204 protein-coding genes, 1 tRNA gene, 1 other RNA gene, 2 pseudogenes and 1 riboswitch (1 of these 209 only partly in view) are annotated in these 226,063 nt (G+C 71.9%); of the genes and pseudogenes, 102 read left to right on the forward strand and 106 right to left on the reverse strand.

Annotation, left to right across the window (positions count from 1 at the left end):
• Nucleotides 1–176: 176 nt before the first annotated feature.
• On the forward strand, nt 177–671 hold the full coding sequence (locus tag AC4BDD_RS21280) for a DUF3145 domain-containing protein (RefSeq protein ID WP_490687046.1): 495 nt from the start codon (nt 177–179) through the stop codon (nt 669–671).
• Nucleotides 672–779: 108 nt separating this feature from the next.
• Here AC4BDD_RS21280 and fabF read toward each other — a convergent pair whose 3' ends face one another.
• The 5 genes from fabF to AC4BDD_RS21305 form a co-directional block, all read right to left on the reverse strand.
• Nucleotides 780–2,042 (reverse strand): beta-ketoacyl-ACP synthase II, encoded by a 1,263-nt coding sequence (gene fabF, locus AC4BDD_RS21285; RefSeq protein ID WP_490687047.1) that lies wholly within the window; start codon nt 2,040–2,042, stop codon nt 780–782.
• Nucleotides 2,043–2,110: 68 nt separating this feature from the next.
• Entirely contained in the window at nt 2,111–2,359 is a 249-nt protein-coding gene (locus AC4BDD_RS21290; protein WP_490687048.1) for an acyl carrier protein, read from the reverse strand.
• A 77-nt stretch (nt 2,360–2,436) separates the two neighbouring features.
• The gene (locus AC4BDD_RS21295; RefSeq protein WP_490687049.1) at nt 2,437–3,447 is read right to left on the reverse strand and encodes a ketoacyl-ACP synthase III; all 1,011 of its coding nucleotides are present in this window, start codon (nt 3,445–3,447) and stop codon (nt 2,437–2,439) included.
• Between the two features lie 13 nt (nt 3,448–3,460).
• A complete protein-coding gene (locus AC4BDD_RS21300) occupies nt 3,461–4,414 on the reverse strand; it encodes an ACP S-malonyltransferase (protein ID WP_490687050.1) in 954 nt (317 codons plus the stop codon).
• Between the two features lie 89 nt (nt 4,415–4,503).
• Entirely contained in the window at nt 4,504–5,688 is a 1,185-nt protein-coding gene (locus tag AC4BDD_RS21305; RefSeq protein WP_490687051.1) for a PucR family transcriptional regulator, read from the reverse strand.
• Between the two features lie 75 nt (nt 5,689–5,763).
• Here AC4BDD_RS21305 and AC4BDD_RS21310 point away from each other — a divergent pair, with 75 nt between their 5' ends.
• Complete coding sequence (locus AC4BDD_RS21310; RefSeq protein WP_490691874.1) at nt 5,764–6,441, forward strand: pirin family protein; 678 nt, start codon at nt 5,764–5,766, stop codon at nt 6,439–6,441.
• Between the two features lie 102 nt (nt 6,442–6,543).
• Here the strand turns inward: AC4BDD_RS21310 and AC4BDD_RS21315 are convergent, their stop codons facing one another.
• Nucleotides 6,544–7,362, reverse strand: a complete 819-nt coding sequence (locus tag AC4BDD_RS21315) for a serine hydrolase domain-containing protein (protein WP_490687052.1) — start codon at nt 7,360–7,362, stop codon at nt 6,544–6,546.
• 124 nt (nt 7,363–7,486) lie between these two features.
• On the opposite strand from AC4BDD_RS21315, the gene AC4BDD_RS21320 reads away from it, so the two are divergent.
• Together AC4BDD_RS21320 and AC4BDD_RS21325 are read left to right on the forward strand one after the other, a co-directional pair.
• Complete coding sequence (locus AC4BDD_RS21320) at nt 7,487–7,954, forward strand: MerR family transcriptional regulator (protein ID WP_490687053.1); 468 nt, start codon at nt 7,487–7,489, stop codon at nt 7,952–7,954.
• Nucleotides 7,951–8,973 carry an aldo/keto reductase gene (locus AC4BDD_RS21325; RefSeq protein WP_490687054.1) on the forward strand — a complete coding sequence of 341 codons (1,023 nt, stop codon included), beginning with the start codon at nt 7,951–7,953 and terminating at the stop codon, nt 8,971–8,973. The genes AC4BDD_RS21320 and AC4BDD_RS21325 overlap by 4 nt, the downstream gene beginning before the upstream one ends.
• A gap of 63 nt (nt 8,974–9,036) precedes the next feature.
• Here AC4BDD_RS21325 and AC4BDD_RS21330 read toward each other — a convergent pair whose 3' ends face one another.
• Both AC4BDD_RS21330 and AC4BDD_RS21335 read right to left on the reverse strand, forming a co-directional pair.
• Nucleotides 9,037–9,918 carry a DUF4429 domain-containing protein gene (locus tag AC4BDD_RS21330; protein ID WP_490687055.1) on the reverse strand — a complete coding sequence of 294 codons (882 nt, stop codon included), beginning with the start codon at nt 9,916–9,918 and terminating at the stop codon, nt 9,037–9,039.
• 75 nt (nt 9,919–9,993) lie between these two features.
• On the reverse strand, nt 9,994–11,199 hold the full coding sequence (locus AC4BDD_RS21335) for an alpha/beta hydrolase (protein WP_490687056.1): 1,206 nt from the start codon (nt 11,197–11,199) through the stop codon (nt 9,994–9,996).
• 298 nt (nt 11,200–11,497) lie between these two features.
• Between AC4BDD_RS21335 and AC4BDD_RS21340 the strand changes: the two genes are divergently transcribed.
• Entirely contained in the window at nt 11,498–11,920 is a 423-nt protein-coding gene (locus AC4BDD_RS21340; protein WP_490687057.1) for a peptidase inhibitor family I36 protein, read from the forward strand.
• A gap of 139 nt (nt 11,921–12,059) precedes the next feature.
• Here AC4BDD_RS21340 and aceE (AC4BDD_RS21345) read toward each other — a convergent pair whose 3' ends face one another.
• Nucleotides 12,060–14,792 carry a pyruvate dehydrogenase (acetyl-transferring), homodimeric type gene (aceE, locus tag AC4BDD_RS21345; RefSeq protein WP_490687058.1) on the reverse strand — a complete coding sequence of 911 codons (2,733 nt, stop codon included), beginning with the start codon at nt 14,790–14,792 and terminating at the stop codon, nt 12,060–12,062.
• A gap of 488 nt (nt 14,793–15,280) precedes the next feature.
• Between aceE (AC4BDD_RS21345) and AC4BDD_RS21350 the strand changes: the two genes are divergently transcribed.
• The 6 genes from AC4BDD_RS21350 to AC4BDD_RS21375 all read left to right on the forward strand — a co-directional run bounded on the left by AC4BDD_RS21350 (nt 15,281) and on the right by AC4BDD_RS21375 (nt 19,782).
• Nucleotides 15,281–15,709, forward strand: a complete 429-nt coding sequence (locus AC4BDD_RS21350; protein WP_490687059.1) for a DUF3052 domain-containing protein — start codon at nt 15,281–15,283, stop codon at nt 15,707–15,709.
• A 108-nt stretch (nt 15,710–15,817) separates the two neighbouring features.
• A complete protein-coding gene (locus AC4BDD_RS21355) occupies nt 15,818–16,276 on the forward strand; it encodes a peroxiredoxin (RefSeq protein ID WP_490687060.1) in 459 nt (152 codons plus the stop codon).
• A 109-nt stretch (nt 16,277–16,385) separates the two neighbouring features.
• Nucleotides 16,386–16,961, forward strand: coding sequence for a TerD family protein (locus AC4BDD_RS21360; protein WP_490687061.1), 576 nt, complete (start codon nt 16,386–16,388; stop codon nt 16,959–16,961).
• A gap of 151 nt (nt 16,962–17,112) precedes the next feature.
• Nucleotides 17,113–17,688: a TerD family protein gene (locus AC4BDD_RS21365; RefSeq protein ID WP_490687062.1), complete on the forward strand. Its 576-nt coding sequence runs from the start codon at nt 17,113–17,115 to the stop codon at nt 17,686–17,688.
• 51 nt (nt 17,689–17,739) lie between these two features.
• The gene (locus tag AC4BDD_RS21370; protein WP_490687063.1) at nt 17,740–18,876 is read left to right on the forward strand and encodes a DUF475 domain-containing protein; all 1,137 of its coding nucleotides are present in this window, start codon (nt 17,740–17,742) and stop codon (nt 18,874–18,876) included.
• A gap of 168 nt (nt 18,877–19,044) precedes the next feature.
• A complete protein-coding gene (locus AC4BDD_RS21375) occupies nt 19,045–19,782 on the forward strand; it encodes a TerD family protein (RefSeq protein ID WP_490687064.1) in 738 nt (245 codons plus the stop codon).
• Nucleotides 19,783–19,892: 110 nt separating this feature from the next.
• Here AC4BDD_RS21375 and AC4BDD_RS21380 read toward each other — a convergent pair whose 3' ends face one another.
• Complete coding sequence (locus AC4BDD_RS21380) at nt 19,893–21,059, reverse strand: TerD family protein (protein ID WP_490687065.1); 1,167 nt, start codon at nt 21,057–21,059, stop codon at nt 19,893–19,895.
• A gap of 286 nt (nt 21,060–21,345) precedes the next feature.
• Between AC4BDD_RS21380 and AC4BDD_RS21385 the strand changes: the two genes are divergently transcribed.
• From AC4BDD_RS21385 to AC4BDD_RS21410, 6 genes are all read left to right on the forward strand, one after another.
• Nucleotides 21,346–22,533, forward strand: a complete 1,188-nt coding sequence (locus AC4BDD_RS21385; protein WP_490687066.1) for an HpcH/HpaI aldolase/citrate lyase family protein — start codon at nt 21,346–21,348, stop codon at nt 22,531–22,533.
• Complete coding sequence (locus tag AC4BDD_RS21390) at nt 22,530–25,334, forward strand: phosphoribosyltransferase (protein WP_490687067.1); 2,805 nt, start codon at nt 22,530–22,532, stop codon at nt 25,332–25,334. The genes AC4BDD_RS21385 and AC4BDD_RS21390 overlap by 4 nt, the downstream gene beginning before the upstream one ends.
• Nucleotides 25,331–26,194: an HAD family hydrolase gene (locus AC4BDD_RS21395; RefSeq protein ID WP_490687068.1), complete on the forward strand. Its 864-nt coding sequence runs from the start codon at nt 25,331–25,333 to the stop codon at nt 26,192–26,194. Before AC4BDD_RS21390 ends, AC4BDD_RS21395 begins: the two co-directional genes overlap by 4 nt.
• A 220-nt stretch (nt 26,195–26,414) precedes the next feature.
• Nucleotides 26,415–27,557, forward strand: coding sequence for a sensor histidine kinase (locus AC4BDD_RS21400; protein WP_490687069.1), 1,143 nt, complete (start codon nt 26,415–26,417; stop codon nt 27,555–27,557).
• Nucleotides 27,548–28,195 carry a response regulator transcription factor gene (locus AC4BDD_RS21405; protein WP_490687070.1) on the forward strand — a complete coding sequence of 216 codons (648 nt, stop codon included), beginning with the start codon at nt 27,548–27,550 and terminating at the stop codon, nt 28,193–28,195. Before AC4BDD_RS21400 ends, AC4BDD_RS21405 begins: the two co-directional genes overlap by 10 nt.
• A 7-nt stretch (nt 28,196–28,202) precedes the next feature.
• Entirely contained in the window at nt 28,203–28,892 is a 690-nt protein-coding gene (locus AC4BDD_RS21410; RefSeq protein WP_490687071.1) for an O-methyltransferase, read from the forward strand.
• On the opposite strand, the gene AC4BDD_RS21415 is transcribed toward AC4BDD_RS21410, so the two are convergent.
• The 3 genes from AC4BDD_RS21415 to AC4BDD_RS21425 all read right to left on the reverse strand — a co-directional run bounded on the left by AC4BDD_RS21415 (nt 28,840) and on the right by AC4BDD_RS21425 (nt 31,634).
• The gene (locus AC4BDD_RS21415; RefSeq protein ID WP_490687072.1) at nt 28,840–29,709 is read right to left on the reverse strand and encodes a DUF4383 domain-containing protein; all 870 of its coding nucleotides are present in this window, start codon (nt 29,707–29,709) and stop codon (nt 28,840–28,842) included. The two genes, AC4BDD_RS21410 and AC4BDD_RS21415, sit on opposite strands and share 53 nt — an antisense overlap.
• 232 nt (nt 29,710–29,941) lie before the next feature.
• Nucleotides 29,942–30,160 (reverse strand): FmdB family zinc ribbon protein, encoded by a 219-nt coding sequence (locus tag AC4BDD_RS21420; protein WP_490687073.1) that lies wholly within the window; start codon nt 30,158–30,160, stop codon nt 29,942–29,944.
• A 133-nt stretch (nt 30,161–30,293) separates the two neighbouring features.
• The gene (locus tag AC4BDD_RS21425; RefSeq protein ID WP_490687074.1) at nt 30,294–31,634 is read right to left on the reverse strand and encodes a hypothetical protein; all 1,341 of its coding nucleotides are present in this window, start codon (nt 31,632–31,634) and stop codon (nt 30,294–30,296) included.
• 327 nt (nt 31,635–31,961) lie between these two features.
• Here AC4BDD_RS21425 and AC4BDD_RS21430 point away from each other — a divergent pair.
• Nucleotides 31,962–32,036, forward strand: a tRNA-Val gene (locus AC4BDD_RS21430).
• Nucleotides 32,037–32,393: 357 nt separating this feature from the next.
• Here AC4BDD_RS21430 and AC4BDD_RS21435 read toward each other — a convergent pair.
• Nucleotides 32,394–33,182 (reverse strand): GntR family transcriptional regulator, encoded by a 789-nt coding sequence (locus tag AC4BDD_RS21435; protein WP_490687075.1) that lies wholly within the window; start codon nt 33,180–33,182, stop codon nt 32,394–32,396.
• A gap of 109 nt (nt 33,183–33,291) precedes the next feature.
• Between AC4BDD_RS21435 and AC4BDD_RS21440 the strand changes: the two genes are divergently transcribed.
• The 5 genes from AC4BDD_RS21440 to AC4BDD_RS21460 all read left to right on the forward strand — a co-directional run bounded on the left by AC4BDD_RS21440 (nt 33,292) and on the right by AC4BDD_RS21460 (nt 35,576).
• On the forward strand, nt 33,292–33,699 hold the full coding sequence (locus AC4BDD_RS21440) for an NUDIX hydrolase (protein WP_490691875.1): 408 nt from the start codon (nt 33,292–33,294) through the stop codon (nt 33,697–33,699).
• A 58-nt stretch (nt 33,700–33,757) separates the two neighbouring features.
• Complete coding sequence (locus AC4BDD_RS21445; RefSeq protein WP_490687076.1) at nt 33,758–34,156, forward strand: ATP-binding protein; 399 nt, start codon at nt 33,758–33,760, stop codon at nt 34,154–34,156.
• Nucleotides 34,150–34,569: a hypothetical protein gene (locus tag AC4BDD_RS21450; protein ID WP_490687077.1), complete on the forward strand. Its 420-nt coding sequence runs from the start codon at nt 34,150–34,152 to the stop codon at nt 34,567–34,569. Before AC4BDD_RS21445 ends, AC4BDD_RS21450 begins: the two co-directional genes overlap by 7 nt.
• 414 nt (nt 34,570–34,983) lie before the next feature.
• Nucleotides 34,984–35,349: a hypothetical protein gene (locus AC4BDD_RS21455; protein WP_490687078.1), complete on the forward strand. Its 366-nt coding sequence runs from the start codon at nt 34,984–34,986 to the stop codon at nt 35,347–35,349.
• Nucleotides 35,350–35,381: 32 nt separating this feature from the next.
• A complete protein-coding gene (locus AC4BDD_RS21460; protein WP_490687079.1) occupies nt 35,382–35,576 on the forward strand; it encodes a hypothetical protein in 195 nt (64 codons plus the stop codon).
• Between the two features lie 230 nt (nt 35,577–35,806).
• On the opposite strand, the gene AC4BDD_RS21465 is transcribed toward AC4BDD_RS21460, so the two are convergent.
• A complete protein-coding gene (locus AC4BDD_RS21465; RefSeq protein ID WP_490687080.1) occupies nt 35,807–36,547 on the reverse strand; it encodes a hypothetical protein in 741 nt (246 codons plus the stop codon).
• 294 nt (nt 36,548–36,841) lie between these two features.
• Here AC4BDD_RS21465 and AC4BDD_RS21470 point away from each other — a divergent pair, with 294 nt between their 5' ends.
• The gene (locus AC4BDD_RS21470; protein WP_490687081.1) at nt 36,842–37,039 is read left to right on the forward strand and encodes a hypothetical protein; all 198 of its coding nucleotides are present in this window, start codon (nt 36,842–36,844) and stop codon (nt 37,037–37,039) included.
• Between the two features lie 433 nt (nt 37,040–37,472).
• On the opposite strand, the gene AC4BDD_RS21475 is transcribed toward AC4BDD_RS21470, so the two are convergent.
• From AC4BDD_RS21475 to AC4BDD_RS21490, 4 genes are all read right to left on the reverse strand, one after another.
• Nucleotides 37,473–37,796, reverse strand: coding sequence for a hypothetical protein (locus AC4BDD_RS21475; protein WP_490687082.1), 324 nt, complete (start codon nt 37,794–37,796; stop codon nt 37,473–37,475).
• On the reverse strand, nt 37,793–39,013 hold the full coding sequence (locus tag AC4BDD_RS21480) for a Shedu anti-phage system protein SduA domain-containing protein (RefSeq protein WP_490687083.1): 1,221 nt from the start codon (nt 39,011–39,013) through the stop codon (nt 37,793–37,795). Before AC4BDD_RS21480 ends, AC4BDD_RS21475 begins: the two co-directional genes overlap by 4 nt.
• A gap of 202 nt (nt 39,014–39,215) precedes the next feature.
• Nucleotides 39,216–41,861, reverse strand: coding sequence for a glycosyl hydrolase family 28-related protein (locus tag AC4BDD_RS21485; RefSeq protein WP_490687084.1), 2,646 nt, complete (start codon nt 41,859–41,861; stop codon nt 39,216–39,218).
• Between the two features lie 120 nt (nt 41,862–41,981).
• Entirely contained in the window at nt 41,982–42,383 is a 402-nt protein-coding gene (locus AC4BDD_RS21490; protein ID WP_490687085.1) for a DUF4234 domain-containing protein, read from the reverse strand.
• Between the two features lie 259 nt (nt 42,384–42,642).
• Between AC4BDD_RS21490 and AC4BDD_RS21495 the strand changes: the two genes are divergently transcribed.
• Entirely contained in the window at nt 42,643–42,939 is a 297-nt protein-coding gene (locus AC4BDD_RS21495) for an antibiotic biosynthesis monooxygenase (RefSeq protein ID WP_490687086.1), read from the forward strand.
• A gap of 89 nt (nt 42,940–43,028) precedes the next feature.
• On the opposite strand, the gene AC4BDD_RS21500 is transcribed toward AC4BDD_RS21495, so the two are convergent.
• On the reverse strand, nt 43,029–43,325 hold the full coding sequence (locus AC4BDD_RS21500; RefSeq protein WP_490687087.1) for a hypothetical protein: 297 nt from the start codon (nt 43,323–43,325) through the stop codon (nt 43,029–43,031).
• Nucleotides 43,326–43,376: 51 nt separating this feature from the next.
• Complete coding sequence (locus tag AC4BDD_RS21505; RefSeq protein ID WP_490687088.1) at nt 43,377–43,973, reverse strand: DUF6313 family protein; 597 nt, start codon at nt 43,971–43,973, stop codon at nt 43,377–43,379.
• Nucleotides 43,974–44,314: 341 nt separating this feature from the next.
• Here AC4BDD_RS21505 and AC4BDD_RS21510 point away from each other — a divergent pair, with 341 nt between their 5' ends.
• From AC4BDD_RS21510 to AC4BDD_RS21530, 5 genes are all read left to right on the forward strand, one after another.
• Nucleotides 44,315–44,968, forward strand: a complete 654-nt coding sequence (locus AC4BDD_RS21510) for a dihydrofolate reductase family protein (RefSeq protein WP_490687089.1) — start codon at nt 44,315–44,317, stop codon at nt 44,966–44,968.
• Nucleotides 44,969–45,118: 150 nt separating this feature from the next.
• Nucleotides 45,119–46,183, forward strand: a complete 1,065-nt coding sequence (locus tag AC4BDD_RS21515; RefSeq protein WP_490687090.1) for a phosphatidylinositol-specific phospholipase C domain-containing protein — start codon at nt 45,119–45,121, stop codon at nt 46,181–46,183.
• Between the two features lie 396 nt (nt 46,184–46,579).
• Entirely contained in the window at nt 46,580–47,638 is a 1,059-nt protein-coding gene (locus AC4BDD_RS21520) for a lactonase family protein (protein WP_490687091.1), read from the forward strand.
• A gap of 188 nt (nt 47,639–47,826) precedes the next feature.
• Nucleotides 47,827–48,021: a hypothetical protein gene (locus AC4BDD_RS21525; protein WP_490687092.1), complete on the forward strand. Its 195-nt coding sequence runs from the start codon at nt 47,827–47,829 to the stop codon at nt 48,019–48,021.
• A 136-nt stretch (nt 48,022–48,157) separates the two neighbouring features.
• Nucleotides 48,158–48,976 (forward strand): alpha/beta fold hydrolase, encoded by an 819-nt coding sequence (locus AC4BDD_RS21530; protein ID WP_490687093.1) that lies wholly within the window; start codon nt 48,158–48,160, stop codon nt 48,974–48,976.
• 48 nt (nt 48,977–49,024) lie between these two features.
• On the opposite strand, the gene AC4BDD_RS21535 is transcribed toward AC4BDD_RS21530, so the two are convergent.
• The 5 genes from AC4BDD_RS21535 to AC4BDD_RS21555 all read right to left on the reverse strand — a co-directional run bounded on the left by AC4BDD_RS21535 (nt 49,025) and on the right by AC4BDD_RS21555 (nt 54,374).
• Nucleotides 49,025–49,687, reverse strand: a complete 663-nt coding sequence (locus AC4BDD_RS21535) for a lytic transglycosylase domain-containing protein (RefSeq protein WP_490687094.1) — start codon at nt 49,685–49,687, stop codon at nt 49,025–49,027.
• A 92-nt stretch (nt 49,688–49,779) separates the two neighbouring features.
• The gene (locus AC4BDD_RS21540) at nt 49,780–50,439 is read right to left on the reverse strand and encodes a DedA family protein (RefSeq protein ID WP_490687095.1); all 660 of its coding nucleotides are present in this window, start codon (nt 50,437–50,439) and stop codon (nt 49,780–49,782) included.
• A gap of 227 nt (nt 50,440–50,666) precedes the next feature.
• Entirely contained in the window at nt 50,667–51,146 is a 480-nt protein-coding gene (locus AC4BDD_RS21545; RefSeq protein ID WP_490687096.1) for a DoxX family protein, read from the reverse strand.
• 100 nt (nt 51,147–51,246) lie between these two features.
• A complete protein-coding gene (locus tag AC4BDD_RS21550) occupies nt 51,247–53,289 on the reverse strand; it encodes an FAD/NAD(P)-binding protein (protein ID WP_490687097.1) in 2,043 nt (680 codons plus the stop codon).
• A 416-nt stretch (nt 53,290–53,705) separates the two neighbouring features.
• Nucleotides 53,706–54,374 carry an HNH endonuclease family protein gene (locus AC4BDD_RS21555; RefSeq protein WP_490687098.1) on the reverse strand — a complete coding sequence of 223 codons (669 nt, stop codon included), beginning with the start codon at nt 54,372–54,374 and terminating at the stop codon, nt 53,706–53,708.
• Nucleotides 54,375–54,678: 304 nt separating this feature from the next.
• On the opposite strand from AC4BDD_RS21555, the gene AC4BDD_RS21560 reads away from it, so the two are divergent.
• Both AC4BDD_RS21560 and AC4BDD_RS21565 read left to right on the forward strand, forming a co-directional pair.
• Nucleotides 54,679–55,476, forward strand: a complete 798-nt coding sequence (locus tag AC4BDD_RS21560) for an ABC transporter permease (protein WP_490691876.1) — start codon at nt 54,679–54,681, stop codon at nt 55,474–55,476.
• A gap of 231 nt (nt 55,477–55,707) precedes the next feature.
• Nucleotides 55,708–56,289 (forward strand): TMEM165/GDT1 family protein, encoded by a 582-nt coding sequence (locus AC4BDD_RS21565; RefSeq protein WP_490687099.1) that lies wholly within the window; start codon nt 55,708–55,710, stop codon nt 56,287–56,289.
• A 69-nt stretch (nt 56,290–56,358) separates the two neighbouring features.
• Here the strand turns inward: AC4BDD_RS21565 and AC4BDD_RS21570 are convergent, their stop codons facing one another.
• Nucleotides 56,359–57,033 (reverse strand): HAD-IA family hydrolase, encoded by a 675-nt coding sequence (locus tag AC4BDD_RS21570; RefSeq protein ID WP_490687100.1) that lies wholly within the window; start codon nt 57,031–57,033, stop codon nt 56,359–56,361.
• Between the two features lie 331 nt (nt 57,034–57,364).
• Here AC4BDD_RS21570 and AC4BDD_RS21575 point away from each other — a divergent pair, with 331 nt between their 5' ends.
• Nucleotides 57,365–59,434 (forward strand): MFS transporter, encoded by a 2,070-nt coding sequence (locus AC4BDD_RS21575; RefSeq protein WP_490687101.1) that lies wholly within the window; start codon nt 57,365–57,367, stop codon nt 59,432–59,434.
• Here AC4BDD_RS21575 and AC4BDD_RS21580 read toward each other — a convergent pair.
• Nucleotides 59,413–59,919: a GNAT family N-acetyltransferase gene (locus AC4BDD_RS21580; protein WP_490687102.1), complete on the reverse strand. Its 507-nt coding sequence runs from the start codon at nt 59,917–59,919 to the stop codon at nt 59,413–59,415. The genes AC4BDD_RS21575 and AC4BDD_RS21580 overlap by 22 nt on opposite strands.
• A 214-nt stretch (nt 59,920–60,133) precedes the next feature.
• Between AC4BDD_RS21580 and AC4BDD_RS21585 the strand changes: the two genes are divergently transcribed.
• The gene (locus AC4BDD_RS21585; RefSeq protein WP_490691877.1) at nt 60,134–62,206 is read left to right on the forward strand and encodes a bifunctional glycosyltransferase 87/phosphatase PAP2 family protein; all 2,073 of its coding nucleotides are present in this window, start codon (nt 60,134–60,136) and stop codon (nt 62,204–62,206) included.
• A 124-nt stretch (nt 62,207–62,330) separates the two neighbouring features.
• On the opposite strand, the gene AC4BDD_RS21590 is transcribed toward AC4BDD_RS21585, so the two are convergent.
• The gene (locus tag AC4BDD_RS21590; protein ID WP_490687103.1) at nt 62,331–63,563 is read right to left on the reverse strand and encodes a cytochrome P450; all 1,233 of its coding nucleotides are present in this window, start codon (nt 63,561–63,563) and stop codon (nt 62,331–62,333) included.
• 212 nt (nt 63,564–63,775) lie between these two features.
• Between AC4BDD_RS21590 and AC4BDD_RS21595 the strand changes: the two genes are divergently transcribed.
• Nucleotides 63,776–64,945, forward strand: a complete 1,170-nt coding sequence (locus AC4BDD_RS21595; protein ID WP_490687104.1) for a steroid 3-ketoacyl-CoA thiolase — start codon at nt 63,776–63,778, stop codon at nt 64,943–64,945.
• Between the two features lie 86 nt (nt 64,946–65,031).
• Here AC4BDD_RS21595 and AC4BDD_RS21600 read toward each other — a convergent pair whose 3' ends face one another.
• From AC4BDD_RS21600 to AC4BDD_RS21625, 6 genes are all read right to left on the reverse strand, one after another.
• Nucleotides 65,032–65,457: an aggregation-promoting factor C-terminal-like domain-containing protein gene (locus AC4BDD_RS21600; RefSeq protein WP_490687105.1), complete on the reverse strand. Its 426-nt coding sequence runs from the start codon at nt 65,455–65,457 to the stop codon at nt 65,032–65,034.
• A 351-nt stretch (nt 65,458–65,808) separates the two neighbouring features.
• On the reverse strand, nt 65,809–66,660 hold the full coding sequence (locus AC4BDD_RS21605) for an ECF transporter S component (protein WP_490687106.1): 852 nt from the start codon (nt 66,658–66,660) through the stop codon (nt 65,809–65,811).
• Nucleotides 66,660–68,270 (reverse strand): ABC transporter ATP-binding protein, encoded by a 1,611-nt coding sequence (locus tag AC4BDD_RS21610; protein ID WP_490687107.1) that lies wholly within the window; start codon nt 68,268–68,270, stop codon nt 66,660–66,662. The genes AC4BDD_RS21605 and AC4BDD_RS21610 overlap by 1 nt, the downstream gene beginning before the upstream one ends.
• Nucleotides 68,267–69,466: an energy-coupling factor transporter transmembrane component T gene (locus AC4BDD_RS21615; protein WP_490691878.1), complete on the reverse strand. Its 1,200-nt coding sequence runs from the start codon at nt 69,464–69,466 to the stop codon at nt 68,267–68,269. Before AC4BDD_RS21615 ends, AC4BDD_RS21610 begins: the two co-directional genes overlap by 4 nt.
• A gap of 140 nt (nt 69,467–69,606) precedes the next feature.
• A complete protein-coding gene (locus AC4BDD_RS21620) occupies nt 69,607–70,359 on the reverse strand; it encodes an SCO2322 family protein (RefSeq protein ID WP_490687108.1) in 753 nt (250 codons plus the stop codon).
• Nucleotides 70,359–71,666 carry an SCO2321 family membrane protein gene (locus AC4BDD_RS21625; protein ID WP_490687109.1) on the reverse strand — a complete coding sequence of 436 codons (1,308 nt, stop codon included), beginning with the start codon at nt 71,664–71,666 and terminating at the stop codon, nt 70,359–70,361. Before AC4BDD_RS21625 ends, AC4BDD_RS21620 begins: the two co-directional genes overlap by 1 nt.
• 147 nt (nt 71,667–71,813) lie before the next feature.
• Nucleotides 71,814–71,968, reverse strand: a riboswitch (cobalamin riboswitch).
• Between the two features lie 191 nt (nt 71,969–72,159).
• On the opposite strand from AC4BDD_RS21625, the gene AC4BDD_RS21630 reads away from it, so the two are divergent.
• Entirely contained in the window at nt 72,160–73,617 is a 1,458-nt protein-coding gene (locus AC4BDD_RS21630) for an aldehyde dehydrogenase (RefSeq protein WP_490687110.1), read from the forward strand.
• A gap of 4 nt (nt 73,618–73,621) precedes the next feature.
• On the forward strand, nt 73,622–73,855 hold the full coding sequence (locus tag AC4BDD_RS21635) for a ferredoxin (protein ID WP_490687111.1): 234 nt from the start codon (nt 73,622–73,624) through the stop codon (nt 73,853–73,855).
• Between the two features lie 41 nt (nt 73,856–73,896).
• On the opposite strand, the gene AC4BDD_RS21640 is transcribed toward AC4BDD_RS21635, so the two are convergent.
• Complete coding sequence (locus tag AC4BDD_RS21640) at nt 73,897–74,574, reverse strand: TetR family transcriptional regulator (protein WP_490687112.1); 678 nt, start codon at nt 74,572–74,574, stop codon at nt 73,897–73,899.
• 325 nt (nt 74,575–74,899) lie between these two features.
• On the opposite strand from AC4BDD_RS21640, the gene AC4BDD_RS21645 reads away from it, so the two are divergent.
• From AC4BDD_RS21645 to AC4BDD_RS21655, 3 genes are all read left to right on the forward strand, one after another.
• Entirely contained in the window at nt 74,900–76,228 is a 1,329-nt protein-coding gene (locus AC4BDD_RS21645; RefSeq protein WP_490687113.1) for a glycosyltransferase family 4 protein, read from the forward strand.
• 119 nt (nt 76,229–76,347) lie between these two features.
• Nucleotides 76,348–77,148 carry a class I SAM-dependent methyltransferase gene (locus AC4BDD_RS21650; protein ID WP_490687114.1) on the forward strand — a complete coding sequence of 267 codons (801 nt, stop codon included), beginning with the start codon at nt 76,348–76,350 and terminating at the stop codon, nt 77,146–77,148.
• The gene (locus AC4BDD_RS21655) at nt 77,145–78,239 is read left to right on the forward strand and encodes a prenyltransferase/squalene oxidase repeat-containing protein (protein WP_490687115.1); all 1,095 of its coding nucleotides are present in this window, start codon (nt 77,145–77,147) and stop codon (nt 78,237–78,239) included. The genes AC4BDD_RS21650 and AC4BDD_RS21655 overlap by 4 nt, the downstream gene beginning before the upstream one ends.
• 31 nt (nt 78,240–78,270) lie before the next feature.
• On the opposite strand, the gene AC4BDD_RS21660 is transcribed toward AC4BDD_RS21655, so the two are convergent.
• The 4 genes from AC4BDD_RS21660 to AC4BDD_RS21675 form a co-directional block, all read right to left on the reverse strand.
• Nucleotides 78,271–79,281 (reverse strand): LLM class F420-dependent oxidoreductase, encoded by a 1,011-nt coding sequence (locus AC4BDD_RS21660; RefSeq protein ID WP_490687116.1) that lies wholly within the window; start codon nt 79,279–79,281, stop codon nt 78,271–78,273.
• 157 nt (nt 79,282–79,438) lie between these two features.
• Entirely contained in the window at nt 79,439–80,272 is an 834-nt protein-coding gene (locus AC4BDD_RS21665) for a hypothetical protein (protein WP_490687117.1), read from the reverse strand.
• A gap of 168 nt (nt 80,273–80,440) precedes the next feature.
• Complete coding sequence (locus AC4BDD_RS21670; protein WP_490687118.1) at nt 80,441–81,370, reverse strand: N-acetylmuramoyl-L-alanine amidase; 930 nt, start codon at nt 81,368–81,370, stop codon at nt 80,441–80,443.
• A 102-nt stretch (nt 81,371–81,472) separates the two neighbouring features.
• A complete protein-coding gene (locus tag AC4BDD_RS21675) occupies nt 81,473–82,114 on the reverse strand; it encodes a class I SAM-dependent methyltransferase (RefSeq protein ID WP_490687119.1) in 642 nt (213 codons plus the stop codon).
• Nucleotides 82,115–82,514: 400 nt separating this feature from the next.
• Here AC4BDD_RS21675 and AC4BDD_RS21680 point away from each other — a divergent pair, with 400 nt between their 5' ends.
• The 3 genes from AC4BDD_RS21680 (at nt 82,515) to AC4BDD_RS21690 (ending at nt 85,572) form a co-directional block, all read left to right on the forward strand.
• On the forward strand, nt 82,515–83,405 hold the full coding sequence (locus AC4BDD_RS21680; protein ID WP_490687120.1) for a MaoC/PaaZ C-terminal domain-containing protein: 891 nt from the start codon (nt 82,515–82,517) through the stop codon (nt 83,403–83,405).
• A 69-nt stretch (nt 83,406–83,474) separates the two neighbouring features.
• Entirely contained in the window at nt 83,475–84,560 is a 1,086-nt protein-coding gene (locus AC4BDD_RS21685; RefSeq protein WP_490687121.1) for a Zn-dependent alcohol dehydrogenase, read from the forward strand.
• A 58-nt stretch (nt 84,561–84,618) separates the two neighbouring features.
• The gene (locus AC4BDD_RS21690; protein ID WP_490687122.1) at nt 84,619–85,572 is read left to right on the forward strand and encodes a 3-oxoacyl-ACP reductase; all 954 of its coding nucleotides are present in this window, start codon (nt 84,619–84,621) and stop codon (nt 85,570–85,572) included.
• A 52-nt stretch (nt 85,573–85,624) separates the two neighbouring features.
• Here the strand turns inward: AC4BDD_RS21690 and AC4BDD_RS21695 are convergent, their stop codons facing one another.
• Both AC4BDD_RS21695 and AC4BDD_RS21700 read right to left on the reverse strand, forming a co-directional pair.
• Nucleotides 85,625–85,798 carry a hypothetical protein gene (locus tag AC4BDD_RS21695; protein ID WP_490687123.1) on the reverse strand — a complete coding sequence of 58 codons (174 nt, stop codon included), beginning with the start codon at nt 85,796–85,798 and terminating at the stop codon, nt 85,625–85,627.
• Nucleotides 85,799–86,081: 283 nt separating this feature from the next.
• Nucleotides 86,082–87,863, reverse strand: coding sequence for a hypothetical protein (locus AC4BDD_RS21700; RefSeq protein WP_490687124.1), 1,782 nt, complete (start codon nt 87,861–87,863; stop codon nt 86,082–86,084).
• 248 nt (nt 87,864–88,111) lie between these two features.
• On the opposite strand from AC4BDD_RS21700, the gene AC4BDD_RS21705 reads away from it, so the two are divergent.
• The 3 genes from AC4BDD_RS21705 to AC4BDD_RS21715 are packed head-to-tail and all read left to right on the forward strand — an operon-like array spanning nt 88,112 to nt 91,100.
• Nucleotides 88,112–89,020 carry a Nif3-like dinuclear metal center hexameric protein gene (locus tag AC4BDD_RS21705; protein WP_490687125.1) on the forward strand — a complete coding sequence of 303 codons (909 nt, stop codon included), beginning with the start codon at nt 88,112–88,114 and terminating at the stop codon, nt 89,018–89,020.
• The gene (locus AC4BDD_RS21710) at nt 89,017–89,760 is read left to right on the forward strand and encodes a zinc ribbon domain-containing protein (RefSeq protein ID WP_490691879.1); all 744 of its coding nucleotides are present in this window, start codon (nt 89,017–89,019) and stop codon (nt 89,758–89,760) included. The genes AC4BDD_RS21705 and AC4BDD_RS21710 overlap by 4 nt, the downstream gene beginning before the upstream one ends.
• Nucleotides 89,760–91,100 (forward strand): bifunctional RNase H/acid phosphatase, encoded by a 1,341-nt coding sequence (locus tag AC4BDD_RS21715; RefSeq protein WP_490687126.1) that lies wholly within the window; start codon nt 89,760–89,762, stop codon nt 91,098–91,100. The genes AC4BDD_RS21710 and AC4BDD_RS21715 overlap by 1 nt, the downstream gene beginning before the upstream one ends.
• Nucleotides 91,101–91,242: 142 nt before the next feature.
• Here the strand turns inward: AC4BDD_RS21715 and yaaA are convergent, their stop codons facing one another.
• Entirely contained in the window at nt 91,243–92,040 is a 798-nt protein-coding gene (gene yaaA / locus AC4BDD_RS21720; RefSeq protein WP_490687127.1) for a peroxide stress protein YaaA, read from the reverse strand.
• 360 nt (nt 92,041–92,400) lie between these two features.
• Between yaaA and AC4BDD_RS21725 the strand changes: the two genes are divergently transcribed.
• Nucleotides 92,401–93,915, forward strand: a complete 1,515-nt coding sequence (locus AC4BDD_RS21725) for an RNB domain-containing ribonuclease (protein ID WP_490687128.1) — start codon at nt 92,401–92,403, stop codon at nt 93,913–93,915.
• A 94-nt stretch (nt 93,916–94,009) separates the two neighbouring features.
• Nucleotides 94,010–94,412, forward strand: an RNA gene (gene rnpB, locus AC4BDD_RS21730) — RNase P RNA component class A.
• 410 nt (nt 94,413–94,822) lie between these two features.
• Here the strand turns inward: rnpB and AC4BDD_RS21735 are convergent.
• Entirely contained in the window at nt 94,823–95,392 is a 570-nt protein-coding gene (locus AC4BDD_RS21735) for a DUF4232 domain-containing protein (RefSeq protein WP_490687129.1), read from the reverse strand.
• Between the two features lie 448 nt (nt 95,393–95,840).
• Between AC4BDD_RS21735 and AC4BDD_RS21740 the strand changes: the two genes are divergently transcribed.
• The 8 genes from AC4BDD_RS21740 (at nt 95,841) to AC4BDD_RS21775 (ending at nt 100,602) form a co-directional block, all read left to right on the forward strand.
• On the forward strand, nt 95,841–96,407 hold the full coding sequence (locus AC4BDD_RS21740; protein ID WP_490687130.1) for a hypothetical protein: 567 nt from the start codon (nt 95,841–95,843) through the stop codon (nt 96,405–96,407).
• Between the two features lie 431 nt (nt 96,408–96,838).
• Nucleotides 96,839–97,246, forward strand: a complete 408-nt coding sequence (locus AC4BDD_RS21745) for a DUF6093 family protein (RefSeq protein WP_490687131.1) — start codon at nt 96,839–96,841, stop codon at nt 97,244–97,246.
• On the forward strand, nt 97,243–97,641 hold the full coding sequence (locus tag AC4BDD_RS21750) for a hypothetical protein (protein ID WP_490687132.1): 399 nt from the start codon (nt 97,243–97,245) through the stop codon (nt 97,639–97,641). Before AC4BDD_RS21745 ends, AC4BDD_RS21750 begins: the two co-directional genes overlap by 4 nt.
• Nucleotides 97,642–97,692: 51 nt before the next feature.
• Entirely contained in the window at nt 97,693–97,920 is a 228-nt protein-coding gene (locus tag AC4BDD_RS21755) for a hypothetical protein (RefSeq protein ID WP_490687133.1), read from the forward strand.
• A gap of 186 nt (nt 97,921–98,106) precedes the next feature.
• Nucleotides 98,107–98,349, forward strand: a complete 243-nt coding sequence (locus tag AC4BDD_RS21760) for an antibiotic biosynthesis monooxygenase family protein (RefSeq protein ID WP_490687134.1) — start codon at nt 98,107–98,109, stop codon at nt 98,347–98,349.
• Nucleotides 98,350–98,643: 294 nt separating this feature from the next.
• Nucleotides 98,644–99,129: a hypothetical protein gene (locus AC4BDD_RS21765; protein ID WP_490687135.1), complete on the forward strand. Its 486-nt coding sequence runs from the start codon at nt 98,644–98,646 to the stop codon at nt 99,127–99,129.
• A gap of 570 nt (nt 99,130–99,699) precedes the next feature.
• On the forward strand, nt 99,700–99,951 hold the full coding sequence (locus AC4BDD_RS21770) for a hypothetical protein (protein ID WP_490687136.1): 252 nt from the start codon (nt 99,700–99,702) through the stop codon (nt 99,949–99,951).
• Nucleotides 99,952–100,029: 78 nt separating this feature from the next.
• On the forward strand, nt 100,030–100,602 hold the full coding sequence (locus AC4BDD_RS21775; protein ID WP_490687137.1) for an AAA family ATPase: 573 nt from the start codon (nt 100,030–100,032) through the stop codon (nt 100,600–100,602).
• Between the two features lie 165 nt (nt 100,603–100,767).
• On the opposite strand, the gene AC4BDD_RS21780 is transcribed toward AC4BDD_RS21775, so the two are convergent.
• The 3 genes from AC4BDD_RS21780 to AC4BDD_RS21790 all read right to left on the reverse strand — a co-directional run bounded on the left by AC4BDD_RS21780 (nt 100,768) and on the right by AC4BDD_RS21790 (nt 103,640).
• Nucleotides 100,768–101,421 (reverse strand): DUF3558 domain-containing protein, encoded by a 654-nt coding sequence (locus AC4BDD_RS21780; protein ID WP_490687138.1) that lies wholly within the window; start codon nt 101,419–101,421, stop codon nt 100,768–100,770.
• A 328-nt stretch (nt 101,422–101,749) separates the two neighbouring features.
• Nucleotides 101,750–102,643 carry a PhzF family phenazine biosynthesis protein gene (locus AC4BDD_RS21785; protein ID WP_490687139.1) on the reverse strand — a complete coding sequence of 298 codons (894 nt, stop codon included), beginning with the start codon at nt 102,641–102,643 and terminating at the stop codon, nt 101,750–101,752.
• A gap of 247 nt (nt 102,644–102,890) precedes the next feature.
• Entirely contained in the window at nt 102,891–103,640 is a 750-nt protein-coding gene (locus AC4BDD_RS21790; protein ID WP_490691880.1) for an SDR family oxidoreductase, read from the reverse strand.
• 300 nt (nt 103,641–103,940) lie between these two features.
• On the opposite strand from AC4BDD_RS21790, the gene AC4BDD_RS21795 reads away from it, so the two are divergent.
• Nucleotides 103,941–105,584 carry an alkaline phosphatase D family protein gene (locus AC4BDD_RS21795; protein WP_490687140.1) on the forward strand — a complete coding sequence of 548 codons (1,644 nt, stop codon included), beginning with the start codon at nt 103,941–103,943 and terminating at the stop codon, nt 105,582–105,584.
• Nucleotides 105,585–105,671: 87 nt separating this feature from the next.
• A complete protein-coding gene (locus AC4BDD_RS21800) occupies nt 105,672–106,736 on the forward strand; it encodes a small ribosomal subunit Rsm22 family protein (protein WP_490687141.1) in 1,065 nt (354 codons plus the stop codon).
• 39 nt (nt 106,737–106,775) lie between these two features.
• Here the strand turns inward: AC4BDD_RS21800 and ddaH are convergent, their stop codons facing one another.
• Nucleotides 106,776–107,594 (reverse strand): dimethylargininase, encoded by an 819-nt coding sequence (gene ddaH / locus AC4BDD_RS21805; protein ID WP_490691881.1) that lies wholly within the window; start codon nt 107,592–107,594, stop codon nt 106,776–106,778.
• Nucleotides 107,595–107,711: 117 nt separating this feature from the next.
• The gene (locus AC4BDD_RS21810) at nt 107,712–107,909 is read right to left on the reverse strand and encodes a DUF6243 family protein (protein WP_490687142.1); all 198 of its coding nucleotides are present in this window, start codon (nt 107,907–107,909) and stop codon (nt 107,712–107,714) included.
• Nucleotides 107,910–108,027: 118 nt separating this feature from the next.
• On the opposite strand from AC4BDD_RS21810, the gene AC4BDD_RS21815 reads away from it, so the two are divergent.
• Nucleotides 108,028–108,630, forward strand: coding sequence for a TetR/AcrR family transcriptional regulator (locus tag AC4BDD_RS21815; protein WP_490687143.1), 603 nt, complete (start codon nt 108,028–108,030; stop codon nt 108,628–108,630).
• Between the two features lie 89 nt (nt 108,631–108,719).
• On the opposite strand, the gene AC4BDD_RS21820 is transcribed toward AC4BDD_RS21815, so the two are convergent.
• The gene (locus AC4BDD_RS21820) at nt 108,720–109,568 is read right to left on the reverse strand and encodes a glycerophosphodiester phosphodiesterase (protein ID WP_490687144.1); all 849 of its coding nucleotides are present in this window, start codon (nt 109,566–109,568) and stop codon (nt 108,720–108,722) included.
• A gap of 169 nt (nt 109,569–109,737) precedes the next feature.
• Between AC4BDD_RS21820 and AC4BDD_RS21825 the strand changes: the two genes are divergently transcribed.
• Nucleotides 109,738–110,472, forward strand: coding sequence for a bifunctional DNA primase/polymerase (locus AC4BDD_RS21825; RefSeq protein WP_490687145.1), 735 nt, complete (start codon nt 109,738–109,740; stop codon nt 110,470–110,472).
• Nucleotides 110,473–110,589: 117 nt separating this feature from the next.
• On the opposite strand, the gene AC4BDD_RS21830 is transcribed toward AC4BDD_RS21825, so the two are convergent.
• From AC4BDD_RS21830 to AC4BDD_RS21860, 7 genes are all read right to left on the reverse strand, one after another.
• Nucleotides 110,590–111,552, reverse strand: a complete 963-nt coding sequence (locus tag AC4BDD_RS21830; RefSeq protein ID WP_490691882.1) for an SCO2278 family lipoprotein — start codon at nt 111,550–111,552, stop codon at nt 110,590–110,592.
• Complete coding sequence (efeU, locus tag AC4BDD_RS21835) at nt 111,452–112,423, reverse strand: iron uptake transporter permease EfeU (RefSeq protein WP_490687146.1); 972 nt, start codon at nt 112,421–112,423, stop codon at nt 111,452–111,454. Before efeU ends, AC4BDD_RS21830 begins: the two co-directional genes overlap by 101 nt.
• Before the next feature lie 17 nt (nt 112,424–112,440).
• Nucleotides 112,441–113,742: an iron uptake transporter deferrochelatase/peroxidase subunit gene (gene efeB, locus AC4BDD_RS21840; RefSeq protein ID WP_490687147.1), complete on the reverse strand. Its 1,302-nt coding sequence runs from the start codon at nt 113,740–113,742 to the stop codon at nt 112,441–112,443.
• 14 nt (nt 113,743–113,756) lie between these two features.
• A complete protein-coding gene (gene efeO, locus AC4BDD_RS21845; RefSeq protein WP_490687148.1) occupies nt 113,757–114,893 on the reverse strand; it encodes an iron uptake system protein EfeO in 1,137 nt (378 codons plus the stop codon).
• A 170-nt stretch (nt 114,894–115,063) separates the two neighbouring features.
• Nucleotides 115,064–115,948 carry a heme ABC transporter ATP-binding protein gene (locus tag AC4BDD_RS21850; protein ID WP_490687149.1) on the reverse strand — a complete coding sequence of 295 codons (885 nt, stop codon included), beginning with the start codon at nt 115,946–115,948 and terminating at the stop codon, nt 115,064–115,066.
• Nucleotides 115,945–116,973: a FecCD family ABC transporter permease gene (locus AC4BDD_RS21855; RefSeq protein ID WP_490687150.1), complete on the reverse strand. Its 1,029-nt coding sequence runs from the start codon at nt 116,971–116,973 to the stop codon at nt 115,945–115,947. Before AC4BDD_RS21855 ends, AC4BDD_RS21850 begins: the two co-directional genes overlap by 4 nt.
• Nucleotides 116,970–117,998 (reverse strand): heme/hemin ABC transporter substrate-binding protein, encoded by a 1,029-nt coding sequence (locus AC4BDD_RS21860; RefSeq protein ID WP_490691883.1) that lies wholly within the window; start codon nt 117,996–117,998, stop codon nt 116,970–116,972. The genes AC4BDD_RS21855 and AC4BDD_RS21860 overlap by 4 nt, the downstream gene beginning before the upstream one ends.
• 137 nt (nt 117,999–118,135) lie before the next feature.
• Between AC4BDD_RS21860 and AC4BDD_RS21865 the strand changes: the two genes are divergently transcribed.
• Both AC4BDD_RS21865 and AC4BDD_RS21870 read left to right on the forward strand, forming a co-directional pair.
• The gene (locus tag AC4BDD_RS21865) at nt 118,136–119,638 is read left to right on the forward strand and encodes an HtaA domain-containing protein (RefSeq protein ID WP_490687151.1); all 1,503 of its coding nucleotides are present in this window, start codon (nt 118,136–118,138) and stop codon (nt 119,636–119,638) included.
• A 107-nt stretch (nt 119,639–119,745) separates the two neighbouring features.
• Nucleotides 119,746–121,362: an HtaA domain-containing protein gene (locus AC4BDD_RS21870; RefSeq protein WP_490687152.1), complete on the forward strand. Its 1,617-nt coding sequence runs from the start codon at nt 119,746–119,748 to the stop codon at nt 121,360–121,362.
• A 90-nt stretch (nt 121,363–121,452) separates the two neighbouring features.
• Here the strand turns inward: AC4BDD_RS21870 and AC4BDD_RS21875 are convergent, their stop codons facing one another.
• Nucleotides 121,453–122,169 carry a biliverdin-producing heme oxygenase gene (locus AC4BDD_RS21875; protein WP_490687153.1) on the reverse strand — a complete coding sequence of 239 codons (717 nt, stop codon included), beginning with the start codon at nt 122,167–122,169 and terminating at the stop codon, nt 121,453–121,455.
• A gap of 58 nt (nt 122,170–122,227) precedes the next feature.
• Complete coding sequence (gene map, locus AC4BDD_RS21880; RefSeq protein ID WP_490687154.1) at nt 122,228–123,085, reverse strand: type I methionyl aminopeptidase; 858 nt, start codon at nt 123,083–123,085, stop codon at nt 122,228–122,230.
• Nucleotides 123,086–123,229: 144 nt separating this feature from the next.
• On the opposite strand from map, the gene AC4BDD_RS21885 reads away from it, so the two are divergent.
• On the forward strand, nt 123,230–123,484 hold the full coding sequence (locus tag AC4BDD_RS21885; protein WP_490687155.1) for a hypothetical protein: 255 nt from the start codon (nt 123,230–123,232) through the stop codon (nt 123,482–123,484).
• 142 nt (nt 123,485–123,626) lie between these two features.
• On the opposite strand, the gene AC4BDD_RS21890 is transcribed toward AC4BDD_RS21885, so the two are convergent.
• On the reverse strand, nt 123,627–124,229 hold the full coding sequence (locus tag AC4BDD_RS21890) for a hypothetical protein (protein WP_490687156.1): 603 nt from the start codon (nt 124,227–124,229) through the stop codon (nt 123,627–123,629).
• 53 nt (nt 124,230–124,282) lie between these two features.
• Complete coding sequence (locus AC4BDD_RS21895) at nt 124,283–124,489, reverse strand: DUF5708 family protein (RefSeq protein WP_490687157.1); 207 nt, start codon at nt 124,487–124,489, stop codon at nt 124,283–124,285.
• Between the two features lie 324 nt (nt 124,490–124,813).
• Here AC4BDD_RS21895 and AC4BDD_RS21900 point away from each other — a divergent pair, with 324 nt between their 5' ends.
• The 8 genes from AC4BDD_RS21900 to AC4BDD_RS21935 all read left to right on the forward strand — a co-directional run bounded on the left by AC4BDD_RS21900 (nt 124,814) and on the right by AC4BDD_RS21935 (nt 134,438).
• Nucleotides 124,814–125,923, forward strand: coding sequence for a sialidase family protein (locus AC4BDD_RS21900; protein WP_490687158.1), 1,110 nt, complete (start codon nt 124,814–124,816; stop codon nt 125,921–125,923).
• Nucleotides 125,920–127,260, forward strand: coding sequence for an ABC transporter substrate-binding protein (locus AC4BDD_RS21905; protein WP_490687159.1), 1,341 nt, complete (start codon nt 125,920–125,922; stop codon nt 127,258–127,260). Before AC4BDD_RS21900 ends, AC4BDD_RS21905 begins: the two co-directional genes overlap by 4 nt.
• Nucleotides 127,257–128,189 carry a carbohydrate ABC transporter permease gene (locus AC4BDD_RS21910; protein WP_490687160.1) on the forward strand — a complete coding sequence of 311 codons (933 nt, stop codon included), beginning with the start codon at nt 127,257–127,259 and terminating at the stop codon, nt 128,187–128,189. The genes AC4BDD_RS21905 and AC4BDD_RS21910 overlap by 4 nt, the downstream gene beginning before the upstream one ends.
• Nucleotides 128,190–128,401: 212 nt before the next feature.
• A complete protein-coding gene (locus AC4BDD_RS21915) occupies nt 128,402–129,232 on the forward strand; it encodes a carbohydrate ABC transporter permease (protein ID WP_490691884.1) in 831 nt (276 codons plus the stop codon).
• A 24-nt stretch (nt 129,233–129,256) separates the two neighbouring features.
• Entirely contained in the window at nt 129,257–129,970 is a 714-nt protein-coding gene (gene npdG, locus AC4BDD_RS21920) for an NADPH-dependent F420 reductase (protein WP_490687161.1), read from the forward strand.
• A gap of 95 nt (nt 129,971–130,065) precedes the next feature.
• Nucleotides 130,066–130,257, forward strand: a complete 192-nt coding sequence (locus tag AC4BDD_RS21925; protein ID WP_490687162.1) for a hypothetical protein — start codon at nt 130,066–130,068, stop codon at nt 130,255–130,257.
• Between the two features lie 18 nt (nt 130,258–130,275).
• On the forward strand, nt 130,276–130,713 hold the full coding sequence (locus tag AC4BDD_RS21930; protein ID WP_490687163.1) for a DUF6578 domain-containing protein: 438 nt from the start codon (nt 130,276–130,278) through the stop codon (nt 130,711–130,713).
• 92 nt (nt 130,714–130,805) lie between these two features.
• On the forward strand, nt 130,806–134,438 hold the full coding sequence (locus AC4BDD_RS21935) for an AfsR/SARP family transcriptional regulator (protein ID WP_490687164.1): 3,633 nt from the start codon (nt 130,806–130,808) through the stop codon (nt 134,436–134,438).
• A gap of 206 nt (nt 134,439–134,644) precedes the next feature.
• Here the strand turns inward: AC4BDD_RS21935 and AC4BDD_RS21940 are convergent, their stop codons facing one another.
• The 3 genes from AC4BDD_RS21940 to panB form a co-directional block, all read right to left on the reverse strand.
• On the reverse strand, nt 134,645–135,478 hold the full coding sequence (locus AC4BDD_RS21940; protein ID WP_490687165.1) for an ABC transporter permease: 834 nt from the start codon (nt 135,476–135,478) through the stop codon (nt 134,645–134,647).
• Entirely contained in the window at nt 135,475–136,491 is a 1,017-nt protein-coding gene (locus AC4BDD_RS21945) for an ATP-binding cassette domain-containing protein (RefSeq protein ID WP_490687166.1), read from the reverse strand. Before AC4BDD_RS21945 ends, AC4BDD_RS21940 begins: the two co-directional genes overlap by 4 nt.
• A 152-nt stretch (nt 136,492–136,643) precedes the next feature.
• Nucleotides 136,644–137,519 carry a 3-methyl-2-oxobutanoate hydroxymethyltransferase gene (gene panB, locus AC4BDD_RS21950; RefSeq protein WP_490687167.1) on the reverse strand — a complete coding sequence of 292 codons (876 nt, stop codon included), beginning with the start codon at nt 137,517–137,519 and terminating at the stop codon, nt 136,644–136,646.
• Nucleotides 137,520–137,703: 184 nt separating this feature from the next.
• Between panB and AC4BDD_RS21955 the strand changes: the two genes are divergently transcribed.
• From AC4BDD_RS21955 to AC4BDD_RS21965, 3 genes are all read left to right on the forward strand, one after another.
• Entirely contained in the window at nt 137,704–139,335 is a 1,632-nt protein-coding gene (locus AC4BDD_RS21955) for an MFS transporter (RefSeq protein ID WP_490687168.1), read from the forward strand.
• Nucleotides 139,336–139,711: 376 nt separating this feature from the next.
• Nucleotides 139,712–140,626, forward strand: coding sequence for an endonuclease/exonuclease/phosphatase family protein (locus tag AC4BDD_RS21960; RefSeq protein WP_490691885.1), 915 nt, complete (start codon nt 139,712–139,714; stop codon nt 140,624–140,626).
• 124 nt (nt 140,627–140,750) lie between these two features.
• Nucleotides 140,751–141,962, forward strand: coding sequence for an MFS transporter (locus AC4BDD_RS21965; RefSeq protein ID WP_490687169.1), 1,212 nt, complete (start codon nt 140,751–140,753; stop codon nt 141,960–141,962).
• A 43-nt stretch (nt 141,963–142,005) separates the two neighbouring features.
• Here AC4BDD_RS21965 and AC4BDD_RS21970 read toward each other — a convergent pair whose 3' ends face one another.
• Genes AC4BDD_RS21970 through AC4BDD_RS21980 form a run of 3 tightly spaced genes read right to left on the reverse strand, consistent with a single transcriptional unit; the run spans nt 142,006 to nt 143,973 of the window.
• Nucleotides 142,006–142,833 (reverse strand): hypothetical protein, encoded by an 828-nt coding sequence (locus AC4BDD_RS21970; protein WP_490687170.1) that lies wholly within the window; start codon nt 142,831–142,833, stop codon nt 142,006–142,008.
• Nucleotides 142,834–142,853: 20 nt separating this feature from the next.
• Nucleotides 142,854–143,105 carry a DUF397 domain-containing protein gene (locus AC4BDD_RS21975; RefSeq protein WP_490687171.1) on the reverse strand — a complete coding sequence of 84 codons (252 nt, stop codon included), beginning with the start codon at nt 143,103–143,105 and terminating at the stop codon, nt 142,854–142,856.
• Entirely contained in the window at nt 143,095–143,973 is an 879-nt protein-coding gene (locus AC4BDD_RS21980) for a helix-turn-helix domain-containing protein (protein ID WP_490687172.1), read from the reverse strand. The genes AC4BDD_RS21975 and AC4BDD_RS21980 overlap by 11 nt, the downstream gene beginning before the upstream one ends.
• Before the next feature lie 229 nt (nt 143,974–144,202).
• Here AC4BDD_RS21980 and AC4BDD_RS21985 point away from each other — a divergent pair, with 229 nt between their 5' ends.
• The 4 genes from AC4BDD_RS21985 to AC4BDD_RS22000 all read left to right on the forward strand — a co-directional run bounded on the left by AC4BDD_RS21985 (nt 144,203) and on the right by AC4BDD_RS22000 (nt 146,500).
• Nucleotides 144,203–144,511 carry a hypothetical protein gene (locus AC4BDD_RS21985; protein ID WP_490687173.1) on the forward strand — a complete coding sequence of 103 codons (309 nt, stop codon included), beginning with the start codon at nt 144,203–144,205 and terminating at the stop codon, nt 144,509–144,511.
• Entirely contained in the window at nt 144,483–144,722 is a 240-nt protein-coding gene (locus AC4BDD_RS21990) for a DUF7848 domain-containing protein (protein WP_490687174.1), read from the forward strand. Before AC4BDD_RS21985 ends, AC4BDD_RS21990 begins: the two co-directional genes overlap by 29 nt.
• 99 nt (nt 144,723–144,821) lie before the next feature.
• Nucleotides 144,822–146,099, forward strand: a complete 1,278-nt coding sequence (locus AC4BDD_RS21995; RefSeq protein ID WP_490687175.1) for an HAD family hydrolase — start codon at nt 144,822–144,824, stop codon at nt 146,097–146,099.
• Nucleotides 146,100–146,242: 143 nt separating this feature from the next.
• On the forward strand, nt 146,243–146,500 hold the full coding sequence (locus AC4BDD_RS22000; RefSeq protein WP_490687176.1) for a hypothetical protein: 258 nt from the start codon (nt 146,243–146,245) through the stop codon (nt 146,498–146,500).
• A 16-nt stretch (nt 146,501–146,516) separates the two neighbouring features.
• Here the strand turns inward: AC4BDD_RS22000 and AC4BDD_RS22005 are convergent, their stop codons facing one another.
• The 7 genes from AC4BDD_RS22005 to AC4BDD_RS22035 all read right to left on the reverse strand — a co-directional run bounded on the left by AC4BDD_RS22005 (nt 146,517) and on the right by AC4BDD_RS22035 (nt 152,568).
• Nucleotides 146,517–147,155, reverse strand: coding sequence for a class I SAM-dependent DNA methyltransferase (locus AC4BDD_RS22005; protein ID WP_490687177.1), 639 nt, complete (start codon nt 147,153–147,155; stop codon nt 146,517–146,519).
• A gap of 125 nt (nt 147,156–147,280) precedes the next feature.
• Nucleotides 147,281–147,991 (reverse strand): DsbA family oxidoreductase, encoded by a 711-nt coding sequence (locus AC4BDD_RS22010; protein WP_490687178.1) that lies wholly within the window; start codon nt 147,989–147,991, stop codon nt 147,281–147,283.
• Between the two features lie 86 nt (nt 147,992–148,077).
• Nucleotides 148,078–148,374 (reverse strand): hypothetical protein, encoded by a 297-nt coding sequence (locus AC4BDD_RS22015; RefSeq protein ID WP_490687179.1) that lies wholly within the window; start codon nt 148,372–148,374, stop codon nt 148,078–148,080.
• A 91-nt stretch (nt 148,375–148,465) separates the two neighbouring features.
• On the reverse strand, nt 148,466–150,217 hold the full coding sequence (locus AC4BDD_RS22020) for an NAD+ synthase (RefSeq protein WP_490687180.1): 1,752 nt from the start codon (nt 150,215–150,217) through the stop codon (nt 148,466–148,468).
• A gap of 139 nt (nt 150,218–150,356) precedes the next feature.
• A complete protein-coding gene (locus AC4BDD_RS22025) occupies nt 150,357–150,923 on the reverse strand; it encodes a DUF4396 domain-containing protein (protein WP_490691886.1) in 567 nt (188 codons plus the stop codon).
• Between the two features lie 169 nt (nt 150,924–151,092).
• Nucleotides 151,093–151,728, reverse strand: a complete 636-nt coding sequence (locus AC4BDD_RS22030; protein WP_490687181.1) for a DUF305 domain-containing protein — start codon at nt 151,726–151,728, stop codon at nt 151,093–151,095.
• Between the two features lie 234 nt (nt 151,729–151,962).
• Nucleotides 151,963–152,568, reverse strand: coding sequence for a DUF6153 family protein (locus AC4BDD_RS22035; RefSeq protein WP_490687182.1), 606 nt, complete (start codon nt 152,566–152,568; stop codon nt 151,963–151,965).
• Nucleotides 152,569–152,935: 367 nt separating this feature from the next.
• Between AC4BDD_RS22035 and glnA (AC4BDD_RS22040) the strand changes: the two genes are divergently transcribed.
• From glnA (AC4BDD_RS22040) to AC4BDD_RS22050, 3 genes are all read left to right on the forward strand, one after another.
• Complete coding sequence (gene glnA / locus AC4BDD_RS22040; RefSeq protein ID WP_490687183.1) at nt 152,936–154,297, forward strand: type I glutamate--ammonia ligase; 1,362 nt, start codon at nt 152,936–152,938, stop codon at nt 154,295–154,297.
• A 182-nt stretch (nt 154,298–154,479) separates the two neighbouring features.
• Nucleotides 154,480–154,701, forward strand: a complete 222-nt coding sequence (locus tag AC4BDD_RS22045; RefSeq protein ID WP_490687184.1) for a hypothetical protein — start codon at nt 154,480–154,482, stop codon at nt 154,699–154,701.
• 628 nt (nt 154,702–155,329) lie between these two features.
• Nucleotides 155,330–158,530 (forward strand): bifunctional [glutamine synthetase] adenylyltransferase/[glutamine synthetase]-adenylyl-L-tyrosine phosphorylase, encoded by a 3,201-nt coding sequence (locus tag AC4BDD_RS22050; protein WP_490687185.1) that lies wholly within the window; start codon nt 155,330–155,332, stop codon nt 158,528–158,530.
• A 102-nt stretch (nt 158,531–158,632) separates the two neighbouring features.
• On the opposite strand, the gene AC4BDD_RS22055 is transcribed toward AC4BDD_RS22050, so the two are convergent.
• From AC4BDD_RS22055 to AC4BDD_RS22065, 3 genes are read right to left on the reverse strand one after another with little or no spacing between them, the layout of a single operon-like run.
• On the reverse strand, nt 158,633–159,505 hold the full coding sequence (locus AC4BDD_RS22055) for a phosphatase PAP2 family protein (RefSeq protein WP_490687186.1): 873 nt from the start codon (nt 159,503–159,505) through the stop codon (nt 158,633–158,635).
• 36 nt (nt 159,506–159,541) lie between these two features.
• Nucleotides 159,542–160,612, reverse strand: a complete 1,071-nt coding sequence (locus AC4BDD_RS22060; protein ID WP_490687187.1) for a LacI family DNA-binding transcriptional regulator — start codon at nt 160,610–160,612, stop codon at nt 159,542–159,544.
• 25 nt (nt 160,613–160,637) lie between these two features.
• The gene (locus AC4BDD_RS22065) at nt 160,638–162,347 is read right to left on the reverse strand and encodes a glycoside hydrolase family 13 protein (RefSeq protein ID WP_490687188.1); all 1,710 of its coding nucleotides are present in this window, start codon (nt 162,345–162,347) and stop codon (nt 160,638–160,640) included.
• Between the two features lie 473 nt (nt 162,348–162,820).
• Here AC4BDD_RS22065 and AC4BDD_RS22070 point away from each other — a divergent pair, with 473 nt between their 5' ends.
• The 7 genes and pseudogenes from AC4BDD_RS22070 (at nt 162,821) to pulA (ending at nt 173,448) form a co-directional block, all read left to right on the forward strand.
• A complete protein-coding gene (locus AC4BDD_RS22070; protein WP_490687189.1) occupies nt 162,821–164,098 on the forward strand; it encodes an extracellular solute-binding protein in 1,278 nt (425 codons plus the stop codon).
• 9 nt (nt 164,099–164,107) lie between these two features.
• A complete protein-coding gene (locus AC4BDD_RS22075; RefSeq protein WP_490687190.1) occupies nt 164,108–165,139 on the forward strand; it encodes a carbohydrate ABC transporter permease in 1,032 nt (343 codons plus the stop codon).
• 2 nt (nt 165,140–165,141) lie between these two features.
• Complete coding sequence (locus tag AC4BDD_RS22080) at nt 165,142–165,990, forward strand: sugar ABC transporter permease (RefSeq protein ID WP_490691887.1); 849 nt, start codon at nt 165,142–165,144, stop codon at nt 165,988–165,990.
• A 107-nt stretch (nt 165,991–166,097) separates the two neighbouring features.
• Entirely contained in the window at nt 166,098–167,765 is a 1,668-nt protein-coding gene (locus AC4BDD_RS22085; protein ID WP_490687191.1) for a glycoside hydrolase family 13 protein, read from the forward strand.
• An 11-nt stretch (nt 167,766–167,776) separates the two neighbouring features.
• A complete protein-coding gene (locus AC4BDD_RS22090; protein ID WP_490687192.1) occupies nt 167,777–168,817 on the forward strand; it encodes a LacI family DNA-binding transcriptional regulator in 1,041 nt (346 codons plus the stop codon).
• Between the two features lie 360 nt (nt 168,818–169,177).
• Nucleotides 169,178–170,575: pseudogene (locus AC4BDD_RS22095) on the forward strand (alpha-amylase); the annotation flags it as partial.
• A gap of 203 nt (nt 170,576–170,778) precedes the next feature.
• Nucleotides 170,779–173,448, forward strand: coding sequence for a pullulanase-type alpha-1,6-glucosidase (gene pulA, locus AC4BDD_RS22100; RefSeq protein WP_490691888.1), 2,670 nt, complete (start codon nt 170,779–170,781; stop codon nt 173,446–173,448).
• A gap of 81 nt (nt 173,449–173,529) precedes the next feature.
• On the opposite strand, the gene AC4BDD_RS22105 is transcribed toward pulA, so the two are convergent.
• The 5 genes from AC4BDD_RS22105 to AC4BDD_RS22125 all read right to left on the reverse strand — a co-directional run bounded on the left by AC4BDD_RS22105 (nt 173,530) and on the right by AC4BDD_RS22125 (nt 181,935).
• A complete protein-coding gene (locus tag AC4BDD_RS22105) occupies nt 173,530–174,231 on the reverse strand; it encodes a TetR/AcrR family transcriptional regulator (protein WP_490687193.1) in 702 nt (233 codons plus the stop codon).
• Between the two features lie 60 nt (nt 174,232–174,291).
• Nucleotides 174,292–175,374 carry a PDR/VanB family oxidoreductase gene (locus AC4BDD_RS22110; RefSeq protein WP_490687194.1) on the reverse strand — a complete coding sequence of 361 codons (1,083 nt, stop codon included), beginning with the start codon at nt 175,372–175,374 and terminating at the stop codon, nt 174,292–174,294.
• A 1-nt stretch (nt 175,375) separates the two neighbouring features.
• Entirely contained in the window at nt 175,376–176,293 is a 918-nt protein-coding gene (locus AC4BDD_RS22115; protein ID WP_490687195.1) for a metal-dependent hydrolase, read from the reverse strand.
• A gap of 93 nt (nt 176,294–176,386) precedes the next feature.
• A complete protein-coding gene (locus tag AC4BDD_RS22120) occupies nt 176,387–178,465 on the reverse strand; it encodes a hypothetical protein (RefSeq protein ID WP_490687196.1) in 2,079 nt (692 codons plus the stop codon).
• 323 nt (nt 178,466–178,788) lie between these two features.
• On the reverse strand, nt 178,789–181,935 hold the full coding sequence (locus AC4BDD_RS22125) for an alpha-N-acetylglucosaminidase (protein ID WP_490687197.1): 3,147 nt from the start codon (nt 181,933–181,935) through the stop codon (nt 178,789–178,791).
• A gap of 184 nt (nt 181,936–182,119) precedes the next feature.
• Between AC4BDD_RS22125 and AC4BDD_RS22130 the strand changes: the two genes are divergently transcribed.
• Complete coding sequence (locus AC4BDD_RS22130) at nt 182,120–183,022, forward strand: serine hydrolase (protein WP_490687198.1); 903 nt, start codon at nt 182,120–182,122, stop codon at nt 183,020–183,022.
• Here AC4BDD_RS22130 and AC4BDD_RS22135 read toward each other — a convergent pair.
• Nucleotides 182,989–183,960 (reverse strand): LysR family transcriptional regulator, encoded by a 972-nt coding sequence (locus AC4BDD_RS22135; protein WP_490687199.1) that lies wholly within the window; start codon nt 183,958–183,960, stop codon nt 182,989–182,991. The two genes, AC4BDD_RS22130 and AC4BDD_RS22135, sit on opposite strands and share 34 nt — an antisense overlap.
• An 83-nt stretch (nt 183,961–184,043) precedes the next feature.
• On the opposite strand from AC4BDD_RS22135, the gene AC4BDD_RS22140 reads away from it, so the two are divergent.
• Complete coding sequence (locus tag AC4BDD_RS22140; RefSeq protein ID WP_490687200.1) at nt 184,044–185,081, forward strand: MBL fold metallo-hydrolase; 1,038 nt, start codon at nt 184,044–184,046, stop codon at nt 185,079–185,081.
• An 81-nt stretch (nt 185,082–185,162) separates the two neighbouring features.
• On the opposite strand, the gene AC4BDD_RS22145 is transcribed toward AC4BDD_RS22140, so the two are convergent.
• The 4 genes from AC4BDD_RS22145 to AC4BDD_RS22160 form a co-directional block, all read right to left on the reverse strand.
• Nucleotides 185,163–186,569 carry an SGNH/GDSL hydrolase family protein gene (locus tag AC4BDD_RS22145; RefSeq protein ID WP_490687201.1) on the reverse strand — a complete coding sequence of 469 codons (1,407 nt, stop codon included), beginning with the start codon at nt 186,567–186,569 and terminating at the stop codon, nt 185,163–185,165.
• Nucleotides 186,570–186,926: 357 nt separating this feature from the next.
• The gene (locus AC4BDD_RS22150) at nt 186,927–187,475 is read right to left on the reverse strand and encodes a winged helix-turn-helix domain-containing protein (RefSeq protein ID WP_490687202.1); all 549 of its coding nucleotides are present in this window, start codon (nt 187,473–187,475) and stop codon (nt 186,927–186,929) included.
• 540 nt (nt 187,476–188,015) lie between these two features.
• Nucleotides 188,016–188,882, reverse strand: coding sequence for a S1 family peptidase (locus AC4BDD_RS22155; RefSeq protein WP_490687203.1), 867 nt, complete (start codon nt 188,880–188,882; stop codon nt 188,016–188,018).
• A gap of 315 nt (nt 188,883–189,197) precedes the next feature.
• On the reverse strand, nt 189,198–192,341 hold the full coding sequence (locus AC4BDD_RS22160; RefSeq protein WP_490687204.1) for an AAA family ATPase: 3,144 nt from the start codon (nt 192,339–192,341) through the stop codon (nt 189,198–189,200).
• Nucleotides 192,342–192,511: 170 nt separating this feature from the next.
• Between AC4BDD_RS22160 and AC4BDD_RS22165 the strand changes: the two genes are divergently transcribed.
• Nucleotides 192,512–192,961, forward strand: a complete 450-nt coding sequence (locus AC4BDD_RS22165) for an SPW repeat protein (RefSeq protein ID WP_490687205.1) — start codon at nt 192,512–192,514, stop codon at nt 192,959–192,961.
• A gap of 118 nt (nt 192,962–193,079) precedes the next feature.
• Here AC4BDD_RS22165 and AC4BDD_RS22170 read toward each other — a convergent pair whose 3' ends face one another.
• Entirely contained in the window at nt 193,080–193,448 is a 369-nt protein-coding gene (locus AC4BDD_RS22170; RefSeq protein WP_490687206.1) for an arsenate reductase family protein, read from the reverse strand.
• Nucleotides 193,449–193,570: 122 nt separating this feature from the next.
• Between AC4BDD_RS22170 and AC4BDD_RS22175 the strand changes: the two genes are divergently transcribed.
• From AC4BDD_RS22175 to AC4BDD_RS22195, 5 genes are all read left to right on the forward strand, one after another.
• The gene (locus AC4BDD_RS22175; protein WP_490687207.1) at nt 193,571–193,849 is read left to right on the forward strand and encodes a hypothetical protein; all 279 of its coding nucleotides are present in this window, start codon (nt 193,571–193,573) and stop codon (nt 193,847–193,849) included.
• A gap of 221 nt (nt 193,850–194,070) precedes the next feature.
• Nucleotides 194,071–194,940, forward strand: coding sequence for a HalD/BesD family halogenase (locus tag AC4BDD_RS22180; protein ID WP_490687208.1), 870 nt, complete (start codon nt 194,071–194,073; stop codon nt 194,938–194,940).
• A 64-nt stretch (nt 194,941–195,004) separates the two neighbouring features.
• Nucleotides 195,005–195,934, forward strand: a complete 930-nt coding sequence (locus AC4BDD_RS22185; RefSeq protein ID WP_490687209.1) for a class I SAM-dependent methyltransferase — start codon at nt 195,005–195,007, stop codon at nt 195,932–195,934.
• A gap of 95 nt (nt 195,935–196,029) precedes the next feature.
• A complete protein-coding gene (locus tag AC4BDD_RS22190) occupies nt 196,030–197,778 on the forward strand; it encodes a choline/carnitine O-acyltransferase (RefSeq protein WP_490691889.1) in 1,749 nt (582 codons plus the stop codon).
• Between the two features lie 495 nt (nt 197,779–198,273).
• On the forward strand, nt 198,274–199,515 hold the full coding sequence (locus tag AC4BDD_RS22195; RefSeq protein ID WP_490687210.1) for an NsdA family TPR-like regulatory protein: 1,242 nt from the start codon (nt 198,274–198,276) through the stop codon (nt 199,513–199,515).
• Nucleotides 199,516–199,629: 114 nt separating this feature from the next.
• Here the strand turns inward: AC4BDD_RS22195 and AC4BDD_RS22200 are convergent, their stop codons facing one another.
• The 3 genes from AC4BDD_RS22200 to AC4BDD_RS22210 form a co-directional block, all read right to left on the reverse strand.
• Complete coding sequence (locus AC4BDD_RS22200; RefSeq protein ID WP_490687211.1) at nt 199,630–199,830, reverse strand: EF-hand domain-containing protein; 201 nt, start codon at nt 199,828–199,830, stop codon at nt 199,630–199,632.
• Between the two features lie 345 nt (nt 199,831–200,175).
• Entirely contained in the window at nt 200,176–201,312 is a 1,137-nt protein-coding gene (locus AC4BDD_RS22205) for a hypothetical protein (protein ID WP_490687212.1), read from the reverse strand.
• A gap of 1 nt (nt 201,313) precedes the next feature.
• A complete protein-coding gene (locus tag AC4BDD_RS22210; protein ID WP_490687213.1) occupies nt 201,314–201,817 on the reverse strand; it encodes a DUF4365 domain-containing protein in 504 nt (167 codons plus the stop codon).
• Nucleotides 201,818–202,150: 333 nt separating this feature from the next.
• Here AC4BDD_RS22210 and AC4BDD_RS22215 point away from each other — a divergent pair.
• Together AC4BDD_RS22215 and AC4BDD_RS22220 are read left to right on the forward strand one after the other, a co-directional pair.
• A pseudogene (locus tag AC4BDD_RS22215) lies at nt 202,151–203,724 on the forward strand (relaxase/mobilization nuclease domain-containing protein).
• Nucleotides 203,725–204,063: 339 nt separating this feature from the next.
• Entirely contained in the window at nt 204,064–204,519 is a 456-nt protein-coding gene (locus AC4BDD_RS22220; RefSeq protein ID WP_490687214.1) for a hypothetical protein, read from the forward strand.
• Between the two features lie 66 nt (nt 204,520–204,585).
• On the opposite strand, the gene AC4BDD_RS22225 is transcribed toward AC4BDD_RS22220, so the two are convergent.
• The 3 genes from AC4BDD_RS22225 to glnA (AC4BDD_RS22235) form a co-directional block, all read right to left on the reverse strand.
• The gene (locus tag AC4BDD_RS22225) at nt 204,586–205,248 is read right to left on the reverse strand and encodes a hypothetical protein (protein WP_490687215.1); all 663 of its coding nucleotides are present in this window, start codon (nt 205,246–205,248) and stop codon (nt 204,586–204,588) included.
• A 546-nt stretch (nt 205,249–205,794) separates the two neighbouring features.
• Nucleotides 205,795–205,938 (reverse strand): hypothetical protein, encoded by a 144-nt coding sequence (locus AC4BDD_RS22230; RefSeq protein WP_490687216.1) that lies wholly within the window; start codon nt 205,936–205,938, stop codon nt 205,795–205,797.
• 451 nt (nt 205,939–206,389) lie between these two features.
• A complete protein-coding gene (gene glnA / locus AC4BDD_RS22235; RefSeq protein ID WP_490687217.1) occupies nt 206,390–207,799 on the reverse strand; it encodes a type I glutamate--ammonia ligase in 1,410 nt (469 codons plus the stop codon).
• 268 nt (nt 207,800–208,067) lie between these two features.
• Between glnA (AC4BDD_RS22235) and AC4BDD_RS22240 the strand changes: the two genes are divergently transcribed.
• On the forward strand, nt 208,068–208,535 hold the full coding sequence (locus AC4BDD_RS22240; RefSeq protein ID WP_490687218.1) for an RDD family protein: 468 nt from the start codon (nt 208,068–208,070) through the stop codon (nt 208,533–208,535).
• Nucleotides 208,536–208,947: 412 nt separating this feature from the next.
• On the opposite strand, the gene AC4BDD_RS22245 is transcribed toward AC4BDD_RS22240, so the two are convergent.
• From AC4BDD_RS22245 to lipB, 4 genes are all read right to left on the reverse strand, one after another.
• Complete coding sequence (locus AC4BDD_RS22245) at nt 208,948–209,628, reverse strand: DUF4191 domain-containing protein (protein ID WP_490687219.1); 681 nt, start codon at nt 209,626–209,628, stop codon at nt 208,948–208,950.
• Nucleotides 209,629–209,638: 10 nt separating this feature from the next.
• Nucleotides 209,639–209,839, reverse strand: coding sequence for an SCO2195 family GlnR-regulated protein (locus tag AC4BDD_RS22250; protein WP_490687220.1), 201 nt, complete (start codon nt 209,837–209,839; stop codon nt 209,639–209,641).
• Between the two features lie 221 nt (nt 209,840–210,060).
• Nucleotides 210,061–211,053: a lipoyl synthase gene (lipA, locus tag AC4BDD_RS22255; protein ID WP_490687221.1), complete on the reverse strand. Its 993-nt coding sequence runs from the start codon at nt 211,051–211,053 to the stop codon at nt 210,061–210,063.
• A gap of 162 nt (nt 211,054–211,215) precedes the next feature.
• Nucleotides 211,216–212,025 carry a lipoyl(octanoyl) transferase LipB gene (gene lipB / locus AC4BDD_RS22260; protein ID WP_490687222.1) on the reverse strand — a complete coding sequence of 270 codons (810 nt, stop codon included), beginning with the start codon at nt 212,023–212,025 and terminating at the stop codon, nt 211,216–211,218.
• 319 nt (nt 212,026–212,344) lie between these two features.
• Between lipB and AC4BDD_RS22265 the strand changes: the two genes are divergently transcribed.
• A complete protein-coding gene (locus AC4BDD_RS22265; protein WP_490687223.1) occupies nt 212,345–213,796 on the forward strand; it encodes an NsdA family TPR-like regulatory protein in 1,452 nt (483 codons plus the stop codon).
• A gap of 138 nt (nt 213,797–213,934) precedes the next feature.
• Here AC4BDD_RS22265 and AC4BDD_RS22270 read toward each other — a convergent pair whose 3' ends face one another.
• Together AC4BDD_RS22270 and AC4BDD_RS22275 are read right to left on the reverse strand one after the other, a co-directional pair.
• Entirely contained in the window at nt 213,935–215,242 is a 1,308-nt protein-coding gene (locus AC4BDD_RS22270; RefSeq protein ID WP_490687224.1) for an NAD(P)/FAD-dependent oxidoreductase, read from the reverse strand.
• Between the two features lie 188 nt (nt 215,243–215,430).
• Nucleotides 215,431–216,339 carry a TIGR01777 family oxidoreductase gene (locus AC4BDD_RS22275; protein ID WP_490687225.1) on the reverse strand — a complete coding sequence of 303 codons (909 nt, stop codon included), beginning with the start codon at nt 216,337–216,339 and terminating at the stop codon, nt 215,431–215,433.
• Nucleotides 216,340–216,354: 15 nt separating this feature from the next.
• Between AC4BDD_RS22275 and AC4BDD_RS22280 the strand changes: the two genes are divergently transcribed.
• Entirely contained in the window at nt 216,355–216,834 is a 480-nt protein-coding gene (locus AC4BDD_RS22280; RefSeq protein ID WP_490687226.1) for a GNAT family N-acetyltransferase, read from the forward strand.
• 38 nt (nt 216,835–216,872) lie between these two features.
• On the opposite strand, the gene AC4BDD_RS22285 is transcribed toward AC4BDD_RS22280, so the two are convergent.
• Nucleotides 216,873–217,391 carry a DUF4240 domain-containing protein gene (locus AC4BDD_RS22285; RefSeq protein WP_490691890.1) on the reverse strand — a complete coding sequence of 173 codons (519 nt, stop codon included), beginning with the start codon at nt 217,389–217,391 and terminating at the stop codon, nt 216,873–216,875.
• 198 nt (nt 217,392–217,589) lie between these two features.
• Between AC4BDD_RS22285 and AC4BDD_RS22290 the strand changes: the two genes are divergently transcribed.
• Nucleotides 217,590–218,525 (forward strand): SDR family oxidoreductase, encoded by a 936-nt coding sequence (locus AC4BDD_RS22290; RefSeq protein WP_490687227.1) that lies wholly within the window; start codon nt 217,590–217,592, stop codon nt 218,523–218,525.
• Between the two features lie 98 nt (nt 218,526–218,623).
• On the opposite strand, the gene AC4BDD_RS22295 is transcribed toward AC4BDD_RS22290, so the two are convergent.
• The 5 genes from AC4BDD_RS22295 to sucB all read right to left on the reverse strand — a co-directional run.
• Nucleotides 218,624–219,487, reverse strand: a complete 864-nt coding sequence (locus AC4BDD_RS22295) for an MOSC domain-containing protein (protein ID WP_490687228.1) — start codon at nt 219,485–219,487, stop codon at nt 218,624–218,626.
• A 148-nt stretch (nt 219,488–219,635) separates the two neighbouring features.
• Nucleotides 219,636–220,655: a helix-turn-helix transcriptional regulator gene (locus AC4BDD_RS22300; RefSeq protein WP_490687229.1), complete on the reverse strand. Its 1,020-nt coding sequence runs from the start codon at nt 220,653–220,655 to the stop codon at nt 219,636–219,638.
• Nucleotides 220,656–220,735: 80 nt separating this feature from the next.
• Nucleotides 220,736–223,423 (reverse strand): pyruvate dehydrogenase (acetyl-transferring), homodimeric type, encoded by a 2,688-nt coding sequence (gene aceE, locus AC4BDD_RS22305; RefSeq protein WP_490687230.1) that lies wholly within the window; start codon nt 223,421–223,423, stop codon nt 220,736–220,738.
• 324 nt (nt 223,424–223,747) lie between these two features.
• Nucleotides 223,748–224,374: a GntR family transcriptional regulator gene (locus AC4BDD_RS22310; protein WP_490687231.1), complete on the reverse strand. Its 627-nt coding sequence runs from the start codon at nt 224,372–224,374 to the stop codon at nt 223,748–223,750.
• 105 nt (nt 224,375–224,479) lie between these two features.
• A protein-coding gene (sucB, locus tag AC4BDD_RS22315) for a 2-oxoglutarate dehydrogenase, E2 component, dihydrolipoamide succinyltransferase (RefSeq protein ID WP_490687232.1) crosses the window boundary here: on the reverse strand, nt 224,480–226,063 show its 3' portion. Its footprint extends 195 nt past the window's final position; 1,584 of the gene's 1,779 nt are visible here — the last part of the coding sequence; its start codon lies beyond the right edge, outside the window; it ends in the stop codon at nt 224,480–224,482.

A 226,063-nucleotide genomic window follows, 5' to 3' on the forward strand; every position in this document is an offset into this window, starting at 1 on the left:
GTCACCTCCTGTCCCTTTTGTGGAGAATTTAGCTCAGTGGTGTTTACTTCATGTAACCTCGGGAGCTGGTGCAGGCATGATCAGTGGGGCAGAATGTCGGTTGCTGTCCCGGACGTGACCGGTATGGGCACGAGGCCGCTGGGGAAGGCGAACCTCGAACCGCACTGGAGGTCCCGGTGACGACACGTGGAGTTCTGTACGTGCACTCCGCCCCGCGCGCGCTGTGCCCGCACGTCGAATGGGCCATCGCGGGCGTCCTCGGCGTGCGCGTCACCCTCGATTGGATCAAACAGCCCGCGGCACCGGGCACCTGGCGGGCCGAATTCTCCTGGCAGGGCCAGATCGGCACGGCCTCCAAGCTCGCCTCCGCGCTGCGCGGCTGGCATCTGCTGCGCTTCGAGGTGACCGCCGAGCCGTGCGCCAACGCCGAGGGCGAGCGCTACAGCTCCACCCCCGAGCTCGGCATCTTCCACGCCGTCACCGGCATCCACGGCGACATCCTCATCCCCGAGGACCGGCTGCGCGCCGCGCTGGCCCGATCCGCCCGCGGCGAGACCGAGCTGGCCGCCGAGGTCGCCAAACTGCTCGGCAAGCCCTGGGATGACGAGCTGGAACCCTTCCGCTACGCGGGCGAGGGCGCGCCCGTCCGCTGGCTGCACCAGGTCGTCTGACCGGCTGACGCCCCCTCAACCGGCTCCACGAGAAACCGGCGGCACGAGAAAACGGCCCGTCCCCGGCGATGCCGGGGACGGGCCGTTCACAGACCGCAGATGTGCCGGTCAGACCGTGCGGAAGGCCAGCACGACGTTGTGACCGCCGAAGCCGAAGGAGTCGTTCAGCACCGCGATCGTGCCCTGCGGCAGATCACGGGGCTTGTCGCGCACGACGTCCGCGTCCGCCTCCGGGTCGAGGTTCTCGATGTTGATGGTCGGCGGGGCGATCCGGTGGTGGAGGGCCAGCACCGACGCCACCGTCTCCACACCGCCCGCGCCGCCGAGCAGATGACCGGTCATGGACTTGGTGGCGGAGAGCGCCATGTGGTCCACGTCGTCACCGAAGACCTTGCGGAGTGCCTTGATCTCCGCGATGTCGCCCTGCGGGGTCGAGGTCGCGTGCGCGTTGACGTGCGCGATCTCGGCGGGCTTCAGGTCCGTGGAGGCGACCAGGTTCTGCAGCGCGTGCGCGATGCCGTTGCCGGACGGCTCGGGCTGCGTGATGTGGTGCGCGTCGGCCGACACGCCCTGACCGACGGCCTCGGCGTAGATCCGGGCGCCGCGCCGCTGCGCGTGCTCCGCGGACTCCAGCACGATCATGCCCGAGCCCTCGCCGAGCACGAAGCCGTTCCGGGTGACGTCGTAGGGGCGGGAAGCGCCCTGCGGGTCGTCGTTGTCCTTGGACATCGCCATCATGTTGCCGAAGGCGGCGATGGGCAGCGGGTGGATCGCCGCCTCGGTGCCGCCCGCCACGACCACATCGGCGCGACCGGTGCGGATCATCTCGATGGCGTAGCCGATGGCCTCCGCGCCCGAGGCGCAGGCGCTGACCGGGGTGTGCACACCCGCGCGGGCGCCGACCTCCAGGCCGACGTTGGCCGCCGGGCTGTTGGGCATCAGCATCGGCACGGTGTGCGGGGACACCTTGCGGGCCCCCTTCTCGCGCAGCACGTCGTACTGGTCGAGCAGCGTGGTGACGCCGCCGATACCGGAGGCGACCACGGCGCCCAGCCGGTCCGGGTCGACCGAGGAGTCCTCGCCGGCCTTGCCGGTGAAGCCCGCGTCGGCCCACGCCTCGCGGGCCGCGATCAGCGCGAACTGCGCCGAGCGGTCCAGCTTGCGGGCCTGCGGCCGCGGAATGATCTCGGCCGGCTCGACCGCGATCCGCGCGGCGATACGGACCGGCAGCTCGGCTGCCCAGTCCTCTTGGAGGAGGCCGACACCGGAGTGTCCGGCGAGAAGGGCCTCCCAGGTCGATGCGCTGTCGCCACCCAGCGGTGTGGTTGCGCCGATACCGGTGACGACCACGGTGTGATTGGTCGAGTTCACAGGAATTCTTACTCCACTGATAGAGGGGGCTGTACCCGCCACCGCTCGGGTGGCGACAAGCGCTCGGCTCAGGCCTGGTTGTCCAGGATGTAGTTGGTCGCGTCGCCGACGGTCTTGAGGTTCTTGACGTCGTCGTCCGGGATCTTCACGTCGAAGCGCTCCTCGGCGGCGACGACGACCTCGACCATGGACAGCGAGTCGACGTCCAGGTCGTCGGTGAAGGACTTGTCCAGCTTGACGTCCTCGACCGGGATGCCCGCGATCTCGTTGACGATCTCCGCGAGACCCTTGACGATCTCTTCCTGCGTGGCGGCCATTGTGCGGCGCTCCTTCTTCGGTGGTGTTGCGATGGAGTACGCAGCGTCCGGCGGTGCCGGGCTGCGTGGGATCTTGCCTAGGGGAGAGTAACGACCGTCGCGGCGTAGACGAGCCCCGCCCCGAAGCCGATGACGAGCGCGGTGTCACCGCTCTTCGCCTGCCCGGTCGCCAACAGCCGCTCCATGGCGAGCGGAATGGAGGCTGCCGAGGTGTTGCCGGTCGTCTCCACGTCACGGGCGACCGTGACGTGCTCCGGCAGCTTGAGGGTTTTGATCATCGAGTCGATGATCCGCATGTTGGCCTGGTGCGGGATGAAGACGTCCAGGTCCGCCGCGGCGACCCCGGCCTCGTCCAGCGCCTGCTGGGCGATCTTCGCCATCTCGAAGACGGCCCAGCGGAAGACCGCCTGGCCCTCCTGGGTGATGGCCGGGTACCGCACCTCGCCGGCCGAGGCGTCGCGGTACACGTCCCACGGCAGCGTCTGCATGATCGTGTCGGCCTTGTCGCCCTCCGAGCCCCAGACCGTGGGGCCGATGGCCGGCTCCTTGGACGGGCCGACGACGACCGCGCCGGCGCCGTCACCGAAGAGGAACGCGGTGGCCCGGTCCGTCAGGTCGGTGAGGTCCGAGAGCCGCTCGACGCCGATGACCAGCACGTACTCGGCGCTGCCCTCCACCACCATGCCCTTGGCCAGGGTGAGGGCGTAGCCGAAGCCCGCGCACCCGGCCGAGATGTCGAAGGCGGCCGGCTTGCCGGCGCCGATCAGGTGCGCGATCTCGGTGGCGATCGCCGGGGTCTGCTTGAAGTGCGAGACGGTCGAGACGATCACGGCCCCGATCTGCTCGGGAGTGATCCCGGCGTCGGCGATGGCCTTGCCACCGGCCTCCACCGACATCGAGGCGACCGTCTCGTCCGGGCCCGCCCAGTGCCGGGTGGCGATGCCGGACCGGCTGCGGATCCACTCGTCGGACGAGTCGATGTGCTTGAGGATCTCCTCGTTCGGCACCACGCGAGTGGGCCGGTAGCCGCCGACGCCGAGGATCCGCGCGTACGGTGCGCCCTTGCTGGGCTTGATCTTCGCGGTCATGCTCTGCTGGCTCCTATTCGGCCGGGTACTCGGCGGCGGGAGAGTCGGCGTGCTCGGCGATCAGGGCGCGGGCGGCGTCCAGGTCCTCCGGCGTCTTCAGCGCGACGGTCTTCACGTCCGGCAGGGCCCGCTTGGCGATACCGGCCAGCGTCCCGCCCGGCGTCAGCTCGATCATCGCCGTGACACCCAGCTGCTGGAACCGCTCCATGCACAGGTCCCAGCGCACCGGGTTGGACACCTGGGTGACCAGGCGCCGGATGAGATCGGCGCCGTCCGCCACGACCTCGCCGTCCTGGTTGGAGACGAACGGCAGCCGCGGGTCGGCGACCTCAAGGCCCTCGGTCGCCGCCTCCAGAGCGGCCACCGCCGGAGCCATGTGGTGGGTGTGGAAGGCGCCCGCGACCTGCAGCGGGACCACCCGCCGGGTGCCCTCCGGCTTGTCCTCGGCCAGCGCCGCCAGCTGCTCGGCGGTGCCCGCGGCCACGATCTGGCCGGCGCCGTTGACGTTCGCCGGGGTCAGGCCCAGCTTCTCCAGGTGCGGCAGCACGGCCTCCGGCTCGCCGCCCAGCAGGGCCGCCATGCCGGTCTCGGTGACCGCGGCGGCCTCGGCCATCGCCAGTCCGCGCTTGCGGACCAGCCGCAGCGCGGCCTCGCAGCTCAGCGCGCCCGACGCGGCGGAGGCGGTGAGCTCGCCGACGCTGTGGCCCGCCACGGCGTCGAAGCCGCCGCTCAGGCCGGAGCCCAGCAGCGCCTGCGCGGAGACCAGGCCGGCGGCCACCAGCAGCGGCTGGGCGACGGCGGTGTCCCGGATCTCCTCCTCATCAGCCTCGGTGCCGTAGCGGATCAGATCCAGGTCGATGGCGTCCGACCACTCGCGGAGCCGGTCTTCGACACAGGGGAGTTCGAGCCAGGGGGACAGGAAGCCGGGCTTCTGGGCGCCTTGGCCGGGAGCGACGAGTACGAGCACTCTCACACTCTCTCTTGTGGGGGGTCCGGCCCGCCCGTGAGGACAGGGACGAAGAACCGTGGAGGGAATTGTTGGTGTCCGACAAAAGCCTAGCTCTGTGTGTCCCCAGCACTGAGGCGGCCCAGGATCAGGGCAATGCGGAGAGTGAAGGCGGAGCGGACATCGGAGGGTGACCATCCGGTGACGTCGGTCACACGTCGCAGCCGGTAGCGCACGGTGTTCGGGTGGACGAAGAGCATTCTCGCCGCGCCCTCCAGGCTGCTCGCCTGCTCCAGGTAGACGCTGAGCGTTTCCAGGAGCGCCGAGCCCGCTTCCTCCAGCGGTCTGTAGATCTCCTCCACCAACTGCTCGCGCGCGGCAGGGTCTCCCGCCATCGCGCGCTCGGGCAGCAGATCGTCCGCGAGCACCGGCCGGGGGGCGTCCGGCCAGGCCGCGCAGGCCTTCAGCCCGGCGGCCGCGGCGGCCGCGGACCGGGTCGCGGCCAGCAGATCCGAGACCACCGGGCCGGCCACCACCGCGCCCGCGGCGAACGGTCCGATCAGCGCCTTCGCGGTGTGCAGCGGATTGTCCGAGCCGCCCGCGATGACCACCAGCCGGTCGCCCAGCACCCCGGTGAGCACCTGGAGCTTGGCATGCCGCGCCGCCCGCCGGATCGCCTCCACCGTCAGCTCGCTGTCGCCGTCCGGCGCCGTGCCCAGCACCACGATGACGTGCTCGGGCGAGTTCCAGCCCAGCGCCGCGGCCCGCGACAGCGCGCCCTCGTCCGCCTCGCCGGAGAGCACCGCGTTGACCACCAGCGACTCCAGCCGGGCGTCCCAGGCGCCGCGCGCCTCGGCCGCCTGCGCGTACACCTGGGCGGTGGCGAAGGCGATCTCCCGGGCGTACACCAGCAGCGCCTCGCGCAGCACCGACTCGTCGCCCGGCGCCGCCACCTCGTCGATCGCCGACTCCATGACCTCGATGGTCGTGCGGACCATCTCCACGGTCTGCCGGAGCGTGATGGCCCGGGTCAGCTCGCGCGGAGCGGTGCCGAAGACATCGGTACTGATCGCCTGCGGGGCTTCCGGATGCCGGAACCACTCGGTGAACGCCGCGATACCCGCCTGGGCGACCAACCCGATCCAGGAACGGTTCTCCGGCGGCATGGCGCGGTACCACGGGAGCTGCTCGTCCATCCGGGCGATGGCTCTGGCGGCCAGCTTCCCGGATGACTTCTCCAGGCGGCGCAGGGTCGCGGAGTGCGGGTGGGTGTTCTTCGGCGCGGGTTCAGGCACGAGGACAAGCCTGCCTTATCGGAAGGCATGCTCGTGGGGTGCCCCGGGACGCGGGCGACTACCGTGGGCCCCGTGATGTGGGTTCAGCGGGCCGCCGAGCGCTTCCGGGGCGGCGACGACGCGGGGGTCGACACCCGCCATGCCTTCTCCTTCTCGGGCTTCTACGACCCGGACAACGTGCGGTTCGGGGCGCTCTTCGCGTGCAACGAGGAGCGGCTCGCGCCCGGCGCCGGATTCCATGAGCATCCGCACCGCGACATGGAGATCGTCAGCTGGGTCGTTGAGGGGGAACTCACACACGAGGACTCCACCGGGCAGCGCACGGTGGTCCGGCCCGGGGATGTGCAGCGGCTCAGCGCGGGCAGCGGCGTCCGGCACGTGGAGCGGAACGCCGGCGGCGTCCCGCTGCGGTTCGTGCAGATGTGGCTGACCCCGGCCGAGATCGGCGGCCGGCCCGAGTACGAGGTGGTGCGCGGCATCGCCGACACCGCCCCCTACGCCCTGGGGCGGGCCGGCGCGGTGCTGCATGTGCGCCGCCCGGCCGCGGGCGAGCGGACCCAGCTGCCGGACGCGCCCTGGCTCTACCTGCACGTGGTACGTGGCGCCGTGGACATCGCCGAGGACACCGCCGGTGAGCGGCTCGGGCCCGGGGACGCGGCCCGGATCACCGACGCGGTGGGGGTGACCGCCACCGCGGTGGGCGCGGCGGAGTTCCTGGTGTGGGAGATGCACGTGGAGCCGGTCTACGGCTGAGAGCGGCCCCGAGGCTCCGCGGCCCCGAGGCTCCGCGGCCCCGAGGCTCCGCGGCCCCGGGGCCCGCGGCCTGGGGCTTGGCGACCCCGCGGTCCGGGGGAGCTACCCGGCGCGGAGTTCGGCCAGGACCGCGTCCGTGAGCTGCGGCCAGACCTCGATCGCCCAGGGGCCGAACGCCCGGTCCGTCAGCGCCACACAGGCCGCGCCCGCACCCGGGTCGACCCAGAGGAACGTCCCGGACTGCCCGAAATGCCCGTACGTGCGGGGCGAGGAGGAACTGCCCGTCCAGTGCGGCGTCTTGGCGCCCCGGATCTCGAAACCCAGCCCCCAGTCGTTCGGCTTCTGGTTCCCGTAGCCCGGCAGCACTCCGCTGAGCCCGGGGAAGACCACCGAGGTCGCCTCGGCGACGGTCTGCGGCGCCAGCAGCCGCGGCGCCTGCAACTCCGCCGCGAAACGGGCCAGATCGGCCACCGTGGAGACGGCGTCCTTCGCGGGCGAACCCGCCAGCTCGGTCGACGCCATCCCCAGCGGCTGGAGCACCGCCTCGTGCAGATACTCCGCGAAGGCGATGTCCGTCGCCTTCGCGATGTGGTCGCCGAGCACCTCGAAGCCCGCGTTGGAGTAGATCCGGCGGGTGCCCGGCGCGGCCATCACCCGGTGCTCGTCGAAGGCGAGCCCGGAGGTGTGCGCCAGCAGGTGCCGCACCGTGGAACCGTCCGGCCCGGCCGGCTCGTCCAGCTCGACCGCGCCCTCCTCGACGGCCACCAGCGCGGCGTAGGCGGCCAGCGGCTTGGTGACCGACGCCAGCGGGAAGCGGTGATCGACGGGACCGTACGATCCGGCGACGGTGCCGTCCGCCGTCACCACGGCCGCGGCCGCCGTCGGGACCGGCCAGTTCTCGATCATCCGCAGGCTCTCCATGGGCATGAGCCTAACCGCTGCAAGAGACGGTCAAATATTCGGCTTGCTTGGAGTGCACTCCAACTCTCTAGCGTTGATCGAAGTCGTGAGGGACCAAGACCCGCAGTCGCGAAGGGGGAACGGTATGACCGTGCTGGAGAGTCCATCGGTGCCACTGGCGCTGTGCCTGACGACGGTCCCCTACCCCCGGCCCACCGGAGAGGACCGGTACACCATCGGCGAGGTCGCCGAGCACACCGGACTGTCCGCCCACACCCTGCGCTGGTACGAGCGCATCGGGCTGCTGTCGCAGGTGGACCGCACCCACACCGGTCAGCGCCGCTTCACCAACCGGGACCTGGACTGGCTGGCCCTGGTGAGCAAGCTCCGGGTGACCGGCATGCCGGTCGCGGACATGATCCGCTACGCCGAGCTGGCGCGGCAGGGGCCGAGCACCTTCGCCGCCCGCGAGGAGCTGCTGACCCGGCACCGCGAGGAGGTGCGGCGGCGGATCGCCGAGCTCCAGGACACGCTCGAGGTCCTCGACTACAAGATCGGAATCTACGCCGACGCCCGCCCGGGCGGCGGAGAGAGCCTGAGGCACAGCGGATGACCGGAATCACCCAGAAGATCGCGACCGCCCCGCTCGGTACGGGCGGCCCGGAGGTAGGCATACAGGGCCTGGGCTGCATGGGCATGGCGCATGCCTACGGGCCGACGGACGAGAAGGAGGCGCGCGCCACCCTGGAGCACGCCCTGGAACTGGGCGTCACGCTCTTCGACACCGCCGACATCTACGGCTTCGGCCGCAACGAGGAGTTCATCGCCCCGTTCGTCCGGGCCCACCGCGACGAGCTGGTGCTGGCCACCAAGTTCGGCATCGTGCGGCGCGAGGACGACCCGTCCTACCAGGAGATCCGCAATGACCGCGACTACATCCGGCAGTCCATCGAGGGCAGCCTGCGGCGGCTGGGCACCGACCACGTCGACCTGTACTACATGCACCGCCGCAACCTCGACGTGCCGATCGAGGAGACGGTCGGCGCGATGGCCGAGCTGGTCGCCGAGGGCAAGGTCCGCCACCTGGGGCTGAGCGAGGTCTCCGGCGGCGAGCTGCGCGCGGCGCAGGCCGTGCACCCGATCGCGGCGGTGCAGTCCGAGTGGTCGCTGTTCAGCCGGGACGTCGAGGTCAACGTGGTGGCCGCCGCCCAGGAGCTGGGCATCGCCTTCGTCCCGTACTCCCCGCTCGGCCGGGGCTTCCTGACCGGCGCGTTCGTCCAGGCCGACCAGGAGCTGGGAGCGGACGACTGGCGGCGCACCCAGCCGCGCTTCACCGGCGAGAACGCCGCCGCCAACGCCGCCCTGCTGGCCCCGGTCCGGCAGATCGCCGAGGCCCGTGAGGCCTCTCCGGCGCAGATCGCGCTGGCCTGGGTGCAGCAGCGGGCCGAGGCGCACGGGCTGACCGTGATCCCGATCCCGGGCACCCGTAAGCGCTCCCGGTTGGAGGAGAACACCGCGGCCACCCGGCTGCGGCTGAGCGAGGAGGAGCTGGCCCTGCTGGAGCCGATCGCCGCCCAGGTCGCCGGCGGCCGCTACGCCGACATGGGCTTCACCTCGGCGGGCCGTGCTTAGAAACAATCAGCCCCTCCGGCGATTGAGGAGCGGGGGCCCGGGGGCGGAGCCCCCGGAAGGAAATCAGAACTCGGCGAGCAGCTCCGCCTTCTTCGCGGTGAACTCCCCGTCCGTCAGCAGCCCCGCCGCGTGCAGCTCGCCCAGCTGCCGGATCCGGTCGGCGATGTCCGCCGGATCCCGGCGGGCCGCCGGGACGGACCGCTTGGGCGAGTGCTCGCGGGAGTCGGCCGCGGTCGTGGACCCGGCGGCCCGCACCGCCGCCAGCACCGACGCGGCGAACGGCAGCGACTCGTGCACCAGGCCGTATCCCATGCCGAAGACCACGGCGGCCGGGTCCTGGTCGGCCGCGCCCGGCCGCTCGTCGCCCGCCCGGTCCAGCAGCCGCAGATAGCCGTCGAAGACCTCCGGGGAGCGCCACTCGACGCCGCTCAGCTCCTCGACCGCGAACCGCTGGTCCCCGGCCTTCCACTTCGCCGACGAGGCGCCGGTCCAGAACCACCGGAAGGCCACCGAGGTGCCGTCGAAGGACGCCTTGCCGTCGTACGCCTTGAAGGCCAGCGGCGGCTCCGGCGCGGCCACCAGGTAATCCTCGGCGGGGCGGTCGGCGTCCGGGCCGAGCGCCCCTCGTATCTCGTCGGCGTAGTACTCGGCGAGCACCTCCCGCTCGGCCGGCAGCACCAGCCGGTACGGGTCGTAGCCCTCCTTGAGCTGCCCGTCGGCGGCGTCCATCAGCGGATCGGCGCCGGGCCGGGGTACGGCACGCAGCACCACCGTTCCGCGCTTGCCGGGGGAGAGCTCCACGGCGGACAGCGCCTCGTAAGGGATGCGGCGTTCACCGAGAGCCTGAAGCAGTTTCGGCGTACGAATCCCCCGTTCGAAGCGGATGAGCACGGAGTCGGTGTCGAACTCCCAGACGGTGTGAAAACCGGCCAGCACATCACCCATGCGGCTCATCGTATGCGGCGGTGGCCCGCCCGTCCCCCTCCGGTGGGCTACGCGCGTCAAACCCGCATCCGGCGGTCAGGCCGCCGCGGCGGTGCAGTCGGCCTCATCGGCGCAGGTCACCGAGGAGACAGCGCCGGTGCCGATCTTCGCGAAGTTCAGCACGCTCTCGGTGCCGGGCACGAAATACCCCGAGTGTCCCTCCGCCCGAGCGGCGGAGAGCCGGCGCGCGCCGAAGCCCTCGGCCACCGGGTCGGCGCCGTGCCCGAGAGCCCCCAGCTCCAGATTGGGCACGTCCTCGATCCAGTCGTCCTCGTCGCGCATCGCCCACACCCGGGCCGTGGTGCCCAGCTCGGAGACATGGCCCGCGCGCATCCCCGGGCTGCCCGCCACGGCGATGTCGGTGACCTTCGGGGACAGGTCGCGGGCGGCGATGCCGCACAGCACCGAGCCGTAGCTGTGGCACACCAGGGAGACCTCGGACCGCTCGGGCAGTCCCTTGACGAAGGCCCGCAGCCGCAGCGCGCCCTCGGCGGCGAGCTTGCCGGTGGCGGCGTCCAGTCCGGTGCCGACCGGCGTGGTGTAGTCGGCCCAGGCGATGACCGCGTTGGCGCCGCCCGGCGCCAGGGACCGCTCGGTGCGGTAGATCGACTGCGCCATGCCGACCGGCGCGGAGTAGCGGCGCGCGGTCCTCTCGAAGGTCAGGACGTTGGTGTCCACCCCGGGCACCACGATCGCCACCCGGCGGGCGTGCTCCAGATCGCCGAAGACCTCGGCAGCCCGGCCCTGGCCGGCCGGGTCGAAGGCGATGATCCGGCGGTCCCCGCGCAGCATCGACTCGTACCGGTGCATCCGCCGTCCCGCGTCCTGCCGGCCGTACGGCGAGAGTGAACTGTCGTGCGTGCGCCGCCGCTCGACTTCCCGGGCGCGGATCAGCGCGAGCCGGTTGGCCCGGTAACGCAGGCGCGGCGGCGCGCCGTTGAGGTTGCCGACGACCAGCGGATAGCGGGTGGTGAGATCGACGCGCTGCTTCTCGGTCAACGAGTCGAAGAAGCGGGCCAGGCGCTGGGGCGCGGCGTACGGGTCGGGGAGCGGGTGCCCGCCGATCTTCCCCTTCTGCCAGGCGGACAGCGCCTGGGCGCGCGGATCCATGTCCCCTCTGTGGTCCCGGATCGCCGTCCAGCCGGAGATGGCGAGCAGCGTGAACACCACCGCGAGCGCGAGCAGCGTGCGCCAGACGGTGGTGGTGGAGGGAGTGGAGCCGAGCTCCGGGAAGGTGTTCACCGCGGGACACCCTAGGAGACGCGAGGGCTAACCCGCCAAACGGGTGATTCATGTCACGTTTGCAAGCGGTTAATTGCCGTTGCTCATCGTGATGTGGGTGATTTAGCCCGGCATTTCGGCGATACGGGACCTGCCCGCTGGTGAGCGATCCCACACCCGTCCCCGCGCCACCACCTATCAGGGTGGCCGTGATCGACACCCCTTGAGGCGGCCGAAGGGCCTGGCCACGCTGGCGGAGACCACACCGACGCGCCCACCACGGCGCCGTCGAAGACATCCGACACGGGGGAGAGCCCTGATGCGTGCCGTCTCCATCACCACGATCACCACCGTGGCCGCCGCCACCGTCCTGGCCGCCGCCACCGCCGCGCTCGCTCCGGCCGGCGCCACCGCGGCACCGCCCACCCGGGGCCCGGCGGCCGCCGCACCACCACCGACCAGGCTCGGCCAGTGCGCCACCGGGCAGCTCTGCCTGTGGCGCACCACGGGCTTCCGCGGCACGCCCCGCACCCACGAGCTGTCCGGCACCGACCTGGAAAGCTGCGTGGCGCTGCCGCGCCGCGCCACCGCCGCCTCCCTGGCCAACCGCACCGGGCGCCCCGTCACCACCTACCAGAGCGCCGAATGCGCGGAGACCGGCGAATACGACACCTACCCCTCCGGTTCCTGGGCGCCGGAGTCCCCCTACCAGGTCCGAGCCTTCAAGATCTGGGAAAGCTGAAGAAATCAAGCCTCTCCGGCGATTGAGGAGCGGGGTCCGGGGCAGCGCCCCGGCGAAGGCCGCCGCGCGGCAAACGGCTGGGCCCGGACCGCATCGCGGTCCGGGCCCAGCCTCCGTGCTTCGGTTCAGCGCCCAGCGACTACGCGTCGCCCCCGGCCGCACCCGGATCCGCCGCGGCCACGTCCAGCAGCTGGTAGCGGTCGATCGCCTGCTTCAGCGCGGAGCGGTCGACCTTGCCCTCCTTGGCCAGCTCGGTGAGGACCGCCAGCACGATCGACTGCGCGTCGATGTGGAAGAAGCGGCGCGCGGCCCCACGGGTGTCGGCGAAGCCGAAGCCGTCGGCGCCCAGCGACTGGTAGGTGCCCGGCACCCAGCGCGCGATCTGGTCCGGCACCGCCCGCATCCAGTCGGAGACGGCCACCTTCGGGCCCTCCGCGCCGGTGAGCTTGCGCGTCACATACGGCACGCGCTGCTCCTCCTCCGGGTGCAGCAGGTTGTGCTGCTCGGCCTCGACGGCGTCCCGGCGCAGCTCGTTCCACGAGGTCGCCGACCAGACGTCCGCCTTGACGTTCCACTCCTCGGCGAGGATCCGCTGGGCCTCGACCGCCCACGGCACCGCGACACCGGAGGCCAGGATCTGCGCGGGGATCGCGCCCTTCTCGGCCGCCTTGAAGCGGTGGATGCCCTTGAGGATGCCCTCGACGTCCACGTCCTCCGGCTCGGCCGGGTGCTGGATCGGCTCGTTGTAGACGGTGAGGTAGTAGAAGACGTCCTCGGAGTTCTCGCCGTACATCCGGCGCAGGCCGTCCTGGACGATGTGCGCGATCTCGTAGCCGAACGCCGGGTCGTAGGCGACGACGGCCGGGTTGGTCGAGGCGAGCAGCTGGGAGTGGCCGTCCGCGTGCTGGAGACCCTCACCGGTCAGGGTGGTGCGGCCGGCGGTCGCGCCCAGCACGAAACCGCGCGAGAGCTGGTCGGCCATCTGCCAGAACTGGTCACCGGTCCGCTGGAACCCGAACATCGAGTAGAAGACGTAGACCGGGATCAGGTGCTCGCCGTGCGTGGCGTGCGCCGAGCCCGCCGCGATCAGCGAGGCCGTGCAGCCCGCCTCGGAGATGCCGTCGTGCAGCATCTGCCCGGTCGGCGACTCCTTGTACGCCAGCAGCAGCTCGCGGTCGACCGCCTCGTAGGTCTGGCCCAGCGGGTTGTAGATCTTGGCGGACGGGAAGAGCGAGTCCATACCGAAGGTGCGGTACTCGTCCGGCGCGATCGGGACGAAGCGCTTGCCGATCTCCTTGTCCCGCATCAGGTCCTTCAGCAGCCGCACGAACGCCATGGTGGTGGCGATCGACTGCTGCCCGGAGCCCTTCTTCACCGGCGCGTAGACCTTGTCCTCCGGCAGCGCCAGCGGCTTGGCACGCACGACCCGGGTCGGCACGTAGCCGCCCAGCGCCTTGCGGCGGTCGTGCATGTACTGGATCTCCTCGCTGTTGCGCCCCGGGTGGAAGTACGGCGGCAGACCGGACTCCAGGTCCTTGTCCGCGATCGGCAGGTGCAGCCGGTCACGGAAGCGCTTGAGGTCGTCGACCGTCAGCTTCTTCATCTGGTGGGTCGCGTTGCGGCCCTCGAAGTTCGGGCCGAGCGTCCAGCCCTTGACCGTCTGCGCCAGGATCACCGTCGGCTGGCCCTTGTGGGCCTTGGCCGCCGCGTACGCCGCGTAGATCTTCTTGTGGTCGTGACCGCCGCGGCCCAGGTGCAGGACCTGGTCGTCGGTCATGTTCTCGACCATCTTGCGCAGCCGCTGGTCATCCCCGAAGAAGTGCTCGCGGATGTACGCGCCGGTCTCGGTGGCGTACGTCTGGAACTGACCGTCCGGCGTGGTGTTGAGCTTGTTGACCAGGATGCCGTCGCGGTCCTGGGCCAGCAGCGGGTCCCAGGTCCGGTCCCACACCAGCTTGATCACGTTCCAGCCGGCGCCGCGGAACTGCGACTCCAGCTCCTGGATGATCTTGCCGTTGCCGCGCACCGGGCCGTCGAGGCGCTGGAGGTTGCAGTTGACCACGAAGGTGAGGTTGTCCAGGCCCTCGCGCGCCGCCAGCGACAGCTGGCCGAGCGACTCCGGCTCGTCCATCTCGCCGTCGCCGAGGAACGCCCAGACGTGGCTGCGGGAGGTGTCGGCGATGCCGCGCGCCTCCATGTAGCGGTTCATCCGCGCCTGGTAGATCGCGCCGAGCGGGCCCAGGCCCATGGAGACGGTCGGGAACTCCCAGAAGTCCGGCATCGACCGCGGGTGCGGGTAGCTGGACAGGCCGTAGGGAGCCTTCGACTTCTCCTGGCGGAACGCGTCGAGCTGCTGCTCGCTCAGCCGGTCCAGCAGGAAGGCGCGGGCGTAGACACCGGGGGAGGCGTGGCCCTGGAAGAAGATCTGGTCGCCGCCGTCGCCCTGGTCCTTGCCGCGGAAGAAGTGGTTGAAGCCCACGTCGTACAGCGAGGCGGAGGAGGCGAAGGTGGCGATGTGGCCGCCCACCCCGATGCCCGGACGCTGGGCGCGGGAGACCATCACGGCGGCGTTCCAGCGCGTCGCGTTGAGGATCCGGCGCTCGATCTCCTCGTTGCCCGGGAAGAACGGCTCGTCCTTGGTCGCGATGGTGTTGACGTAGTCCGTGCTGCGCATCTCGGGCACCGCGACCCGCTTCTCGCGGGCGCGCTCGATCAGGCGGAGCATCAGGTAGCGGGCGCGTTCCCGGCCTCGCTCATCGACGGCTGCGTCGAGCGAGTCGAGCCATTCCTGGGTCTCTTCGGGATCGAAGTCCGGGACCTGGCTGGGAAGGCCGCCAATGATGATCGGGTTGCGATCGGATCCGGAAGCCACGCTATTCCTTCGCTGTTTCGGTCGTGCGCGTGACGCGCACGCGGTCGGTACTCGGTGCGTGCACGCGGTGGGATGTGCTGTGCTGGTCGCGCCGATCTCCATCGTGTACCTCGGGTGCGGGGTACGTCATCTCTACCGATTGGTAACCACCACGCGGTGAGACGGGCGCTGCCGGGCCGGTCGGCCGGCGACGGCCAAATCGCAACCTTACGCCCACTATGGGGGACCGCTGCGTACGGCCGTTCGGCCCTGGGCGTCGTAATCTGGCCACAGAAGTTCACAAAAGCCACGGAACGCTGTGGTGTGAATCACCGCCGCAGGGGCTGGCGCGATGCGAGTTGCGGTGAGAGCGCCGTATCCGTCACCGTTTCGGCGGTCTGGACGGCTGGGTACTTGCGCGATCCGCCCGGCCCGTGTGGACTACGCCCAATGCCCCGCGTACGCGCGAGGTGCATGACGTATTCAAGAAACGTGACAGGAGGACATCCGTGAGCGCGACCGCGGACCACGCGGAGGAGCGGACCAACCCGGCGGCAAAGCTGGGGTTCGAGCCCGGACAGGTGGTCCAGGAGATCGGCTACGACGACGACGTCGATCACGAGCTTCGTGAAGGCCTCGAAGCCCTGATCGGCCAGGACATCGTCGACGAGGATTACGACGACGTGGCCGACGTCGTCCTGCTGTGGTTCCGCGACGAGGACGGCGACCTTACGGATGCGCTGGTGGACGCGATCGGCCTGCTCGACGAGGGCGGAGACATCTGGCTGATGACGCCCAAGACCGGGCGGGACGGCTACATCGAGCCCAGCGACATCAGCGACGCGGCGCAGACCGCCGGTCTGTCCCAGACCAAGAGCATCAACGCCGCCAAGGACTGGACGGGCAGCCGTCTGGTCGCGCCGAGGTCCAAGCGCTGAGGCCACCGCCGACAAGCACTGTGCGAGCCCCCTCCGGATCCGTCCGGAGGGGGCTCGACACGTAGGGTGGGCGCGATCAGTGGATCCGATGCGAAAGGGATGGACCCCATGGCGATAGAGGTCGGTACGAAGGCCCCTGAGTTCGAGCTGAAGACCCAGCACGGAGAGACGGTCCGGCTCGCCGACTTCCGTGGCGAGAAGAACGTCGTGCTGCTCTTCTACCCCTTCGCCTTCACCGGCGTGTGCACCGGCGAGCTGTGCGCGCTCCGCGACGAGCTGCCGAAGTTCGTCAACGACGACGTCCAGCTGCTCGCCGTCTCCTGCGACGCGCCGTTCAGCCTGCGGATCTTCGCCGAGCAGGAGGGCCTGGAGTACCCGCTGCTCTCGGACTTCTGGCCGCACGGCGAGACCGGCCGCGCCTATGGGGTCTTCGATGAGGAGAAGGGCTGCGCGGTGCGCGGCACCTTCATCATCGACAAGGAGGGCGTGGTCCGCTGGACCGTCGTCAACGGCCTGCCCGACGCCCGCGACATCGCCGACTACGTGAAGGCGCTCGAAAACCTCTGACAGGAACCCGCGTACCAGGGAACCGCTCACTAGGATCGATTCGTTGATCCGAATGGAAAACGCTTCAAGGGGCACCCAGTGCTCCTGACGAACCTTATTGGGAGGACTCGTGGGAGTCAGCCTCAGCAAGGGCGGCAACGTCTCGCTGACCAAGGAAGCCCCGAACCTGACCGCGATCATCGTCGGTCTGGGCTGGGACGTCCGCACCACCACCGGCACCGACTTCGACCTTGACGCCAGTGCCCTGCTGACGAACGACGAGGGCAAGGTCACCAACGACCAGAACTTCGTCTTCTTCAACAACCTCAAGAGCCCGGACGGCTCCGTCGAGCACACCGGCGACAACCTCACCGGTGAGGGCGAAGGCGACGACGAGCAGATCAAGGTGAACCTCGCCGGTGTCCCGGCCGACGTCGCCAAGATCGTGTTCCCCGTCTCGATCTACGACGCCGAGACCCGCCAGCAGAGCTTCGGCCAGGTCCGCAACGCCTTCATCCGCGTGGTCAACCAGGCCGACGGCAACGAGCTGGCCCGTTACGACCTCAGCGAGGACGCCTCGACCGAGACCGCCATGGTCTTCGGTGAGCTCTACCGCCACGGCGCGGAGTGGAAGTTCCGCGCCATCGGCCAGGGCTACGCCTCCGGCCTGCGGGGCATCGCGCAGGACTTCGGCGTCAACGTCTGAGCCGCACCCGTCGCTCCACACCGGGTGCGCGCGCCGCGCCGGCGACGCGCGCACCCGGTCCCACGATCCGGCGCCGCACACCTGACCAGACGGGAGTGCGGCGCCGGTCGTGCGTGAACCACTTGCATGACACCGGGGAGGAATCAGCATCATGGGCGTCACGCTCGCCAAGGGGGGCAACGTCTCCCTCACCAAGGCCGCGCCGGATCTCACCCAGGTACTGATCGGCCTGGGCTGGGACGCGCGCTCCACCACCGGGGCACCGTTCGACCTCGACGCCAGCGCGCTGCTGTGCAGGTCAGGCCGGGTGCTCGGCGACGAGTACTTCGTCTTCTACAACAACCTCACCAGCCCCGAGGGCTCCGTCGAGCACACCGGTGACAACCTCACCGGTGAGGGCGAGGGCGACGACGAGTCGATCCTGGTGGACCTCTCCAAGGTCCCGGCCCAGGTCGACAAGATCGTCTTTCCGGTCTCCATTCATGAGGCGGACGCCCGCGGGCAGACGTTCGGCCAGGTCAGCAATGCCTTCATCCGGGTCGTGAATCAGGCGGACGGAAACGAGCTGGCGCGCTATGACCTCTCCGAGGACGCCTCCGGCGAAACCGCGATGATCTTCGGCGAGGTCTACCGCTACGGCGGGGAGTGGAAGTTCCGCGCCGTGGGCCAGGGGTACGCGTCGGGGCTGCGAGGCATCGCTCTAGACTTCGGGGTCAACGTTTCGTAAAGCCGCGTACAGGCGCGGGGGAGACCTTTCAGAAGAAGGATTGGGTAGCCAGTGCTCCTGAAAACCTTTGGTTGGTCGTTCGCCGTCACGGCGGCCGGCCTGGCCTTGGCCGGTGTTCTCTGGGGGTGGAAGGGGCTCGCACTCGTCGGGATCCTCTCGGTCCTGGAGATCTCGCTCTCGTTCGACAACGCCGTCATCAATGCCGGCATCCTGCGGAAGATGAATGCCTTCTGGCAGAAGATCTTCCTGACCGTCGGCATTCTGATCGCCGTCTTCGGTATGCGACTGGTCTTCCCGGTGCTCATCGTCGCCATGACGGCGAAGCTGGGGCCGATCGAGGCCGTCGACCTGGCGATCAACAACAAGGACGAGTACGAACACCTGGTCACCGCCGCGCATCCGGCCATCGCGGCCTTCGGCGGCATGTTCCTGCTCATGATCTTCCTCGACTTCATCTTCGAGGAGCGCGACATCAAGTGGCTGGCGTGGCTGGAGCGCCCGCTCGCCAAGCTGGGCAAGCTCGACACCCTCTCCATCGTCGTGGCGCTGGGCGTGCTGCTGGTGACGGCCAGCACCTTCGCCGAGGACGTGGCCCACGGCGGCGGTGACAAGTCCGCCACCGTCCTGCTGTCCGGTGTCGCCGGTCTGCTGACGTACCTCATCGTCGGCGGCATCTCCGGCTACTTCGAGGACAAGCTGGAAGAAGACGAGGAGGACGAGGACGGCGACGAGGCGGAGGAGTCCGGCAAGGGCGCCGAAGCCGCGAAGAAGGGCTCCCCGAGCGCGGTCGGCCTGGCCGGCAAGGCGGCCTTCTTCCTCTTCCTCTACCTGGAGGTCATCGACGCGTCGTTCTCCTTCGACGGCGTCATCGGCGCCTTCGCCATCACCAACGACATCTTCGTGATGGCGCTGGGCCTGGGCATCGGCGCCATGTACATCCGGTCGCTGACGGTCTTCCTGGTCCGCAAGGGCACCCTCGACGAGTACGTCTACCTGGAGCACGGCGCGCACTACGCCATCGGCGCGCTCGCCGTGATCCTGCTGGTCACCATCAAGTACGAGATCCAGGAGGTCGTCACCGGCGCCATCGGCGTCGTGCTGATCGGCGCCTCGTACTGGTCCTCGGTGGTGCGCAACCGCCGCGCCGAGGTGTCCGATGGCGAGGTCCGCCAGGAGGTCTCCTCCTGAGTGCGCCCCCGCTTTTCGAGTGTGACCACGCTCGGAGTGTGGCGGGGGGACGAATGAGGAACGCTGATAGCGGGGCGGCCGAGAGGGTTCACCTCCCGGCCGCCCCGCGGCATGTGGACCAAAGGGACGAAGGCCGGCGGACGCGGCCGGCGGTGGGGGTGGAGAGCAGTGGGCTTCCTCAGCAACTGGGGACGGGGAGCGGGGCAGCAGTTCGACAGCGGTGATGCCTCCGGCGCGGTCGAGCTGACCAGACGGCGCCAGACGATCTCGCTGACCAAGCAGGGCGCGGCCGGCGGCAACCTGCGGATCAATCTCTCCTGGCGGATGCGGACCTCGGACTTCCAGGACGGCAGGCGGAGCTTCGGCCAGGCGTCCCTCAGGCACCCGTTAAAGATGTTCAAGCCGGAGATGGTCCAGGCCCAGGGCCCCGCCATGGTCAACGTCGACCTCGACCTGGCCTGCATGTACGAGCTGCAGGACGGCAGCAAGGGCGTGGTGCAACCGCTGGGCGACTTCTTCGGCGGCCTCAACGCCCCGCCGTACGTCCAGCTGAGCGGCGACGACCGCTTCGGGTCCGGCTCCGGCGAGACGATCTACATCAACATGGACCACAAGGACGACATCAAGCGGCTGCTGGTGTTCGTCTACATCTACGACGGCACGCCCGCCTTCGACCGGACGCACGCCGTGGTGACCCTCTTCCCGAGCAACGGCCCGCGGATCGAGATCCCGCTGGACGAGCGGGCCCCGGAAGCCCGCTCCTGCGCGGTGGTGATGCTCGAGAACGTCAAGGACGAGATGATCGTGCGCCGCGAGGTCAAGTACGTCTACGGCTTCCAGGCCGAGCTCGACCGCCTCTACGGGTGGGGCCTCCAATGGGGCCGAGGCTACAAACAGAAGGTCTGACCCGGCCCGGCCCGGCCCCGTTCCGCTCCGGGGCTCCGCCCCGGGCCCCGGTCCTCAAACTCCCCCAGACTTCGTCCGGGGGGCCCCAGGACGGGCTGGAAGATCCACCGCTACCGCTTCTGGAACTGCGGCCCCTGCGGCGGCAGCACGAACGACGGATCCGGCCCCGCCGCCGCCGGCCCGACCCGCTGGGCCGGCTGCGGATACCCGTACCCCGGGTGCTGCGGATACCCGTACGCGGGCTGCGCCTGGTCCCCGGTCCCGGCCTGCGGGTACCCATGAGCGGGCACCGGCGGCGGGTACCCGTACCCCGGCCCCGGTGCCAGCCCCGGCGCGGGCGCGTTCGGCGGCATCACGGGCGGCGGCGGCATCGGGGGATACCCGTACCCCGCGCCGGGCGGTTGCGCCAGCGGACCGGTCACGGCCCAGCCGGAGTCACCGAGGGCCGCGCCCGACGGCGGGCCCGACGCCCCCTGCGGCTCAGGCAGCGGCTGCGCGGCGGCCGGGGGCAGCGCCGCCGCGGGCAAGGGCCGCGCGGCCGCGGGCAGGGGCGCGGTGACCGCCTGCGACTGTCCCCCAGACGGCGGCAGCGGCGCGGCGACCGACTGCGACGGTCCCCCGGACACAGGGTGCCCCTGCCCCTGGCTCGGCTGCGCGGGCTGCGCCTGTGCCGTCTGCGCCGGTGCCGGCTGCGCACCCTCCGGAGCCGGCGGAGCCGCGCTGTGCTCCTCCCCGTCGTCCACCGAGATGCCGAACTCCGTGGCCAGCCCGACGAGCCCCGACTCATACCCCTGGCCCAGCGCCCGGAACTTCCAGGCGTCGCCGCGCCGGTAGAGCTCGCCGCAGATCATCGCGGACTCGCGGCCCGTCTCCGGGGCCACCTTGAAGACCGCGATCGGTTCGGCACCGGCCGGCGCCGACGCGTCGTACAGCAGTACGGTCAGATCCCGGACCAGGCCGAAGGAGCCGCCGTCCGCCGACGCGGCCAGCACCACCCGGTCGACGCCCGCCTCCAGCGCCGTCAGGTCGGCCTCGACGGTGTCCGTCAGCCCCTCCGCCAGCCGCTTCTTCGGCAGATGGCGCACCAGCCCGGAGGGGTGCCGGGGCTGGTTGTAGAAGACGAAGTCCTCATCCGAACGCACCCTGCCGTCGGCTGCCAGCAGCAGCGCGGAGGCATCCACGTCCGGCACCTGGGCGCCGGGTGTCCAGCGCAGCACGGCCCGTACGGCGGTGGCCTCCAGCGGGATGTTGGATCCCTTCAGCATCGCGTGCGTCATGGCCGCAATCCTGCCTTCTCCGCGCGGGCGGGTACAACGCGAGGTGTCAGGAGAGATGACACTGTGTGGGGAGCGGGCCGCCCGAATGCGGGCGGAGGCGGACGGAGGTGGACGGACCGCTCCCGGCGGAAGTGCCGGGGAGCGGCCGAGGACACCGGAGAGACCCATATGAGTTACTTGATTTTCACGGACTTGGGGAACTCTTGACCCTGACCCGGACGTACGATTATCGGCCATGCTCGCGGTCGGCGGGTCGGTCGAACACATCTGCAGTGCAGGGAGATATATGCGGCATTTTGGGCACCTGTCGACTGCGGTGCGGAGGGACCTCTTCCATCGTCAACCGGGGGAGTTCACCGCGGACTCGCCCGCGCGGGTCCTTGCCATAGCCCTCGGTGCGACCCTCTACAGCCCCGCGACCCGGCCCCGCCTCGCCGACGACATCGTCAAACAGGCAGGTCGCGGCGTTGTCTCCATGGTGCTCTGCCTTGAGGACTCCATCGACGACGCCGACGTCACAGGCGCCGAGGAGAACCTCGTGCGTCAGTTCGCCGACCTCGCCGCCCGGGGCCCCGCCACCCAGCTGCCGCTGCTGTTCATCCGGGTGCGGACGCCGGAGCAGATCACCGGGCTCGTCCAGCGGCTCGGTCCGACCGTCCGGCTGCTGTCCGGATTCGTGCTGCCGAAGTTCACCGAGGAGCGCGGTGTCCCTTTCCTCGAGGCGCTGATCTCGGCCGAGACATCGCAGGCCATCGACGCGCTCGGTGGACGCCGGCTGTTCGCCATGCCGGTCCTCGAATCGCCCGGGCTGCTGCACCTGGAGACCCGCACCGAAACCCTCGGCGGCATCGCCCGCACCGTCGACAAGTACCGGGATCGGGTGCTCGCGCTGCGGCTGGGCGTGACCGATTTCTGCTCGGCGTACGGATTGCGCCGAGCGCCCGATATGACGGCATACGACGTCCAGTTGGTGGCCTCGGTGATCGCTGACGTGGTCAACATGCTCGGGCGCGCCGACGGCACCGGCTTCACCGTGACCGGGCCGGTGTGGGAGTACTTCAAACCCCACGAGCGGATGTTCAAACCCCAGCTGCGGCGCAGCCCCTTCACCGGGCGCGCCGAGGCCCTGCGCACCGCCCTCATCGAGCACGACATGGACGGCCTGCTGCGCGAGATCGAGCTCGACCGCGCCAACGGACTCCAGGGCAAGACCTGCATACACCCCTCCCACGTGATGCCGGTGCACGCGCTCTCGGTGGTGAGTCACGAGGAGTTCAGCGACGCCACCGACATCCTCGGCCCGGAGCGCAGCGGCGGCGGTGTGCTCCGGTCGGCGTACACCAACAAGATGAACGAGGTGAAGCCCCACCGCGCCTGGGCCGAGCGGATCCTGCTCCGCGCCGAGGTGTTCGGTGTGGCCCGGGAGGACGTGAGCTTCGTGGAACTGCTCGGCGCGGGGCTGCGGACCGGATGAGGGAAGAGACGGCGAAGGTGACGGACGGCGGCGAGGGCGCGGTGCGCTCGGATCAGCCCGCGACGCAGGGCCGGCCCGTGTGGTCGGGGCAGTGGGTCGCGGACCGGCTCCAGGTGGCGTTGAACGGCGGCGCGGAGCTGCGGGAGCTGCTCGGGCTCGCCCTGCGACGCAACCCCAAGCGAGCCCATCTGCTGGTGTCCAGCGTGCTCGGCAAGCATGTGCCGCAGCGCCCGGAGACGGTGTACGAGGCCGGGCTCGGGCTCGGCCGCCGGGTGCGGGAGCTCCTCGGCGAGGAGGCGGCGGCGCGCGCCGTGGTGCTCGGCTACGCCGAAACGGCGACCGGCCTCGGCCACAGCGTCGCGGACGGCCTGGCGCTCGCCCCGTACCTGCACTCGACCCGCCGCCCGGTGGACGGGATCCGCCCGGTCGGCGGTTTCGAGGAGGAACACAGCCACGCCACCTCCCACCTGCTGCTGCCGCAGGACCCGGAGCTGCTGGCCGGCGACGGCCCGCTGGTGCTGGTCGATGACGAGTTCTCCACCGGCAACACGGTGCTCAACACCATCGCCGCACTGCATTCCCGCTATCCCCGCGACCGGTACGTCGTCGTGGCGCTGGTCGACATGCGCTCGGTGGACCACCAGGACCGCCTGCACGACTTCGCCACGGAGCTCGGCGCCCGGGTGGACCTGGTCGCCCTCGCCACCGGCACCGTGGAACTCCCCGCCGACGTGCTGGAAAGCGGCCGGCGCCTGGTCGCCGAGCACGAGCCCGAGCCCCTCGCCCCGAGCCCCTGCAACGACCCCGCCCCCGATGCCGTCCAGGGCCGCCGCGCCCCGGCCGCGCCCCCCGCACCCGCCCCCGTCCGAGTGGACCTCGGCTGGCCCGAGGGGCTGCCGGACGGCGGGCGGCACGGGTTCACGCCCGCGCACCGGACCCGGCTGGAGGCCGCGCTGCCGGGCATGGCGGCCCGCATCGCCGAAGCGCTCGCGCCCCGCCGCGCCGCGCCGGACGACCCGGCCGGTGCCACCGAAGCGGCGGACGCTACAGACACCACCGACACCACCGACGCCGCGGGCACCACCGACGCAACCGACGCCGCGGACGCCGGGACTCCGGCACCGCGACGGGTGCTCGTCCTCGGCTTCGAGGAGCTGATGTACGCGCCGCTGCGGCTCGCCGAGGCGCTGGACCGGATGCTGGAGGCCGAGGTGCGGTACTCCACCACCACCCGCTCCCCGGTGCTCGCCGTGGACGACCCCGGCTACGCCATCCGCACCCGCCTCGCCTTCCCCGCGCACGACGCCCCCGCCGACGGCCCCGGCGAGCGCTACGCGTACAACGTGGCCCCGGGCGCGGACCCGGCCCGCCGCTTCGACGCGGTGGTCGCCGTGGTCGACTCGGCCGCCGACACCCCCGAATTGCACGCCCCCGGCGGTCTGCTGGCCCAGCTCGCCCACCACGCCGACCAGGTCCTGCTCGCCGTCGTGCCGTCGTACGCACCCAGCGCCCCGCCCACCCCGGCCCCGCACACCCCGGCCCCCACCCCCACCCCCACCCCCGACCCCGACCGACAGGCGCGCACCATGCCAGAACCGCTCCGCGGCCCCGCGTTCTCCTCCTACGCGCCCGAGGAGGTCGGCTGGCTGCTGCAGGACTTCTCCGAGGTGACCCTCGAAGCGCCCACCGAGGAGCGGGAGGAGGCGATCCAGAGCGGTGGCGCGCACTACGCCGAGTCGCTGCCGGTGGAGTACCAGCCGAGCGAGGCGTACCAGGCGCTGTTCCGGTCCGCGCTCGACTCCTCCGCGGCCCGGATCGCCCGCGCCGTCGGCACCGTCACCGAGACCGTGCTCGCCGAGCGGTCATCTCGTCCGGTGCTGGTCTCGCTGGCCCGCGCGGGCACCCCGGTCGGCGTGCTGATGCGCCGCTGGGCCCAGCACGCCCACGGCATCGACCTGCCGCACTACGCCATCTCGATCGTGCGCGGCCGCGGCATCGACGCCGCCGCGCTGCGCTGGCTGGCGGCCCGTCACGATCCGGCCGACGTGGTCTTCGTCGACGGCTGGACCGGCAAGGGCGCCATCACCCGGGAGCTGGCCGAGGCGGTGCGCTCCCACCCCGGCTTCGACCCGCGGATCGCCGTGCTCGCCGACCCCGGCCGCTGTGTGGAGACCTACGGCACCCGCGACGACTTCCTGATCCCCTCCGCCTGCCTCAACTCCACCGTCTCCGGCCTGATCTCCCGCACCGTGCTCCGCGCCGACCTGGTGGGACCGGACGACTTCCACGGCGCGAAGTTCTACCGCGAGCTGGCGGACGCGGACGTCTCCGGGCTCTTCCTGGACACCGTCGCGGCTCGCTTCCCCGAGGTGGCGGCGGAGGTCGCCGCCGACGTCAAGGAGCTGGCAACCGCCGACCGCGCCCCGACCTGGGAGGGCTGGGCGGCCGTCGAGCGGATCAGCGAGGAGCACGGCATCCATGACGTCAACCTCGTCAAACCCGGCGTGGGCGAGACCACCCGGGTGCTGCTGCGCCGCGTGCCCTGGAAGATCCTCGCGAAGCGGGGCGCGGGCGCGGATCTGGACCACGTCCGGCTGCTGGCGGAACAGCGCGGCGTACCCGTGGAGGAAGTGGACGGGCTGCCGTACACCTGCGTGGGGTTGATCCACCCCCGCTACACCCGTGGCGCGACCGGCGCCGATGGAAAGGCCGTCGGCCGGGGCGCCGCCGAGCGCACCGCGGCCGAGCACAGCACACAGGGCGTCGCGACGGGCGCCGACAGAAAGGCGGCTGTCAGATGACTGTCCTGGTGGCGAGCGACCTCGACCGCACCCTCATCTACTCGGCGGCCGCCCTCGGTCTGGAGATGCCGGACGCCGAGGCGCCGCGCCTGCTCTGCGTCGAGGTCTACCAGCACAAGCCGCTGTCCTACCTGACCGAGGAGGCCGCCGCCCTGCTCGCCGAGGTGGCCCGCACCTCGTGTTTCGTGCCGACCACCACCCGCACCCGTGAGCAGTACGGCCGGATCCGGCTGCCCGGCCCCGCGCCCCGCTTCGCGGTCTGCGCCAACGGCGGCCATCTGCTGGTCGACGGCGAGTCGGACCCCGACTGGAACGCCGCGGTGCGCGGCAGGCTCGCCACCGAGTGCGCCCCCCTCGACGAGGTGCGGTCCCACCTGAACAGCACCGCCGATCCGGCGTGGTTGCTCAAGGAGCGGGTGGCCGAGGACCTCTTCGCCTACCTGGTCGTGGAGCGCGCGCTGCTGCCCGACGGCTACGTCAAGGAACTGGCCGAGTGGGCCGAACCGCGCGGCTGGACCGTCTCGCTCCAGGGCCGCAAGATCTACGCCGTACCGAAGCCGCTCACCAAGAGCGCGGCGGTGGCCGAGGTCGCCCGCCGCACCGACGCCGTCGAGGTGCTCGCCGCCGGTGACTCCCTCCTCGACGCGGACCTGCTGCTCGCTGCCGACCACGGCTGGCGGCCCGGGCACGGCGAGCTGGCCGACGCCGGCTGGACCGCCCCGCAGGTGACGGCGGTGGCCGAGCGCGGCGTGGCGGCGGGAGAGGCGATCGTCCGCGCCATCGCCGAACACGCCTCGGTCGTCCGCGCCCGCGCCCGCAGCGAGGCCCTGATCCGCGTCGTCTCCCGCGGCCAGGACTGACGCTCCGCCGCCGGGGCCAGGCCTGAAACCCCGCCCCGGCGGCCAGGTCTGGCACCCCGCCCCGGCAGCCGGGCCTGACGCCCGGCCCCGCACTCGCCCCGGCGGCCAGGACGGGCACCTCCCACAGGGCGGCCACCCACCTCACCTCACGCCCGCCGCAGCCACAACCTGCGGAAATCCTCAGTGTCAGCGGCCCTTCGCCCGGCTAGCGTTGGGGATCATGCGTGGATGGATTCGGCACGGGCTGCGGCTGAGCGCCGGGCTGCTCATCGGCACCTGCACCGCCCTCGTCGAGCTGGTGTACGTCGCCGTGGCGGCCCTCGCCCTGCTCAGTGTGACGGCCTGGCCGCAGACCCGGCAGCGGGTGCTGCGCCCGGTCACCGCCGGGGTGCGATGGCTGTGCGAGGCCGAGCGGCGGCGGCTGGACCGGCTGCTGGGGCACCAGCTGTCGGCCCGGTACACAGGCCGCCGCGCGCTGGAGTACCTGGCGGTCCGCTGGGCACTGGGGCTCTTCGGCGGGCTGGTCCTGCTCTCCCTGATCGTCGGCGCGCTGTACTTCAGCTTCCTCTTCTGGGGCTGGTTCATCATGTCCCACAACACGGCGCCGGTGGTGCTCCTCTCCGGGCTCGGCGGGCTCGTGCTGACCTTCCTCGCCGTCCAGGGCGTCATCGGTGTCGCCACCCTGGAAGGGCAGTTGGCCCGGCGCTTCCTCGGGCCCAGCGCCCAGGAGGAGTTGCGCCGCCGGATCGACGAGCTGGCCAGCAGCCGGGCCGGGGTCGTGGACGCCGTCCACGACGAGCGCCGCCGTATCGAACGCGACCTGCACGACGGGGTGCAGCAGCGGCTCGTCGCCCTGGGCATGCTGCTCGGCCGCGCCCGCCGCAGTCAGGACACCGGGAAGATCACCGCCCTGGTCGCCCAGGCCCACGCCGAGAGCCGCCAGGCCCTGACCGATCTGCGGGAAGTGGCCTGGCGGGTCTACCCCACCGTGCTGGACGAGGCCGGACTGCGGGCGGCCCTGGAAACGGTCGCCGAGCGCTCCCCGGTTCCCGTGCGGCTGGACTACACCCTCGCCGCCGAACCCGCCGCGGCACTGCGTACCGTCGCCTACTTCGTGGTGTCCGAAGCCGTCACCAACGCCATCAAGCACGCTTCCGCCGACGCCATCACCGTCCAGCTGGCCGACGCCCGCCCCGGCGGCCTGCGGGTCCGGATCACCGACGACGGCACCGGCGGCGCCGACCCGGCGGGCAGCGGGCTGCTCGGGCTGCGCCGCCGGGTCGCCGCGCTCGACGGCCGGCTGCGCGTCGACAGCCCACCCGGCGGACCCACCACCCTCACCGCGGAGTTGCCATGCGCCTGATCCTCGCCGACGACTCGACCCTGCTGCGCGAGGGCCTGGTGCGGCTGCTCGCCGAGGAGGGCCACGAGGTGGTGGCCGCGGTCGGCGACGCCGAGGCCCTGCTGGCGGCGGTGGACCGCCATCCGGACATCGACGCCGCCGTGGTCGACGTCCGCATGCCGCCCACCCACACCGACGAGGGCCTGCGCGCCGCGCTGAAGCTCCGCGCCGCCCACCCCCGGATCGGCGTCCTCGTCCTCTCCCAGTACGTCGAGAAGCGCTACGCCACCGAACTGCTCACCGGCGCCGGCGAGGGCATCGGCTACGTACTCAAGGACCGGGTGGTGGAGGTCGACGAGTTCCTCGACGCCCTGGAACGCGTCGCCGCCGGCCGCACCGCGTTCGACCCCGAAGTGGTCCGCCAGCTCCTCGTCCGCAGCACACACTCCGACCCCCTCAGCCGCCTCACCCCGCGCGAACGCGACGTGCTGGACGCCATGGCGCAGGGCCACGCCAACACCGCGATCGCCGAACGGCTCCACGTCTCGCGCAGTGCTGTCGAGAAACACATCAACGCCATCTTCGACAAGCTCGAGCTGCCCGGGAGTTCGGGCTACAGTCGCCGGGTACTGGCCGTACTTCGCTACCTGGGGAGCTGAGGCACGCGTGGCAGCGATCAAAAGCACACCGGTGACGGACGAGCTGTACGACTACCTGCTGGCGCACAACCCACCGCTCGACCCGGTGCAGCGCGAAATCGTCGACACCACCCGCGCCGAGCTGCCGGAGGTCGCCAGGAAGCTGTCCGCGGAGGAACAGGGTCCGCTGCTCGCCTTCCTGGCCCGGCTCATCGGCGCCCGGCACATCGTCGAGGTCGGCACCTTCACCGGCTTCTCCGCCCTGTCCATGGCCCAGGCACTGCCCGCCGACGGCAAGCTGATCGCCTGCGACATCTCGGAGGAGTGGACCGCGTACGCCCGCGAGGCATGGGCCAAGGCCGGTGTCGCCGACCGCATCGACCTGCGCATCGCCCCCGCGCTGGACACCCTCCGCGCCCTGCCCGCCGAGCCCCACATCGACCTGGTCTACCTCGACGCGGACAAGGAGAACTACGTCCCCTACTGGGACGAGCTGGTGCCGCGCATGCGCCCCGGCGGACTCATCGTCGCCGACAACGTCTTCCTCGGCGGCAAGGTCACCGACCCGGAGGCGACGGGCGCGGCGGCCGGCATCCGGGCCTTCAACGAACGAGTGGCCGCCGACCCCCGCACCGAGGCCGTCATGCTCACCGTCGCGGACGGCCTCACCCTGGCCCGCCGCCGGACCGACGCCGAGACCGCCACCGCCCCCGCCTGAGCAACCGCCTCGGGCCGACCGCACCGCCGACAGCGGGTGACGGGTGACCGGGGCCGGGCCCACTCTCCGGGCGGCTCTCCGGGTGACCGGGGGCGGGCCCAAGCTCCGGGTGGCCGCCGGGGAGGACCCGCCCGCCGTCCGGGCGGCCGCCGGGAGAGAGTCCAGCGGGGAAGAGCCCACCGGTGGGGCTGTAGCACTGCCGCGCGATCTCCTCCGGCGACGCCCCCTCGTTGAGCGCCTTGCGCAGGGCCTCGGCCCGGGCGTGCGCATGGGTGCGCGCCTCGCGCGCGGCCTCCTCCGGATGGCGAGCACGCCAGTACGGATTGTCGTGACCGAGCGTCGCGCTCACCCGCCCCCACATCCCGAAGATCATCAGCACGATCCCGAAGACAAAGCTGAACAGGACGTTCTGGATCCCGAACGCCAGAAAGTTGAAGTTGGTCGGCAGCAGCGCCAGATTGACGAACCCGCTCAGCAGGAAGGCGATCGCCAGCACGGTGTTGAGCGTGGACGCGAAATTCCCGCCGATCACCATGCCGACGAACAGCAGCAGACCCACCACGATGGACAGCACGCTCAACGCGCCGTTGGTGTTCAACCCGGCGACCGTGTCCCCGTGGGTGTCGAAGAAGCCGACCTTGTCGATCAGCCCGAAGACACCGAACGCCAGCAGCACCAGACCCATCAGCCCGGCGCCGACGCGGTAGATCCGGCTCAGCCGGTGATCGAGCGGCAGATGCTCATCGAACGAGATCCGCCTCGGCTTCGCGGCCCGCGGCCTGGGCCCGCCGCGGAGACTGTGGCTGCCGGTGGCCATGTCCGGCCTCCCTCACGATCGCGGCCTGCGGCGACGTACGACCCGAGCCGCGTCGTACGTCTTCCTCCAGCATCCACGCGCCCCGCCGCCCCCTCAACCGCAGCTCTCACCGCCGAGCCCGCCGAGAGCCGCCTGGCCCCAGCTGTCGGCGCCCGTCCCGAGCTGCTCGCGGGGGCCACTGGCCGTGTGCAGGTCCTGGCCGACGACCGGGCGCCGTCCGCGTTGCCCGCGATCAGCCGCAGCAGCCCCCACCGCAGCAACCGCCGCCACCACCCGCACCGCCGCCGCCCCGAGGAGCGGTGGCCGTGCCGCCCACGGCCACGGCGGAGAGCAGCTTGACCGTGTCGTCGTGCCCGTCGGGGCAGGGCGCGGGGTCCGAGGACTGGGCCATCGGCCGGTTCAGCTCAAAGGTCGTCCCGCAGGCGCGGCACCGGTACTCGTAACGAGGCATGCGACGCAGCATAACGAGCCCCGCCGCAGGTCAACAGGGACCACAGCAGCCCGCGAGCGGGGGCGGGGGCGGGAGCGGGGGCGGGAGCAAGACCGAGCGGACAGCGGACGGACCGGGGCGGAGATGGACAGATTCAGCGAGGGGTCGGCCCGCCCCGCTCCTCCCGGATCGCCTGCACCACCCGCGCCACCGCGCCCCGCACGGCCTCCATCTCCGACAGGAAGTGCCACCAGTCCGGATGGCGGCCGACCTCCAGCTCCGCCACCGCCCGGTCCACCCGCGCCACCGCGTCGTCCAGCGGACGCGCGTGCCGCGGATCCGGCGTACTGCGTCCGGCCATCGCCAGCCGCTGTGCGTCGCGGATCGCGAATCGCGTGCGCTCGATCTCCCGCTTGGGGTCGAAGGACACCTCATCGAGCCGCCGCAGCCGGTCACCGGCCGCCGAGACCGCCTCGTCCGTCGTGTTCAGCAGCGCCCGGACCGTCGCCAGCAGCGCCGTGGCGTCCGCCCACCGCTGCTCATGGCGGGCCGCCTGCGCGTCCTTCAGCTTCTGCTCGGCGAGCGCCACGTCCCGCTCCGCCTGCTCCGGTACCGGCTGCAGGTCCTGCCAGCAGGCCGCGCTGTACCGGCGCCGCAGCTCGCTGAGCACCGGCTGCACCCCGGCCGCCCGGGTGGTGATCGCCTCCGCGCGCGTCCGCAGCGACACCAGCCGCCGGTCCGTCTCCGCCGCGCGCTCCGGCAGCCGCTCGGCCTCCAGCCGTACGGCCTCCGCCTTGCGCAGCACATCGTCCGCGCGCCGGATCGTCTCCTGTACCCCGTGCTGGGCCGCCCCCTGATTGAGCTTGGTCAGCTCGGGGGCCAGCGCCGCCAGCCGGGCCGCCAGATCGTCCGCCCTCAGCCCGGAGGCCCGGACCGCGTCCAGCGCGTTGCTCGCCCCGAGCAACGCCTGCCGGGCCCGCTCCACGGCGGGCGCCAGCCGGGCCAGCCGGCTCTCGGCCTGCTGCAACAGCGGGCCCAGCCCCTGCCCGAACCGGTCCAGCTCCGCCTTGGTGGCCTGCAACGCCTCCCGGGCCCTGATCAACTCGGCCCGGGCCCGTGCGGCGGTGCCCGCGTCCAGCCCGTCCCGGTCGAGGTCATGGGCGTCCACAGCGGTGATGTAGGCGTGGCTCACCTCATCGATCCGCCGCCCCAGCGCCTCGAAGTCCGCCACGGCCCTCCGCCCGGCGGGCGAGTCGTCCACCGCGATGATCGTCTCGATGGAGATCCGCAGGTCCCGCTGCGCCGTGTCGAGCTCGTAGAAAGCGGCCGCCGCGGCATCCTTCGCCGCCTGCGCCTCGGCCCGCTGACCCTCCCCACGCCCGAACCACCGACGCGTCCCGCCCCCGGACAGCGCCCCCGGCACCGCGGCCACCGCCACCGCCACCAACGGCAACGGAAGCAGCACCAGCCCCGCGACCTCTCGCAGCCCCCGCACTCCTCGAGCGAAATGCGACACCGAGACCTGCCCGGCACCGTCACGCTCCCCGACCCCACCGCCCGGGCGGCGACGCGAACGGAGCCGACCCTGCTGCAACCGCGCGAGTGTCCCCGTCACATCCCTCTCCCGATCGATCGCCCAGGCCCGGCTGTCTCATTCTCCCACCGCCCCCCACCCCCCGGCCGAGCCCCAGACCCCTACGCTCGCCCCACCCTCACCCTCACCCTCACCCTCACCCCCACCCCCGCCGCACGCCCCGATCCGCCGCCCACACACGGTTTGCGACCCCCTGCCCCAGGCAATGTAGGCTGTCACCTCATCCCAGGGCGCATAGCTCAGCGGTAGAGCGCTGCTCTTACAAAGCAGATGTCGGCGGTTCAAATCCGTCTGTGCCCACCAGGCCTGACCAGCAACAGAGCCCCGCACCGATCTTGGTGCGGGGCTCTTGCCTGCCGTCCGGGAGCCAAACGGGAGATCAACTTCTCCGCAAGGCTCATGCAGCCACTCGGCGGGTCTGGTGCCGCGCCCCTCGCCGCTCCGGTGCCAGCCGGTGACCTGAGAACCAGGCCCTCCCGCATCCCGCACGGTGACCCGGATCAGGGAGGACTCCCTGCCTGCGGTGGCGCCAGTCTCCATTTTTCTAATTGAGCCTCCTTCGAGAGGCATCGAAGTTCGCTGCGCCACATCGCTTGCCAACGCCCCTATCGAGCTATGGCTGTTGCGCGTGCGAGCAGGAGAAGCCCCAGATGTCGGGTGTCAGTTGGCGGGCAGCCGGTAGGCGAGGACGTATGCGTCAGCGGCCATCACGGTGTCGCAGACCTCGACCGCGCGCCCCTCGACGTCGTATGCCGTGCGCACCAGGTGAATCACCGGGACGCCGGAGGCCAGCCGCAGCATCCGCACCTCGGCGGGGGAGGGCATCCGGGCCTTGATCTCCTCATCGAAGTGGTCCAAGCGGTGCCCCAGCTCTTCCAGTCGGGCATAGATGCCGCCGGGGCCCGGGTTGGGTTCGGCGATCGGAGTACCCCGCGCGATGTCCAGCGGCAGATAGGAGGTCGCGAACTCCACCGGTCGCCCGTCCAGCAGATACCGCCTTCGGCGGGCCAGTACCTTACGAGACGAGCCCAGCCGAGCGGCGATGTCCTGGGAGGGCCGATCCTCCTTCACCTCCAGGCTGTCCACCTCGGGGCGGCTCCCCGCCACTTCCGCCTCCATGGTGAACGCCGACTTCCCCTCATCGCGATGCCTCCGGGCGAACCGGTCCGAGGCCAGACGCCGCACCGGCGGCCGGGGCCGGACGAAGACCCCCTTGCCGTGCTCGGAGACGGCCAGCCCTTCCTGCTGCAGCAGGGAGAGCGCGTTGCGAACAGTCATCCGGGAGACGCCGAAGTGCTCCACCAGCTCGGTCTCGGAGGGCAGCTTGTCGCCCTCCCGGAAGCGTCCCTTGTCGATCGCTTCCCGGAGCTGGTCGGCGATCTGCCGGAACACCGCACGGTCGCTGGTCGGGTCCAGCGAGCCCAGGAGACCCGAGACGAGAGGAGGCATGCACGTACTCCTTTAGATATCTAGACGAGCTGCCGACCCGCGTTGCTACGGTGGAGAGCCTAGCCAGCTGGGAGGGCAGAGGAACGTGAGTACTGAGCGCCCGCACTCCGTGAGCGTCGCCGGGGTCATCGTCGACGACGCGGACCGTGCTCTGCTGATCAAGCGGCGGGACAACGGTAAGTGGGAACCGCCGGGCGGCGTGCTGGAACGCGAGGAAACCGTCTACGAGGCCCTCCAGCGCGAAGTACTCGAAGAGACCGGCATCAAGATCGCGCTTCCCGCGACCCTCACCGGCGTCTACAAGAACATGACCGGCCTGATCGTCTCGATGGTCTTCCGCTGCGAGGCGATCGACGGCACCCCGACCACCGGAGCGGAGACCCGCGAACTGCGTTGGGTCATCCGCGACGAGGTCGCTGAGCTTGCCGACGAGGCGTACGCGATCCGCGTCCAGGACGCACTCGACAACGCATCCCCGCCGGCCGTCCGCGCCCACGACGGCGTGCGACTCGTCTAGCACAAAACCACTGTCCACGGCCGCCTACCAGCACGGAGGAACTTGTATGCACGAGTATATGAGTAGCCCGCGAGTCTGGGGCCTGATGTGCCCAGGTTCTTTGGAAGAGGTCGCCAGAGCCCGCCACTGGACCCGCGACATCCTCAGCGGCCACCCCTGCGCGGACGACGCCGAGCTGGGCGCCAGCGCCCTCGTCCACACGGCGAGCGGCGGAGACGCCGGCACCTTCCACGTCACGTTGTCCCTGTCTCCGCAGCGGGTCGCGGTCTCCGTCACCGACTCCGGCGGCCATCCCGACGAGCCCAAGGCCACCGAGGCCGACCAGGACGACACCCACGGCCGCGGACTCAGCATCGTCATGACCATCGCGTGCCGCCTCAACATCACCGGCAACCAGCACGGCCGGACCGTCACGGCCGAACTCCACTCCCCTACGCCAGGAGCCGCAGCATGCTGAAGCCCCACCTGCGTCTGCGCCGCGGCTACTGGAGCGAATGCTGGACGCTCTCACCGTCCACAGGACTGCACCCCGTACTGCTCGCCTCGATCGAGCACGACAGCCCCAGCCAGGCAACCCGATGGGTCCGCGTCACGATCCGGACCATCGCGTCGGCACTCGACCGGGGACCGGCCCACGAGGCGTGGGACTGGGTCAGGCACGGCTACAAGGAGGCCGAGAACGCCCTGACCAACGGTGAAGCTGCCACGTTCGCCGTCACCCAGCAGGACACCCGTCTCGAATGGATCATCCGGCCGGTGATCTTCTTACCTCTCGCCCACCGCGAAGCCGTGGTCCTGCCTGAGTGCGCGTACCAGTTCGCGTGCCCCACCACGCACAAGATGGGGCGGAACCAGCCCCACGACGGTTGAGTTACAACCTTCTCTAGTAGGTTCAAGGCGGCTCGCAAGCTCGCCGCGCGCGACCCGGCTCCCCGGGCCGCCGCTCCTGTCTCCGCCCCGCTCCGGCCCGGTCCGCCCAGCCGCGCGGCATCAGCGAGCACCTTGGCTGAGGAAGGGGCGCCGTCGCGGCTGGGGGTCGGCTCCACGGCTTTACCCACCTCCCCGATTCGGGTCCCGCGTCGGGCAAGGCCAGGGGGCCACTCGTGCTAATTGCGGGCAGGGGCAAGCCTGCCCGAGTTGCCTGGCCAGCGTACGGCCCCCTGACCATGCCCGACCCCAAACCGGGCAGGACACCGGCCAAACCCGCTCCGCCGACTCGGGCAACGCCCCAGGCGGTTTTTTCACGTGTATGGACGATTCATCCATCTGGTGTACTCTTACAGCATGATGAACACTCCATTTTCTGACATGGTCCGCCACCTGAACCAGGTCAAGGGCCTCCGCTACATAGACATGCAGATGAAGTGCAATGAGGCTCGATCATCCGCATGGTGGAACAACGTCGCGAATCGCAATCGAGTCGCGCCACCACCACCTGAAACGATCAACGACATCGCCAAGATGATGGCCCTATCCTCCGAGCGGGTGGCCAGCATGATCGCCGAAGAATGGTATGGCGTGGAAGCCCCACGCTCACTATCTCCGCGAATGCAGCGACTGGAGCCCCTCGTCGAGGAGCTGAGCGAGAAAGACGCCGAGCTGATCGAGTCCCTGGCGAAGCGACTCCGTGGGCTTGAGGCTCAGAGCTGAGCACCTACATCCGGAAGCCGGGGGTCACGCCCATGACTGAGCAAGAACAGAAGACGCATTCGACGGAAGCGCCGCCGTGGGTGAGTGGATTGGCCTACGTAACTGCCCTCGTGGGTGGCGTTGTTCTGATTTGCGCCGGGCAGGCTACGGCGGCCGAAGCGTCCGGCTACATCGCCCCCTTCTTGGTGATCTACGAACGCATGATCTCCCACCAGGCGAGCGGCTAGCAGTACGCGCCTCGGCGAACCGATCTGAGGAAGTTGACTATCTATGGACAACGGGTTCATCAACAGGCCCACATAGGCGCGTGACTGACAGGAACGCCAGACACTGGAGCGGCCTCCAGGGCCATGTAGCGCAAGAACCCCGCCAGGGGCACTTCGTTGATCAGCTCGATCACGTGGTTGGCCAGCGCAGATGTCCCACAGGAAGAGAGGGACTCGATCTCACTCCAACCCTAGGGCTGTTCCTTCAAGCGCTCCATCTCGACCCAGTACGTGTTCCGCAACCTTTGGTAGTCGTAGAAGCTGCCGAGCGGTTCTCGCCCCACCTTCAGCAAGCTGTGCTTTGCTAGCTCTTTGGTGGCTTTCGTCCACGTGTCAGGGGACAAGCCGTAGCAGTGGCGCTTCTCCGCGGTGACGTAGCGAGGCTTGCGCCTGCCGCCCAGCTCATTCCGAAGAACCAGGAGCAGTGCTGTCGCCGTTGGCGACAGCTCCAAGATCCAGCCTTGAGTCCAAAACTCGATTGGCACCCCGATGTACGGCCCCTGCTCTGCTGGCCGGACATACGCGCCACCATCCCCGGCAGGATTGAGTAGCGTAATCGAGGACGGGGCGCCCCAGCGCGGCTCCAACTTGATGAAGGAATTGTCGGCAAGCCACTTCAGATTGCGCGACACGCGACGCTTTCCAGCCTCCGGCTCGATGGCCAGCATCCGTGCCCAAGACCGCGGAGCCGGTGGAGACTTCAGGTCGTAGGGCTTGCTCGTCGCCATCATGGTGACGCACATGTACAGAGCAAGGCGAACGGCACCCCCCCGCCCACCTTGGATCATTCGAGCGAGCGGTGGCGGAACGTCTTGCTCGGGTTTCGCAATGACGAAATCCTTCGGGAAGGGCACGTTCCCCGTCCGCTTCGACTTAGCCGCCGCCCCTTGCAACAGCGTTAGCGCTTTTGAGCGCAGATCATGCATTTCCATGATCTTTTGCCTTCCTGCAGGAGAAACCGGAGTGTGGGGGTATTGAAGTCAGGGGGTCATGGTTGTTCTTCCTTTGTAGATCCCGCCACAAGAAGAAAAGTGCGACAGTCTAACGCTCATCTTGCCAGAGCAGAAGGGTATTAATAGGCAGGCGCTAAGATGAGCCTTCTCCTGCACAATGGCATGACGTGCCATTTGACCTGGAAGTTTTCGCAATGCGAGAGTCCTGAGGAACAGAACGCTGACCGGCAAGGCGTCGCGTCGGTCGCCCTTCCAAGAGAGGACTGAAGCCGTATGGAGAACAATGACACTTCACTCCGTGGCCTGTGGGCAGCGATCATCATGATCGGCGCTCTGGCGATCGCCATCGCCACCACTGGTCTCTTTTGGACCACTGGTACACAGCTATCAGGGGCGCTCGGAGCTGGCGGGGCGGCGTTCCTCGGCGCCGCCACACTCGGACTTTCGGTTCGGACATTCGTTACTCACTGAGCCGTTGCAGGCCCGGCTGTGTGGTGCGCGGCATGGCATCTAAGCCCCCGCCTACCTGACCCCAGCGCGATGGCTCGCTGGAGGCCGACGGCTTCGCTGACATCCACGCCTGACATCAACGAGGCCGGACGTCAGCGTCCCTGGGCGGTCGAGCGCGGAAGGTCCTGCCGTCCGAAGGCGCGGTCGGTACAGTCAGAGTTCGAACTTACAAAGCAGATGTCGGCGGTTCAATCCGTCTGTGCCCACCAGGCCTGACTAGTAGCGGAGCCCCCGTACCGATCTTGGTGCGGGGCTCTTGCCTGCCTACAGGAGTCAAACCAGAGATCAACTTCTCCGGAAGCTCAACGGCCACTCGGTGGGTCCGGCGCCGCGCACGCCGCCTCCACCTCCCCTGGACGAGGCCCTCCCTCACAGTCCGACTGGCAAGGGGGCCTCAGGTGCTTCCCGACCGCAGGTGACGGGAGGCAGCCAGGCAGGAGGACAACCAGGTCGCCTCCTCGCGATTGATGATCAGATCGTTCACAGTGTTCATCCCGTTCCACTCGCCGTCGACCCGTATTGAGTGGTCGCTGACGCGGAACATCTGCCAGTCCGCGTCGCTGTGCCACAGACGGGCGGTCTTCTCGCCCCGGTGTTGGGCAAAAACGAGTTCCTCGCCGTATTCGTTCTGGAAGTAGCCGACGTAGTCCTCAGCAGTGATCGCGCCACCGCATAGGCGAGCCAGGAGGGCTTCGATCTCTGAAGGGCTGTGATTCATGCGGTGGGCTCCTCGCTCGGGTCGGAGGCGTCGGAGTCCTGCCGTGTGGATGAGAGGGCCAGAATCCGCTCCGCCGACTCCACCAAAGTCTCGTAAGTGATCACTTCTATGCGTGACGCGTGAGCGTTGTAGGTCCGCAGCGTTTCCGCGACCTCTTGGGGGGTGACGCTGCCGCTCACATACCAGGCGTGTCCGATCACGACAGTGGCCGAAGCCCTGCGGGTGTCAACGCCGTGGTCCGCGAGAATCGCATGGCGGTTTTCGTCCATGATCCGGAGGTAATTCAGTGCTTGGGAGACCGCGTGATGTGCCGGGGCGCCCAGCATGAGGTGGCCGCTGCGTCGGATGACCAAATCTTCGATGTTGGCGCGCTTGAGTTCCACCACGTGCAGGCAGCCGTCACCGCGAAGCAGGGGGATGTCGAGGATGGAATCCGGGGTGAACTGACGGCGGGCCAGCTCGGCCACGTAGGCTCCTCCGAAAATCCATTCCTGGTTTTTCAGACAGGCATGAAGCGCGCTTTCGGAACTCTTCGGGTCCTCCACCGCAGCACGCAGGGCCGCGAGGCCAGCTCGTCTCGCTTTCATTTCAAGCAGTTGGGCCAGCAGTCCAGCGTCGACGTCCGCCAGGACGTCACTCATCATCCGGGCGGCCTCGGGGGAGGCTGGCTGAGGCAGGCTCCGGAGAACCGTCTGCATGTGCCCGTACTCTTGGAGACGTCTCACCTCCTTGGTGGATAACTGGACCCCACCCTCGCCGGGCCCGAGCCCCAAATGATTGGCGGACTGGGCGATGCCTCGGAAGAGGTCACGGGCGTCGGCGGCGGTCGCATGGGGCTGGTCTCGGCATAGGACATCCAGGGCAGCGACCGCTCGGTCGGCGCCCATGGCGACCATCCTCCGCATGAATTCCTCGCCGCGCTGCCGCGCCTCCTCGTCGTAGCGCATCTCCAGGGTGTCGAGGAACAGGTCGCCTCGGGCGTATCCGGCGAAGTGCTGGAAGCGGCGGGCGAGTGCTATGTCCTCATGCAGAAGGGCCTCTTGGGCCACATCCTCCAGAGCGTTGACCAGGCGCCTGCCCTTGCCGTACGTCCCGCCGTAGCCGCCCATGATCTGCAGTACCGCGTCGATGCGTTCCCGCACTCTCGCCTGCTCGGTGAGGCCCCGTGCCGTCTTGATCATGCGCCAGAGCACGAAACCGGATCGGTACGTCGTCATGCGGGGCACTGTAGGACTCGGCACTGACAACCACGTCTGGCGGAGGCATCTCCGGCTGACACCCACGGCTGACCGCAGCACCGCGGCAGCACGGACCCTGCCGCTCTGCGTATGTCCACGGCGGTCCCGGGCGATCTATCGGTCTTTGACGCCACACAACGAGATAGGACAAGGCCATGGCCCGGATGCCCCCGCCCGCTGGTCAGACCGCGATCGCGTGGCGGTACAGCAAGTAGCGGCTCACCAGGTCGATCTGCTCGTCGCTGAGGGCTGCGGCGCAGTGGACCAGGGTGGAGAAGAGGCCTCGGTAGACGTCAGAGCCCAGGATCGTGCCGAGGGTGGGGGCCGTCCACTGGGCGTCTCCGACGGTGTCCAGGCGCAGGGAGTCGGCGACGTGGCCGTTGGTCCAGCATCGCAGGGTCCGGCCGCCGGCGGTGCTGAAGCGGACTGCCTGCACCACCCAGTCGACGTCGGAGGTGTGCGGGCGGACGTCCGCGGTGGCGGCGGGGCTGTACTGCTGCCAGTACGCCCCCCACAGCCGCAGGGTGCCGGTCTCCACGAGCGGGGCGCCCTTGGTGACCAGGAAGATCGTGGCGGTGCCGTCGGTTCCGGTGTGGCTGGGGAACTTGTACCAGCCGCCGGTGAAGCGCAACGCGGCCAGGCCGTTGACCGCGCCGGGCTCGAACACCGCGGGTGATCGCGTGGCGATGCCGTGGTTGCCGCCCGGCCCGAGGTCGGTCAGCTGCAGGATCGGGGCGCCGTCGGGCGCGGGGCGCGGCTTGCCCTCCGCGTCCGGGACGGTCAGGCCCTCGGCCCGGTAGTAGCCGAGGAGGCCGGGCAGGGTGGGGATCGGGTCGGACAACACGGCGGGGACGGTCTGGGCGGGCGGCACCACGTCCTGGCCGATGCGCGCGGAGGCGCCGGGGTTGGCGGTGGTGACGACCAGCGGCGGCCGGGCCGGCGGCAGCCCGGTGTAGGTGCCGCTCCACAACGGTCCGTCGACCGCGACCACCGCCTGCATCGTCGGCGACAGGAAGTTGTTGAACGACCGCTCGATGGTGCACCATCCTGCGCGGCGCAAGGACGTGGCGATCCCGCCGTTGCGGTCGCTCGCCACGAGGCGGATGGCCACCGCGGTCGGGTCGCCGTTGACGCCCTGGCAGTCGCGGATCGCCAGTTGGGTCGGACCGCCGATGGCCTCGGCGATCGTCGCCCAGAAGTAGCTGTCCTGGACACCGGCATCCTCGAAGTCAAACTGGCAGTTGTCGAACTGGCCGATGGTCTCGTAAAGCCTGATGGCCGACACGCAGTTGCGGTGATCCCCGCAGAAGACATCCCGCAGGGCGACGCTGCAGCCGTGGGTCTTCACCGCCGATCGGCCGAACCCGCCGAAGCTCAGGCTGCTGCCATACAGCATCTGGCGCCAGCTGTAGATGGCCGCGTCGCTGTGGAACTGGAAGTCGCACCTGTGCAGATCGACCGGATAGCTGACGCCGAGGTTGTAGGAACCCAGCCCCTGCGCGCCGTACGTGAGGGTGACGTCGTCGAGGGCGAGGTGGTAGACCTGCCCCACGGCGATGCCCTGGCCGTACTGGTTGCCGAACCTGCGGCCGCAGGTGATCGTCAGGTTCGACAGGGTGCAACCGCCCAGCGTGTCTCCGTCGACCAGGCTGGACGAGACCATCGCGCCGAACCCGTTGCCGCCGTCCTTCGCGGCCCACGGCACCTGGAAGTCCGGCAGGCCGGCGCTGTTGAACCGGACGTCTTCGGTCATCGGCAACCGGGCGAACTCGCCGGCCGAAGCGTTCAGCCACATCGAGTCGGTGACGGTGGTTCCGGACGTCGTGTGCTGCGGCTGGCCCATGGCATCGGCGTACTGCAGGACGCCGGAGAGGCGTAGCGCGCCGAAGGTCAGGTCGATGTTCGGGTCGACCTGGGTATGCCCCACTCCCTTCACGCTGTACGAGAGCGGCGTCAGCGTGGCCAGGTTGAAGGGCGAGTACCAGTTCGGGACGAACGCGAGCGTGCTGCTCGGCCGCTGCGGGGTCGGCCAGCCGTCGTTGATACGGCTCAGGTCCGGGGTGACCTGGACGTGGTCGACCCAGGCTGCCACGGCGCCGGTGCCGAGATCGAACTGCAGGGAGCAGCGCAGCACGGCCTGGTCCGCCTGGATCGGCACCTTGATCTCCCGGCGCAGCCCGTCGTCGGTGCGGAACGAGAACTGCACGACCGCGCCGGTGGGATACATCCGCACCTGCGCGAACCACGGCGCGGGCTCACCCACGATGTCGACCAGACCGAACAGCTGTTGGAGGTCCTTCCACGGCCCGGCGTTGTTCCGCACCACGAAGTCGAGGGTGAGGTGCCGCACGCCTTGCCAGTAGTTCCCCGCGGAGGGACCGAACGCGAACGGTGAGGCGGGGAACGAGACGGTGCAGACCTCGTCGACCTTGGTGCGATACCCGAACCGGCCGACCCCGCCCGCGAACGCCGAGTCGTCGAGGATCCCGTGCAGATCCACCCAGTGCTCGCGGCTGAGCGGATGTGACTTGCTGCCGCGTCGCAGACCGAAGATGAACGCGGGGTAGTAGGACGTCGCCTCCACCACCGAGCGGTCGCGGGACTCGCCGACGATCCGGACGCGATCGTGGTCGACGATGACCGGACGGGACAGGGCGTAGAAGTTCTCCGCCGCCGGGATGTAGACGGTTCCGCCGCCGAGTTGCGGATGGGGGTCGAAGGCATCGACCGCCCGCTGGAACGCCCCCGAACAATCGGTCACGCCGTCCGGCACGGCCCCGAAGTCCTGCACATTTACCCGCACCGGATAAGCCTGCGCCTCCGCCATGTGATCCAGGTTACAGGGGTGATGGCCGTCCGTCCTGGCATTTCGGCCGAACTGTCCGCGGCTGGCCGACTTACCGACTGGCCGACCGCTTTTGGCGCGCGTGGGACGGCTGGTAGGTGCTCAGGCCGTCAGGGTCACGTGTTCGCCTTCTGGCGGGTTGCCGTACCTGGTCCAAATCCGGTTCATTTCCTGCTGGTAGTAGAGCGGGTGCAGGTTGAATATGAAGGTGAGAATGATTCCGATCCACGGGTTGCAGGTGGACTGCATTCCAGCGGAACGCTGCATTCGCGCTATGCGCTCGCCCGTGTTGTAGATCGATATGAAGGGGGGAAGGATGATCAACCAGCCCAGGGTGATGGCCAGAACGGCGATCCCCGGCCGGACCTCGATGCGGTCGTCGAAATCCCGAGCCTCGCGGTTCACCTTGAAGTACCAGACCAGGTGATAGATGCCCAGCGTGATCAACGGCCAGATCAGCCATACAAGAAAGATGTTGCGAGTTTTTCCTATGCGGCCGGTCATGAGTTCCTCCGCCGCTGCCTTGAATTCGGTGCTCTCCGGGTGCGTTGTGTCCAGTGCACCATGGCCGACCCGGGCGCGCGCGTCAGCCAGGGGTCAGGAGGCGGGCATCGGCGGGAGTGGCGAGTCCCCGTCGCGGAAGACTGATCAAACCGGTCGCGGGGATGCTCCGCGGTCAGCGCAGGCGGACGGGGCTTGGTGCGCCTACGGTGGGGTGAGGGGGAAGGTCGAGTGGATCACCTCGGTTCGGAGGGAGGCCGTGATGGAGGAGCACTTCGTCTGGATGACGACGCGCCGCATCCAGCCGGGCAAGCTGGACGAATTCGAGAGGGCTTGGCGGCCGGCGCCTTATCCAGAGGGCTTGAGGCATGCCTATGCGTACTGGTCGGAGGACGGGATGGAGATCATCGGGGTCTCGTTCTGGGATTCCCGGGAATCATGTGACGCCTGGCGGAACTCCGACGCGGAGGCGGAGCGGCGCATTGCCATGGCTCCCTATGTCATCGAAGAGCGGGAAGCGTTCTATCGCGGGCGCGAATTGGGTGTGCCGGTGCGGTAATCGGGTGTGCCGGTGCGGTAGTCGGCGGACGGTCGGCAGGGCATGCGGCGTCCGGTATACGTCTGGCGTGGTGCCGAACGGGTGCGGGGTCAGCCCAGGCCCGGGTCCCGGCGGGTGGCGTCGGTGTGGCGCCAGAGGCGCTCGGGGGGACGGCCGTCGGGCTCGACCAGGGGAACGACGCGCGCGATGCCCCGGGCCGAGCGGACGATGCGCGCCAGGTCTTCGGCGAGCAGGTCGGCGTGCGCGCCCGTGAGCTGTTGGCCGAGGCCCTCGGAGCCCCAGCGGATCAGGAGGCGGGCTCCTTCGTCCAGGCCCTCCTCGGTCGCGTCGGGGTACGCCAGAGCGAGGGCCGTTCTGGCGATTTCCAGCGCGCTGCGGGTCCGCATGCTGCTGTCCTCTCATGGTGCGCGGGGTGGTGCGCGGGATCAGTCGCGGGATCAGTGGCGGGCGATGCACACCGGGCAGTTGCCCGTGAGCCCTGCGAGAAGCAGCCCTGCCATCGCGGTGCTCTGGGCCTGATCGAGACAGTCGTGACGATGGAGATCGCCGAATTGGACGGTGCACATGAGGTCACCGACCCAGATCTCCCAGTGGTCTTGTGCGGTTCCCCAGTCATTCCCGTGCGCCAGGCGGACGAAACGGTCCACGAAGTTCCGCTGCGGAACACTGCCATGATGGTATTCGCGGAGCGACGCGATACGAGAGGGCGGAGTCAGCCGCTGCCCCAACGTCCGCTTTTTGAAGAGATTGTTGGTCGAGATCTCCTTGGCACGGGAAATACGGCTGGCGATCACATGACCGGCGACGCCACCGATGATGGCGGGCACGATGAGCCACCCGATGACGGAGGCCGTCCACAGCAGCCGGCCTTCCGGAGGGTCCATCAAGGTGAAGGAGCGGTATACGCGACTCCAGCCGCCTTTGACGGTGAGAGCCGTCCACGTCCAGACCGCGAATATCGTCAGGCCGAGCGGGAGTCCGACGTCTATGAGCCATTGGGAGAGCCCGGACAGCGCCTTTCGGGAACGGAACAAGCGCCTGAACCGACGAGCTATGGATTCACGTTGCGGCGGGGCCGCTAACTGGACCGCGTGGGAAGGTGGAACCACCTGTGCTCCTTGCCACCGGGGGGGGGGAGTGGTGCGGCTCGCCGGCGGAGAGGGCGGGCGGACCGCGTGCAGGGGATCGTAGCCGCACGGCGGGGGCGCACCGCGCCGCTGAAGGGCAAGGACGTGCGGCGGTGCTTATGAAGGGCGTGGGGGAGCGGAAGGGACGTGACGGGGGCGATGAGGTGTGGTGGGAGGTGCGTCTGAGGGGTGGAGGGATGAGGGGGAGCGGAGGGTCGTGAAGTGAGCGGAAAGGATCAGATCGGATCATGGCTGAGGTGACGCTTACGACGTTTCTGTCGCTGGACGGGGTCATGCAGGCTCCCGGTGGACCTGATGAGGACAGGAGCGGGGGCTTCGAGCACGGGGGCTGGCTGGTTCCCTACGCCGATGACGACATGGGGCGGATCGTCTCCGAGTGGATGGGCGCCGCGACCGGCTTTCTGCTGGGGCGCCACACATACGAGATCTTCGCCGCCTACTGGCCGCGGATCACGGACGAGAGCGACCCCATCGCGTCCCAGCTCAACGGACTGCCGAAGTACGTCGCGTCCAGGACCCTGGACCGGGTCGAATGGCACAACTCCACGCTCCTCGGTGACGACGCCGGCGACGCGGTGCGCAGGCTCAAGTCCGAGGCGGACGGGCAGTTGCAGATCCACGGCAGTGGGCAGTTCGCGCAGTCCTTGATGGCGCAGGACCTGATCGACGAGTACCGGCTGCTGACCTTCCCCGTCGTGCTGGGCACCGGGAAACGGCTGTTCGCGGACGGGGCGCTGCCCACCGCGCTCCAGCTCGTGGACTCCAGGACCACCTCGGCGGGCGTCGCGGTGAACACCTACCGGCTCGCGGGACGGCCGTCGTACGGGTCCTTCGGCATGGAGGAGTGGGAGGAGATGCGGGACGACATCTTCGAGGGGTGAGTCCGAGGGGCCGCGCGGCCCCAGGGGCGGGGTGGTCCCAGCCGCACCTCTGATCGTCGCCCGGAGGTTATCCACAGGCCACACACGAGTTCTCCAAATCGCCGTACGCTGCTGCCGACTTGATCGCTCTCCCACTCAAGGCGGCAACGAATGCAGAAGTCCCGGCCGGTCGGCTCGGTGGCGGCACTCCTCGCGACCCCGGCCCTCATCGCGGCCCTGGCCGTGCCCGCGTCGGCTCAAACGGAGGGCCGGGAGGGCGAGCCGGCCGCGGCGGCACTCTCCGCGACCACGGCGGTGGGCGTGCACAACGCCTACGAGAAGGCCAAGTACCCGTACTTCGCGGACGCGCTCGACTCCGGGGCCGGGCTGCTGGAGCTGGATGTGTGGACCAACTCCTTCCGCGCGGCGTGGCGCGTGTCGCACGCCAATCCGCTGGGCAACGCCAACAACTGCGAGAACGCGCAGGCGCCGAGCGAGCTGCGCACCAAGACCCGTAGCCAGAGCCTGGCCGGCTGCCTCGCCGACATGCGGGCATGGCACGACGCGCACCCGGGGCACCGGCCGATCGTCGTCAAGGTCGAGTTGAAGGACGGCTTCAACGACCGGGGCGGACGCGGCCCGGACGAGTTCGACGCACTGGTCAGCGGCAGGCTCGGGGACGCCGTCTTCCGGCCGGCGGATCTGGCGGCCGGGCATGCCACGCTCGACGAGGCGGTGCGGGCGGAGGGCTGGCCGAGCCGGGACGCGCTCGCGGGCAAGTTCATATTCGAGCTGATCCCGGGGACCGTGGAGGAGTCCAACCCCTTCGACTCCCTGTGGACGGACCGGGAGTACGCGGGCCGGCTGCGCGATCTCGCGGCCGCCGGGAATCTGCGGCAGGCCACCGCGTTCCCGGCCGTGCACAAGGCAGAGGCAGGGGACCCGAGGATCGGCCGGTACGGCGACGCCTCCATACGCCCGTGGTTCGTGATCTTCGACGGGGACGCGGCGGCGTATGTGCAGAACGGGATCGACACCGCCTGGTACGACCAGCGGCACTACCTGCTGATCATGACCGACGCGCACAAGGTCGCCCCGGCCATCGACGGGACCAACCCCGCCGAGGCCGATGCCCGAGCGCGTGTGGAGCTGCTGGCCGCGAAGCACGGCAGCTTCGCGACCGCTGACTGGTACCAGCTGCCGGGCGTCCTGTCGATGGTGGCGCCGCGGGGCTGAGCGGCCCTGGCGCTCTGGCGCCCCGGCGGGGAGGGGTGCCGGCCCGGTTCTGATTGCCATGATTGGTCTGGACCGGCACTCTTGAGGTGCTGGTGATGCCAGAGCGGCGCGACGGTCGGGTGCGGAGCGAGCGGAGGCACGGTGTCGGGACACGGGAAGCGGCTCAGCCGACGCGGGCTCCTCGGCGCGCTCACGGGCGCCGGGGCGGCGGCTGCCGTCGGCGCGGTGGGGGTCGTGGCCGTTTCCCGGGCGACGGGCCACGGTCACGACCACGACTCCGGGGCCGGGGCGGGCGGTGCGAGGCGGAAGGCAGAACCGACGGATGGGTCGGTGGAGGAACCGGCGGAGGGATCGGCGGGGCGGGGTGCCGCGCCGCGCGGGAAGGGGGCGGGGCCGGTGTATCTGGGTTCCTTCGGGGCGGGCATCGGCGTGGGGACGTACGGCCCCGGCCGTGGGGCGCCGAACGTCGGCAGGACCTTCGACGGTGGCGGTGACGGCGGCCTGTCCAACCCGTCCTTTCTCGCCCTCGCCCCCTCCGGTCGGGTGCTGTACGCCGTGGACGAGAAGCCGCGGGGCACGGTGCGTGCGCTGGCGATCGGGAAGGGCGGTGAGCTGAGCGCGCTGGGCGCGGTGCGCTCCACGGGCGGCGACAGCCCCACGCATCTGGCGGTGCACCCGGGCGGCCGCCACCTGCTGACCGCGAACTACGGATCCGGCAGCCTCGCCGTGCACCCCATCGGGCCGGACGGGGCACTCGGAGAGCGCACGGACCTGGTCCGGCACACCGGTTCCGGACCCGACCCGGAGCGCCAGGCGGGGCCCCACGCGCACCAGGTGCTGCCGGACCCGGGCGGCCGCTTCGTGCTCGCGGCCGATCTGGGCACCGACACGGTGTACGGCTACCGGCTGGATGGCAGGCGCGGGCGGCTGACACGGGTCTCCGAGGTGCGCATGGCGGCGGGCTCCGGGCCGCGCCATCTGGCGTTCCACCCCGGGGCGCGGTTCGTGTATGTGCTGGGCGAGCTGGACAGCACCATCACCGTCGCGGCGTACGACGAGCGGAGCGGCCGGCTGAGCCTCCGCGACTCCCAGCCGACACTGCCCGCCGGCACGGACCCGGGCGAGCGCAACTATCCGGCCGAGGTCGTGGTGTCGGCCGACGGGCGGTTCGTCTATGTGTCGAACCGGGGCCACAACAGCGTGGCGCGGTTCGCCGTGACGGGCGGCGGGGCGGTGCTGCGGCTGCTGGACACCGTGCCGTGCGGCGGGACGTACCCCCGGCACATCAGCCTCTCACCGTCCGGAAGGCTGCTGTTCGCGGGGAACCAGACGTCGAACACGGTCGGCGTCTTCCGGGTCGACGCGCGCACCGGGGAACTCGGCGCGGTCAGCGAGCCGTTCGCGGCACGGTCGCCGGTGTGTGTGCTGCCCACGCCGATGACCGCTGAGGAGTGAGCGGCCGTGAGGCCGTGAGGCCATCGGTCACGGCCGGCCTTGATTGTGGCGGGCATTACGCCGTGATCGGGGCGCTGTGGCCGGGAATTGTCAGATCCGGCCCTTAGCCTTGTTCCATGTCCCCGTTAACTCTCGACCCCCGGTCCATGGTGACTGCTGATCCCGCTCCTGTGCCGACTGCCGTACCTGTGCCCGTCCCCGGATCCGAGGGAGGTGCGGGGGCCGACGGCAGCGAGGAAGCGATCCGCGCCAATGAGGCGATCCGCGCCTTTCTGCGGGCGCGTACGAGCCGCCCGCTGCGTCCCGAGGAGCGGGTCGAGTATCGGCGGCTCCTCGGGGTCTATCTCGGGGCTATGCGGAGCGAGATGAGCGCCGCCGCCTAGCATTGGCGCCCGGCAGGGGTGGCTCCTGGCCGACGCATATGCGCAGCGGCCTTGCCGTACTCGCCGGTTGACGCCACCGTGGAGCGCTGACGGGCGCACATCGCGCGCCCGTACTCCATCTGGACCGGAGGTGCCCATGGGACCCCTCGTGCCACCCCTTGTTTCACCCTTCGTTCCACCGCATGAGCTCGTCGGGGACGGACCGCACCGGGTCATCGCGGTGCACGGCTGGCTCTCCGACCGTGCCGCGTACGCCGCGATCCTGCCGCACATCAACCGCCGGGCCTTCACCTACGCCCTGCCCGACCTGCGGGGGTACGGCGAGGCGCGGGACGTCCCCGGTGAGTTCACCACCGCCGAGGCCGCGAGCGACCTGCTGGCCCTCGCCGACCACCTGGGCTGGGACGAATTCTCGCTGATCGGGCACTCGATGGGCGGCGCGGTGGCCCAGCGCATGGTGGCCGCGGCCCCGCACCGGATCCGGCGGCTGATCGGGGTCGCCCCGGTGCCGGCCTGCGGGATGCCGCTGGAGGGTGAGCAGTGGGAGTTGTTCGCGGGCGCCGCCGAGCGCCCTGAGAACCGCCGGACGATCATCAATGTCACCACCGGCAGCCGGCACCCCGAAGCCTGGCTCGACTTCATGGTGTGGCACTCCCAGCAGCGCAGTGACGCCAAGGCGTTCCGCGCCTGGCTGGATTCCTGGGCGGGGGAGGACTTCCACACCGAGATAGCGGGAGCCACCGTTCCGGTGCGGGTGGTGGTCGGGGCGTACGACCCGTCGCTGACCGCCGGGCTGATGCGGCAGACCTGGCTGCGCTGGTATGCGCGGGCCGAGATGGTGGAGCTGCCGTGCGCCGGTCACTACCCGGCCGATGAGACCCCGCTGGAACTGGTACGGGCGGTGGAGGACTTCCTCGCGTCGGAGGCTGCCGAAGGGCCGGACACCCTGGGGTGACTGCGGGGAGTTCGGCCCCCCGGGCTCCCCTAGCTTCCCCGGGCTCCCCTAGCTCCCCTGGGTTGCCTGGGTCCCCTGGGGCTCCGGAGTCTCCGCAGTCTCCGGGACCTTGGAAGTCTGCGGGGATTCGGGAGACTTCGGGGGCTTGGTGGTCCGGCGTTCGGCCTCGCTCTCCCGGTAGCCCGGCAGCAGGTCGTTGACGATCTTGTCCACATAGCCGCGGGTCTCATTGATCTCGGGGATCCCATGAGCCTTGAGGACCGCGGTCGGACCGGCGTTGTACGCGGCGAGGGCGAGCTTGGTGGGATCACCGGGCACGTCCTTGACCATGTCGTACAGATGGCACATGTACCGGGCCTGCGAGGGAATGGCGTCGCGGGGCTCCCAGACGTCCGCCTTGCCGTCGCCGTTCCCGTCGCGGCCCCACTCCGACCAGGTGACGGACGAGAACTGCGAGATGCCCTGCGCGTGCCCGGAGTCCGCTTCCGGGTCCCAGCGGCTCTCCGCGTCGATCTGCGCGGCCAGCAGCTCCACGCTCAGCTGCGGGCAGGCACCGGCGGCCGCCTCGATGGCCGGCCGGTAGGTGTCCGGGATCGTCGGCGGGCCGGAGTCGGCGCCCAACTGGCGTACGACGACGACCGTGGCGGCGGCGAGCAGCAGCGTGCCGCCGATCGCGACGCCGCCGCGCCGCCCGCGTCCGCCGCTCACCATGCCGGAACGAGTCGAGAGGAGATCCGCATGAGGCGAAGGTAACCGGATATTCGCACGACCTGAAATCCGTGCGCGTCCAGTTACGCGTCAGGTTATGAAGAAGCCTGCTGGGCGGGGGTCGCCGGCTGCTGGGCGCCGGGCCGCTTGACCACGTATACCGCGCCGATGCCGGCAACGAAGAGCGCCAGCACCGAGATCCCGGCGCTCAGCCAGGTCGCGCCGAGCCACTGGCCGCCGAAGTAGCCCAGGCTCACGCTGTAGGCGGCCCAGGCGAGTCCGGCGATCGCCGACCAGGGCAGGAACTCGGTGACCCGGCGGTGCGCCGCGCCCGCGCTCAGACTGACCACCGAACGTCCGGCGGGCGCGAAGCGCGCCACCACGACCAGCGGACCGCCGCCCTTGACCAGCGCGGTGCCCAATTTCTCCTGGGCTGCGGTGAGTCGGCGGGAGCGGGCGATGGCACGGTCCAGCCGGTCGCTGCCGCGCCATGCCAGCCGATAGGCGACGAGGTCGCCGACCACGGACGCGGTGGCCGCGCAGAGCACCAGGCCGAGCATCTCCGGGAAGACGCTGCCGGCCTGGACGCGGGCCGCGCCGACCACATCGGCGGTGGTGCCGGCGGCCGCCGTGGCGGCGGTGATGACCAGGACACCACTGGGCAATACGGGCAGGAAGACGTCAAGAAGTACCGAGAGCCCAATCAGGGCGTAAATCCATGGGGTGTTGGTCAGTGACCCCACATGTTCCAGCAACGCTTCTCCCGGTCCCGTTCCCCCGCCGCGACGTCGCCGGGGAGCGGCAGGGGCGGCCTTTACGGCTGTACAGCGTACGCCTGTGATTGTCGAGGATAGCGATCAGGGGGTGATGATGTTGTTCGAATCACGCCAGAAACCCGTCATCCAGGGCGAAAGGCCCTGCATGACGGGTTTCTGAGTGATCAATTCCTCATCCGGGCGTCACGGAGGCCCGGTTCGGGAGGTCAGACGGCGCTCGGCGTCCGGGTCGGCTCGCTCGTCGCGGCGGTCGCCTTGCCGGAGTGGCGGTCGCCGGCGATCAGCTTGTCCGCCGACCAGGGGCCGGGACCGGTGAAGACCAGCAGCAACAGCGTCCAGCAGAACAGCACGGACAGCTCGCCGCCGTTCTGGATGGGCCACAGCTTCTCCGACTGGTGCTCGACGAAGTAGCCGTACGCCATCGAGCCGGAGGAGACGAAGGCGGCGGCGCGCGTGCCGAGGCCGATCAGCACCAGGGCGCCGCCGACGAGCTGGATCACCGCGGCGTACCAGTACGGCCAGGTGCCGGCCTCGATGGTCGTGCCGGTGCCCATCGCGCCGCCGAACCAGCCGAACAGGGAGGACGCGCCGTGGCAGAAGAACAGCAGGCCGACGACGATCCGGAACAGCGACACGAGGTACGGCTGGGTGGCATCCAGGCGCTGCGTCAGGGGAGCGGAGGACATGGGGACAGGACCCTCGTTTCGGTTTCGGGGACGGAAAACGACGAGGTCGCCAGGTTAGGCTCCCCTGAGCTTTTGTTGCAAGTTCAAGTTTATGGCAGGTTTACGAAACGAGACTCCGGGTCCGGCTCCGCTCGTCGGAGAGTGTGGAGGAGTCCTCGACAGCGGCCGCCTCAGCCTTGGTTGGGTGGGTTCCGGGTGTGGGGGCTCCGGTCGCCTCGGCCCCGGCCACTGCGCCGAGCACGGCCCGCGCCACCGCGTCCGTGTCACACAGCGTCACCGAATCGACCCCTGGCCGGGCGCCCGCCGCCGTCACCCAGTGCACGCCCTCGGTCGGCACCCCGATCGCGAAACGGCGCGGGTGCGGGCGGCCGTCCCGGTCGATGAGCCGGAACGGGCTGGGCGTCACATCCACGCCGCCGGTCTCGTAGCCGTCCACCCGGTGCGGGCGGCACTGACCGGTCTTCAGGAGCTCGGCCAGCAACTCGTCCGCGGTCCGCCGCACGTCCGGCTCCGGCAGCCGCGCCTCGATCAGCGTGGTCACGGTCACGGGCGGTCCCGGGACCCGGGTGGAGCGGGCGACGAAGCCGGGGTGATCGGGGGTGGGGCAGGTCACGTCGAGGCCCGGGCCCAGCACGTCGAGCACGCCCGCCTCGATCAGCGCGGTCATCTCCTCGATCCGGCGGCGCGGCGGGCCGATGGAGAGGAAGGCGTTGAGCGGGGTGTACCAGCGGTCCAGGTGATCCCGGCGGGACGCGCCCGGCAGCCCGCCGTGGTCGACGATCTGCCGCAGCTCGTTGCGCAGGTCGCGCAGCACGTCCAGCGCGGCCTTGACCGGCCCGGCCACGTTGCCCAGCCGCGCCTGGGCCACGTCCTGCCGCAGATACGACAGCAGCCAGCGCCGGAAGTCGGCCTGGCCGGCGAAGGAGTGGCCGCGGTACGGGTGCGCGACCGTCTCCCAGGACCAGCGGTCCGCGGCCGGGATGGCGTACGCGTCGAGCACGGCGGCCTCCTCGGGGCCGCCGTGCGGGGCGGCCAGGAACCGCTCGCGGAAGCGGGGGGTGGTGGCGGGGGCCGTGGTGGTGTGGGGGGCCGCGGGGGTGGTGGGGGCTGTGGGGGTTGTGGGGGCGGTGGAGGCAGTGGCGGGATCGCGGGTGGTCAGCAGGGCCTCGTAGTAGACCGTCTCTGTCTCCTTGGCCACCAGCGGCCAGACCTCGGTCAGGAAGTCCGGTGCGTCGCCCGCGTCCGCGCGCTTGCGGAAGAGCGCGATCACCTCCGGGGTCAGCAGCAGCGGCTCATGCCGGCCGCACGGGCCCTTCGCGTTGTCCCCGCGCGAGTGGTACGGGATCCCGCGCCGGGAGCCCGCGTACAGCCGGGGTTCGCGTCCCGAGGGGCGGTAGGTGAGGGTGCCGTCCTGGCGCGTGACGAACACCCCGCCCCGGCCGGTGGTCAGCAGCGCCATGTGATCGAAGAAGTTGAGGCCCAGCCCGCGCAGCAGCACCGGCTCGCCCGGGGCGATGCCGGACAGGTCCAGATCGGCCGGGTTGGCGGGTGCGTGGTAGCGCAGGCCGTGCCGGGCGGCGTACGAGGCGAGGCGCCGCTCCGCCGGGGCCGGGAGGCTCGGCAGGTGGCCCTGGGCGAGGACCACGGCGGCCAGCCCGTCCAGCCGCCGCCCGTCGTCGAGGGCGAGCAGCTGGGTGCCGTCCGCCCGCTCCGTCAGACGGACGGCGCGCGCGGTGTGCACCCGCACCGTCACCGGCTCCGGCGCGCCGCTCACCACCTGGGCGAACACCCACTCCAGATAGCGGCCGTACAGCGCGCGGGTCGGATAGTCGTCCGGCCCCAGCGCCACGCCCTGGGCCACCGCCCACTCGTGCAGGCTCGGGCCGGGCAGCACCGGGCCGTCGCAGCTGACGCTGGGGTCGGTGAACAGCGTCACCTGGGAGGCGACGGTGTTCATCAGCAGCTCGCGCGGCTGTGCGCTGCGCCACACCTGGCCGGCGCCGGGCGGCGCTGGGTCGACCATGTGCACGGTCAGCGGGACGCCGGGGGCCAGCTCGGACGCCGAAGCGCACAGCCGCTCCAGCACGCTGGTGCCTCGGGGGCCGGACCCGACGACGGCTATGGCGTGGTGTTCTCCGGCCAAGGTGGAGTCTCCCGGGGCAGGGCGGTGCCGTGAGCGACGGCACGCGACAGACAACGGCTCCAGCCTCGGAGGACCGAGTGCCGGGCGGAATCCATCATGCCGATCGGACGCGGGGAGTCGAGACCTGGGGGGAAAGTTACTGGGGCTGGTGTGACGGGGAACACGGTGTGGCGGGGTGGGGAGGTGGACGTGTGTGCGAGCGGGGCGCGGGTTTGCGCGACGTCGACGGGGGTCGGGGGCCGCCGGGGCATCTCCTCGGGCGGTGCCCCGTTTGTTCACCGCCCTGCGGGGAGTGCCCCGGCGTCCCCCTTCCGTCGTCATCGCGGCTGCGCGCCGTCGTTGCCGGTGTCACCGGCGGCCTCCGCGCCCCGGGCCGGCTCCAGGCTCCGGAGCCGGCTCAGGGGCAGGAGGCGCGGTCAGCAGCCGTTGAGGATGGTGGTGAGGGTGGACTTCTCGGCGGAGTCGATGGTGAGGCCGTAGGTGTGCTTCACCCAGACCCACATGCGGGCGTAGGTGCAGTGGTACGAGGTGCTCGGCGGCATCCACTCGGCCGGGTCCTGGTCGCCCTTGGACTGGTTGACGTTGTCCGTGACGGCGATCAGCTGGGAGTGGGTCAGGTCGTTGGCGAGGTCCTGGCGCTTGGCGGTGGTCCAGGAGTTGGCGCCGGAGCGCCATGCCTCGGCGAGCGGCACCACATGGTCGATGTCGATGTCGGAGGCGGCGTGCCAGGTGGCGCCGTCGTACGGGGATTGCCAGCTGCCGCTGACGGCGGCACAGCTGGAGTCGGTGACGACATCGCTGCCGTCTCGCTTGAGGACGACCTCGCGGGTGTTGCAGGTGCCGCTCTGGGTGATCCAGTGCGGGAACTTGTCGCGGCTGTAACCGTCCAGGCTGCCCTCGGCGCGCACGGTCAGTTCGGCCAGATAGGTGCGGGCGGTGGCGGCGCTCGGCGGGTCGGGCGGGGCGGCCTCGGCGGTCGGTGCGCTCAGGAAGAGGGCGCCGAGCAGGGCTGAGAGCCCGGCGAAGACGGAGGCGCGACGCGCGTAGAGGCTGCGCCGTAGGGGGAAACCGCGCAGTCGGGACATGCGAACTCCCTCGGGAAGTGGGGGGAATCATGGCCGGCAGGTGCCCGGCCATGGTGGCGACGCCGGGTTTCTGGGGGATGGGCGTCAGGTAACAGCGTGACGACGCGGCCATGTCAAGGCAAGGGGGTGTCCGTTACTCGTATGTTGTGATGTCTTGGGCGGATGGTCCCCCCTGGTCGGGTCTGCCGGGGGGTGCGCGGAGGCGTTGCGGCGAAGGCGGTCTGATGCCTCATAAGGTTGCCGGGTGCTGTCCGCCGTCCCCTCGCCGGCCCAGGCGCCGCTCGCAGCCCCGCCCGCGTCGGAGATGCCGCTCGCGGCGCAGACCCTGCTGCCGGTCGACGTCACGCTCGGGGTCGTCCTCGCGGTGCTGCTGGCCGCCGCGGTGACGGTGGCCGCTGTGGCCCGGCTCGCCGGCCGGGAGGGCCGCGGGCACCACCGCGCCATCGCCGTCGCCGGGCTGCGGGCCGCCGCCCAGCTGGCCGCCGTGTCGTACCTCATCGGCTGGGTGGTCCACGCGGTGGCGCCGCTGCTGGGCTTCGTCGCCGTGATGTTCGCGGTCGCGGTACGGACGGCGGGGCGCCGGATCACCGGCAACCGCACCTGGTGGTGGGCGGTCGTGCCGATCGGCGCCGGGGTGCTGCCGGTGGTCGCCGTCCTGCTGCTCACCGGGCTGGTCCCGATCGACGGCATCGCCCTGATCCCCGTCACCGGCATCCTGGTCGGCGGGGCGCTCACCGCCACCGTGCTGGGCGGGCGGCGCGCGCTGGACGAGCTGCGGACGCGGCACGGCGAGGTGGAGGCCGCGATGGCCCTCGGACTGCTGGACCGGGACGCGCGGCTGGAGATCGCCCGCCCGGCCGCCTCGGACGCGCTGCTGCCGGGCCTGGACCAGACCAGGACCGTGGGGCTGGTCACACTGCCGGGGGCGTTCGTGGGGATGCTGCTGGGCGGCGCCTCGCCGGTGCAGGCCGGGGCGGTGCAGCTGTTCGTGCTGGTGGCGCTGATGGCGGTGCAGGCCACGGCGGTCGCGACGGTGCTGGAGCTGGTCGCCCGGGGCCGGCTGCACCGGGACGGGGCGGGGGAATTCGGTCCCGTATCCTGACGGGGCAGAAGGGGAGTAGCTCTTCGCCGGACCGTCGACATACTGCCCGCCCTGGTGGCGGGCCGGCGCCCGGAGGCCGGTGCGGCGCGGCGCGCGCGCACCGAGCCGGCGAGACCTTCGGCAACGCAGTGTCCATGTATGCCATGACGCTGCCGTGCCGAAGCGACCCCTGATTCTCCTCATGGCGGCTCCCTCGGCGCGGACAGCCCGACCCAACGAGGTACCACCATCGTGTTCGACATCACCGTCGCCGCCGTCGTCTTCGGCGTCGTCTTCCTGGCCGAACTCCCGGACAAGACCGCCCTCGCGGGCCTGGTGCTCGGCACCCGCTACCGCGCGTCGTATGTCTTCGCCGGTGTCGCCGCCGCGTTCGCCGTCCACGTCGCGCTCGCCATCGCGGCGGGCAGTGTGCTGACCCTGCTTCCGCACCGGGTCGTCCAGGGCGTGGTCGGCGCGCTGTTCCTGGCGGGCGCGATGGTGCTGCTGCTGAAGAAGGACGACGCGGAGGAGGAGGTCGCCACCCCCGCCGACCAGTCCTTCTGGAAGGTCGCGGGGGCCGGCTTCTCGCTGATCCTGGTCGCCGAGTTCGGGGATCTCACCCAGATCATGACGGCCAACCTGGCGGCCCGGTACGGCGATCCGCTCTCCGTCGGCGTCGGCGCGGTGCTCGCCCTGTGGGCCGTGGCGGGCCTCGGGATCCTGGGCGGCCGCACCCTGATGCGGTACGTGCCGCTGAAGCTGATCACCAAGGTCGCCGCGCTGGTGATGCTGGCGCTGGCGGGCTTCAGCGCCTACGAGGCGGTGGCGGGCTGATCCGTCCGGCGGGTGTCCGGCCTGCCCCTGGCGGGGCGGGTCGGACACCTTTGCGGCGGCCGAGGGCGGTCAGGCCGTGATGTGCAGGCGCAGGGTGCCGTCGGCGAGCGCCTCGACGCGTATCCGCGTCAGGTCCGCGACATGTGCGTCAGGGGCGTGCGCGGCGGCCCGCGGGCCTACGCCCACCACTCGCGCCCCGGCCGCCCTGCCCGCCGCGACGCCCACCTCGGAATCCTCGAACACCACGCACTCGCCGGGCGCGAAGCCCAGCTCCGCGGCGCCCTTGAGGAAGCCCTCGGGATCCGGCTTGCTCGCCCCCACGCACTCCGCGGTGATCCGTACCGCGGGCATCGGCAGGCCGGCGGCGGTCATCCGGGCCGTCGACAGCGCGCGGTCGGCCGAGGTGACCAGGGCATGCGGGAGTCCGGCGAGCGAGGCCAGGAAGGCGGGGGCGCCGGGCACCGGCACCACGCCGTCCACGTCGGCGGTCTCCCAGGCCAGCATCCGCCGGTTGTCGGCGAGGTTCTCCTCCACCGGCCGGTCCGGCAGCAGCACCGCCATGGTCGCGTGGCCCTGTCGCCCGTGGACGACCCCCATGATGCCGTCCCCGTCGATGCCCTGCTCGGCCGCCCAGCGCCGCCAGCAGCGCTCCACCACGGCGTCGGAGTTGACGAGCGTGCCGTCCATGTCCAGTAGCAGGGCGCGCGCGGTGAGGGTGGTGGCGGATGCGGGGGCCGGGGACATCGGCGACTCCTGGCGGCGGTGAGCGGCAGGGAAGGGCGGTGCGCGGCGGGCGCGGAACGCGGCGCGGAAAGTACACAAGCGGTCCCGCCCGCCGGTCAGGGAGTGCGGGCGGAACCACTTTGTTCCTCCACGATACAAAAGACTGGGGGCAGACGCCAGGCCGCCCCCGAAAGGAAATGCGGAACGCCCGCTCGATCGCCTGCTCGACAGGACGGATGCGGGCATACGGGTGACGATGGGAACTCCGGGCGGAAACCGGCCGAGGAAGGCCGGGCGGACGCCGAGGCGGGATACGAGCCACGGGCGCCGAGACGGGATACGAGGAGGCGCGATGGAGCAGGAGGAAGCGCGCAGCGCCGGACCCCCGGCCGGTCCCACGGCCGCGGTCCCGGGCGAGCCCCGGTCCACCCGCTCGGTACTGGTCGCCATCGGAGCGCTGCTGCTGGGCATGCTGCTCGCCGCCCTCGACCAGACCATCGTCTCCACCGCGCTGCCCACCATCGTCAGCGACCTCGGCGGACTGGAGCACCTGTCCTGGGTGGTCACGGCCTATCTGCTCGCCTCCACCGCCGCCACCCCGCTATGGGGCAAGCTCGGTGACCAGTACGGTCGCAAACGGCTCTTCCAGCTCGCCATCGTCATCTTCCTGGCAGGCTCCGCGCTCTGCGGGCTCGCCCAGAACATGCCGCAGCTGATCGCCTTCCGCGCGGTGCAGGGGCTGGGCGGCGGTGGCCTGATCGTGCTGTCGATGGCGATCGTCGGGGACCTGGTACCGCCCCGGGAACGCGGCCGCTACCAGGGGCTGTTCGGCGCGGTCTTCGGCGGCACCAGCGTGCTCGGCCCGCTGCTCGGCGGGCTCTTCGTCGACCATCTGAGCTGGCGATGGGTCTTCTACATCAACCTGCCGGTCGGCGCCGTCGCGCTCGCCGTCATCGCCGCCGTCCTGCACATCCCGGCGCGCGGCGCCCGGCACACCATCGACTACCCGGGCACCGTCCTGATCGCGGGTGTGGCGGCCGCGCTGGTGCTGATGACCTCGCTCGGCGGCGTCACCTACGCCTGGGGCTCCTGGCAGATCATCGGGCTCGGGGTGCTCGGCGCGGTGCTGCTCGCCGCCTTCGTCCTGGTCGAGCGGCGGGCGGCGGAGCCGGTGCTGCCGCTGAAGCTGTTCCGCGGCCGGACCTTCGCGCTCTGCTCGGTCATCGGCTTCGTCGTCGGCTTCGCGATGTTCGGCAGCATGACCTACCTGCCGACCTTCCTCCAGGTGGTCCAGGGCGTCTCACCGACCATGTCCGGCGTCCACATGCTGCCGATGGTCCTGGGCATGCTGATCGCCTCGATCACCTCCGGGCAGATCGTCAGCCGCACCGGCCGCTACCGGTTCTTCCCCATCGCCGGCACCGCCGTCACCGCGCTCGGCCTGCTCCTGCTGCACCAGCTCGACGTCTCCAGCTCGGACTTCGGCATCAGCGCCTGCTTCTTCGTCTTCGGCGCCGGTCTCGGCCTGGTCATGCAGGTTCTGGTGCTGATCGTGCAGAACTCCGTCGACTACCGCGACCTGGGGGTGGCCACCTCCGGCGCCACCTTCTTCCGCTCCATCGGAGCGTCCTTCGGCGTCTCCATCTTCGGCACGATCTTCGCCAACAAGCTCGGGCCGCGGATCGCCGACGCGCTCGCCGGCCGGCAGCTGCCGCCCGGGGTGAGCCCCGGTGAACTGACCGGCGACCCCCGGGCCGTCTCCCGGCTGCCGGCCGCCGAACGGGCCGGGGTACTGGACGCCTACGCGACCTCCATCACGGACGTCTTCCTCTACGCGGTACCGGTGGTCCTGGTCGCCTTCCTCCTCGCCTGGTTCCTGAAGGAGGAGCCGCTGCGCGCCTCGGTCACCGCCCCCGACACCAGCGAGGTCGTCTCCAGCAACCCGGTGCAGCGCTCCTCGCGCGAGGAGTGCGCCCGGGCCCTGTCACTGCTCGGCAGCCGGGAGGGCCGCAAGCGGGTGTACGTCGACATCACCAAGCGGGCCGGGCTCGACCTGGCCCCCGGCGCCGGCTGGCTGCTGCTCCGCATCGACCACTACGGCTCGGTCGAGCCCCATCTGCTCGCCGAGCGGGCGACCGTACCGCTGCGAGTGATCACCGAGGCCACCCGCGAGGTCGAGTCGCGCGGGCTGGCGGTGCGGCGCGGGGTCCAGCTGGTGCTCACCGAGCGCGGCCGCGAGGTCGCGGGCCGGCTGCTGCGGGCCCGCGAGGAGGCCCTGGCCGAACTGCTCGGCGACTGGTGGTCGCCGGACCGGCCCACCGACCTGACGGAGCTGGTGCGCGAACTCAACCGGGAGCTGTGCGGGTCCGACGCGGAGCAGCCGCGCGAGGTGACCGATGGTCAGAGCAGGTCCTTGCCGTAGAAGCACTCGGCGTACGGGCCCTGCTTGTACGGCTCGATCTCGGCGAAGCCGTGCCGCGCGTACAGCGCCCTCGCCTCCACCAGGTCCAGCCGGGTGTCCAGGGTGATGCGGCGCGCGCCCAGCTCGCGGGCGGTCCGCTCGGCCGCCCGCAGGAGTTCCCCGCCGCCGCCCAGGCCGCGCTTGGCGCTCCGGACGAACATCCGGGTGAGCTCCGCGGTGCCGGTCTCCCGCAGCCGCAGCCCCACGCAGCCGCCCGGCTCGTCGCCGTGCCGGGCCACCAGGAGCACGCCGTGCGGGGGGACCAGGTCGTCGCTGTGGTGCTCCAGCAGCCCGCTCTCGATCTCCTCCGCGGTCGAGGGCCGCCCGTGGTGCAGCTGGTACCAGCGGTCGGAGACCTCGATGAAGTACTCGCGCAGCAGCGCGGACGCCTCGGCGGAGTGCACGGGTCGGGCGGTGACGGTCCAGGCGGTGGTGGTCTCGGTCATGGTGATCATCCTCGCAGCTCCACTGGGCCATTCGGGTGGGCCGGGGGCGGAGGGCCTGCCCAGGGCCCGGCCCCGGTCGTTACGGGTGAGTGAGCGATCGGGGGAGCGGCGGAGCGTGGCGGACGTGAGGCGGAGCGGACTGCGGAAGACCCCGGGGACGGGGCCGGAACCCGGTGCCGTGGCCGGGTCACGGCTGTCACTGTCACCGACCGGCATGGCGCCGGCCGCGCTGTGGCTCCTCGCCGGCGCTCTGGCCGTCCGTCAGGTGGCCGCGGTGCTGCGCCGCCCGCCGGGTGAGCGGCTCACCGACCTGGAGACCTGGATCGGGCCGGGCGGCGTGCTGCACGTGCGCGGTTCGCTCTACGACGGGGACAGTTTCACCGGCACCCCCTTCTCCGGGCTGGTCCTCAAGCCGCTGACCAGGGCCGCCGAGCAGAGCCTGGGCGTCGCCTGGACCTTCGGCACCCTGCTCCTCGTCGTCGCCATCGGCCTGATCGCCGCCCGCGTCCTGCCCCGGCCGGTCTCCCGGACCACCCAGCGGCTCGCCGCGCCGCTGGCCATCACTCTGCTGGCCCTCTCGCTCCCGGTCCGCAACACCTTCACCCTCGGTCAGACCAGCGTCCTCCCGGTGCTGCTGGTGCTGCTCACGCTGCTGCCCAGGACGTCGAACCGGCAGGCCGGAGCGCTCACCGGTCTCGCCGCCGCCCTGCAGCCCGCCCTGCTGCTCTTCTCCGCCGTCCAGTGGCTGACCGGGCGGCGCCGGGCCGCCGTGTCCGGTGTCGGTATCTTCGCCCTCGCCACCGCGCTGGCCTGGGGCGCGATGCCGGGCGACTCGCGGACGTACTGGTTCCACCACATCGGCGGCGCCGGGCTCGGCGCCCCCGCCGACAGCCTGGCCAACCAGTCCCTGCACGGCCTGCTGCTGCGCCTGGGGCTGACCGGCCCGCTGGAACTCGCCCTGCTGGCGGTGGTCGCGGTGGCGGTCGCCGGGGTCGGCCTGCGGCGCGCGGTGCGGTACGCGGCGGACGGGCAGCCGCTGCTCGCCACCGCCGTCACCGGCTGTGTCGCGCTGGCCGTCTCGCCGAACTCCTGGCAGTACCAGCAGCTGTGGATCCTGCTGGCCGCCGTCGGCCGGGTCGGCAAGCGCCGCTCCGATCGGCTGATGTGGCCGGTGATCGTGGTCCTGGTGATGTCGCTCAGCCGCACCGCGCTGCTGCCCGACACCCCGTTCTACGACGCCTTCGGGCACAACGCCCCGCTGCTCGCCGCCCTGGCGGCCGCGCTGGCCATGCCCTTCGTCTCGCGCACCTCGCCGATCTGGGACGCCCCGCTCCCGACGCCCTGCAAGGCCCCCGAGCGCGGCGGCCGCTTCCGGTACGTACCGCTGCTGCGCTTCTACCGGCGGCCGCTGAGCCGGCCGAATCTGCTCCTTGAGCTGATGCTCATCCGGGTCTTCTACTTCGCGTACTCCTGCGTGCGCGGCATGGCGCCCGACTCGCGGAGCGTCGCCGAGAGCCACGGCCGTCAGGTGCTCCGGGCCGAGGGCCTGCTCCACATCGACCTCGAGCACTGGTTCAACCATCTGGTGGCGGCCCGTCCGTGGCTGAAGGACGCCATGGGGTACTACTACTCCACCTTCCACTTCCTGGTGCCGCTGTCGCTGCTCGGCTGGCTCTATGTGTGCCGTCCGACGGCCTATCGCTGGGCGCGCACCCCGCTGGGCATCGCCACCTGCCTCGCGCTGGCCGGCTTCTGGCTGTATCCGCTCGCCCCGCCGCGCCTGATGCCGGGCCTTGGCTACATCGACACCGCGCACGGCCCGCAGGACCTGGACCATCCGGACTTCGGCGCGCTGACCAAGCTGTCCAACCAGTACGCGGCCATACCGTCGCTGCACGTTGGCTGGTCGCTGTGGTGCGGCGTGGTCATCGCGCTGGTGGCGCCCAGGCTCTGGATGAAGGCGCTGGGCATGGCGCACCCGCTGATGACGACCGCCGTCATCGTGGGTACGGCCAACCACTACATCCTCGACGCGGTGGGCGGCGCGACCATCGTGACCGTCGGTTTCGTGGCGCAGTACCTGCTCACCGGCACCCGCGGGGTGCCCCGGGCCGACAACGACCTGGCCGTCCGGGACGTACTGCTGACGGCGTTGGCGGTGGCGCGGGGCCGGCCGTACGGAACCAGGCCGGGCGGAGCCGAGGGGGCTGACGCCAGGACGGCTGACGCCACGACGGCTGACGCGAAAGCGGCTGAGGCCAAGACGGACCCGCCGATACGGGCCTGACGGGCGGTGTGGACCGGGGCGGGCGGATGCCCGCCCGCCCCGGTGTGGATCGCCGCCCTTCCATGGTCCGGCGCCCGGCCCACCCCCGCCACCCGGGGCGGCCGGGCGAAAGCCCGGACGCAGCTCAGACGTAGCTGACGCGCAGCTCCTTGATGCCGTTGATCCAGGCCGAACGGAGCCGGCGCGGCGCGCCGGTGAGGCGGATGCCGGGGACGGTGTCCGCGAGGGCCTGGAAGATCAGCCGGATCTCCAGCTCGGCGAGGCTCTTCCCCAGGCAGAAGTGGGGTCCGCCGCCGCCGAACCCGAGGTGCGGATTGGGGCTGCGGGTGATGTCGAAGACCTCGGGGTGCTCGAAGACCTCGGGGTCGTGGTTGGCCGAGGCGTAGAACAGCCCCACCCGCTGGCCCTTTCCTATTCGCCGGCCGCCCAGCTCGGTGTCCTGGGTGGCGGTGCGCTGGAAGGAGACCACCGGGGTCGCCCAGCGCACGATCTCGTCGGCGGCGGTGGCCGGGCGCTCGCTGAGGAACAACTCCCACTGCTCGGGGTGGGTCAGGAAGGCGTGCATGCCGTGGCTGATGGCGTTGCGGGTGGTCTCGTTGCCCGCGACGGCCAGCAGCAGCACGAAGAAGCCGAACTCGTCGGCGCCGAGATTGCCCTCGTCCTCGGCCGCCACCAGCCGGCTGACGATGTCCTGGGCCGGACACGCCTTGCGGTCGGTGGCCAGGTTCATGGCGTAGGAGATCAGCTCCATGGCGGACTGGGTGCCGATCTCCTCGGTGATGGCGAGCTCCGGATCGTCGTACGCGATCATCTTGTTGGACCAGTCGAAGATCCTGGCGCGGTCCCGCTGCGGGACGCCGATCAGTTCGGCGATGGCCTGGAGCGGCAGTTCGACGGCGATGTCGGTGACGAAGTCGCCGGTGCCGGACTCCTTGGCGGCGGCGACGATGCGCGACGCCCGGTCGCGCAGCGCGTCCTCCAGCGCTCGTATCGCACGGGGGGTGAAGCCGCGCTGGACGATCTGGCGCACCCTGGTGTGCTCGGGCGGGTCCATGTTCAGCATGATCAGCTTCTGCACGTCGATCTGCTCGCGGTCGATGTGCTCGTTGAAGCGGATGATCGCGGTGTTGAGGTGCGAGGAGAACAACTCCGGGCGGGTGGAGGCCTCTTTGACGTCGGCGTGGCGGGTGACGACCCAGTAGCCGTCGTCCGCGAAGCCGGCCAGCCCGTGCGGCTGCGGATTCCACCACACCGGCTGGGACTGTCGTAGCAGGGTGAACTCCGGGAGCGGCACGCGCTGTTGGTACAGATCCGGGTCGGTGAAGTCGAAACCCTCCGGGAGCGCGGGACAAGGCATCGGGCCACCCCATTTCTGACAGGCCATCAGAAGTGTCTGGAAGGTAGTAACCGGTTCCACAAGTCGCAAGAGGCGTGGCGCCCCTCGTTGCGGTTACCGTGAGTAAACGGCCGTGCACGGGCCTTGCGTGGTCCCTCGGCGCCTCCGCAGACTGAGTCAAGGAACTAGAACGCGTACCAGTTCTGCCCGCGGGTCGCGAGGAGAGGACGTTCATGGCCGCCGAACCCGTCATCGTCGAAGCCGTACGCACCCCCATCGGCAAGCGCCACGGTGCGCTCGCCAACCTCCACCCCGCCTACCTGCTCGGCGAGACCTACCGGGAACTGCTGGCCCGCACCCCCATCAAGCCCGACTGCGTGGAGCAGATCGTCGGCGGCACGGTCACCCACGCCGGGGAGCAGTCGATGAACCCGGCCCGCAATGCCTGGCTCGCCATGGGCCTGCCGTATGAGACCGCCGCCTCCACCGTCGACTGCCAGTGCGGCTCCTCGCAGCAGGCCAACCACATGGTGGCCAACATGGTCGCCGGCGGCGTCATCGACATCGGCATCGCCTGCGGTGTCGAGGCGATGTCCCGGGTGCCGCTGGGCAGCGGCTCCAAGCACGGCCCCGGAAAGCCCTGGCCCGACGAGTGGACCGTGGACCTGCCCAACCAGTTCGAGGCGGCCGAGCGCATCGCCCGGCGGCGCGGCCTCACCCGCGAGCGCGTCGACTCCCTCGGCCTGATCTCCCAGGAGCGCGCCGCCCGGGCCTGGGCCGAGGAGCGCTTCAAGCGCGAGACCTTCGCGGTGCAGGTGCCCACCACCGAGGAGGAGCAGGCCGCCGGCCAGGGCATGTGGCGGCTGGTCGACCGCGACGAGGGGCTGCGCGACACCAGCATGGAGGCGCTCGCCGGGCTCAAGCCCGTCATGCCCGCCGCCGTGCACACCGCCGGCAACTCCTCCCAGATATCCGACGGGGCCTGCGCCGTGCTCTGGGCCTCCAAGCGGATGGCCCGCGCGCTCAAGCTCACCCCGCGCGCCCGGATCGTCGCCCAGGCGCTGGTCGGCTCCGACCCGCACTACCACCTGGACGGGCCGATCGACGCCACTCAGGCGGTGCTCGGCAAGGCCGGTATGACGCTGCGGGACATCGACCTGGTGGAGATCAACGAGGCGTTCGCCTCCGTCGTGCTCTCCTGGGCGCACTTCTTCGACCAGGACCTGGAGAAGGTCAATGTGAACGGCGGCGCCATCGCGCTCGGCCACCCCGTCGGAGCCACCGGCGCCCGCCTCATCACCACCGCGCTGCACGAACTGGAGCGCGCGGACAAGGAGTTCGCGCTCATCACGATGTGCGCGGGCGGGGCGCTGGCCACGGCGACGATCATCCAGCGCCTGTAGGGGCGCCGGGGGTTTCGGGGGGCGCCCGTGGGTGTCCAGAGGTCCCGTGGGATCCGAGCCGCGCCCCCGCGTCCCGCGCCCGGCTCTCAGTACCAGCCGTTGGAGCGCCAGAAGGACCAGGCGCCGCACGGACCGCCGTAGCGGATCCTCATGTAGCCCAGCCCCCAGGTGATCTGGGTGGCCGGGTTGGTCCGCCAGTCCCGCCCCGCGGACGCCATCTTCGAACCCGGCATCGCCTGAACCAGCCCGTACGCCCCGGTGGCGGAGTTGGACGCGGTGACGCTCCAGCCGCTCTCCCGGTGCACCAGTTTGCTGAAGCACCGGAACTGCCGCTTGTCCTCGATCATCTTCCGCGCGATCCGCCGGGCGGTGTCCACGTCGCCGTATCCGCGCGGGGCGGCCGCGGCCTCGGCCGGCACGACGCCGAGGGCGACGACGCTCAGCGCCGCCACGGCGCCGACCGCGAGGGACGCGGAACGGGACGCGGGCCGGTGGTTCAGCGAGCAGGGCATGGAGAGACCTTTCCTCGGCAACAAGGACCACCGCCGGCACCGGTCGAGCATCCCGGCGGCTCCCTCACTCTTGACGCCCCACCAGCCGACCGCAATGCCGGCACGTACTACCGCAGGTCGTAAGAACGGACGCCCGCGCACCCGGAAACCCGGCGGCTCGCGCGCACGGCAGGTGCGCCACCGCTCCCCGCGCCCGGCTACGAAGCGCGGTCGTAGTCGCCGGGGTGCGGCACGCCGGCTTCACACGTACGAGGTCCCCGGGCGCGTCCGCTCAGCTCAGCTCATCCGAGGGCCGGGCCGCTCATCCAGGAAGCCGGGAGGCGGGGCAGGCCGGGGAGGCGTTACGGGCCGTCAGTCCGTGAAGGCCACCGGCGCGTCGAAGGCGGCCCGCCGGGTGGCGCGGCGCAGCGCCTTGAGGACCGGGCCGCCGAGGGTGAGCGTGAGCACCACCGTGACCAGCGCGCGGGGCAGGTCCCAGCCCATCGAGGTGGCCAGGCAGTAGGCGGCGAAGCGGGCCAGATTGTCCGTCAGCGGATCGCCGGGGACGAAGGAGACACTGGCCGTCAGCTGCCCCAGGTACGGCCAGCCCTGGAGGTTCATGACCGTGCCGTACAGCACCGAGGCGATCGCGCCGTAGCCGGCCACCATCAGCAACTCGCCGCGCCCGCGAAGCTGGTCCTTGCCCGGCAGCAGGCCCGCGCCCATCGACACCCAGCCCATGGCCAGCATCTGGAACGGCATCCAGGGGCCCACCCCGCCGGTCAGCAGGGCGGAGGCGAACATCGCCACCGCGCCGAGCACGAAACCGAAGCCCGGGCCCAGCACCCGGCCGGAGAGCACCATCAGGAAGAACATCGGCTCGATGCCCGCGGTGCCCCCGCCCAGCGGCCGCAACGCCGCGCCCGCGGCGGCCAGCACCCCCAGCATCGCCACCGCCTTCGCGTCCAGGCCACCGTCCGCGATCGCCGCGACCACCACTGCCAGCAGCAGCGGCAGCAGTGCCGCGAACAGCCAGGGCGCGTCGGCGGAGTGCGCCAGTCCGGAGTCGGGCGCGGCCAGCAGCGGCCAGCCGAAGGCCATCACGCCGATGGCCGACACCACCAGCAGCGCGGCGACCGATCGCGGACCCAGCCGCACCGCCCGCACCTGCCGCCCGGTCACGCCGCTACCCCCAGCGGGCGTCCGGTCCTCACGGCGACCCATCAGGCACCCTCCAGCGCCTGGCGCACCTGCGGCACCGTCAGCCAGGGCAGCGGCGCCAGCACTTTGGCGACCTGCGGGGCGAAGGCGGGGGAGGAGACCACGACCTCGGCGGTCGGCCCGTCCGCCACCACCTCGCCGTCGGCCAGCACCACCACCCGGTGCGCCAGCTCTGCGGCCAGTTCCACATCATGGGTGGCCAGCACGATCGCATGGCCGTCGGCCGCCAGCTCGCGCAGCACCTCGGCCAGCCGGGCCTTCGCGGCGTAGTCCAGGCCCCGGGTCGGCTCGTCCAGCAGGATCAGCGGCGGACGGGCGGTGAGGACCACCGACAGCGCGAGGGCCAGCCGCTGCCCCTCCGACAGGTCACGCGGATGGGCATCCCCGGTCACGTCCGGCAGCAGCCTGCGCACCAGCTCCCGGCAGCGGCCCGGCTCCGCGCCCGCGTCCTGGTCCGCCGCCGCGCACTCGGCCGCGACGGTGTCCGCGTACAGCAGGTCGCGCGGGTCCTGCGGCACCAGCCCCACATGGTGGAGGAGTTCGGCCGGGGCGGTGCGGTGCGGCTCGGCGCCACGGACCCGTACCGTCCCCAAGGCGGGTTCGTGCAGCCCGACGAACGCGGAGAGCAGGGTCGACTTGCCCGCTCCGTTGCGGCCCATCAGCGCCACCGTCTCGCCGGCGTGCACCGTCAGCCGGATGTCGTGCAGCACCTCGGTGCGGTCCCGCCGCACGGACAGCGCGGCCGCCTCGGCCACCGGGTTCCCGGCCGCGGGCGCGGGCCGCGCCGCCGGGACCCGCTCGGCGAGCCGCTCCCGCAGCGCGGCCGCCTTGCGGCGCGCGTCCCGCACCGAGAGCGGCAGCGGTGACCAGCCCGCCAGCCGGCCCAGCGCGACCACCGGCGGATGCACCGGGGAGACGGCCATCAGCTCGGCCGGGTCGCCGGTCACCGGGGCCTGGCCGGGCCCGGGCAGCAGCACCACCCGGTCCGCGTACTGCACCACCCGCTCCAGCCGGTGCTCGGCCATCAGCACGGTCGTCCCCAGGTCGTGCACCAGCCGCTGGAGCACGGCCAGCACCTCCTCGGCCGCCGCCGGGTCCAGCGCGGAGGTCGGCTCGTCGAGGACCAGCACACGCGGGTGGGTGGTGAGCACGGAGCCGATCGCGACCCGCTGCTGCTGCCCGCCGGAGAGGGCGGCGATGGGCCGGTCCCGCAGTTCGGCCAGGCCCAGCAGGTCGAGGGTCTCCTCGACCCGGCGGCGCATGGTGTCACCGGGCAGGCCCAGCGACTCCATGCCGTAGGCGAGCTCGTCCTCGACGGTGTCGGTGACGAAGTGCGCCAGCGGGTCCTGACCCACGGTGCCGACCACATCGGCGAGTTCCCGGGGGCGGTGGGTGCGGGTGTCGCGGCCCGCGACGGTGACCCTGCCCCGCAGCGTGCCGCCGGTGAAGTGCGGGACCAGGCCGCTGACCGCCCCCAGCAGCGTCGACTTACCCACGCCGGACGGGCCGACCAGCAGGCACAGCTCGCCCTCCGGGACGGTCAGGTCCACGTCCGCGAGCGCGGGGGAGGCGGCATCGGCGTAGGTCACCGACACCTGCTCGAAGCGGATCACTGGCTGGGCTCCTTCGGGTCCATCGCGGGCCGGCCGGCCGGGCGGGGAGCGGCGCCGCGGCGCGGGGCCGGGCGGGGGGAGGACGTGCGGCGCGCGGCCGGGCCAGGGGAGGACGTCCGGGGCGGGGCCGGGGCGACGAACGCGGGCACCAGGCCGAGCAGGATCGACGCCGCGGGCCACAGCGGCAGCGTCGGTGCGGTCAGCGGCACCGCGGGTGGCTGCAGGGCCCCCGGCGCGTAGTCGGACGCCCAGATCATCAGCGCCCCGACCGCGGCCCCCGAACCGGACACCAGCCAGGCCCGCACGCCCCACCGGTCCGGCCGGTAGCGGCTGCGCACCGAGCGCCGGCGGCCGAGGAAGAGTCCGCCCAGCGCGGCGGCGAGCCCGGCCAGCAGCACCGGCAGGCCGAACCCCGCCCCCTCGGCCGCCAGCAGCCCGTATGTTCCGGCGCACACCCCGAGCAGACCGCCCAGGGTGAGTGCCGTGGTGGTGTGCCGGACGGCCGCCGGGACCTGGGCGGTGCGGCCGTAGCCGCGCGCGTCCATTGCCGCCGCCAGCGCCACGGACCGCTCCAGCGCACCCTCCAGCACCGGCAGCCCGACCTGGAGCAGCGCCTTCATGCCCCGGTCCGGACGGCCGCGCAGCCGGCGGGCCGCGCGCAGCCGCTGCACATCGGTGACCAGGTGCGGCGCGAAGGTCAGCGCCACCACCACCGCGACCCCGGCCTCGTAGAGCGCGCCGGGCAGCGACTTGAGCAGCCGGGCCGGGTTGGCCAGCGCGTTCGCCGCGCCGACGCAGATCAGCAGGGTGGCCAGCTTCAGCCCGTCGCACAGGGCGAAGGCCAGCCCCTCGGCGGTCACCGCGCCGCCGATGCGCACCCCCTGGGCCCAGTCCGGCAGCGGCACTTCGGGGAGGGTGACCAGCACGCGGGTGCCGGGGATGGGCGAGCCGAGGAAGACCGCGAAGAACAGCCGGATCGCCAGCACCGCCAGGCCGAGCCTGAGGAACGCGCCGTAGGACCGGGCCCACGGCGCGTCGGTGCGGCGGGCCGCCACCACATAGCCGGCGACACCGATCAGCAGCCCGAGCAGCAGCGGATTGGTGGTCCGTGAGGCGGCGGTCGCGAGCCCCAGCGCCCACAGCCACCAGGCCCCGGCATGCAGCGCCCCCCGCCGCGAGGCCCCGGGTGCGCGCAGCCGCGCCCCGACCGCACTCGCGCGCCGGAACACCCCGGGCCGCGCGGGTGGGATGGACCGCGCCGAGACTGCGGAGTGCTCCGCCGCCGGGTCGCCGCCATGGCCCCGTGGGCCAAACGGCAGGCGCGCTTCCTCGCCGCTCATCGGCGGCGTCGGCGGGCCTGCCAGCCGGCGGCGGCACCGAGTGCGACGACGGCGGCGACGCCGCCGATGAGACCGGCCGACGGGCCTTCGTCCCCGCCGTTCGCGTCCCCGCCCGCGGTGGACCGGTCGGCGGATTCCGGATCGGTCCGCTTCCCACCGCTGCCGCCCGAGGAGCCCGCCACGCTCTCGGCGCAGCCGGACTCGGGGTAGCCGCTGATGGCGCAGAGCAGCGCGGAGGAGTTGTAGCGCAGCGGCTTGGCGACGGCCGCGAGCGCGTCGGCGGCGCTGGCACTGCCGCGGACCCGCGCACAGGCGGTACGGGCCCGCGGCGGGGTGCGGCCGTCGGCCGCGTCGGCGGCGGTGCCGAAGTCGACGACCACCGCGATCCGCTTGCGGCCGTCCTCGGCGGGCGTGCCCGCGCAGACCGTGGCGAAGTTGGTGGTGCCGCGCGGCCGCACCGCGTTCCGCGAGTCCTCGCTGACGGCGTACCGGAAGCCGATGGTGTCGCCGTCATCGGGCCGGGCGGTCGCCGGGCCCTGGGTGGCGTACGTCCACTGGTCGCCGTCCCGCTCCCAGAAGGACCAGTAGCGGTAGCCGTCCGCGTGTGCGGGGGCGGCGCCCAGCGCGAGCAGCAGCCCGGCCAGCAGAGCGCCGGCAAGCCGGAGAGGGGGGAGAGGGCGGGGAGGGGCGGATATGGCCGTGGCCGGCCGCCGGGTGGCGGCCGGCCGGGCGGTGGACCGGAGCCTCATCAGTGCTGCTGCTTCTTCCGGCCGCTCAGCAGGAAGCCGATCCCGATGCCCGCGACCGCGCCCACGCCGACGATCCACCAGACGTTCAGGCCGCCGTCGTCGTCCTTCTCGTCCTTGTCGTCCTTCTTGTCCTGCTCCCGCTGGGTCTCGCCGGGCGTGTCCGACGGCGCCTTGGCCGCCGGGCCGGTGGCGGACAGCTTGCTCAGCAGGTCCGTGCCGCCGAAGTCCCGCGGGTCCGCGCCGGCCGCACGGCTGGCGAGGATCAGCTTGGCGAGGGCGGCCGGCTGGTCCTTGGCCCAGGTCAGCGCGGAGCTGTCGTTGCCCTGAAGCCAGCTCAGCGGCTTGGCGGCGGCCTCCCGGTGGCCGCCGGCGGCCAGCGCGAGGACGGCGTCCGCGGTGCCGCCGACGTCGGCCTGCTTCTCCTGGCCCGGCATGCTGGAGTTCAGGTGCCGGCCGTGGCCGGCCATGGTCGCGGAGAGATACGCGGCCGCGGCCTCGCCTGCGTCGTCCCGCTCGCGCTTGCCCTTGGCGTCGTCGTCCTTGCCGCAGTCCAGCGGCTCGACCGCCTCGTCCTCCCCCTTGCCGACCGGCTCGAAGAGGAAGCCCTTGCCGGTGGCGGCGAGCGCGGCGGCGGAGGTGGCCAGGTCGTTGGCGACGACCGGCTTGCCCTTCTGGAGCTGGTACGTGAAGGCGCCCCGCTCGTCCTTCTTGGCGTCGCAGCCGAGCTGGAGGCCGAGCAGCGCGTCGTACGGAGTCTTGGAGCCGCGCGCGGAGGTGACCTTCGCCGGGTCCTCGCCGGTGGCGGCGAACGCGCCGATGACGGCCGCGGTGGAGTTGGCGTCGCTCGGGCTGCCCGGGTTCATGCCCCAGCCGCCGTCGTCGTTCTGCTGCCGCTTCAGCCAGCCGATGCCCTTCTCCACCGAGGCGCCGTGGCCGCCGACCGCGGCGAGCGCCTGCACCGCGGCCGCGGTGGCGTCGCTGAACTCGCCCTTCTTCGGCTCGCACGGGGTGGAGGTCTCGGCGCGGTAGGCGGCGAAACCGCCGTCCGCGCACTGCTGCCCGGTCAGCCAGTCGACGGCCGCCGCCGGCGGGGTGGCGCCCACCGACTTCTGCGCCAGCAGCGCCAGCGACTGCCGCCAGACGCCGTCGTACTGGGGGTCCTGGCTCCCGTACAGCCCGTTCGGCAGGGCGGACGCCTGCGGCTTGGGCGTCTTCGGGGGCGCCTCGTCGGCCAGCGCGGCGGGGGCGGCGGTCATGCCCAGGACGACGGAGACAGCGAGAGCCGCGGCGCTGCGGCGTGCGTTCATGGGACGGTGCCTCTCGGTGGAAGAGTCTGCGGTGGGCGGTACACAGCGGGGCGCGGCCGTCCACCCGCGCGCGCCTGGCGTACGCGAGGGCACCGGGCTCCGCTCCGTAGACCTCGACGGTGCCGCGCACCGGGCGACCGGTGCGGGAGCCTTCGTCGTGGCCGAGCGGGTGCTCCGGCTCGTACGGTCGCGGGCCCGCCGAGGGCACGAGCCGTACTCACGGTTGCGGGTCAGCGCCGGAATTGCACCGGCTTTCCCCGATCGGTCACGGTGAAGATGAAGTTGTGCACGGACACCTTAACCGGCGGCCACCGGATCGCCCGGCGCCGGGCGCGTGGGCCTCGCCACGGCCGGGGCGAGGACGGGCCGGGCTGGGCTGTGGCGGGGTGTCGGGCGCATTGCCCGCCGGGGTGCGAACTGGTATCCAGTTTTCTGATGCAGCGTCAGATAGTCGGAGCGCTGCCCCGCGCCGAGCCCCCGGGAGGCATCGGGCATGAGCGACCCCATCGAGTACCGACAGCTCTACATCGGCGGCACGCTGGTCGACCCGGCCGGTCAGGACACCATCGAGGTCGTCTCGCCGCACACCGAGGCGGTCATCGGGCGGGTGCCGCACGCCACGCCCGAGGACGTCGACCGGGCGGTCGCGGCGGCGCGCGCCGCCTTCGATGCCGGGCCTTGGCCGCGGATGAGCCCGGCGGAGCGCATCGCGGTCGTCACCCGCGTCAAGGACGCCGTCGCGGCCCGCCACGAGGAGATCGCGCGGACCATCAGCGCGCAGAACGGCAGCCCCTGCTCATGGAGCGTGCTCGGCCAGGGGCTCGGCGCGATGCTGGTGTGGGAGGCGGCCCTGGCCGTGGCCCGCGACGCGGTCTACGAGGAGCGGCGCCCCGGCATCCTGGGCCCGCTGCTGGTGCGGCGCGAGCCGGTCGGGGTGGTGGCGGCCGTGGTGCCGTGGAACGCCCCGCAGTTCGTGGCCGCGGCCAAGCTCGCGCCCGCGCTGCTGACCGGATGCCCGGTGATTCTCAAGCCCTCCCCGGAGGCCCCGCTCGACTCGTATCTGCTCGGCGAGATCGCCGCCGAGGCCGGGCTGCCCGAGGGTGTGCTCTCCATCCTCCCGGCCGACCGCGAGACCAGTGAGTACCTGGTCGGGCACCCGGGGGTGGACAAGGTGTCCTTCACCGGATCGGTCGCGGCCGGCCGGCGCGTCATGGAGGTCGCCGCGCGCCGGCTGACCCGGGTCACCCTGGAGCTGGGCGGAAAGTCGGCCGCGGTCATCCTGCCGGACGCCGACCTGGACGCGGCGGTCGCCGGCATCGTCCCCAACGCCTGGATGAACAACGGCCAGGCGTGCGTGGCGCTGACCCGCATCCTCGCGCCGCGCAGCCACTACGACGAGATAGCCGAACGGCTCACCGCCGCCGCCTCCGCCCTGGTCGTCGGCGACCCGCTCGACCCCGCCACCGAGGTCGGCCCGCTGGTCGCCCGCCGCCAGCAGCAGCGATCGCTCGACTACATCGGCATCGGGCAGCGGGAGGGCGCCAAGGTGCTCACCGGCGGCGGCCGCCCCGCCTCCCCGGCGACCGGCTGGTACGTCGAGCCGACGCTCTTCGCGGACGTCGGCAACGACATGCGGATCGCCCGGGAGGAGATCTTCGGCCCGGTGATCTGCCTGCTGCCGTACGAGACCGAGAAGGAGGCGGTGCGCATCGCCGACGACTCCGACTACGGGCTGTCGGGCAGCGTGTGGACCGCGGACGTGGAACGCGGCATCGACATCGCCCGCCGGATCCGCACCGGCACCTTCTCGGTCAACACCTTCAGTCTCGACATGCTCGGGCCGTTCGGCGGCTTCAAGAACTCCGGTCTCGGGCGCGAGTTCGGGCCGGAGGGGTTCGCCTCCTATCTGGAGCCCAAGACCATCCACCTGCCCGCCGGGTGGGAGGGCTGACCCGGTGGCGGACCGCTGGGAAGTGGAGGTCGACCGCCGGCTGTGCGTCGGCTCGGGGATGTGCGCGGCCACCGCGCCGCGGGCGTTCCGGCTCGACGCGGCCCGTCAGTCCCGGCCCGTCGAACCGGAGGTCGAGGGCTCCGACGCGGTGCTGGCGGCGGCGGAGGGCTGCCCGGTCGAGGCGATCGCGCTCCGGCTGGCGGGCGGCGGGGAGGCGGTGTTCCCGTCGGAGGAGTGAGCGGCGGCAGCCGAGGGCGGGCCTCAGCCGCCGGGTGCGCCTCAGCCGCCGGGCGCGACCGACCGCCCGGCCCGCCCGCCGGCGGCCTGCTCGCGCGGTGCGCCGGCCGCCGGTTCGCGCGGCGTGGTGACGTCGATGAGCCGGCAGACCGTCTCGATGTCGATCTTGACCTGGGCGATCGAGGCCCGCCCCGAGAGCCAGGTGATCAGGGCCGAGTGCCAGGTGTGCTCGATGACCCGGACGGCGGACAACTGCTCGGCGGTCGGCGGGGCCTTCAGCCCCATCGCGTCCAGGATGATCGCGGTGGTCAGCCGGGAGACCGTGTCCACCTCCGGGCTGACCGAGCGGTCGGCGAAGGTCAGCGCCCGCACCATCGCGTCCGCCAGCTGCGGCTCCCGCTGGAGCGCGCGGAAGGCGCGCATCAGCGTCTGGGCGACCCGGGCGGCCGGGTCCGGCTCGGTCGGCGGCCGCTTGCGCAGCGTCTCGTGCATCTGCTGGAGCTGGTCCTGCATCGTCGCGACCAGCAGATGCACCTTGGACGGGAAGTACCGGTAGAGGGTGCCCAGCGCCACGTGCGAGTTCTCGGCCACCTCCCGCATCTGCACCGCGTCGAAGCCGCCCCGGCTGGCCAGCTGGGCGCTGACGTGCAGGATCCGGCGGCGGCGGGCTTCCTGCCGCTCGGTCAGCTGCAAGGAGGCCGACTTGCTGTCTGCGGTCATCTGTCCTACTTCGGTGCGTTCCGTCGGCAGGCTTTGGACACCGTGCATGATGGCAGGGCCGCCCTAGTGGCGCGAGTCACTGAAACTCGTTCCAGGCTAACGCCCGCGGCCCCGGTTCGGTCGCCGTTTTCGCAGCTGGGAGGGGATCCCGTCGCGAGGGCGTCAGCGCTCCTCCGCAGTGGTGCGGATCACCCGGCCCGCCCCGGGTGGACGGGTGCGCGGCAGGTATCTTCAAGACTTCTCCAGCGATCCGTAAGTGAAACTTGTTCTAGCCGTTTGCTTGCGGATACGCTCCCGCTGAACTGCACCGAGAAGGGGGCCGCGAGTGACCGGCGACAGGCCGCTGCGCATCGCGCTGCTCACCTACAAAGGGAACCCGTTCTGCGGCGGCCAGGGCGTGTACGTCCGCCATCTGTCGCGCGAACTGGCGCGGCTCGGCCACCGTGTCGAGGTCATAGGCGCCCAGCCCTATCCCGTCCTGGACACCGACGCCGGCACCGACGGCCGTGTGACGCTCACCGAGCTGCCCAGCCTCGACCTCTACCGGCAGCCCGACCCCTTCCGGACCCCAGGGCGCGGCGAGTACCGCGACTGGGTCGACTTCCTGGAGGTCGGCACCATGTGGACCGGCGGCTTCCCCGAGCCGCTGACCTTCAGCCTCCGCGCCCGCCGCCACCTGGCCGCCCGCCGTGGTGAGTTCGACGTCGTCCACGACAACCAGACCCTCGGCTACGGGCTGCTGGGCCTGGACCGGATCGGCTTCCCGCTGGTCACCACCATCCACCACCCCATCACCGTGGACCGGCGGCTGGAGCTGGACGCCGCCGCGGACTGGAAGCGCCGCTTCTCCGTCCGCCGCTGGTACGGCTTCACCCGGATGCAGAAGCGCGTCGCCGGGCGACTGCCCTCGGTGCTCACCGTCTCCGGCTCCTCCCGCAAGGAGATCATCGACGACCTCGCGGTCCGCCCGGACCGCATCCACGTGGTGCCCATCGGCGCCGACACCCGGCTGTTCTCGCCGGACCCGACCGTCCCCGAGGTGCCCGGCCGGATCGTCACCACCTCCAGCGCCGACGTCCCCCTCAAAGGCCTGGTCCACCTCGTCGACGCGCTCGCCAAGGTCCGCGCCGAGCACCCCGACGCCCATCTGGTCGTCGTCGGCAAGCGGCCGGAGGAAGGCCCGGTCGCCACCGCCATCGACCGGTACGGACTCGAAGGCGCCGTCCGGTTCGTCAAGGGCATCAGCGACGCCGACCTCGTCGACCTGGTGCGCGGCGCCCAGATCGCCTGCGTCCCCTCCCTCTACGAAGGCTTCTCGCTGCCCGCCGCCGAGGCGATGGCCACCGGCACCCCGCTGGTCGCCACCACCGGCGGCGCCATCCCCGAGGTCGCCGGCCCGGACGGCGAGACCTGCCTGGCCGTCCCGCCCGGCGACGCGGGCGCGCTGGCCGCCGCCCTCGGCCGGCTGCTGGGCGACGCCGCGCTGCGCCGCCGCCTCGGAGCGGCGGGGCGGGAGCGCGTACTGGCCCGCTTCACCTGGGAGCAGGCCGCCCGCGGCACCGCCGAGCACTACCGCGCCGCCATCGCCGCCCAGCGCGGCGCGCGCCGCAGCCCGGTCCCCGCGCCGGCCGCATCCCCACGACAGCTCATCTAGCCCGCGGCGACCAGCCCGGACCGGCCCGGGACCCCGCCCGGGACCGGAACCTCCACCCCCGCCCCTCCCAGCCACCGCCGAGGGCACCAGCCCGATCCGCCGGACGAAAGCAGATTCCCTTGCTGACCGTCGACTTCTCCCGCTTCCCGCTCGCTCCAGGCGACCGCGTCCTCGATCTGGGGTGCGGCGCGGGGCGGCACGCCTTCGAGTGCTACCGGCGCGGCGCGCGAGTCGTCGCGCTCGACCGCAACGCCGAAGAGATCCGCGAGGTCGCCAAGTGGTTCGCGGCGATGAAGGAGGCGGGTGAGGCGCCCGAGGGCGCCACCGCCACCGCGATGGAGGGCGACGCGCTCGCCCTGCCCTTCCCCGACGACAGCTTCGACGTCGTGATCATCTCCGAGGTGATGGAGCACATCCCGGACGACAAGGGCGTGCTCGCCGAGATGGTCCGAGTCCTGCGCCCCGGCGGCCGCATCGCCATCACCGTCCCCCGCTACGGACCGGAGAAGATCTGCTGGGCGCTCTCCGACGCCTACCACGAGGTCGAGGGCGGCCACATCCGCATCTACCGGGCCGATGAGCTGCTGGCCAAGATGCGCGAGGCCGGCCTGCGCCCGTACGGCACCCACCACGCCCATGCCCTGCACAGCCCCTACTGGTGGCTCAAGTGCGCCTTCGGTGTCGACAACGACAAGGCGCTGCCGGTCCGCGCGTACCACAAGCTGCTGGTCTGGGACATCATGAAGAAGCCGCTGGCCACCCGGATCGCCGAACAGGCCCTCAATCCCCTCATCGGCAAGAGCTTCGTGGCGTACGCGACGAAGCCGCACGAGGACCGCGGCCCGGTCCTGGACGAGAGCGCCGCCGCCGACAGCACCTCCGCCGACAGCGCCTCCGCGGACGGCCAGGTGCCGGCGTGACCTCCGCCCCCCGCGGCACCGGCCGCACCGAGCGCCTCACCCTGCCCGGCGTCCTCACCGCCGAGCAGGCCGCCCACACCGTCGCGGGCATCGCCGCCGTGCAGCGGGCCGACGGCGCCATACCGTGGTTCCGCGGCCACCACCTCGACCCGTGGGACCACATCGAGGCCGCCATGGCCCTCGACGCGGCCGGCGAGCACGAGCGCGCGGCGGCCGCCTACCGCTGGCTCGCCGACCACCAGAACCCGGACGGCTCCTGGTACGCGGCCTACCAGGACACCCCGGACGGCGTCGACACCGCACACCCCGCCGACGCCGGACGCGAGACCAACTTCTGCGCGTACATCGCGGTCGGTGTCTGGCACCACTACCTGTCCACCGGCGACGACGCCTTCCTGGACCGGATGTGGCCCACCGTCGTCGGCGCCATCGAGTTCGTCCTCGCCCTCCAGCAGCCCGGCGGCCAGATCGGCTGGCGGCGCGACGCCGACGGCACCCCCGTCGCCGACGCCCTGCTGACCGGCAGCTCCTCCATCTACCAGGCGCTGCGCTGCGCGCTGGCCATCGCCGAGCACCGCGAGGAGCCGCAGCCCGACTGGGAGCTCTCCACCGGGCTGCTCGGGCACGCCATCCGCCACCACCCCGAGCGGTTCCTGCCCAAGGACCGCTACTCCATGGACTGGTACTACCCGGTGCTGGGCGGCGCCCTCACCGGCACCGCAGCCAAGGAGCGCATCGAGGCGGGCTGGGAACGCTTCGTGGTGCCCGGCCTCGGCGTGCGCTGCGTCATCCCCAACCCCTGGGTCACCGGCGGCGAGAGCTGCGAACTGGCCCTGGCTCTGTGGGCGATGGGCGAATCCGACCGCGCGGTGGACATCCTCCAGTGGATCCAGCCGCGGCTGCGCGCCGAGGACGGCATGTACTGGACCGGGTACGTCTTCGACGACGGCGTGGTCTGGCCCGAGGAGCGCACCACCTGGACGGCCGGTTCGCTGCTGCTGGCCGTCGCCGCGCTCGGCGGTGACGAGGCCACCACCGCGGTCTTCGGCGGCGAGCAACTGCCCACCGGCCTGGAGTCGGGCTGCTGCTGAGCGCGGGCGGTCGCAAACCGATGACCGCCGTTCAGGAGACGAGCTCGGCGAGCACCCGCAGGGTGTCCGGGTCCGGGGCGGTGACCAGCAGGTCCGTGACCGGGCCCGCGCGCCACAGCGCCAGCCGTTCGGCGATCCGCTCGCGCGGGCCGACCAGCGAGATCTCATCGGCGAAGGCGTCCGGCACCGCCTCGATCGCCTCGGCCCGCCGCCCCTGCCCGAAGAGCCGCTGGACCTCGTGCGCCTCGGCCTCGTAGCCCATCCGGCCCATCAGGTCGGCATGGAAGTTACGGGCCTTGTGCCCCATGCCCCCGATGTAGAAGCCCAGCATCGCCTTGACCGGACGCAAGCCCTCCGCGACGTCCTCGCAGACCCGGGCCCGCACCAGGGGCGCGACCATGAAGCCCGCCGGGGCGTCGGCCAGCGCCTGGGCGTACATCCCGGCGCGGGACGGCGACCAGTACAGCGGCAGCCAGCCATCGGCGATCCGGGCGGTCTGGCTTATGTTCCTGGGCCCCTCGGCGCCGAGCAGCACCGGCAGCCGCGGCCGCAGCGGATGGGTGATCGGCTTGAGCGGCTTGCCCAGCCCCGTGCCGTCGGCCCCCTGGTAGGGGAGCGCGTGGAAGCGGCCGTCCAGCCGCACCGGGCCCGCCCGGCGCAGTACCTGGCGGACCACCTCCACGTACTCGCGGGTCGCGGTGAGCGGACTGCCGGGAAACGGGCGCCCGTACCACCCCTCGACGACCTGCGGCCCGGACAGGCCCAGCCCGAGCAGCATCCGCCCGCCTGAGAGATGGTCCAGGGTCAGGGCGTGCATCGCGGTGGCGGTCGGAGCGCGCGCGGCCATCTGCGCCACCGCCGTGCCCAGCCGGATCCTGGTCGTCCGGGCGGCGATCCAGGTGAGCGGGGTGAAGGCGTCGGAGCCCCACGATTCGGCGGTCCACACCGAGTGGTAGCCGAGCCGCTCGGCCCGCAGGGCGAGTTCCACATGGCGCGGGTCCGGGCCGCGCCCCCAGTAGCCGAGTGCCAGACCGAGCCGCATGCCATGCCCTCCCGCCCGCTTCCCGCTTGGTGACGGACCGTCAGAAGCCGGATGAGGTAGGGGACTGTACGGGCCGGGCCCGGGAATGGCAACGGCCCCCGTCCGGATCGGACGGGGGCCGCGACTGCGTCCAGATGCGACGTCGGGCTGTCGGGTGTCAGCCGCGCTGGATGCCGGTGGTGTCCTGGAGGACACCGCGACGGCCGTCCTGGGTCTGGGCGACGAGCGCCTGACCGCGCTGCTCGACGGCGAGGTACCAGGTGCCCGGGGCGAGCTCGGCGATGGTGGTGGAGGAGCCGTCCTCGGCGTACAGCGGACGGGCCACCGGGACCGCGAACCAGAACGGCGCGAAGTCCGCGGAGCCGCCGGCCGCCGGGGCGGGCGCCGGGGCGCCGGCACCGGGCTGACCGCCGAACGGGGGCTGCTGCTGGCCACCGAAGGGGGCGGCGGGCTGCTGGGCGTTCGGGTAGCCGTAACCACCCTGCTGCGGAGCGGCGGGGCCACCGTAGGGAGCCTTCGGCCCGCCGGCGCCGGCGGGCATCAGCGGGGCCTTGAGCGCGGGCAGGATCGGCGTCGCGACCGCGGCGGCGGCCAGGACCAGGGCGGCGATCAGGCCGAGGATCAGGCCCGCACCGGCGTCGGGCGAATCGCCGCGCCCGAGCTCGCCCTCGAAGAGGATGTTGTAGGACTGGTCGGTGTCGAACAGCGCGCCGAGCGAGCTCCACGCGGCGGCGACGGTGAAGGCGATACCGAACTGCCCGAGGTCGAGGCCGACGATCTTGCGGCCCTGCCCCATGGCGCTGCCAGCCACGATGAGCCCGGCGCCGATGATGCCGGCCAGGTACACGCTCATCAGGAGGTTGCCGTTGTCCCAGGCGGTGGGGGCGTCGCCGCCTTCAAAGTCAAGGGTGTCCAGGAACGAGGCGATGAACAGCAACACCGCTGCTCCGATCACCACGCCGTCGCCTCGAGTGAGAGAGCGGATGTTCAACGTATGGTCCTTTGTCGGTCTCGTTGGAAAATCATGTCGCTTCGCCGGACGCGTGATGCGAGGGCGCGGGGGTGGTCCCCCATCGTACGGGTGAATCTATCGGCGGGACCGTCCGGTCGTCCTCTCGGTATCTCCCCGTTACGCTGCTGTTTCGTCAGGACCGCGGAACTACCTTTTCAGGAAGTCCGCAATGCCCTCGGCGATCCCCAGCGCTGCCCGATCGCGCCACTTCGCGTCGGTCAGCAGCGCCGCGTCCCCGGGATCGCGCATGTTGCCGCACTCGATGAACACTTTGGGAACCGTGGAGAGGTTGAGTCCGCCGAGGTCGTCGCGGACGGTCAACCCGGTGCCCTTGCCCAGATAGTTGGCGGGCTTGCTGTCCGTGGCCTTGCCGAAGTGGCTGATGAGCCGCGCTGCGAGCTTACGCGACGGGGTGACGATGGCCGAGGTGTCCGCGTCACCACTTCGTACCAAAGCCGGGGCGATCACATGGAACCCGCGGTCACCGGCGCCCGCGCCGTCCGCGTGCACGGAGACGACGGCGTCCGCGTGGGCCCGGTTGCCGATCCGGGCGCGCTCGTCCACGCAGGGACCGAACGGCCGGTCGCCGTCCTGGGTGAAGACCACTTCGGCGCCGCGCGCTTCGAGTAGTTCGCGGACCCGGCGTGAGACATCGAGGGTGTAGGACGCCTCGGCATAGCCGGAGTTGGTGGCGGCGCCGACGGTGTCGCACTCCTTGTGCGCCGTGCCGATGTCGACCTGACGCGAGATCTCCGCCGCGTGTTCACCATTGTGTGGATTGTGACCTGGATCGATCACGACGACTTTGCCTTTGAGGCTTTTCTTTCCGGCTGTGTCTTTTCCGGAATTCCCGGAATCATCAGAGCTGTCGCCATTGCTTGGCTTGCCGGAAGATCCCGGGCCGCGGGTCGAGGTGTGCCGTGGCCCGGCCGCGTGATCGTCGTCGCCCGGTGAGCCGTCGCCGGCGAGCGCGGACCACACCAGCCAGCCCGCGGTGCCAAGGAGCACCAGGACGGCCAGTGTGACGAGCGCGACGCGCGGGCGGCGGGTTGTGGGGGGAAAGCTGCCGTTCGACACCCGGGCGATGGTAGCTGTCCGCTCCGCGCGGCGATCGGCCGGGCGTCCACAGGGGGTGTCCGGTGGGTCGCCGTGGACGCCGCGCGGACCCGTCGGGCACCCCTACAGGGCGGTCTCCGGCACCCGGCGGAGCACCCGCAGCGACCGGGTCGCGGAGACCTCGGTGAAGGCGCCGGACTCCAGGGCGCGGCGGTAGACGCGGTACGGGGCCTGGCCGCCGTCCGCCGGGTCGGGGAAGACGTCGTGGATGACCAGCAGGCCGCCGGGGGCCACCTTGGGGGCCCAGCCCTCGTAATCCGCCGTCGCGTGCTCGTCGGTGTGCCCGCCGTCGATGAACACCAGGCCCACCTGCGCCCCCCACACCGTCGCGACCTGCGGCGACCGGCCGACCACCGCGATGACGTGATCTTCCAGGCCGGCGGCGTGCAGGGTGCGGCGGAAGGTCGGCAGGGTGTCCATCAGGCCGACCTCGGGGTCGACCACGGTCGGGTCGTGGTACTCCCAGCCCGGCTGCTGCTCCTCCGAGCCCCGGTGGTGGTCGACGGTGACGGCGACCGTGCCCGCCGCCCGAGCGGCGTCCGCCAGCAGGATCGTGGAGCGGCCGCAGTAGGTGCCGACCTCCAGCAGCGGCAGGCCCAGGGCGCCGGCCGTCTCGGCCGCCTCGTGCAGGGCGAGGCCCTCGTCGACGGGCATGAAGCCCTTCGCCGCCTCGAATGCGGCCAGCGTCTCGGGCTTGGGGGCCATGTGCGTCCTCCTGGGCTTAACGGTGCAGCACATGCTGCCGTACCGCCCACCAGGGGTCTTCGGTGGGTCTCCGCGACGACACGATCTGATGGGGTGTCAGCACTCTTCCCAGTCGATGGGGCATCGGCTATACATGGGCGCATCGGCTAGAACGCGTTCTATATCCACGCACACGCCACGCGGGCCGGCCGACCGATCACGACCCCGGCGCGGCCGACGGTGCGGACGGGCGGGCCGGGGTCTCGCCACCGCACTCCCGGAACCTCAACCCCGGAATCCTCAGACCCGGAACGCGCAGCCCCGGAATCCTCAGCCCCGACTCCGTCACCACCCGACTCCGTCACCACCCGACTCCGTCACCACCCGGCGCCGTCACCACCCGCCCAAGGAGTGCTCACCGATGCCCATCGATGCCGCCAAGGCGATCGCAGCCGAGCCCACCAGCACCGAGATCGCCTGGGACCACAAGGACATCCAGCTCTACCACCTCGGCATCGGTGCCGGGGTCAGCCATGCCGACGACGCCGAGGCCCAGGCGCGCGTCGCGGCCACCGACCCCGACGAGCTCCGCTACACCCTGGAGAGCAAGCTCCACGTGCTGCCCAGCTTCGCGACCGTGGCCGGCGGCGGGATGGCGCTCGCCGGCGGCCTCGCCGCGCCCGGCATCGACGTCGACCTGGCCGCGGTGCTGCACGGTGGCCAGTCCATCGAGCTGCACCGGCCCATCCCGGTCAAGGGCGTCGCCACCCAGACCTCCCGCGTCGCCGCGGTGTACGACAAGGGCAAGGCGGCCGTCATCGTGCTGCGCAGTGCCACCGCCGACGCGGACGGGCCGCTGTGGACCTGCGACACCCAGATCTTCGTCAAGGGCGAGGGCGGCTTCGGCGGCGAGCGCGGCCCGTCCCACCGCCCGGAGCTCCCCGCCCGCGACCCCGACCGCACCGTGCTGCGCCCCATCCGCGAGGAACAGGCCCTGCTCTACCGCCTCTCCGGCGACTGGAACCCGCTGCACGCCGACCCCGAGTTCGCCAAGCTCGCCGGATTCGACCGGCCCATCCTGCACGGCCTGTGCAGCTACGGCATCGCCCTCAAGGCCGTGGTGGACACCCTGCTCCGCGGGGACGTCACCGCGGTCCGCTCCTACGCCACCCGCTTCGCCGGTGTGGTCTTCCCCGGCGAGACCCTGCGCGTGCGCATGTGGCGCGAGGAGCGCCGGGTCCGGGTGTCCGTCACCGCGGTGGAGCGCGACGACGCCCCGGTACTCGCCGACACCCTCGTCGAGCACGCCTGAGGATCCCGCCCGGTACCACCGCGTTCCGCCTCGTTCCGCCTCGTTCCGCCTACGAAGAGGAGCCGCACCGTGCGCGCAGCCGTACTGCACGAGACAGGGCAGGACAAGCTCGAGGTCCTCGACGACATCGAGCCCGCGGGGTTCGGGCCGGGCCAGGTGCGGCTGCGGATGCGGGCCACCGGGCTCTGCCACTCCGACCTGTCCGCGATGAGCGGCGTGCTGCCGCAGCCCGCGCCGTTCATCCCCGGTCACGAGGGCGCGGGCGAGGTGCTCGAGGTCGGCGAGGGGGTGACCGGGCTGAGCCCCGGCGACCGGGTGCTGGTCTGCTGGCTGCCCGCCTGCGGCAGCTGCCCGTCCTGCAAGCGCGGCCAGACCCAGCTGTGCCTGACCGGATTCCTCAACGCCGGCACGCCCAACTTCAAACGGCCCGGCGGCAGCCCCGAGGAGGTCTTCGGCTTCGCCGGTACCGGCACCTTCGCCGAGGAGGTCGTGGTCGGCGCCGGCTGCGCGGTGCCCATCCCCGACGACGTCCCGTACGACATCGCCGCGCTCATCGGCTGCGGGGTGACCACCGGACTCGGCGCCGTCCTCAACACCGCCCAGGTGCGGGCCGGTTCCTCGGTGGCTGTGATCGGCTGCGGCGGGGTGGGCATCAGCGCGGTGCAGGGCGCCCGCGCCGTCGGCGCCGCGGAGATCGTCGCCGTCGACCCCGTGGAGTCCCGGCGCGAGGCGGCACTGCGCTTCGGCGCCACCGAGGCGCTGGCGCCCGAGGCGCTCGCCGACGCCAGGAACCGGCTCACCGGGGGGGAGGGCTTCGACTACGTCTTCGAGGTCGTCGGCCGCTCGGACACCGCCCGCACCGCCTACGAGACGACCCGGCGCGGCGGCACCCTGTGCGTCGTCGGCGCCGGAGCGGTGGACGACTTCCTGAAGGTCAGCATGTTCGAGCTGTTCTTCGACGAGAAGCGCATCCTGCCCTCGCTCTACGGCGGCGGGGACGTGCTGCGCTCCTACGAGCGGGCGATCGCGCTGTGGCGGGCCGGCCGGATCGACCTGGCCGGCCTCATCACCCACCGGGTGGGGCTCGCTGAGGTGAACGAGGCGATCGAGCAGATGCGGACGGGCGCGGCGCTGCGCACCTGCATCGAGATCTGAACAGGGATCCGAGCCCTCCACGAGGCGATGAGCCGAGGGCCCGAGAGAGGGGAGCGGCATGGCGCTGCTGGAGGGGAAGACCGCGATCGTCACCGGCGCGGGGCGTGGTCTCGGCCGAGCCGAGGCGCTGGAACTGGCCCGGCTGGGCGCGCATGTCATCGTCAACGACTACGGTCAGCCGGGCCGCGACGGCTCCGGCGAGGCGTCCGCCGTCCCGGCCGAGGAGGTGGCGGCCGAGATCCACGCCGCGGGCGGCAGCGCCACGGCCCACACCGGCGACGTGGCCGACTTCGCGTGCGCCCGCGAGCTGGTGCGGCTCGCGGTCGACGGCCACGGATCCCTCGACATCCTGGTGAACAACGCGGGGATCCTGCGCGACCGGATGGTCTTCTCGATGCCCGAGGAGGACTGGGACTCGGTCATCCGGGTCCACCTCAAGGGCCACTTCAACACGGTTCGCTTCGCCGCCGCGCACTGGCGGGAGCGGTACAAGGCGGGGGACGGGAAGCCGGTCCACGGGCGGGTCGTCAACACCTCCTCCGAGGCGTTCCTCGCCGGGTCGGCCGGCCAGCCCAACTACGCGGCGGCCAAGGGCGGCATCGTGGGCCTGACCACCTCCACCGCCTCGGCGCTCGCCAGATACGGGGTGACGGTCAACGCCATCTGCCCGCGCGCTCGCACCCGGATGACCGAGGACGTCTTCGCGGCCGTGCAACCGGGCGGGGACACCGAGGCGGGCGGCGGCCTCGACCCGCTGGCGCCGGAGCATGTCGCCCCGCTAGTCGGCTATCTGGCCTCTCCCGCGGCGGCGAAGGTCTCCGGCCAGCTGTTCGTGGTGCACGGCGGCATGGTCGCCGTGCTGGAACGGCCCAGGGTGGCGGCGAAGTTCGACACCGCCAAGGACTCCTTCACCGTCGAGGAACTGGACGGACTGCTCACTCCGTACTTCGACGAGCTGCCGCCCGGGGAGAGCTTCGCCGCCGTGGAGGTGCTCCGGCTGAGCCACGGCTGACGGTGTGTGCCGGTGGCCGCGTCAGGCGGCCGCCGGCTGCCGTCGACGCCGGTCAGGACGCCTGGATCGGCGCGGGCCGCCGGTGCTTGCCGTGGCCCGGCGCCTGCGACACGTCCTCGGCCGCGGCCTGGACGCCGCGATGCTTTCCCGGTCCCGTGGGGAACTGGGCCGCCGCCTGCTGCGGGCGCGCGCCGGCGGTGGCGGTGCTGGTCTGAGACTCGGACATATCGGAAATCACCCCGTCGATTCGGTCCGTGCGCTGCATGGGAGGCAGGCCACGACCGCTCTACGCGCCATCAGAAGCCTCCGGAATCGCCGATTCCCGAATCATCGATTCCGGATAGCCGGTCCACCGATGGTGTGTACGGAAACATGGCCGCGTAGCCCCCCGCCGGGAGTCTAACCACGCAGTCGATCTCCGCATTCCCCCGACGCGCCGCATTCCCCCGACGCGCCGGACGCGCCCGACGCGCCGGACGTTCAGCATGCTCGGGACGCCCTGGCTTCCGCTACGCCCGTGCGATCGGGGCCTGTTGCAGCGGAACCGGCCGCAGCGGCACCGTCCTTGAGGGAGCGGGCCGGGACGCGGCGGCCGGTCGTGGAGCCGCCGGACGGGGCGCGCCGCCGGGCCCGGGTGGGCGGCGGCGGGGCACCTCGGCGATCCGTACCCACTTCCGTCCACCGCCCGGCTCAGCCGTCCCGCCCGCGGCGCCGGCGGAAGCCTCCCGCGAGGCCCGCGCCTGCGCCCTGGCCTGCGGAACCTCCGTCCGTACGGCGCCATCGGCCGCGCCCTCCGCCCGAGCCGCCTCGGCTTCCGGCCCATCCGGTCGCGGCCCCTTTGCCCCGCCCCCCGCTGCCCGCGGGGCTTCCACCCGAGCGGCCTCGGCCCCCGGTCCGTCTGTCCCCTGCCCTTCCCCTCCAAGCTCCTTCCGCGGGGCTTCGCCGGCAAGCCCCGCTGTCCGCCCGGGCCGCACCGCCGCTCGCGGGGCCGGCGTCGGCGAGCACACCCGCCGCAGTCCGCAGGGCACCGCTTCGGTGGTGTACGGCAGACGGAGTTCGCCGTCGGCCGTCCACAGCCCCGCGCCCGACAGCCAGCCGTCCGGGGCGGCGATCCGCCGCAGCCGTCGCTCGGACGGCCGCCACAGTCCGATCCACGGGCCGTCGGCCCCCGGGCCCCCGTCGCCGCCACCGGCACCGGCGTCACCCCCCTCGGCGCCGGCACCGGCGTCATCGCCACCGTCCGCCGCACGACCGTCGGCCGCGTCGACCCGGAAGGCCACCGCGCAGGTCTCCGGCATCAGCACCTGCCCCGGCTGCACCGCGAACGGCGTCGGCACCGCGTCCGCCGGCCGCAGGCAGTCGGGGAAGCGCACCGGAAGCGTGCTGCCCAGCACCCCCCACCCCAGCCGCTCCTCCCCGGGCGCGTCGGACCGCAGCAGCAGCAGTCCGCTGTCCGGGTCGGCCAGCAGCAGACGGTCGTTGCTGGCCTCGGTGATCTGCAGCAGCGGGCTCGCCTCGCCGCCGCCCCGCAGGTCGAGGACGACGGTCTTGGTCCGGCCGTCCAGCTCCCGGTCGAGCGCGAGCAGCCGCCCGGCGCGGTCCAGCCAGCAGCCGCCCGTACATCGCCCCGGCACCTCGGTGATCCGCCGCGGCGCGCCCTCGCCGTGCACCAGCCACACCGCGGTCGACCGCGCGCCCTGAGCCAGCGCGAAGGCGGCGGTGCCGCAGGGCGCGGGCGGCAGCAGCGACAGCACGGGGCTGTCGACCGTCCCCACCGGCCGCTCGCCGGTGCCCGGGCCGGTCGGGTAGAGCAGCGCCAGCGCGTGGTGCCCGGCGACCCGGCGGCGGATCAGCACCTGGCCGTCCGCGAGCGGCAGCACCTCGCTGTCCGCCTCCTCCGGCTGCGTGCCGGGCAGCGGCACGGCGTACGGCTCGGGGCCGGTCAGCGTCCAGCGCTCCGGATACCAGCCGCCGGTGGTCGCGCAACGCGCCAGCCGCGCGGCGTACGAACCGTCCGCCGCGATGGTGAGCCCCGGGCGGGGCGGGGCCGGCACACGCGGCGGGGCCGGCACACACGGCGGGTCCGCGGTGTCGCGGTGCGGGGCGTCACGCTGTTCGGTGCCGCTGTGCGGGGCGTCGCGGTGCGGGGCGTCGCCGGTGTCGTGGTCCGCGGTGTCGCGGTCCGCGGGGTCACGGTGCGCGGTGTCGTCGTCCGCCGGGCCGCGGTCGGCGCCCGGGGCGGCGAATGGGGGTACCCCCGGAGGAAGTCCGGGCGAGGCACAGGCCGTCATGGTGTACGTCACCTCCGGCGCAGAACGTAGTTTTCGCACTTCCAGCCGAACAACGCGAGTTGAGCGCGTTCACCCATAAGCGTGGCGATGGTCTGATTCGTCGGGACTCGCGGCCGTCGGTGTGCTGCGGGCGCGCCGAGGCCGTCGGAAGGGCGCGGGCCGGGCGCGCCCGACGACCGGCCCGCGCCCGCCGAGGGGCCCGGGCAGCCAGGACACGCCGGTCACGGGGGACAGGTAGCCTTTCTTCCGTGCCCGCACTCATTGACGTCATCGCCGCGCTCGACGCTCTCTGGCCCCCCGAGCGGGCGGAGCAGTGGGACGCCGTCGGCACGGTCTGCGGCGACCCGCAGGCCCAGGTCAGCCGGGTGCTGTTCGCCGTCGACCCGGTGCAGGAGGTAGCCGACGAGGCGATCCGGCTCGGCGCGGACCTGCTGATCACCCACCATCCGCTCTACCTGCGCGGCACGACCACGGTCGCCGCCGACACCTTCAAGGGCCGGGTGGTGCACACCCTGATCAAGCACGACATCGCCCTGCACGTCGCGCACACCAACGCCGACCGCGCCGACCCCGGCGTCTCCGACGCCCTCGCCGGCGCGCTCGACCTGCGGATCACCGGCCCGCTCGTGCCCGACGCCGGCGACCCCACGGGCCGCCGCGGCCTCGGCCGGATCTGCGAGCTCGAAACCCCGCAGACCCTCGCCGACTTCGCCCGCCGCGCTGCCGAGCGGCTGCCCGCCACCGCGCAGGGCATCCGGTTCGCCGGCGACCCGGAGCGCGTCGTGCGCACCGTCGCGGTCTGCGGCGGCTCCGGCGACAGCCTCTTCGACGAGGTCCGCGCCGCCGGGGTCGACGCCTATCTCACCGCCGACCTGCGTCACCACCCGGCCTCCGAGGCCAGCCAGCGCAGCCCGCTCGGGCTGGTGGACGCCGCGCACTGGGCCACCGAGTGGCCCTGGACCGAGCAGGCCGCGGCCCAGCTCGACGAGATCTCCGACCGGCACGGCTGGGGCCTGCGCACCCATGTCTCCCGTACGGTCACCGACCCCTGGACCGCCCACGCGGCGTCGTCCGCCCAGCCCGGGGCCGCCCATGAGGCGCCCGATGCCCCCGGCCACCCCAAGCCCACCACGGATTCCACAGGAGCCCCCCGCTGAACGCCTCGCCCGCCGACCAGATCCGCCTCCTCGACGTCCAGGCCCTCGACGTCCGGCTGTCCCAGCTCGCGCACAAGCGCAAGACGCTGCCCGAGCACGCCGAGATCGAGACCCTGACCGCCGACCTGACGCAGCTGCGTGACCTGCTGGTCGCCGCGCAGACCGAGGAGAGCGACACCGCTCGCGAGCAGGCCAAGGCCGAGCAGGATGTGGACCAGGTCCGCCAGCGTGCCGCCCGTGACCAGCAGCGGCTGGACTCCGGCACCATCACCTCCCCGAAGGACCTGGAGAGCCTCCAGCACGAGATCGCCTCGCTCGCCAAGCGTCAGGGCGACCTGGAGGACGTGGTGCTGGAGGTCATGGAGCGCCGGGAGTCCGTCCAGGAGCGGGCCGCCGAGCTCACCGGCCGCGTCGAGTCCGTCCAGGCCAAGGCCAACGACGCGATCGCGCGCCGCGACGCCGCCACCCAGGAGATCGACGCGGAGACCGCGACCGTCACCAAGGAGCGCGCGCTCGTCGCCGCCTCCGTCCCCGCCGACCTGCTGAAGCTCTACGACAAGCTGCGCGGGCAGCAGGGCGGCGTCGGCGCCGCCCGGCTCTCCCAGCGGCGCTGCGAGGGCTGCCGCCAGGAGCTGGCCATCACCGAGCTGAACGAGGTGCGGTCCGCGGCTTCGGATGCCGTCGTGCGCTGCGAGAACTGCGGCCGCATCCTGGTCCGCACGCCCGAATCGGGTCTGTGATGCGGGAGTTCGTCGTCGAGGCGGACGGCGGGTCCCGGGGCAACCCGGGGCCCGCGGGCTTCGGGTCCGTCGTCCTCGACCCGGTGACGGGCGAAACCCTCGCCGAGGCCGCCGAGTACATCGGCACGGCCACCAACAACGTCGCCGAGTACCGCGGCCTGATCGCCGGCCTGCGCGCCGCGCACGCGCTGGACCCGACGGCCCGGATCCGGGTCCGGATGGACTCCAAGCTCGTCGTGGAGCAGATGTCCGGCCGCTGGAAGATCAAGCACCCGGACATGATCCCGCTGGCCGCGGAGGCCAGGACGGTCTTCCCGGTCGGCCAGGTCACGTACGAGTGGATCCCGCGTGAGCGGAACAAGCACGCGGACCGGCTGGCCAACGAGGCGATGGACGCGGGTGTGCGGGGCGGCCAGTGGCAGCCCAAGGCGCGGCCCGCGGCGGCCGCCGCGGACGCCACCGCGGCCGGGATCGTCGCCGCCTCCGCCGGTACCGCGACGGTGGGCCAGGGGGCCGCGGCCGGGGCCCAGGCCGGTGCCGCCACCCGGGCCTTGGGCCGTGAGGCCGTGACTCCCGCCGGTGGTGCGGTGCGGACGCGGCCCGGCGCGCAGCGGTCGGCCGCCGAATCCGAGAGCGCCGCCGAAGCCGGGGCGGCCGTGGACACCGGCCGGGCGCCGGTGACTCCGCCGGCCGGCTGGGCCGCCCCCGCCGATCTGGGCGCCCCCGCCACCCTGGTGCTGCTCCGGCACGGCGAGACCGCCCTCACCCCCGAGAAGCGCTTCTCCGGCAGCGGCGGCAGTGACCCCGAGCTCTCCGCCGCCGGCCGCCGCCAGGCCGAGCAGGTCGCCGCCACGCTCGCCGCGCGCGGCACCATCCAGGCGATCGTCAGCTCCCCACTCCGGCGCTGCCGCGAGACGGCCGAGACGGTGGCCGCCCGCCTCGGGCTCGAGGTGCGGATCGACGACGGTCTGCGCGAGACCGATTTCGGGGCCTGGGAGGGCCTGACCTTCGCCGAGGTGCGGGAGCGTCACCCCGCCGACCTCGACGCCTGGCTGCGCTCGGCGAAGGCCGCGCCGACCGGCGGCGGGGAGAGCTTCGCGACGGTCGCCCGCCGGGTCGGCCTGGCCCGCGACAAGCTCATCGCCCGGTACTCGGGCAAGACGGTGCTGGCGGTCACCCACGTCACCCCGATCAAGACCCTGGTCCGGCTCGCCCTCGGCGCGCCCCCGGAGTCGCTGTTCCGGATGGAGCTGGCCGCCGCCTCGCTCTCGGTGGTGGCGTACTACGCGGACGGCAACGCGAGCCTGCGGCTGCTGAACGACACCTCCCACCTGCGCTGATCCGGACGCCCGGTTTACGGCACAGCGTGTCACCCGCGCTGTGCCGTACGGCTCTGCGCTGACCTCCGGCGCTGTGCCGTACGGTCCGCCGCGGCGGCATCCGGACGACGACGGCGGGCCGGGGGACGAGCCCGGGCCCGCCCTACAGCTCGGTGACGATCACGTCCAGCGACCAGGGTGTCCCCGCCTTCGACGGAGCCGACGCTTCCACGGTGTGGCCCAGCCCCCGCACCACCTCGACCAGCTCCGCAGGCCCGGCCGGGTCCGCCCCGGCCAGCAGCAGCTCCCGTACCAGACGTCCCTTGGTCGCCTTGTTGAAGTGGCTGACCACCGACCGCTTCTCCACGCCGTTCACGATCTTCGACTGGAGCACCCGGACAGTCGCGGTCCGCTCCGCCACCGCGCCCTTGGGCCGCCAGGCCGTGGCATACGCGGCCGACCGCAGGTCCAGCACCAGACCGTCGCCCGCCACCTGCGGCAGCACCTCGGCCATCGGCGCGCGCCAGTACGCCCCGAGCGCGCCGAGCCCCGGCAGCTTGACCCCCATCGAGCAGCGGTACGACGGGATGGCGTCGGTGATCCGCACCGCGCCCCACAGCCCCGAGAACACCAGCAGCGACCGCTCCGCCTGCCGCCGGGCCGCCCCGCTCAGGGTGGCCAGGCCCAGCGCGTCGTAGAGCACCCCGGTGTAGATCTCCCCGGCAGGCCGGGTCGCGGCCGTCCGCAGCGCCGCGTTCTTGGCGATCTCGCCGCGCAGCCCCTGGCTCAGCCCGAGCACCTCGGCGGCCTTGTCCTCGTCGCCCGCGCAGAGCGACACCAGTTCGTCCAGCGCCCGCGCCCGCGCCTCGCCCAGCCCGGGCAGCGCCAGCGTCCCGAGGTCCAGCGGCCCGCCGGCCCCCTCCGCGGCCTTCCCTTCGGACGGCGGCAACAGCACCAGCACCTCGGACTCCTCACACCTGGCGGACCACGGGCCGGCGGCTCCGGCCCCGTCGCAGCTTAGGGGATGTCCGACGGGTCTCCGTGGCGTCGCGACCCCTGGCACTCCCTGGGCCCTTCTCTGCACCCAGGCCCTTCTCTCCACCGAAGCCGAACCGCGGCCACCCCCGAGACGAGGCGCCACCCCGCGCGGGCCCGCGCCCGGCCTGTCCCGCGCCGGGCCACCCCCGCCTGTCCCGCGCCGGGCCACCCCCGCCTGTCCCGCGCGGGCGGCGCCCGGCCTGTCCCGCGCGGGCGGTCCGCGGCCGTCCGCCGCACCCGGCTCGCCGTGCCGGGAGGGCGGCCCGCGCCTACGCTCGAAGCCATGCCCCGTCGCCCCATCCACGTGCCCGAGACGGACGGTGCCGAGCTGCGCGCGGCGCTGGGGGACCTGCGCGGACGGCTCGGCCTGGCCGGCTCCTTCCCGCCCGCCGTGCTGGCCGAGGCAGAGCAGGCGGCCGCGCACCACCGGCCGCTGCCGGACCTGGAGGACGCGACCGACATCCCCCTGTTCACCATCGACCCGCCCGGTGCGATGGACCTGGACCAGGCGATGTTCCTGGCCCCGCGCCCCGGCGGCGGTTTCCGCGTGCACTACGCCGTCGCCGATGTGGCCGCCTTCATCGTCCCCGGCGGGGCCCTCGACGCCGAGGCCCACCGCCGCGTGCTGACCCTCTACTTCCCCGACGGCCGGGTGCCGCTGCACCCCGCCGTGCTCAGCGAGGGCGCGGCCAGTCTCCTCCCCGACCAGGACCGCCCGGCCCTGCTGTACCAGCTCGACCTCGACGAATTCGGCGAGCTGGTCTTCACCCACGTACGCCGGGCGCTGGTCCGCAGCCGCGCCCGGCTGGACTACGCGGCGGTGCAGCGGGAGCTCGACACCGGCGCCGCGGAGGAACCGCTGTCCCTGCTCCGCGAGGTGGGCATGGAGCGGGAGGCGCTGGAGCGGGCCCGGGGCGGGATCTCGCTGAACGTCCCCGAGCAGGAAGTCGTCCCGCGGGGTGACGGCTACGCCCTCGCCTACCGGGCCCGGCTCCCCGTCGAGGCATGGAACGCCCAGATCTCCCTGCTGACCGGCATGGCCGCCGCCGACCTCATGCTGGCCGCGGGCACCGGCATCCTCCGCACGCTGCCCGCCGCGCCGGACGGAGCCGTCGGGCGGCTGCGGCGGGTCGCCCGCGCGCTCGACGTGGAATGGCCGCACGGCACCTCGTACGCCGAGGTCATCCGCTCCCTCACCCCCACCCGGGGCTCCGCCGGCACCGGCGAGCGGGACCGTCCGCGGCCCGCGTCCACCCACATCCCGCCCCACCACGCGGCCTTCCTCCAGGAGTGCACGAGCCTGCTCAGGGGCGCCGGCTACACCGCGTTCGACGGTGACCCGCCCGACCCCGCCCTGGCCCGCCACGCCGCGCTCGCCGACGACTACGCCCACTGCACCGCGCCGCTGCGCCGCCTCGTCGACCGCTACACCGGAGAGCTGTGCCTGGCGGCGGCCGAGGGCACCGAGCCGCCGGAGTGGGTCCGGGCCGCGCTGCCCGCGCTCCCCGGCGAGATGGCGGGCGGCTCGGCCCGCGCCAACGAGGCGGAACGCGAGACGGTGGACCTCGTCGAGGCGGCGGTGCTCCGCGACCGGGTCGGCGAGGTCTTCGACGCCTACGTGGTGGACGTACGCGAAGAGGACCCCACCCGCGGCACCGTGCACCTCTACGACCCCGCGGTCGTCGGCCGGGTGGACGCGGGCCCCGGCGGCCCGGCCCTGCCGCTCGGCCGCCCCTTGCGGGTCCGCCTGCTGGCCGCCGACCCCGGCACCGAGAAGGTCCGCTTCGCCCCCGCCTGAGGCCATCCGGCGCCGGCAGGTCCGGGCGGCCGATCGCACCGGGCGCCGGTCCGGGCCGCCCCGTCCCGGCGGGTAGCATGGTCGACACGGCGGACGAGCCGGCCGGGCGGCCGCGTCGGGGTCCTGGACCCCGCCGAGGAACGTCCGGGCTCCACAGGGCAGGGTGGTGGGTAACGCCCACCCGGGGTGACCCGCGGGACAGTGCCACAGAAAACAGACCGCCGGGAGCCGCAAGGCACCCGGTAAGGGTGAAACGGTGGTGTAAGAGACCACCAGCGACCGAGGTGACTCGGCCGGCTAGGTAAACCCCACCCGGAGCAAGGTCAAGAGGAGCCGTCGGCTGACGGCTCTGCGCGGACGATCGAGGGCTGCCCGCCCGAGTCCGCGGGTAGACCGCACGAGGCCGGTGGCAACACCGGTCCTAGATGGATGGCCGCCTCCCCTGGCGCCGCAAGGCGCCTGGGAGACAGAACCCGGCGTACAGGCCGACTCGTCCGCCGCCTCCTGGGCCGGTCACCGCCCAGGGGCGGTGACCAGCACGTTCATCTCTTTCCACCTGCACGGGACCTAGTTCTGTCACCACGGCGTGCGCGACCCGCCGGTGGAAGGCGCCACATGGCGGGTGGACTGCGGCAGCATGAGCGTGCATCGATACGCCGCGGACCACGGAGGCGTCACGATGCCGATTCCCGGCGGCTGTCCCGTGCCACTGGATCTTGACCGTTTGCCATCGGACTTTGACGGACGCGAGTTTGTGTCATCGGAGTTTGATCACCGCAGGTCGGCGACTCAGCGCATCAAAGGTGCGCTGAGTCGCTGACCTGCACTTATGTGTAGTTCCTCGTAAACGTGCAGGTCAGAGCCTTGCGATCGTCATGCAGGCTGCTCGACTTGTGGGGACGGGGGGTCAGGAAGGCTTGACCGCCGAGACCGGGGTGGCAGTCACCTTGTTGTCGCACTCGGCCCACCACCCCTCGTTCAGGGCGACCTGGTGCTTCCCGGAGTGCGGCAGCCCGATGACCATCGTCGGATACGCCGCCGGGGTCTTGCCCGACACGCAGTAGCCGTCGCCCTCCCCCTGGACCTGGACGAAGGTCAGCTTCACCCACGCCTTGCCGTGCGGCCGGACCGTCACGTTGGTCGCCCTGCCGGTGGGGGTGACCTTGAGCGGGGTGTTGTGGGAGGGGGAGCCATTGCCGGCGCCCGCGACCGTCGGATGGCCCTTCAGGACGCACGCCTTCCGGGAGACGTTGGTGAACTGCACGACCGCCGCCCCGGTCCCGGTCCCGACGGGCGGGTGGGCGGCCTGCCAGGCGCTGACCTGGAGGGCGGAGGCCGAGCAGGCGGGCGGCGGAGTGGAGGTGGTGGTGCTCGCCGCCATGGCGGTGCCGGGCAGGATGCCGGTCACCGCCGCCGCGACGGCCGTGCCCGCCGTCGTCGCCAGAGCCGCCCTGCGAATGCCGTTCCTGTGCCACATATTGTTGTCCCCTGAGTCGTCTCGCCCGCGGGTTCCGGTCGTCGGTTGTTGCCTCGCGGTACGAGTGGTCGTTGGTACGTGAGTGCAGAGAGGGCGGGAGAGCGGCAGGTTCCGTGCGGCGATACTTGTGACGGAACGGTAACAACAGGCTGCACCCGTGCAGATGGCCGTCAGGGCAGACAGAAGCACCTCCAGCGCGCAACGGTTCTACCACGCCCCCGGCGCGCACCGAAGGTGCGCTGAGTCGCTGACCTGCGGTGATCAAACTCCGATGACACAAACTCGGGTCCGTCAAAGTCCGATGGCACACGGTCGAGATCCAGTGGCACGGGACAGCGGCGAAGGCCGCTCTACGGGCGCATCGCACCAACTCGCCAGTGTTGGAGCCGTGTTCCATCCATGCGACAACCTCATCGAAACGAACACGGCTCGTCATACGCTGCGGCGTATGGAGGGCTGGAAGTTCTGGTGGGGTATCGCTGCGTTCTTTCTAGGTGGCCTGGCAACCCAGTTGAACGGCTGGCTTACGTACCGGCGACAGCGGCAGGACAAGGCTGAAGAAGCTGAGGACGCCCTCAGGCAGCGCCGAGAAGAGTTCGAACTCGCCCACTTGGTCGACTTCAACCACCTACTTGTAGATGCCATGGAGAAGTTGCTGGACTACAACGGCGCGGTCCGACAGCACCTCCATCTACAGGAGTTGGGATCAGTTGACGATGAGACGGAGCAGTGGCGAAGTCGGGCGGAGGAGGCTTCCCATGCCGCTCTGACGAGCCTGGTCATGCAGGTTGGGTTCATTCTTGCCGACGACGTCAGGCGTCTTGCGAACGCGACGGGCGATCGCATCGCTAGCGCCAATGCCCAACTACATGCCGGCAACCCTCTCAATGTTGCAGAGCTCGCCGACGAGGCCGAGGCGCTACATGAGGGGGTTGCGGCACGCGTCCGCGAGATCTACGCAGGCCAGGGTGCCGTCTCGCAGGCAGGTGCACACCGGGGCGCTACTCGCGGCTGACAGCCCAACGACCTGCACTGACCATCGACGTTAAACGTCAAGCTGAGGTGGGGTTCCAGAACGCTGGGAAGGGCTCGGCGAAGTCCGTCAGGTTCATGCGGTCCCGCCCGAGACGCGAGCTCAGCACAACGCCCGGCCCAGCGCCAGCACCTGGGAGATGTCCACCCGCAGCCCGTTCCCCAGCTCCAGGTCCTCCGCCCGGATCGGCTCCACAGACGGGTGCCCCGCGCTCTTCGCCGTGCCGTTCAGCGCGTACTCCGTACCCCAACCCCGACGGCAAGCGCCAGGAAGCGATCGACGACTACAGCTACACCATTGACTCCTCCCGCTCCACCGGCGAGATCTACCTGTCGGAGTCCGAGGCGCGAGGAGTTGCGGCCGCTGCTGCGGTCCGCGTTCTCGATCGCGCCCGGCGCCCCGGCGGTCGCCCCGTGAGCGAGGACCAGGCCCTCAGGCTCGGCCGGGCCGCCGCCGAGCGGCTGATGCACGACACGGTGCGCCTGTACCGGCAGGGCCCGGACATCTTCGACCGCAACACGGGCACCACGGTGCCGGGACCGCAGACCACCCTCTACGCGGGCCGCGGTCGAGTGAAGCCGGTGCTGGCGATCGGCGAAGACGTGCAAGCCGGCGAGCGGGAAGTGGTCCTGCGTGACTACGTCGTCTCCCTGCCCTACGCGGCCCAGCTCCCGGCCGGGTCCCGGGTCCTGCCCGGGGACCGGGTGGAGGTGACCGCACCCCCGGACGCCCGGGTGATCGGCCTGGAGCTGTGGGTCACCGGGGCGAAGTCCAGCGCGTCGGCGACGGCCTGGCGCATCGCGGCGGAGGACCGAGCATGACCAGCATCCGGATCGACTGGACCGCCGTGCGCCGGCTGGAGCGGCACCTGGCACGGATGGTGCCGCAGGCCGAGCGGGACGCTGTGGCCGTGGTGATGCGCGGCGCGATGAACATCAAGCGGCACTGGCGAGCGAACGCCGCCGCCTCGGCCCCGCAGCACGCGCCGCACTACCCGCGCACCATCGGCTTCGACGTGCTGAGCCTGGCCGGCCGCGCCGAAGCCGAGATCGGCCCCAGCAAGACCGGCCGCCAGGGCGCGCTCGGCAACCTGCTGGAGTACGGCTCGGTCAACAACCCGCCGCACAACGACGGCGGCCGGGCTCTGATGGCGGAACCGCCCCGCTTCGAGGCCCAGATGGCGCTTGTCGTCGCCCGCGGCCTGGCCTGGTGGTGACCGTGGCCGTCCCCTCGGTGCAAGGTCAAGCCCGACGGCGACCGCGTGTTCATGGAGGTCACCAACGGTGGCGGCAGCTCGATCACCGTCACGGTGCCCTCGTACCCGACGGTGCGCGGCCAGGCCGTCGCCGACCGCGCGGTGACCGTGGCCGCCTCCGCCACGAAGAAGATCCCGATCTACGCCGACCTGAACACCAACCCGGCCGAACGGGCTGGCCGCGCTCGCCTACTCCATCACCACCTCGGTGACCGTCGGCGCCTACCGCATCTGAACTGAACCCACCCGTCGGCCTTGCCCTAACGCGGTAGCCACCAAAGGATCACGTCAGTAGCCTTGGCGTCATATGCTCCTTACTGACGGAGGGCTTCTCGCATGACCACCCCGTTCGTCCGCCCTGAACCGCCATACTACGCAGTGATCATCACCACTCGGCCGACCGCGGATCTCGAAGGCTACGCAGCGATGAGCGAGCGCATGGCCGAACTCGGTGAGGTGCAGCCCGGCTACCTGGGCCGCGAGTCGCTGACGGACGAGGACGGCCGGGACCTCGTCGTCATCTACTACGCAGACGAAGCATCGATAGCAGCATGGAAGGCCCACCCCGACCATCTCCAAGCACAGCAGCTCGGACGTGAACGCTGGTACTCCTCGTACAGCGTGGAAGTCGCGCGAGTGGAGCGCGCCTACGTCTTCAGCCGTGACTGAGGGAGGGACCCATCGCCAGCTGACGCCGGGCCTGTGGGCCCCCCGCCACTGGTTCTACGAGTCCCCTTTGGGGCAGTGAGGTGGGCCCCTGCAGACGTCCCGCATCTGCCACCAATTGAGACGATCTCTAAGACGCACCCGCTTAACGCATATGTGTGCGTGTGAAGAGGCGGGGGGTGCGTCAGGCTCAGGCGCGGACCCAATCCCAATCCGACTGGTAGGTACGGCCGTTGCGGGTGTAGTAGAGCTTCCAGTCGAGCTCGGTACCTTCCTCGACGTTCTTCGACTTGCAGAGTGACGGTACGGCTCCTGGTCACCACCGCGCGCGGCGGAGCGATCAACCGGTCAACGTTCGACGAGAAGCAGTGGAAGCCGGCACTCGCCAAGGCGGGCGTGATCGAAGCCCCGGAGGTGACGGTCGTACCCCGTCCCGGGAAGCCGGTGCTTCGGCGAGTGAAGTGGAGCATGCCGCGGGAGGACGGATTCCATGTCCTCTCGCAGTCCTGGCAGCAGGCGATGACGGTACTGGGCAGGTGGCTCTCCCGCGGCAGGGGCGAGCTTGTCGCCACCGGGCCCGCTGCGGGAGAATCGGCTGTAGTGGATCTTCCTGCCGTCATGGCGCTGCTCGCGGATCTCGCGGCAGCCGACGATGTGCCGGAGTGGCTGAGGGGTCGTGTCGACGGCCTGGCCGCCAATACCGCAGTGCCACCTTCCCCGCTCGAGGTCGAAACTCCCTCAGGACTCCCTCAGCGGTCACGCCAGCCCGTTGGATCACCCTGATGTGCAGGTCAGAAGCGTGATCGGCCCGGGGGTGGGACAGAACCCGGCGTACAGGCCGACTCGTCCGCCGCCTCCTGGGCCGGTCACCGCCCAGGGGCGGTGACCAACTTCCTCAGAACTCCACGGCGGTTCTCTGCTAGTCCCCGCAGTCCAACACCTGGGGAGCCAGGTTGATGGGGATCGCAAGAACGTTGACCTGACTGCCGCTGCCGCACGCGTTGAGGTCCCCGTCGTCGGAGTGGGCGGCGGCCCCCGGAGCAAGGGCAACGTGCAGAGCGATGGCGCAGGCGGCAAGGGCAAGAGCACGAAGGCGCATGGACATGTCCTCTTCGGTCAGCAAACGGGGCCTGTTCGGTCGAACCGGAGGGTAAGCCCAGATTCTGCCGCTATTGCCCCGACCACGCGGGATCGCACCGGACAGGGACCTGTTCGGACGATCAAGCTCACAGAACGGTAAGCAGAGGATGTGCAGGTCGGAAGCATGATCAGCACAGGGGTCGGTCGGAACGCGGCGTACCGGCCGACTGGTTTGCCACGCCCTGAACGGCCCGGCCGTCGTACTGTCGATATATGGACTTCCGCATCACGGCGGAGGAACAGACCGTCCTCTTCCTGATCGTCGGCCACCTCGACGAAGGCAACTCACCCACGGTCGAGGAGCTGTCGCGCGACGCCGGCGGCGACGTTCTGCGGGATGTGGCGTCGCTGCGCGCGAAGGGCTGGATCCTCAGCCGGCACATCGACGATCAGCTGACGGTGATCGGACTCTCCCCCATGGCCGTGACGGCACTGAGCAATCTGCGATACGGCCGGAGGGAGTGAGGGTCCCGCCGGGGCAGACGTGGAACGGGCTAGCCTGGTCGGTCGGGTCGGCCGCGAGATGTGGGAGGGGACGGCGTGGTGGGGACTGAGGGGGGCCTGAGGGGGTTCCGGCGGGGCGAGACGGGTGAGGTGGTCGTGCTCACCGGGCCGCCCGGGGCCGGGAAGAGCACGGTGGCGCGGCTGATCGCCGAGGACCGGCCGCTCAGCGTGCATCTGCACTCGGACGACTTCTGGGGCTTCATCCGGAACGGCGCCATCGCGCCCTACCTGCCGGAAGCGGAGCGGCAGAACGCCGTCGTCATGGATGCCCTGGCCGCCGCCACCTTCGCGTATGCCGCCGGTGGATACCGGGTGATCCTGGACGGCGTGGTCGGCCCGTGGTTCCTGGATGTCTTCCGGGTGGCGGGGAAGGCGCGCGGGGTTCCGCTGCACTACGTGGTGTTGCGGCCGGACGAGGAGACCACCGTGCGCCGCGCCACCGGACGCGGCCCCGGCGCGCTGACCGAGCCCGGACCGGTGCGCTCGATGCACCAGCAGTTCGCGGAGCTGGGCGACTTCGAGCGGCATGCGCTCGACTCGACCGCGCTGGGCGCCGGCGACACGGCGGATGCCGTGCGGCGGGGTGTCGCCGACGGCGTGTTCCTGGTGTGAACGCCCCGCCCCTCGTGCGCTGTTACGAGGGGCGGGGCGGCGTCCGAGTAGCGTCAGCAGCAATGACGTGTAGGGACGGGGACGACGTTAGCGGGAGGGTCTGACAGCGGACGTCGGGCAGGGGAGGGTCCGCGGCGCGGTGGCGCTTGAGGGGGCCGGCGGCGGTCAGCGGAGGGCGTGGAGTGCCTGGCGGACCGCGCTGAGGGCGCCCTCGCGGATCGTGGCGGCGGTGGGGGCCTTGCCGGAATCGAAGTCGCTGCCGTTGTACGTGACGGTGACCACGGCGTTGTCGGCGTGCACGACCACCACCGCTTCCCGGCTCTGCTGGCCGTCCTCGGTCGTCAGACGTTCCCGGATGGTGGCGGAGTCGCCGATACCGGAGATCGTCTCGCCGCCCTCCTCCGCTGTGGCCGGCCTTCCGCCGCCGGGCGGCGAGACGTCGTAGGTGATGTCCAGCCAGTGGTAGTCGTAGCCGTCCAGCGCGTGCCAGGAGCAGCCGCTGCGGCGGCTGCTGTCGTTCACCGACAGCCGGTCGCCCTCGCCCGCTCCACCGGGCACCAGCTCCTTGACCGTCCCGGCGGACAGCCCGGCGCAGGGATCGGCTGGGGGACCCGCGTAGCGGGCTCGCGCCGGGGCCGTGGCGGACGGGGTCGCGGACGGGTCCGCCGACGGGGAGGGATGCTCGGCGGCGGGCTTCCCGGCGGCGTGCTCCTGGTCCCGCGCGTCGGAATGGCCGGTGGTCGTCATGACCAGACCGGCGGCGGTGAGTGCGGCGACGGGCAGCAGACGGGCGCCCAGGGTGAACGGCAGAGATCGCACGGCGGTCTCTCTTCGGTCGGGTCGTGCGGGGGACGGCGAGCAGCGCGTGGCGACTGCGGGAGGATGACCATGCCATACGAAGATTGCGGCGAACAGTCCGGGGCGGCGTCGGTTTCCTTGCCCGGAGGTTTCCGGAGGCTTCCGGGGGCCTCCGGACGGCGCTCCCCGGAGTTTTTTCGGTGGCGGCCGGCCCGGTCCCGCTGATCGGGCCCGTCGCACCCCCGGCCCCGCCGTCGAGGGCGGGGCCGGGGGTGGGTGAGCGCTTCGGGCGCGCGGTGCGCGAGCCCCCGGCCCGTGGTGGGTGAGGGCTCCGGGGCCGTGGCGGGGGTCAGGCGATGGAGGCGGCGGCGCCGGTGACGGTGATGCGGGGGTCGTCGGCGCGCAGGCCCACCGTCAGGAGCCCGGGGCGCCCCAGGTCGTGGCCCTGGTGGAGGGTGAGCGCGGCGGGTGCGGTGACCAGGCCGAGCTCCCGGGCGTACGCGCCGAAGGCGGCGGCCGCGGCACCGGTGGCGGGGTCCTCCACCTGGCCGCCGACGGGGAAGGGGTCCCGGACGTGGAAGACGGTCTCCGACTCGCGCCAGACCAGCTGCACCGTGGTCAGGTCCAGGCCGCGCATCAGCGCCGCCAGCCGGTCGAAGTCGTACTCCAGGTCGGCCAGGCGCTCGCGGGTGGCGGCGGCCAGCACCAGGTGGCGCGCGCCCGCGAAGGCTATGCGCGGCGGCAGGGCCGGGTCGAGGTCGGCGGCGGGCCAGCGCAGCGCCGCGAGCGCCTCGGCGACATCCGCCTCGGCGGCCTCCTCGACATGCGGCTCCACACTGGTCAGCGTGGCCTGCAGAGCGCCGTCCGCCTCGCGCACCTCGACCGGGACGGTGCCCACCTGGGTGGCGAAGGCGAAGGAGCCCGGGCCGACCCGCTCGGCCAGCGCGACGGCCGTCGCCACGGTGGCGTGGCCGCAGAAGGACACCTCGGCGAGCGGGCTGAAATACCGGACCGTGAACGCCCGGCCCGGCTCACCCAGGCCCTCCGGCGGCGCGGTCAGGAAGGCGGTCTCCGAATACCCCACCTCGGCGGCGATCGCCAGCTGCGTGGCGTCGTCCAGACCGGCCGCGTCCAGCACGACCCCGGCCGGGTTGCCCCCGGCCGGGTCGGTGGAGAAGGCGGTGTAGCGCAGCACTTCGGTGTCGTTCTTGCGGCCGCTCTGCGCGGCGTCGTCCATGGTCATGATCGGGCCAACTGCTCGCCGGGGGCCGGATATTCCCCGTCCGGCGCCTGCCGCCCGCCGGGCTTGCGCCGCCGGCGGCCGCAAAGGCGGCCCCGGCCCGCCGGCCCGCGCCCGCCGGCCCGCGCCCGCCGGCCCGCGCCCGCCGGCCCGCGCCCGCCGGCCCGCGCCCGCCGACGGCCGCGAAAGGGGCAGCCGCGCCCGCCGGTCGTCGCCGTGGCGCCAGGCAGACCTGTCGGCCGCCGCGCGTTCAGCCGCGGCCGATGTACGGCATCGTCGTCGCCATCACCGTGACGAACTGGACGTTCGCCTCCGGCGGGAGGGAGGCCATGTGGCGGACGGTGCGGGCCACGTCCGCCGCGTCCATCACCGGCTCCGCCCGCACCTCCCCGTCGGCCTGGAGGATCCCGGCGCTCATCCGCTCGGTCATGTCCGTCGCCGCGTTGCCGATGTCGATCTGGCCGCAGGCGATGCCGTACCGGCGGCCGTCCAGGGAGAGCGACTTCGTCAGGCCCGTCATCGCGTGCTTGGTCGCGGTGTAGGCGATGCTGTGCGGCCGCGGGGCGTGGGCGGAGAGCGAGCCGTTGTTGATGATGCGGCCGCCGCGCGGGTCCTGGTCCCGCATCATCCGGAAGGCGCCCTGCGCGCACAGGAAGGCCCCGGTGAGGTTGGTGTCGACGACCGTGCGCCAGTCCTCGTAGGCCAGCTCCTCCAGCGGCACCGGCGGCCCGAAGACGCCCGCGTTGTTGAACAGCAGGTCCAGCCGCCCGAAGCGGTCACGGACGGTGGCGAAGAGCGCGTCCACGTCAGTCGGCCGGGTGATATCCGCGACGACCGGCAGTGCGCCCTCGCCCGCCAGTCGGGCGGTCTCGGCCAGCGGCTCCGGACGGCGGCCGGCCAGCGCGACCGACCAGCCCGCCTCGGCGAGTTCCAGCGCCACCGCGCGGCCGATCCCCGAGCCCGCACCCGTCACCAGCGCGGCCTTCGACACCACGGACATCCGGCTCACCTCCGTCACCTCACTCGGCCCACTCAGCTCACTCAGCCCGCCCACCCCATCATCGTGTTCCCACCGCTCGTGCCGCTCGTCCCGCTCGCCCGGCCCCGGTTCATGGGGCCGCAGCGTACGCGATGACCCCGCGCCGCGGCCGCGGCAGTGGATTGCGCTGAATGCCCGATACGGATGCGGCGCTCACCGCAGCGCCATATATGTGTCGTGCACGGGTCAGGACATCGCCGCCGCTCTGCATTCCAATTCCCCTGACACGTCACCTCGGTACGTCACGTCAGGGGAAGACACATGGGACACCAGGCACACTCAGCCACACACGCCGCACCCCACGAGCAGATCAGGGCCGCCGCCGCCCGGCTGGGCCGGCGCCGCTTCCTCACCGTCACCTCCGCCGCCGCCGCGCTCGCCTTCACCACCAACCTGCCCACCGCGCAGGCCGCCGAGGTGGCGCCCCGCGCCCTCCCGGACAACCCGTTCACCCTCGGCGTCGCCTCCGGCGATCCGCGCCCGGACTCCGTACTGCTGTGGACCAGACTCGCCCCGCGCCCGTACGAGCCGGGCAACGGCCTGCCCGCCGACGGCGCCGTGCGCGTGCACTGGGAGATAGCCCGGGACGAGCGCCTCAGCCGCGTCGCGCGGCGGGGCAGCGTCCGGGCGTATCCCGAGTTCAACCACACCGTGCACGTCGAGGCGGACGGCCTGGAGGCCGACCGGGTGTACTGGTACCGCTTCCGGGTCGGTGACTGGATCAGCCCGGTCGGCCGCACCCGCACCACACCCGCCCGCGGGGCCAAGGTCAACGACGGCCGGTTCGGGCTGGTGTCCTGCCAGGCCTACCACGACGGCTACTTCACCGCGCTCGGCCACCTCGCCAGGGAGGACCTGGACGCCGTCTTCCACGTCGGCGACTACCAGTACGAGTACGCGGTCAACGCGGCCGGCGGCGCGCGCAACTACACCGACCGCACGCTGCCGGACCTCTTCAACCGCGAGACGGTCACCCTGGAGGACTACCGGCTGCGCTACGCCCTCTACAAGACCGACCCGGACCTCCAGGCGGCGCACGCCGCCTTCCCCTGGTTCGTCACCTGGGACGACCACGAGACGGAGAACAACTACGCCGGAGGCATACCGGAGCAGGACCAGTCGCCGGAGGAGTTCCTGATCCGCCGCGCCGCCGCCTACCGGGCCTACTGGGAGAACATGCCGCTGCGCATGCCCCAGCGGCCCGAGGGGCCGGACATGCGGCTCTACCGCCGGGCGCACTACGGGCAGCTGATCCAGTTCGACATCCTGGACACCCGGCAGTACCGCTCCGACCAGGCATACGGCGACGGCTGGCAGTACCCGGGACCGGAGTCCGAGGACCCGGCCCGCACCATGATCGGCGCCACCCAGGAGCGCTGGCTGCTGGACGGCTTCCGCCGCTCCACCGCCACCTGGAACGTGCTGCCCCAGCAGGTCACCTTCTCGCGCCGCAAGAACACCACCGCGGCGCGCTCCAAGCTCTCCATGGACTCCTGGGACGGCTACCCGGCATCCCGGGAGCGGATCCTGGCGGGCGTCGAGCAGGCCGGGCTGGAGAACTTCGTGGTGCTCACCGGCGACGTGCACGTCGCCTACGCCCTGGACATCAAGCGGAACTTCGACGACCCGGCGTCGCGGACGGTGGGCGTGGAGTTCGTCGGCACCTCGGTCACCAGCGGCAAGGACGGCGCCGACAAGCCCGCGAACTGGTCGACCTACATGGCGGCCAATCCGCACCTGAAGTTCTACAACGGGCGCCGCGGCTACACCACGCTCACCTTCGACGGGAAGCAGGCGCGGGCCGACTACAAGACGGTGTCCGCGGTCACCGTGCCGACAGGCACGCTGAGCGCGGTGGCTTCCTTCGCCACCCAGGCGGGGCGCCCGGGGCTGCGGCAGGTCTGAGAGTACTGAGCTGAGCTGAGAGAGCCGGGCCGGCCGGAGAGATCCGAGTGAGCCGTCGGGCCGGGGCGGGCCGGTAAACTTGGGCGGATGCACGCCCCCGAAACCGCATCCGCCGGCGATGAGCTGCGCACCGCGCTGGCCCGGCTGCTGGACGGCCTGCCGCCCAAGCAGGCCGCGCAGGCTGTCGAGCGGCTGATCAGCAATTACCGGGGGCGCACCCCGACCGACGCGCCCGTGCTGCGGGACCGCTCCGACGTCGCCGCCTACGCGGCCTACCGGATGCCCGCCACCTACGAGGCGGTGCGGGCCGCGCTGGCGGGGCTGCGGGAGCGGCTGCCCGCGTGGGTGCCGGCCAGCCATGTCGACGTGGGCGGCGGCACGGGCGCGGCGAGCTGGGCGGTCGCCGACGCCTGGGCGGGCGCGGACCGGGCCACCACGGTGCTCGACTGGTCGCAGGCGGCGCTGGAGCTGGGCCGGGAGCTGGCCGGCGCCTCCGGCGACCGTGCGCTGCGGGCCGCCGAGTGGCGGCGCCAGGCGATCGGCGGCGGGCTGCGGATCGAGGCGGCCGACCTGGTCACCGTCTCCTATGTGCTGGGCGAGCTGACCGAGGACGACCGGCGGGTGGTGGTCGACGAGGCGGCCCGCGCGGGGCAGACCGTGGTGATCATCGAGCCGGGGACGCCCGAGGGCTATCTGCGCATCCGCGAGGCCCGGGACCGGCTGGTCGCCGCCGGGTTCCGGGTGCTGGCGCCGTGCCCGCACAGCGGGACCTGCCCCATCGAGGTGGGCTCGGACTGGTGCCATTTCGCCGCGCGGGTCAGCCGCTCCTCCCTGCACCGGCAGGTGAAGGGTGCCTCGCTGCCGTACGAGGACGAGAAGTTCAGCTATGTGGCGGCGGTCCGGGCGGCGGCACCCGGCAGGCTGGGCGCGGAGGCGGCCGGTCTGGAGGTGCCCGGCCCGGGGGAGGACGCCGTGGCGGCCGCCCGGGTGGTACGCAAGCCGCAGATCCGCAAGGGGCTGGTGTTGCTGGACCTGTGCACCGCCGAGGAGGGACTGCGCCGGGAGACGGTCACCAAGCGGCACGGTCCGCTCTACCGTGCCGCCCGTGACACCGACTGGGGCGACTCCTGGCCGCCGGCCGAGCCGTCGTAGCCGGTGCGGTGATCCCCTGCTCCCTGCTGCTATCCCCTGCTACCCGCGTAGCTCCTGGGTGCAGCATTTGACGCTGCCGCCCGACTTGAGGAGTTCGCCCAGGTCCATGCCGATCGGCTCGTAGCCCCGCTCCCGCAGCGGGGCGAAGAGGCCGGTCGCGGCCTGGGGCAGCAGGACGTTGCGGCCGTCGCTGACCGCGTTGAGGCCGAGCGCCTCGGCGTCCGCCCGCTCGGCGATGATCGCGTCGGGGAAGAGGCGCCGCAGGACGGACCGGCTGCCCGCCGAGAAGGCGTCCGGGTAGTACATGACCTCGGAGTCGGTGGTGTCGTCCAGCACGCACAGAGCCGTGTCGAGGTGGTAGAAGCGGGGGTCGACCAGGTCCAGGCCGATCACCGGCCGGCCGAAGAACTCCTGGGCCTCGGGGTGCGAGAGCGGGCTGCTGCGGAAGCCGCGCCCGGCCAGCACCCAGGTGGCGGTGACCGCGAAGTCCCCTTCGCCCTCGTTGATGTGCTCGGGCTCGTGCACGTCCTCGTAGCCGTTGGCGCGGAACCACGCCCGGTGCACGGCGGCCTCGGCGGTCCGCTCGGGGTGGGCGAAGCGGGCGCCGAGCACCCGGCCGTCGACGACGGTGGCGCCGTTCGCGGCGAACACCATGTCCGGGAGCTCCGGGTGGGGTTCGAGCTCATCGACGGTGTGCCCCAGGGCGCGGTAGCGGTCCCGAAGGTCCTCCCACTGGGCGAGGGCCAGCGGCAGGTCGACCGGCTTGTCCGGGTCCATCCACGGGTTGATGGAGTAGGTGACCTTGAAGTGGGTGGGGGGACACATGAGGTAGCGGCGCGCGGTGGCACGCCGCTCAATGGTGCGCAAGGACAACGATGGCTCCTCACGGTGGTGTTGAGCGCGTACGCGATCGCCGTACGCGTCTCACACATGGTCCACCCTGCCGAGCCGGTGTACATGGCCTGTTCGAGTGATTTACCGCGCGTCCCGCCCCGTCCCGCGCGCCTCCCTGTCCTGCCGCAGCCTGCGCAGCAACTCCCGTTTCAAGGCGCCCGGATCCGAGCCTGCCCGCGTGCCCCGGCCGGCGGTGCGGGCGCCGTGCATGGCCGAGCGGGGGACGTTGTTCCGGGGGCCGCCGACGCCCAGCGGGTTTCCCGACTTGCCCTTGCTCATGGTGATCTCCTCTACGGCTTTACGAGACGTCTCGTCTCGTTGTTCCACAAGCTTGCGCGAGACGCGACGTCTTGTCAAGACGATACGTCTCGCCTCATTCGCTTGATAGATTCGAGCCATGGCCAACAAGACAGCTCCCGACGCCACCCGCCGCAGCGAGCGCTCCCGGCGCGCCATCCTGGAAGCCGCCCTCGAACTCGTCGGCGAGGTCGGCTACCCCAGGCTGACCATCGAGGCGATCGCCGCCCGCGCCGGAGTCGGCAAGCAGACGATCTACCGCTGGTGGCCCTCGAAGGCCGCCGTCCTCCTCGACGCCTTCGCCGCGCTCGCCGAGGAGGCCGCGGCCGGTGAGTTCGAGCTGCCGGACACCGGCGACCTGGAAGCCGACCTCAAGCTGGTGCTGCGCGCCACGGTCGACGAGATGAACTCCCCGGCCTACGACCTGCCCGGTCGCGCGCTGGCCGCCGAGGGCGTGGTCAACCCGGAACTGGGCGCCGAGTTCGTCACCCGCCTCCTGGAACCCCAGCTCCAGCTCTACGTGAAGCGCCTGCGCGCGGCGCAGGAGGCCGGACAGGCCGATCCCGGCTTCGATCCGCGGGTCGCCCTGGAACTGCTGGTGGGGCCGATCGCCCACCGCTGGCTGCTGCGCACGCTGCCGCTCACGCATGAGTACGCGGACTCCGTCGTCGAGCTGGCGCTGCGCGGGATCGCCCCGCGCTGAACCCGCCCTCCGGCTGCCCGGTGCTCGGCAGCGCGCCGGGTCAGGGCCGGCCGGGGTCAGGGCCGATTCCGGGCCGGACCAGGGAGGCGTCAGGGCCGGGCCGGGGTCCGGGTCAGCAGCCCCGGGGCGTCGGTGATGATGCCGGTGCAGCCCAGCCGCAGCATCCGGTCGCGGTCGGCCGGGGTGTTCACCGTGTGCCCCCACACCCGGGGGATGCCGGACCGCACCGCGCGCCGCACGTCCTCGTCGCGCGCCCGGTAGTCGATGTCCAGCAGGTCGACGAAGTCGGTCCACTGGCCCGGGTCGTCGTCCCGCATCTGCGCCGCCGAGCGCCACAGCTGGGCGGTCAGCCCCAGGTCGTGGGCCTGCTTGGCCACGCTCGGGGCGTTGGTGTTGACGTACACCGAGCGCGCCAGGCCCCGGTTCTTCAGCATCCGGGCCAGGGTGGGCAGCCCGATCGCGTCCTTGACCTCCACCATCAGCGTCGTCCGGCCGCCGAAGCGGTCCAGCGCCTCGGCGGCGGTCGGCGGCGGCTCCGGCCGCCAGTCGCCGGGCAGGCCCGGATCGGGCCGCAGCATCACCTGGCGCCACTGCCGGAGGGTGAGCGCGTTCACCCGGCCGCTGGAGAAGGTCGTACGGTCCAAGGTCGCGTCGTGCATCACCACCAGCGTGCCGTCGCGCAGCACCCGGGTGTCGAAGTCGATCACATCGGCCTGGCCGCGCTCGTAGGCGGCGGTCAGCCCGGACATGCTGTTCTCCGGGACCTCCAGGGAACCGCCCCGGTGTGCCGTGTAGGTGACCTTGGCACGGGCCGACCCGCCGCGCGGCCCGGACTGCCCCGCGCCGGGACCGGCGCGCGAGGCCGGGAAGGCGGCTCCGGTGACCGGAGCGGTCAGCGCCAGGGCGATGGCCCCTGCCAGCAGAGATCTTGAGACCATATAAGGAACGCTAGGCCGGAGAATTCGGTTATGCACCAGTAAGTGCATCCCCTGGGTGGAGCCGGCGGGCACCCCGGATGCGGACACCGGCCACCTCGGGAGCAGGATGGTGGCAGCATTGATCGGGTAACGGGCGATGCCGCACGACAGCCGTGAAGCGAGGCGATAGATGGAACGCAAGGGCAGGTTCTCCCAGTGGCTGCGCCGTCCGAGGAGCGGAGCGGGCGAGGAGTCGGGCACGGGAGCGCGCGCGGGCGGCGCGCGTGAGGATCTGCTCCTGGCGGCGGCCGCCGCCGGGTTCCCGCTCGCACCGGCAGCCCATCCGGACGGCTACGGCTGTTCGTGTGACCGCATCGGCTGCCCCACCCCCGCCCGGCACCCGGTCTCCTTCGCCTGGCAGACCCAGGCGACGACCGACCCGGCGAAGGTCGCGCAGTGGATCAGCGGCCAGCCGGACGCGAACTTCATCACCGCCACCGGCATCGCCCACGACGTGCTGGACGTCCCCGCGGACGCCGGCCGGCAGGCCCTGGAGCGGTTGGGCGCGGCGGGCGTCGAGGTGGGCCCGGTGGCCACCTCCAGCGCCGACCTCCAGCAGAGCCGGATGCTGTTCTTCACCGCCACCCGCGGCACCCCCGATGACGAGGACGAGTGGTGGCCGTGCGAGCTGGACTGCCACCCCGAGACCATGGACGAGCATCCGGGGCTGCGCTGGCACTGCCGGGGCAGCTATGTGCTCATGCCGCCGGCCCGGCTGCCGGGGGAGGGGCACGTCGCCTGGCTGCTCGGCCCGGAGCGGCCGCTGCCCGATCCGCTGACGCTGCTGGAGGCGCTCACCGACGCGTGCGCGCAGTTCGCCCGGACCGAGCAGGAGCACCACGCGGCCTGGCCGATGGGGCGCTGACCGCCGCCTGCCCCACCGCGCCGGCGTGCGGCGCCTCGGTGTGGCCGGGCAGCCTCCGGGTTCCGGCGGCGCCGGGCAGGGGCCGGGATCCGGTGGGGCCGGGCAGGGGCCGGGGAGTCACTCGCCCTTCGCGGCCGTGAGACCTTCCACCCGGTTAAGGAAGACGATCTTCCGGTCCGCCGCGTCCCTGGCCGGGACCCGCACCGCCGCCTCCGAGATCCGGGTCAGCGTGATCGCCTTCTTCGCCTCGCCGGTCATCAGCGCCTTCTCCTGCGGCTGCGGTTGCGGCTTGAGACCCTTGGCCATCGTCTGCTTCTGCCGGTGGTGCGAGGTGAAGAACACCAGCGCCCCGCCGTCCTCCAGCCGCAGCCCCAGCGGCGCGTAGCGCGGGCCCTCGGCCGGGGTGTCGATGAACTCCGTCCAGTACCTCGGCGTCTTCTCTTCCTTCTCGCGGCCCGCCCGCAGCCCCGAGGTCGCCGAGCCCTCGGCGAAGGTCTCGCCCTCGCCGGTCATCAGGTAGTCGGTGTACGCCTTGCTCAGCCCGTCGGGGGCGACCGCCAGCCGCGCCGCCGCACCGCCCGGGACCGGCTTGGCCCAGCCGTCCTCGTCGGTGGCGAACCGCGGCATCTCCTCGCGGTCGAGGATCGACAGATACGCCACCCGCCACGGCTGGTCGGCACCGTCGCGGAGGAACAGCAGCAGCCAGCGGGTGCCGCTGACCTGCCCGCGGTTGCTGCTGGTGTCGGCGACGAAGAACTTCGGCCAGCCGACCTGCCTGGGTATCAGGTAGCGGGCGTCGCTCAGCTCCAGCGGCCGCCAGTCGGGGTTCCCCTCCGGGCGGTCGCTGTGCTGAGCGGTGACGTCGCCGAAGTTGATCGCCTGCAGCGGCCCGGTCTCGACCCGGCCCAGCAGCTCCGGGTCGAGCACGCGGTACGCCTTGTTGTACGTGTCGGTGAACTGCTTCAGCGCCTGGGACGCCTCAGCCTTGTCCACCGACGGGATGTTCTCCCGCTCGCCGTGCACCGTCACGCAGCCGGTCAGCGCCGGCGTCAGAAACAGCAGCGCCGAGGCTGCCAGAATCGTGAACTTCCGGTGAGGTGACCTGCGTGTCATGGGGCTCCGGCTCCTTCGGGGCAGCTGCGGTCGGCGCAACCCTACCCGGGGCGAAGAACAGCACGAGCGTGGGGACCAGATACAGCGACCACGCCGCGATCTGCAACCAGGTCGGGTCCGGCTGGAAGTTGAGGGTGCCCTTCAGCAGCGTCCCGTACCAGCTGTCCGGCGGGATGGTGTCGCTGATGTCGAACGGCCGGTTGTGCAGCCCCGGCAGGAAGCGCGCCTCCTGAAGGTCGTGGAAGCCGTACGCCAGCACGCCCGCCGCCACCACGACCAGCATGGCGCCGGTCCAGGTGAAGAACTTCGCCAGGTTGATCCGGAGCGCGCCGCGGTAGAACAGCCAGCCCAGCAGCACCGCGGTGAGCAGCCCCAGCACCACGCCGATCAGCGGCTGCGAGGTGCCGCCGTTGCTGGTGTGCACCGCCGCCCACACGAACAGCGCGGTCTCCAGGCCCTCCCGGCCCACCGCCAGGAAGGCCGTGGCCACCAGTGCGCCGGTGCCCATCGCCAGGGCCGCGTCCAGCTTGCCGTGCAGCTCCGCCTTCAGATGCCGGGCGGTGCGCCGCATCCAGAAGACCATCCAGGTCACCAGGCAGACCGCGAGGATCGACAGCGACCCGCCCAGCGCCTCCTGCGCCTCGAAGGTCAGCTCCTGGGAGCCGAATTCCAGCGCGGCGCCGAAGGACAGGCTGACCGTGACCGCGACCGCGATCCCCAGCCAGATCGGCAGCAGCGCCGAGCGCCGCTCCGTCTTGACCAGGTAGGCCACGAGAATGCAGACGACCAGGCTGGCCTCGAGGCCCTCACGCAGGCCGATCAGATAGTTGCCGAACACGGTGTACGGCTCTCCCCTCAGGACAGCAGCTCGCGGCCCCACCAGTCGTCCGCGTCACGGACGCCCGGCGGGATGGCGAAGACCGCCGAACCGACGTGCTGGATGTATTCGTTGAGCGCGTCGTTGGCCGCCAGACTCCGCTGCACCGGCACGAAGCCCTCGCGCACGTCCCGCTGGTAGGCGAGGAAGAACAGCCCCGCCTCCAGGCGGCCCAGACCGTCGGTGCCGTCGGTGAAGGAGTAGCCGCGGCGCAGGATGGTCGCCCCGCCGTTGGAGTCCGGGTGGGCCAGGCGGACGTGCGCGGTGGGCAGCATCGCCTTGAGGTTGGGCTCGTCGCGCTCGCGCGCCTTGCCGACCGGCGCGCCCTCGCCCTTGTTCCGGCCGAAGATGCTCTCCTGCTCGCCCAGCGAGGTGCGGTCCCAGGTCTCGATGTGCATCCGGATCCGCCGGGCGACCAGGTAGGAGCCGCCCGCCATCCACGCGGGCCCGTCCTTCTCCGACACCCACACGTGCTTCTTCAGCGCGGCGGAGTCGGTGCCGGCGATGTTCCGGGTGCCGTCCTTGAAACCCATCATGTTGCGCGGGGTCTGGGCGTCCGGCGTGGTCGAGGAGGTCTTGCCGAAGCCCAGCTGCGACCAGCGGATCACCACCTTCCCCATGCCGATGCGGGCCAGGTTGCGGATGGCGTGCACCGCGACCTGCGGGTCGTCGGCGCAGGCCTGCACACACAGGTCGCCGCCGCTGCGCGCCGCGTCGAGGTTGTCGCCCGGGAAGTGGGGCAGGTCGATCAGCGCCTCGGGCCGCCGCTTCTTCAGGCCGAAGCGGTCCCGGCCCTTGCTGTCCTGGAAGAGGCCGGGGCCGAAGCCGACGGTGAGGGTGAGCCGGGACGGCTTGAGACCGAGGGCCTCGCCGGTGTCGTCCGGCGGCGCCTCGGCGAGCCCGCCGGACGCCCCCTCACCGACCGGGCGGCCCTGGGTCATCCGGGCCGCCGCCTCGGTCCACTCTTTGAGCAGGGCGATCAGCTCCGCCCGGTCCTCGGTGACGACGTCGAAGGCGGCGAAGTGCAGCCGGTCCTGGACCGCGGTGGCGATGCCGGCCTGGTGGGCGCCGTGGAAGGGCACCGCGGCCCCGGCGGCGGCCACCGGCTCGGCGTCATCGCCGCCGCGCATGGCCGCGGCGGCACCGCCGGCCACGGCGGCGCCGACCGCGAGCCCGGAGGCGCCCCAGCCGATCAGGGCGCGGCGGGACGGGGTGCGCCGCGCTGCGGCGTCGTCGCCGGTGGCAGTCGCCTCGCCGGTCTCAAGGTCTTCCGTTGACATCGCGGGCTCCCTCGTCACTTGGCGACCACGGTGGCGGCCAGCTTCGACAGCGGCTCGGCCAGCGCGTTGACAGCGTCCGACAGCACCTTGCGCTTGGCCTCGTCGACCTTGTCGTACGACACGAAGCCGTCGCCCTCGCGGTAGCCGTCGAGCAGCTTGCGCACCGCGGCGAACTCCTTGTCCAGCCGCTTGGTCAGCTGCGGGTCGTTCTCCTTGGCCACGGCCTTGAGCAGGGTGTACGACTTCTCCGCGCCCTCCACGTTGGCCTGGAAGTCGACCAGGTCGGTGTGGCTGTAGCGCTCCTCCTCGCCGGTGACCTTGCCGGTCTGCACCTCGTCGAGCAGCTCCTTGGCGCCGTTGGCCATGCCGGTGGGGTTCAGCTCCGCGGTGCCGACCCGCTTCTGCCAGTCGGCCAGGTCCTTCGCCAGCCGCTTGGCGAGCTTCTTGTCAGCGGCGGTGATCTTGCCGGTCTTCCACAGGGACTTCTCCAGCGCGTGCCAGCCGGTCCACTCCTGCCCCTTCGCCAGGCCGTCCTCGCGGAAGTCGACCTTGGGGTCGATGTCGCCGAACGACTCGGCGACCGGCTCGGTGCGCTCCCAGCCGATGCGGGAGGGGGCGTACGCCTTCTTGGCCGCCGCGAGGTCGCCCTCGACGATCGCGTCGGTGAAGGTCTTCACCAGCGGCATCGTCTCGTCCGCCTGCTGCTGGACGTAATCGCGGTACTCGGCGACGGCCTTGTCCAGTCGCGGGTCGCGCTTGGCGGGCTTGGCGCCCTTGCCGGTGGCGGTGACCTTCTGCCGGATGCCGTGGCCCTTCATGCCGGGCTTGCAGGCGATCTCGTACGTACCGGGCTTCACCTCGGCGGTGATGGTGACGTCGAGGCCGGAGCCTATGTTCTCCCGCTCGGTGACGATCCGGTCGCCGGGGGCGTAGAGGTAGACCTCGGTGACCTTGGAACCCTCGTTCTCGACGGCGAGGGTCACGTGCCCGGCCGGGAAGGAGGTCTTGGAGACCTCGCAGGAGTCGTTCGAGGCGGTGACCTTGATGGCGTCGGAGTCCTTGGCGTCGGATTTCTCCGCGCAGCCGGCGACGGCGGTGAGCGCTGCCGCGGCCGCGATGGCGGTGGCGACGGAGGAGCGGAGGACTCGCATGCGGGCTCCTGGCGAGATCGGACGGACAGAACGGACAGTGGCCGGATAAGGCCGCCCTAATTTAGCTGAGGCTTGCCTACGTGGTTCCCCATGGGGTTGGTGATCCTGCTCTCAGGAAGGAAAAGTCTCGGTCATGGATGATCGAGATTCGGTCAGTCACGATTCGGTCATCATGGGCTCAATGAGGGCGAGTTGGGTATGTGGGGCGGTGGCGTCTCGCGCAGTGGCAGGACCAGCGGCCCACCGGTGCGCGGGTGCCGCAGCACCTCCACCGGCTGCTGGTACACCTCCGACAGCAGCGCGGCATCCAGCACCGTCTCCGGTGCCCCGTCGGCCATCACCCGCCCGCCGCGCAGCACCGCGATCCGGTCGGCGTACGCCGCCGCCAGCCCGAGATCGTGCAGCACCACCACGACCGCGTCCCCGGCCGCGGCCCGCTCCCGGCAGATCCGCAGGACCAGCTCCTGGTGGCGCAGGTCGAGGGCGGCGGTCGGCTCGTCGAGCAGCAGCAGCGCCGACGCCTGAGCGAGCACCCGGGCCAGCGCGACGCGGGCCCGCTCACCGCCGGACAGCGACGCGAACGGGCGCCGGGCGAACGCGGAGACCTCGGTGCCGGCCATGGCGTCCCGCACCGCCGCCTCGTCCTCGTCCTCGGCGGCGGTGCCCGCCCACGGCGTACGGCCCATCCGGACCACCTCCTCCACCGTGAAGGGGAAGGAGAGGGCGGCGGACTGGGGCAGCACCGCGCGGCGCATGGCCAGTTCGCGGGGCGTCCAGCCGCCCACCGGCCGGCCGTCGATCCGGACCGTGCCGCTGGTCGCGGGCAGGTCGGCGGCGAGCGCCGACAACAGGGTCGACTTCCCCGCTCCGTTGGGCCCGACCAGAGCGAGCACCTCCCCGCAGGCCACCCGCAGGTCGACCCCGGAGAGCACGGCGCGGCCCGCTAGCCGGACCCCGAGCCCGGACGCCTCGGCCACCACCGCGCCGGGGGAGGGCGGCCGGGGCGGCGTGGGCACCCGGCGCGCGGACAGCCCCCGGAGCAGCGACCGTGTCACGCCCAGCCTCCCTGCCGCCGCCGGGTCCTGCGCAGCAGGAGGAAGAAGACCGGGCTGCCCACCAAGGCGGTCAGCACCCCCAGCGGAAGCTCCGCGGGCCGGGCGACGGTGCGCGCCGCCAGATCCGCGGCGAGCAGCAGCAGGGCGCCGCCGAGCGCGCTGCCGGGGATCAGGAACCGGTGGCCGGGGCCCGCGGCCATCCGCAGCACATGCGGCACCAGCAGCCCGATGAAGCTGATGACTCCGGCGACGGCCACCGCGGCGGCGGTCAGCAGCGCGACCAGCACGATGACGGCGAGCCGGAGCCGCTCGACATGCACCCCCAGATGCCGCGCGGGCCGCTCGCCCAGCGCCAGCAGATCGACCTTGCGTGCGCACAGCGGGGCCAGCAGCAACCCGGCGGCCGCGCACGGCAGGACGGCCAGCACCTTCGGCCAGGTCGCCTGCGCCAGCGAGCCGAGCTGCCAGAACGTGATCTCGGTCAGCTGGGAGTTGTCGGCGAAGAACACCGACAGCCCGATCAGCGCGCCCGCGAAGGCGTTGACCGCGATGCCGGTGAGGATCAGGGTGACGACCTCGGTACGGCCGTGGGAGCGGGCGAGCAGATAGACCAGCGATACCGTCAGCAGCCCCGCGCCGAACGCGCACACCGTCACCGTCCAGCTGCCGAGTCCGTCCAGGCCCAGCGTGATGGCGCCGACCGCGCCGACCGCGGCGCCGGAGGAGATGCCGATGACGCCGGGCTCGGCGAGCGGGTTGCCGAACACCCCCTGCATCAGCGCGCCGGCGCACCCCAGCGCGGCGCCCACCAGCAGGGCGAGAGCGACCCGCGGCAGCCGCACGTTCCACAGCACGCTCTCCGGCACCCGCTCCAGCGGGGCGCCGCCGAGCCCGGCCCGGTGCCGGAGCGAGCCGAGCACGTCCCCGAGCGGGATGTGGTACGCGCCGACGGCCGCGGAGAGCAGCGTGAGCACCACCAGACCCGCCACCAGGGCGCAGGCCAGCAGGGTGGACCGGGCGCTCACCCGCGCTCCGATCCGTAGAGCTGGTCCACCACCGAGGTCAGCACCTGATCGGTGCGCGGCCCGTAGCTGAGCAGCACCCCGTCGTCGACCGCGATGACCCGGCGGTCCATCCCGGCCGGGGTCTGCGCGACGCCCGGCACCGATCGCAGACCGTCGACGCCGCCCACCGAGTCAAGTCCCGCTCTCATCACCAGGATCGCGTCCGGCGCCGCCTTGGCCAGGGCCTCGCTGGTGAGGGGGGTGAAGTCCTTGGCGAGTCCGGACTCGGCGCCCGCGTCGACGGCTCCGGCCGCTCTCAGCAGGGATCCGGCGCCGGAGTCCGCGCCGCCGAGCAGATAGACCGACGCCGAACCGCGCAGGTAGAGGAAGGCGACGCGCGGCTTGTCCCGGTGGTGCGGGATCCGGGCCCGGGCCGCCTCCAGGCGCCGCTCGGTGCGCTCGCGCAGCCGGTCCCCGGCCGACCTCACCCCGAGGGCCGCCGCCACCGCGTCGATCCGGGGGCCGATCCCGGAGAGGTCCTTGACGGGGGCGAGGACGACCAGCGGGACACCGGCGGCCCGGATCTGCTCGACGGCCTCCTGCGGTCCGTTGAAGGGCTCGGCCAGCACCAGGGTGGGCTTGAGGGAGAGCACGCTCTCCGCGGAGACATCGTGCCCCCGGGTCACCAGCGGGAGTTTCCGCGCCTGTTGGAAGGTGGTGGTCAGGTCGCGGCCGACCACCCGATCGCCCAGCCCCAGGGTGAAGACGGTCTCGGAGAGCGCGCCGGTGAGCGGCACCACCCGGTCGGTGGCGCGCACGGTGACGCTCCGGCCATCGGCGGAGCGCACGGTCGCCGGCAGCTTCGGAGCCGGGGCGCGGCCGCTCAGCGGTTCCACGCGGTCGGCGGCGCGGCCGGTGGGCCCGGTGCCCGGAGAGGCGGGGGCCGAGCCGCCGCCGCAGCCGGTCAGGGCGAGCGCGAGCGCGGTGATGAGGCCGAACACCGCGCGCTGTGCGCGCCGCCCGCCGCCTCCTCGCCGTCGGTGCAACGGCGCCCCGGTCCAAGGGTGTTGATCCACTGTCCGCGTCTCCACTCCGGTCCCTTCGGTCCCGCTCTGGATCTTCCGGCAATCGTGACTTAGGTTAGCCTTACCTTAGTCATTCGGCTACAGGGGAGGGGTCCTCGTTGCTGCCCTACCGACCGGTCCGCGCCTGCGCCGTCGCACTCCTGACGGCGCTGGCCGCGGCCCAACCGGCCGCCACCGGCGCCCGCGCGACCGGCCGCGACACCGGCCCAACCGCCCTGGTCGCGGCGCGCGCGGTCTCTGGCGGCCGGCTCGACTGGGGGATCAAGGCGTCCTTCCAGAGCTATGTCACCGGCCCCATCGCCAAGGGGAGTTGGACGCTGCGCGACGGCGCCGGCACCGTCGGCGCCGACCAGTTCCGCTTCCACTCGGCCACCGGCTCCTACGACCCGGACAGCGGCGCCCTCACAGCCCGCTTCAGCGGCGGCGTCCACTTCCTCGGACACCGCGGATCCGACGGACGGCATGAGCTGGACCTGACCATCGCGCGGCCCGCGGTCCGGATCAGCGACGGGCGCGGCACCCTCTTCGCCGACATGGCGAGCAGGGCCAAGGGCAGCGGAACGGTCACTTCCGCCCGTCAGGTCCCGCTCGCCACCCTCGACCTGACCGGGGTGGACATGCGCGGCGGAGGCGCGGCCGTCCACCTCGCCGCCATCCCCGCGCGCCTCACCGCACGGGGCGCCGAAGCCTTCGCGGGCTACTACACCGCGGGCACGCCGCTGGACCCGGTGAGCCTGTCGGTGGATGTCACGGCGGGCCGGGCAGAGCCGGGCGCCAAGGCCTCGCCCAGGAGTCCTCGGACGTCACCACCCGCCGAGGCCACCGCGAACCCGCGGTCCACCTTCACCGGCGCGGCCGTCGACTGGGGTGTCCGCAGGACCTTCCGGGAGTACGTCACCGGCCCCATCGCCAAGGGCACCTGGCGGCTGACGGGTGGCGCCGAGGACGGCGGCGCGCTCTTCCGCTTCCCGGCCGGCCGGGGCCGGTACGACAGCCGGGACGGCACGCTGCGCGCCGACTTCACCGGACGCCTCCACTTCACCGGCCGGGATGTGGACCTGACCCTCGACGACCCGTCGGTGCGGATCGCCGACGGCACCGGAACGCTCCGCGCGGACGTCACCGAGGGCGGCGAGACCACCCACGACACCCCGCTGGTCACCTTCACCGCCACCGGACTGCGCCCCGCGGACGGGCTGATCACCCTGCGGGAGGCCCCGGCGCGGCTCACCGCCGAGGGCGCGAAGGCGTTCGGCCGGATGTACCCGCCGGGCACCGTCATGGACCCGGTCTCGCTCGCCGTGCCCGTCGATGACGCCGCCCGGCTCCCCGCCCTGCCCGACCTCGGCGCCGACCCGCAGGCCCCGGCGGCGCCGCCCCGCGCCGCGGCGAAGGAGCCCGGCTCCGGCGCCTACTCCTGGCCGGCCCTGCCGCTCGCGGCGGTCGCCGCGGCCGCCCTACTGGCCACCGGGGGCGCCGTACTCCTGGTGCGCCGGCGCCGCGCCGCCGCCCTGGCGGCCGGGCCTGACGCGCCTGACGGCGCCGCCGTCTCCGGTGAGCCCGACGCGTCCGACGCGCCCGGTGCGGCGAGCGGCGACTGACCCGGCCCCACAGAGCACACGTCCCCATCCCGCACCGCCCGTCCGTTGGCGGAGCCGATCCGCGCTGCCCGTTGGCGGCGCGTGCCCCCGACCCAAGGAGATCCGCGATGTCCGACGCCTCACCCACCCGCCCGATCCGCCGGGGCACGCTGGCCGTCGCCGCGGCGGTCGCCGCGACCGTCGTCGGCGCCGGCGTGCTCGCGCTGCCCGCGAACGCCGCCGCGCCGGGCGGCGAGAAGAAGGCCCCGCCCAAGCTGGAGATCACCGACGGCACCCTGGAGTGGGGTGTGAAGGAGAGCTTCCGGAAGTATCTGACCGGTCCCATCGGCCAGGGCCGGATCACCGTCGCGGACGGCGCCACCCAGGCAGAAGGCAACGGTCCGTTCACCTTCTCCGGCGGCAAAGGCAGCTACGACACCGCGACGCACGCCGTCGACACCACCTTCAAGGGCAGTGTGCGCTTCACCGGCCACGGCGGCGCGCTGGACCTGGAGTTCAGCGATCTGAAGGTGCACACCGAGGGCACCAAGGGCTCGATCAGCCTCGATGTCACCACACCGGAGCGCACCGATGACGACGTCCCCTTCGCCACGCTCGACCTGACCGGCCTTAGGCCCGGGGCGGGCGAGGGCGGGGCGGTCACCTTCGCCCGGATCCCGGCCACGCTGACCGCCGAGGGCGCGAAAGCGTTCAACGGCATGTACCAGGCGGGGCAGGCCCTCGACCCGGCCACCGTGACGGTGAAGGCGGGCGCGCCCACGGCGGCGCCCTCGCCGACCCCCACCGGGGGGCAGAGCAGTACGCCGGGCCCGACCCCGACCGTCGGCCCGACCCCGTCCACCAGCAACCCGCCGACCGGTGGACCGTCCCCCTCGCCGAGCACGCCCCCGCCGACCGGGCGGCCCACCGGCACCCCCTCCGGCGGTGCGGCCACGCCCCCCACCCGCCCCGCCGGCACGATCGCCGACGGCACCCTGGACTGGGGAGTGAAGGAGTCCTTCCGCAGCTATGTCACCGGGCCCGTCGCCAAGGGCAGGATCACCGTCTCCGCCGGCGCCCGGAAGCAGACCGACGGCTTCCGCTTCCCGGCGGGCCATGGCACGTACGACGCCCATGGCACTCGGAGCCTGAACGCCGCCTTCGACGGCGCCGTCCGTTTCACCGGGCACGAGGGCAAGCTGGACCTCAAGCTCAGTGATCTGAAGGTGCGGATCAAGGGTGCCAAGGGCTCACTGCTCGCCGATGTGTCGGCCAAGGACCGCGCGACGGGCAAGGTCAACCGCTCCGGCGATCTCGCTGTGGCCAAGCTGACCATGCCGGCGGGCGCGCTGACCGCCACCGGCGACACCGTCTCCCTCACCGATGTCCGGGCCGAACTGACCCATGCCGGGGCCGGTGCGTTCGGCGGCTTCTACCAGCCGGGCGACGCCCTCGACCCGGTCACTGTCGCGGTCTCGCTGAAGGACGGCGCGGCGTTGCCGGGCACCGCCGGCGGCCAGGGCGGCACGGGCTCCGCCGGTGACGGCGAGGGCAGCGGCTCCGATACCTCCGCGAGCGGCGGCGGGGTCGTGGGCGGGGGCAGCGGCACCACCGCATCGCTCGCCGCTACCGGCTCCGCGCTGCCGGCCGGGGCGCTGCTGGGCGGCGCCGGGCTGCTGGGCCTGGGCGGCGCGGCCGCGGTCTTCGCGACCCGGCGCCGAGCCGGCGGCGACCCCGCTCGCTGAGCTCCACCCCGCTGGGCCTCATGCCGCTGAGCCCCAGCGCCGCGACGACGGCCGGCGCGCGCCATGGGCAATGGCGCGCGCCGCACGGCGCTACGCGCTGAGCGGGAACTCCTCGCCCAGCTCCCGGAAGACCGCGGTGTTCATCGCGAAGGCGCGCTTGCACTCCTCGATGACCCGCTGCTTCTCCAGGTCGTCGACGGGCAGGGCGTCCAGCAGCTCGCGGTAACGGCGCTTGAACGCGGCCGGGTTGGCGATGTCCTCGAAGACGTAGAAGCGGACGCCGTCGCCCTTGCGCTCGAAGCCCCAGGTCTTCTCGGCCGTGCCGCGGATGATCTGGCCGCCGGAGAGATCGCCGAGGTAGCGGGTGTAGTGGTGGGCGACGTACCCCGCGGGCCAGCGGAGCGCGCACTCCTCGATCCGCGCCGCATAGGCCGCCGTCGCCGGCAGGGGCACCAGGCGCGCGCCCCACTCCGGCCCGCCGAGGTGGGCCAGATCCCGCTCCAGCTGGGCGGTGCGGGCCAGCTCGGAGCGGATGAAGGGGCCCGCGACCGGGTCCTTCGCCAGTGCGGCGGCGGAGGACTCCAGGGCGCGGTAGACGAACCACAGCTGCTCGGTGTAGCGCCGGAAGGCGCCGACGCCGAGCCGGCCGCCGAGCATGTCGCTCATGAACGTCGAGCTCTCCGCTTCGGTGTGCTGCTCGTGCGAGGCCGTCCGGATGAGCGTGGAAAACGGCGTGACCGGCGTCGGGTTGCTGGCTGCGGCGTCCAAAGCGGCCTCCGGGTACGCGAGAGGGTCGGGAAAGACCATTGTCACAACTTAGGCTTGCCTAAGTCAATGGCTTTCCCGACATCCTGTCGGTAAAACCCTACGGGAGGGTGAGGATCTCCGCGCCGGTCTCGGTCACCACCAGCGTGTGCTCGAACTGCGCCGTGCGCTTGCGGTCCTTGGTCACCACGGTCCAGCCGTCGTCCCACATGTCGTAGTCGTGCGTGCCCAGCGTCAGCATCGGCTCGATGGTGAACGTCATGCCCGGCTTGATCTCGGTGGTGTGGTGCGGGCTGTCGTAGTGCGGCACGATCAGGCCGGAGTGGAAGGCGGAGTTGATGCCGTGGCCGGTGAAGTCCCGGACCACGCCGTAGCCGAAGCGCTTGGCGTACGACTCGATGACCCGGCCGACGATGTTGATCTGGCGGCCCGGCTTGACCGCCTTGATCGCCCGGTTCAGCGACTCGCGGGTGCGCTCCACCAGCAGCCGGGACTCCTCGTCCACGTCGCCGCAGAGATAGGTGGCGTTGTTGTCGCCGTGCACGCCCCCGATGTAGGCGGTGACGTCCAGGTTCACGATGTCGCCGTCGCGCAGCACCGTCGAGTCCGGGATCCCGTGGCAGATCACCTCGTTGATCGAGGCGCACAGCGACTTCGGGAAACCGCGGTAGCCCAGCGTCGACGGATACGCACCGTGGTCGCACATGAACTCGTGCGCGACCCGGTCCAGCTCGTCGGTGCTGACCCCCGGGGCGATCAGCTTCGCGGCCTCCTCCATGGCCTGCGCGGCGATGCGACCGGCGATCCGCATCCGCTCGATCGTCTCGGCGTCCTGCACCTCAGGCCCGGTGTACGGGGTGGGCGCGGCCTTTCCGACGTACTCGGGGCGCTTGATCGAGGCGGGCACATGGCGGGTGGGGGAGAGCTTCCCCGGGACAAGAAGCGACTGGCCAGACATGCAGCGAGTGTATCCATGGGGGATGGGGCAGCATGGCGGCAGGAAAGGCGCTCACGCAGTGCGATCTCAGGTGCCCGCGCACCGCGGCGCGGGAGCGGTGCCGGGCCGCGTGGACGCGTGGCCGCGGCGAGGACGGAGACGGGGATGGCGTTGTTCAGGAAGCGGACCGTCGGCAAGCCCGGCGAGTGGTACTACTGCCTCAGGCACCAGAAGGTCGAAGAGGGCCCGGAGTGCCGGGCCGCCGACCGTTTCGGGCCGTACGCCACCCGGGAGGAGGCGGCCCACGCGATGGAGACCGCGCGCGAGCGGAACGTCGCCTGGGAGACGGACGCGCGCTGGCGCGACAACCCCACCGCGCGCGGCGATCACTCAGCACCGAGCGAGGACGACGCCGGCTGACGCGCTCGCCGGCACCGGCCGACGCGCTCCCTGGGAGGCGACCCGTTCCCGGGCCCGGCCGGGAGTACGCGCGAGACGTCCCCCACGCCGCCGTCGGACCGCCGCCGTCGGACCGCCGCCGGGCGTCACCGCCAGGTGCGCGTCACCAGCGGGTGGGCGGGGGTGCGGCCAGGTGATCGGCGAGCCGGGCCAGCTGGTCCCGCAGCCGTCCGCGGCGGGGCCGCGGCGGCCGGCCGTTCTCTCCGGCGGCCGCGCTGACCAGGTGCTGGATGGTCTCCAGATCCAGCTCCGCGGCCGGCGGCGCGGCCAGCGCGTCGTGCGCCAGCGCGTGCAGCGCCGCGTCCCCGCCGTCGAGCGCGAACACCGTCGCGCCGCCCCGCCGCGCGTCGTCCACCCGCTCCAGCAGGCCGGCACCCGGGTCGCCCGGGGTCACCACCAGCAGCGTCTCGCCGCGCCGGGCCGCCTCCAGCCGGCTCAGGTCGACCGACAGGTGCCTCGGCGCGCCGCCCGGCACCCGGTGGCGCACCAGGGTGGGGGACAGCTCGGGCAGCCCGGCCCAGGCGGCCTCCTCGTCCAGATGCGCGGCCAGGTGCCACGGCTCGTACTCCGCGCTGCCGACCAGCAGCAGCCCCCCGCCGGACGCCTCGACCGAGGCTCGCAGCTCGCCGGCGAAGCGGCGGGTGGCCGACAGCCACTCGGTGCCGGCGAGCACATCACGCAGCAGCGCGATCCGTACGGCGTCCATGGGCCCGCATCATGCCGGGCCGGTGGCGGCGGCGGGGCCGGGCCCGGCCGGGCTCACCCCTTCGAGTGGGAGCCGCGCAGCCGCCCGAGGAACAGCCAGCCGCTGTAGCCCAGCTCCACCGCGCCGAGGCAGGCGGCGACGACGCCGATCTTGACGGGGTCGACCACCGGAACGTCGATCTTGTCGCCGAACAGCCACAGGAGCAGGCCGGCGGCGAGGGTGGCGGACCCTTCGAGGAGGAATCTGAGCGGTGTGTTCATGGTCCTTTGAGGCTAGGAGCCGGATCCGGGCGGCTCCTCGGCCGCGAGGACGAGAACCGGTGCGATCCCGCTCCCCCTTTCGGCGGACCCCTCGCACCTCGGGCCGGCGGACCCGGCGCACCCCGGGCCGGTGGACCCCGCGCACCCACGGCCGGCGGACTTGGCGCACCCACTGCGCACCCCGGCCGGGGCACCAAGTGTTCATGTGCCGTGCCTTGACGCTCCATCAGGCAATCCCTATGGTCACCGCACACAAGGGACGTCCTACGTCCGTCCGGTCGCCGCGGCGCTTCCCGCGAGGCGACGGGGCATCGGGAGGTGGAGATGTCAGTCGGTGGGACAGCGCGTACCTACGAGGTGTCAGTACCCTTCCGGGCCGGAACCGGCGGCTACGCGAGCTTCCGCATTCCGGCGGTGATCGCCGCGCGCTCCGGCCGGCTGCTGGCCTTCGCCGAGGGGCGGGTGGCGTCGGCCTCCGACACCGGCAACATCGAACTGGTGCTCCGGCGGTCCACCGACGGCGGTCGCACCTGGGGCCCCTTACAGGTCGTCACCGAGAACGGCACCGGCACGGCGGGCAACCCCGCCCCGGTGCTGCTGGAGGGCGGCCGCATCGTCCTGGTCCATGTGCGCAACGCCGCCGACGCCACCGAGACCCGCATCCTGCGTGGCCAGGTGCCGGCCGCCGACGGTCGGCGGGTGTGGGTGCAGTACAGCGACGACGAGGGCGCCCGCTGGAGCGTGCCGCGCGAGATCACCTCGCAGGTGAAGAAGGCGGAGTGGCGGTGGTACGCGACCACCCCGGGCCACGCCGTGCGGCTGCGGCACGGCCCGCACGCCGGACGGATCGTCGTCCCGGCCAACCACTCCCTTCCGCCCACCGGCGCAGGCGACGGCACCGAGGGCCGGTACCACGGCGGACACAGCCTGCTGAGCGACGACGGCGGCAGGAGCTGGCGCATCGGCTACGTCGACGACAACCCCAACGGCTACATCAACGTCAACGAGACCACCGCCACCGAACTCCCCGACGGCCGGATCTACTTCAACGCCCGCAACGACTCCGACTCGCCCGGCAACCGGGCCGACGCCGTCTCCCGGGACGGCGGCGAGACGCTGATCAAGCCCTTCCGCCCGCAGGCCGCCCTGGTCACCCCGATCGTCGAAGGCAGCGTGCTGCATCTGGGCGAGCCCGATGTGCTGCTCTTCTCCGGGCCCGCCGACCCCGCCTTCCGGGCCGTGATGACCGTGCGGGCCAGCCTTGACCGGGGCCTGACCTGGCGCACCGCGCACACCGTCGACGGCCTGCCGGCCGCCTACTCGGACCTGGTCAGGATCGACGACGACACCGTCGGGCTGCTGTACGAGACCGGCGACTTCAGCGCCTACTCGACGATCACCTTCCGGCGCGTTCCGATGGAGGAGCTGGTATGAGCGAGAACCCCGTCCACCGTGTTCCCGGCCGCCGCACCGTGCTGGGCGGCGCGGCCGCCGTCGCCGCCGGGCTCACCCTCGCGGGCTGCGGCTCGGACGACGACGGCGAGGCCGAGCCCAAGGGCCGTGCGAAGGGCGAGAAGATCACCCTGACCTTCTGGTCCTGGGTGCCGGGCATCGACAAGCCCGTCGACCTGTGGAACCGGCGGAACCCCGAGGTGCGGATCAAGCTGGAGAAGGTCTCGGCGGTCAACGGCGCGCAGTACGCCAAGATGCACGCCGCGATCAAGGCGGGCAACCCGCCGGACCTCGGCCAGGTCGAATACCCGGTGGTCCCCAGCTTCCTGCTCGACAACGGGCTGCTGGACCTGACGGAGTACGGGGTGGAGAAGCACAGGTCGAAGTTTGTCGGCTGGCAGTGGCAGCAGTCCGTCTTCGGCAAGGGCGTCTACGCCATCCCGCAGGCGTCCGGCCCGATGGGCCTCTTCCTCCGGCAGGACCTGTTCGACGAGTGGGGCATCGAGACCCCGCGGACCTGGGACGACTACGAGGCGGCGGCCAAGGCGATCCGCAAGCGGGGCGCCTGGATCGAGACCTTCTCCGCGACCAACGGCAACCGCTTCGCGGGCCTGGCCTGGCAGGCGGGCGCGAGCTGGTTCGGCACCTCCGGCGACGCCTGGACGGTCAGCATCGACGACGAGCCGACCCGCCGGGTCGCCGACTACTGGGAGGCGCTGGTCAGGCAGAAGCTGATCAAGACCATCCCGGACCGGCAGAACGCCTGGTACAAGGACATCCAGACCGGCGACATCGCCGCCTGGCTCGGCGCCAGCTGGGGCGACGCGCTGCTGGTCGGCAACGCCCCCAAGACCTCCGGCGGGTGGCGGGCGGCCGCCATGCCGCAGTGGCGCAAGGGCGCCGGCGCCTACGCCAACTGGGGCGGGTCCACCACGGCCGTCTTCCGAGGGACGAAATACCCCAAGGACGCGCTCGCCTTCGCCGTCTGGCTCAACACGGACCCGGAGTCGATCAGGCTGCTGATCCAGGGCGGCTACGGCTTCCCCGCCGCCACCGGCGGCTTCTCCACCGCCGACCTCGATGTGCACAAGGACTTCTTCGGCGGCCAGGCGTACAGCACGGTCTTCGCGGAGGCCGGCAAGGGCGTGGACACCAGCTGGAAGTGGGGCCCGGCCGTCGACACCCTCTACCAGCGGCTCGGCGACGCCTTCACCGAGGCGCTGGGCGACGGCGGATCCTTCCGGTCCGTGATCAGGAAGGTGCAGGGCCAGACGGTCCAGGACCTCAAGGACAAGGGCCTGAAGGTGGAGGCGGGGTGAGGCGGCGCGTCAGCCGTACCGAGGCCCGCCACGCCCGCGCGGCGGCCGTCTTCCTGCTGCCGTTCCTCGCCCTGTTCGTGCTCTGCTTCCTCGCCCCCATCGGCTACGCCGTCCACCAGAGCCTGCTGAAGGTCGAGCGCACCGGCCCGCTCGGCCTGGGCGGCGAGACCAGGGACGTGTGGGCGGGCCTGGCGAACTACTCGCACGCGCTGGAGGACGACCGCTTCGTCTCGGGCTTCGGCCGGGTGCTGCTCTTCGGCGCCGTCCAGATCCCGGTGATGATCGTCTTCGCGACGGCGCTGGCGCTGCTGCTCGACGCCGCCTCGGCCCGCTGGGTCGGCTTCTTCCGCACCGCCTTCTTCCTGCCGTACGGCGTGCCCGGCGTCATCGCCTCCATCCTGTGGGGCTTCCTGTACGTGCCGGGGATCAGCCCGCTGGTCGAGATGGCCGACTCGGTGGGCTGGAACCTCGACTTCCTGGCCCGCGACACCGTCCTGTGGTCCATCGCCAACATCGTCACCTGGCAGTTCACCGGCTACAACATGCTGGTGCTGATCGCCCAGCTCAAGGCCGTGCCCGAGGAGCTGTACGAGGCGGCGCGGATCGACGGGGCGAGCGCCTGGCAGGTCGCCCGGCACATCAAACTCCCGCTGATCCGGCCCGCGCTGGTCCTCACCACCGTCTTCAGCATCATCGGGACCCTCCAGCTGTTCGCCGAGCCGATGGTGCTGCGGCCGCTGTCCACCTCCATCGACTCCGGCTACACCCCCAATCTGCACGCCTACAACGAGGCGTTCACCAGCAACAACCAGCACATCGCGGCGGCCGAGGCGGTGCTGCTCGCCCTCGTCGCGTGCGTGCTGTCCTTCGGTTTCCTGCGACTGGTGGGGTTCGGCGCCCGGCGGCGGCGCGGAGAGGACGGCCCGTGAGCGGAGTGAGCACGGTCACCGAGCCGGGCGAGCCCGGTGAACCCGGCGGACCGGGCGCGACCGGTGAGCCGGACGCACCGGACACGGCCCCCGACCGGCGGACCGGGCGCGGCCGGCGCGGCGCCCGGGCCGGCCAAGGCAAAGGCACCGGCACCGGCAGGCGACGAGGCAGGGGCGGCGGCGGGCCGGGCGGCCGTCCAGGGCAGCCGCCGCTGCGGCACCGCATCATCACCTGTTCGCTGCTCGCCGTCGCCGCCGTCTACTTCCTGGTCCCCGTCTACTGGCTCGCGGTCTCCTCGACCAAGTCCAGCAGCGACCTCTTCGGCACCTTCGGCTTCTGGTTCTCCGACCCGCACCCGCTCGACAACCTCGGTGACGTCCTGACCTACGACGATGGCATCTACGTGCGGTGGTTCCTCAACAGCCTGCTGTACGCGGGGCTGGGCGCGGTGATCGCCACCCTGCTGTCGGCGGCCGCCGGCTACGCGCTGGCGAAGTACTCCTTCCCGGGCCGGGAGGGCATCTTCAACGTGGTGCTCGCCGGGGTACTGCTGCCCGGCACCGCGCTGGCCCTGCCGCTGTACCTGATGTTCAGCGAGATGGGCCTGGCCAACACCTACTGGGCGGTGCTGATCCCCAGCACGGTCAGCCCCTTCGGGGTCTATCTGTGCCGCATCTACGCCACCGCCGCCGTGCCCGACTCACTGCTGGAGGCGGCGCGGATCGACGGGGCGGGGGAGGCCCGGATCTTCGGCACGCTGGGCCTGCGGCTGATGACCCCGGCGCTGGTCACCGTCTTCCTGTTCCAGTTCGTGCACATCTGGAACAACTTCCTCCTGCCGCTGGTCATGCTCTCCGACTCCGACCTGTACCCGCTCCAGCTGGGCCTGACCTCCTGGCAGGGGTACGCCGACCGGCAGCCCGAGCTCTACCAGTACACGGTCGGCGGCGCCTTCCTGTCCGTCCTGCCGCTGATGGTGCTGATGGGCGTCCTCCAGCGGTACTGGCGCACCGGGCTGACCGAGGGCAGCGTCAAGTCGTGAGGGGTGCGTGACAGTATCGCTGTCATGACTACCCACGACACTGCTGACGCGCCCAAGAAGGCCCCCGCCAAGGACCCCTGGGAGCTGCCCGACGTATCCGGCCTGGTGGTCGGCGTCCTCGGCGGCACCGGTGACCAGGGGCGCGGCCTGGCCTACCGGCTCGCCAAGGCGGGCCAGAAGGTGATCATCGGATCCCGTGCCGCCGAGCGGGCCGAGGCCGCCGCCGCCGAGATCGGCTTCGGCGTCGAGGGCGCGGACAACGCCGGGTGCGCGCGGCGCAGCGACATCGTGATCGTCGCCGTGCCCTGGGACGGCCACGCCAAGACCCTGGAATCGCTGCGCGAGGAGCTCGCCGGCAAGCTGGTCATCGACTGCGTCAATCCGCTCGGCTTCGACAAGAAGGGCGCCTACGCGCTTCGGCCGGAGGAGGGCAGCGCCGCCGAGCAGGCCGCCGCCCTGCTGCCAGAGTCCCGGGTCACCGCGGCCTTCCACCACCTGTCCGCGGTGCTGCTCCAGGACCCGGCGATCGAGGAGATCGACACCGATGTGATGGTGCTCGGCGAGTCCCGCGCGGACACCGATCTGGTGCAGGCGCTGGCCGCCCGCGTTCCCGGCATGCGCGGCGTCTTCGCCGGCCGGCTGCGCAACGCCCACCAGGTCGAGTCGCTGGTCGCCAACCTGATCTCGGTCAACCGCCGCTACAAGGCCCACGCCGGGCTGCGCGTCACCGACGTCTGATGCCATCGGGGGGCATCCCCGGTCGGGTGGGCAGGGGTATAGGGGACAATGGGCGGGACCGACCCGCCCCGGAGCACCCGACAGGAGCTGCCCCCATGCCCCGCCTCGCCCTCTATGCCCTCATCGTGTGCGCCCTCGCCGTCGCCGCGGCCGTCGTGTCGTTCACGCAGGGCATGTGGTTCGGCGCCCTGTGGATCCTGGTCGCCGGCATCTCGTCCAACATGGCCTTCTACTACCTGCGCCGCGCCAAGCTGGAGCGGGCCGCCGCCGGCACCGCCAACGGCTGACCCATCAAGCCGCGGCGCATGGCGATGGTGAGCGTCTTCTACCTGGACTGGGAGATGGAGTGCTGTGGCACGCCCTTCTCCGTGGGCGACCAGGTGACCTGGACGGTCGTGGGAATCGACAACCTTGACGACGACGAGCGGCCGGTCCCTGCCGAGGCGGTGACCGGAGCCCTGTACGCCCACTCCGAGCACGGCGGCACCTACCCCGGCACATCGGAGGAGATCACCGGTCGGGTGACCCGTATCCAGGTGGTGAGCCAGGGATTCGAGGCCCCCACCTCCAAGGACCATCCCTATCGGCGGGTGCCCGGCGACTTCGCCGTGCGTCCGGTGGACACCTGCCCCAAGTGGTTCCGGCAGTCCCCCGAGACCCGGCAGCAGACCCGCGACGGCCGCGCCTACCGCCAGGGCGAGACGGGCGTGCTCGTCGAACTGGACCTGCTCTCCGCACCCTGACCAGGCCCCGCACTCCAGGCCGCGCAGGCCGCGAGCCCCCGACAGCCCGGACCGCGGGGACACATGGCGTGAGCGTCCATGACAATGGGCCCGTGCGCTACGTCATTCTCGGCACCACCCAGGCCCATCGTCCCGACGGCACCCCGGTCGCCCTCGGCGGGGCCCGGCTGCGCGCACTGCTCACGGCTCTGGCCCTGCGCCCCGGGCGGACCTGCGCGGCCGGTGCGCTGATCGACGACATCTGGTCCGACGACCCGCCGCGGGACGCCCCGGCCGCACTGCAAGCCCTGGTCGGCCGGCTGCGCCAGGCCCTGGGCAAGGACGCCGTGGAGTCCGCGCCCGGCGGCTACCTGCTCCGCGCCCGGCCGGACGACGTGGACCTGTACCGCTTCGAGCGGCTGGCCGACGACGGCGCGCGGGCCCTGGACTCCGGCGACGCGGTCAAGGCCGCCGCCCTCCTCGACGACGCGCTCGCCCTGTGGCGGGGTCCGGCCCTCGCCGACCTGCCGGACCGTGCCCCGGCGGCCGCCCGCGCGGCGGCACGTCAGCTGACGGCGCGACGGATCCGCGCCGAGGCCGACACCGCGCTCGGCGACGCCGAGGCGGCGGTGACGGCGCTCGCCGAACTCTGCACCGACCACCCGCTCGACGAACCGCTGCACGCGGCCCGTATCCGCGCCCTGCGCGCGGCGGGCCGGGGCGCGGAGGCGCTCGCCGCCTACGACGCGGTCCGCGTGGAGCTCGCCGACCGCCTCGGTGCCGACCCCGGACCGGAGTTGCGCGCCCTCCACTCGGAGCTGCTGACCCCGGCCCCGCCCCCGGCCGCCCCGGCCCGTACCTCCGGCGCGGCGGCGGGGCTCCGGCAGCCGGCAGCCGGGCCGCCGCCGGCAGCGCAGGGCCGACCTGACGCGGCGGGGCCCGCGCCTGGGCCCGCGCCTGGGCCCGCGCCCGAGGCCGGGCGCGGGGGCGGGCCGGAGGGTCCGCGCGTGGCGGCGGGGCGTCCGCCCGGGAATCTGCGCGCCCGGCTCACCAGCTTCGTGGGGCGGGACGCCGAGCTGGCCGCGCTCGGGGACGACCTGGGCACGCACCGGCTGGTCACGCTGACCGGGCCCGGCGGGGCCGGCAAGACCCGGCTGTCGCAGGAGGCCGCCGAGGCGGCCGCGGCCCAGTGGCCGGACGGTGTCTGGCTCGTGGAGCTGGCCCCGCTGGACTCCGCCGCCGACGCCGAGAGCGTCGCGGAAGCGGTGCTGACCGCGCTCGGTGCGCGGGAGACGGTGATCCGGGGCACCGCCGCCGAGGGGCTGCGGGCCGCCGGCGACCCGAGCGTCCGCGACCCCTACGCCCGGCTGGTGGAGCACTGCGCCGCCCGCCGCATGCTGCTGGTGGTGGACAACTGCGAGCATGTCGTGGACTCCGCCGCGCTCCTCGTGGAGCGGCTGCTGGCGGACTGCCCGGCCATCAGCGTGCTGGCCACCAGCCGTGAACCGCTCGCCGTGCCCGGCGAGTCGGTGCGGCCGTTGGACCCGCTGCCCGACCCGGTCGCGCTGCGGCTGTTCCAGGAGCGGGGCGCCTCCGCCCGTCCCGGATTCCGGGTCGAGGACGATCCGGCCGCGGCCGCCGAGATCTGCCGCCGCCTGGACGGCCTGCCGCTGGCCATCGAACTCGCCGCCGCCCGGCTGCGCTCGCTGAGCCCGCGTCAGCTGGCCGACCGGCTGGACGACCGTTTCCGGCTGCTCACCAGCGGCGCCCGCACCGTGCTGCCCCGGCAGCAGACGCTCCGTGCGGTGGTCGACTGGTCCTGGGACCTGCTGGACGAGCGCGAGCGGACGGTCCTGCGGCGGCTGTCGGTCTTCGCCGGCGGCTGCGACCCGGCCGCCGCGGAGGCGGTCTGCGCAGACGCCCCACCCACCGAGAACGCCCCACCCACCGAGAACGCCCCGCCCACCGAGAACGCCCCGGCCCCCGCGGACGCCCCGACCGCCGGCGGCGCGGGGCGTGACCGGGCCGGCATCGAGCCGCGGGATGTCGTCGCCCTGCTCGGCTCACTCGTCGACAAGTCGCTGGTGGTGGCCGAGCCCGCCCCGGCCGCCGGCCCCACCGGACTCCCCACCGGCATGCGCTACCGGCTGCTGGAGACCGTCGCCGAATACGCCGCCGAGCGGCTGGACGCGGCCGGAGAGCGGCACCGGGTGGAGCGGCGCCATCTGGTCGCGTACCGCGAACTCGCCCGCACCGGCGAACCGTTGCTGCGCGGGCCGGCCCAGCGCGAGTGGCTGGCGCGGCTGGAGACCGAGCACGAGAACCTGCGCACCGCCCTGCGCCGGGCGGCTGCCGCGCGGGACGAGCAGGAGACGCTGAGCCTGGTGCTGTCGCTCGGCTGGTTCTGGCAGCTGCGCGGGCACCACAGCGACGCCCGGCACTGGGCGTCGGTCGCCGCCGAGCTGGGGCCCAACCCGTTCACGCCGCCGGTCGCCCCCGCCCCGCCGGTGCTGGTCGCCTCCACCTCGGTGCCGCCGCCGATGCCCGAGGAACTGCTCCAGGAGGCGCGGCGCGGGGTGCGGCTGATCGCGCTGGCCAGTCTGGAGGGCAACCTGGGCGACCTGGGGGAGGAGTCGCGGCAGAAGGAACTGCGCGACGGCCTGGTGGCCGCGTACCGGCCTGGGCTGCCGCAGACCTGCCGGGTGCCCGGCGTGATGTGGTTCTACGCGGTCGTGCTGACCGGTGACTTCGACCTGCTGAGGCGGGCGCTGGACGGGGCGGTGGAAACCTGCCGGCGGTTGGGACTCGAGTGGGAGCTGGCCCTGACGCTCTCGCTGCGCGCCAAGGTCGCGCAGGGGACGCACACCCAGTGGGACCCGTCCGGCTCCCGGGCCGGCGGTAGCCGGCCCACGGGCGCGGCGGTCAGGGCCGCCGCGTTCCGGGACGCCGACGAGAGCCTGGAGATCTTCCGGAGGGTCGGCGACGCCTGGGGCGTCGCGGAGGCGCTCTCCGGCCGTGGCGAGGCGCGCGAGCAGATCGGTGATTTCGCGGCGGCGGCCGAGGACTACCGGGCGGCGATCCGCAATGCGCGGGAGCTGGGCGCGCTGGGCCAGGGGGATCTGCTGCGGGCCCGGCTGGCCAGCGCCCAGATCGAGTCGGCGGACGCGGCCGAGGCCGCGGAGGCGGAGCGGATGCTCCGCGAGGTGGTCGCGGCGGAGGGCCACACCAGCAGTGAGGCGCTGTTCTACGCCCGGCTGCACCTGGCGGTGCGCTGCGGGCTGACGGGCCGGGCCAAGGAGGCGCGGGGCTATCTGAGGCTGCTGGCCGAGGAGTTCAGACACCGCTCGCTGGATTTCTTCCAGGGCCTGGTCGAAGGGCTGGAGAGCTGGCTGGACACGCGCGAGGGGCGGTATGACGAGGCGCTGCCCAAGATACGCGCGGCGCTGGCCAAGGCCCAGGACCCGGTGAGCCGGATGGTGGCCCCGCACCTGCCGGTGGTCCAGTTGCTGACCGCCGCCAGCGCGCTCGGCGGGCTCGGCGGGCCGGAGTCGGCCGAGGCCGCCGCCCGGCTGATCGGCGCCTACGACGCGATGCGCGAGCCGGTGGCGGCCCAGCCGTCCCTGGAGCGGAACAGCCGCCGGCTGGCGGAGGAGGCGGCGCGGGCCGTGCTCGGCGGCCCGGCGTACGCGCGCGCCCACGCGGAGGGCCACACCCTCACGCTGCCCGAGGCCATCGCCCTGGTCTGAGGACCGGTGGTACAGCCCGAACGGCAGCCCCGGCGCACAGCCGAACGGCAGGCCACGGCGGCACGGCCCGGGCGGCACGGCCGGCTCCGGCAGGACGGGCCGGACACCGGCCCCGGGAGGGGGCGGGTGTCCGGCTCATCCGGCATCCGGGACGTCCGGCCTCCGGCCCGCGCGGTAGGCGCTCGCCGCCGTCCGGCCGGCCCACCTCACGTGCGGTCGCGGAACTTGCGCACCGCGAGCGGAGCGGTCACCACGGTGATGGCCAGCGCCCAGATCAGCACGGTCGTCGTCGGTCCGGCGATGGCACCATGACCCTGCGTCAGGCCGCGCGCGGCGTCCGCCAGCTGGGAGAGTGGGTTGTAGTCGGTGAAGCTCTTCAGCCAGCCGGGCATGGACTTCGGATCGGCGAAGATCGACGAGCCGAACTGCAGCGGCATCAGCACCAGCATGCCCATCCCCTGCACCGCCTGCGGGGTCTTCACGGACAGACCCAGCAGCATGAAGATCCAGGTCAGCGAGGATCCGAAGGCCAGCGCCAGGGCGACCGCGGCGAGCAGCTCCGGCACGCCGGTCTTGAGGTCGAAGCCCAGGATGAAGCCCATGGTCAGCAGGATGACGGTGGAGACCATCATCCGGCCGGTCTCCACGATCAGCTTGGCTATCAGCACCGAGGAGCGGGCGATCGGCATCGTCCGGAAGCGGTCCATCACCCCCTTGTTGAAGTCGTCGTTGACCCCGGTGCCGACCGACATGGCGATGTTCAGACCGCCCATCGCCATCATGCCGGGGATGAAGTAGTTGACGTACTCCTCCTGCCCGCCGGCGACGGCGCCGCCGAAGACGTACACGAACAGCAGGGTGAAGATGATCGGCATCAGTACGGCGTCGAACATCGACTCCGGGTCCTGCTTGATCTGGAGGGCGTTCCGCCGCACCAGGGCGCCGATGTGCCGCAGGTTGGCGCGCACTCCGATCCGGCCCTCGCCGGGCGGGGCCGGCTGCTTGCCGATGGGCGCCGCGTTCACCGTCGTCGCGCTCACGCCGCGACCTCCTCAAGGCTGGGGGTGGAGTCGTCCGGGGTGGAGGTCTTCTGACCGGTGAGGGCCAGGAACACCTCGTCCAGGCTGGGCAGATGGGTGTCGATGCCGGCGATGGTGAAACCGCGCTGGCCGAGCAGCCCGATCACCGCCGTCAGCTGCTCGTCGCTGACGATGGGCACGTTGACCAGGCCCTCCTCGGCATCGGCGGTGGCGCCGCCGATGCCGTCGAGACCGGCCTGGGCCAGTGCGCCGACCATGCGGTTCAGCTCGCCCGGGTCCGCCGGGCGTATCTGCAGGGTGCGGCCGCCGACCTTGGCCTTGAGCTCGTTGACCCGGCCTTCGGCGATGACCTTGCCCCGGTCGATGACCGTCAGCTCGCTGGCGAGCTGCTCGGCCTCCTCCATGTACTGGGTGGTGAGCAGTACGGTGGAGCCCTCGCTCACCATCCGCCGGACCTCGTCCCACACCTCGTTGCGGGTGCGCGGGTCGAGACCGGTGGTCGGCTCGTCCAGATAGAGCACGGCCGGCTGGCCGATCATCGAGGCGGCCAGGTCGAGGCGGCGGCGCATACCGCCGGAGTAGGTCTGCGCGGCGCGCTTGGCGGCCTCGGTGAGCGAGAACCGCTCCAGCATGGCGTCCGCGCGTGACCGCGCGTCCTTGCGGGACAGATCGAGCAGCCGCCCGATCATGTAGAGGTTCTCCCAGCCGGAGAGCTTCTCGTCGACCGAGGCGTACTGCCCGGTCAGGCCGATGGTGCGGCGCAGCTGGCGGGGCTGGCGCACGACGTCGTAGCCGGCCACCACGGCGGTGCCCGCGTCGGGGCGGAGCAGGGTGGACAGGCAGCGTACGAGGGTGGTCTTGCCCGCGCCGTTGGGGCCGAGGACGCCCAGGACGGTGCCTTCGCGCACGTCCAGGTCCACGCCGTCCACGGCCTTGGTGGCACCGAAGTGCTTGACCAGCCCGCGTACCTCGACGGCGTTCCCCCCGCTGAGGTTCGTTTCGAATCGCGTCATGCGAAGGAGCATCGCAGCCGCCACCGACAAGCCACCGACAAACGGCAGACAGCCCGCCGACGGGGGATGATCGGCGGGCTGTCGGTGTGCCGGGATGGTCTGCGGCGCCGGCGCGGCCCCGGTCGATCAAGGGGCCGGCCGGCTGGGTGGAACTAGTGGAAGGAGTGCTCCTCGGCCGGGTAGACCCCGCCGACGACGTCCTCCGCGAACGCCTTGGCGGCGTCGCCGAGGCTCTGCCGCAGCTGGGCGTACTGCTTGACGAAGCGCGGCACCCGGCCGCCGGTCATGCCGGCCATGTCCGTCCACACCAGCACCTGGGCGTCGCACTCCTGGCCCGCGCCGATGCCGACGGTCGGGATGTGCAGCGAGCGGGTGACCTCGGCGGCCAGCTCGGCCGGGACCAGCTCCAGTACGACGGCGAAGGCGCCCGCGTTCTGCACCGCCTTGGCGTCCCGCAGCAGCTGCTGCGCGGCCTCCTCGCCACGCCCCTGCACCGGGTAGCCGCCGTAGGCGTTGACCGACTGCGGGGTGAGGCCGATGTGCGCCATCACCGGGATGCCGGCCTGGACGAGCAGCTCGATCTGGTGGGCCGAGCGCTCGCCGCCCTCCAGCTTCACCGCGCCCACCCCGGCGTCCTTGACCAGCCGGGTGGCGTTGCGCAGAGCCTGCACCGCGCCCTCCTGGTAGGAGCCGAAGGGCAGGTCGCCGACGATCAGGGCCCGCTTGGTGCCGCGCACCACGGCGGCGGAGAGGATGGTGATCTCGTCCATGGTGACCGGCACGGTGGAGTCGTAGCCGAGGTGGCAGTTGCCCATCGAGTCGCCGACGAGCATCACCGGGATACCGGCCTCGTCGAAGACCGAGGCGGTCATCGCGTCGTACGCGGTGAGCATCGGCCACTTCTCACCGCGCTGCTTGGCGGCGGCGATGTCGCGGACGGTGATACGCCGGGAGCTGGTCCCCCCGTACAGCGCCTTGTTGCTGCTGTCGGGTTTCGCCGGCGTCGGGGCATGGCTGACGTGCGTCATTGCAACGGCTCCTTCGTCATCTCGAAGCACCCTCACGGTGTCTCCGGACCACCTCCATGCTGGCATGCGCTCCCCGCGACGCGGAAGTGCCCCCATGCCCCCGGCTCACGCCCTGCCCGGCTCCCGCGACGTGCCCTCGGGGCGGCACCGGTTCCGTATCGAAACGGGGGTTACGGTGATCCGCATGGCAAATCCCTCCGAAACGGACCGGACCGAGGATTGTGGCGTCCCGGACGGCATCCACCGCAGACGCTGGGCGATTCTGACCGTCCTGATGTTCAGCGTCCTGGTGGTGGTGCTGGACAACTCCATCCTCAATGTGGCGATGAAGACCATCGCCTCGCCCGGCCCTACCGGACTCGGCGCGACGCAGAGCCAGCTGGAGTGGGCGATCAACGCCTACACGCTCGTCTTCGCGGGGCTGCTGTTCACCGCCGGGCTGCTCGGCGACCGGCTCGGCCGCAAGAAGGTGCTGCTGGCCGGCATGGCGCTGTTCGGGATCGGCTCGGTGCTCGCCGCGTTCTCTTCGTCGCCCGCCGAGCTCATCGCCTTCCGCGCCCTGATGGGCCTGGGCGCCGCCCTGGTGATGCCCGCCACCCTCGCCATCCTGATCAACGTCTTCGACCGCGACGAGCAGCCCCGGGCCCTGGGCATCTGGGTGGGCTCGGTGGGCGTGGCCATCGCCGTCGGCCCGGTCACCGGCGGCCTGCTGCTGGAGCACTTCTGGTGGGGCTCGGTCTTCTTCGTCAACGTGCCGGTCGTCGTCATCGGCCTGATCGCCATGGCCATGCTGATCCCCGACTCCAAGGACCCCGACCCCGGCCGGCTCGACCCGATCGGGGTGGTGCTCTCCGTCATCGGCCTGGTGCTGCTGGTCTACGGGATCATCACCGGCGGCCGGCTCGCCGACTTCACCGAGCCGCAGGTGCTGGCCGCCGTGGGCGGCGGGCTGGCCGTCCTGGCCCTCTTCGTGGTGCACGAGAAACGCAGCGACCATCCCGCCATCGACGTCGGCCACTTCCGCGAGCCGGCCTTCGCCGCCGCCATCGCCTCCATCGCGCTGGTCTTCTTCGCGCTGATGGGCGTCACGTTCTTCATGGTCTTCTACACCCAGAGCGTGCGTGACTACAGCGCCCTCCAGTCCGGCCTGCTGCTGCTCCCGGTCGCCGGCTCGCAGCTGATCTTCTCGCCGCGGGCCCGGCTGGCCGTCGACCGCTTCGGGGCCCGCGCGGTGTGCTCGGTCGGCATGCTGACCATCGCCGTCACCTTCGCCGGCTTCCTGCTGCTGGACGACCACACCCCGATCTGGGTGCTGGAGCTGCTGTTCTTCATCCAGGGCACCGGGATGGCGCACATCATGCCGCCGGTGACGCTCACCGTGATGCAGGCGCTGCCCCGCGAGAAGGCCGGCTCCGGATCGGCGCTGAACAACACCTTCCGGCAGGTCGGCGGCGCGCTCGGGGTCGCGGTGCTCGGCTCGCTGCTCTCCAGCGCCTACCGCGCCGGGATCGAGGACGAGCTGGCCCGCACCCCCGGGCTGACCGACGCGGCGCGCCACACCGCCGGCGAGTCGGTCGAGGCCAGCCTGGCCGTCGCCCACCGGATCGGTCCGGCGGGCGCGCGCCTGGCCGCCTCGGCCGAGGACGCCTTCATCCACGCCATGCACGTCACCGCGCTGGGCGCGGCGGGGGTCGCCCTGGCGGGCTCACTGGTGGTGCTGTTCTTCATGCCGGGCAGACCGGCGCCGGCCGGGCCGGAATCCGACGCCGGGGCGCGCGGCGAGGCGGAGGAGGCCGGCAGCGAGGCGGAGCGATGACCGCGACGCCGGTTCGCTCGCGTGGGTGATCGGGGGATTTGTGCCCGTTCTGTCACAGCTCTCCCCATCTGCCGCCGAATCCGGAACCCGCCATGGTCCTCCGTACGTCCTCCCACGCAGCGGACGCCCGGCCAGGGCCCCGTTAAAAGCCCTGGTCATCGCCTATGGTCATGGCCCATGGGCCGAGCGCCGACCGCCGGAAGGCGACAGGCGAGGGCTCACGCCGTCCACCACGTCGTCAAGTGAGGATCAGCGAATGGCGCAGGCGTACACGGAGGAGACCGGCCAGGGCGGGGAAGACCCGCGGCCGACCGGATCCCGGGCACGACGCCTGATCGACCGCTGGCGGCATGACCGCGGCATCTGGCGCCGCGGCATGGTGCTGGCGGGCTGCTCCGCGCTGCTCGCGCTGCTGATGATCTTCCACGCCCAGGTCCCCAACAGCGTGGGGAACCTCGGCAGCCTGCTGGAGACCTTCCTGCCGTGGCTGGGGGTCTTCCTCCCGGTCCTGCTGGTCCTCGCCCTGCTGCGCCGCAGCGCCACCGCGCTCCTCGCCCTGCTGCTCCCGCTGGTCGTCTGGCTGAACCTCTTCGGCGGGCTGATGTTCTTCGACCGGTCGCACGGGGGCGGCGACCTCACCGTCGTCTCCCACAACGTGGGCGCCGACAACTCCGACCCGGCCGGCACCGCCCGCAAGCTGGTCGCCTCCGGCGCCGAGGTCCTCGCCCTGGAGGAACTGGCCGACGCCTCCGCGTACGAGAAGGCGCTGGCCGGCACCTACCGCTACCACACGGTGAAGGGCACGGTCGGGCTCTGGAGCAAGTACCCGCTGCGGGACGAGGCGCCGGTCGACATCAAGCTCGGCTGGACCCGCGCGCTGCGCGCCACGGTCGCCACCCCCAAGGGCGACGTCGCCGTCTACGTCGCCCACCTGCCCTCGGTGCGGGTGAAGTTCGACGCGGGATTCACCGCCGGGCAGCGGGACGACAGCGCGGACGCGCTGGGCGAGGCGATCGCCGCCGAGCGGATCGGCCGGGTGATCCTCCTCGGCGACCTGAACGGGACGATGAACGACCGGGCGCTGGCCCCCGTCACCTCCCAGCTGCGATCCGCCCAGGGCGCGGCCGGCGACGGCTTCGGCTTCAGCTGGCCCGCGTCCTTCCCGATGGCGCGCATCGACCAGATCATGGTGCGGGGGGTGGACCCGGTCTCCGCCTGGACGCTGCCCAGGACCCCCAGCGATCACCTGCCCGTCGCCGCGTCCGTCACCCTGGCCCCGCGCGACTCCTGATCACCCACCGCTCACATTGCCTTCACTTCGGGGCAGGCGGCCGGGAACAACGGGCGTGAGAGAATTTGTTCCGCCAGAGAACATAATCGCCACGCCCGCCCGCCGCCGTCCCGAAAGGTCTCTCATGCCCCTCGCCCTGCTCGCACTCGCGATCAGCGCCTTCGGCATCGGCACCACCGAGTTCGTGATGATGGGGTTGCTGCCCAATGTCGCGGACGACCTGGGCACCTCCGTGCCCACCGCCGGCTACCTCGTCTCCGCCTACGCCCTCGGCGTCGTCATCGGCGCCCCGCTGCTCACCGCCCTCGGCGCGCGCACCCCGCGCAAGCGGATGCTGATCTGGCTCATGGGTGTCTTCACCATCGGCAACCTCGCCTCCGCGCTCGCCCCCTCCTTCGGCCTGCTGATCGCCGGCCGGGTGCTGGCCGGGCTGCCGCACGGCGCGTTCTTCGGCGTCGGCGCGGTCGTCGCCGCCCGGCTGGTCGCCGAGGGACGGCAGGCCCGGGCCGTGGCCACCATGTTCCTGGGGCTCACCGTCGCCAACATCGTCGGCGTACCGGTGGCCACCCTGCTCGGCCAGCACCTGGGCTGGCGGGCCACCTTCCTCGTGGTGACCGGAATCGGCCTGATCGCCATGGCCGCCCTCGCCCGCCTGGTCCCACACGTCCCGGTCGACAGCCACGGCGGCCTGCGCCGCGAACTCGGCGCCCTGCGCGACCGCCAGGTGCTCCTCGGCCTGCTCACCGCCGTCTTCGGCTTCGCCGGAGTCTTCGCGGTCTACAGCTACCTCGCCTCGATGGCCACCGAGGTCACCGGCTTCGCCGAGTCCTCCGTGACGGTCGTCCTCGCCCTCTTCGGCATCGGCATGACCCTCGGCGCGCTGGTCGCGGGCCCGCTCACCGACCGTGCCCTGCGCCCCACCCTCTACGGCTCGCTGGCCGCCCTGGCACTGGTACTGGTGGCCTTCGACTTCACCGTCCACGTCAAGTGGGCCGCGCTGCTCACCGTCGTGGTCCTCGGCGGCGTCGGCTTCATGACCACCACCCCGATCCAGATGCTGGTCATGAACAAGGCCCGGCACGCCCCCACCCTCGCCTCGGCCTCCAACCACTCCGCCTTCAACCTCGCCAACGCGGGTGGCGCCTGGCTGGGCGGCGCGGCCATCTCCGCCGGCTGGGGCTGGACGTCGCCGACCCTGGTCGGAGCCGTCCTCGCCGTGGCGGGCCTGGGCATCGCCATCACCGCGGGCCTGCTCGACCGCGAGCCGAGCGCCGACGCCTCCCGCGTGGTGGCCCGCAGCGGGGACCCGGTGCCCGAGGAGCGGATCGTCGGCTGACGCCTATCCGAGGCCGATGCGCCTCATGGGGGCGCGTCTCAGGTCAGCGGTCGAACGTGCCGAGGAAGGCGCCGATTACCGCCGCGACGGCCCCGCCGGCGAAGAGGAGGCCGATACCGAGGGTGGAAGCGACAAGGATGGCGTCCCGGATCCGCCGGCCCCGTGACTGCAGCGGAGCTACGCGGCCCGGGTCGCGTGGGTCGTACGCCGCCTCGATGCTCCAGGTCGGGATGGAGTGCCGCAGGGTGCGGACCACGCCGCCCGGATCCGTGTACGCGTACCGGCCGGGCTGGTCCTGGAGCCGGATGGCGGCCGTCCGGACGCCGTGCTTCCGCAGGTACCGCTCCTCGACCGGTGCGTAGGCGAGGAACGCGCCGAGCGTGAGGATCAGTATCCCGAAGAAGCTGAACGGGATGATGAAGACCATGGCGGCCGGGCTTCCCGTGAAGCCCACGAGCACGCATGAGCCGATGGCCACCAGGGTCGCGACGAGCGCGCCGCGCTTCATCCGGCGAAGCCAGTTTCGGTAGCTCGGCTGGTACAGGCGCTCGCCCGAGACGAGGTCCGCGCCGTCGATCGCCTCCGTCTCCTCGGTCCGCCCTGGCAGAGCCGCGTTCACCGCGTCGGCGAAGGTGACGGCGGCGGCGGCGTCCACCACGTCCCAGACCCGGTGGACGTGCGTCCTGTCCGTGGTCGGCGCGGCGGTCAGCTCGATCGTGAGGGACCGCCCCTCGGCGAGTACACGGCTGATGGCCTTCAGCGGGATGTGCGTCTGCTCGTGCGGACGGCGCACGAGCAGCGCATCGTTCTCCACGAACACGACGGTTTCCCCGTCGGCGTGGAGAACGGGTAGGGGAGAAGTGATCGACATGTGCGTGATGGTAGGGGTGGTCAGTCCGCGAGGCCGTCCCAGACGCCGGAGCGTATGGCGGCGACGAACAAGGCCCAGCGGTCCGGTGCGATGAGCAGTGCCGGACCCTGCGGGTCCTTGGAATCCCGGATGGCGATGCCGCGGTGGGCGGTCCGGGTGAGGTCGGCGATCTCCACGCAGTTGTTGCCGGTGCCGTCGCTGTACGAGGACTTGCGCCAGTCAGCGACGCCGGCAAGGTCAGGGGCGGTGAGAGTGCGGTTGTCAGTCGTCATCGGTGATCTCTCGCGATAGCCGTTGCAGGAAATTCGGGGTGTCCTCGGGCGGCAGGGACGACGCCACCATGGCGTTGAACCGCCGTGAGAACCTTCCGACTTCGCGGGGTGTGTCGGAGACCGACGAGGCACCCCACGCGTTGTCCACCTGCACCGTCGACGGCAAGGTGTCGCCGAGGTGCAGGATGCTGAAATCGTGCGGGGCCAGGTATCCACGCACGGTCTGCGGGAGCACTTGAACGGTCACGTTGTCGAGGGCGGTGAGCTTGATGAGTTCGTCGTACTGCTCACGCATGACATCGACGTCGCCGACAACGCGCCGCAGGGCTGGTTCGTAGAGCACGGCCCACAGCTTCAGCGGCTCTTCGTCCCGCGTCAGGGCGTCCTTGCGCCGCATCCGAATCTCGACGTTCTTCTCCACGAACTCCGTCGTGGTCTCCTCGATCGGCTTGTTCTGCTCGTACAGCGTCCGTGCGTACGCCTCGGTCTGGAGCAGCCCCAGCACCAGGAGTGGATGGAACGCGTTGATCTCCTGGGCGGCGGACTCGATGCCGACGAACCTCGGCATTCCGGAGGGCATGGAGCCCTTGAACTGAGTCCACCATTCCCGGCTGGCACCCTCGCGCTGGATCGCCAGCAGGCGTTCGATGCTCTCGTCGTCCGTGAGGCCGTACCGTGCGAGCAATTTGCGCAGGTCGCGGGCGTTCCGCAGGTCGTGCAGTCCGGTCTCGATCCGATGCAACTTCGTGTCGCTCAGCGGCAGCCCACGGACCGCGTCTTCGAGCGTGAGACCGGCTCGTTGCCGTAACTGCCTCAACGCGTAACCGAGTTCGATCCGTCGTGCTGTTGGGCGCGCTCGTCCAGCCACGTGCTTGCCTCCCCGGCGCATGTGCACGCCGTATCTCTCGATGTGTTCAGTGTTGCACGCCAAGTGCCAGTCGCAGCAGGCCATTCGCTCGCTTCGGCATGTGCCACTTTTCCTGCGAGTGGGGTTTCAGTGCGGTTTCACTTGCAGCTCCATGGCGGCACCCGCCACGGTAGTTGAGCCCGAAGAACGAAGAGGGCGAACCCCGCAACTCACCACCCGGAGGTGGCCCATGCCTCTGCCCAGAAACGAGCCCGCGAGCGCATCCAGCCGCCCGGACAGCGCCCCCTTCCGGCTCGGCGACCGGGTGCGCGGCATCAGCTACGTCGCACCGGAGCGGCTCCGGCATGAGCGGCCCGAGCCGTTCGAGGGGGTCGTGGTCCAGATCGGCAGCGGCTGGGGCGGGGTCGACGCGGAACACGCGTACCTGTGGTCGCGGCTGGACGACTCCACCGAGCGCAAGTCGCTGATGTCCGAGACGGAACTGGTACGGCGAGCCGAGGAGTGGAGCGATGGATCACATCGTCATCAAGGGCGCTGAGTGGATGCTGAGTCCTGAGACGGCGGAGGGCGCGCCGCGAGGGATTTATGGCGCGCAGTGCATGGCGTGCGCGGAGGAGTCCGGGCTGGTGGACAACGACACACAGCCTGTCGGGGCGTGGGCCATCTCGCACACCAGGAACAACCCGACGCATCAGCAGTTCCTCATCACCGCCCAGAAGCACTGGCGGGTCGATCCCGCCCCAGGCTGACGCGCTCCGGCTGCATAAGATCATCCGACCGATGCCGGGGCCGGGCACGACGCCGAGCCCCGGTGTCCGTCCTGCACCAACCCGCACCTTGGAGGACGCATGCGCGCCAAGCGCACCCTCGTCACGGGCCTGCTGGCCACCGCCGCCCTCGCCGCCTCGGTCCCCGCCGCCGACGCGACCCCGCAGGCGCCCGCGTACCGCGCCGACTGCCCGCAGCTCGACACCTCGCTGAAGTGGTACGGCGACAACCGGGCCACGCTGCAGAAGATGATCGACGAGCGCGGCAGCTGTTCCGGCGTCCGTGGCCCCCGGCCGGTCGCCGCCTTCGACTGGGACAACACCGTCGTCAAGAACGACATCACCGACGCCACGCTCGCCTGGGCGCTGAAGCACGACAAGATCCTCCGTCCCCAGAGCTGGCAGGACACCAGCGCCTGGCTGACCCCGGCCGCCGATCGCGCCCTGACCGAGGCATGCGGCACCTCCGTGCCCGTCGGCGAGCCGCTGTCCACCTCCACCAACATCGCCTGCGCCGACGAGATCATGCAGATCCGCAGCACCGCCCGGACGATGAGCGGCGAGGAAGCGTTCGCCGGCGAGTGGAACCACCGCCGCACCGTGCCCGAATACGCCTGGATACCCCAGCTGTTCGCCGGACACAGCCCGCGCGCGCTGACCTCGTTCGCCAGGGCGGCCCGGGCCGAGAACCTCGCGGCGCCCATCGGCACTACGCAGACGGTCGGCACCCACAAGGTGGCCGGGTACATCCGCTACTACGACCAGCAGAAGGACCTCATCCGCACCCTCAAGGCGGCCGGTTTCGACGTCTACATCGTCTCCGCCTCCTCCGAGCCCATCGCCGAGGCGTGGTCGGACGGCGTCGGGCTGGACCGCAAGCACACCATCGGCATCCGCAGCCTCACCCGTCACGGCAAGCTCACCACTGGCATCCGCGGTTGCGGTGGCGTCGCCGACGGCCGGGGCGACGCGCTGCCGTACATGGACGGCAAGCGCTGCATGATCAACCAGGAGATCTTCAAGATCAAGGGCGCGGACGCCTGGAAGCAGCAGGACCGGGCGCACCGCATCGCCCTCGGCGCGGGCGACGCGGACACCGACGTGACCTTCGTCAACGACGCCACCGGCGCCCACCTCGCCATCAACCGCAACAAGCCCGAGCTGATGTGCCGCGGTCTGGACAACGCCGACGGCCGCTGGGCGGTCAACCCGATGTTCATCGACCCGCTGCCGCAGAAGCAGGGTGCGTACCCGTGCGCCACGGCAGGCGCCGCTGCCGAGGACGGTTCGCGCGTCCCGGTCCTCCGCGCCGACGGCACCGTGATCCCGGACCAGGCCGACCGGGTCTTCGGCGGGTAGGACGACAGGCAGGGCCGCCGGTCGACGGCTCAGCGAAGCCATCGGCCGACGGCCCGCCAACGCGGGCTGAAGCCCACGCAATTCGAGTGACAAATAAACGGTGATGTGGGGCAAGACGGCCATTCCCAGTAGCCTGCCCCGCGATGACCGACTTCGTAGACGAGGCCCGCTCACGCACCACGCGTCTACTCCGTATGGCCTCGGCCGAGGATGTGGCGACGCGCATCAGGGTCCGCGAGTACGCCGAGCGCACCCCCGAGCCGCCGCTCATGGGGCGGGACGGCATCCATACCACCGGCTGCCCGCAGTGCCGCTCCACGATGTGGCGGCACCGGGACAACGGCGCCCTGCTGTGGATCTGCGCCTCCTGCGGTCATGTCGCGGAGGACGCCGTTCCGTAAGCGCTCTGCGCGTGGGTCAGCAGGCCTGGAGGACGACGACCCGGCAGGTCAGGTGCTCCTTGGTGTGGTACGTCTGATCGGCCCGGTCGTCGACGAGGCGGGCGACGCCGCGCCGCTCCAGCTCCGCGATGTGCCCCGCGAAGCCCATCTGCTCCCAGACCTGGGTCAGGACGGTGACGATCAGATAGCCGCCCGGGCGGGTGGCCACGGCGAGCGGGTCGAGCCCTTCGGGGCCCACATGCGCGGCCGTGAAGAGACCGGCGCAGACGACGGCGCCGTAGCTGCCCGGGGCGCACGGCAGCGGGCGGGTGATGTCCGCGAGGGCCAGCCACCGGTAGACGCCCTTGGCCTCGGCGACATCGAGCATGCCCTGCGAGAGGTCCACCCCGTCGATGGTGGAGAAGCCGCGCCGCGTCAGCTCGGCGCCGACCAGGCCCGTCCCGCACCCGGCGTCGAGCAGCGGGGTGTCCGCCGGGACGAGCTCCGCGGTCCGGTCCGCCACCAGCGCCGGGCCGACATAGCCCAGCCCCTCGACGGTGTCCTTGTCGTAGTCACCCGCCCAGTCGTCGTAGATGCCGGTCCGCTCCTGGACGTCTCCGCTGAGGGAGTACATCCGCTTCAGGATCGGGTGGTGGACATCGAAGTGCTCTGACACGGGGACATCGCCTCTCGCCGCTCGACCGTCCATCGGTGCCTGGTGGTGCCTGGCGTCGACACCACAGCAGCCGACGACCGGGCCCCGCGTCAACCACGCCGGGCCCTCGCGGCGGTCGTGTCGCGTCAGCCCCGTGGGACCTCGCAGCTGCCATCGGCGCAGGTGGCGTGCGGGTCGGCATCCACGTCCGTGTCCGCGTCCTGGGCTGTCTGCTCGGCTATCTGGTGGAGGACGCTCAGGAAGGTCGAGGACTCCTGGCCGCCCTGGACCGCCCACTGGCCCTCGAAGACGAAGGTGGGGACGGCGGTGATGCCGCGGCCGCGAGCCTCGTCGATCTCGTCGAGGACCTCGTCGTGGAGGTCGTCGCCGTCCAGGAAGGCGGCCACCGGGTCGCGGTCCAGGCCGACGGCGACGGCGGCGTCGGTGAGCTGCTCGCGGTCGCCGATGTCCATGCCCTCGCCGAAGTGCGCTTCGAGCAGCCGGCCCTTGAGGCGCGCCTGGGCGTCCGGGCCGTAGTTGTCGAGGGCGAAACGGAGCAGGCGGTGCGCGAGCAGGGAGTTGTTCTCGACGACGGTGTCGAAGTCGAAGGTCAGATCCTCGGCCGCGCCCAGCTCGGTGATGCGCTGGTCCATGGCCCTGGCCTGGGGGCCGTACTTCGCGGCCAGCACCTCGTGGTGCGGCAGCGGCTCCTCGGGGGCGTTCGGGTCGAGCTGGAAGGGCCGGTAGACCACCTCGACCTCATGCGCCCGGGGGAACGCGGCAAGGGCACGCTCGAAGCGGGCCTTGCCGAGATGGCACCACGGGCAGGCGATGTCGCTGTAGATCTCGACCTTCACCGCGTCACTCCTCGTACTGTTGCTTGAAAACTCAAGTAATAGTAACGGTGACGGGCGACGGGATATTCCGGGCCTTCGGCCCCCGCCTAGGCGATCAGGGAGTTGTGGAGCTCGGTCACCTGGGAGTCGAACGGCGGCGCCCCCAGCTCCTGTGCCGCTGGGATGACGTGCTCCGCCAGGAAGCTGCGGAACGCCGCCTCCGACTCCCAGACGTCGATGACCTGCCAGCCGCCGCCCTCCAGGGGCGCGCCGAAGTGGGCGATGAGACCGGCCGGCGGGTTCGACCGGTCCGGGATCACCCGGTCGAACGTCGCGTCGTACAGCTCCTGGGTCCAGCCCCGCCCCTCGTTGCGCACCAGCACTGCCATCTCGGTCGCTCCCACGCTCGCGGATGATGTCCTGGCCGCCACGGTATGTCCGGGCCGGGGGATGGACGCCCGGCGACGCGCCGCGCTCCGCCGTCCGAGGGGGCTCTCAGACGCGCTCGCGCCAGCGGTTGGTGATCGGCAGACGGCGGTCCTTGCCGAAGCCCTTGGCCGAGATCTTGGTCCCCGGCGGGTACTGCCGCCGCTTGTACTCGGCCGTGTCCACCAGCCGCAGCACCCGGGCGACCAGCTCCTCGTCGAAGCCCGCCGCGACGATGTCCTCCCGGCCCTGGTCCCGGTCGACGTAACTCTCCAGGATCCGGTCGAGCACGTCGTAGTCGGGGAGCGAGTCGGTGTCCACCTGGCCGGGGCGCAGTTCGGCGCTGGGCGGCTTGGTGATGGAGTTCTCCGGAATGGGCGGGGTCTGGCCGCGCTCGACGGCGGCCTGGTTGCGCCACTTCGCGAGCCGGAAGATCGCGGTCTTGTAGACGTCCTTGATCGGGCCGTACGCGCCGACCGAGTCGCCGTAGAGCGTGGAGTAGCCGCAGGCCAGCTCGGACTTGTTGCCCGGCGCGAGGACGATGTGGCCTTCCTGGTTGGAGATGGCCATCAGCAGGGTGCCGCGCAGCCGGGACTGGAGGTTCTCCTCGGCCAGGCCGGTGAGGTGCAGCGAGTCCATGTACGCGTCGAACATCGGGGCGATCGGCACCGTGCGGAAGTTCAGACCGGTGCGCCGGGCCAGCTCGGCGGCGTCCTCCTTGGAGTGCTCGGAGGAGTAGCGCGAGGGCATCGAGACGCCGTACACGTTCTGCGCGCCGAGCGCGTCGCAGGCGATGGCGGCCACCAGCGCCGAGTCGATGCCGCCGGAGAGGCCGATCAGCACGCTGCGGAAGCCGTTCTTGGCGGCGTACGCGCGCAGGCCGACCACCAGAGCGGTGTAGACCTCCTCGTCGTCGTCGAGCCGCTCGGCCTCGCCGCCGCTGAGCTCCGGCTCGTACGCGGGCAGCGGGTCGGCCGAGAGGATGACGTGGTCGATGCGCAGGCCGTCGTCGACCACGCCCTCGGGGACCGGGCCAGCGGCCGGCAGCTCGAGGTCGACCAGCGCACAGCCCTCGGCGAACTGCGGGGCGCGGGCGATCACTTCGCCGTCGCGGTCGACGATGATCGAGTCGCCGTCGAAGACCAGCTCGTCCTGGCCCCCGATCATCGCCAGATAGGCGGTGGTGCACCCGGCCTCCTGGGCGCGCTTGCGCACCAGCTCCAGACGTGTGTCGTCCTTCGCGCGCTCGTAGGGGGAGGCGTTGATGGAGAGCAGCAGGCCGGCCCCGGCGGAGCGGGTGGCCGGCACCCGGCCGCCCTCCTGCCACAGGTCCTCGCAGATGGCGAGTGCCACGTCGATGCCGTGCACGCGGATCACCGGCAGCGTCTCACCGGGGACGAAGTAGCGGAACTCGTCGAAGACGCCGTAGTTGGGCAGGTGGTGCTTGGCGAAAACGAGGGCGACCTCGCCGCGGTACAGCACCGCGGCGGCGTTCTGCGGCGCCCCGGCCGGCTGGCCGTACCGCGGCTCCGCCTTCTCGCTGCGGTCCAGATAACCGACGACCACCGGCAGCTCGCCCAGGCCCTCGTCGTTCAGCCGGGTGGCGAGGGCGCGGAGCGCCGCCCGGGACGCCGCCACGAAGGACGAGCGCAGCGCGAGGTCCTCGACCGGGTAGCCGGTCAGCGCCATCTCGGGGAACGCCACCAGATGGGCGCCCTGCTCGGCGGAGTGCCGGGTCCAGTGGACGATCGTTTCGGCATTGCCCGCGAGGTCGCCGACGGTCGAGTCGATCTGGTTCAGGGCGAGGCGAAGTTGAGGCACGCGACCAGTGTAATCGTCTCTCTGACGCAATGGGGGTGGCGGGAGATGTGGGGCGCCCCACGTCCCCCGCCGCGTCCCCCGTCAAGTCGGTCGTCACGTCGGTCGTCACGTCGGTCGTCAGTGGAGGTCGTGCATCCGGTCAGTGGAGGTCGTGCACCACGGCGTGGCCCTTGCCGCGCGCGATCATCCAGCGGTTGACCGGCGTGGTCAGTACGAAGGCGGCCAGCAGCGAGAGGGCCAGCGCGCCCCAGAAGAGGAAGCGGTCCAGCCCCGCGTCCATGGCGCCGGGGACGGTGACCATCACGGTGTTGTCGATGATCTCCATGACCAGGATCGAGAGGGTGTCCGCGGCCAGGGCGACCTTGGCGGCCTGGCGGAGCGGCACCCCGGCCACCAGTACGCCGCGCATCGTCAGCGCGTAGCCGAAGACGAAAGCCAGGGCGACGGAGAGGGCGACGGTGGCGCCCGCGGCGAGACCGGCCGCGGTGCCGATCACCATGCCCAGCACCTCACCGATGGCGCACCCGGTGAGGCAGTGCAGGGTCGCCCGTGCGGCCATCGGCCAGGAGGTGCCGCCCCCGGCCGCGTGCTGGTGCTGATCGTGGCCTTCGTGGCCGCCGTGGCTGTGGTCGTGGCCTTTGTGGCTGTGGTCGTGGTCGCTGTGGGCGGGTGTGGCTGCGGTGTGCTGGTGGCCTGAGTGCTCCATGGCGGTCTCCCCGATCTCCTTGATGGTTCGGGTTCCCGGCACGCGCCGGAGTATTTCCACCACTCCGAACGCCATACCTCCAGGGGGTATTCCAACGAATATGGCGCACCCCCCCCGGGCCGTGGGGCGGATCGCTCGACCCGCCCCACGGCGACCGGGAAGGAGAGGCTCAGCCCTTGCCGAGCAGCGTGTTCATCCGAGCGATCTCGGCGCTCTGGCCGGTGATGATCCGGCCGGCCAGGGCCTTGGCGTCCTTGTCGGCGCCCTTGGCCTTCTCCGTCTCGGACATCTCCACCGCGCCCTGGTGATGCTTGATCATCAGCTCCAGGAACGCGGTGTCGAACGCCTTGCCGGAGGACTTCTCCAGCTTCGCCATGTCGGCGGGGCTCATCATGCCGGGCATGCCGTGATGGGCGGAGTGATCCATCCCGGGCATCTCCGCCGGCACCTCCTCACCCCAGCCCTTCAGCCAGCCCGACATGGTCCGGATCTCCGGGTCCTGGGCGCCCTTGATCTCGCCTGCCAACTTCTTCACCTGGGACGACGACGCCCGGGTCGACGCCAGCTCGGCCATCTCCACCGCCTGGCGGTGGTGCGGGATCATCCCCTGCGCGAACGCGACATCCGCGGCGTTGTGCGCTCCCTGTCCGGCCGAGGCGGTGGTGGAGGGCTTGTCGGCGCCCGCCCCGTGGCCGGAGTGCCCACCGGAGCTGTCGTCGTTGCCGCAGGCGGCCAGGACGAGCGCGGCGGTGACGGCGGCGGACACGGCGGCCGCCCGGCGGATGAGGGATCGGTGAGCGTTCATGATCGTGCGTACTCCTGCGATGAGAAAAGGACTTCGGAACGGAACCGGACGCCCCGGCATCTGTGACCCGGCATCTGTGACCCGGAATCTCGTGACCGGGAATCTCGTGACCCGGAATCTCACTGAACCGGAATCTCGGGAACCGGAATCTCGGGAACCGGAATCGGACGAACGGTCCGTGAAGAGGCATGCCGACGACGGCCCCGGCCACTACCGGCCGGCGCCACGGGGCCCCTATATGCGCAGGAGCTGGAGCTGGCTAAGGGAAGGCGGGGAGCGGCCGCCCGGCTCGGTGGCCCGGGCCAGGCGCGTGCCGGCCTCGTCGGCCGGGGCGACGACCGGGCCCGGCAACAGCGCGGGTGGCATCGGCGAGGTGCTGATGCCGGTGGCCGCGCAGGTGGCGTCCGCGTGGTGCGGCGCCCCCCGGCCGCCGTGCCCCAGGTGATGGCAGGACCCGTCACCCCCGTCCTGGCCCGTAGCGACGGCCCGCACCGCGAGAACGGCGCCATGCCCGTCGGTGAGCCAAGCCTGATCACGCGCAACATGCACAGGCGAGGCGAGGTGCGCCGCCCCGCGACCCGAGTGGTCCGCATGCCCGGCAACAGCGGCGTGCCCGGCGGTGGCGTGGCCCGCGTGCCCGGCAGCGGCGTGGCCCGCGTGCCCAGCAGTGGCGGCGCGCTCGGCACCGGTGGCGTGACCCGCATGCCCGGCAGTGGCCGTGGCAGCGGCGCCCGCGCCCAGTCCGTGCATCGCCACGATTCCGGCCAGAACCGACCACATCAACAGCAGCAGGCACGCCCGCGCCCGCAGGGGCTGAGGGGTGCGCGGCCGGGTGGTCATGGCGGTCATCGTATGCGGTGCCGGCAGGCCACCCGCCAGGCCCCGCACCGGCAACCCCACGCCTCCGCGGCTCCCTCCGGCTCGGCCCGGCAAGTGGCACGTCCCGCGGCGTCCCGGGGTCGACCAAGATCGGGCCTGTGTCCCACAATGAGAGCAGAACCGGTGTGGCGGACACGGTGGCCGGAACCGTCCCGTCATTCCGGACCGGGCGACCCCCACGGCACGGGAGGAGCGGTCGGCCGCACGACGGAAGACGTGTCGCTGCCTGTGCGCAACGCAGCCGAAATCGTGTGGTGGGATGCTCAAGTGCCCCCGAAGTGCCCCGCGGCCTGGGAACGGGCGGCCTGACCTGCGAGGATGGGTGGAAATGGATAAGCAGCAGGAGTTCGTGCTCCGCACACTCGAGGAGCGCGACATCCGGTTCGTCCGGCTGTGGTTCGCCGATGTGCTCGGCTTCCTCAAGTCGGTCGCGGTGGCACCCGCCGAGCTCGAACAGGCCTTCGACGAAGGCATCGGCTTCGACGGTTCGGCGATCGAGGGCTTCGCCCGCGTCTACGAGTCCGACATGATCGCCAAGCCGGATCCCGGCACCTTCCAGATCCTCCCCTGGCGCGCCGAGGCGCCCGGCACCGCGCGGATGTTCTGCGACATCCTGATGCCGGACGGTTCCCCGTCGTACGCCGACCCGCGCTACGTCCTCAAGCGGATCCTGGCCAAGACCTCCGACCTCGGGTTCACCTTCTACACCCACCCCGAGATCGAGTTCTTCCTGCTCAAGGACAAGCCGTCGGACGGCTCGCGCCCGGTCCCGGCGGACTCCTCCGGCTACTTCGACCACACCCCGCAGAACGTGGGCATGGACTTCCGCCGCCAGGCGATCACCATGCTGGAGTCGATGGGCATCTCCGTCGAGTTCTCCCACCACGAGGGCGCCCCCGGCCAGCAGGAGATCGACCTCCGCTACGCCGACGCGCTCTCCACCGCCGACAACATCATGACCTTCCGCCTGGTCATGAAGCAGGTCGCGCTGGAGCAGGGCGTGCACGCCACCTTCATGCCCAAGCCGTTCTCGGAGTACCCCGGCTCCGGCATGCACACCCACCTCTCCCTCTTCGAGGGCGACCGCAACGCCTTCTACGAGTCCGGCGCCGAGTTCCAGCTCTCCAAGGTCGGCCGCTCCTTCATCGCCGGTCTGCTCCGGCACGCCGCCGAGATCTCGGCCGTCACCAACCAGTGGGTCAACTCCTACAAGCGGATCTGGGGCGGCGCCAACCGCACCGCCGGCGCGGGCGGCGAGGCACCCTCCTACATCTGCTGGGGCCACAACAACCGCTCCGCGCTCGTCCGCGTCCCGCTCTACAAGCCCGGCAAGACCGGCTCCACCCGGATCGAGGTCCGCTCCCTCGACTCCGGCGCCAACCCCTACCTCGCCTACGCGGTCCTGCTCGCGGCGGGCCTGCGCGGCATCGAGGAGGGCTACGAGCTCCCGGCCGGCGCCGACGACGACGTCTGGGCACTCTCCGACGCCGAACGGCGCTCCCTGGGCATCGAACCCCTCCCGCAGAACCTCGGCGAGGCGATCTCCCTGATGGAGCGCAGCGAGCTGGTCGCCGAGACGCTCGGCGAGCACGTCTTCGACTTCTTCCTGCGCAACAAGAAGCAGGAGTGGGAGGAGTACCGCTCCGAGGTCACCGCCTTCGAGCTCCGCAAGAGCCTGCCGGTGCTGTAACCGCAGGTCAGAGTGGTAGATGTCCTGGCGTTGGTCAACGGACGCCAGGACATTTCCACGTCTGGAGAGATCGAGACTGCAGATGATCGCCTGAAGTGGTGTTCGCTGTCAGAGCTCGCGCCGAAACAACGGATGGGGAACGGCCGTCGCCAACGGAGGCACGCGGGCGCATACTGGTCGCAATGACAAAGCCAGCTGCACCGAAGCGCTACCTGCCCACAAGCCCCTTCAGGGCCCCGGTCCCGCCGCCACCCAAGCACTTCGCCGTGGGAGACCAGGTCACACACGACATGTACGGCCTCGGCCGAGTGATCGGCATCGAGGACGGAATCGCGGCGCTTGTCGATTTCGGCTCGGTGCGAGAGCGGATCTTGAGTCCATACACCAAGATGAGCAAGCTGTAGGGCCGCTGTACCCGGTCGCGGCACGCCAGCTCCCTTCACGGCCCTATCACGAATGGAAGACCTCTCATCGACCCCACCTCGCTGTTCTCCGCTGCCGAAGGCATGCCCCGCCGTGCCACCGCAGCATCGCCGCCTCCGGCGACGAACCCCTTCCAGGCCCCGGACTTCGGGGAAGACGAGACCTTCCTGGCAGAGGACGCGCAGGCGTACGTCTCGGACATGGGTACGGCTCAACGCAAGGCGAGCTAGCTCCCAGGTCACCGTCTTCGAGCTGCGCGAGAACCTACGGCTGTAACCGCAGGTCAGAGCCACACCTGTCCTGGCGTTCGTCGCGAACGCCAGGACATTTCCGTGATCAGATCCGGAAAGAAGTCCACCGCGTCCACCGCGTCCGCCGCTCAGCTCGCCGGCGACGTCGCGATCATCCCGCAGCACGTTGGTAACCGGAGAGTCGCTCACCGGGTGGCTCCTCGACGTGACCGGACTGCCTCAGGCACCCGAGGACGGTCAACGACACCCGCTCGTATGCTGGTCACGGCGCCATCGAACCGTGACGATGGAGGTGGCAGACTCGGCGCGTCCGTTCCTGCGCGACAAGAAGCACAAGGACTCCTGAAAGGCGACGCGCGTGCTGCAAGGCCGACGGGACAGCCGGTTCACCCGGCTGCTGCGGTACGGATTCACGGACCCTGCGGGCGCCGAGCGGATGCTGGACGTGCCTGAGCTGGCCGCGGTGCGCAGTGATCCGGTGCTGCTGGATGCGCTCGGGGCGACCGCCGATCCGGATCTGGCGCTGCGCGGGCTGGTGCGGTTGGTGGAGGCGCTGCCCGAGGTGGAGTCGGGGGGTGCGGGGACGGCGTCCCCGGGGAAGGCGGAGGGGCCGGCGCGGGTGGGGTCGCGGCAGGCTCTGCTGGACACGCTGATCACCGCCAAGCCGCTGCGCGACCGGCTGCTGGGGGTGCTCGGCGCCTCTGAGGCGCTCGGGGACCATCTCGCCCGGCATCCGCAGCACTGGCAGTCGCTGGTCACGTACGAGCCGGCCGATCTGCACCCGACGACACCGGAGTTCGAGCTCGCGCTGGCGGAGGGGATCTGGGGCGGGCCGGGGGCCAGGCTGCCCAGGCCCGACGCGCTGCGCGTCGCGTATCGGCGCGCGCTGCTGGGGATCGCGGCCCGGGACGTGTGCGGCACGACGGATGTCGCCCAGGCCGCCGCGGAGCTGGCCGACCTGGCCACCGCCACGCTGCGCGCCGCGCTGGAGATCGCCGCCGAGGAGCAGCCCGAGGACGCGGCGCGCTGCCGGCTCGCGGTGATCGGGATGGGGAAGTGCGGTGGTCGGGAGCTCAACTACGTCTCGGACGTGGATGTCATTTTCGTCGCCGAGCCGCCCCTTGCGTCCGTGCTGCCGGCCCCACCCGGCGGCGGTCCGGCCGGCGGTGGGCAGGAGGTGTCGGAGGCCGCCGCCGTGCAGGCCGCGACCCGGCTCGCCGCGCGCATGATGCGGATCTGCTCCGAGGCCACCGTCGAGGGCACCATCTGGCCGGTGGACGCCAATCTGCGCCCGGAAGGCCGGAACGGGCCGCTGGTGCGCACCCTCTCCAGCCATCTGGCGTATTACCAGCGCTGGGCCAAGACATGGGAGTTCCAAGCCTTGCTCAAGGCTCGGCCAGTTGCCGGGGACGCGGAGCTGGGCCAGGCATACGTTGACGCCGTGGAACCACTCGTATGGCAGGCAGCCGACCGCGAGAACTTCGTCCCGGACGTGCAGCAGATGCGCCGCCGCGTCGTGGAGAACATCCCCGCCGCCCAGATAGACCGCGAGCTCAAGCTCGGCCCCGGCGGGCTGCGCGATGTGGAATTCGCCGTCCAGCTGCTCCAGCTGGTGCACGGACGCACCGACCCCAGTCTGCGCAGCGGCACCACCCTCGACGCGCTCGCCGCGCTGGCCGCCGGCGGCTACGTGGGACGGGCCGACGCCGCCGCGCTGGACAGCGCGTACCGCTTCCTGCGCGCCATGGAGCACCGCATCCAGCTCTACCGGCTGCGCCGCACCCATCTGGTGCCCGAGGAGGAGATGGAGCTGCGCCGCCTGGGCCGCTCGATGGACTTCCGCACCGAGCCGGCGACCGAGCTCGGCAAGGAGTGGCGGCGGCACGCCCGCGAGGTACGGCGGCTGCACGAGAAGCTGTTCTACCGGCCGCTGCTGGACGCGGTCGCCCAGCTGGAGCCCGGCGCCGCCCGGCTCAGCGCCGAAGCCGCCGGCCAGCGGCTGGAAGCGCTCGGCTACGCCGATCCGGCCGCCGCGCTGCGCCACCTGGAGGCGCTCGCCTCCGGGGTCAGCCGCAAGGCCGCGATCCAGCGGACCCTGCTGCCGGTGCTGCTGGGCTGGTTCGCCGACTCCGCCGACCCGGACGCGGGCCTGCTCAACTTCCGCAAGGTCTCCGACGCGCTCGGCAGGACGCCCTGGTACCTGCGGCTGCTGCGCGACGAGGGGGCCGCGGCGGAGAACCTCGCCCGGGTGCTCTCGGCCGGCCGGCTCGCCCCCGACCTGCTGCTGCGCGCTCCCGAGGCGGTGGCCCTGCTCGGCGACCCGGAGGGGCTGCGGCCACGCGACCGGGCCGCGCTGGAACAGGAGGTCCTGGCGGCCGTCGGACGGGCGGAGAACGGTGAACAGGCCGTGGCGGCGGCCCGCGGCGTGCGGCGGCGCGAGCTGTTCCGCACCGCGGCGGCCGACATCATCGGCGCCTACAGCAACGGCCCGGCGGCCGGGAAGCCGGAGCGGGAACGGCCGCCGATCGGCTCCGCCGCCGCCGATCCCGAGCGGATCTGGATCGAACCGGCCCACGACGACCTGGGCGCCGCCGCGGACCTGGTCGGCGGGGCCGTCTCCGACATCAACGCCGCGACCCTGGCCGGGGCGCTGCGCGCCGCGGTGCGCGACACCTGGGGCGACGAGCTGCCGACCCGCTTCGCGGTCATCGGCATGGGCCGCTTCGGCGGCCATGAGCTGGGCTACGGCTCGGACGCCGACGTGCTCTTCGTCCACGAGCCCCGGGAGGGCGTCGACGAGCAGGAGGCCGCCCGCGCCGCCTTCGCGGTGGCCAACGAGATGCGCCGGCTGCTCCAGCTGCCCACCGTCGACCCGCCGCTGCTCATCGACGCCGATCTGCGACCGGAGGGCAAGTCCGGCCCGCTGGTGCGGAGCCTCGCCTCCTACGCCGCGTACTACCGGCGCTGGTCGCTGGTGTGGGAGAGCCAGGCCCTGCTCCGCGCCGAGCCGGTCGCCGGTGACCGGGAGCTCGGGGCCCGCTTCATCGAGCTGATCGACCCGCTGCGCTACCCCGCCGAGGGCCTCGGCGAGGACGCGGTACGCGAGATCCGGCGGCTCAAGGCCCGTATGGAGGCCGAGCGGATGCCGCGCGGCGCTGACCCGACCACCCACACCAAGCTGGGCCGCGGCGGCCTGTCCGACGTCGAGTGGACCGTGCAGCTGCTCCAGATGCGGCACGGCTGGGCCGAGCCCGGGCTGCGGACCACCCGTACCCGCGAGGCTCTGGCCGCCGCCCACGCGGCCGGGCTGATCTCCACCGAGGACGCGCAGACCCTGGACGAGGCGTGGGTGCTGGCGACCCGGGTGCGCAACGCGGTGATGCTGGTGCGCGGCAGGTCCGGCGACACCTTCCCCGGCGAGAGCCGGGAGCTGGCCGCCGTGGGCCGCTACCTGGGGTACGAGCCCGGCCACGTGGGGGAGATGCTCGACGACTACCGGCGGACGACGCGCCGTGCCCGGGGCGTGGTCGAGCGGCTCTTCTACGACTACCACGACTGAGCGAAGACGACACAGGGAGCGGACCGGGCGTCGGCCGGTCCGCTCCCTGTTGCCTGCTGTGGGTGGCGTTGCCTGCCGTGGGCGTTGCCTGCTGTGGCGGCCCTAGGCCGTCTGGGGCTCCGAGGCCCGCGGGGCGGAGGGGGGTTCGGGGATCTTGGGCAGCCGGTAGCACAGCGTCCCGTACAGCGCGAAGGAGAGCGCGAAACCGCAGCTGAGGCAGATGATCCCACCGACCGCGTCCAGCCAGAAGTGGTTCGCGGTGGCGACGATGACCAGCAGCGTCGCGGTCGGGTAGAGCAGGCCGAGGACTTTCACCCAGACGGGGCGGGCCAGTACCGCGATGGTGACGCCGCACCACAGCGACCAGCCGATGTGCATCGAGGGCATGGCCGCGTACTGGTTCGACATGTCGGACAGGTTGCCCGAGGCCATCGAACCCCACGTGTTGTGGGTGACGACGGTGTCGACGAAGCCCTCTCCGGGCATCAGCCGGGGCGGGGCGAGCGGGAACAGGTAGTAACCGAGCAGGGCGATTCCGGTGGTGGCGAAGAGCACCAGCCGGATGGCCGAGTACCGGCCGGGATGCCAGCGGTAGAGCCACACCAGCACGCCGATCGTCACGATGAAGTGGAGCGTGGCGTAGTAGTAGTTCATGCCCACGATCAGCCAGCCGACCGAGTCCGCCGCGTGGTTGACGGAGTGCTCGAAGGCGAGCCCGAGGGTGTGCTCCCAGTCCCAGATCCAGGCGGCGTTGCGCAGCGCCTCGGTGCGCTGCTCCGGGACCGCGTTGCGGATCAGCGAGTACGTCCAGTAACTGACGGCGATCAGCAGGATCTCGAACCAGAGCCGTGGCCGGCGGGGGGTTCTCAGCCGAGTGAGCAGCGTCGGCCGCCGTGCCGGGCGGTCCGTCGTCTCCTCGATGGGCGACAAGGTGGCCGACCGGCCTTCCGGAGTCCTCACAGTCGCTTCACCCATAGGCAAACAGTCTGCCAGAGGAGAGGCGCGCCCAGATCATCCGGAGGTACGGTCTTCGCCACGTCTGTCCCGTTGCTGGACGGATACCCGCCCTCCGGGGACCGAGGCCGTTGAACCCCGGACGACCAGCTCGGGGAGGAAGACGAACTCGCTGTGCGGGGCCGGGGTGCCGCCGATCTCCTCCAGCAGGGCCCGCACCGCCGCCTGCCCCATGGGCCGCACCGGCTTGCGGATGGTGGTCAGCGGCGGGTCGGTGAAAGCTATGAGCGGGGAATCGTCGAAACCGACCACCGAGACGTCCGCCGGCACGGCCAGCCCCCGCTGCCGGGCCGCCCGGATGGCACCCAGCGCCATCATGTCGCTGGCGCAGACCACCGCGGTGCAGCCCCGCTCGATCAGCGCGGTGGCGGCGGCCTGACCACCCTCAAGGGTGTACAGCGAGTGCTCGATCAGCTCCGCGGACTCATCGAGGGAGAGCCCCAGCTGCTCCCGCATGGCGCGCTGGAAGCCCTCGATCTTCCGCAGCACCGGTACGAAGCGCTTGGGGCCCACGGCCAGGCCGATCCGGGTGTGCCCCAGCGACGCCAGGTGCGTCACCGCCAGCAGCATCGCGGCCCGGTCGTCCGGCGAGATGAAGGGCGCCCGCACCTTCGGCGAGAAGCCGTCCACCAGCACGAACGGCACGCCCTGACCGCGCAGCTGGTCGTAGCGGGTCATGTCGGCCGAGGTGTCCGCGTGCAGCCCGGAGACGAAGATGATGCCCGCGACGCCCCGGTCCACCAGCATCTCGGTCAGCTCGTCCTCCGTCGAGCCGCCGGGGGTCTGGGTGGCGAGCACCGGGGTGTACCCCTGCCGGGTCAGGCCCTGCCCGATCACCTGTGCCAGCGCGGGGAAGATCGGGTTCTCCAGCTCGGGGATGATCAGTCCGACCAGCCCGGCGCTGCGCTGCCGCAGCCGCACGGGGCGTTCGTAGCCGAGTACGTCCAGCGCTGCCAGCACGGATTCGCGGGTGCCCGCGGCCACCCCCGGCTTGCCGTTGAGCACGCGGCTGACCGTGGCTTCGCTGACCCCCGCCTGCGCTGCGATGTCAGCGAGCCTTGCGGTCATGGGGTTGGACTGTACCGGGCGCATGTCAGATTGCCCACCACGCACAGGAGTCAGCCGGAAGGCGCACGGTGACTCCCTCGGTGACCAGCGGCGCGGAGCACAGCAGCAGCCGCCCCGGCGCGGCGAGTTCGACCTCCTCTCCGCGGGTGTTGAGGGTGCACACCAGCCCGGGCCGGGACAGCGCCAGGACGCCGTGGGGGATTCCGGTGCCGTCCAGCCACTGCACGGTGTCGCCGGCGCCGAGGGCGGGGTGTTGGCGGCGGAGGGTGAGGGCGGTGCGGTAGAGCTCGAGGGTGGAGTGGGGGTCGCCGGTCTGGGCCTCGACGCTCAGGTGTGCCCAGCTGTCGGGTTGGGGCAGCCAGCTGGGGCCGCCGGGGACGGGTCCGAAGCCGTACGGGGCCTTCGTGCCGGACCACGGGATGGGGACGCGGCAGCCGTCGCGGAGGCCGTCTTGGCCGTTGGCCTTGAAGAAGGAGGGGTCCTGGCGGACCTCGTCGGGCAGGTCGGTGACCTCCGGCAGGCCCAGTTCCTCGCCCTGGTAGATGTAGGTCGAGCCGGGCAGGGCGAGCATCAGCATCGCCGCCGCCCGGGCCCGGCGCAGGCCCTGCTCGGGGCTGTCCTGGGCATAGCGGGTCGCATGCCGCACCACATCGTGGTTGGACAGCACCCACGTCGTCGGCGCACCCACCGAGGCCGTCGCGGCCAGCGACTCGTCGATGACGGTCCGCATCGCCGCCGCGTCCCAGGGGCAGCGCAGGAACTGGAAGTTGAACGCCTGGTGCAGCTCGTCGGGCCGCACGTACAGCGCCAGCCGCTCGGCCGACGGCGCCCACGCCTCGGCGACCCCGATCCTGCGGCGCCGGCCGTCCGCCGGGGCCTGAGCCCAGCCCTCGGCCGCGGGCACCGGCACCTCGGAGTAGGAGTCGAGCAGGCGGCGCCAGGCGCGGTGGATCTCGTGCACGCCGTCCTGGTCGAAGAACGGCAGCCGCTGCGCGCCGATCAGCCTGACCTGCTCCTTGTGGCCGATGTCCGGCAGCCCCTCGGCCTTCACCATGCCGTGCGCCACGTCGATCCGGAAGCCGTCGACCCCCAGGTCCAACCAGAAGCGCAGGACCGACTCGAACTCCTCGTGCACCTCCGGGCAGTCCCAGTTGAGGTCCGGCTGCTCGGGCGCGAAGAGATGGAGGTACCACTCTCCCGGCGTGCCGTCCGGGTCGGTGGTGCGAGTCCAGGCCGGGCCGCCGAAGACCGACTCCCAGTCGTTGGGCGGCAGGGCGCCGCCGGGGCCGCGGCCGGGGCGGAAGTGGTAGCGCTCCCGGGCGGGGCCGCCGGGCCGGTCGGCCAGCGCCTGGAGGAACCACGGGTGCCGGTCGGAGGTGTGGTTGGGCACCACGTCGATGATCACCCGCAGCCCCAGCCGGTGGGCGGCGCGGACCAGGTCGTCGGCGTCCCGCAGGTCGCCGAAGAGCGGGTCCACCGCGCGGTAGTCGGCCACGTCGTAGCCGCCGTCGGCTTGCGGGGAGGCGTAGAAGGGGGTCAGCCAGACGGCGTCCACCCCCAGCCGGGCCAGATGCGGCAGCCGCCGGCGGACTCCGCGCAGATCGCCGATGCCGTCGCCGTCGCTGTCGGCGAAGGACCGGACGTACACCTGGTAGATCACCGCGTCGCGCCACCAGTCGGGGGCTGCGGAGGGCAGCCCGGTCTCGGCACGGGCGGTCGTCAGCTCCTGCGTCATGGCTCTCCCTGTCGGGCGGGTCGGACGGGTGGCTCACGGTGCGCTCAGGGGGTGTCCGGTGGGTCTCCGCGGCGTCGCGACGCCTGGCACCCGCGCTCGCGGCGTTGTCGTCGGTCGCCGACGCTCCGCGTGGACTCCCTCCTCCGCCTTGCGATCACAGGCACCAGACGCCGCTCCTTCCTCCACGGCCACCCACCGGACACCCCCTTAACCGGAACGTAACATCTTTGCAAGACTTGCGGAAGGGTTTGCAACGACTCCGGAGCGGCGTGCGACGCCGCTGACAGGCGCCTTGCAGCCCATGCGCCGCAGGTGTGTCAAGAGCCTCCAGGGCCACCGGACGGACACGTGGCGGTAACGATCCGGCGCCCTTGCAGAAATTTGCCGCAAGGTCTTTCGGCTTTTTTTCATCCCTGTTACGTTCCTCGGCAACCCGGCGCCGCGATGGCGCGGTCGGCTTTCAAGGAGTTCAGATGCGACGTGGCATAGCGGCCACTGCGCTCGTCGCGGCCCTCGCGCTCGCGGCGACCGCCTGCGGCGGTGGCGACAGTGACGACAGCGGAAAGAGCAAGTCCCCCGGTGAGCTCTCCGGCACCGTGACCTACTGGGACACCTCGAACGACGCTGAGAAAGCCACGTACGAGAAGCTCGCCAAGGCCTTCGAGGACAAGTACCCGAACGTCAAGGTCCACTACGTCAACGTCCCCTTCGGCGAGGCACTGAACAAGTTCAAGAACGCCGCCCCCACCGGTGACGGCGCCCCCGACGTGCTGCGCGCCGAGGTCGCCTGGACGCAGGACCTGGCCAGCCTCGGCTACCTGGCCAAGCTGGACGGCACCGCGGCGCTGAAGGACGAGAAGGACTACCTCCCCGCGGCCGCCGCCTCCACCAAGTTCGACGGCCACACCTACGCGGTGCCGCAGGTCATCGACACCCTCGGCCTCTTCTACAACAAGAAGCTGCTGAAGGACGCCGGGGTCCAGCCGCCGAAGTCCTGGACCGAGCTGAAGGCCGCCGCCAAGAAGATCAAGTCCAAGACCGGCAAGACCGGCCTCTACCTGCGCGGCGACGACGCCTACTGGTACCTGCCGTTCATCTACGGCGAGGGTGGCGACCTGCTCGACACCAAGGCCAAGAAGGTCACCGTCGACGACGAGCCGGGCGTCAAGGCGTTCGCCGCCGCCCGCGACCTGGTCGCCTCCGGTGCCGCCGTCACCGACGCCACCGACGGCTGGGAGAACATGCAGAACGCCATCAAGAACGGCGACGTGGCCATGACCATCAACGGTCCCTGGGCCATCGAGGACACCCTCGCCGGCAAGGCGTTCAAGGACAAGGACAACCTCGGCGTCGTCCCGGTCCCCGCGGGCAGCGCCGCGCAGGGGGCCCCGCAGGGCGGCCAGAACCTCACCGTCTACGCGGGTTCGAAGAACCTCGACGCCTCCTACGCCTTCGCCCAGTACATGAGCTCCCCGGAGGTCCAGAAGGCCACCACCGAAGAGCTCAGCCTGCTGCCGACCCGCACCTCGGCCTACGCCGACAAGGCCGTCGCCGCCAACCCGAACGTGAAGTTCTTCAAGTCCGCGGTGGACAAGGCCGTCGAGCGTCCCTGGATCCCCGAGGGCAACAGCCTCTTCCAGGCCATCCTCGTCGAGTTCCCGGGTGTCGTGACCGGCAAGACCTCGCCCGAGAAGGCCGCCTCGTCCGTCGGCGACGCCTACCGCAAGCTCCTCAAGGGCGACTGGAAGTAAGGGACCGCAGTGACTGTCGAGACCAGGCAGTCGGCGGGCACGGCCGGAGGCGCGGGCAGCGCCTCCGGCCGGATCCGCAAGACTGGCAAGCCTGACAAGCCGGGCGGCGCGCCCCCCGGCCGGATCCGCCGCGCGCTGGCCACCCACTGGTACGCCTGGGCCATGGTCGCCCCGGTGGTGATCGTGATCGGCGTGATCATCGGCTACCCGCTGGGCCGGGGCGTCTACCTGTCGCTCACCGACGCCAACGAGGCCAACGTCGAGCGCAACATCGGGATCAACCACATCCCGGCGACCTACGAGTTCGTCGGGCTCGACAACTTCACCGCGATCCTCAAGGACGGGCTGTTCTGGGACCGGCTGGGCTGGACGGTGGTGTGGACCGTCTCCTGCGTCGCCCTGTCCTTCGGCATCGGGCTCGGCCTGGCCGTGATGCTCAACCGCCAGTTCAAGGGCCGCGCGCTGTACCGTTCGCTGCTGGTCCTGCCCTGGGCGGTCCCCGCCTTCGTCTCGGTCTTCGCCTGGCGGCTGCTGTACAACGAGAAGAACGGCATCCTCAACAAGATCCTCGACGGCGGCGGCATCGACGCCATCCCGTGGCTGAACGACCCCACCATGGCCAAGGTCTCCGTGATCGCGGTGAACGTCTGGCTGGGCGTGCCGTTCATGCTGGTCGCCCTGCTCGGCGGCCTCCAGTCCATCCCCGGCGAGCTGTACGAGGCCGCCGAGATGGACGGCGCGAGCCCCTGGCAGCGGTTCCGGCACATCACCATGCCCGGTCTGCGCGCGATCAGCTCCACCGTGGTCCTGCTGTCCACCATCTGGACCTTCAACATGTTCCCGGTGATCTTCCTGCTCACCCGGGGCGGCCCCGGTGACAGCACCGAGATCCTGGTGACGTACGCCTACCGGCTGTCCTTCGTCAACAGCCCCCGTGACTTCGCCGGCGCCTCCGCCTGGGGCGTCCTGATCCTGCTCATCCTGCTGCTCTTCGCGGTGGTCTACCGCCGCTCGCTCCGCAAGCAGGGAGAGGTGTGGTGACCATGGCCTCCGCCAAGACCCGCGGCCGCGACAGCCGTTCGCTGCCCGCCTCCATCGCCCTGCACGCGACCTTGTGGATCGCCTCCGCCATCGCGGTCTTCCCGCCGCTGTGGCTGCTGGTGACGTCCTTCAAGCCCAAGGGCGAGGCGTTCAGCACCGACCTGGTGAAGAACCCGACGCTGGACAACTACGACCACGTGGTCAACGACACCGAGTTCCTGTCGTGGTTCGGCAACTCCCTGACGATCGTCGCCGTGACCACGGTGCTCGGCGTCTTCATCGCGGCCACCACCGGGTACGCCGTCAGCCGCTTCCGCTTCCCGGGCATGCGCCCGCTGATGTGGCTGCTGCTGATCACCCAGATGTTCCCGATGGCGATCCTCATCGTGCCGCTCTACAACATCATGTCGGCGCTGGGCTGGCTCAACCAGCCGGTCTCCCTGATCGTCACCTATCTGACGGTGGCGGTGCCGTTCTGCGCCTGGATGATGAAGGGCTTCTTCGACACCATCCCGGTGGAGATCGACGAGTCCGGCCGGGTCGACGGACTGAACCCGTTCGGCACCTTCTGGCGGCTCATCCTGCCGCTGGCCAAGCCGGGCATCGCGGTCACCGCCTTCTACACCTTCATCACCGCCTGGGCCGAGGTCGCCTACGCGTCGGCGTTCATGACCGGCGAGGAGAACCTCACGCTCGCCGCCGGCCTGCAGACCTTCGTCAACCAGTACACCTCCGACTGGGGCTCCATGACCGCCGCCGCCGTGATCATCGCGGTCCCGGCCACGCTGGTCTTCTCCTGGGCCCAGCGGCACCTGGTCGCCGGACTCACCGCCGGCGCCACCAAGTCGTAGAGAACCGAGCCAGGTTCCGACAAGCCAGCCCGTCCGGCGATCGAGGACGCCCGGCCGCGAGGCCGGGCCCTCGGCGTCGGCCGTCAACCCGACGACACAAGGACACCATGACGCAGCACGTTGCTCACCCGGTCCCGGGCGCGCCCGCCTCCGAAATCCCAGGCGGCAGCCGAGGCTGGTGGAGAGACGCGGTGATCTACCAGGTCTACCCCCGCAGCTTCGCCGACGGCAACGGCGACGGCATGGGCGACCTCGAAGGCGTGCGCGGCAGACTGCCGTACCTCAAGGACCTCGGCGTCGACGCCGTCTGGCTCAGCCCCTTCTACGCCTCCCCGCAGGCCGACGCCGGATACGACGTCGCCGACTACCGGGCCATCGACCCGATGTTCGGCACCCTGCACGACGCCGACGCACTCATCCGCGAGGCGCACGAGCTGGGCCTGCGCATCATCGTCGACCTGGTGCCCAACCACTGCTCCGACCAGCACGTCTGGTTCCAGCAGGCGCTTGAGGAGGGCCCCGGCTCGCCGCTGCGGTCCCGCTTCCACTTCCGGCCGGGGCGCGGCGCGGACGGCGAAGAGCCGCCGAACGACTGGGAGTCCATCTTCGGCGGCCCCGCCTGGACCCGTACCAAGAACCCGGACGGCACGCCGGGGGAGTGGTACCTGCACCTGTTCGCGCCCGAGCAGCCCGACTTCAACTGGGAACACCCGGCCGTCCACGACGAGTTCCGCTCCATCCTGCGCTTCTGGCTGGACCTGGGCACCGACGGCTTCCGGATCGACGTCGCGCACGGCCTGGTCAAGGCCGACGGCCTGCCCGACCTCGGCCACAGCGGTGAGCAGCTGAAGCTGCTCGGCAACCAGGCCATGCCGTTCTTCGACCAGGACGGGGTGCACGAGATCTACCGCAGCTGGCGGAAGATCCTCGACGAGTACGCGGGGGAGCGGATCGGGGTCGCCGAGGCGTGGACGCCCAGCCCCGACCGGACCGCGCTCTACCTGCGCCCCGACGAGCTGCACCAGGCGTTCAACTTCCACTTCCTCGGCACCGACTGGGACGCGGCGGCGATGCGCGCGGTCATCGACGAGTCGCTGGATTCGATGCGGCCGGTGGGTGCGCCGACGACGTGGGTGCTGTCCAACCACGATGTGGTGCGGCATGCGACCCGCTATGCCCAGGACAGCCCCGAGCAGGGCCTGCGCCGGGCCCGGGCGGCGGCGATGCTGATGCTCGCCCTGCCCGGCTCGACCTACATCTACCAGGGCGAGGAACTGGGCCTGCCGGAGGTCACCGACCTGCCCGACGAGGTCCGCCAGGACCCCTCCTTCTTCAAGGCCAACGGCCAAGACGGCCTCCGCGACGGCTGCCGCGTCCCCATCCCGTGGTCCGGCACCCAGGCCCCGTACGGCTTCGGACCCGTCCCCGGCGGCCCCAGCTGGCTGCCCCAACCCGACAGCTGGGCACACCTGAGCGTCGAGGCCCAGACCGGCGACCCCCACTCCACCCTCGAGCTCTACCGCACCGCCCTCACCCTCCGCCGCCAACACCCCGCCCTCGGCGCCGGCGACACCGTGCAGTGGCTGGACGCGGCGGGGATCCCCGAAGGCGTGCTGGCCTTCCGGCGCGAGGACTTCGTGTGCACGGTGAACACCACCGGTGCTCCCGTGCCGCTGCCGGCGCCCGGCCGGCTGCTGCTGGCCAGCGGCCCGGTCCCGGAGGCCGGTGCCGCGTTCGAGCTGCCGGCCGACACGGCGGTCTGGTGGGCGGTGTGACCGTACCGCCCATGCGCGACGGTGGCCTGCCCACCCCGCCCCGGCTCGCGGACATCGCGGCCCAGGCGGGGGTGAGCGAGGCCACCGTCAGCCGGGTGCTCAACGGCAAGGCGGGCGTCGCCGGCACCACCCGGCAGCGGGTGCTCGCCGCGCTGGACGTGCTCGGCTACGAGCGTCCGGTGCGGCTGCGGCGGCGCAGCGCCGGGCTGGTGGGGCTGGTGATCCCTGAGCTCACCAACCCGATCTTCCCGGCGTTCGCCCAGGTCATCGAGCAGACCCTGGCCGGGCACGGCTACACCCCGGTGCTGTGCACCCAGATGCCGGGCGGCGCCACCGAGGACGAGCTGGTCGAGCAGTTGGAGGAACGCGGGGTCACCGGCATCGTGTTCCTCTCCGGGCTGCACGCCGACACCTCGGCCGACCCCGCCCGATACGTCGAACTCGCCGCGCGGGGCGTCCCGTTCGTCCTGGTCAATGGCTACAACCCGGCCGTCCCGGCGCCGTCGGTGTCACCGGATGACCGGTCGGCGGCCCGGATGGCGGTGGCCCATCTGGCGGCGCTCGGGCACCGGCGGATCGGGCTGGCGGTCGGACCCGCCCGGTATGTGCCGGCACGGCGGAAGGCCGAGGGCTTCCTGGCGGCGCTGGAAGAGGTGCTCGGCCGGCCCCGCGCGGAGTCCGAAGCCCTCGTCCAGCACACGCTGTTCACCGTGGAGGGCGGCCAGGTCGCCGCGGGCGCCCTGCTCGACCAGGGCTGTACCGGCATCGTGTGCGGCAGCGACCTGATGGCGCTGGGCGCGATCCGGGAGGCGCGGCAGCGCGGGCTGCGGGTGCCCGAGGACGTCTCGGTCGTCGGCTTCGACGACTCGCCGCTGATCGCCTTCACCGATCCGCCGCTGACCACCGTGCGCCAGCCGGTGCAGGCCATGGCCAGTGCGGCGGTGGGGGCGCTGCTGGAGGCGGTCGAGGGAAATCCGGTGCGGCCCACGGAGTTCGTCTTCCAGCCGGACCTGGTGGTGCGCGGCTCCACCGGGCAGCCGAGCCGGGGCTGACCTCGGCCCGATGACCTCAGCCCGGGGGACCCGTCCGAGAAGGGCGGGGACCAGGGGACGGGCTGTGAGACCACTGTGAGGAGGGGACCGGTCCGGCCGGCCGGGCGCGTGGGACCCGTTCCCGGGTCTCCGGCCGGCCGGACCGGAGTTTCACGGGGTCCGGTGGGTCGCCCGGGAGGAACGTAACACCGCCGCAATCTCTTGCGAAAGGTCTTGCAACACGCGGCCTTCGAAGATACGTTCCGGTAGCCGCCGTCGGCCGGCGGCTCGCACCTCACCACTTTCACTGGCCTTACGGGCATGGCGCGTTGCCGCACGAGGCTGATCGTCATCACCCGCAACTCCCCCCACGGAGGAACGATGGCCAACGCATACCCCTGCGCTGCCCGCAGATCCCTCGGCGCCGCGCTCGCCCTCGCGGCCGGCGCCACCGCCCTGCTCACCGCGCCCGCCCCGGCCCAGGCCGCACCGCCCGGGCAGAAGGACGTCACCGCCGTCCTCTTCGAATGGCGCTTCACGTCGGTCGCCAAGGCGTGCACCGACACCCTCGGCCCCAAGGGCTACGGCTACGTCCAGGTCTCCCCGCCCCAGGAGCACGTCCAGGGCAGCCAGTGGTGGACCTCGTACCAGCCCGTCAGCTACAAGATCGCCGGCCGGCTCGGTGACCGCGCCGCCTTCAAGAACATGGTCGACACCTGCCACACCGCGGGCGTCAAGGTCGTCGCCGACACCGTCATCAACCACATGGCGGCGGGCTCGGGGACCGGCACCGGCGGCTCGTCGTATACGAAGTACGACTACCCCGGCACCTACTCGGTCTTCGACCTGAACGACTGCCAGGCGGAGATCACCAACTACCAGGACCGCGGCAACATCCAGAACTGCGAGCTCGTCGGCCTCGCCGACCTCGACACCGGCGAGACCTACGTCCGCGACCGCATCGCCGCCTACATGAACGACCTGCTCTCGTTGGGCGTCGACGGCTTCCGGATCGACGCGGCCAAGCACATGCCCGCGGGCGATCTGGCCGCCATCAAGGCCAAGCTCAGCAAGCCGGACGTCTACTGGAAGCAGGAAGCCATCCACGGCGCGGGGGAGGCCGTCTCGCCCAGCGAGTACCTGGGCAACGGTGACGTCCAGGAGTTCCGCTACGCCCGCGACCTCAAGCGCGTCTTCAACAGCGAGAACCTCGCCTACCTGAAGAACTACGGCGAGGGCTGGGGGTACATGGAGTCCGGCAAGTCCGCGGTCTTCGTCGACAACCACGACACCGAGCGCGGCGGCGACACCCTCAACTACAAGGACGGCGCCAACTACACCCTGGCCAACGTCTTCATGCTCGCCTGGCCCTACGGGGCGCCGGACATCCACTCCGGCTACGAGTGGACCGACCGGGACGCCGGCCCGCCGAACGGGGGCACGGTCAACGCCTGCTACAGCGACGGCTGGAAGTGCCAGCACGCCTGGCGGGAGATCGCCGACATGGTGGCCTTCCGCAACACCGCCCGCGGCCAGGCGGTCACCGACTGGTGGGACAACGGCGGTGACGCGATCGCCTTCGGGCGCGGTGACAAGGCGTATGTCGCCATCAACCACGAGAGCGGCACCCTGAACCGCACCTTCCAGACGTCGCTGCCGGCCGGCACGTACTGCGATGTGCAGTCCGGGCGCGGCGTCACGGTGAACGGCTCCGGGCAGTTCACGGCGTCGCTCGGGCCGAACACGGCGGTGGCGCTGCACGTCGGTGCCAAGTCCTGCCCCAGCTGAGCCCCGTTTGCTCGGGGCTCCGCCCCGAACCCTCCCCACTTCTCGATCGCCGGAGGGGCTGGATTCGCCGGACCAGTGCCGGAATCCCAAGCCCCTCCGGCGATCGAGGCACCCGACAAGGAGCAGCTCCCGTGATCCGATCACCGCGCCGGACCGCCCCCGCGGTCGCCGTCGCGCTCGCGCTCGCCACCGCGCTGATCCCCGCCGTGCCGCAGGCGCTCGCGGCCACCGCCGCGCCGCCTCGGGCGGCCCGCGAGGGAGCCGCGCCCGTCGACCTGTCCACCGCGCGGGCCCAGTGGATCGACGGTTCCACCCTCGCCTGGCAGGTCACCGCCGGCGGCGACACCCGCCAGGAGCTGGTCTACGCACCCCAGGGCGGCATCACCGTCGAGAACGGCGAACTGTCGCAGCCCGGCGAGCGGCTGCGGCTCACCCCCGTGCCGGGCGGACTCACCGACGCCCAGCGCGCCGCCTACCCGCACCTGAAGGACCACCCCGCCTTCCGGATCGACCCGCGCGACCGGGACCGGGTTCGCCAGGCGCTGCGCGGCCAGCTCATCGCCACCCAGCGCGACGCCCGGTCGGGCACCCTCACCGCGGCCACCGGCGTGCAGACCCCGGGCGCCCTGGACGACCTGTACGGCAGCCGGGCGGTCCGCGCGAAACTGGGGCCGGTCTTCCGCGACGGGCGCCCCACCCTCTCCGTCTGGGCGCCCACCGCCCGCACCGTCTCCCTGGAACTCGACGGCCGCACCGTCCCCATGCGCCGGGACGCGGACAGCGGGGTCTGGCACGTCACCGGCGATCGCGGCTGGCGCGACAAGCCCTACCGCTACGCCGTCACCGTCTGGGCCCCCAGCGTCCGGAAGATGGTCACCAACAAGGTCACCGACCCCTACTCCACCGCGCTGACCGCCAACTCCACCCGCAGCCTCGTCACCGACCTGGACGACCCGCGGCTCGCCCCCAAGGGCTGGCCCCGGCTGAAGAAGCCCAAGGCCACCCCGCTGCGCGACGCGCAGATCCAGGAGCTGCACGTCCGCGACTTCTCCATCGACGACCGCACCAGCGGCCACCCCGGCGGCTACCTCGCCTTCACCGACCGTGACTCGGACGGCATGCGGCACCTGAAGCGGCTCGCCGCCTCCGGCACCTCCTACGTCCACCTGCTGCCGGTCTTCGACCTGGGGACCATCCCGGAGCGGCGCTCCGACCAGGCCGACCCGGCCGACCGGCCCGGCTGCGACCTGCCCGCGCTGCCCGCCGACTCCGAGCGCCAGCAGGAGTGCACCGGCGCCACCGCCGCAAGGGACGGCTACAACTGGGGCTACGACCCGCTGCACTACACCGTGCCGGAGGGCGGCTACGCCACCGACCCCGACGGTCCCTCCCGGACCCGCGAATTCCGGCAGATGGTGCAGGGCCTCAACCGCACCGGCCTGCGCACCGTGATGGACGTCGTCTACAACCACACCGTGGCCGGCGGTCAGGACGACAAGTCCGTGCTCGACCGGATCGTGCCCGGCTACTACCACCGGCTGCTGGACGACGGCACCATCGCCACCTCCACCTGCTGCGCCAACACCGCGCCCGAACACCGCATGATGGACAAGCTCATCGTCGACTCGGTGGTCACCTGGGCCAGGGAGTACAAGGTCGACGGCTTCCGCTTCGACCTGATGGGCCACCACCCCAAGGCCAACATCCTCGCGGTGCGCCGGGCGCTCGACGCGCTCACCGTCGAGAAGGACGGCGTCGACGGCAAGGCGATCATCCTCTACGGCGAAGGCTGGAACTTCGGCGAGGTGGCCAACGACGCGCGCTTCACCCAGGCCACCCAGGCCAACATGGCCGGCACCGGCATCGCCACCTTCAGCGACCGGGCCCGCGACGCGGTGCGCGGCGGCGGTCCCTTCGATACGGACCCGCGCATCCAGGGCTTCGCCTCCGGCCTGTTCACCGACCCCAACGACTCGCCCGCCAACGGAAGCCGGGCCGAGCAGCGGGCCCGCCTCCTGCACTACCAGGACCTGATCAAGGTCGGGCTCAGCGGCAACCTGAAGGACTTCGCCTTCACCGACACCAGCGGCCGCCGGGTCAGCGGCGCCGAGGTCGACTACAACGGCTCCCCGGCCGGATACGCCGCGGCCCCCGGCGACGCCCTCGCCTACGCCGACGCACACGACAACGAATCCCTCTACGACGCCCTCGCCTTCAAGCTCCCCCAGCGGACCCCGGCCGCCGACCGCGCCCGCATGCAGGTCCTGGCCATGGCCACCGCCGCCCTCTCCCAGGGCCCGGCGCTCAGCCAGGCCGGCAGCGACCGGCTGCGCTCCAAGTCCCTGGACCGCAACTCCTACGACAGCGGCGACTGGTTCAACGCCCTGCACTGGGAGTGCCGGGAGGGCAACGGCTTCGGCCGCGGACTGCCCCCGGCCGCCGACAACAAGGCCAAGTGGGGCTACGCCAAGCCGCTGCTGACCGACCCGGCGCTGCGGCCCGGCTGCGCCGAGATCGACGGCGCCTCGGCCGCGTACCGGGACCTGCTGCGCATCCGGGCCACGGAGAAGGCGTTCAGCCAGGCGACCGCCGAACAGGTGCGGTCCGCGCTGTCCTTCCCGCTCTCCGGGACCCAGGAGACGCCGGGAGTGATCACCATGAAGCTGGGCCGGCTGGTCGTGGTCTTCAACGCCACCCCCGAGCCGCAGCACCAGACCGTGGACGCGCTGGCCGGCGAGGCGTACCGGCTGCATCCGGTGCAGGCGGGCGGGGCGGACCCGGTGGTGAGGAACGCGTCGTACGCCGCGGATTCCGGCACGTTTACGGTCCCCGCGCGGACGGTGGCGGTGTTCGTCCGGCCCTGACCTTCCTCTGACTGGGGCTCCGCCCCAGACCCCGCTCCTCAAACGCCGGAGGGGCTGGAATTTGGCGGAGCCCCGAAAGGATCAGGCAGCCGGCTGGGGCACCAGTGTCAGCAGCCGGCCGATCAGCTCGGACAGCGGCCCGTTCGGCGGCTCACTGGCAAGGACATGGCGCATCAGCCGCGCCAGATCCTCGTCGTACGCCGCGCCGACCGCCGTCATCGCCGCGAACTCCTGCACCAGCTGCCGCTCCAGATCCGCCCGATCCACCACCCGGCCGTCCAGCCACAGCAGGGCCGTCGTCTCCGCATGGGAGACCCAGGAGCGGATCAGCAGCTCCACCCGCGGCACCGGCCGCGCGATGTCCAGATGGCGCAGTATCTGCTCGTACGCGGCCTGCCGGACCTGCTCGATGATGGCGCTGTTGCTGCTGGAGCCGACCGCGGGGCCGCCGCGCATCAGCGCGGCGAAGCCCGGGCCGTGCTCCTCGACGAAGTCGAAGAAGCGGTGCATCACGCGCAGCAGCCGGGCGCCCAACGGCCCCTCGTGCGGCTCCTGGAACCGGCTCGCCAGCTCCTGCCCGGCCCGTCGCACCGCCGCCTCGTACAGGCTCTGCTTGCCCGGGAAGTAGTGGTAGACGAGCGGTCGCGATATCCCGGCGGCCTCCGCTATCTCGTCGATCGAGACGTCCTCGGGTGAACGGCGGCTGAAGAGGTCCAAGGCGACCTGGATCAACTGTTCGCGCCGCTCCTCGACGCCCATCCTGCGGCGCACTCCGCTGGTCATGGAGGTAACTCTAGTGACCGGCCGCCGCGTGGCGAAGGGCGCTCGAGTGGCAGGAGGCGGTCAAACGTCCAGCACCAGACGGTCACCAAGCGCCCGCGAGACGCAGACCAGCATCGAGTCGTCACGCTCGCCCTCGGTCAGCAACTCGTCGCGGTGGTCGACCTCTCCGGAGAGCACCCGCTGCTGGCAGGTCCCGCAGAACCCCTGCCGGCAGGAGTACGGCAGGTCCGGCAGCGCCTGCTCGCGGATCGCGGTGAGCACGCTCTGGTCGGCCGGGACGGACACCGTGCGGCCGGTGCGCGCCAGCTCCACCTCGAACGCGGTGTTCTCGCCCGTCTCGCCGGGCTCGGCCGGGGTGAACCGCTCGACGTGCAACTCCATCCCGTCGGGGAGGAGTTCGGTGACCGACGCGCGCAGGCCCTCCGGTCCGCACACATAGACCGCCGAGCCCGGTGGCGCGTCGGCCAGCGCGGTGGCCAGGTCCGGCCGCCCCTCCTCGTCCTCGGCGACGATCCGCACCCGGCCCGCGCCGGCGTCCAGCTTCCCGATCTCCTCCAGGAACGGCATCGAGGCGCGCGACCGGCCGCAGTACAGCAGCCGCCACGGCACGCCCTCGGCAGCGGCCTGCCGCACCATCGGCAGGATCGGGGTGATGCCGATGCCGCCCGCGATGAACAGGAAGGCACCGTACTCGCGCAGCTCGAAGCGGTTGCGCGGGCCGCGCACGGTCACCGTGGTGCCCACATGGAGCTGCTGGTGCGCCTCGCGGGAGCCGCCGCGCCCGTCCTCGATCAGCCGGACGGCGATGGTGTACGCGGCGGGGTCGGCCGGGTCGCCGCAGAGCGAGTACTGCCGCATCGTCCCGGACGGCAGCACCAGATCCAGGTGGGCGCCGGGCTTCCAGCCGGGCAGCCCCTCGCCCTCCAGCCGCAGCCGGACGACGCCCTCCGCCTCCTCGGTGCGCTCCGCGACCAGCAGTTCGCGGTCCGAGCCGCGTCGGCCCCGGCCGGATATCGGCTCCTCCAGCGCGGGCATCGGCCACAGCGGGGACGTCCGGAGCCGGCGCCGCACGGCCCGCCGGATCAGCAGCGTGGTACCTGCCACGGCGAGAACGGTGCGGGGGCGGGGAGAGGGCACGGGCATCTCAGGATCCCATCCGGGCGGTACGGGTGTCGGCGGCCAGCGCGGCGGGGGAGCCGGCCAGGTAGGCGACGGCCTGCTCGGTGTTGCCGTGCTGGGAGGGGTGGTAGGTGCGGCTGAGGTACTGCGGGATGGACCGCGCGATGGCGCCAGGGGTCGGCAGCACCCCCTGCCGTCCGGCTCGCGCGAACTCCTTGAAGCTCGCCTTGCCGTCCAGCAGCGTCGGGTCGTTCGCCATGAAGAAGCGGATCCCGCGCTGCCACAGGAAGACCAGCGCGCCGAAGGCGGTCGCCCAGGTCCGCACCCGGCGCCGGTAGCTGCCGTCGACGTGCATGAAGAGGTCGAAGGCCACCGAGCGGTGCTCGACCTCCTCCGCCCCGTGCCAGCGCAGCAGGTCCAGCATCATCGGGTCGCCGCCCCTGCGGTCCAGCGCCTCGGCGTTGAGCACCCAGTCCCCGAGGAAGGCGGTGTAGTGCTCGATCGCCGCGATCATGGCGACCCGCTCCAGCAGCCACCACCGGCGCGCCCTCCCCGGCGGCAGTGTCCGGTCGCCGAGCATCTTCTCGAACATCCAGTCCACCTGGGCGGTGTACGGGGTGGGATCCAGGCCCAGCTCCCGCAGGCGCGGCAGCACCTCGTCGTGCGCCCGCGAGTGCACCGCCTCCTGCCCGATGAAGCCGATGACGTCCGCGCGGAGCGCGTCGTCACGGATGTAGGGCAGCACCTGCTTGTACACGTGCAGGAACCACCGCTCGCCCGCCGGCAGCAGCAGATGCAGCACGTTGATGGTGTGGGTGGTCGACGGGTCGCCGGGGAGCCAGTGCAGCGGGGTCGCCGTCCAGTCGAACGAGACATTGCGGGCGTGCAGTGGCGTGTGCTCCGACGCTATCGGGAGGGGTTGCGCCTTCGCCTTGTTAGACATGTTGTCAATATAGGGGCGCCGCTCCTTCCGGGAACAGGCTCATGCACCGGAATTGTGGTCAGGGCGGGGCAGTGGAGGGGGCAGTGCAGGGCGTCAGTGCAGCGGGGCGATGCGGGTGCCGTCGGCCAGGCGCGCCCGCAGCTCGGGACGCGCGCCCAGGTCGGCGGGGAGCGCCAGCAGCCGGCCGGCCGCCTTGCCCCGCACCTGACCACCGGAGGAGACGGAGGTGACCCCCGGGCCGCCCGCCGCCAGCACGTACCACTGCCCGTCCTCCGACTTCCACCGCACGCCCGCCAGCACCTGTCGCTGCCGGGGGCCGCAGGCAGCGGAATCCTCCGCGTCCGCCGTCACCGCGCCCTGCTCCCCGGGCCCGGCCGCGGGCCGCTGGAACTGCGTCAGCACCGTGCTGCCGCGACCCCGCCAGCTCTCCGCCCGGGTGCACACCCACTGCGCCTCGCCACTGCCGTCGGGCAGCGGCTGGGCCGCGAACCGCCAGGCGTTGACGCTGCGCACCCCGTGCGCGGCCATCCGGTCCAGCACGCAGGCGGAGCGCGACCAGCTCGCCAGGGCCCGCGCGCCCGCCACGTCGCCCTCGGCACCGGGCGCCCCGTACGTCAGCCGGGCCGGGACGATCTCGCCGAGGTCGGTGACGAGCCGTTCGCCGAACTCCAGCGCCTGCCAGCCGCCGCAGCCGCCGTCCCGCCGCGGCCCGGCGAGGCTCACCGGGCTGGTCACCGCGGCGGTCACCCCGTCGCCCCGGCGGCGCAGCTCACGGGCCGGCGCGTCCGGGTGCAGCAGGTCCCGCACCCGCGCGGACGGCACCCAGGGCGCCGTCAGATACCGCACCTCGCGCCCGGACCGGTCCACCACCAGCGCCGTGGCCGATTCCATGTCCCCGGCATCCACCCGGGCCAGGTCCAGCGCCGCACCCTTGGCGGACCCGGTGCCCCTGGGCTCGGCATAGCGCACCACGCGCAGCCCGTCGTACAGCACCACCACCGTCACCTCGCCGACGTCCCCGGCATACAGCAGCTGCGCCGGCCCCGCGGCCGGGCCCGGCGCGGTACCCGGCGTCACCGACCGCTGCGCCGAGCCGCCCGGCCGCGCCCAGGTCTCCAGGGCGCGGCGCAGCAGCGCGGAGTCACCGATGCGATCGCCGCGCGCGGGCCAGCTGCCGAAGTCGGCGCGGGTGGCCTGCCGCCAGGCGCCGGGCTCGGCCCGGGTGAGCTTCGCCGGGTCCAGGATCCGCGCGAAGCGGGGATCGGCGGCATACCCGGCGGCCGGGTCGGAGCCGAAGAGCTTGCCCGGCACCCCGAGCAGCGTGCCGCAGGCCAGCATCGCCGCCGTGCCCGCCAGCGCGGCCCGGCCGTAACTCCGCCGCTGCAGCAGGTCGGTCGGGCGCGCCTGGAGCTGACATGGGTCGAACTCCGGGTCCTCCAGCGCCGTTCCGCCCCGGCTCCAGGAGGGGCGGCGCACCGCGGACGCCTCTGCCACCGCTGCCGCCTCGGCCACCGCCGCCCGCGGATCCGCCGCTCCGGCGGCGGCCAGCAGCGCGCACACCTCACGGTCGGGCAGCCGCTCCAGCGCGCGCAGCACATACGCCGCCCGGCCGGGCCCGGAGAGCCCGGCGAGCGCCTGCTCCTGGGCCAGGGCGTCCGCGCCACCGGCGCGGGGGAACAGCCGCAGCCCCCACACCCGGGGCAGCGGCGGCGGTAGCTGACCGGCGCGCGGCAGCCGCCACCACCGGCGTGCCGGGCCCGCCGCCAGCGCACCGCGCACCACCCGCAGCCGCACATAGGCGTAGCCGGGGTCGGCGGGTCGGCCGTCCGGCCTGCGCTGCCCGGGCAGCTCCGCGCGGGTGCCGCGCGGCCGGCGCGTGGGGAGCGCCCGCTGGACGAGCGCGTGCGCGGTCAGCACCCGTCGCTCGCGGGGCATGCGGGGCGGCAGGATCAGGTAGCCGAGCCGGACCAGACGCGGATAGTGCTCGACGATCGCGGCCTCGGCCTGGTCGGCGTCGACTCGGACACGGGCGATGTCGACTGCGCCTGTGTCGACGGCGTTCACGGTGTCGATGGTGCCGACGGCATTGGCATCGGCATTGGCATCGGCGTCGGCTGCCGCGGTGGCGGCGGCGGGCTCGGCGAGGGTGGCTGTCGCCTGCTGGTGCTTCACGACCCGGAGAACGAGTGATGGGTGCGTTGGTCACCTTCTGGGTGGCCTATGGCCTGGTCCCGGCTTCGGGTTGCGGCGGCGGGTGGGGGTCCGGGGGCGCCACCGGGGCATCTCTCCCCCAGACTCCGTCCGGGGGTGCCCCCACAGACGGTGAACCCGACGGCTCGATCGCGAGGTGAGCCTTCGTTTGGTTCACCGCCCTGCGGGGAGTGCCCCGGCACGCCCCCTCACGCCGTCGCCCTGCTGTCCGGCACGTTCCCTTTCGCCCTTGCGCTCCTGCCCGGCCCGGATGGGCTCCGGCCACCCGGGCCGGGCTCGGCTTGTCAGGTGAAGCGCCAGGCGCTGAACTCGACTGTGCCGCGGGTGGCGGTGCCGCCGCTTGCGGCGGTCATGAAGAGGCCGGCGTCCTGGGCGGGGGCGGCTCGGGGGAGAGTCACGGTGGCCACCGTCCGCCATGCCGTGCCGTCCGTGGAGAGTTCACCGGTGTACGAGGCGGCGCCGGTCCGGGTGAGCCGGAGGAGGACCGGGGCCTTCACGCCGGTGATCCGCCGGTAGGTGTCCAACGTGCCGTCGCCGTTGGCGTCGTATGAGAGCACCACGCCGTTGGCGGGGGTGACGGCCAGGTTGACGAAGCCCGCCGAGGTGGCGGTGGAGAGGCTGTCCCGGACCACGATGCCGGCCCGTGCCCACGGCCCGGTGACCGCCTGGGCGTCGACCCGGACCGTCACCTGACCGCCGGGGGACAGCGCGCCCTCCCGGTGGACGGTGCCGAACTCCGCGGTCGCCCGCCACAGGTCCGCGCCTGAGCCGTTGATCGCGAACCGGTCGCCCAGCTGGCCGAAGACGGCTGCGTTGGTGGTGACCGTCTTCAGGCCCGCGTCCAGCGGGCCGGCCACCCACAGGGAGTCGGAGCGCACCGTCCGCACCCGGTCCTCGCCCTTGGGGCCGTAGGAGACCGCGAGCTCGAAGGGGAGTGGTTGCAGGGGGCGCTCCAGGGGCGTGGATGGGGCGGTGGGCTGCCAGCGCACCTCGCCGCGCCCGCCTGCCTCGACGCCGTCCAGCCGGGCCGTCTGCGGGGTGGTGTCCAGTCCGGTCAGCTCGAAGTCCACCCGGCCGGTTCTGCGCAGCCCGTTGACGTTGTGGAAGTCCGCGGTCAGGGTGCCGGTGGAGCCGGGTGGCAGCGCGGCGGGCTCCGCGGTGACCGTCACCGTGCCCTGGTACGGCGCCGTGGCCAGCACCTCGTGCACCCGGGTGGCGGTGCGGTGCGCGTCGCCGGTGGGCCGCACCGGATAGGTCTTCCGCTCCCGGGTCCACTGCTCCTCGATGGCGTACCAGTCGAAGGTCCTGGGGGCCCGGCCCTGCGCGAGCGCGTCCTCCAGTTCGTCCAGGTAGCTCTGCCAGTGCGGCAGGTGGAAGTCGGCGATCAGACCGTTCCAGTCGCGGTTGGCGTAGTTGGCCAGGCGGCCGCCGTCCGCGGTCGGCCGGTCCGCCCAGGTGGTGATCAGTATGCGTGCGGTGCGCTCCAGCGCCGCGGCCTCCGCCGGGGAGGAGGCCAGCCGCTTGGCGTCCTCCAGCCAGGGGCCCAGCAGGAAGCGGCGGTGCGTGCCGGCCATCTCGTCGCTCAGCCGCATCAGCTTCAGCCACAGCCGGGCGAGCGCGCCGAAGGTCTCCTGGTCCTGCCGCTGGTACGCCTCCTCCAGCTGCGGGATCAGCTGCCAGGAGCGGTTGGCCAGGGCCTGCCGCGCGATGTCGGCCAGGTCGTGCCGGTAGGCGTCGGAGTCGCGCAGCGGGGGGCGCACCCGGAGCAGCGCGGCGAGCGCGGTGTCGAAGGCGGCCGGGTCGAAGGCCGGGGTGTGGGTGGCGTAGTGGGTGCCGGACCGGGCGGTCAGCGAGGGCCGGGCGGCGAAGACGCTGTCGTGTGGGCGGCCGTCCCGGCTGCTGATCCGGTACGCCGTCTCGCGCAGCGCCGCGTAGGCCTCCCGGGCGTGGGCGTCCCGTCCGCCGAGGCGTACCAGGGCGTAGGTGTCGAACCACTCGGTGCGGTCCACCGCCTCCGCCCGCCAGGCCAGCTCGCTGAAGAGTTCGAACGCCGCCGGATCGCGCTCCACCGCCTCCGCCATGTAGGCCGTGCCGGCCAGCTTGCTGCCCGGCTTGTCCCGCCAGCGGGTGAACCGCTCGGCCCACATGTGGGTCTTGGCGCCGATCGTGGTGCGGCCGCCGAAGTTCGGGATGGTGCCGAAGGCGTACGGCACCCCGCCCCAGTCCCGCTCCCGGTCGGTGACCGTCTCCAGGTCGGACAGCCCGTCCACCACCAGCATCCGGTCGTGGTCGACGGCGTCCAGCAGATCGCGCCGCGGGTTCTCCTGCCAGCCGAGGATCACCCAGATCGCCTGCGGCCGGGCGGTGCGCAGGGCCGCCTCCACGGCGCGGGCGGCGGCCGGCACCGGCACGTCACCGGGGCTGCCGCCCTCGTGCAGCAGGTCCATCTTGAAAAGGTCGGCTTCCCCGATGAGTTCACGCTGATGGCGGTAGAACGCGGCCGCCACGTCGCGGAAGACCGCGGTACGCGGATCGAGCCAGTCCGGCCGGCGAAGCCCCGCCCAGTCGCCCTGCGGCACGGTCCGGGCTCCTGGGTTGCGGTCCGCGAAACCGTCCGGGACGGTCCCGAAGTAACCCGGCAGCACCGGTGCCATGCCCAGTTCGCGCAGCCGTCCGGTGATCCGCCGGCCCAGCTCGGCGCGCCGGGCCAGTAGCTCGGGGCTGACCGGGCCGCCGTACCCGCTCATGTTCTGCAGCAGCCACCAGGGCTGGTGTGAGGGGGCGGGCAGCCAGGCGCGCGCCTCGGCGTCGGAGTAGCCGAAGTCCATCAGCAGCCGGTGGTAGACGGCCTCCTGGCCGGGGGTGACCAGCAGCTCGTTGCAGCCGTGCAGCGCCGCGACGTCGATCAGGCGCTCCCAGCGGTTCCAGTCCGCGTACGGCGCGGTGTAGCCGTCGTGGGTGTCGTTGAAGGCGAACCGGTGGGGCAGCGCGGTGGAGTGGGTGATCGGCCGGCGCGGCGCGGGCAGCCGGTCCGGCAGCCGCAGCTGGTCACCGGACCAGGTGATCTGGGCGTGGCAGGTGTACTTCAGATACCAGTGGACGCCGGTGAGCAGCACCGCCGGACTGGTCCCGGCCACGGTGATCCGCCCCGGCGCGCCGGTGACCTCGAACCGCTCCGGCGCCCCGTCCAGAGCGACCAGCCGGAACTGCTCGGCGTGCTCGGGCAGCAGCCGCTCCAGTGCCGCCCGCGCCGGGCCGGTGCCGAACGGGCCCGCCTCCCGGCCGCCCGTGCTGTCGTCGTCGGCCTCCTGGCCCGGGGCCGACTCCCCGCCGCCGTCATCGGCCGCCGCCCGGGTGCGGCTCCCCAGTGCGGCCCCGGCCCCGAGCGCCCCCGCGGTCCCCATCAGCGTGCGTCTGGTCAGATCACTCACGTGTGCCTCCAAGCAAAGGCCAACGGACGTGGTGCGCTCGCACGTTAACCACGGTGACAGCACGCGAGCAACGGTGCCGACGGTACGTGTCGGGCCCCGCGCGTGGGCAGGCCTCCGGCCGTCCGTGCGGTGCGTCAGGATGGGCGCACCCGTGTGCGGGCGCGGGGGAGGGTGGGGAGAGCGGATGATGGACGCGGAGATCGCCGCGGCGAGGGCGCGGCTGCGGCTGCACGCGGCGTGCGTGGACTGCGGAGGGCAGACCGGGATCCGGGCCGACGAGCCGGCGGTCCTCGCCTCGGTCGTCAAGGTGCTGCTGGTGCTGGAATTCGCCCGGCAGGTCGCGTACGGGCAGCTGGACCCGGCGGAGCGGGCGGTGGTGCGGCAGGCCGACCGGCTGGGCGGAACGGGCACCTCCGGGTGCTCCGACGACGTGCAGATGAGCCTGCGGGACCTGGCCGGGTTCGCCATGTCGGTGAGCGACAACGCCGCGGCGGACGTGCTGTTCGACCGGGTGGGCGTGGACACCGTACGGCTGCTCGCCAAGGAGCTGGGGCTGGACCGCACCCAGGTGATCGGCTCCCCCCGCGACCTGCTGCGGAGCATGCTGGAGGACGTCGGCGCGGCCGACACCGCCACGTTCGCGGCCCGGTACCCGACGCTCGGCCCGGACCGGCTGCGGGCGCTGCGGGTCCGCGACCCGCGGCACACCAACGCCTCAACCGCCCGGGACATGACGCGCCTGCTGACCCTGATCTGGACCGACCGGGCCGGGCCCCCGGCGGCCTGCGCGCGGGTCCGCGACCTGATGGCCCACCAGGTCAGCTGGCACCGGCTGGCCGCGGCCTTTCCCGAAGAGGTCGCCGTCGCCGCCAAATCGGGCACCCTGCCGGGCGTCCGGAACGAAATCGGCGTCATCAGCCACCCGGATGGCGGCCGCTACGCGGTGGCGGTCCTCCTGGAGACCGCCGACCTGGGCACGCGCCGCCCGGACCTCGACGCGGCGATCGGCTCGGCCGCCCGGCGGGCGGTGGAAGCGCTGCGCGGCTGCTGCTCTCAGGACGGGGCGCCGTCGCCGGCCGGCGCGTAGACGACATCCCACGGCAGGGACGCGCGGGGCGGCTCGGCCGGGTCGGCGGGGGTCTCGGCGCGCAGCACCTCGGCCGCGACGGCCGCCAGCCGGGGCGCCGCCGGATGTGCGCCGTCGGCCGGCCACACCACGGACATCGGCCAGGCCGGTGAGTCGGCGGCCAGCGGACGCCACACCACCCGGGGCTCCTTCTGCGCGACGGCGGCGTGCGCCAGGGCCACCCCGCGCCCGGCGATCACCAGCCCCAGCACCACCTCGGGGCTGCCGGCATGCACCACCGACGGCGGGCGGTAGCCCTGCTTCCGGCAGGCGGCGAGGGTGGCGTCGTGGAGTCCGGGCGCCGCGTCCCGGGGGAAGAGCACCAGCGGCTGCCCGGCCAGCGCGGGCAGGGCGACCGCACCGGTGCCGGCCAGTGGCGCGTCACGCGGCACCACCACGCCCAGCGGCAGCGCGGCCACCGGGCCGCTCATCAGACCTGCCGGCTCCACCGGATGCTGGACCAGGCCGGCGTCCAGCTCGCGTTCGGCCAGCAGCCGCAGCTGCCCCGCGGTGCCGATCTCCCGCAGCTCCAGCTGCACCTCGGGCGCCTCGGCCGCGAAGGCGGTGAGGATCCGCGCCAGCACCCGCCCGGGCAGCTCCGGCGGCACCCCGGCGCGCAGCGTGCCGTACCCGCCGCGAGCCGCCAGCGCGACCCGGCTCCGCAAACGCTCCGCCAGCGCCGTCAGCTCTTCCGCCTCGGCCAGCAGCACCTCGCCCGCCGCGGTCAGCCGCACCCCGCGCGAGGACCGGTGGAACAGCCGCGCGCCCAGCTCCTCCTCCAGCGCGCGGATCCGCTGGCTCAGCGGCGGCTGGGCCATGCCGAGCCGTTCCGCCGCCCGGCCGAAGTGCAATTCTTCGGCGACAGCCCGGAAGTAACGCATGTGCCGCAGTAGGTCCACGCAGCAACGATATCGATTCCGATATCACCACCCGGGCTGAGTGATCTTGGACGGGCCGCGCGGCCGGGTGCTCTGATGCCCGCATGCGATCCCCCTTCCACTCCGGCCGGTCCGGCGAGCCCCGCACGTCCGGCCGGTCCGCGCTCTCCCGCCGTCGGCTGCTGGGCGTCTCCGCCGCCGGCCTGACGGGCGCCGCCTTGACCGCCACAGCCGTCGCCAGGGCCACCGAGGACCACCCGGCCCAGCGGACCGGGCACACCCGATCGGCTCCGGGCGCATCCGGCATACGGCTGCGCTGGTTCGGCAACAACAGCTGGGAGATCCGCGTCGAGCGGCCCGGCGCCCGGCCCGCCACCGTGCTGATCGACCCCTGGCTGACCCGCTTCCGCACCGGCACCTACACCAAGAAGGGCGCCGACCCGCGGACCAGACTGTCCGTGGACACCGCCCTCCTCGACCGCCACCGGCTGAAGGCGGACCAGATCCTGGTCACCCACGGCCACTACGACCACCTGCCCGACGTCCCCCACCTGGCGACCACCACCGGCGCCACCGTGTTCGGGACCGAGACCCACGCCAATCTGCTGACCGCGCTGGGCGCCCCCGAGGAGCAGCTGTCCATCGTCAGCGGCGGCGAGTACCTGCGCTTCGACGGCTACACCATCCGAGTGCTGCGGTCGCTGCACTCGATGCCCGGCCCGCGCGCCCAGGTGCCCTTCCCCGGCACCCGGCCCGGCCGCCCGCCCCGGCGCCCCGAGACCATCGCCGACCTCGTCGAAGGCGGCACCCTCGCCTACGCCGTCACCTCCACGGCCACCGGCTTCACCGTCGTCAACTTCGGTGGTTCCAACTACAGCGCCGCCGATCTGGCGGGCGTCCACCCCGACCTGGCGATGATCCAGCCCGGCGGCTCCACCGTCCACGACTACGTGCCCCGGCTGCTGGAGCACCTGGACCACCCGCGGTATGTCCTCCCCACCCACTGGGACGACTTCGACCTGCCGCTGGACGAGCCCGCCAAGGACTGGGGCGGCCTGGAGGCGCTGGAGACGGCGGTGCGGCAGGCCAGCCCGCGGGCGCGCTTCGTCCGCCTCGACCACCTGGAGACCTTCACCCCGTGAACGGCTGCACCCACTGCCGGACATGGGACGGGGCCGGTGCGTGCTGCGGCACGCACCGGCCCGTGGGACTTCCCGCCCCGGTCAGACGAGGTTGACGACGCGCGGGCGCACCACGCGCTCGATGGCCTGCTGGCCCGGCAGGGTCGGGTGTGCCTGCTGCTGACCGCCGTAGCCGTTGATCGGGTAGACCCAGGGGTGCCGGGAGCACAGCTCGTGCCCGTTCAGCGACTCCAGGACGGAGACGTACTCCACTCCGGCGTTGTGCGCCGCCTGGGCGAGCATGCGGTCCAGCCGGACGCCGAGCTGGTTCAGCGCGGCCCGCTCGTTGTTGGCGAGCCAGATGCAGCTCTCGTCCTGGGAGCGGTTGGGGAACAGCCGCGGGTAGCCGGCGATGACCACGCTGGCGTTGGGCGCCTTGGCCTTGATCTGCCGGTAGGCGGACTCCATGGTGGGCCGCAGCCTGTCGACCCGGGTCGCCGCCCTGGCCACGGTGCCGTTGTTGACGCAGTTGTGGAAGACGCAGTTCTCCAGGATCGGCGAGAACCCGACGTCATTGCCGCCCATCGTCATGGTGACGACGGCCGGCTCGTCCAGACCCTTGAGCCGGCCCAGTGTCTGCAGCTGCGGCGCCTCCCCCTTGAACGAGCCGCTCAGCGCCGCGGTCGTCGCCCCGGAGCAGGCCAGGTGCCGGATCCGCTTGATGCCCGGGACGTTCCTGTCCAGCAGCCTTGGCCAGGCGCTGGCGCTGCGGTGACAGCCGCTGCGCCCGCCGGTGCCCGGGTCGTACGGCGGGTTGGCCTCCCCGGAGGAGTAGGAGTCGCCGAGCGCCGCCAGCGCCTCGGGCTGCGCGTAGGTGACGTTGTCGATGGCGAAGCCGGCCGCCTCGCCCGCCACCTCGTCGACCCGGAAGCCCGTGATGCCCTTGCCCTGGAGGGTGACCGGCACGATCCCGGTCCGGTCGACCACCTTCTTTGCGACCTCCCTGCCCTGGGCGTTGATCGCGGTGACGGCCACCGTCCCCGGCGTGTCGATGTAGCCGACGTCCACCGAGAAGCGGGAGACGGTGCGCGTCTTGCCGCTCTTCTTGACGAAGTTGCCCTGGATGCCGCCGTGGAACTGCGGGCTGCCGGAGAGCACCGGGGAGGACGGGTTGGCCCCGTCCTGGCTGATGAACGGCGTGCCGCCACCCCCGGATCCGGTGAAGACGATGCCGCGCTGCTGGTACTGCTTGGCGATCGCGGTGCTGAGCGGGAACTCCGAGAACGTGATGGTCTGTTCGCCCGGCGCCGGGGCGACCGCCGCCGGCCGTGCCGGGGTTGCCGCCGGTGCTCCGGGGCGGGCGGTGCTGGGTCTCGCGCCGCCGGCCGCGGCTGACGGATTCCCTGGATTCCGGCCGGAGCCGTCCGCCTGGGCCACCCCGATGGGCGCTGCCAGCACGGTGATGAGCAGTACCGACCCTAACCAGGCCGCCCCACGATGGATTTTCATGAAGATCGAACCCCCCTCTGCTTCCCCACCCGTACCCGCCGGGCACGGGACCCCTGCCTCACCAGGAGCGGAGTCAGCATGGCAGCGTCACGACGCAAGAAGGCTGAAAGTCATCTATTGCGCTTTTATGGTCTGAGGGAGTGGAAGACGGCCGTAAATGTCGTACTGGAATGGCAACAATCCGCTTCAGGCCGGGGTTCACCGGGCGGCTTCGGGCCTGGTGTCCGCCGAGCGTGCCGGCCCGAGGCGCCACCGGACGCGCGCCCGCCGCGCCGGGGCTGTCCCCGGGCCTCAAGGGCCCGGGAAGCCGCCTCGGCGCGGCGGGCGCGGTGTGAACGACCTGCTACTCGGCGGAGATCAGGCGGTCGGCACGTACTTGTAGCCGACCCGGCGGACCGTCATGATCGACTGCCGGTACTCGGCACCCAGCTTCCGGCGCAGCCGGGCGACGTGGACGTCCACCGTGCGACCGTCGCCCACATGCCCGTACCCCCAGACGGTGGTCACCAGTTGGTCCCGGGTGTGCACCCGGTGCGGGTGCGCGACCAGATGGGCCAGCAGCTCGAACTCCAGATACGTCAGGTCCAGCTGCCGGTCCGCGATCCAGGCGGTGCGCTGGTCGGTGTCGATCCGCACCAGCCCGTCCCCCTGCGGGGCGGCGGGCTCCGCGGGCGGCTCGGGGGCGCTCTGGTCGGCCGGTACCAGCACCAGATAGCCGACCATCGGCGGCTGGCCGGGCAGGGTGGGCAGGGTGTGCGGGGGAGCGGGCAGCCAGGTCGCGCCGGCGTGCAGCAGTTCGGCGACCGGCGGCACCTCGTCCGGGGCGACGGCGCGCAATCGCTGGCGGTGCGGCTGCGGTGCGGCGACGGGCGAGGAAGAGGCGGAGAGCGTACGCACGTTCGTCATGAGGGGTCAGCTTCTTTCGCGCAGAAGGGGCGTCGGGGACGTCGTGTGCGCGGGGCAAAGGCCGCTGAGTGCTGAGTGGTCCGGCTGAACGGAGAGGAGGAAAGAGGGAAAGGCCGTCAGCCGAGCGAGCGGGCCCGCGCATGGGATGCGCGGCAACACTCGCGGTCGAAGTGGTGCGCCTGCCGGGACGGCCAGAACGGCTCGAGGTCGAGGCGACCTGTCGCGGTGTCGTGGTCGTGGAAGCGGGACATGCCTCCTATTGAAGCAGACAACCCGTTCAGGCCGCTCCGGCCGGGTACCGGAACGTCCGGATCCACCCGGGCGCCGCCTGCCGACCGGAAAGCGGGCCGGGAAGGCCGACCGGGAAGGCGGCCCGGGAACGCTGGGCGGCAACGCGGGCCCGGAAAACGGACCGCCCGCGGGGAAGGCGTGCGGCCTCACCCGCGGGCGGCGCCCGGCGGAATCCTCCCGAGGGGCGTCACGGAGGCGTCGTCGCAGAGGTGTCGACGAGCCCCGGATCCGCTCGATCCGTGCGCTGGATCAGGAGTTGACCTGCTGCGTCACCAGGCTGGAGAAGGTGGTGAGCCGGGTGTAGACGCCCGGGATGTGCGGGTCCGCGCAGCCGTCGCCCCAGGACACGATGCCGGCCAGCCGGCCGCCGATGAGCAGCGGGCCGCCGCTGTCGCCCTGGCAGGTGTCCACCCCGCCGCGGTCGTAGCCGGCGCAGACCATGTCGGAGGCTATGAAGCGGGAGCCGTACGCGGACCGGCAGTAGCTGTCCGAGGTGGTCGGGACGGTGGCGGTGCGCAGCTGGTTCGAGGCCGTGCCGCCCGAGCTGGTGTCACCCCAGCCGACGATGCGGGTGGTGGTGCCGGCCGCGTAGACGCCGGTGTCCGTCGGCGAGACGTACTTGGCCGGGGTGTACGGCATGGCGGTCGACAGGGTCAGCACGGCGACGTCGTCGCCCTTCTCGACCTTGCGGTACGACGGGTGGATCCAGATCTTGCTCACCTTGGCGACGGTGCCGTTGGTGCCGTCGCGGTAGGTGCGGCCACCGACCACCCGCACACCGCTGGTGGTCTCACCCACCATGCAGTGCGCGGCGGTGACGACCTTCTTCGGGGCGACCAGCGTGCCGCCGCAGAACTGGTTCTCGTCGGCGTCGGTGATCTGCATGACATACGGGTAGGCGCTCGCGGTCGTGGTGGTGCCACCGACGATCGGCTTCGGCGCGGGCTGGGCGGTGGTGGCGCCGGCGACCGGCTTCGGCGCGGGCTGGGCGGTGGTGGCGCCGGCGACCGGCTTCGGCGCGGCGTCGGCGGTGCCGGTGAGCGCGGTGGCCAGCGCGGCGGACGCGGCGAACGCAGCGGCGGCGAGCTTGGCGCGGCGGGGGAGCGTGAGGCGCATGATTCTCCTCGGAGCGTCATGGGTGGGGGGTTCCGCCGGTGGGGGGGGCGGCGCGCGCTGCGCACAGTCGATGGCGCGCCGGACCCGCACACCGGACGGGAGGATGCGTCGACAGCGTCGTCAACGGCCGTCACGCTAGAAGCCGGGGGCCGCGCGCCCAATGAGGGGTGTCCCTCGACCACCGCCGTAGGGAGAACCCTCTATCGGGCCTCGGCCGTTCGGCGCCCTTCCCTTGCGCACCGCTGCCCCGCCGCCCGCCCCCCGCTGCCTGCCCCCTGCTGCCGGTCGTTCCGGCCGGTGGCGTGCGGCGGATGGTCAACCCGAGGTGCCGCGCGAGGCCAGCCGTACGATGTCGACCCGCGAGCGGATCCCCAGCTTGCGGTAGACCCGGGTCAGCGTGGCCTCCACGGTCTTGACGCTGATGAACAGCCGCGCGGCGATCTCCCGGTTGGTCGCTCCCTCCAGGACGAGCGCGGCGACCCGGCTCTCCATCTCGGCCAGCGAGCCGAGCAGCCCGGCAGCCACCGTGCCCCTGCCCTCCGGCCCAGCCGCCCCGCCCGGGCCTCGCTCCCCCCAGTCCGCTCCGGCCGCCCAGTCCGCTCCGGCCGCCCCGCCCGCGCTCTGCTCCCAGTGCGCTCCCGCTGTCCCGCTCGGGCCGGGCTGTCCCCGGTCCGCTCCGGCTGTCCGGCCCGCGCCCGGCTGTGTCCAGTGCGCTTCCGCTGTTCCGCCCGCGCGCGGCTGTCCCCGGTCAAACCTCACCGCCTCGCCCTGGCCCGGCTGCCCGCAACCCGCCCCCACAGCCGCGGTCGCCGTGGCCGTGGCCGTCGCCGCCGCTGTCGCGAGAGCCGCGGCGGCCCGGTCCTGCCAGGGCCTGGCCTTGGCGCGGCGGAAGACGCGAGCCGCGCCGGCCAGGGCGACCAGCCCTGCCGGAAGGTTTCCGCGCTCCGACTCCACCCGGCCCAGCGCCAGTTCGGCCCGGCCCTGTTCGAGCCGGTGGCCGAGCGTGCCCAGTCGGCGGGCGGAGTCGCGCAGCACGGCGGCCGCCCCGTCCAGATCGCCCTCGCCGGCGCGTATCAGCCCCTCGGCACGGCCCAGGACGGCGAGGACGCCGACTCGGCGCAACCGGGTCGCGGCGGCCCGGGTCTCGTCCACCACCTGCCGCGCCTCGGCGAGTTCACCGATCAGCGCCAGCGCCTCGGCCAGATCGCCGTGGACCTGGCTCTGGGCCGGGTCCGCCACCCCCTGGCCGCGTTCCATCTCCCGGGCCCGGCGCAGCAACGGCACCGCCGCCTCCACCTCGCCGCCGGTCAGCCGGGCGTGGCCCAGCGCGTACAGGCCGCGCGCCAGAAAGAGCAGGTCGCCGTCGTCGTCGGCCCGTCGCACCGCCTCCTGGGCCAGCGTCAGGGCGCGGGACACGCTGCCGCCCGCCGCCTCCGCGAGCGCCGCCAGCTGCCGGACGGGGCCCTCGCCCACCCCCGCGTCCTGGGCCAGCCGCAGGCTGTGGTGGGCGTGCTCCAGCGCGGCCGCGCACCGGCCGGCCCGCAGCTCTGCCTCCGCAAGACCGCGCAGGAACAGCATCTGGCCCTCCACCGCGCCGCGTTGCTCGGCGAGCCGGGCCAGCCCGCGCGCGGTGGCGCGCGCCTCGTCCAGCCGGTCGCTCAGCAGCAGTGCCCGGAAGCGGAGGTAGCCGGGGCCGCAGGGGTCGCACTCCACCCGCGGGTCCTGCGGCTCGGCGAGCGCCGCGGCCAGGGTGCGTTCGGCGTCCCGATGCCCCATCAGCATCTCGGTCAGCCCCTGGAAGGAGAGCGCGAGCAACTCGGTGCGGCGGTCCTGGGCCTCGGCGGCCAGTGCGGCGGACCGGGCCGCCTCGGTACGGGCGCGGGGCAGCGAACCGCCCGCCAGCAGGGCCCGCCAGGCCAGTTGGTAACGCAGCGGCGCCAGCAGCCGCGGCTCGCCACCGGCGTCCGCCAGCGCCTGCGGGAACACGTCGTCCAGGTCGGCCATCGCCTGCCCGGCCGAGTCGATCACCGCGATCCAGGCCCGTACCCGGTCGGCCGGGCGCTCCGCCTCGGCGAGCACCTCGCGCGCGGTCTGCCGGGCCAGCTCCGGCTCGCCCGCCACCAGGGCGTCGTCGGCCGCCTCCAGCCGCCGCGCGATCACCGCCGACGCCCGGTGCGCGGGGGTGCGTTCGGCGGCGAGCAGCCCGAGCCGGGCCGCCGTCGCGGGCGCGCCTCGCTCCCGGGCCACCGCGGCGGCCCGGGTGAGGGTGTGCGCGACCTGTTCGTCCCGCCCCGGGGTGGCCAGCGCCAGGTGCCGGGCGCGCTCGATGGGGTCGTCGGTGGCGCGGGCGAGTGCCGCGTGGGCGGCGAGCCGCTCCCGGGGCGTGGCCTCGGCGTAGAGCGCGGCGGAGATCAGCGGATGGGTGAAGCGTACGGACCCGTCGGGGCCGGTCTCGATCATGCCCAGCGCGGCCGCGCCGGCGAGCTGCGCCTCGGCGTCGCCGCGGCCGGCGGCGCGCAGCAGGCCGAGGGTGGGCCGGGCGCCCGCGCCGGCCAGCAGCAGCGTGGCGCGGGCCTCGGGCGGCAGCGCGCACAGCCGGTCCAGGACCAGGGCGCGCAGGCTGGTGGGTACCGGCAGCGGGTCGCCGGGGCGCGGCGGGGCGCCCAGCTCGGCGAGGGCACGGCCCAGCTCCAGGGCGAAGAGCGGATTGCCGCCGCTGGCCCGGTGCACCTCGCGCAGGACGGCGCCGGGCAGCGCCGGGCGTCTTCGCCGGACCAGCAGCTCCGAGGTCTGCGAGAGGGTCAGCGGCGGAACCGGCAGTACCAGGGCGGGCGGCGGCAGGGCGCGCAGCCGCGTCCGGGGCCCGGAACGCAGGCCGCTCGCCAGTCCGGCCGGACTCTCGCCCTCCGGCCGGTCCCCGGCGGACTCGGTGCGTATCGCCGCGATCATCCGGACCGGGAGCCCGCCGACCCGCCGGGCGGTGAACTCCAGCAGCTCCGCGCTCGGCCGGTCCATCCACTGCACGTCGTCGGCGACCAGCAGTACCGGTGCGTGTGCGGCCAGTGCCCGGAAGACGGAGAGCACCGCCAGCCGCAGGGCGAGGCCGTCCCGCTGCTCCACCGCCCCCGGGCGGCCGGTGAGCGCGGCGTCCAGCGCGGCCCGCTGCGGGGCCGGAAGGGTGTGCGAGACCTGGTCCACGACCGGTCCCAGCAGGTCGATCAGGGACAGGAAGGGAAGGTGCGCCTCGGACTCGGTGGGGGAGCAGCTCAGCAGGAGCCGGCCGTGCGCCGCGCAGTCGGCGGCCAGTGCGCGCAGCAGGGCGGACTTCCCGATTCCGGCCGGTCCCGGCAGCAGGACGCTGCCGCCGCCGGTCAGCCGGGCGCGGGCCCGGGCCAGCAGTTCCTCACGGCCGACCAGCTCGGTCCCCGGCTCCTGGTCCGGCGCCGGCGCTCGTTCCATGGGTCATCCCCCTGTGCCTCTGCACGCTGCCCCACCCCCGGGACGCCAGATAAGGACTGGATAAAGCCGACATCTATTAATAAATCAAGGCAAGGCGCACAATAGTGGGGTAGTGCGACGCTCCGTTGTACTGCGCGGTCAGATGTACATGATCGAAGGAGGCGAGTCGCATGGCCGACGTCTCGCGTCACACAAGTGATCTTACGGGCCATCCCGACGTTTCCGAGATGCGGGAGCGGTACGCCCGCGTGGTCGGCGGACGGGACGTCGTGTTCGTGGACGCGCCGGTGCTGCTCGCCGGCCTCTACCTCGCGATATCCCCGTGGGTGGCGAACTTCTCGGGTGTCACCGACATGCGGTGGCACAACCTGACGCTCGGCTTCGCCGTCGCCGTGCTGGGCCTCGGGCTGACGCTGGCCCCGGCGCGGATGTACGGCCTGAGCTGGGCCATGTGCCTGATCGGCCTGTGGCTGGTCGTTTCCCCCTGGGCGATCCTCGGCACCTCCCCAGGCATCGGAGTGATCTGGAACAACATCGTCACCGGCGCCGTCATCTGTCTGCTGGGCGTGGCCGCGGCGGCCCTGTTGTTCAGGTCCAACCGACCTAAGACCACCACCTGAACCGACACGCGAGTCGGCCGCGCCCCACCGTCAGGCGCGGCCGACGGTCATGCCGGCGCGCGGAGCGGGCCCCGGCCGCCTCCCGGAGGCCCGCCGTCCGCCTCGCCGAGGGGCAGCGTCAGTGCGCGGAGCGGGACAGCGCCTCGCGGACCGCGTCCTCGGAACGCCCCACCACGGCCGTGCCGTCGTCCGCGGTGATGATCGGACGCTGGATCAGCTTCGGGTGGCCGGCGAGCGCCGCGATCCAGCGGTCCCGCGCGGCGGCGTCCCGGGGCCAGTCCTTCAGCCCGAGCTCCTTGGCGGCCGGCTCCTGGGTCCGGGTGATGTCCCAGGGCTCAAGCCCGAGCCGGTCGAGCACCGCGCGGATCTCGTCCTCCCCGGGCACGTCCTCCAGATAGCGGCGGACGGTGTAATCGGCACCCTCGGCATCGAGCAGGGTGATCGCGCTGCGGCACTTCGAACAGGCCGGATTGATCCAGATCTCCATGGCTCCCACGGTACCCGCAACACCCCCTTAAACCCCCTCTGGCCTGGGGACTTTGTCAGTGGTCGGTCGTAAAATGGGAGACGAGAAAGAGGGCTTTGAGTGCCGCCTTTTGGAGGATGCCGATGGCCGTTGCCGCAACACCTCTCCCCGACCTGCCGACCTTCCCGACCCTGCCGAAGAAGCGGATGCCCGCCGGGCAGCCCCGCGAGTGGTACGAGACCCACAACCGTCGGCTGAAGGCCATGCGCCTGGCCATCGCCCTGCTCAACTCCGGCGTCTACCAGGCCGAGCAGGCGCACGACCACCGCATACGCGCCACCGCCGCCCAGATCGGGGTGCACCCGCCCTCCGACACCACCTGCCGGATGGTCCGGTCCTTCATCCGGTACGACAACCGCTGACCGGCGGCCGGGGCCGGCCGGCCCCGGCTGACCTCGGCCGGCCACAGCCGATCGAAGACCGACGCTTCCCCGTCGCGCCCCTCCGGCGCGGCGGGGATGCGCCATGGTGGGACGAGTCGCCATGGTGGGACGAGTCACAGACAACAACTCGACACCATGGGAGCTTCAACAGCGTTACTCCTCAGTAGAGTTGCGGTTCCCCCATGCGGAGAGGATCGAATTTGAGCACTGTGGAAGCGATTGCGCTTGACCAGGTGGTCGACACGGATCGGTATCCCCTGCCGGATCTCGGCAGCCCGGCGGGGCAGGCCGTGGTCGACCGGGCCCGGCGCGAGCTGTCGACCCTCGGCTGCACCGTGCTGCCGGACTTCATCCGCCCCTCACTCCGCGATGCGCTGCGCCGGGAATGCTCGGCCATCGCCCCCCAGGCCCACTTCGACGTCGAGGTGGTCAACGTCTACAACATCGCCGTCGACTCCGACCTGCCCGACGACCACCCGGGCCGCATCCCCTTCGAGCGGGGCAACGCCTTCGTCGCACGGGACCGCATCCCCGCCGACGCCCTCATCAGCCGGCTCCACACCGACGAGACCTTCCAGGACTTCGTCGCCCGCTGCTTCGAGCTGCCCCGGCTGCACGAGCTGGCGGACCCGCTCTCCGGGCTGGTGCTCAACGTCGTCGAGCCCGGCAAGGAGCACCCCTGGCACTTCGACACCAACGAGTTCACCGTCTCCATGCTCACCCAGGAAGCGCAGGCCGGCGGCGTCTTCGAGTACTGCCCGAACATCCGCTCCGCGCACGAGGAGAACTTCACCGCCGTCCGGGACGTCCTCGACGGCCGCGGCGAGAAGCTGATCCGCCGCCTCCCGCTGCGGCCGGGCGACCTCCAGCTGTTCAAAGGACGCTACTCGCTGCACCGGGTGAGCCCGGTGGAGGGCGGGACCGCGCGCCACTCGGCGATCTTCGCGTACAGCGAGCGTCCCGGCGTCATCGGGAGCGTGGCCCGCACCCGGCAGCTCTTCGGCCGGGTGCTGCCCGAGCACCTCGCCGCCGAGGGCCGGGCCGTCCGAGGGGACGCGCTGCTGGATTAGCGAGCGAGCAGCGGGCAGTCGTCGTAGGCCGTTTCCCACTCTGCGATCCACGGAGGAAAGCCCCGTGCGTTTCGACGCGACCGGAAAAGTCTCACTCGACCACATCTACACCCAGCCCGACCCGCGCGCGTACTTCCAAGTGCTGCGCACGCTCGACTACTGCGTTCCCCAGCTGGCCAAGCCCTATTTCGCCAAGCTCATCCAGGACTGCCGCGAAGCCCGCCGCATCGCCGTGCCGAAGGTGCTGGACATCGGTTGCAGCTACGGGATCAACGCCGCGCTGCTGAAGTACGACGCCACCATGGACGAGCTGTACGCCCGCTACGGCGATACGGCCGACGGGCCGGCGGCCGGCGGCCTCGAAGCGTCCGGCGGCCCCAGTGCCGTCAGCCGCGAGGCGCTGCTGGCCCGGGACCGCGAGCTGGCCCGCTCCCGCCGGCCCGCGGACGGCATCCACTTCACCGGCCTGGACACCTCCGCCAGCGCGCTCGCCTACGCCGTCGAGGCCGGCTTCCTCGACGACGCGCTCCACGCCGACCTGGAGCGGCACGACCCCACCTCCCACCAGCGCGACCAGCTCGCCGGGATGGACCTGGTGATCTCCACCGGCTGCCTCGGCTACGTCACCGAGCGGACCCTCACCCGCGTCGTCGAGGCGCAGGACCGCCACCGGCTGCCCTGGATGGCGCACTTCGTGCTGCGGATGTTCCCCTTCGACGCCATCGACCGCGCGCTGGCCGGATTCGGATACCGGACCATCCGGGTCGACGAGGTGTTCAAACAACGGCGTTTCGCCTCCCCGGAGGAGCAAGCCCTGGTACTGGAGACCATGTCGGCCGCCGGGGTGGATGCGCGCGGCCTGGAGGAGGAAGGCTGGCTCTACGCACAGCTCTACCTCTCCCGGCCGACCGGCGCCCCGGGCACCCCGGCCGCGGGAACCGCCGCCCGCGAGGACGACACCGACCTCAACGAGCCGAATCGAGAGCAGAAGTGACCGCAGAGTTGACCGTCAGCCCCGAAGACGCCGACCCGGAGGCGAACGCGGCCACGGCCGCCACGACCTTCTCCCGGGAGAACGACCTGCCGCGCGTGCCGCTGCCCACCCTGGAGGCGAGCTGCGAGAGGTTCCTCGACTGGTGCGCACCGCTGCTTACCTCTGAGGAGCGGGCCGCGACCGAAGCGGAGGTGACCGCCTTCCTCCGCCCCGACGGCCCCGGCCGGGTGCTGCACGCGGCGCTGGAGGAGTACGACGCCACCGACGGCGTACACAGCTGGCTCGACACCTTCTGGCCCTACCGCTACCTGGGCCGCCGGGACCGGATCGCGCTCAACGCCAACTTCTTCTTCCTCTTCAAGGACACCGGGCAGCCCCAGGTGGAGCGGGCCGCCGGGCTCATCGCCGCGGCCGTCAACTACAAGGTCCGGCTCGACCAGGAGCTGATTCCGCCGGTACTGCTGCGCGGACAGCCGCAGTCGATGGAGCAGAACAAGTTCCTCTTCTCCACCACCCGCATCCCCGGCGCGCAGCAGGACACCGTCCGCGCCCCGTACACCGAGGAAGCGCCCGGCCCGTCCCAGGCCCGGCACATCGTGGTCTTCTTCCGCGGCGGGATGTTCCGGCTGGACGTCCTCGGCCCCGACGGCGTGCCGCACTCTCTCGACGACCTGTCGGCCGGGCTGCGCGCCGTCATGAAGACCGGTGCCGAGCCCGCGGCCCCGGACACCTCGGTCGGCCACCTCACCACCATGGCCCGCGCCGAGTGGGCGGCCGCCCGGGAGGCCCTGCTCGCCTGCCACCCGCGCAACGCCGCCGCGCTGGACGATGTCGAGACCGCGCTGTTCTGCGTCTGCCTGGAGGACTTCGCCCCCGCCGACACCCACGCGACCTGCGACGAACTGCTCTACGGCGACCGCGGCAACCGCTGGTTCGACAAGGCCGTCTCCCTGATCGTCTTCGCCGACGGCCGGGCCGGCATCAACGTGGAACACTGCGGGCTCGACGGGACGACCATCCTCAGCTTCACCGACGCGCTGCTCGGCACCCCGGCCGAGGTCCAATCGCAGCAGTCCGGCGCCCGCTCCCAGGGCCTGCCCGCCCTGGAACCGATCACCTTCGAGCTGGACGACGCCCTGCGCGCCCGGATCCGCTCCGCCGCCGACGCCTTCGCCGCGTACGGCGAGGCCACCGCGACCAGCACACTCTCCTTCGACGACTTCGGCTCCAACGCCGCCAAGGCGCTGAAGGTCTCCCCGGACGCCTTCGTCCAACTCGCCTACCAACTCGCCCACCAGCGCGCCAAGGGGCACCTGGGCGCCACCTACGAGTCGATCGCCACCCGGCACTGGCGGCGCGGCCGGACCGAGGCGATGCGGGTCGTCACCCCCGAGATCCAGCGGTTCGTGGCCGCCATGGAGGACCCGGCGGCGGACGCGCCGACCCGCCGCGCCGCCTTCCGCGCCGCGGCCGAGAAGCACGTGGCCCGCGCCAAGGAGTGCCAGGCCGGGCAGGTGCCCGAGCAGCACCTGTGGGAGCTGGAGCTCATCCAGCGCCGCCGGGGCACCGAGCTGGGCGTGACCGAGCAGCCCTCTCTCTACCGGAGCCCGGGCTGGCTGACGATGCGGGACGACTACCTGTCCACCAGCTCCGCGCCGTCGGTCAACATCCAGTACTTCGGCTTCGGCTCGACCAGCAGCCGCTGCATCGGCGTCGCCTACGTCCTGCTCCCCGACCGCTTCAACATCTACCTGAGCACCCCGCTGCCGGTCGCCGACCAGATGCGGGCCTTCGCCGACCGTCTCCGCGAGGCCATCACCGAACTCCGCGACCTCCTCGCCTGACGACCGCCCAACCCCCGGCCACCCCGACACCTGACCACCCCACCACCTGATTGCGCTTCACGTCCGGGCCGCCGCCACTCCCCTCGTACCGGCGGCGGCCCGGACGGGCACTGGAACGGCGTACCGTCACCGGCCGGCGTGCCCATCCCGCGAAACCGGCCGAGGCTCCGCCCGGCAGCGTGGACACCGACACGGCGGCAGAACGACCCCCGTCCCCCAGGGATCGCCCTTCTCCTCCGCCACCACGTGCACCATGCCCCGGTCCTCCGTCACGACGCCGTCGCGCCCGACCCGGTAGACCCGCATACTCATCCGCGAGCCTCCCGGTCCGGACGCGCCGACTCCACGCCCCTCCTGACGTCGAGTCATTACCGATCCCCCCTTTCCGCTCTCTCCCTCCTCTCCCATCCAACCGCGCCCGTCGATGTCAAAGAGGTGCCAGACAGGGGGCCATGGAGGGGCCAGACTCGATGGAGAGAGGGGGCAGTGTGAGCGATGAGCGATGAGCGACGGAAGCGGTTCGGGGCCTACCTCGCACGCCGGCGACGTGAGGCAGGCCAGAGCCAGCGCCAGCTCGCCGACCGGCTCTGCGCGCTGTCGGGACTGACCACCCTGACGCGCAACGAGGTGTCCCGCTGGGAACGCGGCGCGCGCATTCCGGAGGGCTGGTTACCGCTGATCGCCCAGGTGCTTGCCGTATCCGTCGCGGATCTCGAACGCGCGGCGGCATACGCGCGCGGCGAGACGCTGCCCATCGAAACGGTCAGCCCGGCCGAGACCCTTCGGCAACTGCTCCCGCCGCACGACCTGCTCCTGCCCCTGGAGTCAGGCGGCGGCCGACGCATCGGCAACGGCACCGTGGCAAGGCTCGCGGGGCGGGTCCACGGCCTCCGACTCGCCGATGACGTGCTCGCCGGCGGCGACCTGCTGATCCCGGCCTTCCGCGAACTGACCGCCGCTGTACGCCTCTACCGCGAGAGCACCCACACTCAGCAGGTGGGCCGCGCGCTCCTGACCCAGATCGGGGAACTCGCCCAGATCTCCGGCTGGATCGCCAGCGACGCCGGCGAGCACGCCCGAGCGGAGGAGGCCTACCGTCTCGGCATCTCCGCCGCCCGTGAGGCGAAGGACGCCACCCTCGTCGGCAACCTCGCGGGATCCCTCGCCTACCAGTGGAGCAACACCGGCCACGAACGCGAGGGCATTGCCCTGGCGCGTGCCGCACTGCACGAAGCCGGCCCGGACGCACACCCCCAAGCGCGAGCGCTCTTCCTCGACCGCGTCGCATGGGCCCACACCCGAGCCGGCGAAGCCCAGCCGGCGATGCGAGCCCTAGGCGAAGCACACGAAGCCCTCACCGCCGAGGCAGCCGACGAGGCCCCGCAGTGGTCGTACTGGGTCAGCGACGAGGAACTCCGCGTCATGGACGCCCGCGTCTACACGGAGCTGCGCCGCCCGCTGAGAGCCGTCCCCCTCCTCACCACCGTCCTTGACACCTACGACACCACCCACGCCCGCGAGGTCGCCCTCTACCGCTCCTGGCTCGTCGTAGCACTGGCCGACGCGAACGAACCCGAACAAGCCGCGGAAGAGTCCCGCCGCCTCCTGTCCGTGGACATCGCCAGCAACCGCACCGCCGAGCGCTCCCGCATCGTCCTACACCACCTGCAAGCATTCGCGGAGGTACCCGAGGTGAGGAGCGTGCTGGACGACTACGGACATTTGCTGGCCCGTTGAGTCAACAGCACACAGCCCCAGGCAGCAGACTGCTCCCGGAGTACCGCTCCGGGTCGCGGCAGTGCGAAGGGCGACCGCAGTCCGACGAGACCGCGGCCGCCCCCGTATGCCGACTCAGCGGACGAACTTGGCGTACTCGTCGAAGTCGATCTTCTTGTCGCCGTTCTCGTCGGCCATCCGCACGATCATCTTGGCGTTCTCGTCCGAAACCTTCCCGCTGGCGGTCTGGAGAGATGCCTTGAATTCGTCGGCGGTGATGAATCCGTCCTGGTCGGTGTCGATCTCGTCGAAGGCTGCGCGCTTGTCGGCACTCATCCGGGGTCTCCCTCGAGGTGTTGATACTCGTCATCGGCTAACGATCGCCCGCACCTGGCAGGCACGGGCGGCTGGATCGGCGTTCGGGTGAGCCATGACGGCTGATCAGCGGACGCCTCGGGGTACCCAAAGAAACGACCGTCGGCCGCGCCCTCCCGGTGGGGAGAGGCGCGGCCGACGGCTCACAGACGGCCCAGGGGAGCGGAGCCCGCTCTGACCTGCGGCGATCTTAGATGTCGAAGTAGAGGTGGGAAACCATCTGACCAGCGCAAATGCACCTCCTGCCGGGCTCGGTGCACTCCGGGTGCACATGGCGGGCTGGTCACATGTATCGGAACCCCACGTTCATGCGTCTGACCCCAAGGAGCGGTCCGGTCCGAAGTGACTGACCTCCATGGTGGCGATGCCGCCCGGCGGGCTGGCGAGCACGCCTTGCGCCCTCACAGGAGTACCGGTGTCGTGACAGCGGACTGCTAGGTGGTAGGGCTCGTTTGCGAGATCGAACCATACGGTCCTGCGGCGGCGCTTGATCAACGTCTCGATGCCCACGCGGCCAGTTGCCTCATCAGGGCGCCGGCTCAGGTCGGTGATGACTCCGTAGAGCACATGCTCATGCGTGTAGAGCTGGGACTTCAGCCTGCTGGAGACTTCGTCGACGATCTCGATGGCATCGCGGTTGAACTCCACGCGGTTGGACGATCCCGGGGGAGGTGAGGCAACCCGGGACCAGTTGAATGTGATGTCCAGCGCGGCGACCGAATCGGCGTTGACGACCTTGCTGAGGGCTCGGCACAGCTCGTACGAGACTCCTTCACCGACCGAGTCTGCGATCTCGCTACCCGTGGGACGGCGTTCCGAGCTCGCCATCTGTTCCAACACCCCAAGAGCCCGGGACATGGTTGCTGTCACGCGCCTGTCGAAGAGGGTCTCCTCGATCTCGATGTCAATGTGTTCCTGCTGAGGTACGTAGACATCCTCCGGAGACCTGGCCTGGCTGATGATCGGCACGATGTAGGAACCGCGGCGCGTCTGGCCCAGCCGGACCTCGCGGGCCTGGTCCTTGGCGCGCAACGGAAAGTTGCGGAAGTGTCCCTGACGGCGAATCGAGGCCGCAGCAGAGGCCACACGGAGCCGCTTGGCGGACATGAACAGCTCGTACCCTGCTTCCAGAGGGATGGAGCCATCGCTGAGAGAAGGGTGGGAAGCCCTGAGATCGGTGACGTCGTGGTAGACGGTGGCGATGGCATCGTGCACGGCGTGTACGTCACGCGACTCGAGCTGGGAGATGTCACTCAGGAGAATATTGGCGCGCTTCGCGAAGTCGGGCGCTCCCTGCTTCATCGGTACCAGGACGACCTTGTCCTCAGAGTCTCGGAAGCGCCAGAGTTCGGCCAGCTCGCCACCTGAGACGGGGGACCAACCGGACACTTTGAGGTAACTCCGGATTTCTCCGGGGCCGAAGTCTGGCTTCACTTGCACCATGTCAGTTCACCCCCCAGCTGCCGGCGCCGGTCATACGACGCGCCGCGTCGAACATGGTGCTCATGGCGTTCACGGTGAGTAGCTGGTGCTCGGGGAGGTGGATCGCTGTCGTGACGCTGCTGGTCGCCGCTTCCAGACCTTGAAGCGATGCCCAGTAGCCGTGGCAGGCCAGGATGATCGAGTCAGGCTGATAGGTCACCCACCTATCGATGTCAGGCGGGACGATCAATAACGCGAGGTGGCCGGGCGCTGAGCGGTCGGGTGCCCGCAACTTGTTGTACGTCTCGACGTCTAGATCGAAGCTGAACCCGCCACGGACGGAGCGCGGCTTCTGAGTGCACTTCAGTTGGATGTCGACCATCAGTCCGCCTGAACGGAGAGTGATGTCGACTCCGTCCTTGTCCACGTTCCAGTCGCAGATCGTGTAACCGCCCTGTGTGGCAAGGGCATGCACGTAAGCGCGACTGACCTGCTCCTTCTGCCAGCTTGTCGCCTCCGCTGCCACCCGAGCCCCTCCCCGTCGAGTGATCGCGAGGATAGTGCTGCAAGGATCACTGGGGAATAGGGTTCGCGTGGTCTCGTGGTAATCGAGGGTGCAGCTTAGGTCGTGCATGCGTTACATCCCCCTTGAATCGAACAGGTGATCCATCGCCTCCACGGGTACCAGAAGGCGCTGACATTGGCCGCTGTCCCGACAAGCGCTATCCGGGCGGGCATATGAGAGCGAAAGATCACGCCGCTAGTCGGTAGCGCTTCCCGATGGCCCTCCGGGCCTTCTCGACTGCCCCCGTGACGCGGTGCACGTAGCGGCGGAGCGTGAAGGCCGGGCGCCTGGGACGTGACCGGCGCCCCCGACCCCGGCCGCAACCCCGAGGCCACCCACACCCAGCTCGCCAAGCGCCTGGACCACCACGTCGACCTGCGCACCCGTGAGCTGGGCGGCAAGAAACCGCCGAAGCACGTGTGGCACTGCCCGGTGCGCACCGCTCCCGGTGACCGCTACCTGACCGACGCCGAGTGGGCCGAGGTCGCCCACCGCATAGTCGCGGACACCGGAATCGCGCTTGACGGCGACGAGAAGGCGTGCCGGTGGATCGCGGTACGGCACGCCGACGACCACATCCACATCCTCGCGACCACCGTCCGCGCCGACGGCCGCCGCCCGCGTACGAACCGCGACGGCCAGCGCGCCCAGTCCGAGTGCCGCAAGATCGAGGCCGAGTTCGGGCTGCGCCACCTCGAGTCGGGTGACCTCACCGCGCCCAAGACGCCCACCGGCGCCGAACGAGCCAAGGCCGAACGCCAGGGCCAGGAGAAGGCCACGCGGGAGTGGCTGCGCGAGCAGGCGTACGCGGTCGCCGCCGCCGTACGGAGTATCGACGACTACTTCACCGTCCTGGGCTCGCTCGGTATCCAGGTCAAGCCCGCATCGGTCTCGAGAGCGGCGAGGTGACCGGCTACAGCCTGGCCGCACGCGGCGACACCATCTGGTATGGCGGCTCAAGCCTGGCCCCCGACCTGTCCTACAACCGCCTGCTCGAACGCCTCCCCAACCAGGACGTGGAAGACCGCCGGCAACCGGTGGCGGACCCGGCCGACTCGTGGCGCCGTACGGAATCCGCCGTGCGCACGGCCCGCACGGTTCTCGATTCGGGCGACGATGCCGTGGCCCAAGGCCACCTGGAAGCCTTCGGCGATACCCTGCACAACCTGGCCCGCGTCACACCCGGCCTATACCGGGCCGAGCTGCAAGCAGCGGCTCAGGCGTTCAACCGGGCACGCCGCTCAGCGATCCGGGCTGACCACCAAGCCGCCACCGAACTGCGCGAAGCCGCCAAGGAACTCACCTACGCCTCCAACATTCCTGGCGGACTCGCCATCGCCTTCGTCTTCGCCGCCCTTCACCTGGCCCGCGCCGCCGCCCACTGGCACGCGCAGCGCGGCCACGAACAGCAGGCAGCCGCAGCCGAACAAGCCGTCCGCCACTTGCAGGAGGGCTACCGCCACGCTGCCACCCCCGTCCTGGCCGACCTCACGCGGCGCGCGCCACGTGCCACAACCACCCGTCGCTTCGAGGCCGACCTACGCGCAGCCATCCCAGACCACGCCGACCGCATCTTCACAGACCCTGCCTGGCCCGCCCTGACCACCACCCTCGCCATGGCCGAAACCGCCGGCCACCGGCCCCGCCGGCTCCTGGCCGAGGCTGCCGCCGAGCGCGAACTCGACACCGCCAAGCGTCCGGCCGAAGTCCTGATCTGGCGTATCGCCGCACAGCCCAACAAGCAGTTTGAGGCAGCAACGGCTCGTAGCAGGGTGGACTTCCGTAGCCAGCCCGCTATGTCGCCTACACGAACTCCGCTCGGACCACAGCAGCCCGCCTCCTCCGATCGGCGTCACCCCCGTCGGTGAAGGGGTTGTCCGGCGAGACATGAAGCGAACATGAGTCTAGGAGATACCCCTCGTCACAAGCAGCCGTCGGATAGCTTCTTTCTCATCCGTCGCGGGCGGCACGGTGGCCGCATTGATGACCATCGCGAAATAGTCGCATTATCCGATAAAGTCCCTGTGCGCCCTCATTGTAGCCCGCGCGCCCCCCTGGGGAATTATTGTCTATTTTCGGATCAACTGAAATCTTATACACGAGGCGAAAATAAGCCCGCGACTCCCGAAGAGGCGGAGATTCCCCACACGCGAGCGCCCTCAGGTCAGCCACTCCTCCTTCTCCGACCCGTATAAGGGAGGCACCTGATGTCGACACATATCCTCGCCGGTCTGGGGACCGCGACGTCAACCTACAATCCCCCCGTCAAGGCAGCCGAAGAAACGGTCACACTCCACAGCGAGACCGTCTTCAACCCTGGGCTGCCCTGTGCCGACGAGCCGCTGAGGCTGCTGCTGTCCGACCGAATGGACGGCAATTTCCTCACCTCGTGCCTGGGCGCTATTCGCAACCCCAACCTCCACGGCACTCTGCAGTGGTCGGACGGCACGACCAGTTCGTACACCATCGACACTCTCACCGCTGAACGCGTGGAAGGCCACGTGGTGGCTCGGGCGGCCGGAGCCATCAACAACGGCCACTACGAAGGGTGCGCGATCAACCGCTTGGGGATCCGCCTGGCCGGGGACGTCACAGCGTGTCTCACAGGTGGCGGCGTCGCCAATTCCGCCGGCGCAGAGGTCATCATAGTGACCGGGCCGTAGCATATCGGCCCCATCGCCTTCGAGTGCATCCGGCCCCGGAGCCCGCACGGTTCCGGGGCCGGCTGCTCACCCCAGAGACGCCCGCCAGTCGTCTATGGAGTCGACAACGCCCCTGAACCAGGACTCTACTTCGTCGAGCCCACTGCAGAACTGGCTGACCAGGCTGCAGAGGTAAGCGGCGACCGCGGACCAGACCTGGGCGAAGAAAGCGCTCACCGACTCGTAAACGACCAGGATCACACCCCGCGCTTGACGGTTCCGTTTGCCATAGTCCGTCAGCGTATCGGCTAGACACCTCTCGCGGTCAGAGAACTTCTGGAGGTTCTTCTGTGCCTGTTCCATGAGGCGTCTGTCGAATTCCTGGGAATCGATGCATCTATCCCTGTCGATGTTCCATTCATGTTCGCCCGCATCGTGCAGTGTCTGCTCCTTTGCGCGGGATACTGCCGCTCTTTCCTCGCGCTCGCGGAACTCGACGGCTGCCATGAGCTCAGGTGACAGTTCGGGGCGAGCCTTGAGGACAGATGCCATAATCTCAAAGGCGATTCCATGCGTTTCGAACCTGGGGATATTTAGCGGTTTCGGCATGGGTGCCACTCGTGTTCCGGAAGCCGGAGGAAAGAAGAGGTCCGTACGCGCCTGCAGCGCTGAGCTATTCGCGGTCTGAATGGCCCGCATGATGGACTCGAACCCGCCGCCGAGCGCAGGGGATGTGCCCGCTGAAGCCATGGCGCACTCCTTGTTCACTCCACGCCAAGACGGCTCCTGCATGCATTCCCCCGCTACTGGGCGGTGAAACTGCGGGAGAGCCGCGCCTCAGGCCGCCTCATTGAGGAACCTCGCGCACGCCCCACCTCGCTGGCCTAGGCCCGAGTGGCCCCCGCGTCCAGCCAGGCGGGGTGCTCGAGTGACGTCGTACCCCTCGGCTTCTGCCGGGCCGTCACTTCTGCGAGGTGGTTGGCGGTCTGCTGTGCGGAACTCATGAATCGGAGGCTAGGCGGGGAGCGGCGTACCCCGCTTGGGCGCAGCTACCTAGACGAACGTGAGTAGCCGGGTGGACGGTGTTCCGGTCACGGCCGAAGTCGACCTGGCCAAGTTGCCCAGCGCAGGGTGTCGGCCTCCTCTGGCGGCAGCAGTCCCGAGCCGATGAGTGCGGCCCGACCAGCCTGCCGTCCGGCGATCTTGTAGCCGAACTCGGAGGAGTCCAATTCGTGGTAGGTGCCGTCCGTGAGAAGCGCGGCGGCCGCTACCCCGTCGAGCCCCTCTAGCAGGCCGTCACGCAGGGCTGGGAGGTGACTCCGCGGGCAGTTGTGCTTCCGGCGCGGTGTTGAGCAGTTCCAGGCCGCCGTCCGGGCCAGGCGGTTCGAAGTCCGCGACGATGTGCGCGTAGGGCCCGCAGGCGCCGATGTTCATCCTCACGCGAACGCACACGTGGGACACAGGAACGGGAAGGCCGGTCATGAGGGCCACCGTAGGGGTGCCACAACCGGCCAGCCAGCGCTTTAGCGCCGGACTTCCCGCTAGCTCCTCTTGGCCGTGGCCGGACAGTAAGTCGGCTCTCCTGGATTGCCCTCAGCGGGCACATCCAGGGCACAGTGCAACGGAAAACCCTGCGGGCCAGCAGAGCGTAGTTTCCCTGGTCCGCAGGTCAGGTCCCACTCCGCGCCACGCAGCGAAGGCCGCTACCCCATATGTGGGTAGCGGCCCTCGCTGTCGTTGCTGACATCAAGTCAGAGAATTGGCCAGGCGGTGCACACTCGGTGCACGAGAGGGTGGAAACCAAGCGGGAACAGCGAGAACTACCGAGAAGTGTTTCCGCAGGTCACTGCCTGTTTCCAGGGCTTCAGCCCAGGTCGCCTGACCCTGCCTCTTAGATGTCGAAGTACAGCTCGAACTCGTGCGGGTGCGGGCGGAGCTGGATCGGGGCGATCTCGTTCTGGCGCTTGTAGTCGATCCAGGTCTCGATCAGGTCGGCGGTGAAGACGCCGCCGGCCTGGAGGTACTCGTTGTCCTGCTCCAGGGCGTCGAGGACGGCCGGGAGGGAGGTCGGGACCTGCGGGACGCCCGCGTGCTCCTCGGGGGCGAGCTCGTAGAGGTCCTTGTCGATCGGCTCGGCCGGCTCGATCTTGTTCTTGATGCCGTCCAGGCCCGCGAGGAGGAGGGCGGAGAAGGCGAGGTACGGGTTCGAGGACGGGTCCGGGGCGCGGAACTCCACGCGCTTGGCCTTCGGGTTCGAGCCCGTGATCGGGATACGCATCGCGGCGGAGCGGTTGCGCTGCGAGTAGACCAGGTTGACCGGGGCCTCGAAGCCGGGGACCAGGCGGTGGTACGAGTTCACCGTCGGGTTGGTGAAGGCGAGGAGGGAGGGGGCGTGCTTGAGGATGCCGCCGATGTAGTAGCGGGCGGTGTCCGACAGGCCCGCGTAGCCCTGCTCGTCGTAGAAGAGCGGGTCGCCGTTGGACCACAGCGACTGGTGGACGTGCATGCCCGAGCCGTTGTCGCCGAAGATCGGCTTCGGCATGAAGGTCGCGGTCTTGCCGTTGCGCCAGGCGACGTTCTTCACGATGTACTTGAAGAGCATCAGGTCGTCGGCGGCGGCCAGCAGCGTGTTGAACTTGTAGTTGATCTCCGCCTGGCCGGCGGTGCCGACCTCGTGGTGCTGGCGCTCGACCTGCAGGCCGGCCTTGTTCAGCTCCAGGGAGATCTCGGCGCGCAGGTCGGCGAAGTGGTCGACCGGCGGGGCCGGGAAGTAGCCGCCCTTGTAGCGGACCTTGTAGCCGCGGTTGTCCTCCAGCGCACCGGTGTTCCAGGCGCCCGCCTCGGAGTCGATGTGGTAGAAGGACTGGTTCGCGCTGGTCTCGAACCGGACGCTGTCGAAGACGTAGAACTCCGCCTCGGGCCCGAAGTACGCGGTGTCCGCGATGCCGGTGGAGGCGAGGTACGCCTCGGCCTTCTTCGCGATGTTCCGCGGGTCACGGCTGTACTGCTCGCCCGTGATCGGGTCGTGGATGAAGAAGTTGATGTTGAGCGTCTTGTCGCGACGGAAGGGGTCGAGACGCGCCGTCGACAGGTCCGCACGGAGCGCCATGTCGGACTCGTGGATCGCCTGGAAGCCGCGGATGGACGAGCCGTCGAACGCGAGCTCCTCGTGCGGATCGAACGCCTCCGCCGGAACCGTGAAGTGCTGCATGACGCCGGGAAGGTCGCAGAACCGGACGTCGACAAACTTGACGTCCTCGTCGGCGATGAACTTCCGAGCGTCGTCGGCGTTCTGGAACATCCAACTCCTCCTAGCCCGGCCGCGGGGGGACGGGGGTTGCTTCGGTGGCGCAGTCCATGTGCGGTGGCGCGCTGGGCCCGACCATAGGGAGCCGGGATTTCCCGAGCATGACCCGATTGTTTCACCCAGGTTAACCGGGGCGCGAGGGGAATGAGGGGCTGCTGTGAGGCCGATCGGAGGCCAATCGGCCCAGGTGCGGGCCGCTGCGCGGGCCCCCGGGGCGCCCCCGCCCGGCGGGGAACGTATGCCGTCGCAGTACCGTGGTCGGGTGGATAAAAGGCAAGCAATCGGATCGTGGCTCTCCGGGCCGCGCGCGGCGGCCGAGGAAATGGGCGTCGACTTCGGGTACCCGGGTGAGCGGATGGGGCTTCCCCAGGACGGACCGGGATCGATCGCCCGGCCCGGACGGCGCATCGGGGCCCTGCTGATCGACTGGGGGCTCTGCCTGCTCATCGCGTACGGGATGCTGTCGGGCGGCAACGCCCAGCGAGCCGGTAACTGGGCGGTCGCCGTCTTCTTCGTGATGAGCGTCTGCCTGCTCGGCACGCTCGGCTCGACGCCGGGCAAGATGCTGCTGCGGCTGCGGGTCATCGGCGAGAGCGGGACCCGGCTGTCGCTGCCCCGGGTGCTGCTGCGCAGCGCACTCGTGGTGATCGTCCTCCCGGCCCTGGTCTGGGACCGGGACACGCGCGGCCTGCACGACCGGCTGTCGCGGGCGGTCCAGGTCCGCGTCTGAGGCGGAGGCGCCCCCCCCCGCGTATGGGTCGGTGGCGGGTGGGTGCCGTTGGTGTCGTTGGGTCCCGCGGCCGACCTGTCCTCCGGCCGACGTCTCCTCCGGCTGAGTTTCTGCTGGGCCTGAGGCGGCCTCCAAAGCCTGCCCGGTCACTGGTGCGCCCCGCTGGGCCCCCGGCTGCGAGTCCGCCTTCGCGTCGGGCGCAGCCCTTCCCTTCGGGCCGCCTTGCCCGTAGCCGAGGAGCTGAGGGCCCGACGCGGCCGCACGCGGCCGTATACGCGCGACACAGGCCCACGCACGACTGAGGGCGGCCCCGGGACGGAAAAGCGTTCCGGGGCCGCCCTCAGTGCGTGTCGCGGGGCTACGGCGTGCGTGCCCGTGGTGCCCATGGCAGGGCAGGCAGGCGTCTGGGCGGTCAGCGGCCCTTCGGCATGCGCATGCCCTTGGGGAGCGGGCCCTTCGGGATCGGCATGTTCTTCATCAGGTCGCCCATCGCGCGGAGGCGGTCGTTGACCACCGTCACCTGGGCGCCCGGGAGCACGCGCGGGAGCTTGAGCAGCGTGGTGCGCAGCTTCTTGATCGGGACCTGGCCCTCTTCGGTGCCGACGATCAGGTCGTGCACCGGCACATCGGTGACGATGCGGGCCATGCGCTTCTTCTCGGCCGCCAGGAGCGTCTTGAGGCGGTTCGGGTTGCCCTCGGCGACCAGCACGATGCCGGCCTTGCCGACCGCGCGGTGGACGATGTCCTGGTTGCGGTTCATCGCGACGGCCGGGGTGACGGACCAGCCGCGGCCCACGTTCTCCAGGACCGCCGCCGCGGCGCCCGGCTGGCCTTCGAGCTGGCCGAAGGCCGCCCGCTCCGCGCGCCGTCCGAAGACGATCGCCATCGCCAGGAAGGCCAGGACGAAGCCGAGGATGCCCAGGTAGATCGGGTGATCGATCCAGAACCCGAACGCGAGGAAGGCGCCGAAGACAACAATGCCCACAGCCGCGACGACCAGACCGACCTTGGAGTCGACCCGCTTGGTCATCTTGTAGGTCAGGGCGATCTGCTTAAGCCGCCCGGGGTTCTCGGAAGATTCCTGCCTCGCCATGTACCGAAGTTTACGTGGCTTGCGGGGCACCGGCGGACACGGCCTCCAGGACGTGCTGGGCCTCCCGGCGGTCCTTGGCCCTGCGCCGGTCCTCCAGCACCGCGGCCCAGGCGTTCCGCCGGGCGGTGCGCTGTCCGCCGCCGAACAGCAGGCCTTCGATGGCGAGGAGCGCGACAGTCACGGTCAGTGGTCGTGCGGGCGCGGCCTGCATGGCGGAATCCCCCTCGGGAGCGGTGGCTTGGGGAGCACGAGCACGGGAGACGGCTGCCTCAGCCGTGCGGCGCCGTACTCAGTGTGTGCCTCAATCGTTACCCAAGGGTGTTACCAGCGCGTGACCGGGCGGTCAAACGCTGATGAAACGTTTACGCGGCCCGCACACCGCCCTCTACCTGGGCAAGTGCACGAGCCGCGACACGTGGGATGTGCTGGTATTCACACCGCCTGTCGAGTGACCGCCGTTACTCCCTGCTGCGATCCGGTGCCCGCCTCACGCTGCTCCATCGCCTGCTGGTACAGCCGGCCGGCGCGGTAGGAGGAGCGGACGAGCGGGCCGGACATGACGCCGGAGAAGCCGATCTGCTCGGCCTCCTCCTTGAGCTCCACGAACTCCTGCGGCTTCACCCAGCGCTCGACCGGGTGGTGGCGCACCGAGGGGCGCAGGTACTGGGTGATGGTGATGAGCTCGCAGCCCGCCTCGTGCAGCTGGCGCAGCGCCTCGCTGATCTCGGCACGCTCCTCGCCCATGCCCAGGATCAGGTTGGACTTGGTGACCAGGCCGAACTCGCGGGCCTGGGTGATCACGTCGAGGGAGCGCTGGTAGCGGAATCCGGGGCGGATCCGCTTGAAGATCCGCGGCACCGTCTCGACGTTGTGCGCGAAGACCTCGGGGCGGGAGGAGAAGACCTCCGCCAGCTGCTCGGGCACCGCGTTGAAGTCGGGCGCCAGCAGCTCGACCTTGGTGCGGCCCTCGGCGCGGTCGGCGGTCTGGGCGTGGATCTGGCGCACCGTCTCGGCGTACAGCCAGGCGCCGCCGTCCTCCAGGTCGTCGCGGGCGACGCCGGTGATCGTGGCGTAGTTCAGGTCCATGGTGACCACGGACTCGCCGACGCGGCGCGGCTCGTCACGGTCCAGGGCCTCGGGCTTGCCGGTGTCGATCTGGCAGAAGTCGCAGCGCCTGGTGCACTGGTCGCCGCCGATGAGGAAGGTCGCCTCGCGGTCCTCCCAGCATTCGTAGATGTTGGGGCAGCCCGCTTCCTGACACACGGTGTGCAGGCCCTCGCTCTTCACGAGCTTCTGCATCTGCGTGTACTCGGGGCCCATCTTCGCCCGAGTCTTGATCCACTCGGGCTTGCGCTCGATGGGGGTCTGGCTGTTCCGGACCTCCAGGCGCAGCATCTTGCGTCCGTCGGGTGCGACAGCGGCCACGTCCGGCTCCCTATGACTTCGATTCCTCGGCGCACACCAGGGTACGCCCATGATTTCCACGCTTTTCCGTCCAGGGCAACCTGCCGGCCCCTGGGCGCATTCCCGACGTCCCTCCTGGACATCGCGTCCCGGAAGCCTGCCGTCCGGGACGCCGGGCGGGGATCAGACCGCCCGGGGCATCGGCACGGAGGACTCCATGACCTCCCTGAGGTGCTTCTCGATCACCGGGATCACCTCGGCGACGGAGACGTCCCGGCCCAGCTCGTTGGAGAGCGAGGTCACGCCCGCGTCCCGGATGCCACAGGGCACGATGCGGTCGAACCAGGTGTTGTCCGGGTTGCAGTTCAGCGCGAAGCCGTGCATGGACACACCCTTGGCGATCCGCACCCCGATCGCGGCCAGCTTGCGGTCCTCGCGGCGCTGCCCGGCGTTGGACGGGGCGTACTCCGGCCCGTTCAGCCGGGGGTCGAACTCCTCATCCTGCAGCCGAGGGTCGAAGTCCAGGTCGAGCCCGCCCAGGGCCGGGCGCTGGTCCACCGGGTCGCCGAGCACCCACACCCCGCTTCGGCCCTCGACCCGGGTGGCCTCGACGCCGAAATCGGCGCAGGTGCGCAGCAGCGCGTCCTCCAGCCGCCGCACATGCGCGATCACATCGACCGGACGGGGCAGCTTGAGGATCGGGTAGCCGACGAGCTGCCCGGGGCCGTGCCAGGTGATCTTCCCGCCGCGGTCCACGTCCACCACCGGAGTGCCGTCCAGCGGGCGCTCGTTCTCCGCCGTGCGCCGCCCGGCCGTATACACCGGCGGGTGCTCCAGCAGCAGGCAGGTGTCCGGGATCTCGTCCGCGAAGCGCGCCGCGTGCACCCGGCGCTGCTCCTGCCACGCCTCCTCGTAGGCGACGGCCTCCGCCCCGAAGCCCAGGTGGACAAAGTGCAGCTCACCGCTGTCCGCGCCCTGCTGGGGGTGGTCCATGGCAGCTCCTGTTCGAACGGTGTGCGTCCCGCGACACCGTCCCGGGTCGACTGGTGGCCGTATCCCGGGCGGCGATCGCGCCACAGCCACTGTACGACCGCTGTACGAAACGTCGTACAGGCGGGCGGAGCCGCCCCGCCCGGGCGGGGCGGGAGCCAGGGCCGTGGGTTCCGGTCCGTGCCTGGTCCCGGCCCCGGCGTCCGCCTGCGGTGCCGTGCTCACACGATCGGATGAATGCGGCTCAGAGGAGCAGATCAGGCCCTCGTGGACCGCTACATTCGCGCCGTTCCACAGAGCGATCAGGGAGACCGGCAGGCTGATGACGGAACGACCCCCACAGCGCAACCCCAACCGTCAGCTCGCCGCGCTCATCGCCGAGGCAGGCTTCTCCAACGCCGGGCTCGCCCGGCGGGTGGACCAGCTCGGACTGGAGCACGGGCTCGACCTTCGGTACGACAAGACGTCCGTGACGCGGTGGCTGCGCGGGCAGCAGCCGCGCGGGACGACCCCGGCCCTCATCGCCGAGGTCTTCACCCGCAGACTGGGGCGCCGGCTCTCCGCCCAGGACCTGGGGCTCGACGCGTGCGCCCCGGTCTACGCGGGGCTGGAGTTCGCGGCCACCCCCGAGGAGGCGGTGGACATCGTCAGCGGGCTGTGGCGGAAGGACTCCGGCAACCACGCCGAGCTGCGCAAGATCGCCTTCACCCCGGCCGGACTGGTGGTGCCCAGCCGCGACTGGCTGATCGGCCGCCCCGACGACCGGGTGGCCCGAGGCGAGCATGGAGGGCCGGAGGCCGGGCGGGTGCCCGCGCAGGGGCGGCCCGGGGTGCCCCGGCAGCGGCAGATCACCACCGAGTCCGGGCCCGGCCATCGGGTCACCATGGGCGACATCGCGGCGCTGCGGTCGGTGGCCGAGCTCTTCCGCACGCTGGACCACGCCTACGGCGGCGGGCACGCCCGGCAGGCGCTCGTCCGCTACCTGGAGCACGAGGGCGAGCCGATGCTGCGCGGCGCCTACGGCGAGGCGGTCGGGCGCCGGCTCTTCGCGGCGGTCGCCGACCTGACCCGGCTGGCCGGCTGGACCTCGTACGACATCGCGGCGCACGGACTGGCCCAGCGGTACTTCGTGCAGGCGCTGCGGCTGGCGCAGGCGGCCGGCGACCGGGCGTACGGCTCGTACGTGCTGGTGACCATGAGCCGGCAGGCGGTCTATCTGGGGCACGGGCGGGAGGCGGTTCAGCTGGCCCGGGTGGCCCAGCAGGGTGTGGGCAGCGGGGCGCCCCCGGTGGTGCAGTCGCTGCTGCACGCGGTCGAGGCGCGCGGGCACGGCGTGCTGGGCGACGCACGGGCGTGCACCGCGTCCATGACGCGGGCCGAGCGGGCGCTGGAGACGGCGCGGCCGGGTGACGACGTGCCGCACTGGGCCCGCTTCTTCGACGAGGCGCAGCTGGCCGACGAGCTCGGGCACAGCTACCGCGATCTCCAGCAGTACCGGGTCGCGGCCCAGCACGCGGAGCGGTCGCTGCAACTGCGGGGCGCGGGGTACGCGCGCAGCCGGCTGTTCAGCCGGGTGGTGCTGGCCACCGCCCGGCTGGGGCTGGGCGAGCTGGAGCAGGCGTGCGCGCTGGGCGCGGAGGCGGCGCAGCAGGCGTCCGAGATGCGGTCGGTGCGGGCCCTGGAGTACGTACGCGACTTCGAGCGGCGGCTGGAGCCGTACCGGGACGCGGCGGCGGTCCGGGGCTACCGGGACCGGGTCGCGGCGATCGGCTGAGCCCGGCCCCGGGCCACTCCGCCGCGGGCTTCCGGTCTCCTCGCCGTGCGGAGGGCTCGGCGCGTGCGCGGAGCCTGCGGGCCGGCCGCCCCGCATGGGCGCCGGCCCGGGGTGGCGGGCTGGGTGTGCGGCCGGGGATCAGGCGGCTGAGGGCAGCGCCGGGGTGTGGGTGGCGGGCAGCCCGAAGTCGCGGAGGATGGCGCGGGCGGCGCGGCGGCCGGAGAAGAGGGCGCCCTGGACCGTGCTGGTGTCGCGGTGGTCGCCGCACACATACAGCCCGCACAGCATGCGGACCGGGCGCCGCAGGTCGTGCGGGGCGGGCATGGCCGGGACGGCGTACGGGTCGTGGTGGGCGCCCAGCAACTGCCAGTCGGCGGTCGAGGTGTGGTAGATCGCGGCGAGCTGGGCGCGGGCGGCGCGGTCGAGGTCGGAGGTGGGCAGGCCCGCCGCGGCCCCCAGCACGGTCGAGGTGATCAGGACCTTCCCGGGCGGGGTGCGTGAGGGGTCGACCTCGCTGGCGACGGTGGTGTGGGCGACCGGGCCGCGCCCGTCGGCGGCGAGGACCAACGCCGCCTCCCGCAGCGGCGGTTGGTCGGCGGTGTGGTGCAGCACGGTGACCGGGTGGAAGGCCGGCAGCCGCAGGCCCGGGAGGAGTTCGGCGGCGTCGCGGGCGCCCGTGGCCACCAGCACCGACCGGCAGCGGTAGGTGCCGTGCTCCGCGGTGGTCACCGAGGTGGTCGACGCGGAGACCGCGCGGACGCCGGTGCGGACCGTACCGGCGGGCAGTGCGGCCGCGAGCAACTCGGGCAGCGCCCCGGCGCCCCCGGCCGGCAGGCAGAGCCGCCCGCGGGCGTAGCCGAGCAGGACCAGGTCGGCGCAGCGGCTGGAGGTGGTGAGGCCGGGGTCGCCGAGTAAGGAGGTCAGCAGGGGGCGCAGAAAGGTTTCGATCGTGCGCGACGGCAGACCGCGCGCGGTGAGGGTCTGCCCGACCGGGCGGTCCGGGCGGGCCAGCAGACGGTCCATCGGCTGGGCGGCGAATCTGCCGAGGGCGGCCCGCAGCCGCGCCTGGTCCAGGGCGCCGCCGAGGGGCGCACGGGCGGCGGTTGCCAGGGCGCGCGCTGTGGGGAATGCGCCCCTCGTGCTCCGGGGCGCGCCGACCCGCTGGGTGCGGCCGTCGCCGTGCACCAGCACCCCCGGGGAGAAGTGCCGCAGCGCCAGCCCGTCCAGGCCCGGCGTCCGGCGCAGCTCCGGGAAGGAGGAGATGATCAGCTGGCCGGTGCGGTCCAGGCGGAAGCCGTCGACCTGGTCGGTGACCATCCGGCCGCCCACCCGTGGTGCCGCCTCCAGGACCGTGACGCTCACCCCCGCGCTGGTCAGCTGCTGGGCCGCGGACAGACCGGCCGGCCCGGCCCCCACGATGACGACGTCTGTGCCATGCGTGCGCATCTGCACGTCCCTCCCCGGGCTCGGTGCCTCCGCTCGGTGCCTTCGCTCGGAGCCTTATGCCCCGGGCGGGCGACCGGAATGCGTCCGTTGTCCCCGACGGTAGGGACGCGGCCCGGCTCTGACAGTCGCGCGCCGACCGGGCACAGGAGCACGACGGTCGCACACGTGCGCGGTCGTGGAGCACGCGGTCAACGAGAGGCGGACAGGGCGGCGCGGATCGCGTCCTCGATGCGCGGGAAGGCGAAGCGGAAGCCGGAGTCCAGCAGCCGCCGGGGCAGCACCCGCTGGCTGCCGAGCGTGTCGCCGGCCACCTCGCCGAGCACCAGCCGCAGCACCGGGGCGGGCACCGGCAGCAGCGCGGGGCGGCGCAGCACCCGGCTCATCGCGGCGGTGATCTCGCGGTTGGTGGCGGGTTCGGGGGCGGTGAGATTGACCGGCCCGGACAGCTCCTCGGCGTCGATGAGGTGGCGCAGGGCCGCGATGTGGTCGTGCAGCGCGATGAAGCTCCAGTACTGCCGGCCGTCGCCCAGCCGCCCGCCCAGCCCCAGCCGGAAGACCGGGAACATGCGGCCCCAGGCGCCTCCCTCGCGGGCGACCACCAGCCCGGTGCGGGCGTGCACGGTGCGGATGCCCGCCGCCTCGGCGGGCCGGGTGGCCGCCTCCCAGTCGTGGCAGACCCTGGCGAGGAAGCCCTCTCCCACCGGCGCGCTCTCGTCGATCGGCCGCGCGCCCGGATACCCGTAGATCCCGACCGCGCTGCCGGAGACCAGCACCCGGGGCGGGGTGTCCAGCGCCGCCACCGCCTCGGCGATGGCGGCCGTGCCGAGCACCCGGCTCTCCCGGATCCGCTCCTTGTAGGACGCGGTCCAGCGGTGGTCGGCGATGCCCGCGCCCGCGAGGTGGACGACGGCCTCGCAGCCGGCCAGCCCGGCCGTGTCGACCTGGCGCCGCTCCGGGTCCCAGCTCACCTCGTCCGCGGCCCGGGCGGGGCGCCGCACCAGCCGCACCACCTGGTGGCCGTCCGCCTGCAGCGAGCGCAGCAGTGCCGTACCGATGAGTCCGGACGAACCGGTGACCGCGATCCGCATGGACGCCATCCTCTCGCACGCCGCGTGCGGTGCCGGCGTCAGGCGTCGTGTCGGCACCGTCCGTCGGGCGTCGGGCGTCGGGCGTCCGTCGCCGGCGCGGGGCCGGTCTTCGCGCGGAACGGGAGGTGCTGGTCGCCGCTGCACGCCGTGACGCCCCGGCCCGAGGCGCCGTACGGCCCGTTCTTCACCGAGCGGAACCGGCCCGAGCAGCTGCTCGTCGCCGAGGCGGACGGCCGGATCGCGGGACATCTCCGCCTGGCGTCGCCGACCCCGCTGGCCAGCAACGCCCATGTCCGGCAGGTCCAGGGCCTGGTGGTGGACGAGTGGGCGCGGGCAGGGGAGTGGCGCGGGAGTCGCTGCGCGCGGCGTTCCACGAACAACACACCGGCCCGGCGGCTGTACGAGTCGGAGGGCTTCGTGGTGGAGGGGGTGCTGCCCGGCGAGTTCCTGCTGGGCGGGGTCTGCACGGACGACGTGCTGATGGGACACGGGCTGAGCGGCTGAGCGGCTCGGCTGGGCGGCTTTGCGGCGGCGGTCGGCGGCTACTCGCGGAAGCGGTCCCAGAGTTTGCGGAACCGCTCCGCCAGGACGGCGTCGTTCTCGAAGTCCATCGGGGTGCCCCCCGGCTCGTCCGCGCGGGGCGGCAGCCCCAGGTCCGGCAGCTCCAGGCCGGTCAGCGCCTCGTACGCCTCGTCCGCGGCGAACCCCAGGTCCTCGCAGTCCCCGTCGCGCTCCTCGTCGAAGTCCTCCAGCAGGTCCGCCAGGTCGTCGGGTTCGTGCAGCGCGCCCTCGAAGACCTCCCGGCCCTGCCCGATCAGCCAGTACCGGAAGGCGTCGAACGCGTCGTCGCTGACCCCGTCCAGGAGCACCCAGGCGGCGCCCCACAGGTCCCAGCGGTACGCGCGGTTGGAGCGGGCCTCGATGTGACGGGCGAAGTCCAGCACGGCGTCCGGATCCATCTGCGTCAGCTGCTCGACCAGCAGGTCGGACTGGTCCTCGGGGTCGCCTTCGGCGGCCTCGCGGGTGCGGTCGATCAGCTCCCAGAACTCCGTCTCGTCCATCACGGGACCAGCATCTGCCCTGGGATGCGCACCCGCACGCGGAGCGGACCGGATGCGGCTGTCCGGTCAGCGGGGGATCGTTGATTCCCCGATGAGCGGATTCCCGCGATGCGTGGATTCCCGCGAAAAGGTGACAGGAGATGTCTGCATTCCCTGTGAACGTCGAGACGTCAACCGCACATGAGGGAAGGACGATCGATGAGCACGCAGGGCGCGCTGGCGGACAAGATCGCGCTGGTCGCGGGGGCGACGCGGGGCGCGAGCCGGGCGATGGCGGTGGAGCTGGGGGCTGCCGGTGCCACCGTCTACGTCACCGGGCGCACCACCCGGGAGAACACCAGCGAGGTCGGCCGCCCGACCGAGACCATCGAGGAGACCGCGGAGCTGGTCACGGCGGCCGGTGGCGTGGGCATCGCCGTGCCCACCGATCACCTGGAACGTGAGCAGGTGCGGGCGCTGGTGGCGCGCGTCGACCGCGAGCAGGGCCGGCTGGACATCCTGGTGAACGGGATGTGGGGCGGCGACTACCTGTGGATCGGCGGCGGCGGCTTCGGCCGGAAGATGTGGGAGATCGACCTGGACGCGGGGCTGCGGATGCTGCGGCTGGGCGTCGAGAGCCACCTCGTCACCTGCCACTACGCGCTGCCGCTGCTGACCCGGCGGCCGGGCGGGCTGGTCGTGGAGGTCACCGACGGAACGGCCGAGTACAACAACACCAAGTACCGCGGCCAGCTCCACTTCGACCTGGCCAAGTACGCGCCGATCCGGATGGCCTTCGGCCTCGGCGAGGAGCTGAAGGAGCTGGGCTGCACGGCGGTGTGCCTCTCGCCGGGGTATCTGCGGTCGGAGGCGATGCTCGACACCCACTTCAAGGTGACGGAGGAGAACTGGCGCGAGGGTATCGCGCGGGACCCGCACTTCTGCATCTCCGAGTCGCCGGTATACGTCGGCCGGGCCGTCGCGGCGCTCGCCGCCGACCCGGACGTGGCGCGCTGGAACGGACAGTCGCTGTCCAGCGGGCAGCTGGCCCGGGCGTACGGCTTCACGGACGTGGACGGGACCCGGCCGGACGCGTGGCGGTACATCCGGGACATGGAGGCGGGGAAGGAGCCGCGCGAGGAGGAGTACCGCTAGGGGGTGTCCGACGGGTCTGTCTGCCGGGGGTCCGATGTGGGTCTCCGCGGTGGGTCTCCGCGGCGTTCGCGGCGACCCACCGGGCCCCGCCCAGGCCGTCAGACCCCGGTGGATTCCACCGGGTCTTCCGCCGCGTTCTCCGCCGGGTCTTTTGCCCATGAGGTGACGGTGAGTTCGTCGCCGACGGCCAGGGGGCCGGTCCCCAGTACCGAGAACTTCGCGCCGAAGGCCACCCCGCCGTCCGCGCGCCGGTAGGAGGCGAGGGTGCGCAAGGGTTCCGGCCCGGCCTTGCCGCCGGTCAGCTGGTCGACGAGAGTGACGGCGCAGCGGATGGCCGGCTTGGCGAAGCCCAGCTCGCTGCCGCCGATCACGATCCGCCGGGCTTGGTCCTCCCGATGCGGCTCCGCCCACCCGTCCACCACGATGTTGGGGCGGAAACGGCTCATCGGCACCGGGGCGCGGCCCGCCGCGGCGATGCGCGCGTTGAGGCCGTCGAGACTGGCCCGGGAGATGATGTGCACCGGGCTGCTGTCCGCGAAGCCGGACGTCCCCGGGGTCAGGCCGTCGGTGACGCGATCGTGTTCCGGCGGTACGCGCACCAGCCTGCTCTCCGCGCCCAGCACCTCCGACAGCCAGCCGGCCGCGGCCTCGCCCTGGTCGATCGCCCGGTACGGCGTGCCGAACATCGTCACTTCACGGCGGGCGGAGGTGAGGTCCACCTCGACGGACAGTGCTTCCGCGCCCTCTGTCCGCAGTGTCAGAAGCTTTCCGTCCGGGCTGGGCTCGGGGTGGATCACCGCGAGCCGGGGATCGCGCCGCTGACTGCGGAACACCCCCTGGCTGTCCACCACCATGAAGCCGCGGTCATGCGGGAGGCCGGCGCGCGTCAGCTGTGCCTGGGCCACCGCTGTGCCCGAGCAGCCTTTGATGGGGTAGGTGATCAGTTCGACGATGGCGGCCATGTGATCACGCTAGCGCCTGATGATCACCCCGAGGACCTGATCTCGAACATGTGATCCGTCGGACACGGTGCGGCTGGCGGGAGCCGGACGCCGGGGCCGGGGCGCGAGCGGCGGGACCACGGGCGGCCGGGTCAGGAATGCGGCCGCGTCAGGAGTAGAGAGCGTGGGATCGGGCGGCGGCTTGCGCGAAGCGGGCGCGGAGTTCGTCCGGAGCGAGCACCTCCGCCTCGGGGCCGAGCGCCGGCAACTGGTCGTAGGCGACGTCGAGGGACTCCACGGGCAGGGTGACGGTCACCCACCCCTGCTCGTCGGGCGCCCCGGCCGCCGCGAGCGCCTCCCGCGCCGCCGTCCGGTCCGTGACGTAGGGCAGGCGACGGGCGCCCTCCGGGGTCAGCCGCAGCACCACCCGCTCCCGCAGGATCGCCTGCGCGAACTCCCGCGCCCGCTCCGCCCAGAACTCCGGCAGCCCGAACTCCTCGTCCCGGACGAACCGCTCGTCCAGCACCGTCACTCCGGTGAAGCGGTCCACCCGGTAGACCCGGTAGCCCCGGTGATCCGCCTCGGCCGGCGCCCCCGCCGACCCAGCCCGCGCGGCCAGATACCAGACGCCCGCCTTGAGGACGAGGCCGTACGGCTCCAGCTCCCGCACCACCTCCTCGGCCTCCGGGGAGCGGAACCGGGCATCACCGCGCAGATAGCGGGCCACGACGCGCCGGTCGTCCCAGACCGCCTCGGCTATCTCCGGCAGCAGCTCGGGGGTCTGCGGCTCCTGATACCAGCCGGGGGCGTCCAGGTGGAAGCGCTGCGCCGCGTCGTCCGCCGCGTCCCGCAGCTCGGGGAGGAGCGCGGCGGAGACCTTGAGCCGGGCCGCGGAGGCGGCGTCCGCCAGCCCCATCTCCCGCAGGGCCGCAGGGACGCCGGAGAGGAAGAGCGCCCCCGCCTCAGTGCGGCCGAGGCCGGTGAGCCGGGTGCGGTAGCCGCCCATCAGCCGGTAACCGCCGGCCCGGCCCCGGTCCGCGTACACCGGGACGCCGGCCTCGGACAGGGCCAGCACATCCCGGGCCACGGTGCGCTCCGAGACCTCCAGCTCCCGCGCCAGCTCGGCCGCAGTCATCGACGGCCGGCGCTGGAGCAGGAGCACCATCTTGATCAGCCGGGCAGCACGCATGGATTCATCCTGCACCCCGCCACTGACACCGCCCGCCAGGGCCCGTCGGATCCCCTGGGCGGGCGATGTCAGCCAGGGTCCTACAGGCCGTAGCGCTCCCGGGCCTCGGCCACCGTGGCGGACTTGATCTCGCCGCGCTTGGCCAGCGCCGCGAGCGCGGCCACCACGATCGACCGGGCGTCCACCCCGAAGTGGCGGCGGGCCGCGTCGCGGGTGTCGGAGAGCCCGAAGCCGTCCGTCCCCAGCGAGGTGTAGTCCTGCGGCACCCACTGGCTGATCTGGTCCGGAACCTGGCGCATCCAGTCGGACACCGCCAGGACCGGGCCCGGGGCGCCCTCCAGCACACGGGTGACGTACGGGGTGCGCTCCTCGCCGCGCAGCAGCGCCTCGTCGCACTCCAGCGCCTCGCGGCGCAGCTCGCCCCAGGAGGTGGCGGACCACACGTCGGCGGAGACGTTCCAGTCGGCGGCCAGCAGCTTCTGGGCCTCCAGGATCCAGTGGATCGCGGTGCCCGAGGCCATCAGCTGGATCTTCGGGGCGTCCGCGGCCGGGGCGGCCTCCTCGCCCAGGTCGGCCGCCGTGTTGAAGCGGTACAGGCCCTTGACGATGCCTTCCTCGACGCCCTCGGGCATCGCGGGCTGCGGCTTGGGCTCGTTGTAGACCGTCAGGTAGTAGAAGACGTCTTCCGGGTTCTCGCCGTACATCCGGCGCAGACCGTCCTTGACGATCACCGCGATCTCGTACGCGAACGCCGGGTCGTAGTTGAGCGAGGCCGGGTTGGTGGCCGCGATCAGGTGCGAGTGGCCGTCGGCGTGCTGCAGACCCTCACCGGTCAGCGTCGTCCGGCCCGCCGTGGCGCCGACGATGAAGCCCTTGCCGAGCTGGTCGGCGAGCTGCCACATCTGGTCGCCGGTGCGCTGCCAGCCGAACATCGAGTAGAAGATGTAGAAGGGGATCATCGCCTCGCCGTGCGTCGCGTACGACGTGGCGGCGGCGATGAAGTCGGCCATGGCGCCGGCCTCGGTGATCCCCTCGTTGAGGATCTGGCCGTCCTTGGCCTCCTTGTAGTACATCAGCTGGTCGCGGTCGACCGGCTCGTACGTCTGGCCCAGCGGCGAGTAGATGCCGGCGGAGGGGAAGAGCGACTCCATGCCGAAGGTGCGCGCCTCGTCGGGGACGATCGGCACCCAGCGCCTGCCGGTCTCCTTGTCCCGCATGAGGTCCTTCACCAGGCGTACGAACGCCATGGTGGTGGCCATCTCCTGCTTGCCCGAACCCTTCTGCAGGGCCTTGAAGCCACGCTCCTCGGGGGCGGGCAGGGCGACGTGGTGCACGCGGCGGGCCGGGGCCGGGCCGCCGAGCGCCGCGCGGCGCTCGGTGAGGTAGCGGACCTCGGGGGAGTTCTCGCCCGGGTGGCCGTAGGGGACCTGGCCGTCGGCGAAGGCGCTGTCGGCGATCGGCAGCCCGAGCAGGTCGCGCATGCTCTTGAACTCGTCGATCGTCAACTTCTTCATCTGGTGGTTCGCGTTCTTCGACTCGAACCCGGCGCCCAGCGTGTAGCCCTTGACCGTCTGGGCCAGGATCACGGTCGGCGCGCCCTTGTGCTCGACCGCGGCCTTGTACGCGGCGTAGACCTTGCGCGGCTCGTGGCCGCCGCGGGAGGTGTGGAAGCACTCGGCGATCTTCGCGTCGGAGAGCACGCCCGCCAGCCGGACCAGCTCGGCGTCGGCGCCGAAGAAGTGGTCGCGGATGTAGGCCACGTCGCGCGTCGCGTAGGTCTGGAACTGGGCGTCCGGCACCTCGCGCAGGCGGCGTACCAGGGCGCCCGTGGTGTCGAGCTGGAACAGCTCGTCCCAGGCGGAGCCCCACAGCGACTTCACGACGTTCCAGCCGGCGCCGCGGAACTGGGCCTCCAGCTCCTGGACGATCTTGAAGTTGGCGCGGACCGGGCCGTCGAGGCGCTGCAGGTTGCAGTTGACGACGAAGGTCAGGTTGTCGAGCCGCTCGCGGGCCGCGAGGGCGAGGGCGGCGGTCGACTCCGGCTCGTCCATCTCGCCGTCGCCCAGGAAGGCCCATACGTGCGAGTTGCTCGTGTCCTTGATGCCGCGGTTGTTCAGGTAGCGGTTGAAGCGCGCCTGGTAGATCGCGGACAGCGGGCCGAGGCCCATGGAGACGGTGGGGAACTCCCACAGCCAGGGCAGGCGGCGCGGGTGCGGGTAGGACGGCAGGCCGCCTCCGCCCGCCTCCTGGCGGAAGTTGTCCAGGTGCTGCTCGGTCAGCCGTCCGTCGAGGAAGGCGCGGGCGTAGATGCCGGGGGAGGCGTGGCCCTGGATGTAGAGCTGGTCGCCGCTGCCGTCGCCCTCCTTGCCGCGGAAGAAGTGGTTGAAGCCGGTCTCGTAGAGCCAGGCGGCGGAGGCGAAGGTGGCGATGTGGCCGCCGACGCCGAGGCGGGCGCCACGGGTGACCATGGCGGCGGCGTTCCAGCGGTTCCAGGCGGCGATCCGCCGCTCCATCTCCTCGTCACCGGGGAAGGCGGGCTCGGCGGAGGTGGGAATGGTGTTGAGGTAGTCCGTCTCGACCGGCGTGGGCAGGGCGAGCCCCGCGTTACGGCCGTGCTCGAGGGTGCGGCGCATCAGGTAGGCGGCCCGGTGTGGGCCGGCCGCTCGCGCGACGGCGTCCAGGGAGGCCGCCCACTCGGCGGTCTCCTCGGGGTCCCGGTCCGGGAGCTGGTCGAGCTCGCTCGGCAGGGTACGTGCGGAGTCGGTCATGATCGCCGCCTTCCGGACTCTCGAAGGGAGTGGCTTTTAAGCCCTGAAGTGGCAGGACAGGGCGGAGGGCCGGGTGAGGCCCGCCGACGACTGTAAGTCTCTGATCGATGATCGATCAAAGCCTGGGGCCGAAAAAGTCCTCCGAAAGGCGAAATTGGCATTCCGTGCCGCGAAATGGGGCACGGAGTGCCGGAGTGAAGCGGTACAAATCAGGCACGGTACGAGGTGCTCGGGCGTCGCTGGGGGACCGGTCAAGGGCGCTTTTCAGCCGGGCCGAACGGAATCGGACGGCAGAGTCGGACGCAATCGGACGGTAGGCGGGCGTCAGGCGCGGGGGGCGCAGCCGAGGACGTGGGCCTTGACCAGGGCGCCGATCCGCGGGTCACGGCGGCGGAAGGCTGCCAGCAGCTCCTCGTGCTCCTCGGCGTACGACTGCTGGCGGGTCCCCAGCCAGCGGATCGACAGCGCGGTGAAGACCTCGATGCCGAGCCCCTCCCAGGTGTGCAGCAGCACGCTGTTCCCCGCGGCCCGCACCAGCTCGCGGTGGAAGGCCACGGTGTGCCGCACCTGGGCCTCCGCGTCGGCCGTGCGGTCCGCCTCGTACAACGCCGCGACCTGCGGCTCCAGCGCGGAGACATCCGCCGCCAGCCGCTCCGCGGCCAGCTCCGCCGCGATCTGCTCGAGCCCGGCCCGTACCGGGTAGATCTCCTCCAGGTCGGCGGCGGTCAGATTCCGCACCCGCACGCCCTTGTTGGGCGCCGATTCGATCAGCCGCAGGGTCTCCAGCTCGCGCAGCGCCTCGCGCACCGGGGTCTGGCTGACGGCCAGCTCCACCGCGATGTGCCGCTCCACGATGCGTTCGCCCGGCTGCCAGCGCCCGCTGACGATCCCCTCCACGATGTGCTCGCGGATGTGGTCGCGGAGCGAGTGGACGACGGGCGGGGTGGTCATGAAGGGCTCCTCGGGCGCGACGGGCGATGCGTAGACAATACGGCGGCGCCCCCGCCCGGAGGGATCCGGACGGGGGCGCCGTACGCCACTGGCGGTCAGCGAGCCTTACAGGCCGAGGTCGACCTCGAACTCGCCGGCCTCCAGGATCGCCTTGACCGTGGTCAGGTAGCGGGCCGCGTCGGCGCCGTCCACCAGACGGTGGTCGTAGGAGAGCGCGACGTAGGTCATGTCGCGGATGGCGATGGTCTCGCCCAGCTCCGGGTGGTTGATGACCACCGGGCGGCGGACGGTGGCACCGATGCCCAGGATCGCGACCTGGCTCGGGGGCACGATGATCGTGTCGAACAGCGCGCCGCGCGAACCGGTGTTGCTGATGGTGAAGGTCGCGCCGGCCAGGTCGTCCGGGGTGATCTTGCTGGCGCGGACCGCCGCCGCCAGCTCCGAGGTCTTCTTGGAGATGCCGGCGATGTTGAGGTCGCCCGCACCCTTGATGACCGGGGTCATCAGACCCTTCTCGGAGTCCACCGCGATACCGATGTTCTCGGTGTCGAAGTAGGTGATCGTGCCCTCGTCCTCGTTGATCCGGGCGTTGATGACCGGGTGGGCCTTCAGCGCCTGGGCCGCGGCCTTGACGAAGAACGGCATCGGGGACAGCTTCACGCCCTCACGGGCGAGGAAGGAGTCCTTGGCCTTGCCGCGCAGCTTCATGATCTTGGTGATGTCCACCTCGACCACGCTGGTCAGCTGCGCCTGCGAGTGCAGGGCCTTCATCATGTTGTCGCCGATGACCTTGCGCATCCGGGTCATCTTGACCGTCTGGCCGCGCAGCGGCGACGCCTGGACGGCGGCGGCCGGAGCCGGGGCGGCTGCCGGAGCGGCGGCCGGGGCGGCGGTGCGGGCGGCAGCGGCGGCCTCGGCGGCGGCCACGACGTCCTGCTTGCGGATCCGGCCACCGACACCGGAGCCCCGGACGGAGGACAGGTCCACGCCGCTCTCCTGGGCGAGCTTGCGCACCAGGGGGGTGACGTAGGCGCCTTCGCCGGTCCCGACCGGAGCCGGGGCGGCCGGGGCAGCGGCAGCGGGAGCCGGGGCGGCCGGAGCCGGAGCAGCCGGAGCGGCAGGCGCGGCCGGAGCAGCCGCAGCCGGTGCGGGCGCGGCCGGAGCCGGAGCGGGGGTCGGAGCCGGAGCCGGAGCGGCCGGAGCCGCCGGGGCGGGGGCCGCGGCCGGGGCCGGGGCGGCCGGGGCGGGGGCGGCCGCAGGAGCGGCACCAGCGGCGCCGATGACGGCGAGCTTGGCGCCGACCTCGGCGGTCTCGTCCTCGGCGACCAGGATCTCCAGCAGGGTGCCGGAGGTCGGGGCCGGGATCTCGGTGTCGACCTTGTCGGTCGAGACCTCGAGCAGCGGCTCGTCGGCCTCGACGGAGTCGCCCACGGCCTTCAGCCAGCGGGTGACGGTGCCCTCGGTGACCGACTCGCCCAGCGCGGGCAGGACGACGTCGGTGCCTTCGGCGCCACCGGCGGGGGCGGCGGCCGGAGCCGGGGCCTCGGCGACCGGCGCCGGGGCGGGCTCGGGCTGGGCGGCCGGGGCCGGGGCCTCGGCGGGTGCCTCGGCGGCGGCCGGGGCGGGGGCAGCGGCGGGGGCGCCGGTGCCGTCGTCGATGACGGCGAGCTCAGCGCCGACCTCGACCGT

The sequence above is a fragment of the Streptomyces sp. JLBT605 genome (assembly GCF_058215555.1).

What these genes read in the sequence shown, in the direction of transcription:
- AC4BDD_RS21290 (WP_490687048.1), bottom strand. Translation starts at nt 2,359, where the DNA reads ATGGCCGCCACGCAGGAAGAGATCGTCAAGGGTCTCGCGGAGATCGTC.
- AC4BDD_RS21295 (WP_490687049.1), bottom strand. Translation starts at nt 3,447, where the DNA reads ATGACCGCGAAGATCAAGCCCAGCAAGGGCGCACCGTACGCGCGGATC.
- AC4BDD_RS21310 (WP_490691874.1), top strand. Translation starts at nt 5,764, where the DNA reads ATGTGGGTTCAGCGGGCCGCCGAGCGCTTCCGGGGCGGCGACGACGCG.
- AC4BDD_RS21315 (WP_490687052.1), bottom strand. Translation starts at nt 7,362, where the DNA reads ATGGAGAGCCTGCGGATGATCGAGAACTGGCCGGTCCCGACGGCGGCC.
- AC4BDD_RS21320 (WP_490687053.1), top strand. Translation starts at nt 7,487, where the DNA reads ATGACCGTGCTGGAGAGTCCATCGGTGCCACTGGCGCTGTGCCTGACG.
- AC4BDD_RS21325 (WP_490687054.1), top strand. Translation starts at nt 7,951, where the DNA reads ATGACCGGAATCACCCAGAAGATCGCGACCGCCCCGCTCGGTACGGGC.
- AC4BDD_RS21330 (WP_490687055.1), bottom strand. Translation starts at nt 9,918, where the DNA reads ATGGGTGATGTGCTGGCCGGTTTTCACACCGTCTGGGAGTTCGACACC.
- AC4BDD_RS21340 (WP_490687057.1), top strand. Translation starts at nt 11,498, where the DNA reads ATGCGTGCCGTCTCCATCACCACGATCACCACCGTGGCCGCCGCCACC.
- AC4BDD_RS21355 (WP_490687060.1), top strand. Translation starts at nt 15,818, where the DNA reads ATGGCGATAGAGGTCGGTACGAAGGCCCCTGAGTTCGAGCTGAAGACC.
- AC4BDD_RS21365 (WP_490687062.1), top strand. Translation starts at nt 17,113, where the DNA reads ATGGGCGTCACGCTCGCCAAGGGGGGCAACGTCTCCCTCACCAAGGCC.
- AC4BDD_RS21380 (WP_490687065.1), bottom strand. Translation starts at nt 21,059, where the DNA reads ATGACGCACGCGATGCTGAAGGGATCCAACATCCCGCTGGAGGCCACC.
- AC4BDD_RS21385 (WP_490687066.1), top strand. Translation starts at nt 21,346, where the DNA reads ATGCGGCATTTTGGGCACCTGTCGACTGCGGTGCGGAGGGACCTCTTC.
- AC4BDD_RS21390 (WP_490687067.1), top strand. Translation starts at nt 22,530, where the DNA reads ATGAGGGAAGAGACGGCGAAGGTGACGGACGGCGGCGAGGGCGCGGTG.
- AC4BDD_RS21395 (WP_490687068.1), top strand. Translation starts at nt 25,331, where the DNA reads ATGACTGTCCTGGTGGCGAGCGACCTCGACCGCACCCTCATCTACTCG.
- AC4BDD_RS21400 (WP_490687069.1), top strand. Translation starts at nt 26,415, where the DNA reads ATGCGTGGATGGATTCGGCACGGGCTGCGGCTGAGCGCCGGGCTGCTC.
- AC4BDD_RS21405 (WP_490687070.1), top strand. Translation starts at nt 27,548, where the DNA reads ATGCGCCTGATCCTCGCCGACGACTCGACCCTGCTGCGCGAGGGCCTG.
- AC4BDD_RS21415 (WP_490687072.1), bottom strand. Translation starts at nt 29,709, where the DNA reads ATGGCCACCGGCAGCCACAGTCTCCGCGGCGGGCCCAGGCCGCGGGCC.
- AC4BDD_RS21420 (WP_490687073.1), bottom strand. Translation starts at nt 30,160, where the DNA reads ATGCCTCGTTACGAGTACCGGTGCCGCGCCTGCGGGACGACCTTTGAG.
- AC4BDD_RS21435 (WP_490687075.1), bottom strand. Translation starts at nt 33,182, where the DNA reads ATGCCTCCTCTCGTCTCGGGTCTCCTGGGCTCGCTGGACCCGACCAGC.
- AC4BDD_RS21445 (WP_490687076.1), top strand. Translation starts at nt 33,758, where the DNA reads ATGAGTAGCCCGCGAGTCTGGGGCCTGATGTGCCCAGGTTCTTTGGAA.
- AC4BDD_RS21450 (WP_490687077.1), top strand. Translation starts at nt 34,150, where the DNA reads ATGCTGAAGCCCCACCTGCGTCTGCGCCGCGGCTACTGGAGCGAATGC.
- AC4BDD_RS21455 (WP_490687078.1), top strand. Translation starts at nt 34,984, where the DNA reads ATGATGAACACTCCATTTTCTGACATGGTCCGCCACCTGAACCAGGTC.
- AC4BDD_RS21460 (WP_490687079.1), top strand. Translation starts at nt 35,382, where the DNA reads ATGACTGAGCAAGAACAGAAGACGCATTCGACGGAAGCGCCGCCGTGG.
- AC4BDD_RS21465 (WP_490687080.1), bottom strand. Translation starts at nt 36,547, where the DNA reads ATGGAAATGCATGATCTGCGCTCAAAAGCGCTAACGCTGTTGCAAGGG.
- AC4BDD_RS21470 (WP_490687081.1), top strand. Translation starts at nt 36,842, where the DNA reads ATGGAGAACAATGACACTTCACTCCGTGGCCTGTGGGCAGCGATCATC.
- AC4BDD_RS21475 (WP_490687082.1), bottom strand. Translation starts at nt 37,796, where the DNA reads ATGAATCACAGCCCTTCAGAGATCGAAGCCCTCCTGGCTCGCCTATGC.
- AC4BDD_RS21480 (WP_490687083.1), bottom strand. Translation starts at nt 39,013, where the DNA reads ATGACGACGTACCGATCCGGTTTCGTGCTCTGGCGCATGATCAAGACG.
- AC4BDD_RS21485 (WP_490687084.1), bottom strand. Translation starts at nt 41,861, where the DNA reads ATGGCGGAGGCGCAGGCTTATCCGGTGCGGGTAAATGTGCAGGACTTC.
- AC4BDD_RS21490 (WP_490687085.1), bottom strand. Translation starts at nt 42,383, where the DNA reads ATGACCGGCCGCATAGGAAAAACTCGCAACATCTTTCTTGTATGGCTG.
- AC4BDD_RS21495 (WP_490687086.1), top strand. Translation starts at nt 42,643, where the DNA reads ATGGAGGAGCACTTCGTCTGGATGACGACGCGCCGCATCCAGCCGGGC.
- AC4BDD_RS21500 (WP_490687087.1), bottom strand. Translation starts at nt 43,325, where the DNA reads ATGCGGACCCGCAGCGCGCTGGAAATCGCCAGAACGGCCCTCGCTCTG.
- AC4BDD_RS21510 (WP_490687089.1), top strand. Translation starts at nt 44,315, where the DNA reads ATGGCTGAGGTGACGCTTACGACGTTTCTGTCGCTGGACGGGGTCATG.
- AC4BDD_RS21515 (WP_490687090.1), top strand. Translation starts at nt 45,119, where the DNA reads ATGCAGAAGTCCCGGCCGGTCGGCTCGGTGGCGGCACTCCTCGCGACC.
- AC4BDD_RS21530 (WP_490687093.1), top strand. Translation starts at nt 48,158, where the DNA reads ATGGGACCCCTCGTGCCACCCCTTGTTTCACCCTTCGTTCCACCGCAT.
- AC4BDD_RS21535 (WP_490687094.1), bottom strand. Translation starts at nt 49,687, where the DNA reads ATGGTGAGCGGCGGACGCGGGCGGCGCGGCGGCGTCGCGATCGGCGGC.
- AC4BDD_RS21545 (WP_490687096.1), bottom strand. Translation starts at nt 51,146, where the DNA reads ATGTCCTCCGCTCCCCTGACGCAGCGCCTGGATGCCACCCAGCCGTAC.
- AC4BDD_RS21555 (WP_490687098.1), bottom strand. Translation starts at nt 54,374, where the DNA reads ATGTCCCGACTGCGCGGTTTCCCCCTACGGCGCAGCCTCTACGCGCGT.
- AC4BDD_RS21560 (WP_490691876.1), top strand. Translation starts at nt 54,679, where the DNA reads ATGCCGCTCGCGGCGCAGACCCTGCTGCCGGTCGACGTCACGCTCGGG.
- AC4BDD_RS21570 (WP_490687100.1), bottom strand. Translation starts at nt 57,033, where the DNA reads ATGTCCCCGGCCCCCGCATCCGCCACCACCCTCACCGCGCGCGCCCTG.
- AC4BDD_RS21575 (WP_490687101.1), top strand. Translation starts at nt 57,365, where the DNA reads ATGGAGCAGGAGGAAGCGCGCAGCGCCGGACCCCCGGCCGGTCCCACG.
- AC4BDD_RS21580 (WP_490687102.1), bottom strand. Translation starts at nt 59,919, where the DNA reads ATGACCGAGACCACCACCGCCTGGACCGTCACCGCCCGACCCGTGCAC.
- AC4BDD_RS21585 (WP_490691877.1), top strand. Translation starts at nt 60,134, where the DNA reads ATGGCGCCGGCCGCGCTGTGGCTCCTCGCCGGCGCTCTGGCCGTCCGT.
- AC4BDD_RS21590 (WP_490687103.1), bottom strand. Translation starts at nt 63,563, where the DNA reads ATGCCTTGTCCCGCGCTCCCGGAGGGTTTCGACTTCACCGACCCGGAT.
- AC4BDD_RS21595 (WP_490687104.1), top strand. Translation starts at nt 63,776, where the DNA reads ATGGCCGCCGAACCCGTCATCGTCGAAGCCGTACGCACCCCCATCGGC.
- AC4BDD_RS21600 (WP_490687105.1), bottom strand. Translation starts at nt 65,457, where the DNA reads ATGCCCTGCTCGCTGAACCACCGGCCCGCGTCCCGTTCCGCGTCCCTC.
- AC4BDD_RS21605 (WP_490687106.1), bottom strand. Translation starts at nt 66,660, where the DNA reads ATGGGTCGCCGTGAGGACCGGACGCCCGCTGGGGGTAGCGGCGTGACC.
- AC4BDD_RS21620 (WP_490687108.1), bottom strand. Translation starts at nt 70,359, where the DNA reads ATGAGGCTCCGGTCCACCGCCCGGCCGGCCGCCACCCGGCGGCCGGCC.
- AC4BDD_RS21625 (WP_490687109.1), bottom strand. Translation starts at nt 71,666, where the DNA reads ATGAACGCACGCCGCAGCGCCGCGGCTCTCGCTGTCTCCGTCGTCCTG.
- AC4BDD_RS21630 (WP_490687110.1), top strand. Translation starts at nt 72,160, where the DNA reads ATGAGCGACCCCATCGAGTACCGACAGCTCTACATCGGCGGCACGCTG.
- AC4BDD_RS21640 (WP_490687112.1), bottom strand. Translation starts at nt 74,574, where the DNA reads ATGACCGCAGACAGCAAGTCGGCCTCCTTGCAGCTGACCGAGCGGCAG.
- AC4BDD_RS21660 (WP_490687116.1), bottom strand. Translation starts at nt 79,281, where the DNA reads ATGCGGCTCGGTCTGGCACTCGGCTACTGGGGGCGCGGCCCGGACCCG.
- AC4BDD_RS21675 (WP_490687119.1), bottom strand. Translation starts at nt 82,114, where the DNA reads ATGGCCCCCAAGCCCGAGACGCTGGCCGCATTCGAGGCGGCGAAGGGC.
- AC4BDD_RS21680 (WP_490687120.1), top strand. Translation starts at nt 82,515, where the DNA reads ATGCCCATCGATGCCGCCAAGGCGATCGCAGCCGAGCCCACCAGCACC.
- AC4BDD_RS21690 (WP_490687122.1), top strand. Translation starts at nt 84,619, where the DNA reads ATGGCGCTGCTGGAGGGGAAGACCGCGATCGTCACCGGCGCGGGGCGT.
- AC4BDD_RS21695 (WP_490687123.1), bottom strand. Translation starts at nt 85,798, where the DNA reads ATGTCCGAGTCTCAGACCAGCACCGCCACCGCCGGCGCGCGCCCGCAG.
- AC4BDD_RS21700 (WP_490687124.1), bottom strand. Translation starts at nt 87,863, where the DNA reads ATGACGGCCTGTGCCTCGCCCGGACTTCCTCCGGGGGTACCCCCATTC.
- AC4BDD_RS21715 (WP_490687126.1), top strand. Translation starts at nt 89,760, where the DNA reads ATGCGGGAGTTCGTCGTCGAGGCGGACGGCGGGTCCCGGGGCAACCCG.
- AC4BDD_RS21725 (WP_490687128.1), top strand. Translation starts at nt 92,401, where the DNA reads ATGCCCCGTCGCCCCATCCACGTGCCCGAGACGGACGGTGCCGAGCTG.
- AC4BDD_RS21735 (WP_490687129.1), bottom strand. Translation starts at nt 95,392, where the DNA reads ATGTGGCACAGGAACGGCATTCGCAGGGCGGCTCTGGCGACGACGGCG.
- AC4BDD_RS21740 (WP_490687130.1), top strand. Translation starts at nt 95,841, where the DNA reads ATGGAGGGCTGGAAGTTCTGGTGGGGTATCGCTGCGTTCTTTCTAGGT.
- AC4BDD_RS21750 (WP_490687132.1), top strand. Translation starts at nt 97,243, where the DNA reads ATGACCAGCATCCGGATCGACTGGACCGCCGTGCGCCGGCTGGAGCGG.
- AC4BDD_RS21755 (WP_490687133.1), top strand. Translation starts at nt 97,693, where the DNA reads ATGGAGGTCACCAACGGTGGCGGCAGCTCGATCACCGTCACGGTGCCC.
- AC4BDD_RS21760 (WP_490687134.1), top strand. Translation starts at nt 98,107, where the DNA reads ATGAGCGAGCGCATGGCCGAACTCGGTGAGGTGCAGCCCGGCTACCTG.
- AC4BDD_RS21770 (WP_490687136.1), top strand. Translation starts at nt 99,700, where the DNA reads ATGGACTTCCGCATCACGGCGGAGGAACAGACCGTCCTCTTCCTGATC.
- AC4BDD_RS21785 (WP_490687139.1), bottom strand. Translation starts at nt 102,643, where the DNA reads ATGACCATGGACGACGCCGCGCAGAGCGGCCGCAAGAACGACACCGAA.
- AC4BDD_RS21790 (WP_490691880.1), bottom strand. Translation starts at nt 103,640, where the DNA reads ATGTCCGTGGTGTCGAAGGCCGCGCTGGTGACGGGTGCGGGCTCGGGG.
- AC4BDD_RS21795 (WP_490687140.1), top strand. Translation starts at nt 103,941, where the DNA reads ATGGGACACCAGGCACACTCAGCCACACACGCCGCACCCCACGAGCAG.
- AC4BDD_RS21800 (WP_490687141.1), top strand. Translation starts at nt 105,672, where the DNA reads ATGCACGCCCCCGAAACCGCATCCGCCGGCGATGAGCTGCGCACCGCG.
- AC4BDD_RS21810 (WP_490687142.1), bottom strand. Translation starts at nt 107,909, where the DNA reads ATGAGCAAGGGCAAGTCGGGAAACCCGCTGGGCGTCGGCGGCCCCCGG.
- AC4BDD_RS21815 (WP_490687143.1), top strand. Translation starts at nt 108,028, where the DNA reads ATGGCCAACAAGACAGCTCCCGACGCCACCCGCCGCAGCGAGCGCTCC.
- AC4BDD_RS21820 (WP_490687144.1), bottom strand. Translation starts at nt 109,568, where the DNA reads ATGGTCTCAAGATCTCTGCTGGCAGGGGCCATCGCCCTGGCGCTGACC.
- AC4BDD_RS21825 (WP_490687145.1), top strand. Translation starts at nt 109,738, where the DNA reads ATGGAACGCAAGGGCAGGTTCTCCCAGTGGCTGCGCCGTCCGAGGAGC.
- efeB (WP_490687147.1), bottom strand. Translation starts at nt 113,742, where the DNA reads ATGTCAACGGAAGACCTTGAGACCGGCGAGGCGACTGCCACCGGCGAC.
- efeO (WP_490687148.1), bottom strand. Translation starts at nt 114,893, where the DNA reads ATGCGAGTCCTCCGCTCCTCCGTCGCCACCGCCATCGCGGCCGCGGCA.
- AC4BDD_RS21870 (WP_490687152.1), top strand. Translation starts at nt 119,746, where the DNA reads ATGTCCGACGCCTCACCCACCCGCCCGATCCGCCGGGGCACGCTGGCC.
- AC4BDD_RS21875 (WP_490687153.1), bottom strand. Translation starts at nt 122,169, where the DNA reads ATGGTCTTTCCCGACCCTCTCGCGTACCCGGAGGCCGCTTTGGACGCC.
- map (WP_490687154.1), bottom strand. Translation starts at nt 123,085, where the DNA reads ATGTCTGGCCAGTCGCTTCTTGTCCCGGGGAAGCTCTCCCCCACCCGC.
- AC4BDD_RS21885 (WP_490687155.1), top strand. Translation starts at nt 123,230, where the DNA reads ATGGCGTTGTTCAGGAAGCGGACCGTCGGCAAGCCCGGCGAGTGGTAC.
- AC4BDD_RS21890 (WP_490687156.1), bottom strand. Translation starts at nt 124,229, where the DNA reads ATGGACGCCGTACGGATCGCGCTGCTGCGTGATGTGCTCGCCGGCACC.
- AC4BDD_RS21895 (WP_490687157.1), bottom strand. Translation starts at nt 124,489, where the DNA reads ATGAACACACCGCTCAGATTCCTCCTCGAAGGGTCCGCCACCCTCGCC.
- AC4BDD_RS21900 (WP_490687158.1), top strand. Translation starts at nt 124,814, where the DNA reads ATGTCAGTCGGTGGGACAGCGCGTACCTACGAGGTGTCAGTACCCTTC.
- AC4BDD_RS21905 (WP_490687159.1), top strand. Translation starts at nt 125,920, where the DNA reads ATGAGCGAGAACCCCGTCCACCGTGTTCCCGGCCGCCGCACCGTGCTG.
- npdG (WP_490687161.1), top strand. Translation starts at nt 129,257, where the DNA reads ATGACTACCCACGACACTGCTGACGCGCCCAAGAAGGCCCCCGCCAAG.
- AC4BDD_RS21925 (WP_490687162.1), top strand. Translation starts at nt 130,066, where the DNA reads ATGCCCCGCCTCGCCCTCTATGCCCTCATCGTGTGCGCCCTCGCCGTC.
- AC4BDD_RS21930 (WP_490687163.1), top strand. Translation starts at nt 130,276, where the DNA reads ATGGCGATGGTGAGCGTCTTCTACCTGGACTGGGAGATGGAGTGCTGT.
- AC4BDD_RS21945 (WP_490687166.1), bottom strand. Translation starts at nt 136,491, where the DNA reads ATGACGCGATTCGAAACGAACCTCAGCGGGGGGAACGCCGTCGAGGTA.
- panB (WP_490687167.1), bottom strand. Translation starts at nt 137,519, where the DNA reads ATGACGCACGTCAGCCATGCCCCGACGCCGGCGAAACCCGACAGCAGC.
- AC4BDD_RS21955 (WP_490687168.1), top strand. Translation starts at nt 137,704, where the DNA reads ATGGCAAATCCCTCCGAAACGGACCGGACCGAGGATTGTGGCGTCCCG.
- AC4BDD_RS21960 (WP_490691885.1), top strand. Translation starts at nt 139,712, where the DNA reads ATGGTGCTGGCGGGCTGCTCCGCGCTGCTCGCGCTGCTGATGATCTTC.
- AC4BDD_RS21965 (WP_490687169.1), top strand. Translation starts at nt 140,751, where the DNA reads ATGCCCCTCGCCCTGCTCGCACTCGCGATCAGCGCCTTCGGCATCGGC.
- AC4BDD_RS21970 (WP_490687170.1), bottom strand. Translation starts at nt 142,833, where the DNA reads ATGTCGATCACTTCTCCCCTACCCGTTCTCCACGCCGACGGGGAAACC.
- AC4BDD_RS21975 (WP_490687171.1), bottom strand. Translation starts at nt 143,105, where the DNA reads ATGACGACTGACAACCGCACTCTCACCGCCCCTGACCTTGCCGGCGTC.
- AC4BDD_RS21985 (WP_490687173.1), top strand. Translation starts at nt 144,203, where the DNA reads ATGCCTCTGCCCAGAAACGAGCCCGCGAGCGCATCCAGCCGCCCGGAC.
- AC4BDD_RS21990 (WP_490687174.1), top strand. Translation starts at nt 144,483, where the DNA reads ATGGATCACATCGTCATCAAGGGCGCTGAGTGGATGCTGAGTCCTGAG.
- AC4BDD_RS21995 (WP_490687175.1), top strand. Translation starts at nt 144,822, where the DNA reads ATGCGCGCCAAGCGCACCCTCGTCACGGGCCTGCTGGCCACCGCCGCC.
- AC4BDD_RS22000 (WP_490687176.1), top strand. Translation starts at nt 146,243, where the DNA reads ATGACCGACTTCGTAGACGAGGCCCGCTCACGCACCACGCGTCTACTC.
- AC4BDD_RS22025 (WP_490691886.1), bottom strand. Translation starts at nt 150,923, where the DNA reads ATGGAGCACTCAGGCCACCAGCACACCGCAGCCACACCCGCCCACAGC.
- AC4BDD_RS22030 (WP_490687181.1), bottom strand. Translation starts at nt 151,728, where the DNA reads ATGAACGCTCACCGATCCCTCATCCGCCGGGCGGCCGCCGTGTCCGCC.
- AC4BDD_RS22035 (WP_490687182.1), bottom strand. Translation starts at nt 152,568, where the DNA reads ATGACCACCCGGCCGCGCACCCCTCAGCCCCTGCGGGCGCGGGCGTGC.
- glnA (WP_490687183.1), top strand. Translation starts at nt 152,936, where the DNA reads ATGGATAAGCAGCAGGAGTTCGTGCTCCGCACACTCGAGGAGCGCGAC.
- AC4BDD_RS22045 (WP_490687184.1), top strand. Translation starts at nt 154,480, where the DNA reads ATGACAAAGCCAGCTGCACCGAAGCGCTACCTGCCCACAAGCCCCTTC.
- AC4BDD_RS22055 (WP_490687186.1), bottom strand. Translation starts at nt 159,505, where the DNA reads ATGGGTGAAGCGACTGTGAGGACTCCGGAAGGCCGGTCGGCCACCTTG.
- AC4BDD_RS22060 (WP_490687187.1), bottom strand. Translation starts at nt 160,612, where the DNA reads ATGACCGCAAGGCTCGCTGACATCGCAGCGCAGGCGGGGGTCAGCGAA.
- AC4BDD_RS22065 (WP_490687188.1), bottom strand. Translation starts at nt 162,347, where the DNA reads ATGACGCAGGAGCTGACGACCGCCCGTGCCGAGACCGGGCTGCCCTCC.
- AC4BDD_RS22070 (WP_490687189.1), top strand. Translation starts at nt 162,821, where the DNA reads ATGCGACGTGGCATAGCGGCCACTGCGCTCGTCGCGGCCCTCGCGCTC.
- AC4BDD_RS22080 (WP_490691887.1), top strand. Translation starts at nt 165,142, where the DNA reads ATGGCCTCCGCCAAGACCCGCGGCCGCGACAGCCGTTCGCTGCCCGCC.
- AC4BDD_RS22085 (WP_490687191.1), top strand. Translation starts at nt 166,098, where the DNA reads ATGACGCAGCACGTTGCTCACCCGGTCCCGGGCGCGCCCGCCTCCGAA.
- AC4BDD_RS22090 (WP_490687192.1), top strand. Translation starts at nt 167,777, where the DNA reads ATGCGCGACGGTGGCCTGCCCACCCCGCCCCGGCTCGCGGACATCGCG.
- AC4BDD_RS22105 (WP_490687193.1), bottom strand. Translation starts at nt 174,231, where the DNA reads ATGACCAGCGGAGTGCGCCGCAGGATGGGCGTCGAGGAGCGGCGCGAA.
- AC4BDD_RS22110 (WP_490687194.1), bottom strand. Translation starts at nt 175,374, where the DNA reads ATGCCCGTGCCCTCTCCCCGCCCCCGCACCGTTCTCGCCGTGGCAGGT.
- AC4BDD_RS22115 (WP_490687195.1), bottom strand. Translation starts at nt 176,293, where the DNA reads ATGTCTAACAAGGCGAAGGCGCAACCCCTCCCGATAGCGTCGGAGCAC.
- AC4BDD_RS22130 (WP_490687198.1), top strand. Translation starts at nt 182,120, where the DNA reads ATGATGGACGCGGAGATCGCCGCGGCGAGGGCGCGGCTGCGGCTGCAC.
- AC4BDD_RS22140 (WP_490687200.1), top strand. Translation starts at nt 184,044, where the DNA reads ATGCGATCCCCCTTCCACTCCGGCCGGTCCGGCGAGCCCCGCACGTCC.
- AC4BDD_RS22145 (WP_490687201.1), bottom strand. Translation starts at nt 186,569, where the DNA reads ATGAAAATCCATCGTGGGGCGGCCTGGTTAGGGTCGGTACTGCTCATC.
- AC4BDD_RS22150 (WP_490687202.1), bottom strand. Translation starts at nt 187,475, where the DNA reads ATGACGAACGTGCGTACGCTCTCCGCCTCTTCCTCGCCCGTCGCCGCA.
- AC4BDD_RS22155 (WP_490687203.1), bottom strand. Translation starts at nt 188,882, where the DNA reads ATGCGCCTCACGCTCCCCCGCCGCGCCAAGCTCGCCGCCGCTGCGTTC.
- AC4BDD_RS22160 (WP_490687204.1), bottom strand. Translation starts at nt 192,341, where the DNA reads ATGGAACGAGCGCCGGCGCCGGACCAGGAGCCGGGGACCGAGCTGGTC.
- AC4BDD_RS22165 (WP_490687205.1), top strand. Translation starts at nt 192,512, where the DNA reads ATGGCCGACGTCTCGCGTCACACAAGTGATCTTACGGGCCATCCCGAC.
- AC4BDD_RS22170 (WP_490687206.1), bottom strand. Translation starts at nt 193,448, where the DNA reads ATGGAGATCTGGATCAATCCGGCCTGTTCGAAGTGCCGCAGCGCGATC.
- AC4BDD_RS22175 (WP_490687207.1), top strand. Translation starts at nt 193,571, where the DNA reads ATGGCCGTTGCCGCAACACCTCTCCCCGACCTGCCGACCTTCCCGACC.
- AC4BDD_RS22195 (WP_490687210.1), top strand. Translation starts at nt 198,274, where the DNA reads ATGAGCGATGAGCGACGGAAGCGGTTCGGGGCCTACCTCGCACGCCGG.
- AC4BDD_RS22200 (WP_490687211.1), bottom strand. Translation starts at nt 199,830, where the DNA reads ATGAGTGCCGACAAGCGCGCAGCCTTCGACGAGATCGACACCGACCAG.
- AC4BDD_RS22205 (WP_490687212.1), bottom strand. Translation starts at nt 201,312, where the DNA reads ATGGTGCAAGTGAAGCCAGACTTCGGCCCCGGAGAAATCCGGAGTTAC.
- AC4BDD_RS22220 (WP_490687214.1), top strand. Translation starts at nt 204,064, where the DNA reads ATGTCGACACATATCCTCGCCGGTCTGGGGACCGCGACGTCAACCTAC.
- AC4BDD_RS22225 (WP_490687215.1), bottom strand. Translation starts at nt 205,248, where the DNA reads ATGGCTTCAGCGGGCACATCCCCTGCGCTCGGCGGCGGGTTCGAGTCC.
- glnA (WP_490687217.1), bottom strand. Translation starts at nt 207,799, where the DNA reads ATGTTCCAGAACGCCGACGACGCTCGGAAGTTCATCGCCGACGAGGAC.
- AC4BDD_RS22245 (WP_490687219.1), bottom strand. Translation starts at nt 209,628, where the DNA reads ATGGCGAGGCAGGAATCTTCCGAGAACCCCGGGCGGCTTAAGCAGATC.
- AC4BDD_RS22250 (WP_490687220.1), bottom strand. Translation starts at nt 209,839, where the DNA reads ATGCAGGCCGCGCCCGCACGACCACTGACCGTGACTGTCGCGCTCCTC.
- lipB (WP_490687222.1), bottom strand. Translation starts at nt 212,025, where the DNA reads ATGGACCACCCCCAGCAGGGCGCGGACAGCGGTGAGCTGCACTTTGTC.
- AC4BDD_RS22265 (WP_490687223.1), top strand. Translation starts at nt 212,345, where the DNA reads ATGACGGAACGACCCCCACAGCGCAACCCCAACCGTCAGCTCGCCGCG.
- AC4BDD_RS22270 (WP_490687224.1), bottom strand. Translation starts at nt 215,242, where the DNA reads ATGCGCACGCATGGCACAGACGTCGTCATCGTGGGGGCCGGGCCGGCC.
- AC4BDD_RS22275 (WP_490687225.1), bottom strand. Translation starts at nt 216,339, where the DNA reads ATGGCGTCCATGCGGATCGCGGTCACCGGTTCGTCCGGACTCATCGGT.
- AC4BDD_RS22285 (WP_490691890.1), bottom strand. Translation starts at nt 217,391, where the DNA reads ATGGACGAGACGGAGTTCTGGGAGCTGATCGACCGCACCCGCGAGGCC.
- AC4BDD_RS22290 (WP_490687227.1), top strand. Translation starts at nt 217,590, where the DNA reads ATGAGCACGCAGGGCGCGCTGGCGGACAAGATCGCGCTGGTCGCGGGG.
- AC4BDD_RS22295 (WP_490687228.1), bottom strand. Translation starts at nt 219,487, where the DNA reads ATGGCCGCCATCGTCGAACTGATCACCTACCCCATCAAAGGCTGCTCG.
- AC4BDD_RS22300 (WP_490687229.1), bottom strand. Translation starts at nt 220,655, where the DNA reads ATGCGTGCTGCCCGGCTGATCAAGATGGTGCTCCTGCTCCAGCGCCGG.
- aceE (WP_490687230.1), bottom strand. Translation starts at nt 223,423, where the DNA reads ATGACCGACTCCGCACGTACCCTGCCGAGCGAGCTCGACCAGCTCCCG.
- AC4BDD_RS22310 (WP_490687231.1), bottom strand. Translation starts at nt 224,374, where the DNA reads ATGACCACCCCGCCCGTCGTCCACTCGCTCCGCGACCACATCCGCGAG.